The sequence below is a fragment of the Cryobacterium aureum genome, from assembly GCF_002954245.1.
Lineage (GTDB): Bacteria > Actinomycetota > Actinomycetes > Actinomycetales > Microbacteriaceae > Cryobacterium > Cryobacterium aureum.
In genome coordinates this window covers 114947-345632 of the sequence record NZ_PPTG01000048.1, presented here as the reverse complement: position 1 = coordinate 345632, position 230686 = coordinate 114947, and the positions used below count along the sequence as shown (strand labels likewise).

The following is a 230686-nucleotide window of genomic DNA, read 5'->3' as shown; positions in this document are numbered from 1 at the left end:
GCGGCGGCCAGCAGGGTGTCGTCGATGCTCACCAGTGCTGCAGGGTATAACGGCCACGGCTCATGATGGTTGCGCAGGTGCACGGTGCGACCACGGATGCTCGTGAACAACGCCCAGCGCGCGGTCAGAAAGTCTGCCAGCGAATCATCCACTACCGCGACCGAATCCGGCCTGGCCACGACCTCGGTGTGCGCGCTGCAGTCACCGTGGCGCGTCGAGGTGTACCGATATTCGCCGGAAGCGACCGAGAGGTGCGTGCGCGACCAGATGTAGGGCAGCGAGAACAGCGCGCGGGCGGCGAGCACGGCCGCCAGACGACTGGCCTCCAGTGACACGAACACCACACCGCGACGCCCACGGGCATCAATGGCATAGAGGCGCACGTTCACCTCGACGAAGGTGCCGAAGTACGGGATCGGCGGGCTTCCGAGAATCGTCGCGCGATCGAGCACGAACGGGATCAGGCCCACCCAGCTCGATCCGTCATGCTCGTCGGGAACCAGACCGCTCGGCAGGAACGGCGCGACCAGCGCTGCATCCACTCGCCAATGCAGGAAGACCAGGTGCGACCAGCGTTGGCTCGCCACGGCCCGACCGGCCAGGGGCGGCGCGATCGCTGAGATGGGAAAGGACTCTGGCTGAGTCATCGCTCTCCTTTCGACGCGGCGAGGATCATCGCTTCACGATACGTCAGTTCTGCGTCGGTGCGCGCCTGAAAATCGGCCGGGAGTGCAGGCGGGTTGGGGCCTGCGCTCAGCAATCGCGGAGGCGGCCTGTGTAAGCATGAAACAGACGCAATCGTCGCCAAACACGTGAATCACACAATCAAGGGAGACGGATGCCGGGCTCGACGGTTCTCGACCTCTTTCTGATTCTGGTCTTGTTTGTTGCCCTCGTTAACGGCTACCGGAGCGGACTGCTGCAGAGCCTCACCGGAATCGTCGGAGCGGTGCTCGGTGGGATTGCCGCTTTCTTCGTGGTTCCGCTCGTCGGCGGTTGGATTCCCGCCCCGGAATGGCGAACCCCTGGCACCATAGCGGTGGCCGTTCTGCTCGTGCTCATCGGCCACTCTCTCGGCGCGTCGGCCGGAGGCATGGTCGGACGCCGAAAAAAGCGTTCGCCCCTCGGCACGATCAATCGGGTGCTGGGTGCTGCCTTCGCTGCCGTCGCCTCAGCCCTGGTCGCGTCGATGGTGGCGTTCAGCATCGGCGCCCTCGGCATTCCCTTCCTCTCCCCCGCCATCTCCTCTTCAACGGTCGTCTCCGGGATTGACTCGCTCACCCCCGACCCAGTCAAGGCACTCATGGCCGAGCTGCGCTCGGTAGCCGTGCAGCAGGGGCTGCCGCGCATCGTCGACGCGTTCACCGGCCCGACACCGGATGCCGCCGAGGCCGATACCAGCAGCCCGGCGCTGGCCGTGGCCGCGCAGTCGGTCGTGCGCATCACCGGAACGGCCTATGCCTGCGGGCAAAGCCAGTCCGGCAGCGGCTTCGTGGTCGCTGATGGCCGCGTCATCACCAACGCGCACGTGGTCGCCGGAGTGGGCCAGCCCGTCGTGGAAACCCCAGCGGGCGAATCGATGGCCGGGGAGATCGTCTATTTCGACCCGGTCGACGACCTCGCCGTGATTTCGGTGCCTGGGCTCGGCGCTGCACCGCTCACCGTCGGCACCAATCTCGCTGCCGGCAACGGCGCCGTCGCCGACGGGTATCCCTTCGGCGGACCGTATGTCTCCGACCCGGCGCAGGTCATCTCGATCGGCACCATCAGTGTCGCTGACATTTATGGCCAGGATCCGACGCCCCGCCAGGTGTACACCGTGGCCTCAGACGTGCAGCAGGGTGAATCGGGCGGACCGCTGCTCAGCGAATCCGGTCAGGTCGTTGGCGCTATTTTTGCCAAGGCATCCAACACCGAGAATGTCGGCTATGCCCTCGCGCTCGAAGAGGTTCAGCCGGTCATTAGCCAGGCGCCCAGCCTGAGCGCCCCGGTGTCCTCCGGAACCTGCGTTCGCGGCTGAGCCGCGACATCCGCTCACCGGCAGAGCGGCAGCAGCAGCCTGCACAGAAAAGGGGCGGTACAGAGCGGGATTTCACCCGTACTCTGTACCGCCCCGGTGCCCGAGAGTCGGGGAAGTCAGACGCTAGACACGCTCGAGGGCGTAGCCCTCTTCGCCGTGCACGCTGGTGTCGATTCCGGCCAGTTCGTCTTCGTTCTTGATGCGGAAGCCGATGGTCTTCTCGATGGCGAATCCGAGGAGGTAGGCCACGACGAACGAATAGACGAAAACGGAGAAGGCCGCGATGGCCTGGACGGTGAGCTGGCCGAGGTCTCCGCCTCCGGTGAAGAGGCCGGTGCCGATGGCGAAGAAGCCTAGGTACAGGGTTCCGATGACGCCACCGACGAGGTGGATTCCGACGACGTCAAGCGAGTCGTCGAAGCCGAGCTTGAACTTGAGCTCAACGGCGAGGGCACAGACGGCGCCGGCAACGGCACCGAGCAACAGCGCCCAGCCGGGCTCGAGGTTGGCGCAGGCCGGCGTGATGGCAACGAGGCCGGCGACCGCGCCGGATGCGGCGCCGACCGAGGTGGCCTTGCCGTCCTTGAACTTCTCGACCAGCATCCAGCCGAGGATGGCCGCTGCCGTGGCACCGAGGGTGTTGACGACGATGATGCCGACATTGGCGAGGCCGTTCAGCCATTCGGCCCCGGCATTGAAGCCGAACCAGCCGAACCAGAGAATTGAAGCACCGATGAGCACGAGCGGCACATTGTGCGGCTTGGTGATGCCCTTCTGGAAGCCGACGCGCTTGCCGAGCACCAGGGCCAGGGCCAGGGCTGCGGCGCCAGCGTTGATGTGCACCGCTGTGCCTCCGGCGTAGTCGATGACACCCGGGAGGCCCAGCGTTTCGCCGAGGTTCATGATCCAGCCACCGCCCCAGACCCAGGCCGCAACAGGGAAGTAGACGAGGGTTGCCCAGATGCCCGCGAAGATCATCCACGAGCCGAACTTAGCCCTATCTGCAACGGCGCCGCTGATGAGGGCGACGGTGATGATGGCAAAGGTAGCGCCGTAGGTTGCGCCGAGAAGATCGGTGCTGCCGGTCTCCCCCATTGCCATTGCGCCCAGACCGAAGTCAGAGAACGGATTTCCGGAGAACGCAGTCACGCTGCCGGCCACGCTCATGTTGTAGCCGTACAGAATCCAGAGGACGCTGATGAGGCCCAGTGCACCAAAGCTCATCATCATCATGCTGATGACGCTTTTGGCCTTGACCAGTCCGCCATAGAAGAAGGCGACGCCTGGTGTCATGAACAACACGAGTGCGGTGGCGGTCAGCCCCCATGCAATGCTTCCGGTTTCCATAGAATTGTCCTCACGCGTCTCAAATGTGCAGGGCGTAGCGCGAGGCGAGCCACCTCGGATACGAGTCAAGTATCTGAGGTGACTGTTACAACAAACCTTCCGACGTGTTTCGTGCCGGTTACGAGCCTTGACGAATTGTTAACGCCAGATTTCGTGGTCAGTCGGTGTGCGGCGGCAGCTCCCCCGTCGTGAGGGCGACCATGCGCGACTGGGAGCGCTGGTATTTCTTGCGGTACCCTCCGGCCATCATCTCGTCGTCGAATACCTCGTTGAGTGGGCGCCCACTGGCGACGATGGGAATTTCAGCGTCGTAGACCCGGTCGATGAACGCCACCAGCCGCAGGGCGTCCGACTGGTCGGTCAACAGAAAAACGCCGCGCAGGGCGATCACCTCAACGTCGCGAATGACCTTGACGTACTTCGACGGATGCACGGTGCCGAGGTGCCGAATCAGGGATCCGAAGTCGTCTTCGGTGACCTTGGAACCGCGCCCGAGCAGCGTGTTGACCAGGTGTTCACGTGCCTCGGGCTCCACCGCCACTGCCTGACCGGTGACATTGCGGCGACGATAGTCGAGGCCGTCAATGCGCAGGGTCTCGAAGTTGGCACTCATGGCCGAGATCTCGCGCAGAAAGTCCTGGGCCGCGAATCGGCCCTCGCCGAGCGAGTTGGGTGGGGTGTTCGACGTGGCGGCGACGCGTGTGCCAGTGGCAACGAGTTCGCCGAGCAACCGGGTCATCACCATGGTGTCGCCCGGATCGTCGAGCTCGAACTCGTCGATGCAGATCAGCTTCGCGCTGCGCAGCTCTTTGATGGTCTCCTGGTAGCCGAGCGCTCCGACCAGGGCGGTGTATTCGATGAAGGTGCCGAAATACTTGGGGCCGGTCGCCGCATGCCACAGCGCGGCCAGCAGGTGGGTCTTGCCGACGCCGAACCCGCCGTCGAGGTAGATGCCGGGCAGATCATCCTTGGCCTGGCGGCGGCGCGAGAAGAACCCAGCCGGCCGGGGGTTGACGAATTCCTGCAGCTTTTCAACGGCCGCGACCTGCGACGGGTAATCATGATCGGGCCGGTAGTTCTCGAACGAGGCGTGTTCAAACTGGGCAGGCGGCACCAGTTCGGCCACAATTTCCCGGCCCGTGATGCTGGGAGTGCGTTCGGCCAGTTGCGGAACCGTGTGGTGTGCCTTCTGGTGGGCCTCTGGTGCCATGAAAAACGCCCGTTCTCGATCTGCTGCTGCGAATGCGCTGGATGCCGGCACCGCGTAAGTTTAAGTGGTGGGCCAGACAAGCCTAATCCGCGGTCAACCCGAATCCGTATGCACCCGGTCCACCTGGAGGTTTTATGTCTGCCCCGTTCGACCCGACCGAGAAGTTTGCCGACTACGCCCACCCCTCCAAACTGGTTTCGACCGAATGGCTGGCCGAACACGGCAGTGACGCCGGACTGGTCGTCGTGGAGTCCGACGAAGACGTTTTGCTCTACGAAGTGGGGCATATCCCTGGCGCGGTGAAGATCGACTGGCACACCGACCTGAACGACAAGGTCAACCGCGACTACATCGAGGGTGCTGCGTTCGCCGCGCTCATGACCAGCAAGGGCATCGCCCGCGACAGCACGGTCGTCATCTACGGCGACAAGAGCAACTGGTGGGCGGCGTATGCCCTCTGGGTGTTCACCCTGTTCGGCCACGACGATGTTCGCCTGCTCGACGGCGGACGCACCAAATGGCTTGCCGAGGGCCGCGAGATCACAACGACGGCCTCCCCCGTCACCCCCACGGATTACCCCGTCATCGCGCGTAATGACGCCCCGATTCGTGCTTTCCAAGCGGATGTTCTCGCTCACTTTGGCCACCCGCTCATCGACGTGCGCTCCGACGAGGAGTACAGCGGCGCCCGCACGACGATGCCCGCTTATCCCGAGGAGGGTGCGCTGCGTGGCGGCCACATTCCCTCAGCCGCCTCGGTACCATGGGCCCGCGCCGCGGACACCGACTCAACCTTTCGCACTCGCACTGAACTCGACACCATCTACCGGGGCGAAGCCGGCCTGGCCGACGGCGACGACGTGATCGCCTATTGCCGCATCGGTGAGCGCTCGAGCCACACCTGGTTCGTGCTGACCCATTTGCTCGGCTTTGACAACGTGCGCAACTACGACGGATCCTGGACCGAGTGGGGCAACGCCGTGGCCGTGCCGATCGCCGTCGGCAGCGCGCCAGGAACCGCACCGGCGCCGCGTCGATGAGCACGGACCTGCTGAATGAGATTCGCGAAGACTTTCTCGCGCTCGAGCAGAAGGATCGATTGCTCCTGTTGCTGGAGTTCGCCAACGAGCTGCCGGAGCTTCCGCAGAAATTTCAGGACCACCCCGACCTGCTGGAGCGCGTCGTTGAATGCCAGTCGCCGGTATTCATCTTCGTCGAAGTGGATGCTGACGGCGCGTTTCACCTGCACGCGAGCGCTCCACGTGAGTCTCCGACCACTCGCGGGTTCGCGTCCATCCTGGCCCAGGGCCTGGACGGCCTGAGCGCCGAGCAGGTGCTGGCGGTTCCCGACGATTACCCCCAGTCGATCGGTCTGACCGAGGCCGTGTCGCCGCTGCGCCTGCGCGGCATGAGCGCCATGCTCGGCCGGGCCAAACGCCAGCTGAGGGAACGCCTCGCCGCCTAGTTGTCGGCTACTTGGGGTTTGGCAGGGTGGCCAGCCAGGCCGCGATCTCGGCGTTCCACCGATCGGGATCGTAGTTCCACAGTTTGGTGTGCCGGGCTTCGCTGAATGCCACGAAGGTCACCGTGTCCGGTCGGAGCTTAGCCAGCCGCCGCGACCCGGTGACCGGCACGAAGCCGTCGTCGTCACTGTGCAGCAGCAGAATGGGCCGGTGCAGGTCGCATGCCCTGGCCACGAAGTCGAGCCGCTTGAAATCGATCGGCTCGGCCTGACCGGTGAGCCACCTGGCCCAGTGTGCACCCATGGCTGCGACAGCGCCTCGCGCAATCAGCGTCGGCAACCGGCGGTCAATCGCCTGGGCTCTGACGACGTCGGCCCAGTCGATCACGGGAGATTCCAACACCACCCCGGTGATCAGGTGCGGGTGCGCACTGCGGGTCAGGGTCTGCAGCACCACGGCGCCGCCCATCGACCAGCCCATCAGCACGATGCTGGTCGCCCCCTGTGCGGCGGCGAAGTCGACTGCAGCATCCACGTCAGGCCATTCGGTGTCGCCGAGGCCGTAGCGTCCGTCGGCGCTGGCCGGGGCGTCGCCATCGTTCCGATAGGAGACGAGTAACGACGTGTAGCCGGCCGCACGAAACACCGGCACCGCCCGCAGGGCCTCCTCGCGACGCACCGCCCGGCCGTGCACCTGGATCACCCACCGCTTCGCCGGACCAGCGGATGCTGCGCTTTCAGCTGGTGCACCGGCATCCGCCGGAATGAGCCAGGCGGGGGCCGGTCCGACCGGAGTGGGCACGGTGACCTCGGTCCAGTCGAATCCCAGATCGGCGGGGCTCTGATAGAGCCAGCCGCTGAACCGGCCCCGGCGGGTGGCCTTGAGGTCGCCGTAGTCGACAGCGAGGATGCGCCTTGTGACCGTGGTGGCCGTGCGCGCGATGATCTCGCCGACCCGAGCATGGCCGGTGCCGCCGCTGAAGAAGAAGCTGTAGTCGCCCGGCAGCACAGAATCGCGGTGGCGTTGCAGCGTGATCGTTGCGCTCGGCAGGTCGACCGCAACGACCCTGGTGTCGTCGCCGCGCGCTAGGGGCGGGGTGACGATGGTCTTCGCCATGACGGCAGAGAGCACAGCGGCGGCGCTCACGACAGCCACCGCGGAACCAGCGACGACGACGCCGGTGACGCCGAGAATCGCTGACAGAACATGGCTGTGACGCCCGTTTGGCGGCTGTAGGTCTTGCATGCGCACCTCCGACTGGTCGGCGTGCCTCACGGACAACACCCAGAAAAAACTCTAGTCTGCAGACGTGCCCGAAACAGATCAATCGCTCCCCGCGGAGTTTGCCGCGGCGTTGACCGCGATTCGTCGCGCCACGAGCCGGGCCGAATTAGTCGTCACCGAAATTGCAGCGCCCGCCCAGCTCGCCCCGTATTCGATCGCACTGGCTGCCAATATCCAGCCGGTGCGGCACGGCAGCGACTCCGACCTCGGAACCGGCCGGTTCATCCTGCTTTACGACCCGGAGGAACCCGAAGGCTGGAACGGAGCCTTCCGCGTGGTCTGTTTCGCGCAGGCGCCGCTTGAAGTTGAGATCGGCCTCGACCCGTTTTTGGCCGAGGTCACCTGGGCCTGGCTCGTCGACGCCCTGGACTCCCGCAAGGCCAAGTACACCGCGGCCTCCGGAACGGCGACTAAAATAATCTCGTCAGGCTTTGGCGAACTCGCCAAACAAGGGGATGGCGCGCAGATTGAGCTGCGCGCGTCGTGGACACCCCTGGATCACAATCTCACCGCCCACGTCGAGGGCTGGGGCGAGCTGCTCTGCATGCTCGCCGGCCTCCCTCCCGCTGGGGAAGGAGTCAGCATGTTGTCAGCACGCCGAGCAGCCCGTGGCTGAATCGCAATCCAAGCAGAGCACCGTCCAACACCAGGTCGTTGACACCCGCGAGGCCTACCTCGCTGCCACCGCTGCCTTGGCCGCCGGTAACGGGCCGGTCGGGGTCGACGCTGAGCGGGCATCCGGTTTCACTTACTCGCAGCGCGCGTACCTGATTCAGATTTATCGCCGCGGCGCCGGCACGTTTCTGTTCGACCCGCCGCCGATCGGCGATTTCAGCGAACTGAACGAGGCGCTGGCCGACGAGGAGTGGATTCTGCACGCCGCGAGTCAGGACCTCGCCTGCCTGCGCGAGGTCGGACTCGACCCGGCCCACATCTTCGACACTGAGCTCGCCGCGCGGCTGCTCGGCATTCCGCGGGTCGGCCTGGGCACCGTGGTGGAAGAGCTGCTCGGCATCCACCTCGCCAAGGAACATTCAGCCGCGAACTGGTCCACCCGGCCCCTGCCCGAATCCTGGCTGGTCTACGCCGCCCTCGACGTTGAGCTGCTGCCCGACCTGCGCGACCGCATGGTGGAGCTGCTGATCGAATCCGACAAGACCGACATCGCCGACCAGGAATTCGCAGCAACCCTGGCCAAGGAAGCCAAGGCCGCCCGCGTGGACCCGTGGCGGCGACTGTCCGGACTGCATTCCCTGCGCAGCCAGCGCAACCTCGCCGTCGCCCGGGAACTCTGGTTGGCCCGCGACGAATTCGCACGCGACGTGGACGTGTCCCCCGGTCGCCTCGTGCCCGACGCCTCACTACTCGCGGCTGCCCGGGTACTCCCGGCGACGAGGCAAGCGCTCTTTGACCTTCGCGAGTTCAACGGACGGGCGAGCCGCAATGAGCTCGACCGTTGGTGGGCTGCCATTCAGCGCGGCCGCGCCACGGCCGACCTGCCCGCGCTCAAGGCGAGCAACGACACCCTGCCGCCCCCTCGGGCGTGGGCCGACCGCAATCCCGACGCCGACGTGCGCTACAAAGCGGCACGCGCTGCACTGCAGACCGTCTCCGACGACGTCGACATTCCGCTTGAGAATCTGCTCACGCCCGACTTCCTGCGTCGAGTGGCGTGGTCGCCGCCTGAGCCGGTGGATGCGGCATCCGTTGGGCAAGCGTTGACCAATCTGGGAGCACGACGCTGGCAAGTTGACGTGACTGCACAATTAATAGCGGATGCTTTTGTAGAAGTTCCACAAACGGCCGACCCGGCCTCGGATCTGGAGTCGTAGAAACCGGCAAACGATTCGGGCGGCTATTTTTGCCACCCTAGGATCGGACCAGACCTTAAAGATGCGATGAGCACCAAGCGGATCTGTGTGAATCACCTACGGGAGGCATTGTGGCCGAGAGAGCAGAAGTCGTTTTTGTGGACGGAGTTCGAACCCCGTTCGGACGCGCCGGCGAAAAGGGCATGTATTGGAACACCCGAGCCGACGACCTCGTGGTCAAGGCGATTATCGGGCTGATGGAACGTAATCCCGGCGTCCCGCCGGAACGGATCGACGATGTCGCGATCGCGGCCACGACCCAGACCGGCGACCAGGGTCTGACCCTGGGGCGCACGGCCGCCCTGCTGGCCGGCCTGCCGAAATCGGTTCCTGGTTTTGCCATTGACCGCATGTGCGCCGGGGCGATGACCGCCGTCACCATGATGGGATCGTCAATCGGTTTCGGTGCCTACGACCTCGCCATCGCCGGTGGCGTCGAGCATATGGGCCGCCACCCGATGGGGTTCGGGGCCGACCCGAACCCCCGGTTCCTCTCCGAGCGGCTGGTCAGCGAAGACGCCCTCAACATGGGCGCGACCGCCGAGCGCATTCACGACCGGTTCCCCTCATATACCAAGGAACGCTCCGACCGGTTTGCGCTGCGCAGCCAGCAGAAGGTCGCCGCAGCCTACGAAGCCGGAAACATTCAGCCCGACCTGATTCCCGTTGCCACGCGCAGCGAATCCGGCTGGGGCCTTGCGACCCGGGACGAGGCACCGCGCCCTGAGACCACCCTCGAGGGCCTCGCTGGCCTGCGCACGCCGTTCCGCTCGCATGGCCGCGTCACGGCCGGCAACGCGTCCGGCCTGAACGACGGCGCATCCGCTTGCCTGCTGGCGAGCGGCGCCACCGCTAAGGAACTCGGTCTCGGCGTGAAGATGACCATGACGAGCTTCGCCTTTGCCGGCGTTGAACCGGAGGTCATGGGCCTTGGCCCGGTGCCCTCCACCGAGAAGGCGCTGCGAAAGGCGGGGCTGTCGATCACCGACATCGGCCTGTTCGAGCTCAACGAAGCCTTCGCCGTGCAGGTCATCTCCTTTCTCGACCACTTCGGCATCGACGATGAAGACCCCCGCGTGAACGAGTACGGCGGCGCGATCGCGCTGGGGCATCCGCTCGCCTCCTCCGGCGTTCGCTTGATGAACCAGCTCGCGCACCAGTTCGAGTCGCACCCGGAGGTGCGCTATGGCCTCACTGCCATGTGCATCGGGCTCGGCCAGGGCGGCTCCGTGATTTGGGAAAACCCGCACTTCAACAAGAAGGCAGCCAAGCGATGACCAACTACGATTCCCTCGATTTCTCCTCGCTCGTCGCGATCTCGGCCGACGAGGTGGTTACGCATTCCTTTGTGCGCGATGTGCCGCTCTCGGCCGACCGCACCCTGGCCCTGCTCACCCTGGACAATGGGCGCGACCACACTCGGCCGAACACGCTCGGCCCGGTCACCCTGCTCGAATTCGCCGCGACGATGGATGAGCTAAAAGCTCGCGCCGGGCGCGGCGAGATTCACGGCGTGGCCGTCACCGGCAAGCCGTTCATTCTGGCTGCCGGCGCCGACCTCAGCAAGGTCGCCGACATTCCTTCGCTTGAGGCCGGCCAGCTTCTCAGCCAGCTCGGCCACCACGCCCTCGGCAAGCTCGACACGCTCGGCGTGCCCTCGTTCGTGTTCATCAACGGGCTCGCGCTCGGTGGCGGCCTCGAAATCGGCCTGAACGCGAGCTACCGCACCGTCGATGCCGCCGTGCCCGCGATCGCGCTACCCGAAGTATTTCTCGGCCTGATTCCGGGGTGGGGCGGCTCCTACCTGCTGCCCAACCTGATCGGCATCGAGAACGCCCTCAAGGTCATCATCGAGAACCCGCTCAAGAACAACCGCACCCTCACCGGAGCGGATGCACTCTCCCTCGGAATCGCGGATGTCATGTTCACGTCGGCGCGGTTCCTCGAAGATTCCATCAAGTGGGCCGACGGTGTCATCGCTGGCACGACGAAGGTGTCCCGCCCGAATGTGCCTGGCAAAATCGAGCGCCTCGTCAAGTGGGACGTCGCCGTCGGCATCGCTCGCAAGATGCTCGTGAACCGCATCGGCGAGGTCGCAAAGTCGCCGTACGTGGCGCTCGACCTGCTGCAGGCGGCCAAGAGCGGCACTCGCGCCGAGGGCTTCGAGCGTGAAGACGTCGCCCTCGCCGGCCTCATCGCCGGCGACCAGTTGCAGGCGAGCATCTACGCCTTCAACCTCGTGCAGAAGCGCGCCAAGCGCCCTGCCGGAGCACCGGACAAGAAACTGGCCCGGCCCATAACCAAGGTCGGCGTGATCGGTGCCGGCCTCATGGCCAGCCAGTTCGCCCTGCTCTTCGTTCGTCGGCTCAGGGTTCCAGTGGTCATCACCGACCTCGACCAGGCCCGCGTCGATAAGGGCGTGGCGTACATCCACGGCGAGATCGCGACCCTCGAGACCAGGGGCCGCATTTCAGCGGATGAAGCCAACCGGCTTCGCGCGCTGGTTACCGGCACCACCGACAAGTCGCTGTTCTCCGATGCCGACTGGGTGATCGAGGCCGTCTTCGAGGAACTCGGCGTGAAGCAGTCGGTGTTCGCTGAAATCGAGAAGTTCATCTCGCCCGAGGCCATTCTGGCCACGAACACTTCGTCGCTCTCGGTCGAACAGATCGGATCGAAGCTGGCGCACCCGGAGCGCCTGGTCGGATTCCACTTTTTCAACCCGGTGGCGGTCATGCCGCTGATCGAGGTGGTCAACACCCCGCAAACCAATGAGGTCACTCTCGCGACCGCGATGGTCATCGCCGGCAAGCTGCGGAAGTACGCGGTGATCACCAGGGACACCCCCGGCTTCGTCGTCAACCGGGTGCTGGCCAAGCTGCTCGGTGAAGCGATGCACGCCGTCGACACCGGAACCCCGTTCGAGGTCGTGGAGGCCGCTGTGGCGCCGTTCGGGCTCCCGATGACCCCGTTCGAGCTGCTCGAGCTCGTCGGTCTCACCGTGGGCGCTCACGTGCTCGACACACACCATGCCGCGTTCCCCGACCGGTTCTTCGAGAGCGACAACCTGCACAAGCTCGCCGAACACGGCAAGATCCTCGAGCGCGACGGCAAGGGCCGCCGCACCGGTTTCGACAAGGGCGCGCTGAAGATCGTCGCCGGCGGCACTACACCGATGACGGCCGAGCAGATTCTGCAGCGGGTCGAAGACGGTCTGGTCGATGAGATCAAGCGGATGCTCGACGACGACGTAGTACACGCGGCCGAGGACATCGACCTGTGCATGATCCTCGGCGCCGGCTGGCCATTCCAGATGGGCGGGATCACCCCGTATCTCGACCGGGTCGGCGCGAGCGAGCGCGTGTTCGGCGGCACGTTCCACACCCCGCCGATCCGCGGAATCGGTGCTACGGTCGGGGCGGCATCCGCTCACAGTTAGTGAGAACCGGGGCCGGTCATCGACTGGGCCCACCTTGCGTCCGCGGGCCCAGTTTATAAGCTGGGCCCGCGTTCGGGGCCCGGGCCCCGACCGTATTCGGGACGGGACTGGGCGGTCCGCATTCGGGAGGGTGGGGGCTAGTCGCGGCGGGTTACCCGGATGGCACCGGTATCGGTATGGCCTTCCGGCAGCGGCCGGGCATTCGGAATCTTGCTGCCGAGTACCATAGCTACGACGTCGCGGGCGATCGCCTGCGGGGTCAGCCCCACCCGGTCGAGAATCTGGGCTCGGGTGCCGTGGTCGAGGAACTGATCGGGTAGGCCCAGTTCGGTCACCGCCGTGTCGACGCCGGCCTCCCGCAGATCCTGACGGATTCGGGTGCCGATCCCGCCGACGCGAATGCCATCTTCGATCGTGACGACGATGCGGTGCGCTGCGGCGAGGGTGATGATGCTCCGCGGCACCGGAACGACCCAGCGCGGGTCGACGACCGTTGCGCCGATGCCCTGCGCTGCCAGCCGATCCGCAACATCCATCCCCATCTCGGCCATCGGACCGACCGTCACGATGAGAACGTCCTGCTGGGTGGCTTCCTGCAGCACGTCCACACCGTCGTCGAGGCGCCGGACGGCATCGAATTCGCGCCCCACCGTGCCCTTCGGGTTGCGCACCACAGTTGGTCCGTCGTCAACCGCGACAGCCTCAGTGAGTTCTTCACGCAGGCGAGCGGAATCGCGCGGCGCTGCCAGCCGGATATTGGGAACGACCTGGAGAATGGCGAGGTCCCACATGCCATGGTGGCTGGGACCGTCCGGTCCGGTGACCCCGGAGCGATCCAGCACGAAGGTGACGCCGGCTTTGTGCAGGGCCACATCCATCAGCACCTGGTCGAAAGCCCGATTGATGAACGTCGCGTACAGTGCAACGACCGGATGCAGTCCGCCGAAGGCTAGTCCGGCAGCACTGGTGACAGCGTGTTGTTCCGCGATTCCCACGTCGTGCACGCGGGACGGAAACCGCTCGGCCATCTTGTGCAGCCCGGTGGGCCGCAGCATGGCAGCGGTGATCGCGACGATTCGATCGTTCTCAATGGCCAAGCGCAGCAACTCATCAGCAAAGACCGAGGTATACGACTGTGCGCCGGGTTCTTCGACCGATTCCCCGGTCTCAGGGTCGATCTGTCCAACAGCGTGGAACTGGTCGGCCACGTCCTGCACGGCCGGGTCGTAGCCCTTGCCCTTTTGGGTGATGGCGTGCACAATAACCGGCGCACCGTAGCCCTTGGCCTGGGCCAGGGCCTCCTCCATCGCGTGCACGTCGTGGCCATCGATGGGCCCGATGTATTTGATGTCGAGGTTGGAATACAGAGCCTCGTTGTTGGTCACGCGGGCGAGGAACCCGTGCATGCCGCCGCGGACGCCGCGCCAAACAGCCCGTCCGGGCGCACCGAGGCGATCGAACACGTCCTTGCTGGTGAGGTAGGCATCCCGGTAGCTGGCGCGCGTGCGGATTGTGTTGAGAAAACGGGCCATGCCGCCGATGGTCGGTGCGTAGGAGCGCCCGTTGTCGTTGACCACGATGATGAGCTTGCGCGTGTTGTCGTCGCTGATGTTATTGAGCGCTTCCCAGGTCATTCCCCCGGTTAATGCTCCGTCGCCGACCACGGCCACAACGTGACGGTCGCTCTGACCGGTGATCTCAAACGCCCGGGAGATGCCGTCAGCCCAGGACAGCGAGCTGGAGGCGTGTGAACTCTCGACGATGTCGTGCTCGGACTCGGAGCGCTGCGGGTAGCCGGCCAGTCCGCCGAGCTGCCGGAGCTTGCTGAAGTCCTGCCGCCCGGTGAGCAGCTTGTGCACGTAGGACTGGTGCCCCGTGTCGAAGACGATCGCGTCGGTCGGCGACTGAAAGACCCGATGAATGGCGATGGTCAGTTCGACCACGCCAAGGTTTGGCCCGAGGTGCCCACCGGTTTTGGAGATCTCCCGCACCAGAAAAGCGCGAATCTCAGCGGCCAGCTGCGGCAATTGCTCTTTCGGGAGACCATCGAGGTCCCGGGGACCGTGGATCGTCTCCAGAAGGGTCATCCGTCTTCCTTTCACGTCGCGTGCTCACGACTGCTCATCAAAACCAAACCGGCGCGTAGACCCGAATGAATCGAGTCTACGCGCCGGTCTCGCACTGGCAGAGCGCCCGCCAGCAGCGCGCTGATGTGATTAGACGAGCGAGCGCAGCACGTACTGCAGGATGCCGCCGTTGCGGTAGTACTCGGCTTCGCCCGGGGTGTCGATGCGCACGATGGCGTCGAATTCGACCGGTGCCTTGCCGGCAGCCGAGAATTCACTCGGGGCGCAGGTCACGTGCACGGTCTTCGGGGTCGTGCCGTTGTTCAGCTCGGTGATGCCCGAGACCGAGACGATCTCGGTACCGTCGAGGCCGAGCGAGTCGGCGGTCTGGCCCACCGGGAACTGCAGGGGTATAACGCCCATGCCGATGAGGTTTGAACGGTGGATGCGCTCGAAGCTCTCCACGATGACGGCCTTGACGCCGAGAAGGCTCGTGCCCTTGGCTGCCCAGTCGCGGCTGGAACCCGAACCGTACTCCTTGCCACCGAAGATGACGAGAGGGGTTTTGGCAGCCTGGTAGTTCTGGCTGGCATCGTAGATGTCGGCCTTCGGCCCTCCGGCAACGCTGAAGTCGCGGGTGAAACCACCCTCGACGTTGTCGAGGAGCTGGTTACGCAGGCGGATGTTCGCGAACGTTCCGCGAATCATGACCTCGTGGTTGCCACGGCGCGAGCCGTAGGAGTTGTAGTCGCCACGGGCGATGCCGTGGTCGGCCAGGTACCGTCCAGCGGGGCCATCCGCCTTGATCGAACCGGCGGGGCTGATGTGGTCGGTGGTGACGGAGTCGCCGAGCTTGGCGAGCACGCGAGCACCGGAGATGTCGACAACCGGGCTGGTTTCCAGGGTCATGCCGTCGAAGTACGGGGGCTTCCGCACGTAGGTGGACTCGGCGTCCCAGGCGAAGATATCGCCGACGGGAGTTTCGAGCGACTGCCAGCGCTCGTCGCCGTCGAAGACGCCGGCGTACTGGGTCTCGAACATGTTCGAGTCGATGGACTCGTCGATGGTCTTCTGCACCTCGTCGGCGTCGGGCCAGATGTCCTTGAGGAACACGTTGTTGCCCTCGTGGTCTGTACCGAGCGAGTCGGTGTCGAAGTTGAAGTTCATCGTGCCTGCGAGGGCGTAGGCGATGACGAGCGGCGGGCTGGCCAGGTAGTTCATCTTCACGTCGGGGTTGATGCGTCCCTCGAAGTTGCGGTTACCGGAGAGCACGGCGGTGACGGCCAGGTCATTCTCCTGCACGGCAGAAGAGATTTCATCTTCGAGCGGGCCCGAGTTGCCGATGCAGGTGGTGCAGCCGTAGCCGACGAGGTAAAAACCGAGGTCTTCGAGGTAGCCGTTGAGGCCGGCCTTCGCATAGTACTCGGTGACGACCTTGGAGCCGGGAGCGAGCGTGGTCTTGACCCACGGCTTGCTCTTGAGACCCTTGAGGCTCGCGTTGCGGGCCAGCAGGCCGGCCGCGAGCATAACGCTCGGGTTCGACGTGTTGGTGCAGGAGGTGATGGCCGCGATCGCAACGGAACCGTTGTCGATCGTGAACTCACGGCCGTCGGCGAGGGTGACATCGGTCGGCTGCGGGTGGGATACCGTCGGGTGGCTGGCCTGACGGGTCAGGCCGCTCTCGAACGCGTGGTTGTGCGCGGTCTCTTCGTCCTGCGGGGTGAGGCCGATCGGGTCGGACGCCGGGAAAGTACCCTCTATTGCCGCATCCACCAGGGAGACGGGTGCGTTGGCGTAGTTGTCCAGGTCGCGTTCGAACTGGGTCTTGGCCTCGGAGAGGATGATGCGGTCCTGCGGGCGCTTCGGTCCGGCGATCGAGGGGACGACCGTGGAGAGGTCGAGCTCGAGGTACTCGCTGAAGATCGGCTCCTGGTCCGGATTGTGCCAGAGGCCCTGCAACTTGGAGTAGGCCTCGACCAGCGCGACCTGTTCCTCACTACGGCCGGTGAGGCGCAGATAGCCGAGGGTGACGTCGTCGATGGGGAACATGGCGGCCGTCGAGCCGAACTCGGGGCTCATGTTGCCGATGGTGGCGCGGTTGGCGAGCGGCACGGATGCAACGCCCGATCCGTAAAATTCGACGAACTTGCCGACGACGCCGTGCTTACGAAGCATCTGAGTGATGGTGAGCACGACATCCGTTGCGGTGACGCCGGCCGGGATGATGCCGGAGAGCTTGAAGCCGACAACCTTGGGGATGAGCATGGAAACCGACTGGCCAAGCATGGCTGCTTCGGCTTCGATTCCGCCGACGCCCCAGCCGAGCACGCCGAGGCCATTGACCATGGTGGTGTGCGAGTCGGTACCGACGCAGGTGTCTGGATAGGCCTGCAGTACGCCGCCCACCTCGCGGGTCATCGTGACGCGTGCCAGGTATTCGATGTTGACCTGGTGCACGATGCCGGTTCCCGGGGGAACGACCTTGAAGTCGTCGAACGCGGTCTGGCCCCAGCGGAGGAACTGGTAACGCTCACCGTTGCGCTCGTATTCGATCTCGACATTGCGCTCGAACGAGTCGGTCGTTCCGAACAGGTCAGCGACGACGGAGTGGTCAATGACCATTTCGGTCGGCGCGAGCGGGTTGATCTTCTTGGCGTCGCCGCCGAGCTCGACGAGGGCTTCGCGCATGGTGGCGAGGTCGACGATGCAGGGAACACCGGTGAAGTCCTGCATGACGACGCGAGCTGGCGTGTACTGGATCTCGGTGTCGGGTTCCGCGGTGGGTACCCACGCGCCGAGGGCACGAATGTGCTCGGCGGTGATGTTGGCGCCGTCTTCGGTGCGGAGGAGGTTCTCCAGCAACACCTTCAGGCTGTATGGCAGCTTTTCGTAGCCGTCGACCGCGTCCAGACGAAAGACTTCATAGTCCGTCGAACCGACGCGCAGGGTGTCTTTGGCTCCGAAGCTATTAACCGCGGTTTTTGTTGATTCCGACACAATGCCCTCTCCGTTGTGGGAGCCGACGGGATACCGGCGGCAATCCTCAATTCTTGTGGCAGGCACAGCCTCGTGCCAGCAAGGCAAGCCTAACCAGCGGATGCCAGGGGCTGCCTTTTTCCATCGAGTTGCGCTGGTGAATTCTCACCGCACAACTATCTTGACGTCAAGATAACTCTAGCAGGGCGTCGGGGGCTCCCCCGTCGTCATTCAGACCGCGTCAGCGGCATCCGCTTTGCGATAAACCGAACGCACCATGAGCCAGGAGACCACGAGCAGCGGCGCGTACAGCGGAATGCCCATGAGGAGCTTCATTGAGGCGAGCAGTTCGACGTTGTCGGCCAGGTAGAGCGGCAGCTGCACGGCGAGGCGTCCGAGAAAGAGGCCGGTCCAGCACAGAGTCAGAATGGTCAGGACGCGACGTTTGCTCGCGTCGAGGCGCCAGGCGACGCCGTCGCCCATGAGAAACCCGACGGCCACGCCGATGAGGGGCCAGCGCACGAGCACAGAGATCAGCAGGGCGGCGCCGTAACCGGCGTTGGTCCATAGGCCGACCAGGAAGAAGTCGGACGGCTTGCCGGAGAACAGGGCGAGCGCGACGCTGATGGCGGTTCCGACCAGACCACCGAGGGCCGGCGTCGTGGTCTGTTTGGTGATGGCGCGAAGCGCCACGAAGATCACACCGATCACGAGCGGGGCGATGAGCGACGGCAGCAGGGTACCGATCGGGTCGCTCGTCACATCGGTCGATGGATCGATGGTGAGCGAGTAGGTGATCAGAAAGACCAGGCCGGGCAGTACAGCTTCGACCAGGCCGCGGATGCCGCCCATCGCCGTGAGCAGGGCCTGGCCGCTGATCGGTTCGCCCTCGGTCGCCGCTCCGAACCCGGCTCGGCGGGCCGCGCCGGCCATGGACTCGGCAAACAGCGCAGAGGTCGACGGCGTCCCGGAAGCCTCCGGCACCGCGGCCGCATCGCCCGGTTGATCGGGCTGATCGGGCTGATCTCTGGAGGTGTCGCTCATGGCTTGGCAACCCGCCCGGTTAGACTGCGGCGGTTTCGGTCGTGCCACCGGGGGTGGCCGGCATGCGCAGCGGAATCAGGTCGCGCGGCGGCATCGGGGTGGAGCCGCGCACAACGACGATGCTGCGGAACAGGTCTTCGATCTGCAGCGCAGCATCGGGATCGATGGCGCCCTCGCCGGCGATCACGCCGCGCAGGAACCAGCGTGGGCCGTCGACACCGATGAAGCGGGCGAGGCGGGTAACGCCGCCGGCTTCCTGGCCGGCCGCGACCGGGATTTCGGCGACGAGTTCGGGGCCGAACGGGCCTTCGCGCGGAGTCGTGGTACCGCCCTGCTTGCCAATCTGGTCGGCGATCTGGTCGCGGATCTCGTGCCACAGGCCACTCGAGCGCGGCGCTGCGAACGGCTGCACCTGCAAGGTCGAACCGGCGAAGTCGAGACCGATGGCCACGACCCTCTTGCTGCCCTCTTCGATCTCGAGGCGCAGGTGCAGTCCTTCGCGCGGCAGAATCTTGATGCCGCCGAGGTCAACGTACGGACGCACCGGGTTGGCCTCTGACTCGTCGAGCGGACCCTCGGTCTCGCGGTCTTCGGGTGCCGATTTCGGCATGGATTCGGGGATCTCCCCCGCGTTAGTGAGGTCAGTCACCGAATATCTCCTGTCTGCGGGGCGGCTCGGCCCGGCATTGGTGCAGTGTCTTGAGTGCGAGGCAGAACGCCGGTCGAGCCGAAACCATTCTCGCCACGCTGGCTGCCAGGCAGCTTGCCCACGGCGATGAAGGTGGCGCGGGCGACCGGCATCACGATCAGTTGGGCGATGCGATCGCCCACCGCGATGGTGAACGATTCGTTCAGGTCGGTGTTCAGCAGGGCCACCTTGATTTCGCCGCGGTAGCCGGCATCCACTGTTCCGGGAGCGTTCACGATGGTGATGCCGTGCTTGATTGCCAGACCGCTGCGGGGGACGACAAACGCCGCAAAACCATCGGGAAGCGCGATCGACACGCCGGTAGCGACAAGTGCACGGGTTCCCGGGCCGAGCACGAGAGCCTCGGCCGCGTGCAGGTCTGCCCCGGCATCACCGGGGTGTGCGTAGTTCGGGAGGATGGATGCCTGGATCAGGACTTCGACGCTTTCTGCCACGTGTCGAGGGTAGTGCAGTTATCTGATCGAATAGAGCCATGCCTGATTACCGTGAAAAACTGTGGCCCAACGCCTGGGCCTTCATCGTCACCGCTCTGGTGATACCAGCGAGCATTCTCGTGCTCGTGCCGATCTCTCTGTTCGCCGGCATTGTCACGGCCGCCGTTCTGTACGGCGGCTGCGTGCTGCTGCTCGTGCTAGCCTCACCGGTCGTTCGCGTGCAGAACGGCGAGTTGATCGCCGGCCCCGCCACGATTTCGACCACGTTGCTCGGCGAAGCGAGCGCGTTCGAGGCGAAAGAAGCCACCCAGGAGCGTGGTCCCCGGCTGGATGCCCGTGCCTGGCTGCTCATTCGCGGCTGGATCGACCCCGTCGTGCGCGTGCCCATCGTGGATGCGAAAGATCCGGCGCCGTACTGGGTCATCTCCAGCCGTCACCCACGAGAGTTGGCCGCCGCGATCAATGAATCGCGAACGGCCAACGTGAGGTGAAAGCTGAGCCTTAGGAGTCGCACTCCAGGCAGACGGTGCCGAGCTTGGTCTCGTGTCCCATCTGCGAACGGTGCTTCACGAGGAAGCAATTCACGCAGGTGAACTCGTCGGCCTGCGCGGGCAGAACGACGACATCGAGGTCCAGGTCGGACAGGTCGGCGCCCGGAAGGTCGAACCCACCGGGGTTGTCGGAGTCGTCGACATCAACGCTGCCGGACATCTTGTCTGGCACACGTTCCTTGAGGGCCTCGATCGACTCGGAGTCGTCTTCAGTCTTTCGGGGTGCGTCGTAATCGGTTGCCATGCCCATCCATTTCAGTTACGCCGATAAAACGAAATCGGCGGGCACAGTTTCCAACAATCCAGACGGAATAGCAAACCGCCCGACAATCTTTTTATTCGGACACGAAGAAACAACTTGCGGCACGCCCGGCGTATTCCCGCGAAATGGCATCAACCCGTGGCAGTCTTGCAGCCAACGGTAATCGCGAGAGGGCTTGTCTTCATGCAGGAATTGAAGGTTATTGGGGTTGAGAACGGTGCGCTGCTCGCAGCGTCCGAAGATGGCGACCGGTATCGCATCGCCATCGACGAGGTTCTCCAGTCCCGGCTTCGCCAAACCCAGACGGAACGCACGAACGCGCCGAAGCTGTCTCCTCGGGAAGTTCAGGCGCACATCCGCTCCGGCATGTCCGCCGAAGACGTCGCCGCGGTCACCGGCGCATCGCTCGAGTACGTGCGCCGTTTTGAGGGCCCGGTCGTGGCCGAACGGGAATACATCGTCTCTTCGGCGCTGAGCGTTCCGGTGCACACCGCCATCGACCCAGACCCGATCGACGAGAACGTCAACTTCGGCAGCGTAATTCGCGAACGCCTCGCCTCTCTCGGTGCCACCGGTGAGCGCTGGGCGAGCTGGAAAGAACCTGGCGGCGGGTGGATCGTCAAGTTGTCGTTCACGGCCGACGAGATCGACCACGATGCTCGCTGGGGTTTCGAACCGAAGAAGAACTCTCTGTCACCGGTCGGCAGCGAGGCCGTCGCACTATCGCAGCAGGGCGAGCTCAAGGGCTCACTGATTCCGCGCCTACGCGCCGTCGGCTCCGAGACCAGCGCCGCTGACGTGTCCCGGTTCGACAGCAACGCCTTCAACTTCAAGGAATCCCTCGCCGACGAGATTCTGAACGACACCAGCCCCAACCTCGAGGCTGTGCCCTACTCCCGCACACTGAGCCGGGACGATGCAGTGTCGAAAGCTGCCATCAAGCGTGCTGCAGAGCCGGCCTCGAACATGAGCGAAACGGCCGACCTGCTGGAGTCCCTGCGGCGCCGTCGCGGCGAACGCGAGGCAGCGTCGAACGGGAGCACTCCCGGTGGGACGGCGACGGGCCAGCCCACGGCATCCGCTTCGGCACCGGCACAGCCGTTGCGGCCGCGCCGGGCGAGCGATGCCACGGAGGCGGTCACCGATGAGTCCAGCGCCGCGCCGGCCACCACACCGGAGCCGACCGGCAACGCCTGGGCCAACCAGGCCGCTAGGGCTCAGGAACGCACCAACCACGGTCGCACCACGCCCAAGCGCGGCCGGGCTTCGATGCCGAGCTGGGACGAGATCGTGTTCGGCGCCCGCACCGACGACGACCTCGGCTAGATCTACACCGGCTAGATCAACACCGGCTAGATCAATACCGGCTAGGCGGCCAGCCAGGCGTAGCGACGCTGAGGCCGGCCGGTCTGGCCGTAACGAAGGCTCACCGCCGCCTGCCCGGTGGCCACGAAATACTCCAGGTATTTGCGAGCCACCACCCGCGACAGGCCGAGCAGTTCGGCGCACTCCGACGCGGCCAGGTCGGGGTCGCTGGCCGCCAGCGCGGCCGCGGTCAGCGCTGCGGTCTCCTTGCTCAGGCCTTTCGGCAGGGTGGCGACCACGTGGTCGATCGACAGAACGGATGCCCGCCCCAGCGCCTGGTCGAGATCGCTTTGGCTGAGGTCGCCGGTGCCACCGAGTAGTCGACGCCGCTCCGCGTACCCGGCCAGGCGCGCTTGCAGCTCGGTGATCTTGAATGGTTTGAGCAGGTAGCTCACGATACCGCCCTGCAGCGCCGCGGTGACCATTTCGGCCTCTCGGGCGGCGCTGAGCACGAGAAAGTCCACGTCGCGCCCGGCTTCGCGTGCCCGGCGGATCACATCGAGCCCGGTCATATCGGGCAGGTACATGTCGAGGAGTACGAGGTGGGGTGCTTTCTCGGCAATCTGAGCCAGCGCGTCTGACCCGGTCGCGGCGACGCCGACCACGGTGAAACCCCTCTGCTGGGCCACAATGCGTTCATGGGCACGCGCCACCATGAAATCGTCGTCGACGACGAGCACGTCACACACGGGTCTGTTCCTCGGTCCCGACCAACTCGGCCGCATCGATCGAAAGCACTGCCTCGAACACTGCGCCGTTCTCGGCCCGGTATCCCACCGTGCCCCCGCGACGCGTCGCCACGAGGCGTACAATCGCGAGTCCGTAACCGTGGGCGTCTCCGCCGGCGAGGGCGGTCACGCTCGTCGTTTTGGTGCTGACCCCCACCTCGAACACCCGGTCGATGAGGGCGGCGTCGATCCCGGGCCCGGAGTCACTCACCGTCACCCGCACGGCGCGCGCGCCCTGGTCGGTCTGCACATCGAGCCGGACTCCGCGTTCGGGGGCTCCGGTGACGGCATCGAGGGCGTTGTCGACGAGGTTGCCGATCACGGTGACGAGGTCAGTGGAGAGATCGGTGTCGACCCGGCCCAGATTCGATTCGGGCGAAAGGACGAGCGTCGCACCGCGTTCGCGGGCCAGGGACGTCTTGGCGATCACGAGCGCGGCTACTGCGGGCTCCTCGAGCCGGGACAAGACCGAGTTGTCGAGCTCGGTGCGATCACGGGTGACGGCGTCGACGTATTCCACCGCAGCCTCGGTGTCGCCGAGCTGCAGGAGCATCGAAATGGTGTGCAGCCGGTTGGCGAACTCGTGGGTCTGGGCGCGCAGGGTGTCGGTCGCCTGACGACTGCTGCCCAGGTCGTGCTGCAGCGTGACCAGTTCGGTGCGGTCGCGCAGGGTCGTCACAACCTCTGGCCGCGACCGGGGCGGGTGAATGAGCGTCTGGTTGAGCACGAGCAGCACGCCGCGGTTCACGAACACCGTGTCGATCTCGCCGACCTCCTGCGGGCGCAGCGCCCGCACCGCCTCGTCGTCGAGGCCCACAGTGTCGACCGCCCGGCCTTCTGCATCAGGCGGCAGACCGAGCAGGGTGCGGGCGCTGTCATTGGCGAGTGTGATGAGCCCGTTGGTGTCGACGGCGATCATCCCCTCCCGGATGCCGTGGATCATGGCCTCCCGGTGCTCGACCAGCCGGCCGATCTGCTCCGGCTCGAGGCCAAGAGTCTGCCGTTTTACCCGCGCCGCCAGCACCAGCGACCCGGTAACGCCGAGTACCCCGGCCACCCCGACATAGGTGAGCAGGTTCGGCGCTGCGCTCGCGAGTAGTTCGGCCACGTCCGGAAACTCGTGGGCGGCGACGACCGTGCCGACGACCACCCCGGCGTTGGACAGCACCGGCACCCGCGCAACCACATGATCCCTGGTACCGATCGGTGCCACCCCTGCCCAGGCGGCATCGGACTCGTCGGGGGTCGAATCGATGGCGAGAACGGCCCCGAGCAGCCGCGGGTCGGCCGGCGATGCGATGATGCGGCCGCCGGCATCCGTCACGATGAGCTGGTCAACCCCCGTGGTTGTGCGCAGCGACTCGACCGGGATGGAGAACTGCTGGGGCACGGCCGCACTGTCGAGGAGGCTGCGCACGAGCGGGTTGGCCGCGGTGTATTCGGCGACCGTCAGCATGCGTCGCTGCGCCCCGCTTTCGAAGCTGCTGCGGGTTTGCTCGACCGAGATCGCGGTCACCGCGACGAGGACGAGAGCGATCAGGCTCAATTGAAACAGCAGCAGTTGGCGAGTGAGACTCAGCCGGCTCGAGCGGATGCCGTACCGGCGACGGCGCTCGGCTCGCCGGCCGCCGGTCGGTAGCGCGCCCATCGACACCGCGCCTATCGACACCGCGCCTATCGGCATCGTTGGTTCCCTCGGTCGTCCTTGGCCATACAAGATAATCCCTCATTGGTCGGCAAAACCGCAATTCTTGCCCAACGCGCCAACAACCGCAAGCTACACAACGTTCACTAACGCCACAAGTTGTGCCGGCACCAGTTCACCACCCACCATGAACTCGGCCAGCAAAGAGGCTCGCCAGAAATCGAAGAGGATTTAACCATGCCAATCACAGCAGGCACCATGCGCTCACGTCGGACGGCCGGCACCGTTGTTCTCGCCGGGGTCGTCGCACTCGCCCTCAGCGCCTGCGGAGTCACGAGCGCGAAGACCACCGAGGCCGCCGACAGCGGCCCGATTGAAAACCTGCAGGTCATGATCCCCAACGCTCCGGGCAGCGGCTATGACGTCACCGGCCGCGCCGCAGTCAAGGTGATGGACGACCTGGGTCTGGCCTCCGGCACCGAGGTCACCAACCTCGCCGGTGCCGGCGGAACCGTGGGCCTGGCCCGTACCCTGACCGAAACCGGAAACGCCAACTTTCTACTCATGATGGGGCTCGGCGTTGTCGGTGCCGCGTACACCAATGAGGGTGATGCCAAGGTCGCCGACGCGACCCCGATCGCCGGACTCATCGAAGAAGCCGGCGCCATTTTCGTCGCCGCCGACTCCCCATACCAGACCATCGACGACCTCATCACCGCGTGGAAGGCCGACCCGGCCAACTTCCCCGTCGGCGGCGGCTCCTCCCCGGGCGGCCCTGACCACCTGCTGCCGATGCAGCTCGCCGATGCCGTCGGCATCGACCCGACCGCGGTCAACTACGTCGCCTACGACGGCGGCGGCGAACTGCTGCCGGCCATTCTCGGCGGCAAGCTGGCGTTCGGAGCCTCCGGCTACGGTGAATTCCTCGAACAGGTGAAGTCGGGCGACCTGCGGGTGCTCGCTGTCACAAGCGAGGAACGCGTTCCGGTCATCGAGGCCCCCACCCTGACCGAAGAGGGCATCGACCTGGTCTTCACCAACTGGCGCGGACTTTTGGCCGCACCCGGTCTGACCGATGCCGAAATCGCCCGCCTCGTGGACGCCGTCACCGCAATGCACGACAGCGCCGAGTGGAAGCAGGTCCTTGAGGACAACAGCTGGACCGACGCCTTCATCACCGGCGACGACTTCAGTACCTTCCTCACCGAGCAGGACACCCGCGTCGCCGACGTGCTGAAGACCCTGGGCCTGGTCTAAGCATGACCGCCCCCAGCACCGTTCCAGCTTCCGGGCTGCGCGGTCGCCTCCAGGGTCGCTCCGAGCTGGGCGTTGCCGCCCTGCTCGCGGTGATCGCGATCGTGATCGCGGTCGATACCGCGAACATCCGTCACACCGCCATCAACGTTGGCGTGATGGGACCGCGGGTCGTTCCCACGATCATCGCGATCGGCCTGGGCCTGTGTGCGATCGCCCTGACGATCTCTGTGCTGCGGGGCGGCCACGCCGAGGCCGAAGACGGTGAGGACATCGACCTCACGCAAAAGGCCCACTGGCCGACCGTCTTCGGCCTCGGCGGCCTGATTCTCGTCTTCGCCCTCACGATGGACTTTCTCGGATTCGTGATTGGCAGTGCGCTGCTGTTCTACGGCTCCGCACTACTGCTCGGCTCGAGGCGCTTTGTCTGGGCGCTTCTGATCGGCATTCTTCTCGCCGTCGGCACGTTCTACGGCTTCGTACTGGGCCTCGGTATCAACCTGCCGGCCGGCCTGTTGACGGGAATTCTCTGATGGAAAACCTCACCCTGCTCATGGCGGGGTTCAGCAACGCGCTGACCCTGCAAAACCTGCTGTTCGCGCTTATCGGCGTGCTGCTCGGCACCGCCGTCGGCGTGCTGCCGGGTATCGGCCCGGCCATGACCGTGGCCCTGCTGCTACCACTCACCTACGCTCTCGACGTGACGGGGTCCCTCATCATGTTCGCCGGCATCTACTACGGCGGCATGTACGGCGGGTCGACGACCTCGATTCTGCTCAATACACCAGGCGAGTCCTCGTCGGTCGTGACAGCGCTCGAGGGCAACAAGATGGCCAAGGCCGGACGCGGCGCCCAGGCGCTCGCGACCGCCGCGATCGGCTCGTTCGTGGCCGGCACCCTGGCTACCGGAGCTCTTGTCTTCGTCGCCCCCTTCATCGTGTCCATTGCGATCGGGCTCGGGGCTCCCTCATACTTCGCGATGATGGTCTTTGCTTTCGTCGCCGTGAGCGCAGTGCTTGGCTCGAGCCGTATTCGCGGTCTCGCCTCGCTGTTCATCGGGCTGACCATCGGGCTCGTGGGGCTCGACGGCACGACCGGGCAGGCACGGCTGACCTTCGGACAACCGCTTCTTTCCGGTGGCATCGATGTCGTCGTCATCGCCGTGGCCCTGTTCGCGGTCGGTGAAGCCCTGTGGATCGCCGCCCACCTGCGTCACGGAACACCACCGACGATTCCGGTCGGGGTGCCGTGGATGGGCAAGGACGACTGGAAGCGCTCGTGGAAGCCGTGGCTGCGTGGCACGGTCATCGGTTTCCCGTTCGGGGCCATCCCGGCCGGCGGCGCCGAGATTCCCACCTTTCTGTCGTACGTGACAGAAAAGAAGCTATCGAAGCATCCGGAACAGTTCGGCCACGGCGCCATTGAGGGCGTCGCCGGCCCGGAAGCGGCCAACAACGCTTCAGCGGCCGGAACGCTGGTGCCGCTACTGACCCTCGGACTACCGACCACGGCGACCGCCGCCGTGATGATCGCCGCGTTCAACCAGTTCGGCATCCCCCCGGGACCGATGTTGTTCCAAAACGAGCCGGTACTGGTCTGGACGCTGATCGCGAGCCTGTTCATCGGCAACACGATGTTGCTCGCGCTCAACCTGCCGCTCGCACCGCTCTGGGCGAAGCTGCTGCGCATCCCCCGCCCGTACCTCTATGCGGGAATCCTGTTTTTCGCCACGCTCGGGGCCTACGCGGCCGGCCTGCAGGCGTTCAATATCGGGATCCTGCTGCTTCTGGGCGCCCTCGGTTATATGGCCAGACGCTTCGGGTTTCCGGTGCTGCCGATCATCGTCGGCGCCATCCTGGGCCCGGAGATGGAACGCCAGCTGCGCCGCGCCCTGCAGATCAGCGCCGGCGACCCCGCTGCGCTGCTGAGCGAACCACTCGCCGTCGTCGTTTACACCGTGATCGTCTTGTTCCTGGCCGGCCCGCCCATCGTCAAGGCGCTGCTGCGTCGATTCGGACGTGGCGGACCTACCGATGGCCCACGGGCAGGCGGCGGCACAGACGACACCGACGGCTACCGCGCCGATGAGTCGACCGTGGAGTTCGATGCCTTCGGAACCCAGACTTCGGACGGAAGCGCCCGCGTGATTCGCGTGGTGCGTCCCACGCAAGGGCGGCGCGGAAAATAGCAAATCGGTTGTGTTAGCGACGCTCGGCGCGGGAGTCGGCATACTGGTGTCCTGCCAGCTGCCGCCTCCCGCGCCGACGTCGTTCGCTTGCGCTCCAGGCGCAGGGGGCTGGCCGGGGTTCCCCTTCCCGGTGCGGTTGCCGTCGGCAGACCGTGAAACCGGCGGAGCCGGCATCCGTCTGACCAGGCCCGCGCGGGTTACCCTTGACCAGTGAAACTAACCTCGGCTCTGCGCATCTCCAAACGACTCCCGATGCTGCAGGTCGTCAAGATGGCCGTGGCCGTGGCTCTGGCCTGGGCCGCCTCCCAACTGCTGCTGCCGAGCGACCTGCCGATCTTTGCCGCGATCGCTGCCCTGCTCGTCGTGCAGCCGAGCGTCAACCAGACCCTCGGGCGCGCGATCGAACGCACCGCCGGGGTCATCGGCGGAGTCATCATCGCCTCGTCGATCGGTTTCTTTCTCGGCGAGTCCAGCTGGGTCGTGCTCGGCACGATCGTGGTGAGCATCCTCATAGCGTGGGTGCTGCGTCTGTCTCCGTCCTCGGCGAGTCAAATTCCCATCAGCGCCATGCTCGTACTCGCCCTCGGCGCCACGACTCCGGGTTACGCCCTCGATCGCATCTTCGAGACGTTCATCGGGGCGGGAATCGCCCTCGTTATCAACGCCCTCATCGTTCCCCCGGTGCTGATTGCGCCCGCTCGCGACGCCGTCGGCCTGCTGGCTCGTGAGCTGGCCGACACCTTCGACCGCATTGCGCAGGCGCTCCGTACCCCACAGAGTCCGATTGACCTGATGGAATTGATGATCAAGGCCCGGCTGCTGCGCCCCATGCTCGTGTCGGCCGAAAAGGCCATCGCGCAGGCTGAAGAAAGCCTCATGCTCAATCCTCGCAAAGCCAAGCTGCGAGTGGCCCTCGACGCCGACCACGACATGATCGAGCGACTGCCGACTCTCGTGACCCGCGCAATCGGCATGACTCGTGCACTGCACGACCACTACGACCCATCCCTGCAGTTCGAGCCGACCGTTCAGGCCTTCTCCCGGGAACTGGCCCGGGCTGCGCACGACCTGGGCCTGCTCGCCCGCGCCGACAGTGACCAGACGTCTCTACCGGAGCCGGCCGCGCCCGACGTGCTCGCATTGACTGCGCCGCTACGGATCGTGACGCCGCACCCGGACCACTGGATTCTGATCGGATCCCTCATGGAAGACCTGCGCCGGGTGCGCGAGGAGATCGTCGGCGACCGCGCCTGACGTTACCCGGACGCCGGTCGCGACCGCGCCCCATTTCGGCACGCGCTAAGCCGATTACCGTAGCGGCCACCGAACTCGGGCGCGGTCACGCCGCTCGGACACCTCGAGCGCCCGCGTAGGTCGCGGTTTAGAGCACCTTGGACAGGAAGTCCTGGGTGCGTTCCTGCTGCGGGTTGCCGAACAGCTGCGCCGGAGTCCCCTCTTCGACGATAACGCCGTCGGCCATGAAGATGACCCGGTCTGCAACCTCGCGGGCGAATCCCATCTCGTGCGTGACGACGACCATGGTCATGCCCTCGGCGGCGAGGTCCCGAATAACCTGCAGCACTTCGCCGACCATCTCGGGGTCGAGGGCGCTCGTGGCCTCGTCGAAGAGCATGATGTCGGGGTTGACCGCCAGCGACCGGGCGATCGCGACACGCTGCTTCTGGCCGCCGGAGAGCTGCGCGGGGCGGGCCGTCGCTTTGTCGGCGAGGCCTACCCGGTCGAGCAGTTTCAGGGCGGTGGCACGGGCATCCGCTTTCGATTCCCTCTTCAACTCGGTTGGAGCGAGCATGATGTTCTGCAGCACCGTCATGTGTGGAAACAGGTTGAAGTGCTGGAACACCATGCCGATGTGCTGGCGCACCTCGTTGAGGTCGACCGTCTTGTCGCTGAGGTTGAATCCGTCGACGATGACCGTGCCGGCGGAAAGCTCATCGAGCTTGTTCAGGCAGCGCAGAAAGGTGGACTTGCCCGAACCCGATGGACCAATGACACAAACGACCTCCCCCTCGGTGATCTCGACGTCGAGGCCCTTGAGCACCTCGTTGGATCCGAAGGACTTGCGGAGGCCCTTGACACTGATCTTGCTCATTTGTTGAACCTCTTGTCGAGCTTGTTGGAGAGCATGGTGAGCAGGTTGATGACGATGAAGTACAGCGCGGCGACGATCAACAGGGTCTCACCGGTGCGAAAGTTGGCCGCGTAGATTTGCTGGCCCTGATAGGTGAGCTCGGCGAATCCGATCACGGCCAGCAGCGAGGTGTCTTTCAGGGTCATCACGAACTGATTAATGAACGAGGGCGTCATGATCTTCACCGCCTGCGGCAGCACGACGCGGCGCATGGTCGTGACGTAGCCGAGGCCAAGGCTGCGGCCGGCTTCGGTCTGGCCCGGATCGACCGACTGGATGCCGCCGCGCACGATCTCGGTCATGTAAGCACCGGCGTTGAGGCTCAGGGTGAGCACACCGGCCGTCAGCACGTCGATCGACTGCCCGGTGAGCTGTGGCAGTCCGAAGTAGAAGAAGAACGCCTGCACGAGCAGCGGCGTCCCGCGAAAAATGCTGACGTAGACGCTGGCTATGCCGCGCAGCACGCGGCTTTCGGAGACCGTGAAGAACCCGAACAGTACACCGAGCACGAGGGCGATCAGAATCGACAGGCCGGTCGCCAGCAGGGTCAGTCCGAGACCCTTCATCAGCGCCGGCATGCTGTCGCTGAGCAGACCGAAGAAACCGGATGCCGCGGCGGGCGCCGGTTGTTCCAGGTAGGTATCAAGGATGGCCTGGTACTCACCGTTGTCTTTCAGGTCGGCCAGGCCGGTGTTGAAGGCGGCGAGCAGTTCCGGGTTCTGACCTTTGTTGACCGCGAAACCGTAGGAGCTGCCCTGTTCCTTCTCGGTGACCGACTTGAGCCCGTTGTTCTGGTTGATGCCGTAGGCAAGCACGGGATAGTCGTCGAAGACCGCGACGGAGTTGCCTGCCTTGACGTCGTCATACATCGTGGCCGAGTCGGCGAGGGCCTTGACGGTGAAGTCATACTCGTCCTTGATCGAGTTGGCGAAGGTCTCGCCCTCGCTGCCGCGCTTGGCGACGACGGTTTCGCCGGCGAGGTCGGAGTATCCGGTGATCTCGGTGTTGTCCTCGGCGACGGCCATCTGCACGCCGGAGTCGAAGTACGGGTCGGAGAAGTCGAAGATGAGCTCGCGCTCGTCGGTGATCGACATGCCGGCGATGACGCCGTCGACCTGGTTGGACTGCAACGCCTGCAGGGCGGCATCGAAGCCGAGCGACTTGATCTCCACCGTAAAGCCCTGGCTTTTCGCAATGCCTCGAATGAGGTCCATGTCGATGCCGGTGAGTTCACCGTCCTTGCGGTACTCGAACGGTGCAAAGGTGGTGTCGGTGCCGATGACGTAGGTTTCGCCGGTGACCGCAGCCTGCGGTTGGGCGAGTGGCTGGCTTGCGGCCGCGGCGCTGACGCCGAGGAATCCGCCGCCGAGAGCCAGCAGCGCCATGACGGCGACCGAGAGCTTGCCCGCCCGGAACATAGTTTTTTTACGCAAAGGATAACCATTTCTTGTCGTGCGATCTGATTGGCCTAGCGGCCAGAGAGTTGTTTCGCGCCGATCGACGCTGATCTACCAGAGGGCGGTGGCTACACACCCTGTCGAATGAGCCTACCTTGGGGTGCACGCCGCAATGATTATCACAATGGAAGGAGAGCCCGTGCGTTTTCGCCAGCTCGAATATTTTGTCGCTGTCGCCCGGGAACGGCATTTCGCTCGTGCGGCCGCTGCGTGCCACGTTTCCCAGCCAGCACTCTCCGCGGCAATCAGCAGATTGGAACACGAGCTCAATGTCTCTCTGATCAATCGTGATCACGCCTTTGAGGGGCTGACGCCGGAGGGCGAACGCTTGGTGATCTGGGCCAAACGCATTCTGGCGGAGCAGGACGCTTTCAAGGCGGAGGTTCAAGCCGTCCAGTCCGGGGTCACCGGCGTGTTGCGCCTGGGCGTTGTGCCGAGTGCCTCGACAACGGTCGCACTGGCGGTGGCTGCGTTCTGTGCTGCGCATCCGTTAGCCAGGGTGCAAATCACGTCGGGTCTCTCTGCGGTCGAAATCGCGCGGCGACTGCGCAGTTTTGAATTGGATGCCGGCGTCACCTATCTCGATGACGGTGACGACCCACGACTATTTTTCGTGCCCCTGTACGAAGAACGCTACGTTCTCATCGCCTCCGCCGAACTCATCCCAGACATTCCAGCGACGATGACCTGGCTCGAGGCGTCCCAGCTCCCTCTCGCTGTCCTGACGACGGAAATGCGCAGCAGACAGGTGATCGACGATGCCTTCAGTCGAAACCAGATTCAACTGGTGCCACAGGTCGAGACGGATTCGATCGCGTCCCTCCACGCGCACATGAAGACGGGCCGATGGGCCAGCATCGTGCCGCATTCGTGGGTACAAACTATTACGCCGTCATCGCGGACCCGCATCGTGCCGCTCGTCGACCCCGTCGCGACCGCGCGCGTCGCTGCGGCAATCAGCGCGGCGTCGCCTGGTTCGGTTACCGCACGGGCATTCGCCGCCGTCGCGGCACGACTTTCTCTGGGGGAGCTGTTCGATCGGGGCCTTCCGCCGGTCGCGCCCGAAGCTCCTGCGACACCGATGACTGATTGATAATGTGCGGTTATCGGCTGGTCAACTTCGAGTCTTGGACAGGCCGGTCATAGGGGTACAGACTGGTACGACCGCAGCAGTCGAGCGCGGAACCAGCCAACCGATGGCACCGAGAGCGCCCGTTGGCCCCAGCTAAGTGATGGACCCGATGATAACCAGGTAACCGGGTTCCGTTTTCGACGCTGCGCCGCCATTGTTCTGATCGAAAGGCCGTGACACCCCGTGCGTCCGACGCTGTCGTATATTCGCGCGCTCATCAGTGTCGGACCCGCGCTCAATGATCACTGGCCAGCCCTTCGCGTGGGCCTCGGGGTCACCGTCCCGGTTCTGGTCCTGTTGATCTCCGGCCATCCGGAGTTGAGCATCTATGCCGTCTTTGGTGCTTTCACGGGCATGTACGGCCGTGGTGAAACCCATCAGCTGCGGCTGGTGCATCAGGCCCAGGCTGCGGCAGTACTGCTGACCGGGGTGACCATCGGGGTGGCGCTGTCCATCACCCACATCGAAGTCTGGGCCCTGGTCGCCATCGAGGCCTCCCTGGCCGGGCTGGGTTCACTCGTGGCCGACAAAATACAGCTCAGACCAGCCGGGCCATTCTTCGGTATTTTCGCGCTCGGAGCCTGCGCGTCGATCCCCACAGTAATTCCGCTTTGGACTGCCGCGCTGATCTGCGCCGCATCCGCAGTCTTTTCCCTGCTCGTCGGGTTTGCTGGCTGGTTTCGAAGCCGCGCTTGGGATTCAACGGCGAGACGCACTCGCGAACCCCTCTCCCGGCCATGGCTTTCGAAGGCGGGCGTGCACGCCACCCGTTATGTCGTCGCTGTCGCAGCCGCCGGCGTTCTCGGCCTCGTATTCGGGATCGGCCACGCCTATTGGGCTATGGCCGCTGCGGCTGTTCCCCTCGCCGGTGCCGATCTTCCAAGCCGAGTGCAGCGTGGCGTCCATCGAATATTCGGCACTTTTGCCGGTCTGGGACTCACGGCGGGTATTCTGCTCCTTCATCCGAGTACTACCGTGCTGGTCATCCTCGTCATGGGCTTGCAGTTTCCGACTGAACTATTCATGGCGCGCCACTACGGTCTCGCCCTCACTTTTTTCACGCCCGTCATACTGCTCATGACCCAACTCGCCAGCCCGATCGACCCGATATCCCTGCTCACTGACCGCGGATGGGAAACCCTTCTCGGTGCCGTGGTCGGAATCGTCGTCGTACTGCTCATCCGCGATCGTCGCCACGAGTCAGTGCGCGGGCCTGGCTAACGGTCAACGATCGAGGCCGTTACTCCGGCCCAGAGGGACTCGAGAACGTGCTGGGCCGGGCCGGTGCGCGCCTCGCGAAAGCCGGTGCCGGCCCAGAGAGCCAGGCCGTCAGGGTCGCCACGGCGGGCGGCATCCGCTCGCACGGTCTTGGTGAGGTGATGCACCTGCGGATATTCGTGGGGCGCGATCGCATCGTGGGCGGTAATGAAGGCGTTGCGCAAGGCCCGCGCCGGGCGGCCGGAGAAGGCTCGGGTGATGACGGTCTCGCTGAACCGCGGGTCGACGAGGGCGTCCTGGTGGGCCGGATTCGCGCCTGACTCCTCGGTGCGCAGAAGGGCAGTGCCGAGCTGTACAGCCTCGGCGCCGTTGGCGAGCAACGAGGCGATCTGCCCGCCAGAGTGGATGCCGCCCGCCGCGATCAGCGGCAGCGTCACCACCTCGCGAATCGCGATCAACAACTCCCCCAGAGCCAGCGTGCCCGCTTCGCCCTGCGTGGTGAAGGTCCCCCGGTGTCCGCCGGCTTCCGGCCCCTGCACGCAGAGCGCGTCGACGCCACGGTCGAACGCCTGGAGGGCTTCGGGCACCGAGGTGACCGTGGCGATCAGGAACGAGCCGGCCGCGTGCATCCGCTCGACGACGTCTGCCGACGGCAGGCCGAAGGTGAAGGACACCACGGGGACGCGATGCTCGATGACCAGGGCCACCTTTTCTGCGAACCAGTCGTCGTCCTCTTCGGCAATCTCGCCGAACGTAGCTGCCGGGTACTCGCGGGCCAACGCGTCGCGGTAGGTGTCTACGGCAAACCGGTCGGTGAGGGGCGGCTGCGGGACGAACAGGTTGACGCCGAAGGCGTGCTCGGTGCGTTTCTGCACGTCGACGATCTGTTCGGCCAGGGCCTGCGGCGTCTTGTAGCCGCCCGCCAAAAAGCCCAGCCCGCCCGCGTCACTGACGGCGACGGCGAGGTCCGGAGTCGAGGCTCCCCCGGCCATCGGGGCCGCGACGATCGGAATTTCAATTGCTGTCAGGGTAAACACTGGTCTCCTCCATCAATTAGAGCGCCGTTCCATCAAATGGAGCAACGATCCATACTCTGCCGACGGGGCCTGAAGCGGAAGCGCCCCTCTTGCACCTTGGCACAGTTCGACGTAACGCCACGACAGGCAGCCGCATCGGCTCTAAGAAGTGGCCTCCCGGGCCACCGCCTCCAGCCGGTCCCGATAGGTCTGCCACCAGGCCGCGTCACTGGGCGGCAAGTTGCTATTACCTGAGCGCATGCCAACGGAACCGTCGATCAGTTCACGGACGATGTCGGCGTGCCCAGCGTGCCGGCTCGTCTCCGCGATGATGTGCACGAGAATCTGATGCAGCGTCACGTTGCTGCGCTCGGGCGACCACCAGGGAATGTGACCAGCAGCGTTCAGGGGCAGCGCCTCGACGGTCGCGACCGAGTGCTCGCCGACCCGCCGGTACAGATCCAGAACCCAGTCCCGGGACTGCTCCGGCGTTGCCCACATGTCGGCGTTGGCCTCGGCTGCTTCGTCGAGCCAGGGCAGCGCCTCGCCGAACGGTCGGCCAAACGTCTCGCCCAGATAGCCGGCCTCAACGCTGGCCACGTGCTTGATCAGGCCCAGCAGGTTGGTACCGGTCGGCACGAGCGGGCGCCGCACGTCGTAGTCGCTCAGCCCGTCGAGCTTCCAGATGAGCGCCTCCCGGCCGGTGCCCAGGTAGCGCAGCAGGGTCTCCTTCTCTGCGGAATCATCCATGCCTTCAGCATTGCAGCCTGTCGCCGTCTGGCCTAGGCCTCAAACGGATGCCGGCCCTCGCGAAGCCTGCGTACTATCTGTACAAACACACACACTCACTCTGGAGATCTCATGTCCTTTCAGGCCTACCTCACCGCCATCGAAGCCAAGACCGGCCTGACGCCCCGCGTGCTGGTCGCGCTGGCACACGAGCGGGGATTCGACGACCCGGAGACGAAGGCTGGCAGCATCGTCGACTGGCTGAAGTCGGACTACGGCCTGGGCCGCGGCCACGCAATGGCTCTCGTCTATGTGATCAAGAACGGCACGACGATCAACGAGAAGCACGTCGGAACCGACGGCGTGCACCGCGATGAGTCCGTCGAGCTGTGGCTCGACGGCGAGGACACCCGCCCGGTCTGAGACTGGTCGCCGCGCTGGTCTCGGTAGGGTGGGATGACCAAGGGGTGAGTGATCGTGGTCGATGCCAGCGCGTAGCTTTGAAGTATGACTTCCGTCCCTGTCTCCCCCGTCGTACTGGAGTGGGCTGCCCGAGAACTCGCCGTCAGCGAGCTGCACGAGGTGCGCACGCTGCCTGGCGGCACGCACGCCGCAACGACCGTCGTCGGCGCGCCTGACGGTGCCGAGTTCGTGCTGCGCCAGTTTCCGCCCGGCGACGACGCCGTGCACCGCGAGATTCGGGTGCTCGACGGGCTCGGCGGGCTCGGCGAGCTGGCCCCGCGACTGCTGGCCGCTGACCCAGACGGCACAGCGAACGGATGCCCGCTCATTGTCACGACGCTGCTGCCTGGTCGGGCCTCGATCACCCCCGAGGACCCGCAGGACTTCGCGCGGCAACTCGGGCAGGCGCTCGCGCGCATCCACTCTCTGGCCGTTGATGGTCAGCTCCCCGAGCTATTCACCGAGCCAGCGGCCACATCACCGATGCATTCGGTCTGGACACAGCTCAGGGACGAACCCCGAGTACTCACGCACAACGACTTCTGGTCGGGCAATACTGTCTGGCATCTGGGCCGCCTCACCGGGATCGTGGACTGGTCGGGAGCCGGCCTCGCGCCGCGCGGCTACGACCTGGCCTGGTGCCGGCAAGATCTCGTGTTTCTCTACGACGTGAGCGTGGCCGAGGAGCTCACCCGAGCCTACGATAAGGCATTCGGCTCCCCCATTCGTGACGTGCATCTCTGGGACCGCTTCGCCGCCCTGAAGGCCTACCCCCGGGTGGAAACCTGGGCGCCCAACTATCAGGATCTCGGCCGGACCGACCTCGATGGCGCCGCGCTGCGCCTACGCCTGACCGAATGGATGCTCGTCATTCCCGATTAAGCGACTCAGGGCCCCACCGAAGTGGAGCCCTGAGTCGAACAAACTACGAGTTACGCGTTGAGCGCGGCCTGCAGTTCGAGAGTGATGGTGACCTTGTCGCCGAGCAGCATGCCGCCGGTTTCGAGAGCAGCGTTGTAGGTGAGGCCGAAGTCTTCGCGGTTGACCTCGGTCTTGGCCGTGGCACCGAACTTGTAGTTGCCGTAGGGGTCTCCTCCGAAGCCACCGAACTCGAGCTCGAAGGTGGCCGGCTTGGTGATGCCCTTGATGGTGATGTTGCCGTCGACGAGGTAGTCGCCCTTGACTTCACGCACACCGGTCGACGCGAAGTCGATGGTCGGGTAGGTCTCGGCGTCGAAGAAGTCTCCGGTACGCAGGTGACCGTCGCGGCCCGGCTCGTTGGTGTTGATCGAAACAACCTTGGCCGAGGCGGTGACGGTCGTCTCGAGGGGGTTCTCGCCGGTCACGAAGGTGGCGTCGAAGTCATCGAAGGTGCCCTTGACCTTGCTGATGACGATGTGGCGAATGCTGAAGCTGACAGAACTGTGGGTCTTGTCGATGGTCCAGGTTCCGGCCTTGTATCCCGGGATGCTCAGTACGTTCGTGTCGCTCATAGAAGTTCTCCTCAAGTGTGTGGGCCCAGAGTTGTCGCCCTCGGATACATGCAAGCGCATAGAAGGATGACATATTCCCGAGAAGACAAAAATTCATCTCCCCCTATTCGGGCGTGCAGACCGGCCTAGACTCAGGCCGACCGAATAGGCTCACCCTGTCACGGGGTTCTGCGTGCTTATTGGGAGGTAACTGTGAGTGCATCCACTTCGCTGACACGCATGCATGGGGTCGCGGGTGAGGGCATCCTGATCGCCGCCGGTGGCGGGGCGATCCTGCTGCAGCTGGCGAATCCGGCCATCGGACACGGCGTCGCCGACCACAGTCATTTCGCGACTCGACCGCTCGACCGGCTCAACGGCACGCTGAGCTACGTCTACGCCACCGTGTTCGGCGATGCCGACCAGGCCGCCACTATGGCCGCGCGGGTCAACCACGCGCATGGTCCGGTGCACTCCGCCGGCACGTCGCCCGAGTACAACGCGTTCACCCCCGAACTGCAGCTCTGGGTAGCCGCAACGCTGTACGAATCGGCGACCCACCTGCACGGACTGATCTACGGCCCGCCGGGCAACGATACGGCCGACGCCGTCTACCGCGAGTACTCCCGGCTCGGAACCTCGCTGCAGGTGCCGCCGGAGCTCTGGCCGAAGGACCGCACCGCCTTTGGCCAGTATTGGAACGAGCAACTGCTACTGCTGAGAACGGATGCCGCTACCCGCGCCGTCGCGCACGAGCTGTTGCACTCGCGCACGGGTCCGTTCTGGTACCGAGCCGCCCTGCCGCTGGCCCGTCTCTTGACGGCCGGGCTGCTGCCGCCGCGCGTTCGCGAGCTCTTCGACCTCCCCTGGTCAGAACGGCACCAGCACTGCTTCGACCGGGTGCTGCACGGCATCCGTCTCATCTATCCTCGCCTGCCGCTCGTGCTGCGGCACTGGCCCAAGAACCACTACCTGCGCGTGCTGCGCAAATCCGCCCTGCGCCAATCCCCGGCGTCCGCGCCTGCACCGGTACGGTGAGAGTTCAATGACGCAGCCGCAGACCCCCCATCCCGGACTCGACAGCACTGATCGCCAGATCATCGCTGAACTCAGCAGGGACGCCAGACTCTCCATGCGCCAGCTCGCCCTGCAGGTGCATATCTCCCGCACCGCCGCCCACACCCGGGTGCAGAAACTGATCAGTCACGGCGTGATCACCGGCTTCGGCGCCCAGACCGACCGGAAGGCGCTCGGCCTCAACGTGTCGGCGCTGGTAATCGTGAAGATCGGTGATGTGGCCTGGGGCGAGATCGCCGCGCAGCTGGCCGAACTGCCCTTCGTCGAGAAGGCCCAGGCTGTCAGCGGCGACATCGACATTATTCTCACCGTGAGTGCGCCCGACCACGACCAGCTCAGCCAGGCCATTCTGCGCGATATCCACACCATGCCGGGGGTAATCTCGACCCGGTCGCACCTGATTCTGGACGAGATCACCGGGCACGCGCCCGGTGCCGCCCCGGACGCCTGGCGCTGATTCGGATTGCAGAAATGCCGTTTGGCTCCGGTCTGGCAGCTGGTCGGCCAATCGTTCACAACTGCGAAAAAGCGCAGCCGGGTCCGCAAAAAGGGCGCACCATTACCTCATGAGCCTCAACGTCGAGAACCCGAGCCTGACCGCCGTTTTGGCACCCCCACCCCTGCGTCTGATCGACGATCAGGGCCGCGCGGTGCCGCAGGACGAGAGTGGCGGATTCGCCCTGCCTGCCGTGGAGACCCTGCTCGGCCTGTACCGGCAGATGGTCGTTGCCCGCCGGTTCGACGTGCAGGTGACAGCCCTCACCCGACAGGGCCGCCTCGCCACCTACCCCTCGGCGCTCGGCCAGGAGGCCTGCGAGATCGCCGCCGTCGCCTCGCTCGTCCCGCAGGACTGGCTGTTCCCCACCTACCGGGACAGCATCGCGCTGCTCACCCGCGGCGTCGAGCCGAAAGATATTCTCGCCTCGTTCCGCGGCGACTGGCACAGCGGTTACGACTACCAGCAGCACCGCATCGCACCGCAGGCCACGCCGCTGGCAACCCAGGCGCTGCACGCCGTCGGTCTCGCCACCGCCGCGAAGCTTAAGCGCGACGATACCGTGGCCCTCACCCTCCTCGGTGACGGTGCCACGAGCGAGGGCGACGCCCACGAGGCATTCAACTTCGCCGCCGTCTGGCAGGCTCCCGTCGTGTTCGTCGTGCAGAACAACCAGTTCGCCATCAGCGTTCCGCTCGACAAGCAGATGGCCTGCCGCACCATCGCCGACAAAGCGATCGGCTACGGCATGCCCGGATACTACGTGGACGGCAACGATGTCGCGGCCATGTACGCCGTCATCTCGGCGGCCATAAACCTCGCCCGCAACGGCGGAGGCCCCACGCTGATTGAAGGCCTCACCTACCGCATCGAAGCCCACACCAATTCGGATGACCCCACCCGCTACCGCAAGGCCGCCGACGTCGACCTGTGGCGCAGCCGCGACCCGATCGAACGCCTCGAGAAGTACCTCGTCGCCCAGGGCGCCCTCACCGACGAAGTGCGGGCTTCGATTCTGGCCGCCGCCGAAGAACTCGCGACCACCACCCGCGAGTGCATGACCGAGCAGGCTGTGATCGATCCGCTCGAACTGTTCGAACACGTCTATTCCACCCCACGAGCAGCCCTGGCCGAGCAGCGTGCCTTTCTGGCGGCCGAACTCGACGGCGACGCCGCGGCATCCGCTATTGCTAACGAAGAGAGCGCCCGATGAGCCCGCAGCAGACCCTGGAGACCGGACGCCCCGTGCGCGCGCCCGAAAGCCTCACCATGGCCGCAGCGCTGAATGCGGCCATTCGCGACGCGATGGTCGATGACCCGACGGTCGTATTGTTCGGCGAAGACGTCGGACCGCTCGGCGGCGTGTTTCGGGTCACCGACGGGCTCTACGCTGAATTCGGCGAGACCCGGGTGAGCGACTCCCCGCTGGCCGAAGCCGGAATCGTGGGCACCGCGATCGGCATGGCCATGTACGGCCTGCGCCCGGTGGTGGAAATGCAGTTCGATGCGTTCAGCTACCCGGCGTTCCAGCAGATCGTGTCGCACGTGGCGAAGATGCGCAACCGCACGCGCGGCAAAATCCCGCTCCCAATCGTCATCCGCATCCCGTATGCCGGCGACATCGGCGGGGTGGAACACCACTCCGACTCCTCCGAGGCCTACTGGACGGCGACCCCAGGCCTCACCGTGGTGAGCCCCTCGAACCCGGCCGACGCCTATTCCATGCTGCGGGAGGCGATTGCCAGCGACGACCCGGTCATTTTCATGGAGCCGAAGAGTCGCTACTGGAGCAAGGCGTCCCTCGCGTTGCCCGTGCAGACCGAGCCGCTCAACCGCGCCGTCGTGCTGCGGGAGGGCACCGACGTCACGCTCATCGCCTACGGCCCGACCGTGAAAACAGCGCTCGCCACCGCCGAGCAGGCTGTCGCCGAAGGGCTCTCGATCGAGGTCATCGACCTGCGCTCGCTGTCGCCGTTCGATGACGAGACGGTGGGAGCATCGGTTCGAAAAACCGGTCGCGCCGCCATCGTGCACGAGGCCGCCCAATTCGGCGGCTACGGCGCCGAGGTCGCCGCCCGCCTGACTGAACGTAACTTCTTCTACCTGGCAGCGCCCATTCTGCGCATCACCGGCTTCGACATTCCGTACCCGTCGCCCAAGCTCGAGGAGTACTTCTTGCCCACCCCCGACCGCATTCTGGCCGCACTCTCCACCTGGGAGTGGTCCTGATGAGCCGCGAGTTTCTGCTGCCCGACCTCGGCGAGGGCCTCACCGAAGCCGAGATCGTGGCCTGGCTGGTCGCCCCCGGCGACACCATCGTCATCGACCAGGCCGTGGTCGAGGTCGAATCGGCCAAGTCCATCGTGGAGCTGCCATCGCCCTACGGCGGCGTCGTGGCGAGCCTGTTCGGGGAGCCCGGACAGGTCATCCACGCGGGGCAGGTGCTGCTAACGGTTGTCGATGCTGCCACCGATGTGTCCGCCGCCACTCTGGGAGTTCCCGTCGCCGCGGCGACCGCCAGCCCCCCGTCCGAAGGCTCCGGCGCGGTTCTCGTGGGCTACGGCACCACCGAGAGTACCCGCCCGCCGCGCATGGTCGCCGCCGGTCGGTTCGGCACCCCGCGGGCAGCGGATGCCCCGGCACCGCCCGCACCGCCGCCGGTCGCTCCTGCGCGCGCCGAGCGCCCCGCCGAGGCGGCGGCATCCGTTTCTACGACCGACGATTCGTCCGGCACGGTCAACCCGGCTCGCCGCTCCCCCGTCGTCTCGCCGATCGTGCGCCGACTGGCGCGCGAGAACGGGTTCGACGCGAGCCTGCTGGCCGGCAGCGGCAGGGAAGGACTCGTCGTGCGCAGCGACGTCGAGGATCACATTCGCGACTTCAGGGCACCGGCAGCGGCTGCGGTGCCGCTGCCGCTGCCGGCCCAGCCGACGACGACGACGACCGCAGCGGGCGCGCGGAGCACCGTCGACGTGAGTGCGGACATCCGCATTCCCATCACCGGGCTGCGTAAGGTCGTCTCCCAGCGGTTGACGACGTCGCGGCGGGAGATTCCCGAGGCGACCATCTGGCTGGACGTCGACGCGACCGCGCTGTTCGCGGCCCGAGACCAGCTGCTCAAGGCAACCGGCGAACGGTTCAGCGTGACGGCGCTCATCGCGCGTTTCGTGGTCGCCGGGTTGAGAGAGTTTCCGGTACTCAATTCCTCGGTCGACACCGCAAGTCAGGAAATTTTGCAGCACGGTGCCGTGAATCTCGGCATCGCGGCGCAGACCTCGCGTGGGCTGATGGTCCCCGTGATCCACGGCGCCCACACGATGAGTACGCGGCAGTTGCGCGACTCCCTCGCCACTCTCGTGGCACAATCGCCAGACGGCACATTCTCGCCGAGCGCGCTCACCGGTGGAACGTTCACGCTCAACAACTTCGGGTCGCTCGGCGTTGACGGATCGGCGGCGATCATCAATCACCCGGAGGCGGCGATTCTCGGTATCGGCCGCATGATCGAACGGCCCTGGGTGGTTGACCACGAACTCGCGGTGCGCACCGTTGTTGAACTCTCGATGGTGTTCGACCACCGGGTCTGCGACGGCGGAATCGCGGCCGGGTTCCTCACCTATGTGGCCCGCTGCATCGAAAACCCGGTGAGCCTGCTCGCCGACCTGTAGGAGCAGGCCGGACGCAAGAAAGACACCGTCGCAGGGAGGCGAAGGTGTTTTCTGTGTCGCTCAACGGCGCACGGCACGCTGGTGGTGCTTCGCTGCCGGTTAGGCGCGGACTGAGACAGTATCCGACGTGTGCACGCCGCGAACGGGAGATACGCGCACGCTGGTGTGCTCGCATCCGGAACATTTAAGTAGGTAAACCGGGAGCGAATTACCTTCGGCGTGGGCCGGATTCAGGCTGAGCCGGGCTTCTGACCCGCAGAACGGGCAAGTCAATGTCATGCGATCTCCAGAGGTAGCGTCAGCTGCTGCACCCTCTTAGTGTGCGCCGCGGCGCGTCCCCCAAACAGGGCCAAAGGTCCCGCGCTGCCACAGAATCTTGGCCAGGTCCTGCTGGGGCGGGGCTCGCGACGGGTACGTTAGCGTGGTTGGATGAGTGGATTTCGCGCCGAACTGGTTCGGTCAGGCGCGCTGCGGCCGTTCCTGCTGCCGGTCGGTGTCGGGATCGTGACGACCGTGCTGTACACCGTGTTCTCGGCGCTGCAGTGGCGAAGCTTCGCCGCTCCGTCCTGGGACCTCGGAATCTTCACCCAGCTGGCCCGGCAGTACGCGGCGCTCGAGGCGCCCATCGTGACGATCAAGGGCGACGGTTTCAACCTGCTCGGTGACCACTTTCATCCGCTTCTGGTGGTGCTCGCACCCGTTTTCGCGATCTTTCCGCACGCTTTCACCCTGCTGGTGGTGCAGAATGCGATGTTTGGGATCGCCGCCGCAGCCCTGGCTTACGCCGCCATTCGGCTGCTCGGCCGACTCACCGGCACGTTGTTCGGGTTGGCATTCGCGTTCAGCTGGGGGCTGCAGGGCGCGGTCGAGGCGCAGTTCCACGAGATTGCCTTCGCCGTTTTGCTGCTGGCGCTGTCGCTGACCGCTTTTCTGGGGCGCAAGTGGATGGCCTGCCTGCTCTGGGCGATGCCGCTCGTGTTCGTGAAGGAAGACCTCGGACTCACCGTGGCCGCACTGGGCATCGTGCTGGCCGTGCGCAGCCGGCATCCGCTCGGCGTTTGGCTGGCTGTCTGGGGCGTGGGCTGGTTCGCCCTGGCCAGTCTGGTTATTCTGCCGCTGCTCAACCCGAACGGAGCCTGGGCCTATTCGAGCAGCATCGACCTGCTCGGTATTCTGCAGGACCCGGCCGCACTAGTTCAGCCGCAGAAGGGCGTGACCCTGCTTCTGCTCATTGTGGCGGGCGGACTCATCGTGGTGCGGTCGCCGCTGGCACTCGTGCTGCTGCCCACTCTGGGTTGGCGGTTCCTGTCGGAGAATGCGGGTTATTGGGGCCCGACCTGGCAGTACAGCGCCGTACTGATGCCCATTCTGTTCGCCGCCGCGCTCGACGGCATCGTGCTCGCTCGCGGTAGCGTGCGGCGCTGGTTGCGCGGATACGCGCGGCGGGCGGCATCCGTTTCGATTGTGGCTGGTCTGGTTCTGTCCACGACGCTGCCGCTGTTCAAACTGACGGACGTCCCGGCCCATTTTTCGACCCATCGCGCCGCCGCTGCAACCGCCGCCCTGCGGGTTGTGCCCGACGGCGCGCTGGTCGAATCAGACATTGGGCTGATGAACTATCTCGTGGAACGAGCGGATGTCTACTGGCTCGGCAACAAAAATCCGCTGCCGGACTATCTCGTGATCGACCTTGCGGCCGGAGGTCTGCCCACCGAGTGGACGTCGGCGCAGCTGGTGGGTGAGGCGCTGCACCCCGACGCCAGGTTCACGACCATCTATTCCGCCGGCGGCTACGAGGTGGCCCGCCTGACCTCCGCGACCCCCGGCATTGTGGACGGGGCCCGGGCCCCGTCCACAGGCCCAGGTTAGAAACTGGGCCCCGGGCCAGAAGGTGGGCCCGGGCGCTAGTGCGCCATCGGGTTCGCTGCACTCAGTGCGTTCAACAGGGCTGCCGCCGCCTGCGGGTGATCCACGGTCACGGCAAACTGGTTGCCGCGCCGCAGATTCACCACGAGGGCCGGCCCATTACGCATGACCACGGCCGAGCGTCCGCCGGTCAGTCGGTATCCCCAGCCGCCGGAGTGCAGCGGGCTCACGGTGTCGGCGAACGCCGACTCCACCTGGTCGAGCGGCACCTGCTTCAAGCGGATGCCCAGCAACCGGGACACGACGCGCAGCCCGCGTTGGTCCACGCTCACCCGCACCTGCACGAAGAGCAGCGTGACCAGGAGGATGAGAACGACGATCGCGGCCGCCATGACGCTGGCCGCAGCCGCGGACGCCAGCTCGTCATCGCGCAGCTGAGCCACGATTCCGATGGCCCCACCCAGCACAATGAGGCCGCCGATCGCAGCCATGACCGGGCTCGTCACGACCGCGGTCCAGGTGGCAGCGGGATCGGCGGTCGTTGTCTCGGCGGTCGTCTCCGGGAGTTCCGGTACGGTCGCCGGGGCCACCCACTTCTGGGCGATCAGAAACGGCAGCAGACCATACCCGCAGGCGGCGAAGGTCAGCAGTATCCACGCGCCCATTTTCGGTTCCGCGGCGCCGGCGGCAACGGTGATGCCGGCCGTCGTCAGCCACAGGCACGACGACAGCCCCGCGGCGAGACCGAGCCCGAGATAGACCTGGCGGCGATTAGGCGCACCCCGCTCGCGGAGCCAGTAGGTGGCCAGAATGGCAGCTCCCAGGCTCACTACGACGGCAACCACGGCCATTCCCCAGGTGGGCATCGTCGAGCTCACCGCGCCGTCGCGCCCCCACTGCCGTGGCAGTGCGCCCGGCAGGCGATTGATCCACAGCAGCCAGGTGACGACGACCGCCACGAAAGGCAGCCACAGAGTCAGCGCTGCAGCGATATCCCGCGTGCGGGTTGGCGCCGAACTGTTCACCATCGTCATGAGATCCCCCCGATCGAGTGCGGGCAGACCAGTCCGCTTTCGCACTCCTTCCATCCAAGCACAGGCTTTCCCCGTGACGAATTCAGGAATATGATTCGGCGCAGCCAAGAATCACCCTGACCAGCGCCGCGCCCCGCATCGGCGGCACCTCCCACGGCCCTCGCCCGGGATCTGATGGCGTTCAAAACAATTTTTTTGGGTTTTCTTTACCGGATTCGGTCGATTTAGGGCATTTATGCGTGATTTTTCCTCGGGAATGTCGGTGGTCGGGTGTTGAGTTGAATCATGAATAACCTAGCGATGGAGCTCACCCGGGCGGCGGCGGCCGTCGCCGCGCTCGGTGGTTCCAGCGCTCAGTTCAGCACCCTGACCGATGCCCAGGTGCTCGCGGCTCGCGGCCCGATCGCCGACCTGCTGCGACTGACCAACACGGCGGCGGCCTTCCTGGCCGGCACGATCGCGCACCGGTCCCGGCCCGAGCTGGGTCAGTCCGGCCTGGCCGCGCGGCACGGGTTTGGCAACCCGACACTGATGGTGCAAGACGCCACCGGACTCAGCCGCATGGAGGCCGGCCGACTGCTGGCCGTCGGCGTCCTCATGAACGAAACCGAAACCGCGAAACGACGGGCCGTCGAAGCCGCTCGGGAGGCTGAGCGGCTCGCGCAGGCGACCGCCGACGCCCTCGCGGAAGCCGAACGCGCCGCCAAGCTGGACGCCGTTCGCCAGGCGGAGCGCGCCGCGGCGTGGGCGGCGCTGCACCCCGATCTGCCGCCACTGCCCGTGGCCGCGCCCCGCCCGGTACTGCCCGTGGTGACCGTGGAATCGGTGGTGGTGCCATGGCAGGCACCAATCCTCCACGCTGTCACCGCCGGCACATTCTCACCGGGCGTCGGGGACGCCCTGCTACGGGGCCTGGGCACACTGGATCAGGCCATCACCGCCGAGAAACTCGCCGCCGCTCTGCGAGTGTTGCTGGTGGAGGTGCCGGGCCTGAATACCGAGCAGGCGTATAAGCGGGCTCGGCGGTTGCGCGACGACCTCGACACGGCGGGCATCCAGGCCAGAGAGAAGCAGGCCCGCGATGACACGACCTGGTCGCTCTGGCGGCGGGCCGACGGCATGGTCACCCTGCACGCCCTGATGGCACCCGAGCAGAGCGAAACGTGGATGGCAACCTACGACGCCCTGACCAGCCCGCGGCGCGCCGGCGTGCGGTTCGTCGACCCGACACGCGCCGCCTGGGCGCAACACGTCAAAGACGACCCGCGCACCCTCGACCAAATCGCCGCTGACTCCTTCACCCAACTGCTCAAGCTCGGCGCCGACGCCGACCCGAACACCATGTTCGGCGGACACCGCCCAGTCGTGCAAATCATCATCACCGAACACGACCGCCCCACCACCATCCCCGACCCAACACCAGTACCAACAGCCAGCCCCACCCCCGAGACTGGCCCGGCACCTGCGGCTGGCCCGGCACCCCACACTGGCCCCACGGAGAGCGTCACGACGAAGAGCGTCACTTCGGGGACCCGAAGCACCACCTCAACGTTCGGCTACCTCGAGGGCAACCCCGCTCCGATATCGACAGAAACAATCGACCGGCACCTCTGCGACACCGAATACCTCGGAATCCTGTTCAGTCAGTCCGGGCAACCCCTCAACGTCGGACGAGCCGAACGACTCTTCAACCGTCAGCAACGCCGAGCACTCGCCGCGCGCGACGGCGGATGCCGCTGGCCCAGCTGCAACCAACCACCATCCTGGACAGAAGCACACCACATCAAAAATTGGGCTGATCTGGGGCTTTCCAACATCGACTTCGCCATATCACTCTGTGCACACCATCACCTGCTGCTACACAACCGACACTGGACGATCCACCTGTGCGACGGCCAGTATTGGCTGCAACCCCCGATCGAAATCAACCCCGAACAAACAATGATCGCCCTACCCAGCAAGAACCCGCTCATGACTGAACACCTCCGGCTCGACGAGCTTCTACCGACGACCCCCAGACCCGGCACCGCAGACAGCCACCCGCCACGGGATGGCGGTCTCCACCAGCTCGACCAACGAGACGGGAACGACCCGACACCGGGTCACCCGCACGACGACTACCTCCCCATGGCGCTGACACCACGTCGTGAATACAGATCCGCCGAAGAACGGCGAAACTGAAGCGCTAGCGCTTGCGACGGGCGAGGAAGGCATCCATTCGGGTGAATTTGGCCTCCGACTCGAACAGTATGGACTGGGCCGTGTTATCGACGAGCGGATGTGCCGCGCGGGGAGCGTGGAACACTTCCTTGGCCAGACGGGTCGCGAGCGGGTCCTGCGCCGCAATCCGGTCGGCCAGCGCGTGCGCGGCTGCCAGCAGGTCGTCGGGGTCGTGCACCTCGGTGACCAGGTGCACGGCGAGGCACTCCGCTGCGCCGAGGATGCGCCCGGCCAGGATGATTTCCTTGGCCACCGGCTCCCCAACCAGCTCGGCCAAGCGCCAGAGCGCGCCGGCGGCCGGCAGGATGCCAAGCGCCGTCTCGGGGTTGCCGAGCCTGGCGCTCGTCGACGCGATCCGAAAGTCGGCCGCGTAGGCGAGTTCGGCACCGCCGCCGAGCGCCCAGCCGTCGATTGCGGCGATCACCGGCATCGGAAGCTTCGCGATGCGGGAGAACAGCCCGGAGTTGATGCCGAGGAGTGCGTCGTCGCGGCGGCGCTCCCGCAGCTGGGCGATGTCGGCGCCCGAGGCGAAGACACCATTCGCGCCACTCAGTATCAGGATGCGCGGTTGCTGCTCGAGTTCGGCGCAGACCGCGTGCAGCTCGTCGATCATGGTCTGGTCGATGGCGTTGCGCACGCCGGGGCGGTTGAGCTCGACGTGCACCCGGTCGGCGCGGCGTTCAATAGTGAGGGTGGTGGGGGTGGTCATTGTGGGACGTCTCCGTTGAGGTCAGGGGTTGGATCGGGGCTGGAATCGGGGTCGGACGTGCCGGCGGGAAAAACTCGCTTGTAGCTGCGGCCGTCGGGCAGGGTCACCGTGCGGCTGACCAGGGTGCCGCGATGCACCTGCAGGTAGATGGCCTGGGCACTGACCCCGCGTTCGGCCGCCGCCTCGGCGACCGATAGACCGGGGAGGTCGGTCGGTACGCTGCTCGGCCGCACCGATCGTTTGCGGCCAGCTTCAAGCCGCTCGCGAATTTCTCCGTCGGTTCCGCCCCAGCGCCATTTGGCCGCCGCAGGCTTCAGCCCGGTCGCGTCGGCGATCTGTTCCCAGGAGGAGTCGGCGGCGAGGGCCCCGCGAACCGCGGTCAGGGCGGCCGGGTCGTGATCGAGAGCGGCCTGCAGAGAGCGGATGGCGCGCAGCCGGTCCAGCGGCGAGCCGACGGCATCCGTGTGGAGCGTCAGCAGCCGCTCGAGAGCCGCTGCCGTCGTCGGTGCCAAAAACGATCCCATGCGTGGTCCTCATCAAGTCTGCTGTAACGAAGTCAGCAGCCCCATCTTGCCAGACCCGCTCCGTCGTCGGTGCCGCTCAGGCCAGCACGACGACGGAGTGCGGGGCCAATTGCAGGGCGTTCGGCAGGCGGCCCTGCACGGCATCGGGACCAGTAGCGAAGGACAGCACGACCTCGCCCCCGCCAGCCGGTACGCGCACCGGCCCTTCACCGAGGTTGATCAAAATCTTGCTGCTACCGCGGTGCAGGCGCAACCAGCTCTCGGCAGCGTCGAACGACACGGCAACCTGGTCGAACCGAGGATCCGTGAAGTCGGGGTGCGAACGGCGAAGCGCCGCCAGGTCACGATAAAAAGCGAGCAGTCTCGCATGCTTGGCCTCGCCCGATTCGTGCCAATTAAGTTTGGAACGCTCGAACGTGGCCGGGTCCTGCGGGTCGGGAACGATCGCCGGATCCCAGCCCATCCGGGCGAACTCGCTGATACGTCCGGTGGCCGTGGCGGTGCCGAGCTCTGGTTCCGGGTGCGACGTGAAGAACTGCCAGGGCGTCGTCGCGCCCCACTCCTCCCCCATGAACAGCATCGGCGTGTACGGGCCGAGCAGGGTCAGCGCCGCGGCAATGGCCAGCTGGCCCACATCCAATTGGGCGCTGAGTCGGTCGCCGACCGCCCGGTTGCCGATCTGGTCGTGGTTCTGGGAGGCGACGACCAGCCGCCAGGTGGGCATCCGTTCCCGGTCGATGCGGCGGCCGTGGGTGCGCTCCCGAAAGCTCGAGTAGGTACCGTCGTGGAAAAACCCGTGGGTGAGCACCTTGGCGAGAGCGTTGAGGGGTTCGAAATCGGCGTAGTAGCCGGTGATTTCTCCGGTCAGGGCAACGTGCACGGCGTGGTGAAAGTCGTCGCTCCACTGGGCGTCGAGGCCGTAGCCGTTGGCCTCGCGCGGCGTCACGAGGCGGGGGTCGTTGAGATCGGATTCGGCGATCAGCGTGCGCGGCCGGCCGGTTTCGGCGCTGAGCGCTGCGACCTCACCGGCGAGCTGCTCGAGCAGGTGGGTTGCGCTGCTGTCGCGCAGGGCATGCACCGCATCGAGGCGTAATCCGTCGACATGGTAGTCGCCGAGCCACATCAAAGCGTTGTCAAGAATATAGCGACGCACCGGGTCGGAGTGCGGCCCGTCGAGGTTGAGGGAGGAGCCCCAGGTGTTGCCGGCCGCCTCGCTCAGATACGGCCCGAACTGGGGCAGGTAGTTGCCGCTCGGCCCGAGGTGGTTGTAGACGACATCCTGAATGACCCCGATCCCGCGCTGGTGGCAGGCATCGACAAAGTTCTGGTACGCGGCCGGACCGCCATAGCCCTCGTGTACGGCGTACCAGAGCACACCGTCATAGCCCCAGTTGTGGGTGCCGTTGAACGCGTTCACCGGCAACAGCTCGATAAAGTCGACGCCGATCGATTGCAGGTGATCGAGCCGACCGGCGGCTGCTTCGAGGGTGCCCTCTGGAGTGAACGTTCCGAGGTGCAGCTCGTAGATGATGGCACCGGCAAGCTGCCGCCCCGTCCAGGCGGCGTCCTGCCAGACGTGGGCCGCGGCGTCGAAACTGCGCGACAGCCCGTGTACACCGGTGGGCTGACGACGTGACCTCGGGTCGGCAAACGGCCCGCTCCCGTCGACGACGAACCCGTAGTCGACCTCGCCGGGCACGACTGATAAAGCGGATGCCGGAAGTTCCCACCAGCCGTCATCCCGCGCCGCCATCTCCAGCCGTCGCGGGCCCAACATCAACTGCACTGTCTGCGCGTCAGGTGCCCAGACCTCATATCTCTGCTCATTCATGCGTGTCGTCCGATGCGAGTGGAAGGGCGGTCTCGGTCGTCGGCGACCACCAGGAGTGCCACCGGATAGCGGGCCACCACGTCGGCAACGCGCAAGCTGGGGCCGTCGAATCGCTCAAGCGTGAGCACATTGACGTAGGTACGGCCGGCTACAGCCACTGTCGTGTCTTCCCAGCCGCCGGTCGCCTGCAGCCCGATCGGCAATCGGGTGGCCAGGGTGATCGCTCCCCCGCGATCAAACGCCACGAGGTGGCTCGCCCCCGCCCCGAAGGCCGGAACCGGGGCGTAGCGGCTGAAGAGGTCTGGCCGGTCGCGGCGCAACCGCAGGGCGCGCGCGGTGACCAGCAGCTTGGCGGCTCCCGTCTCATCGATCGGGGGGAGCCATCCGTTGTCGATCCGGGTCAGCAGCTCGCTGCGGCGGGAATAGTCCACCGGTCGACGATTATCGGGGTCGACGAGCGAGGTCTCCCACAGTTCACTGCCCTGGTACACGTCGGGAACGCCCGGCATGGTCAGCTGCAGCACTTTGAGCGCGAGCGAGTTGCTCCAGCCGGGCCGCTGTAGCCGTTCGACCACGCCGGCAATCAGATCGTGGGTCGGCCCCGGGCTGGTGGCGGCGGCGACGAGGTCGCCCAGTTTTGCTTCGAATTCGGTGTTCGGCTCTGTCCACGTGGTGGAGGTTCCGGCCTCACGCGCCGCCTTGAGCGCATAGGCGGTGAGCCGCTCTCGGCTGGCCGGCCAGGCACCAACGATCGCCTGCCAGACCAGGTTCTCAAACGGTGCATCCCCGAGCGGATGCGCCTGGCGCAGTTGTTCCAGCGTGTGCTCCCACTCGGCGGGAATCTCGGCGAGCACCGAAATGCGGGCGCGCACGTCTTCGGCGCGTTTGGTGTCGTGGGTTGACAGGGTCGTCATCGAGTGCGGAAACCCGGCCTGGCGCGTACGCTGCCGGTCGTGGAACTCGGCCACGGTCACGGCAAACTCGTCGGGGTCGGCGCCCACCTCGTTGAGCGAGGTCAGCCGACCAAACCGGTAGTAGGCCCGATCTTCGACGCCTTTGGCCATCACCATGCCCGAGGTCTGTTGAAAACGCACAGCAGCCGGATGCCCGGGGTCGCCGAGCAGCGGCAACAATCGGTCGATCTCCGCCCCAAGTTCCGGGCGATGCACGGTCGCACGCTCGGCCGCGGCCTGCAGGTGCTCGGAACCGAGGGGCAGATACGAGCGGTAGACCGGAAACCAGGCCAGCAGTTCGGCGACGGCGTCGGCGGTGGTGTCGGTGTCCTCGTCGCTCGGCACCAGACGGGCGATGCGCAGCACTTCCGAGCGCAGGATGCCGTCGGCCACCGCACGTTTGTTGCGATAGACCAGGTCGTGCCAGGCAACGGTGTCGCCCTGCAGCCGTGATTCCAGGGCGTCGAGGGCAGGCTGTCCGGCCGGATCGACCAGCACGCGGTCAACGTCGGCGAGGGCGTCGTACCCGGTGGTCCCCGCGGTCGCCCAACTCGAGGGCAATTGTTCCGGCCCTTCGAGAATCTTCTCGACCAGCACGTACGCCCCGTCGGTGGCGCGGCGCAGGGTCTGGAGGTAGCCGGCCGGGTCGGCCAGGCCGTCGGGGTGGTCGACCCGCAGGCCCTGCACCAGGCCGTCCTGCACCCAGCGCGCGATCTCGCGGTGCGACTCTTCGAACACCCACGGCACCTCGACCCGAATGCCAGCCAAACTGTTCACGGCGAAGAAGCGCCGATAGTTCAGCTCCGCGTCGGCGCGACGCCAGTTCACCAATTCGTAGTGTTGGCGGTCGTGCACCTCGGCCGGGCTGGCACCGTCGTCGGCGGTGCCAGCAGCCAGCGGATAGCGATTGTCGAAGTAGGCCAACTCGCCGTCGACCAACTCGAGTCGGTCGAGCTCGCCGCGGCCCACACCGGGCGCGTCATCGCCCAGCACGGGAATTCGAATCTTGCCGTGGCCGAATTCCCAGTCCACGTCGAAGGCCTCGGCGTACCGTGATTGTTCGCCGTTCTGCAGCAGGTCCCACCACCAGGAATTCTGCCGTGGCGTCGCCACGCCCACATGATTGGGCACGATATCCACCAGCACGCCCTGTCCCGCCCGATGCGCCGCAGCGGCCAGGCGACCCAGGGCATCCGCCCCGCCGCGTGCGGGATCGACGAGCGAGTGGTCGACGACGTCGTAGCCGTGATCCGATCCGTCCTCCGCCTTCAACAGCGGCGACAGGTAGAGCCAGTCGGCGCCGAGATCGCGAAGGTAATCGACGATCTGTGCGGCCGCGTCAAGGTCGAAATCCGCCGTGATCTGCAGGCGGTAGGTCGACAAGGGCACGGCAACGGGCTCCGTCAAGGAAAGATCTGCGTTGAAAGTCACCGACTCGGCCCTCAGCTCGAGCCTGGCAGCGTGATCAGGCCGGTGGCACCGGCCAGTGACGCCGCGACGGAGTGATCCGGTGCAACTTCGGGTTCGTGATAGGCCCGCAACACTACGAGGGAACGACCAGCCACGGTCTGGATGGCTCCGGCCGGACGGGCGATGGAATCGGCACCCTCACCGGCGGTGTCGACCACAATTTCCCAGGCCGGGGCATATTCGTCGGGCGGCAGCCTGAATTCCACGTCCTCGGCGTCGGCGTTGAACAACAGCAGAAAGTTGTCGTCGGTGACGTCCTGACCGCGCACGTCTCGCTCGCGGATTCCATTGCCGTTGAGAAATTTAGCCACCGTGCGAGCGAGGCTTTCGTCCCAGTCTTCCGACGCCATCGGTTCGCCATCGGTGCCCAGCCACACGATATCGGGCAGCGATTCGCCCGCGACGCGATTGCCGGGGCGACCGTCGAAGAAGCGACTGCGCCGAAACGTCGGGTGCTCGCGGCGGAGGCGCGAGACGGCCGCGGTGAATTCAATCAGTGGCACATCGGCTTCGTCCCAGTGCACCCAGGTCAGCTCGTTGTCCTGCGCATAGGTGTTGTTGTTGCCGAGCTGGGTTCGGCCCAGCTCATCGCCGTGCAGCAGCATCGGTACCCCCTGCGACAGCAGTAGGGTCGCGATGAAGTTGCGCGCCTGGCGGGCGCGTAACCCGCGAATCTCGGGGTCATCTGTGGGTCCTTCGACGCCGGAGTTCCACGACCGGTTGTGCGACTCACCGTCGTTGTTGTCTTCGCCGTTGGCATCATTGTGTTTCTCGTTGTACGAGACCAGGTCGGCGATGGTGAAACCATCGTGCGCGGTGACGAAGTTGATCGACGCCATCGGGCGGCGACCGGAATGCTCGTACAGGTCGGCCGAGCCGGCCACTCGGGAGGCGAACTCGCCGAGCGTCGATGGCTCACCGCGCCAAAAATCACGCACAGTGTCGCGGTACTTGCCGTTCCATTCCGACCACTGGGAGGGAAAGTTGCCCACCTGGTAGCCGCCGGGACCGACGTCCCACGGCTCGGCAATGAGCTTGACCTGGGACACGATCGGGTCCTGCTGCACGAGTTCGAAAAAAGTAGAGAGCTTGTCCACCTCATACAGGTCACGGGCCAGCGCGGAGGCCAGGTCGAACCGAAAGCCGTCAACGTGCATCTCGAGCACCCAGTAACGCAGCGAGTCCATGATGAGCTGCAGCACGTGCGGGTGCCGAACATTGAGGGTGTTGCCGGTGCCGGTGTAGTCCATGTAGTACCGTTTGTCGTCGTCCATCAGACGGTAGTAGGCCTCATTGTCGATGCCCTTGAATGACAGGGTCGGCCCCAGGTGATTGCCCTCAGCGGTGTGGTTGTAAACCACGTCGAGAATGACCTCGATACCGGCGGCGTGCAGGCTGCGCACCATGCCCTTGAACTCCTGCACTTGCTGGCCGAGATCACCGGTGGAGGAATAGGCATTGTGCGGCGCGAAAAAGCCGATCGTGTTGTAGCCCCAATAGTTATTCAGGCCCTGCTCCACGAGAGTGCCGTCGTTGACGAACTGGTGCACCGGCATCAACTCGATGGCGGTCACGCCGAGCTTTTGCAGGTGGTCGATCACCGACGGATGCGCCAGGCCAGCGTAGGTGCCCCGTTGGGTTTCGGGCACGGACTCCTGCAGCTTGGTGAGGCCCTTCACGTGCGCCTCGTAGATAAAAGACTCGCTGTAGGGCGTACGGAGGGATCGGTCACCGGTCCAGTCGAAGAACGGGTTCACGACAACGCCAAGCATCATGTGCGAAGCCGAGTCCTCATTGTTCGGGGAGTCCGGGTCGTCGAAATCGTAGGAGAACAGCGACGGGTCCCAGTCGATGGACCCGGTGGTGGCCTTGGCGTATGGGTCGAGCAGCAGCTTATTCGGGTTGGCCCGGTTACCGGCCGCCGGATTGTAGTCGCCGTACACCCGATACCCATAGCGCTGCCCGGGCTGCACGAGCGGCAAGTAGCAGTGCCAGATGAAAGCGGATGACTCCCGCACGTCGACCCGCGTTTCACCGCCGTCTTCGTCGAGGAGACACAGCTCGACGCGTTGGGCGGCTTCGCTGAACAGGGCGAAGTTGGTACCGCTCCCATCGAACGTTGCGCCGAGCGGGTAGGCGGTTCCGGGCCAGGTTTCCATGAGACTCCTCGGGATGAAGATGGGACACGGTCAGGTGCGACAGAGGCGACGAGACAGCGCCGACGGATGACCGAATCGCGCTTGGAGAATACGCTACAGGCATCCGCCGACATATCCGTTCACCCGGCCAGAGCGGGAGCCGGCTGGCATCGGAAAGAGAGTTCCCTTGGTCGGGAGAAGGTCAACGGCCAACCAGCACTGTCTTTCCTCCGCGCCTGGGCGTTGAATGGTGGCATGGCATCCTCAGTCGCAGACCAGCTCATCGGCCAACTTCAACAGGCGGGAGTCCGCCGCATTTACGGGATCGTCGGTGACAGCCTGAATCCTCTCGTGGATGCGGTGCGCCGAACCAATGGTTCGGCCAAGGGCGGCATCGACTGGGTGCACGTGCGCAACGAGGAGGCAGCCGCATTCGCTGCCGGAGCGGATGCCCAGCTCACCGGTGAGATCGCCGTCTGCGCCGGAAGTTGCGGGCCTGGCAACCTGCACTTGATCAACGGCCTGTACGACGCTCATCGAAGCGGCGCCCCGGTACTCGCAATCGCCAGTCACATCCCCAGTTCCCAGATCGGCAGCGAGTACTTCCAGGAGACCCACCCTGACCGCCTCTTCGTTGGCTGCTCCAATTATCGGGAGCTGATCTCCTCCCCAGCCCAGGCTCCGCGAGTGGTTAATTGCGCTTTGCGTCACGCGATCAGCCTCGGTGGTGTGGCTGTGATCAGTCTCCCGGGGGATATCGCCGAACTCGATGCGGTCGGAGAGGCGCCCGAGTTGGTCCGGCCGGGAACCCCGGCGCTGGTTCCGGCCGACGCCGACGTGAAGGCCCTGGCCGATGCCATCAACGAGGCCAGGAGCGTGGCCATATTCGCCGGTGCCGGCGTGGCTGGCACCCACGACGCGGTCATTGCGTTCGCCGATCTGCTCGCGGCCCCGGTCGGGCACACCCTCCGTGGCAAGGAGTGGATCCAGTACGACAACCCGTTCGACGTGGGCATGACCGGCATGCTCGGCTACGGCGCCGCACACGAGGGTATCCACGACGCCGACCTGCTGATTCTCCTCGGCACCGATTTTCCGTACGACCAGTTCCTGCCCAACGGCGAATCCGAGCGGATCGCCCAGATTGATGCCAAGGCCGAACATCTTGGTCGTCGCGCCAACGTGCACATCCCGGTCCATGGAGACGTGGCATCCACGATCGCCGCGGTGACACCACTGATCGTGCCGCGCAGCGACCGACGGTTCCTCGAGAAGACCCTCAAGCGCCACGACCGACTGCTGAACAGCGTGGTCGGTGCTTACGCGAAGAACGTCGACAAGAAGGTGCCAATCCACCCGGAGTTCGCGGCGTCCCTGCTCGATGACCTCGCAGCAGACGACGCCATTTTCACCGCCGACACCGGCATGTGCAACGTGTGGCAGGCTCGCTACATCAACCCGAACGGCCGCCGCCGCATCATCGGATCCTTCCTGCACGGGTCCATGGCTAACGCCCTTCCCCAGGCCGTCGGCGCCCAGCTCAGCCATCCGGGGCGCCAGGTCATCTCCATGTCCGGCGATGGAGGACTGGCCATGCTGATGGGCGAACTGGTCACGGTTGCCGCATACAAACTGCCGGTCAAGATCATCGTGTTCAACAATTCGACCCTCGGCATGGTCAAGGTCGAGATGCTCGTCGACGGCTTCCCCGACTTCGGCGTCGATGTTCCCCCGGTCGACTACGCTGCGGTGGCCAACGCTCTCGGGATCTTCGGCCAACGGGTCGAGAAGCCCACCGATATTCGGGGAGCCCTCGAAGCCGCGCTCGCGTACGACGGACCGGCGCTCGTCGACCTGATCACCGACCCGTTGGCGCTCTCGCTTCCTCCGACCATCACCGGCGACATGGTGCGCGGGTTTGCCCTGGCGGTGTCGAAGGTCGTGATGAACGGGGGCGCCGGAGAGGCCGTCAAGCTAGCCAAGAGCAACGTGAGGTTGATTCCGGGGCACCGTTAGCTAATCAGGTGCACCTCAACCGAGCTGTTCGCGCACGAGCGGTGCCACCTGCGTGCCGTAGTGGGGCCACACTTCAACGTGAGCCTCAGGCGGAACGCGACACCCGGTGCTCGCGGCGCGCACGCCACCAGGCCCACACCCGCGTCATAAGGCGCTTCAGGAACGCGCCGACCCGGCGGGCCGAGGCGAACTCCGTTCCGAGAACGGCGAGGCCCAGAAAGACGATGAGCCAGCCCGGCCCCGGCAAAGGAATGAGAACGGCACCGACCACAATGATGATGGTGCCGAGCAGACCGATACCAAGGCGATAGGTCAACAGTAGGTAGGGATGCCCGTCGACCCAGGAACGAGCACCCCGAAGAAGACGACGCACCGGATGCCGCGGATCGCTTCCGCTGGCCATATCGCGGGACAGGTGCAGCGGCATATCACCCAACCTAAGCCCACATTCTGGGAGGTCGCCTGCGCAAATTACGTCGCCCTATCCGCCTATCAAACTATCCGGCGCGGCATCGAGGTAATACCACTGGTGGTCGGTTTTGAGAAAGCGGCTGACTTCACGCTGCTGTGCCGCGATACCGTTTTCACGATAATGCGCGATGAATTCCACAACGCCTTCCTTATCGAGTAGACCGCCGCGTTCGGTGCGAACGATATCGAGTCGACGCCACGATATCTCCGCATTTAATTCGACTCGCTCCGGCCTGGTGACCGGATGCCACGAATTCAGCAGATAGCGTTCGTCGCCGCGTGCAAAGGCGCTATACCGCGACCGCATAAGCCACTCGGCCGTTGGCGGTCGGGCTGCTCCGCTATGAAAACGTGCACAGCATGCTGAATACGTGTCCCCGCTCAGGCAGGGACACCGTTGGTCCAGGCTGTTCATGGCCGGTGGCGCTGTGCTCGAAAGCGCTGGCGCGGCGGGGATCTACTTGGCCTGAGCGTTCGCGTACGCTTCGCGCACGGTGCCGGCAATGCGCCCACGGTCGGATACCTGAACTCCGTTCGCGGCGGCCCAGGCGCGAATGGCCTGGAGCTCGGCGCGGTCTGAACCGGCCGAACTGGCGCCGCGTGGTTTGGCGGGCACATAGCCGACCCGTCGGGAAACATTTGTGTAGGGCTTGATCGCGACGCGAAATTCAGCGAGATTCTCGGTGGACAGATCGATCTCGTACGATTCACCCTCGAAGGCATAGGACACGGTTGCTCCGGAGCCATTTTCAATAACGGTGCCGTCAAGGTCGTCCAGCAGCTGAACCGTGGTCTTCTTCATTTTGAGATTCTCCAATGGGGTGTCGAATACATTCGGGATGGATACATTCGCGTGTGGCGATAACCACTAACGAATTATGGCTGCCCAAATCTTTTTCCGATACCCGCCACGCGGTATTTCTTTTGCATTCACAACTTGTGCACCACGGATCACAAAAAAAATAGCCCCGACAATGTCGGGGCTATTTCATATTTGGTGGATCCGAGGGGATTCGAACCCCTGACCCCCTGCATGCCATGCAGGTGCGCTACCAGCTGCGCCACGGACCCAGATTGTCGTTTCGAATTGCTCCGAAACAACTTTGTTAGCTTACAACACAGATTGGGATCTGCGAAACCGAAGCTACTCCGCGACCTCGTCGGTAGCCTCTTCGGCCGTCACTTTGGCGGGAATCCCGGTCGGAATCACCGGGCAATCCTTCCACAGGCGCTCCAGGGAGTAGTACTGGCGCTCTTCCTCGTGGAAGACGTGTACAACCAGGTCACCGAAGTCAACGAGCACCCAGCGGCCGGCGGCACGTCCCTCACGACGCAGCGGCTTGTGGCCGGCCTCGATCAGCTTGTCTTCAATCTCGCCCGCAATGGCTACAACGTTTCGCTCCGAGCGCCCCGTGACGATGAAGAAGATATCGGCCAGGGGAAGCGGGTTGGAGACGTCGAGGGCAACGAGGTCTTCGCCTCCCTTGGAGTCGGCGGCGGCGACGGCGATGGCGAGCAGCTCGAGGGCGTGGGCTGAGGTGGTCATGAATGAATCCTTGAGATTGTGCCGCGAGGCGTGAATGCAGATGCGGCGATGATAGGGGGAACGAGCGAGCCGGAGAGGCCCGGGACGGAGGAGGGAAACGGATGCATGGCGCTGGGCACTAGAAAATACCCAGCAGGTAGGTCACGAACAGCGCCAGAACGCTCACGGCCAATGCGGCCGTCGTGATGACCAGAACAGTGGGAAGCGAGGCACGCTGTTTCTTGGGTGGGGTCAACATGCCACGGGTAGACGCGTGCGTGCTCACAGCGCGACTCGCACTGACTGGGGCCGAGTCGCCGCCGAGCTGATCGGCGTCGAGCTGGTCCATCATGTGGTCCATCTCCGACGAATCGAACAGATTCGGGTGGGCGCCGGTCGAGCCAAGGCTGCGCGGCAGGTCGAATGACCCGGTGATCATGATCTCGCCCGTATTGGAGATGGGACTCGAACTGCTCGGCTGGTGGGGAATCGACGGCAGGATGAGCGCGTTCGTGGTGGTGGGAATGCCACCAGCCCCGATACCGCGGTTGATCAGTTCGTCGAGGGATTGGTCTGGCTGCGATACTTCGACGCGCGAAGTATCCTCGTCGACCGACCAGTGTCCGATCGGCGGTATCCAACCGGTCTTGTCGCTGATGGTCTGGTCGGGCGCCTCGATCGGCGCCGTAACGGCCGGCTCTGCCACACTCGGCTCTGCGACGATCGGTTCAGCCGCGAGTGGTTCGGCGTACATCTGCTCCGGTTCGACCGGGTCAACTTCAACCGGCGTGGTCGGCTCGGGCTCGATCAGCTCGGCCTCAACCAGCTCAGCATCTACCGGTACAGCGCCAGCAGGAACAGCCTCGACGGGCTGACCGGCGAGGTTCGCGAGGCCTTCGGTCGTGAGGCCTTGTTCCTCGTCTTCACGCGCGTGCAGGGCGCGCAATTCCCGGCGACTCAGGGTGTGCGGTGCCGAAACCGGAGCCGACGGGGTGGGCTCGGCTGCAGCCGGGGCCGGCGCTGGGACGGCGATGTCTTGCGGCTCTTCCGGTTCGGGAGCCGTGTGGTGCCGGCTCGTTCGCCGTGATGAAGACGAGTATGCTGATGCGGCGAAGGAGGCCGGGCGCAGCGCAGCCGGGGCCAGCACCGGAACGTCGAGGGTCGGGATTGAGTCATAGTCCGCGGCGGCTTCGTCGCCCTGTTCGCGGGCACGTTCGCGCGCCTGACGTCGGCTGAGCGGCTGAGGGTCTCCCGACGTCATGCCACGCTCCGATACAGATGATGCTTTGAGATGTACTGGACGACCCCGTCGGGGACCAGATACCAGACCGGGAATCCCCGATTGACCCGTGCCCGGCAGTCAGTGGACGAAATAGCCAGTGCCGGAACTTCCAATAAGCTTACGTCTTGGTTCGGCAATCCCGAAACGCTCAGCTCATGGCCCGGTCGACTCACAGCCACGAAATGTGCCAGCTGCCACAGTTCGCGCACGTCTTTCCAACCGAGAATTTGGGTAATCGCATCCGCTCCGGTAATGAAGAACAATTCGGCATCCGGGCGTTCTTCATGCAGATCACGCAGGGTGTCAATGGTGTAAGTCGGGCCGACCCGGTCGATATCCACCCGACTCACCGTGAACCGCGGATTAGACGCGGTCGCAATCACGGTCATCAGGTAGCGATGTTCGCCACGGGTGACGCCGCTTTTTTGCCACGGCTGCCCGGTCGGCACGAAGATCACCTCATCGAGGTCGAAACTCTGTGCCACCTCACTCGCAGCGACGAGGTGCCCATGGTGAATGGGGTCGAACGTTCCGCCCATCACGCCGATGCGCGGGCGACGAACTGTCACGAGAGAATCAGGCTTCTAGTGGCCACCGGTGCTGGTGGTACCACCGTGTCCGCCGTGCGCGGCAGCGTAGGCGTCGGCCTTGCCACTGTGGCGGTTGGATACATCACGAAAGCTCCACAGCACGACGCCCAGAGCCAGGAACAACACGGCGGCCACCATCGGGTAGACGATGAGCGGCAACGGCAGGGCGATGTGCTCGACCTCGGTCAGCACGGCACTCACAAAAGACATCGGTTCTCCATTCACGCGCCGCGCAGTCGAGCGCGGCCCCAGTCGGCCGCGACGAGTCGCGCGCCTGACGACTCACGCCGTCGCCTCATTCTAGCTTGACCGGCGCGCTTGACCGGCACCCTGGTGCGAAGCTACGCGCGTACCTGGCCGGTGCCGCGCACGATCCATTTGGTGCTGGTCAGCTCGGGCAAACCCATCGGCCCACGGGCGTGCAGCTTCTGGGTGGAGATGCCCACCTCGGCGCCGAAGCCGAATTCACCGCCGTCGGTGAACCGAGTGGACGTGTTGACCATGACCGAGGCCGAATCGACCTCGTTCAAAAAGCGTTCAGCGTTCTGCAGGTCGTTGGTGATGATCGACTCGGTGTGCCCGGTGGAATAACGGCGAATGTGGGCCAAGGCCTCGTCGAGGGAGTCGACAATCGCCACCGAGATGTCGAGGCTCATGTATTCGGTGCCCCAGTCGTCATCGGTCGCCGGGACAGCGGCCGGATAGAGCGCGCGGGTGCGAGCATCCGCGTGAATGGTGACACCGGATGCGACGAGCTTGTCCAGCACCTCCGGGAGCAGCCGTTCAGCGGCACTACGGTGCACGAGCAGGGTTTCCAGGGCATTGCAGACGCTCGGACGGTGCGTCTTGGAGTTGTGCACGATATCGATCGCCCACTGCTTCGTGGCCGTCTCATCGAGGAAGACGTGCACGACGCCGTCACCGGTCTCGATGACCGGCACCTGGGACTCTCTGACCACGGTCTGAATGAGGTTGGCGCTGCCGCGGGGAATGAGCACGTCGACGTAGCCGCGAGCTTTCATGAGCTCGGTAGCGCCGGCCCGGCCGAAGGGATCGATGGTTTGCACCGAATCGGGGTTGAGTCCGGCGTCGGTGATGGCCGACTGCACCAGGTCAATGAGTACCCGGTTGCTGTTCTCGGCCGCTGAGCCGCCGCGGAGAACGACGGCGTTTCCGCTCTTCAGGGCGAGGGCCGCCAGATCGACGGTGACGTTGGGGCGAGCTTCGTAGATGACGCCGATGACGCCGAACGGAACGCGCACCTGGCTGATTTTGATGCCGTTGGGCAGGCTGCTGCCGCGCACGACCTGGCCGACCGGGTCGGTGAGCAGCGCGATCTGGTCGACCGAGTCGGCGAGGGCTGCGATGCGGGGTGCGTCGAGCTTCAAGCGGTCGAGCAGGCCAGTGCTGAGTCCGTTGGTGGTGCCGGTCGCGAGGTCGACCTGGTTGGCCGTGACGATCTGCGCTACGTGGTCGCGCAACGACTGGGCAATGCGTTTGAGGGCTTGATTCTTTATCTCCGTCGGCGCTGAAGCGAGCAACAGGGAGGCGGTGCGAGCGGCCTCGAGCGTGGGCGTGAGCTGGGCTACATCGTTCAGAGACTGCAACATGCCCCCAGTTTACGCAAGGCGCGCCCGGGAGACTATTCTCGACTCTCAGGAAATGCGCAGTGCTGACGGTGCCGGGGACGGTTCGAACCAGGTTCCCACCGGTTCTCCGCGCAGTGCCTCGGCCACCAGCCCGGTCGCAGTGACCAGCACGGCGGTTCCGGCCTGGGCGGCAATGCGCGCCGCCGTCACCTTCGTGCTCGCTCCCCCGGTGCCGACCCCGTTGACGGCCGTTGCACCGAATTCCATCCCGAGCAACGGGTCACCAGATGCCACGTGGCTGATGCGCTCCGCCCCCGGCAGGTCGGGTGGGCAGGTGTAGAGGGCATCCACGTCGCTGAGGAGCACGAGCAGGTCGGCACCGATCAGGGTGGCCACGAGGGCGGCCAGTCGATCGTTGTCACCGAATCGAATCTCGTGGGTGGCGACGGTGTCATTTTCGTTGACGATCGGAAGAATGCGCAGTGCCATCAGGCGTTCCATGGCCCGCTGCGCGTTGCCGCGGTGGGTGGCGTTGTCGAGGTCACTCGCCGTCAGCAACACCTGACCGGCCACAATGTCGTAGCGGTCGAGGCTGTCCTGGTACCGAAAGATCAACAGATTCTGACCAACGGATGCCGCCGCCTGCTGGGTGGCCAGGTCTGTCGGCCGCTCCTGCAGTTGGAGGTACGGCATGCCGATGGCAATGGCACCGGACGACACCAGGACCACCTCCGTGCCCCGGGCGTGGGCTTCGGCCAGGGCATCGACGAGGGGCGCGATCTGCCCGGAGTTTTCGCCACTGATCGACGAAGAACCCACCTTGACGACGATGCGAGCGGCGGATCGAACGACGCCCTGCGAGTGCGCCCTCATCGACTCGGGTGCCCCACAATGTCAACACTCACGACGTGCAACCCCACAGACAACTGAACCTCCGGCGAGAATAAGGGCCACGCCGTGCGTGGCTTTGGCAGTTTATCGAATGCAGCGAAAGCTTTTCACCGCCACGAGCCAGGTGGTGACGCCCGAAGAGTACTTCAGTGCGCATTCCCAATCTTCACTAGAGCAGCGCGCGACGCTTTTCGCTGGCCATCGGCTCGAACCAGGTACCCACGTGCTCGCCGCGCAGGGCTGCAGCGGCTAGTTCGGTCGAGGTGACCAAAACGGCGGTGCCGGCCTTGGTGGCGAGGCGGGCGGCGACGACCTTGGTGCTCGCTCCCCCCGTGCCCACTCCGGTTGCTCCGCTCGAACTGAACTCGAATCCGTCGAGCGGGTCGTCGGCGGCGATGAAGTCGAGCTTCTCGGCGCCCGGCAGGTGCGGCGGCTTGGTGTACAGCGCGTCGACGTCGCTGAGCATGATCAGCAGGTCGGCGTGGATGAGGGTTGCCACGAGCGCTGCGAGTCGGTCGTTGCTGCCGAACCGCAGGCCGTAGACGGCCACGGTGTCGTTCTCATTGACGACCGGCAGAATACGCAGGTCGAGCAGTCGTTCGAGTGCGCGCCGGGTGTTGCTGCGGTGCGGCTCCTTCAGGGCGTCGCCCTCGGTCAGCAGCACGGTGCCGGCCGCGAGGCCGTAGCGGTCGAGGCTTTCCTGGTAACGAAAGATGAGCACGTTCTGCCCGACGGCGGCCGCCGCCTGCTGGGTCGCGACATCGCTGGGTCGTTCGTCGAGGTTGAGGAACGGCATCCCGGTGGCGACGGCACCCGAAGAGATCAGCACGACCTCGGTGCCGCGACCGTAGGCTTCGGCGAGGGCGTCAACGAGTGGGGTGATCTGGTCGGAGTTCTCGCCGCTGATCGACGAGGACCCGACTTTCACTACGACGCGTTTCGCGCCCGCTACGTTGTCTCTGGCTAAGCCACTCACTTCTGTACTTCTTCCGTTGGGTCTGACTCAGTGTCGTCAGCGTCGGCATCCGTTTCGATGCCCGTTTCGGGCTCAGTTTCAGGCTCGGCGAAGCCGACCGGCGTGGCAAAGTTCAATTCCACGTCGGCGAGGCGCACGTCCTCGTTGTGTTCCTCCTCGCCGGTCTGCCACATACCGGCTTCGCGCTCACGAATGAGTTCGGCACGGGCGGAGGACTTGGCGTCCATCCGGCCGAAGTACTCTTCGCGGCGTTCGTTGCTGGTGCGGCGTTTCGGCTCGTCCAGGCGGGCGTCGGTTCCGCGGGGAGCGGTGATGAGTTCGGCGGTGGAGGTGAGCGTGGGCTCCCAGTCGAAGACGACACCGTGGCCGGGGCCGATGATGACGGTCGAGCCGGCAATGGCCCCCGACTTGTACAGTTCGTTCTCGATGCCGAGCTTGGCGAGTCGGTCGGCGAGGAAGCCGACGGCCTCATCATTGGTGAAGTCGGTCTGCTGAATCCAGCGTTCCGGCTTGGTGCCGAGGATGCGGTAGATGTTACCGAAGGTGCCACCCTCAACCTTGATGACGAAGCCACCCTCGTCGACGGCCTTGGGACGGATGATGATGCGCGGCTTCTTCGCTTCGGCAGCGGCAGCCTCGGCGCGGCCCTGTTCCACGACTTCAGCGAGGGCGTAGTTGAGCTGCTTGAGGCCCTCGTGGGTGACGCTGGAGATCTCGAACACGCGGTAGCCGCGGGCTTCGAGGTCGGCCTTGACGAAGGCGGCCAGTTCGCGGCCTTCCGGCACGTCGATCTTGTTCAGGGCGATGAGCTGGGAGCGCTGCAACAGCGGCTTCTGACCCTCAGGCACCGGGTAGGCGTCGAGTTCACCGAGAATGACGTCGAGGTCGCTGATCGGGTCGCGGCCGGGCTCGAGGGTGGCACAGTCCAGCACGTGCAGCAGGGCGGTGCAGCGCTCAACGTGACGCAAGAATTCGAGGCCAAGCCCCTTACCCTCGCTTGCGCCCTCGATCAGGCCGGGCACGTCAGCAATGGTGTAGCGCGACTCGCCCGACTCGACGACGCCGAGGTTAGGGTGCAGCGTGGTGAAGGGGTAGTCGGCGATCTTGGGCCGAGCGGCGCTCATGGCGGCGATCAAGCTGGACTTGCCGGCGGAGGGATACCCGACGAGCGCGACATCCGCTACGGTCTTGAGCTCGAGGTATACGTCGCCTTCCCAGCCGAGCGTGCCAAGCAGGGCAAAGCCCGGGGCCTTGCGCTTGGTCGAAGCAAGGGCGGCGTTGCCGAGCCCGCCCTGGCCACCGGGCGCCACGATGAGGCGCAGGCCGGGTTCATTCATGTCGAGGAGCTGGTTGCCCTCAATGTCCTTGACCACGGTGCCGATGGGAACCATGAGCTCGCGCATCTCGCCATTGTGTCCGTTGCGGTGGTCGCCCATGCCTGGACCGCCGTTGTCGGAGCTGCGGTGCGGCGAACGGTGGAAGCCGAGCAGGGTGGTCGTGCTGGGATCGGCCACGAGCACGAGGTCTCCGCCGCCACCGCCGTTACCACCGTCGGGACCGGCGAGGGGTTTGAACTTCTCGCGCTTGACCGAAACGCATCCGTTTCCTCCGTTGCCCGCTCGTAAATGCAGCGTCACGTGGTCAACGAATGTGGCCATGGAGTGCCCCTTTCAGGTGGCGCAAGAAATGCTTCAAAACGAAAGTGCTATGAAACCTGTGCGTGGAACGATGTGCTATAGAAAGTGCTGAACAAACACGTCAGGGCGGACCGAAGCCCGCCCTGACGTTGTGTACGAAAAATGCTGTGCTTTGGAAACCTACTCGGCTGCAACCACGATGTTGATGACCTTGCGGCCACCCTTGGCGCCGAACTGCACGGAGCCGGCTTCGAGGGCGAAGAGCGTGTCGTCGCCGCCACGGCCGACGTTGACGCCGGGGTGGAAGTGCGTGCCGCGCTGACGAACGATGATCTCGCCCGCTCCGACAACCTGACCACCGAAGCGCTTTACGCCGAGGCGCTGGGCATTCGAGTCACGACCGTTGCGAGTGGAACTCGCACCTTTTTTGTGTGCCATCTGTCTATCTCCTCAGGCCTAGGCGATGCCGGTAATCTGAACGCGAGTGAGCTCCTGACGGTGCCCCTGACGCTTCTTGTACCCGGTCTTGTTCTTGAACTTCTGGATGACGATCTTCGGACCGCGAAGGTTGTTCAAAACCTCGGCGGTGACCTTGATCTTGGCCAGCGACGTAGAGTCAGAGGTGATCTTGTCGCCGTCGACGAGAAGCACGGCGGCCAGCTCGACGTTGCCGTCCTTGTCAGCCTTGATTCGGTCCATCGTCACGATGGTACCGACCTCTACCTTCTCCTGCCGCCCTCCGGCGCGCACAACTGCGTAAACCACTTTACGTACCAATCTCTGGGGAGCCTGAGGCTCCGATTTGCGGAATCTCACTGCTCTAACTTGACTGCTGTATTCACTGCAGTACACGAACCGGCTGGCCCAGCGCACTCAGAAAACCTTGGTATTGGCGTTTAGTTATCTAACGCACACCAAGGGTTGACTTTACCTGATCCGCTACCCGTGGTCAAACCAACGGCACGGCGTGTCTCAACCACGTCTGAAACACGGGGCGGCTCGTAGACTTCGATCATGGCAATACTTATCGACCAGCCTAGCTGGCCTGCGCACGGAACGGTGTGGGCACACCTCGTTAGCGACTCGAATCTCGAGGAATTGCACGCTTTCGCCGCTCGGACCGATGTTCCGCGGCGCGGTTTCGATCTGGATCACTACGACGTGCCCGAAGCCCGCTACGCGGATCTGGTGGCCTCGGGGGCCGTGCCGGTGAGCTTTCGGGAGATGATCGTGCGGCTCCGCTCCAGCGGGCTGCGCGTGACCGCCCGACAGCGGCGCGGGCTGTAGCCCTCGGCTACTGCCAGGTGGCGTCGAAGCCGAGCACGCTACGGCGCACGTCGCCGGTGGCCACGTTCACGAACAGGGTCGTCGCCTCCGTCGCTTGAGCATTGACCGGGTATCCGTCAAAGAGCTCGGTGTCACGGTTCGGCACGATCTGCACCGCCAGGAACTGGTCGTTCGGCGAGAGCTCGAAACCAACGATGGTTTCGTCAGCGGATACCGGTGCATAGACGGTGCGCGCCTCACCGCCCTGCACCAGCGAGAGATACTGCCTGACCGAACCGGTGGCGGCGTTGAACTCGGCGACGCGCTGCACGTAACCGTCTCCCCCCGCGAGAAAGCGCAGTTCCGCCGTGTACTGGGTGGTGCCGGCCACGCTTTGCGGCACGATGGGCGACTCTGTGCCCTGGGACAGGTCGAGCACGTACTGGCCGTCGCGGTCCGAGACGGCGATGCGCACCCCGTCGGGGGCGAACGCGGTGAGGTTCGCGAATTGCCCGAGCGGAACCGGTGGGTCAAACTCTGGTTCGTTTTCGAGCGGGTTGCCGCCGGACTGGTCCAGCGGATTGATCAGCAGCAGGGTCGAGTCGTATTGCCGCGCGACGATGTCGGCGCGGCCCGCCATGAAACCCCAGATCGTGACACTCAGGGGGTTCCCTGCAAGGTCTTGGACAGCCGTGGCGGCGTTGGTGCGCAGGTCGAGCACGAACAGCACGTTCTCATAGTGGGGGCCGGCGGCATCCGCTGCGCTGGTGAAACGAAAGCCGAGCAGGGACTGGCCGGGTGCTGCCTGCAGGTCATGCACGAGGCCGACGCCGGGCAGGTTGAGGGCTTCGGCTGTACCGTCGGCGTCGACGCGATAGAGCGCGTTGGTGAGCTCGGAGCTGCCCTGGACGGACGTGACGGTGGCCACCGCGAGTTCGCTGCCGATCGGAACGAACTGCTGGATGTTCGGGGTTGTAAAGGCCACGGCGGTGTCGGCTGAGCCGGTCGTGGTGCGCAGGATGCGGTCGGCGGCCCGGGCACCGGCATCCGTGGACGGTGCCGCGCGGCTGAGGTAGTACAGCGAGGGCTCGCTCGTGCTGAATTCTGCGGTGATGATCGAGTTTCGATCGACGGCCGTACCGGTGACGCCGCGCACGGAAACCGAATAGTCGGTGTTGTAGGCGAGCGGTTGGGGAAAGGAGATGACGAAAGAGTTTGCGCTCGTCGTCACCTGGAATGTCGCGGCCGGCTCGATGCTGATCTGCTCGGGGGTGACCTCCACGAGTTGTCGGTTCGTCGCGAGCACCAGGCGTGCGTTGGCAGCGGAAACCACTGCGGTCGTGTCGACGTCGACGGCGGTGAGGCGGGGGCCGCTCAGCAGGTTGACGGCGACGAGCGCGGCGCAGGAGGCGACGAGGCCACCGACCAGTATCCAGAGGGAGCGGCGGAACGGGCGCATCGATCGTGGCGGGCGAGGTTGCCCGGTCAGCAGATCGACCCCGAGGTTAGTAGACATAGGGATCATTCGGCTGGTCAACGACAAGGATTTCGACCGGGGTGATCGCGAGCGGGTCGCTCGCCGCGGCGCTCACGCTCTGGTCGAACCGGCCGGTGACCTGCACCCAGTCGTCGACCTCGTACTCGGCCTGCCAGTTTGGCAGGTAGACCGGAACGCCAATCGGCTGGGCGTCGACGGCGCAGCAGGTCACGACGAACCGGGCGACGTAGAACACGTTCTCGGGGTCCTTCGCGTCCGGCGTCACGAATCCGATCACCTGCGCGGTCTTGTCGGCGTAGAAGGCAGGATCGGACGACTGCGCGAGCAGTGACACCCACTCCCGCACACTGAGCTGTTCGAAGTCGCCGGTGCCGATGAGCGCAGCGGCCTGCTCGGCGTCATTTTCGGTGCCCAGCCCGCCGGAGTTCACCTCGCGCTGGGTCGCGGTCGCGCTGCTCAGCGTGGTCGGCGGAACAACAACCATGGCGACCCCCATGACCAGGAGCAGCACGACTCCCACCCCGGTCAGGGTCGTTTCGAACCGCCCCGTGTGCTCGACCTCGAAGGTGCGTCGCCGGGCGAACCCAGCAGCCACAAGCACGAGCCCGATCACGGCCATGGCGATCGTGAAGACGAAGTAGCGGGGGTGAATGTAGAGGCCGAGCTGGCCGCTCAGACCCAGCCAGAGGGTCGCCACGACGACCACGAGACTGAGCACGACGCCCTGCCAGCGCTCTGCCCAGTAGCGCAGGGCTGCGGCGGGCGGCATCCGTTGGTCAGGCAACATAGTTCACCAGCAATCCGAGCGCCGCACTCATCAGGCCCACCACGACGGTGATCTGCAGGAGGGTGCGGCTGGTAAAGGTCGTGCGCATGAGGGCGAGCATTTTGACGTCGATCAGGGCGCCAAACACCAGGAATGCCACGATTCCACCGGGCAGAAAGGTACTGCCGAACGACAGCACGAAGAAGGCGTCGACGTTGGAGCAAACCGCCACGATGAAGGCCAGGGCCATCATGGCGAGCACCGACCAGACCGGGTTGCTGCCGAGGGCGAGCAGCACCGACCGCGGCACGAACACCTGGGTGAGCGCGGCTACGGCGGAACCGATGAACAGGGCCGGCATGATGACCGACGTTTCGCGTATGAAAATCTCGGTGGTCTGGCTGAACCGGCTCTCGCGAGCGTGCGCATGATCGTGCCCGCTCGTGGAGCCGACGGCGCAGGCCGCCGCGAACCTGGTCGTCAGCAGGCTTTGCGGGTCGGGGTGCTTGCTGAACAGCCAGCCCACCACGTTGGCGATGAGGAATCCGCCGACCAACCGCGCCACCAGAATGTGGCCGTCCCAGCCGAAGGCTTGGTGCGTGGTGATGATGGTGATCGGATTTAAAATAGGGGCGGCGAGCAGAAACGTGATCGATTCGGAGACGGTGAACCCGCCCACCATGAATCCGCGCGCGAGCGGCACGTTGCCGCACTCGCAGACCGGAAAGAACATGCCGAGCAGCGAAATCGACGCACGCCGCAGGATCGGGTTGCGCGGCAGGTGTCGAGCCAGCACGCCGTGCGGCAGCCAGACCTGCACGACCGCTGAGAGCAGAATGCCCAGAAGAACGAACGGCACCGACTCGATGATGACGCTGATCGCCAGGGTCAGGGTATCTTGCACCCGGTCGGGCAGTTGGAAATCGCTCAGCTGCTCGTCGACGAAGGCGGGCGAGAGTGCCCGCACGACGAAAACGGCGAGCACCACCAACACCCCCGCGGTGAGGCCGAGTGGCCATCGCCGCAGGAGAGGGAGCTGCCCGCCGATTGCGTTACCGTCTGACTTCTACCCGGGGCCTAGTCGCCGTGTGGCGGCTGGCTGGGTGCCGATGCGGAGGTGGCCGTGCCGGTCGCGGTCAAAATGGCCTGGCCGGTGGAACCGCCTGCGGTCGTGACGCGGCGGCTGCGCGCGCGTCCCTGGCCGGGCAGTTTCGGTTCCGGCAGCGAGTCGAGCACGGAATCCAGCAGCTGGTCGGTGACCTGCTTGCTGGGGCGCCGAGCGGTACGCGTGGACTTCTTCACCGGAATGTCCAGGATATCGACGGACTCCGACGTGTCGTTCGCGGGCGCCTGCACGGCCGGTGCTCCGGCCGCGAGGGTACTGCGGCCACCGCGGGTGCGTGGTGCGGCGTCCGTTGCTGCCGGGGTGAGGACCTGCTCAACAACCGGGGTAGCGGATGCCGCCGGCTCGGCCGTCGGCGTGTCGGTCGGCTGCGCGTTGGCCTGCTCCGCGTTGGCCTGCTCCGTGCCGGCCTGCTCCGTGCCGGCCTGCTCCGTGCCGGCCTGTTCCGTGCCGGCCTGTTCCGTGCCGGCCTGACGGGCGCGGGCCTGCTCGGACCGCGACTTCTGCGGGCGACCATTCTGGCCACGAGACCGCGATTGGCGGCCTCGTGAACGCTCGGCGGTCGCCGGTTCGGCCTGATCGGTGCCTGCCGGTTCGGTCGTGGCTTGCTCGGTCGTGGACTGCTCGGTCGTGGACTGCTCGGTCGTGGACTGCTCGGTGCTGGTGTGTTCAGTGCCGGCCTGCTGGGCGCTGTTCTGCTCAGCGCTGTTCTGCTCAGCGCTGGCCGACTCGGTGTTGGCCTGCGCGCTGGTGGCCTGCGCCCTGTTTGCCGGGTCGGAGGCGACCCGCGCGGCCGTCGCTGCGTCAGCATCCGCTGCCCGACCTTCGGCCGGAATGATCGCAATCGAGCCGGTGCGGGTGATGGTGCGGGCGGCGATCAGCGCGAGGGCCTGCTTGGCGTCCTCGGTGATGCCGTGAGTACCCTGGCCGCTCTTGGGCGCTTCGGATCCCCCGTCACGTTGACCGGAGTTGTGGGCGTTCTCCCGGTTACTGCCGGAGCCGCCATTGTTGGAGGCGTTACTTCCGCCACCGTTGCTGGTGACAGTGGCGCCCTTGGCACGCGGGCGGCGTTCCTGCGGCGGCTGCGCGGTCTGACGGTGCTTGATGACCGGGTCGTGGTGCACGATGATGCCGCGGCCGGCGCAGGCCTCACAGTTTTCGCTGAACGATTCCAGCAGGCCGAGGCCTAGCTTCTTGCGGGTCATCTGCACCAGTCCGAGCGAGGTGACCTCGGCCACCTGGTGCTTGGTGCGGTCGCGGCTCAGGCACTCGATCAGGCGACGCGACACGAGGTCGCGGTTGGTCTCGAGCACCATGTCGATGAAGTCGACCACGATGATGCCGCCGATGTCGCGCAGGCGCAGCTGGCGCACAATTTCTTCGGCCGCTTCGAGGTTGTTCTTGGTGACGGTCTCTTCGAGGTTGCCGCCGCTGCCGACGAACTTGCCGGTGTTGACGTCGACGACGGTCATGGCCTCTGTACGGTCGATCACGAGGGATCCACCGGACGGCAGCCAAACCTTACGGTCGAGGGCCTTCTCGATCTGCTCCGAGATGCGGAACTCGTCAAACGCGTCGACCTCGCCCTCGTAGGTTTCCACGCGCTCGAGCAGGTCGGGAGCGACCTGGCTGAGATAGGTCTCGATCGTGGCGCGCACGTCGGGGCCAGCCACGACCATCCGCTGGAAATCTTCGTTGAAGACGTCGCGCACGATTTTGACCAGCAGGTCGGGCTCGCTGTGCAGCTCGGCGGGCGCTTGAGCCGATTCGACCTGCTCAGTGATGTGTGCCCACTGCTCACGCAGTCGGTTGACGTCGACGGTGAGCTGCTCGTCGGTGGCACCCTCGGCGGCGGTGCGCACGATGACGCCCACGTTGTCGGGCAGAACCTCCTTGAGGATCTTCTTCAGACGGGCACGCTCGGTGTCCGGCAGCTTGCGGCTGATGCCGTTCATCGAACCGTTCGGCACGTAGACCAGGTAGCGGCCGGGCAGGGACACTTGACTGGTGAGGCGGGCTCCCTTGTGCCCGATCGGGTCCTTGGTCACCTGCACGAGCACCTTGTCGCCGGGCTTGAGCGCGAGCTCGATACGGCGAGCCTGGTTGCTGCTGCCGGAGTTCTCGGCGGCGGCGTCCCAGTCGACCTCACCGGAGTAGAGCACGGCGTTGCGGCCTCGTCCGATGTCGACGAAGGCGGCTTCCATGCTCGGGAGCACGTTCTGCACCCGGCCGAGGTAGACGTTGCCGATAAGCGAGGCGTCCTGGTTCTTGGCCACATAGTGCTCGACCAGCACGCCGTCTTCGAGCACGCCGATCTGAATCTTGTTGTGCTTGGCCCGCACGACCATGAGACGGTCGACGGACTCGCGGCGGGCGAGAAACTCAGCCTCCGTGATGACCGGGCGACGGCGCCCGGCATCGCGGCCGTCGCGGCGGCGCTGCTTCTTTGCTTCGAGCCTTGTGGACCCCTTGATGCGCTGGGGTTCGGTGATGAGTTCGGGTTCGCGCGGGGCGCGTACCTTGACGACCGTGTTGGCGGGGTCATCGGTGCCTGAGCGGTTCTCGTCGCCGGTGCGACGACGGGCACGACGACGAACCGTCGTGGTCTCTTCTTCGTCGTCGTCATCGTCCTGCTGCGACGAGCGGATGCCGGTGCGAACCGGCATCGGCAGGATCTCCGGCGCCTGGAACAGCAGGGAGAAGGACGGGCGCACGGGAGCTGCAACATTGTCGTCGGCGGCGAGATCGGGCGTGACGTCGGTCATCTGCTGCGCTCCGGTGACGTTGTTGTACTCCGCGATGGTGATCTTGGCGGGCTCAGGCTCAGCGGCAACCGGCACTGTGGGTGCCTCGGCCGCTGGGGCGGCGGTCGACCGGGTGACCGGCGCCTTCCGGGTTGATTTGCGAGTGCCGAACAGGCTCTTGCGTTTCTTGTTTTCGTTGTCTTCCACCATCACTGGTGCGCTCCTTGACCGCTGTGGATGACCGCGCCACCCACCGGTTACTCTCTCGTGCGAGGTTGTCACCTTCGTGAAAACCCCGCGAATTTTTTACTGCGGCAACCGGCTTTGCCCCGCGTTGGTGCTCGGGGACTGTGCTCTGGCTGCAAATACTTCGGGTCGTGGGACCCTAATTCTGGGCGACTGTTGCCCAGGCAAGCTCTGTACTCGTTAAGCACTGTACTCATTAAGCTCTGTGCTCATTAAGCTCTGTGGCGTCTGCTTGAGCGCGGCTCAACGACTACCACTGATTATCGCATGTAATCGGACAAAGCCACGCCGCACGAGTGGCATAATCACAAGAGTGCCAACGACAGAGCGTTCTCAGCGTCCAACCGGCCTGGCTATTTTCCTGATCATCGCCGGGGTCATCGCGTTTGCAGCGGCATTCGCCCTCACGCTCGACAAGCTCCACCTGCTGGAAGACGAGAACGCTCAACTGAGCTGCAGCTTCAGCGTTCTCATCGGCTGCGCGACCAATCTCGCCTCCCCGCAGGGCGCCATCTTCGGCTTTCCGAACCCGCTGATCGGACTCGCCGCCTGGAGTGTGGTCATCACGATTGGCATGGCCATTCTGGCCGGGGCCCGATTCGCGCGCTGGTTCTGGGTGGGACTCAACATCGGCATGCTCGGCGCGATCACATTCGTGATCTGGCTGATTGGCCAGAGCATTTTCGTGCTCGACGTGCTGTGCCCGTGGTGCATGGTGACCTGGGCGGTGACCATTCCGGCATTTCTGGCCGTGACCCTCTACAACTTCACGGTGGGCAACCTGCCGGGCGGGGCATCCGTTCGCCGGTTCGCGCGAGCCGCCTATTCCTGGGTCTTCGTCATCACGATCGTCTGCTACATCGTGTTCTTCATCGTGGCGCAGGTCAACATGGACGTGCTGAACCGCCTCTAGCCGCAAACCAGAAAGGCCCCGCCTCGACAACGAGACGGGGCCATTAAGCAGCGCTGGCTAGTCGAACCAGAGGGCGAGCTCGCGCGCGGCGGATTCGGGCGAATCGGAGCCGTGCACGAGGTTCTGCTGAACCTTGGAACCCCAGTCACGACCGAGGTCTCCGCGGATGGTGCCGGGAGCCGCAGTGGTGGGGTCGGTGGTGCCGGCCAGAGCTCGGAAACCCTCGATGACGCGATTGCCGGCGACGCGGAAGGCGACGATGGGGCCGCTTTCCATGAATTCGACGAGGGGTTCGTAGAAGGGCTTGCCCTCGTGCTCAGCGTAGTGAGCGGCGAGGAGCGTGCGGTCGGGTTCGACGAGCTTCAGGTCGACCAGGGAGTAGCCCTTGGCCTCGATGCGGCGCAAAATCTCACCGGTCAGGTTACGGGCAACGCCGTCGGGCTTGACCAGGACGAGGGTCTCTTCGATCGGGGTGTTCATTCAAATCTCCTTGGGTTGATCGGTATGCGTGTTGTCTATTCGGGAGCCGGTGATCATGCAGTAGGTCCACATGGCGGCAAACAGGGCGCCGACGAAGAACATGGCCGGGGTGACGAACCCGGTGGCGATAATGATCGCCTGCAGCGCCCAGCCGACCGGGTAGGACCAGCGAAAGCGCAGCAGTCCGATCAGGCCGACCATGGCCAGGACGAGCAGCACGCCGCCGATGATGACGGCAAGCGGCGAGACCGGGCCGGGCCGGGTCGCGACCGACACGAGGCCGAGGGTCACGACGGCGCCCAGGAACACGACGATCGTCTCGAAGCCGAGCAAAATGGTGGCGAGCGACCGTTTCACCGAGCGCGGACCCGACGCCCGGCGAAACCGGCCTGTGCCAGACGTGCCGGCGCCAGGGGTGTCAGTGCCGGAGTTGCCTGCGCCGGAGTCGTCAGCGCCGGAGTTGCCTGCGCCTGAGCTGTCAGCGCCGGACTCGTCGGCGGCATCGGCGGCGAGGCTCACTTTTCCATCCACTCACCGGCGGCGGCGAGGGTGATCGCTTCGCCGACGAGCACGATCGAGCCGGTGACCAGTACGGCCCGCTTCGGGGCCTCGGCGGCCCACTCGCGGGCGCTGTCAAGCGCTGCCGCCAGATCGTCGAACCGGAAGGCGACCTCGTCGCTGGTCCACTCGGCGATGTTGTCGGCGAGGTCGTCCATGCGAACGGCACGCTCCGAGTGCGGTTCGGTGACATAGAAACGATCGACCTGCGGCGCCAAGGCGGCGATGATGCCTTTGGCGTCCTTGTCGGCGAGAATTCCGACGACCACCGCGATCTCGTCGAAGTCGAAGTATGCCTCGAGCGCAGCGGCGAGGGCCGTAGCTCCGTGCGGGTTGTGCGCGGCGTCCACGAGCACCGTCGGTTCGATGCCGACGAGCTGCAGGCGGCCAGGCGAGGTCGCCGTGGCGAGGCCCTCGGCGAGCAGGTCACCGACCAGGGCTTGGCTGCCAGCGCCCAGGAACGATTCAACGGCGGCAATGGCCACCGCAGCGTTTTGCGCCTGGTGGGTGCCGTAGAGCGGCAGGAACAGGTCAGTGTAGGTACCGGCCAGTCCGCGCACCGAGATGACCTGGCCGCCGACGGCGACGGTGCTCGAGAGCAGTTCGAAACCCTCGTTCTCGTGAACCAGCGTCGATTCGCTCAGTTCTGCCGCGCGATCCAGCTCGGCCCGCACGTCGGCGCTTTGCGCCGCGGAGACAACGGATGCCGCCGGCTTGATGATGCCGCTCTTGGTGCGGGCGATCTCGGCGACGGTGTTGCCGAGGCGCAGGGTGTGATCGAGCGCGATCGGGGTGAACACGGCGACCTGGCCGTCGGCGACGTTGGTGGAATCCCATTCGCCGCCCATACCGACCTCGATCACGGCCACGTCCACCGGCGCGTCAGCGAAGCAGGCGAAGGCGAGAACGGTGAGGGCTTCGAAGAAGGTCAGCGGCACCTCGCCGGCGGCTTCGAGCTCCTGGTCGACGAGCTGCAGATATGGCTTGATGTCGGCCCAGTTGGCGGCCAGAATCTGGTCGCTGATCGGTTCGCCGTCGATAACAATGCGCTCGTTGAGTCGTACCAGGTGCGGACTGGTCAGCAGGCCGGTGCGCAGGCCGTAGGCGCGCACAATGCTCTCGACCAGACGGCTCGTGCTGGTCTTGCCGTTGGTTCCGGCCACGTGGATGATCGGGTACGAACTCTGCGGATCGCCGAGAAAGTCCAGGGCGCGACGGGTGGGCGCGAGACGCGGCTGCGGCTGGGCCTCCCCCACCCGCTGCAGTAACTCGGCGAAGACGGCGTCCCCCGCTTCACGGAAGGCGTCAAGGGGTGCCGGCTGGTTCATCGGCTCGTCGTCGTCGCCGCGACCGGTGATGTTCTTCCAGTCAGTGCTGTCGTCGGCGGGTGTGCCGTCGGTGGGGTTATCGGGCTCAGACAAGGATTGCTCCGTTCACGCGTGCGACGGCCACGATGACGGCGCCCAGATTGACATAGTGGTCGGCTTCAAAACGTACATAGTGTTCGACCGGCGCGCCGACCCGAGCTTCCAGCCACTCCGACGGCAACTCGGCAGAGAATTCACCGGTTGACGGACGGTGGGTGGTGAAACTCGTGGCGAGGGTTTCTGCAGCGACATCGACGCCCGGGGCGAGGTCGAGGGAGTCGGCATCCGCTTCGCTCTGAAACACCAGATCGAGACGGATGCGGTCGCTCACCTGAAAACCGGCCGACTTGCGGGTGTCCTGCACGGCCCGAATCAGGTCGCGGGCGAACCCCTCGGCCTCGAGTTCGCGCGTTGTGCTCGTGGCGAGCAGCGTAAATCCGCCGCCGGGCAGCAGCGCCAGGGCAGCTCCGCCGTCCTCGGCGTTGTTGTTGGCCTCGAGGGTCAACTCGTATTCGCTCGGCTCGAGGGCGATGCCGCCGGCCGTGACAACGCCGTCGGTCTCGCTCCAGTCGCCGGCGCGGGCGGCCTTGATGACCTGCTGCACCTGCTTGCCGAGGCGGGGCCCAGCAGCCCGGGCGTTCACGACGAGCTTGCTCGTGACACCGTAGGCGGCGGCGCTGTCATCTTCGAGCTCGATCAGAGTGACCGTTTTCACGTTGAGTTCGTCGCGGAGGATGCCGACGAACTCCGCGAGGCCCGCGGTATTGCCGGTGACGACGGTGAGGTTGGTCAGCGGCAGGCGCACCCGCAGGCCGGCCTGCTTGCGCAGTGACAAAACGGTGCTGCTGATCAGACGCACCTGGTCCATCGCCGTGACGAGTTCGTCGTCGGCGGGGAACAGGGCGGCGTCCGGCCAGTCTTCGAGGTGCACGCTGCGGCCGCCGGTGAGTCCCTGCCAGACGCGCTCTGTAACGAGCGGCAGCAGCGGAGCGGTCACCCGACAGACGGTTTCGAGCACGGTGTACAGGGTGTCGAAGGCTTCGTGGGCGGTGGCCCCCGCGGCGGCTCCGCCCCAGAATCGGTCGCGCGACCGGCGCACGTACCAGTTGGTGAGCAGATCGGCGAAGTCCCGGAGGCGCGCTGCGGCGACCGTGCTGTCGAGTGCATCGAGGTCGCTCGTGACGCCGACGATCAGGTCGCGGGTCTTGGCCAGCAGGTAGCGATCGAGCACGTCGGTCGAGTCGGTGCGCCAGGTGGCCTCATAACCCTGGGCACCGTCAGCACCCGAGGCGTTCGCATACAACGTGAAGAAGTAGTACGTGCTCCACAGCGGCAGCATGACCTGGCGGGAGCCCTCGCGAATGCCCTCCTCCGTGACGACGAGGTTGCCGCCGCGCAGCACCGGCGAGCTCATCAGGAACCAGCGCATGGCGTCGGCGCCGTCACGGTCGAAGACCTCGTTGACGTCGGGGTAATTGCGCAGCGACTTCGACATCTTCTGGCCGTCGTTGCCGAGCACGATGCCGTGGCTGACCACGTTCTTGAAGGCCGGCCGATCGAACAGGGCGGTGGAGAGCACGTGCAGCAGGTAGAACCAGCCGCGGGTCTGCCCGATGTACTCCACGATGAAGTCAGCCGGGTTGTGCGCTTCGAACCATTCCCGGTTCTCGAACGGGTAGTGCACCTGCGCGAACGGCATCGAGCCGGAGTCGAACCAGACGTCGAGCACGTCGGTGATGCGGCGCATGGTGGACTGACCGGTGGGGTCGTCCGGGTTCGGGCGGGTCAGTTCGTCGATGTACGGGCGGTGCAGGTCGGTCGGGCGCACCCCGAAATCGGCCGCCAACTCGTCGAGCGAGCCGTAGACATCCGTTCGGGGGTAATCGGGATTGTCGCTCTTCCAGACCGGGATCGGCGACCCCCAGTAGCGGTTGCGGCTGATCGACCAGTCGCGGGCGTTGCCGATCCACTTGCCGAACTGGCCGTCCTTGACGTTCTCCGGAACCCAGTTCACCTCTTGGTTGAGCTCGACCATGCGCGGGCGAAAGTCGGTGACGCGCACGAACCAGCTCGAGACGGCCTTGTAGATGAGCGGGTTACGGCAGCGCCAGCAGTGCGGGTAGGAGTGCTCGTAGCTGGCCTGGCGGATGAGCCGACCGTTGGCCTTGAGCAGCGCGGTGAGCGGCTTGTTGGCGTCGCTCCAGAGCTGGCCGGCCACTTCGGGAATGTCGCTGAGAAACTTTCCACCATCGTCGAGCGAGAGAATAACCGGGATACCAGCGGCCTCACAGACCTTCTGGTCCTCCTCGCCGTAGGCGGGAGCCTGGTGCACGATGCCGGTTCCGTCGATCGTGGTGACGTAGTCGGCTACGACAATGCGCCAGGCGTTCTGGGTGCCCCAGACCGACTCATCGGCGTAGTAGTCGAACAGGCGGTCGTAGCTGACGCCCTCGAGGTCGCGTCCCAGCACCGTGCGCGATACGGCAGCGGATGCCTCGGCAGCGCTCTCATAGCCCAGGTCCTTGGCATAGTTGCCGACCAGGTCGGTGGCGATCAGGTATTCGGCGCCAAGCACCGTTGCAGTGGAGTCGGCACCTTCGCGCAGCACCTCGGCGTCCGGCGTGCCGTTCGGGCCGGCCGGCACGACGGCGTAGACGATGTCTGGGCCCACGGCCAGCGCCATGTTGCTCGGCAGGGTCCACGGGGTGGTGGTCCAGGCCAGGGCGCGCACGGCGGTGAGGCCGAGCGTCTCGGCCCTGGTGCCGATCAGCGGAAAGGTAACCGTGACGGTCTGGTCCTGGCGCATCTTGTAGACGTCGTCGTCCATGCGCAGTTCGTGGTTAGACAGCGGGGTCTGGTCGCGCCAGCAGTACGGCAGCACCCGGTAGCCCTCGTAGGCGAGGCCCTTGGTGTGCAGCTGCTTGAAGGCCCAGATCACCGATTCCATGAATGTGATATCGAGGGTCTTGTAATCGTTCTCGAAATCCACCCAGCGGGCCTGGCGTGTAACGTACTCTTCCCAGTCCTTGGTGTACTCGAGCACCGACTCCCGGGCGACGGCGTTGAACGCGGCGAGGCCCATCTCTTCGATCTGGCTCTTGTCGGTGATGCCGAGCTTGCGCTCAGCCTCCAGCTCGGCCGGCAGACCGTGGGTGTCCCAACCGAACCGACGGTGCACCTGCTTGCCGCGCATGGTCTGAAACCGGGGGAACAGGTCTTTGGCGTACCCGGTGAGCAGGTGACCGTAGTGCGGCAGTCCGTTGGCGAACGGCGGGCCGTCGTAGAAGGTCCACTCTTCGGCGCCGGCGCGTGCGTCGATCGACGCCTGGAAGGTGTCGTCGTTCTTCCAGAATTCCAGCACCTCGGATTCGAGGGCTGGGAAGTTGGGCGACGGAACGATGGCTGCGCCGGGCGCGTGCTCGCCACTGTCGTTCTGGGCGTTGCGACTCTTGGGGTACAAAATGCTTCTCCTACCGGGACGGGTCACTGGGGCCCTGTTCCACGAGGACGAACGATCCTGAAGAGATCGCCGCGGTACCACCTCGCTTGCCACCCGCAACTGCCGGATGACCGCTTGTTCACAGGCTGTAACGGGCCCGACGCGTTCGGTTCTACTGAGATGCCTGCCCGGGGACTGACCTCTGTTCTTCCGAAGACTTCCCGGTGATGGCCGGGTCACTGTCATTCGTATTAATCGTACCGGATGAATGGTCACGCCTGATATGTCGGCATAAAACGGATGCGCGTAATAGTTGTCCCCCGTTAGCCCGAGGTAGCCTAACGTTGAAGGGTGCCCGCAAGGCATACCTGTGAACGCAAACTCGGCGCGCACCCGCCGGGAAAAGAGATTCTTCATGCCCCTTCGGCACCCCTCCCGCACCCGTCGTCTGCTCGCCGCCACCACCGGGATCGTAGCCCTGGGCCTGCTCGTGGCCGGCTGCACCCCAGCCACGTCAAACAAACCGGTCGGGGAACCCAAGACCGGCGGCACGCTCACCTATGCGTCGGGCGACGCCGAACCGACCTGCCTCGACCCGCACGTCGGCGGCAACTTTCCCCAGGCGCTGGTCAGCGCCCAATACCTGGAATCGCTCGTCTCCCGCGACAGCGCCGGCCAGATCATCCCCTGGCTGGCCGAGTCTTGGACGCCAAGCGACGACGGCCTGACCTGGGATTTCACCCTGCGCTCTGACGTGACCTTCACCGACGGCACCGTGTTCGACGCGAGCGCCGTGCAGGCCAACATCGCCCACCTTCAAGACCCGACGACGTTGTCGTCGACCGGGTATCTCGCGCTCGGTAAGGTCACCGGCACCGAGGCGGTCTCCCCAACCGTTGTGCGCTTCACCTTGAGTGAACCGGACAGCGCCCTGCTGGAGTCGCTCTCGCAGACCTGGCTCGCCATGGAATCGCCGACCGCGCTCAAGCGCAGCCAGGACGAGAACTGCGCCGCGCCGGTGGGAACCGGCCCGTTCCTCGTGGAGAGCTGGGTGAAGCAGAACGCGATCACGCTCGTGCGCAATGACGACTACGTCTCCCCGCCAGCGGATGCCGACCACGCCGGCCCCGCCTACCTCGACGAGGTCATCTGGCGGTTCATCCCCGACTCGGCCTCCCGCTATGCCGCCCTGCAGTCCGGCGAGGTCGACGTGATCGACAACGCCCAGCCCGACACCATTGTGCAGGCCGAGCAGAGCGATTCGATCGAGCATCTCGACTCTCCGCGCCCCGGCTCATCCAACCGTATCGAACTGAACTCGGGTCAGGCCCCCTTCGACGATGTGCGTGTTCGTGAGGCGTTCATCCACTCGGCCAACGTCGACGACGCCGTGTCGAGCCTGTTCCAGGGCACCGCCACTCGGTCGTATTCGGCCCTGTCGAGTGTAGAGAGCACCGCCGTCTCAAACCCCGCCTTGTTCGACTACGACCCAACCGCCGCCGCCACGCTGCTCGACGCGGCCGGTTGGAGCGAAACGGATGCCGACGGCTACCGCGTCAAAGACGGCGTGCGCCTCTCGGTGGAATTCCCGGTGAGCACCAACCAGTCCATCCCAGCCGAGCAGAGCGTGTTCGAACAGATTCAAGCCACTGCGAAGGAGACCGGTTTTGAGGTGAAGCTGGCCCCGATGGATCTCTCCAGTTGGTACGCCGCCCTCGCCAGCAACGACTACAACGCGGTGAGCGCGCCGTACACCAAGGTCGGCCCCGATGTGCTGCGCATTCTGTACCACTCCGACAGCATTGTGCCGGCGCCGAGCGGGTACTTCGCCAACCTTGCCCAAGTGAACGACCCCGCCATCGATGAGCTGCTGACGACGGCCGCACGCACCGCGGATGCCGCCGAGCGCGCCAGCCTATACGCCGACGCCCAGAACCGCATTCTGGAGGGGTTCTACATTTTGCCGCTCTACGACCAGCAGAACCACTTCCTGCTGCGCAGCGACGTGGTGGGACTGCGCACCCTGCCGACAGTGGCCGTGCCCACGCTTTACGACGCGTGGCTGAACCGCTAGCGCCGCAGGCGGAGCCGGTTCGTCCGGCCCCTGGCAGCGCCCCCGGTCGACGCCGGGCCGTGTTTCGGGTGCCCGTGCTGCAACTGCTCCGGCGCGTGCTCACCCGCCTGGCCGGAGCGGTCTTTGTGCTGTGGATGGTGGCATCCGTCACCTTCTTTGCGGTGCGCCTCATTCCGGGCGACCCGGCCCAGGCCGTGCTCGGCGGCCCCGGATCGCAGGCCTCCCCCGAAGCCCTCGCCGCGGTCAACGCCCAGTACGGCTTCGACCAGCCCGTAATCAGGCAGTATTTCTCGCAACTCGGCCGCCTCGCAACCGGCGACCTGGGCCGGTCGTACGCCCTTAACCTGGACGTCGGACCGCTCCTACTAAGCCAACTCGGCGGCACATTATTGCTCGCCGTAGTCGCCCTGGCCCTGGCCTGGCTGCTCGCCCTTGCCCTGGCCACCTGGTCCACCCGAAGCGGCAGGATCGCCTCCCGGGTGGGGTCGGCCCTGGAAATCGTCGCGGCAGCGCTGCCGCATTTCTGGCTGGCAACCTCGCTCATCGTCGTGTTCAGCATCTGGCTCGGCGTCCTGCCGCCGATCAGCACCGGCGGCACCCTCGGCCTGGTGCTGCCGGTGCTTACCCTGGCCATCCCCCTCGCCGGGTTTCTCGGCCAGATCATGCGCGAATCACTGCTCCGCGCCCTGGAGAGCCCGTTCGTGCTCTCGGCCCGCGCCCGCGGTGAGAACGAGCGAGGCGTGCGCTGGATCCACGCGCTGCGCCATGCGTCGTTGCCAGCGATCAGCCTCTCCGGCTGGGCCTTCGGCTCGTTGATCAGCGGCGCGGTCGTGGTCGAGACCATCTTCGCTCGCCCCGGCCTCGGCCGCACCCTGCTGAACGCGGTCACACTGCGTGACGTTCCGGTGGTGATCGGCGTGGTGATGATCGTCGCGGTCGCCTACATTCTCATGACGCTGCTGACGGACGCCGTCAGTCGCCTGGTCGATCCCCGATTGCGCCTCTCGTGAGCGACCTGGAGGTACAGGCTGAACTCGCCGCGCAGGCCGGCCAGCCCGACCGGTCGGGAATTTCTGGCCGCCCACGACGCTTCGGCGTCGCGGAGACGGCAGCCGGCGTGCTCGCGCTGTTCCTGCTGACATCCGCCGTGATGCCGCAGCTTCTCGCCCCCGGCGACCCGCTCGCAATCGACCCACTCTCGGCCTTTGCGCCCCCCTCCGGCGCGCACGGCTTCGGCACCGACGAGTCAGGCCGAGACATCTACACCCGGGTCGTGCACGGCACCCAGTACTCCCTCGTGATCGGCGCCGCCGCCACCGCGATCGGATTGGGGCTCGGCATCGTGCTCGGCACCCTGGCCGGAATGCTCGGACGCGTCGTCGACTTCACCGTGAACCGGTTTCTCGAGGTACTGTTCGCCTTTCCCGGACTGCTCCTGGCCCTGCTGTTCATCCTGATCTTCGGCCCCGGCGTGGCGACCGCCACGATCGCCGTCGGGCTCTCGACCGCGCCCGGGTATGCCCGCATCATTCGGGCCCAGCTCATCTCGGTGCGCTCTGCGGCCTTCGTCGAGGCCGCGACCGTGCTCGGCCGCACCCGCTGGCAGATTTTGCTGCGCCACATTCTGCCGAACACCCTCGCTCCCCTGTTCGTGCTCGCGACCCTCGGCATTGGCCAGGCCATTGTCTGGGCTGCAACGCTCAGCTACCTCGGCCTCGGCGCCGAACCGCCGACCGCTGAATGGGGCGCCATGCTCTCGGCCGGGCGCACCTACATCACATCGGCCTGGTGGATGAGCTTCTTTCCCGGCCTGTTCATCGTGCTCACCGCAGTGACCGCCACTGTTCTCGGCCGCAGCATCGACCGCCGGCTGCGACACGTATCAGTGCCTGGGCACGCATGAACGAGCCCGCTGCGGCGTTGTCTGTACGCAATCTCCTGGTCGGATTCGGCGCCGCCGCGCCGGTTGTTCGCGGCGTATCCTTCGATATCGTTCCGGGCGAATGCCTCGCCATCGTCGGCGAATCCGGCTCGGGTAAGAGCGTGACCGCTCGCAGCCTGCTGGGTCTGGCCGGAGCAAACGCTCGGGTCAGCGCCGACTGGCTCGACCTCGGCGGCCACAGCGTGCTCGGCCTGACCGAGCACGCCTGGCAGGCCCGTCGCGGCCGCGACGTGGGACTGGTGTTGCAGGACGCCCTGGTCTCGCTTGATCCGCTGCGACCGATCGGCCGGGAAATCGCCGACTCCCTGCGCCTGCACACCAGTCTCGGAGCCGCCGCTCGGGCACGGCGGGTGCTCGAACTGCTCGACGCCGTCGGGTTGCCGCACCCCGAGTTGCAGGTACAGAAGCTCTCCGGGCAGCTCTCCGGCGGCGAACGACAACGCGCCCTGATCGCTGCGGCGATCGCTCTGAATCCGCCGCTGCTCATCGCCGACGAGCCGACGACGGCCCTCGACGTGACCGTGCAGGCCCAGATTCTGGCGCTGCTCGAGCAGATCACCGGTGGCGGCACCGCCGTTCTGCTGATTAGTCACGACCTTGCGGTGGTCAGCCGCATCGCGCACCGAGTGGCCGTCATGCATGACGGTGAGCTCGTGGAGACCGGCCGCACGACGCAGGTATTGGGGTCGCCCGAGCAGGAGCAGACCCGGCGCATGGTTGCGGCAATCCCGGCAGACAAACCTCGCGGCACCCGGCTGAGCGAGGCCGACACGCCCAACACGCCGAGCCTTCCCAGCACAAGGATTGACTCCAGCACTGAGAAAACCCCCGACGGCACCATCGTGCTCGAAGCCATCGGCCTGTCCAAGAGTTTTCGACGCCCCGACGGTACCCGGCAGCTCGCGGTCGATGACGTCTCCTTCGCTCTACGCCGCGGCAGCACCCTCGGAATCGTGGGCGAATCCGGCTCGGGCAAGACCACAACGGCGCGACTTCTGCTCGCGCTCATGGCGCCGGATCGCGGCGAGGTTCGGGTGTTCGGCCAGCCGTGGACGACGGCCACCGAGAAGACGCGGCGCGGGCTGCGCGCCGGCGTTGGGGCGATCTACCAGGATGCCCTCGGCTCGTTCGATCCGCGCTGGAGCGTCGCCGAGATCCTCAGTGATGCCCTGGGCCTTGGCCGACAGCGCCGCGCGCCGCAGACGACGGCGCGACTGACCAGCCTGCTCGACGAGGTCGGCCTCGCCGCCACGGTGCTGCCCCGACGCCCGCTCGAGCTCTCCGGCGGGCAGCGGCAGCGGGTCGGCATCGCCCGCGCCCTGGCCGGGAAGCCCCAACTTCTGATCTGCGACGAACCCGTCTCCTCGCTCGACGTGACCGTGCAGGCTCAGGTGCTCGATCTGCTCGACGACGTGCAGCGGGAGCGCGGGCTCAGCCTCATCTTCATCTCGCACGACCTCGGTGTCGTGGCGCACGTCAGCGATCAGATCGCGGTCATGCGTGCGGGACGCATCGTGGAGCTCGGCCCGGCGGCGCGCGTGTTTGCCGAGCCGCAGCATCCGTATTCGGTGGAGCTGCTCGCCGCCGTGCCCCGCCTATCGGTCTGACCCTACGCCGACAAGCCGCACCGGAAGCCCCCGTTCGGGGAAAAAGAACCGATCAGGTAGATTAGATGGGCAGACGAGGCACCTCACCATCGACACGGTGCCGAATACCGAACCGGAGAAGTATGCCCCACGCCGATCGCGCCCCAATCAGTGATGATTTAACAACTAACATTCCCGACAAGCCCGCCCTCGAAGGGCTCGAAGCCAAATGGGAATCCCGCTGGGAAACCGACGGAACGTACCGGTTCGCCCGGGAGAACGCCACCCGCGAAACGATCTACTCGATCGACACTCCCCCGCCGACCGCCTCCGGTTCGCTGCACATTGGGCATGTGTTCTCGTACACCCACACCGACGTCGTCGCCCGTTTTCAGCGGATGCGCGGCAAGAACGTGTTCTACCCGATGGGCTGGGACGACAACGGCCTGCCCACCGAGAGGCGCGTGCAGAACTACTACGGCGTGCGCTGCGACCCCTCTCTCGGCTACACGGAAAACTTTGTTCCACCCTTCGAAGGCGGCGACGGCAAGAGTTCGAAAGCTGCCGACCAGCAGCCGATCAGCCGCCGCAACTTCATCGAACTGTGCGAAACCCTCACCAAAGAAGATGAGAAACAGTTCGAAGCCCTCTGGCGCACCCTCGGCCTCTCCGTCGACTGGACCCAGACCTACCGAACCATCGGCCCGGAGGCCCTGTTCACCTCCCAGCTCGCCTTTCTCGGCAACGTCGAACGCGGTGAGGCCTACCAGGCCATGGCGCCCACCCTGTGGGACGTCACATTTCGTACCGCTGTGGCTCAGGCTGAACTCGAAGACAAGGACATGCCGGCCGCGTACCACCGGGTGTCATTCTTGAAGCCAGACGGAACGACCATTGAGATTGAGACGACCCGCCCGGAGCTGATGCCCGCCTGCGTGGCCCTGGTCGCGCATCCGGATGACGAACGGTACAAGCACCTCTTCGGCACCACGGTGACGACCCCCGTGTTCGGTGTTGAGGTTCCGGTACTCGCCCACCACCTCGCCCAGAAGGACAAGGGCTCAGGAATCGCCATGATCTGCACCTTCGGCGATGTGACCGACGTGGTCTGGTGGCGCGAACTCGATCTGCCCAACCGAGCCATCATGGGCTTCGACGGCCGCATCATTGCCGAGGTCCCCGAAGCGATCACCTCCGAATCCGGCCGGGCAGCGTACGCGCAGCTCGCCGGCAAGACCGTGTTCGGCGCGAAGGCCGCCGTGGTCGAGCTGCTCAAAGCCAGCGGCGATTTGATCGGCGAGCCAAAACCGATCGTGCACGCGGTGAAGTTCTTCGAAAAGGGCGATAAGCCGCTCGAGATCGTCTCCACCCGGCAGTGGTATATCCGCAACGGCGCTCGTGACGAGAAGCTGCGCGCCCGCCTGCTCGAGCACGGCACCGAGCTGGCCTGGCACCCCGAATTCATGAAGGTGCGCTACGAGAACTGGGTCAACGGTCTCACCGGCGACTGGCTCGTCTCCCGCCAGCGGTTCTTCGGCGTGCCGCTGCCGGTCTGGTACCCGCTCGATGAGGGCGCCAACCCCGTCTTCGACCAGCCGATCGTCGCTACCCGCGACCTGCTCCCGGTCGACCCCTCATCGGATGCTGCCCCCGGCTACACCGAAAGCCAGCGCGGCCAGGCCCGCGGCTTCGTCGGTGAGGTCGACGTCATGGACACCTGGGCAACCTCCTCGCTCACCCCGCAGCTGGCCGGCGGCTGGGAACGCGACCCCGAGCTGTTCAAGCTGGTCTTCCCGTACTCGCTGCGCCCGCAGGGGCAGGACATCATTCGCACCTGGTTGTTCTCCACGCTGCTGCGCGCCGAACAGCAGCACGGCACGTCGCCGTGGCAGCACGCCGCGCTCAGTGGCTTCATCGTGGACCCCGACCGCAAGAAGATGTCGAAGTCGAAGGGCAACGTGGTCACCCCGGCCGATATGCTCGAAAAGCACGGCTCCGACGCGGTGCGCTACTGGGCCGCATCCTCTCGCCTCGGCACCGACGCGGCCTTCGACCCGACGAATCCGACGCAGATCAAGATCGGCCGACGCCTCGCCATCAAGATTCTCAACGCGAGCAAATTCGTCTCCATGTCGCAGGGCAGCATTGACGCCCCGGTCACCGAGCCGGTCGACCAGAGCATGCTGGCCGGTCTCACCGCGGTCGTCGCCCAGGCCACGACCGCGTTCGAGAACTACGACCACGCGCGCGCCCTGGAGACCACGGAAAGCTTCTTCTGGACGTTCTGCGACGACTACCTCGAACTGGTGAAGGAGCGCGCTTACGGCGAGCCCGGCCCGGCACAGGCGTCCGCCGTCGCCGCGCTGCGCACCGCGCTGGCCACCCTGCTGCGCCTGTTCGCACCGTTCGTTCCGTTCGCGACCGAAGAGGCCTGGTCCTGGTCGAATGAGGATTCGGTGCACACATCGACGTGGCCGGTCGCGGCCGACCTGCTCGGCAGCGACGAGGTCGCCACGGGCAACATCGCCTTGCTCGACTTGGCCAGCCGAGCGCTGACCGGCATCCGCCGTGCCAAAACGGATGCGAAAGCGTCGCAGAAGTCCGAGGTGGATTCCGCAGTAATATGCGGTGCACCCGCCGAGATCGCACTGCTCACCCTGGCCGCCGCTGATCTCAAAGCGGTCGGTCGGATTCAAGAACTGACCTTTGTCGACGGCAGCGAACTCGCTGTGACCGACATCGTGTTCGCCACCGTGTTGGAAAGCTAGGAGACCAGATGTCCGTAACCGTGCGCCCGCTGGGCGATAAAGACTTTTTCGCCTGGCTGGGCCTGTTCGAGGGCTACAGCGCTTTCTACGAGAGCGAACTGACCGATCAAAAGGCCCTGCAGGTCTGGAGCTGGATCATCGACGCGAACAACGCCCTCGACGGCGCGGTCGCGGTCAACGACGACGGTGACTTCGTGGGCTTCGCGCACTACCGCAGCGTGCCGCGCACTCTCAGCGGCGACCTCGCCCTATTCCTCGACGACCTCTACGTCGCCGAGGACGCTCGCGGCAAGGGCGTCGGCACCCAGTTGATGGAATTCACCAAGGCCTACGCCCGCCAGCACAAACTTGCCCAGGTTCAGCTGCTGACCGCGGCCGACAACGCGACCGCGCAGGTGCTCTACGACCAGGTCGGCACGCGCACCGACTGGGTCACCTACGAGATCGACGTATAGACCGTGCAACTGGGTACCCGGTGGACCCTCGGCCACACCCTGCCGACGGGTCTTCCGCACGTCGTCGAAATCGCCGTGGGGGCCGTTGAGGAGGACCTGACGGCCCTCGCCGTCGACACCAGCACCTGGCGCTGGACGCTGACCTGGCTGGAGTCCAAGCCGGTGATCGAGCTCGACGATGGCACCATCATCCGCTACAACCCGGTGGACGACAGCGCCACCATCACACAGCCGTCGACCACCGTCGATGATGACGACGAGGAATGGATTTAGCCCCTTCCGTGTAGCGCCTGAATGATACACGTGCTACCGTCGTGTGTATTATCTCAGTGATACACGAAAGGTGGCCAGCGTGCTCTTTCTCATTTACTTCGTACTCGTCTTCATCGTTGTCGGGATTGTTCGGGTGGGCAGCCGCAAGCGGCTGGCGGGCCTGGTCGTGACGGTTCCGGAGATTGGCGCGGTCACCGCGCGCCGGTTCGCCCGGTCGATCATGCTGCGCAACATCGCTGCCCTCGCGGCTGGCGGCGTGGTGCTCTGGGCGCTCGACCTGGTCAACCAGGCGCAGCCCGGCTGGTACGGCCTGCCACTGATGCTGGCACCCGGCCTCGCTGCGACACTCGGACTACTGGTCTTCGCGCTCTGCCCCACTCGGATCGTGACCGACCGCTCCAGCCGCCGCTCGGCCGATCTGGTGCCGCGGCGAGTGTGGAGTTACGGCCCGGCCTGGGGCTTTCTGCTGCCGCTCAGTGCTGCGGTCGCCGTTGTTGTCTTCGCGATCATCGCCGGCCTGGCTTCGAGCGCGCAGCTGGACGGCGCTTTTCGTTCGATCACGATTGGATCCAGCACCTCTGGCCCGTATCCGGGCTGGTACTACGGACTTCCCCTGATCGGGCTGACCGTGCTGCTCGCCGCGGCGACGTTGTTCGCGCTCGGTGGCATCGCCTCGGCCGCGCGCTCAGAACGATTCGCCGAGCTCGACCGTGCCGTGCGCATTCTGGCCACGCGCGTCGTCATGCAGCTCAGCTCCGGAGCGCTGTTTTTGTACTTCGGGGGTGTGCTGCTGTTCGCCGGCTGGGCCACCCGGAACGCCGCGACCGTCTTCGCCCCTGGCGGTGTTGCCCTCTCCTCTGCGCAGCCGGCGGCCGCCATCGGGCTCACCGAGGTCATCGTCGGGCTCGTGGCCGCTCTGCTCGGCGGCGTTCTGGTCATCCTGTCGATCCTGGATGCGACCAGGCAGCCACTCGGCCGCGTTGCGCCGGCCGGCGCCCCGACAGCGGATGCGGCATCCGCTCAGCAATCCTGATTGGCCGCCCATGATCACCATCGACGACGAACACCCCACGCCGCCGTTCGAACAGATTCGCACCCAGCTGGCGGATCAGATCCGGGCCGGAGCGCTTGAAGCCGACCAGCGCCTGCCCTCGGTGCGCCAACTCGCTGCCGATCTGCAGGTGGCGACGGGCACCATCGCCCGCGCGTACGCAGCCTTGGAAGCGGCCGGGCTCATCTCAACCAGCCGTGGCAGCGGCACCCGGGTGCGCGCCGATCAGGGTCTCGACGACGAATCCCGGGCCAGCGCGCGACGCTTCGTGCAGGCCCTGCAGCGGCGGGGCGTCAGTCTCGACGACGCGCTCAGTGTGGTCCGCGCCGAGTGGCCACGCCTCCCCTGATTCGCTGCCGAGCGTCAGGCTCGGGCGAGAATTTCGCCGTGCGGCATACCGAACCAGCCGTTCGGGTCACGCACCCACTCGCGCCAGGCCACGGCCATCCGTTTGAGATCGGCCAGGTCGGCCACCCCGGATTCGATGGCGTGCGCCGCGAAGCTGGATTCGGTCACCCGCACCGCCCACGACTCGCCCCACCACTCGCGTTCCGCATCGGATGCAAAACACCAGACGGATGCGCTGCTGGTCACGTCGGTAAACCCGGCGCGTCGGGCCCACGCCTTGAGCGATCGTCCGGCATCGGGGTCTCCGCCGTTCCAGTAGTGCACCTCGCGGTAGACCCGCATCCAGTCGGCCAGGCCATCGATGCGCGGCGCGATCATGACTCCCCCGTAGTCAACGTCACGGGCGGCAAACACGCCACCGGGCCGCAGCACCCGACGAATTTCGGCCATCGCCGCGATCGGATTGGCCAGATGCTGCAATACCTGGTGCGCGTGCACGATATCGAAAGTCGCGTCGGCAAAGTCGAGCGCGTAGACGTCACCGACCTGAAAACTCGCGTTGTGCACCCCCTCGTCGGCGGCCAGGCCGGCCGCACGCTCGACGATGTCGCTCGCCGCGTCGATGCCGACGACCCGGGCCGGAGCGAGCCGGCGGGCCAGGTCGACGGTGATCGTGCCGGGACCGCAGCCGACATCGAGCAACATCCGACCGGCGCGCAGCTCCGGAATCAGGTAGGCGGCTGAGTTGGCGACCGTGCGCCAGGTGTGCGAGCGCAAGACGCTTTCGTGGTGGCCGTGAATATATTCTTCGCGTGGAGCGGACTCTGAGCTTTCGTCCAGGTGTGTCATGGTGAAATCCTACGCGCAGCCAGCCGGGCCAGCTGTGCCGGCGGCTGTGGCTAGTGTGGATGCATGGCTTCTACCGCGAACAATCCCTTTTTCGCCCGCAGCACGCTGCCCTACCAGTTGCCGCCCTTCGCCGAGATAACCGACGAGCACTATCGGCCGGCCTTCGTGCGGGGCATGGCCGAACAGGTCACCGAGGTCGGCGTCATCACCGGCACCGCGGATGCGCCCACGGTCGAGAACACGCTCGTCGCCCTCGAGCGGAGCGGGCAAACGCTCGCGCGGGTCGCCGAGGTCTTCTTCAACAAGAGCTCGTCCGACTCGAGCGAGTTCACCACCGGCCTTGAAGAAGAACTCGCGCCGCTGCTGGCCGCCCACGCCGACGCGATCCGGCTCGATCCTGCTCTGTACGCACGCATCGCCGCCTTGCACGCCCAGCGCACGAGCCTCGGTCTTGACGCGGAGTCGCTCTACCTGATCGACCGGTATTTCACCGAATTCACCCTGGCCGGGGCCGGCCTGAGCGACGACGAAAAGCACGCGCTGCGTGTTTTCAACTCGCGCCTGTCGACCCTCACCACACGTTTCGAGAAGAACTTGCTGGCCGACACCAATGAGCTCGCGCTCGTCATCGACGACGTGTCCGAGCTCGACGGACTCACCGACGGCGAGATCTCGGCGGCGTCCGAGGCGGCCAGGGAACGCCAGCTCGACGGTAAATACCTGATCAGCCTCGTGCTCCCCACCTCGCACCCGTACCTCGCGAGCCTCACCAACCGGGCGGTGCGGGAACGATTGCTCTCGGCGAGCCGGGCCCGCGGCATCCGCTCTGATGCGCTCGGGGCTGGCAACGATAATCGCCCCCTCGTGATCGAGATCACCCACCTGCGTGCCCAGCGAGCCCGGTTGCTCGGGTTCGATAGCCATGCCGCCTACGTGACGGCCGACGAAACCGCGAAGACTCCCGGAGCCGTCTGGGATCTGCTCGGCCGCCTCGCGCCGGCCGCGGCCCGCAATGCGCGGGCGGAGCAGGCCGACCTGCAGGCAGTGATCGACACCGAGGGCGGCGGATTCGAGCTGGCCGCCTGGGACTGGGCGTTCTACACCGAGAAGGTGCGCCGGGCCAAGTATGACGTCGACACCGCCGCCATGCGCCCGTACTTTGAGCTCGAAAACGTGCTCTCCAATGGTGTCTTTTACGCGGCCAACCGGCTGTACGGCCTCACCTTCACTGCCCGGCCCGACCTGGTCGGCTGGCACCCCGAATCGAGGGTCTTTGAGGTCACGACCGAAGACGGCTCCGCGATCGGGCTCTACATCGTTGATGTCTACACCCGGGATTCCAAACGCGGCGGGGCCTGGATGAACGCCCTGGTCTCGCAGTCCACCCTGCTCGGCACCGAGACGACCGTGGTTTGCAACAACCTCAACGTGTCCAGACCTGCTGCAGGGCAGCCGACCCTGCTCAGCTACGACCAGGTCACCACCCTGTTCCACGAGTTCGGACACGCGTTGCACGGACTGCTCGCCCGCGCGACGTACCCGAAGTTCTCCGGCACCAATGTCTACCGCGACTTCGTCGAGTTCCCCAGCCAGGTCAACGAAATGTGGATGCTCTGGCCCGAGGTCCTGGCGAACTACGCTCGGCACTACGAGACCGGCGAGGCTATGCCGCAGCAGCTCGTCGACCGCATCCAGGCGTCTTCGGCCTTCAATGAGGGCTTCCTGACCAGTGAGTACCTGGCCGCAGCGCTCATCGACCAGGCCTGGCACCGCATCGATGCCGACACGATGGTCACCGACGTGGCCAAGTTCGAAGCGGATGCCCTCGCTTCCGTCGGCCTCGACAACACGTCCGTCCCCACCCGCTACGCCAGCACCTATTTCGCCCACACGTTCTCGGGCGGGTACGACGCGGGGTACTACTCCTACATTTGGAGCGAGGTGCTCGACGCCGACACCGTCGAATGGTTCAAGGAGAACGGCGGCCTCACGCGCGCCAACGGCGATCGCTTTCGCGACCGTCTGCTCGGAGTCGGCGGCACCAAGGACCCGCTCGAGGCCTACCGGCACTGGCGCGGCCGCGATGCCGAACTTCAGCCGTTGCTTGATCGCCGCGGCCTCAGCTAGGTCGCGGCATCCGTCCACTGGACAACTTCGGTGGGTGCGCTGCCGACGACACCCACCGAAGTTGTCGACTGAGCCATCCCCTCAGTATTGAGGATGCGCGGCGCGATCGGTCGCCCTAGGCTGCTTGGCCATGGACATCCAGACACTTGCAGTTCAGGGCACGGCTCGGCGACGGTTTCTGTGGATCGTCGCCCTCGTTTTCGCCGTCATGCTGCTGACCGGGCTCGTCTCCCACTACCTGCGCGCGAACCTCGACAGCGCCACTTTGGGCTGGCCCGCACTCAGCTCGGCGGCGAGCCTGCTCTACGCCGACGGTGAAGCGAACCTGTGGGCGTGGGCATCCGGACTGCTCCTGGCCGGCATCGGGCTGGCCCTGGCCGCAGTCGGATTCACCGCTCGAAGTGAGGGGGCTATCGGTGCGCCGTACTTCGTGCTCGCTGCCGTCGCGGTCGAACTGTCGGCCGACGAAATCGCCCAGCTGCACGAGAAACTCGCGAGGTTTGATCTGAGCAGCCGCTTCACCTTCGCCTGGCTCACCGTTGGTGTTCCGTTGGCCATCGTGTTCGGCCTGATCATTCTCTGGATTGCCCGAAGAATCGACCGACAACTTCGACGCCGCCTCATCGTGGCCGGCATCATCTACCTGCTCGGCGCCGTCGGTTTCGAGACCATCGGCGGCATCGTCGTCGGCGGGCACCTCGACGATCTCTCGCGAGCGAGTTTGACCTACCATCTGCTGGTTGGTGTCGAAGAAGGGCTCGAAGTCACCGGCGCCCTGCTCGCTCTCGCCGCCGCACTGTTCGCCCTGAGCATTGAAGGCACCACGGCTGGCCTCGTGCTGCGAACCAGGTTCGCCCGTGCCAGCCAGGTACTCGTCCACCCCGAGGACACCGACTGAGACTGCCCTGACCCGCCCCTCATGCACCCGGTCCAGACCTGACAACGACCTCAGCTACATTCGGGGCCGATGCCAGCCCAGCCACAGCATGAAAATTCCGCCCACCACGAGGCCCCAAAAGGCCGACCCGATCCCCACAATGCTGATGCCGGAGGCCGTCACCAGAAACGTCGCAATGGCACTGATGCGATGCTCCGGTTCCGTCAGCGCACCGGTGACACTCGCGACCAGGGCACCGAGCAACGCGAGGCCGGCCACAGCAATGATCAATATCGGCGGTGACGCCGCCACGAGCGCCGCCGCCAGCCCGGCACCGAGCCCGAGCACGAGATAGCCGACGCCCGACGCGACCGTCGCGATCCAGCGCCTGGACGGGTCCCGGTGGGCATCCGGGCTGGCCATCAGGGCCGCCGTAATCGCCGCCAGGTTGATATTATGCGCACCGAACACGGAACCGACCATGGTGCCGACACCCGACCAGACCAGCACCGAACGCGGCGGCGGTCGATAGCCGAAGGTGGACAGCACCGCGAAGCCGGGCACGTTCTGGCCCGCCATCGTCACGACGAACAGGGGCAACCCGAGGCTCACGATGACCAGGGGGTCGAAAACGGGAGCAACAAAAGTCAGGGCGGGAGCGGATGTCGGCGCGCTCAGCCAGTTAGTTCCGGCTGTCAGACCGATGCCGATCGCCGCCACGACCATCGCCGCCGGCACTGCCCAGCGCTGCGCCAGTCGATAGAGCACCAGCCACACCAGCACAACGGGCAGCGCCAGAAACGGTTGCTCAATGGCGGCCTGAATGGGAGCCAGACAGATGGGAAAGAGGATGCCGGCCAGCATGGCCCCGGCCAGCGGCTTAAGGATGCTCGTGATGGCCCGACCGAGCGGTGCCCACAGCCCGCAGAGCACGATCAGCCCGCCACACACCAGAAAAGCACCGACGGCCGCCCCGAAGTCGTCGGTCGTGGCACCGGCCGCAACGAGGAGCGCGGCACCCGGAGTCGACCAAGCGAAAGAAATAGGCATACGAAAATACCAGGGCAATGTGATGCAGACGATGCCCACGAGAAGGCACAAAGCCAGCAAACCCGAAGACGCTTGGGCTTCCGTCGCACCGACGGCGCGCAGCCCGGCGATGACGAGCACAAACGCGCTCGCGAAGCCGGTGATGGCCGCCACGATGCCGGTCGAGATCGGCTGTACCAGTTCGCGAGCACCGGCCGAAGCGCTCTCGCTCCGCGGATCTTGCCTCATTGACGTCACTCCCCCGAAACCGTTGCCCGAACTGTTCCGCAACCCCGTCAGCGCAGGCACCATAGTGGCGGGGCTCGCCACCGTGGACCCCGAGGCCGTGGGCCCGGCGATTTCAGCCGTTTAGGGTCGCCAACCACCCGACCACCGTTGGCCAGCCCTTCTGCTTAGGCGGACTTCACCTGGCGGGTTTTGTGCAGCACCATCTCGGCGGGAGCGTTGTTTAGCACGGTGTCCCGGGTGATGATGACACGCTCCACATCGGTGCTGGACGGCACCTCGAACATGACCGGGCCGAGCACCTCTTCGAGGATGGCACGCAAGCCGCGCGCGCCAGTCTTGCGCAGCACGGCGAGGTCGGCAATGGCCTCGAGCGCCGGCTGCTCGAACTCGAGCTCGACGCCGTCGAGTTCGAACATGCGCTGATACTGCCGCACCAAGGCATTCTTCGGCACGGTCAGAATCTGCATGAGGGCCACCTGGTCGAGCTGGGTGACCGTCGTGACCACGGGAAGCCGGCCGATAAACTCGGGAATCAACCCAAATTTGTGCAGGTCTTCGGGCAGAACTTCGCTGAACAAATTGATGTCGTCGCCCTTGATGTGGAGCGGCGCACCAAAACCGATGCCCTTCTTGCCGGCACGGGACGAAATGATGTCTTCGAGCCCGGCAAAGGCGCCGGCCACGATGAACAGCACGTTCGTGGTGTCGATCTGAATAAATTCCTGGTGCGGATGCTTGCGCCCACCCTGCGGGGGAACCGACGCGATCGTGCCCTCGAGAATCTTCAACAGCGCCTGCTGCACGCCCTCGCCCGACACATCGCGCGTGATCGACGGGTTCTCGGCTTTGCGAGCGATCTTGTCGATCTCGTCGATATAAATAATGCCGGTCTCAGCACGCTTGACGTCATAGTCGGCGGCCTGGATGAGCTTCAGCAGAATGTTCTCAACGTCTTCACCGACGTAGCCGGCCTCGGTGAGGGCCGTCGCATCCGCTACGGCGAAGGGGACGTTGAGGCGCTTGGCCAAAGTTTGGGCCAGATACGTTTTGCCGCAGCCGGTGGGGCCGATCAGCAGAATGTTGGACTTGGCAATCTCGACGTCGTCGTGAATGGCCTCAGCGGCGGTGAGGGTAGCCCGTGACCGCACGCGCTTGTAGTGGTTGTACACGGCAACGGCGAGGGCCCGCTTGGCGGGTTCCTGCCCGATAACGTATTCCTCGAGAAAACCGAAGATTTCCTTGGGCTTGGGGAGGTCGAACTCACCGACGGTGGCTTCAGAACCGGCTTCAGCCAGGCGCTCTTCGATGATTTCATTGCACAGCTCGACGCATTCGTCACAGATGTACACGCCGGGGCCGGCGATGAGCTGTTGTACCTGCTTCTGGCTCTTTCCGCAGAAGGAACACTTGAGCAGGTCGGCACTTTCGCCGATTCGGGCCATGTCAGCCTCCTCCATTGGTCTCGCTGCAATTGAGCCTAGCCTGTGCGTACGACACTTGCGTGCAGCACGCCGGAAACGCAAAACGGCGCGCCGCCCGATGGCGACGCGCCGGTTCTACCGTTTCAGGCCACAGACTATTTGACGAGCATTGGAAGGTTCTTGCGGCTGGTCAGAACCTGATCGATGAGACCGTACTCGAGGGCCTCAGCCGCGCTCATGATCTTGTCGCGGTCGATGTCCTTGTTGACCTGCTCCACGCTCCGGTTGGAGTGGTGAGCGAGGGTCTCTTCGAGCCAGACGCGCATGCGCAGAATCTCGGCCGCCTGGATCTCGATGTCCGAGGCCTGGCCGCCACCCTGGCCGCCAACCGAAGGCTGGTGAATGAGGATGCGCGCGTTCGGCAGCGCGAGACGCTTGCCAGCGGTACCACCGGCCAGCAACACGGCCGCAGCGGATGCCGCCTGGCCGAGGCACACGGTCATCACGTGCGGGCGAATGTATTGCATGGTGTCGTAGATCGCCGTCATGGCGGTGAACGATCCACCGGGCGAGTTGATGTACATCGTGATGTCGCGGTCGGGGTCCTGGCTCTCGAGCACGAGAAGCTGGGCCATGACGTCGTCGGCCGAGGCGTCGTCAACCTGCACACCGAGAAAGATGATGCGGTCTTCGAACAGCTTGGCGTAGGGGTCCTGGCGCTTGTACCCGTAGGCGGTGCGCTCTTCAAAGGTGGGGAGGATGTAGCGGGAGTCAGGCATGTTCGTGGTCGAGCCACCCATCGAGCTGTAGGCCGTTCCACCGAATGTGGGGATAGTCATGATTTCTTCCTGTTTGCGTTTCGGTGGACTACTTGGTGACTGCCGCGTCGGGGTCGGTGCCGCCGCCGCCGATGACATCCGAAGCGGATGCGCGGAGGTGGTCGACGAACCCGTACTCGAGGGCTTCCTGAGCACTGAACCAGTTGTCGCGGTCACCGTCGGCGTTGATCTGCTCTGGCGTCTTGCCGGTCTGCGCGGCCGTGATCTCCGACAGGCGCTGCTTCATGTCCAGGATGAGGCGCGCCTGGGTCTGGATGTCGGCGGCCGTGCCACCGAACCCGCCCGACGGCTGGTGCAGGAGCACGCGAGCGTTCGGGGTGATGTACCGCTTGCCCTTGGTGCCAGAGGTGAGCAGGAACTGGCCCATCGAGGCCGCCATTCCGATACCGACCGTGACAATGTCATTGGGCACGAACTGCATCGTGTCGTAGATCGCCATTCCTGCGGTGATCGAACCACCGGGAGAGTTGATGTAGAGGTAGATGTCGCGTTTGGAATCTTCCGCTGCCAGCAACAGGATCTTCGCGCAGATCTCGTTGGCGTTTTCGTCACGGACCTCTGAGCCGAGCCAGATGATGCGGTCCTTCAGCAGTCGGTCAAATACACCGTTGGTGGGTGTCGGGTCGGCCATGTCGTGCTCCGTTTCAGTTGTCGCTTCTCAATGAATCTATCGGAGCGCGCGAGTCAAAACGGCTCTGTTCGCCCTCGGCAGATTACCGAGCCCCGCACAGCGCACCCGCAGCATGCAAAAGGCCGACTGGAAAGAATCCAGCCGGCCCGTTCACACAAACAGTTGCTACTTCTTAGCAGCAGCCTTCTTCTTCTTCTTGGGCTTCTCTTCAACCTCGGCGTCGGGTTCGGCGACCGGAGCGTCGTCGGCGTCGCTGGTGGCGGCATCCGCTTCGACGGCGGTGTCGTCCTCAACCGGGCCGGTGAACTCGCTCAGGTCAACGGGCTTGCCGTTCGAATCAACGACCTCGGCCTTTCCCAGGGCAATGGCGAGAGCCTTGTTGCGGGCTACCTCGGCCACCATCGACGGAATCTGACCATTGGTGTTGAGCGTCTGCACGAACTCACTCGGGTCCATGCCGTACTGGCTGGCGCCCTGAATGAGGTACTGGGTGAGCTCGTCCTGGCTGACCTTGACCTGCTCGGCTTCGGCGATCGTGTCGAGCAGAATCTGCTGACGGAACGTCTTCTCGCTGGCCTCGGTAACCTCGGCGCGGTGGGTGTCGTCCTCGAGACGGCTTTCGCCCTCGAGGTGACGGTTCACCTCGTCGAGGATGATCGCGGCGGGGATCGGAACCTCGACCGAGCCGAGGAGCGTCTCGATGAGACGCTCACGGGCCTGGCTGCCCTGGCCGAACGCCTTGGACTTCTCGACCTGAACCTTGAGGCTCTCGGTCAGTTCGACGATGGTGTCGAACTCGCTGGAGATCTGAGCGAAGTCGTCGTCGGCGGCGGGAAGCTCGCGCTCCTTGACGGCGATGACCGTGATCGTGATCTCGGCCGTCTCACCCTCGTGGTCTCCGCCCATGAGGTCGGAGTTGAAAGTGGTGGTCTCGCCGGCGCTGAGCGAATCGAGCGCCTCGTCGATGCCCTCGATGAGGTCGCCGGAGCCGACCTCATAGGAGATGCCGCTGGCGGTGTCGACCTCTTCGCCGTCGATCGCGGCGTTCAGGTCGATCTGGGCGAAGTCGCCGGTCTTGGCGGGGCGGTCAACGGTAATGAGTGTGCCGAAACGGCTGCGCAGCTTGTCGAGTTCTTCGGCGACTTCTTCGTCGGAGACCGAGACAGCGTCAACGGTGAGCTTGAGGCCGGCGTAGTCGGGCAGGTCGATCTCGGGGCGCACGTCAACCTCGATGGAAAGAAGCAGGTCACCGGAGTAGTCGGTGTTGCTCGGCCATTCGACGATGTCGGCCTCTGGACGACCCAGCGGGCGCAGTTTGTTCTCTTCGACGGCGGCGCGGTAGAAACCGTCGAGGCCCTCGTTGACGGCGTGTTCCAGAACGGCAGCCTTGCCGACGCGCTGGTCGATGATGGCCGGCGGGATTTTCCCCTTACGAAAACCGGGGATGTTGATGTCTTCGGCAATGTGGCCGTAGGCGTGGGTGATGGCTGGCTTCAGCTCGTCGGGGCTCACCGTGATGGTGAGCTTGGCGCGCGTGGGGCTCAGTTTTTCGACCGTGGACTTCACTCGAGACTCTCCTGTGTTTTGAAACGGTGTGCTGCGGGTAATGTCGGGGCGACAGGAATTGAACCTGCGACTTCTCGCCCCCAAAACGAGCGCTCTACCAAGCTGAGCTACGCCCCGGATCCTTCGATCCGTTGGTACTACTTTGTTGGGGAATCAATCTGTTGGCGCAGGCGTTAGCTCGCGACAGGCGGATTGACCTCCGCCAGTCTAATGCACGCCTTTCGAGCGGATGCGCCCGCACTGGCAAACGCCCCCCGGTTTCTTGTACTACGCTGTTCCAGTGCCCGAGTGTTGGGCGTGGGGTCGTAGCTCAATGGTAGAGCCTGAGTTTTCCAAACTTATGACGCGGGTTCGATTCCCGTCGACCCCTCTATATTTTTCATTGGCGGATTCCGCAGTGCTGGTCGCGTCGAGACCCCCGACTGGGTCGGGACTGTTCGCTTCGCTCGCGCTCGACTAGCGCAGCTAGTGACCGTGGGCCGGTGAGAGCACGCGCGGCCCGCTGCCGAGCGCCAGGTTAGGTTCCGGCACGAACGCGTCGTGCGCGGTCGGTGGCGTTCCGGCCTGCTCCCCGGGCTCGACCACCACGAACTGGCCCATCATTCCGGCGTCTTCGTGCGCCAGCATGTGGCAGTGGAACATGTAAGGAAAGTCGGGATCGCTATATTGGGCGAACTCCATAATGAGTTCGTAGCGCACCCCGGGCTCGAGATAAATCGTGTCCTTCCAGCCAGAGAGTTCGGCTGGCGGCTGTTCGGTGCCCACCCGCAGCACCTGAAACTGCACGCCGTGTACGTGAAAGTTGTGCGGCAACGGCATCGCATTGTCGACGGTCCACACCTCCGTCGCGCCAGCCTCGATGGTCTCATCGATGCGGGTCATGTCCATCAGCCGATTGTTGATCGTGTAACCGTTCAGAGTGAACGAACGTTCGGCTGTGGCATCCGCTTGGTCGAGCGGTTCGATGCTCGCGAAGGTGCTTGAGGTCTCCCCGATGCTGCTGAGCGTGTCGGCAGCGCGCAGTTCCATGACGTCGAGCGTGTCGTCACCGGCGTTGCGCGTCGCGGCGCTGGCGGACGTTCCGAGGTCGGGCGGGGTGGACTGCAGTTTCACGGTCTCGCCCGGGGTCACCTTCACGAGAATCTCGGCGCGTTCCCCCGGCGACAAGCGGATGCCGTCCATCGGTGCCGCCTCGCCGAGCAGTCCGCCGTCGGTTGCGATCAGGTCGAACGAGCGCTCGTCGCTGAACCCGAAGTCGTACAGGCGTGAGGTGGAGCCGTTGACCAGGCGCAGGCGTACGACGTCGCTGGTCACGTCGAGGTACGGCGCGAGGGTGCCGTTGACCAGCAGCTGGTCACCGATCGGCCCGATGTAGCCGCGCACGTCCGTGACGAACTGACCGTTGTCGTCGAAGCGGCGGTCCTGCACCACCACGGGAATGTCATCGACGCCGTAGTTGCGCGGCAGGTTGAGCGCGGCTTCTTCGTCGTCCTGCAGCAGGAACAAACCGGCCAGCCCCATTTCAACCTGGTGCTCGGTCTTACCGTCGGGGTGCGGGTGGTACCACAGGGTCGCTGCTGGCTGGTCGATCGTAAAATTCGGGCTCCAGCTGGCGCCGGGTTCGACCATCTGGTGCGGGCCGCCATCCATTTCGGCGGGCAGGCTCATACCGTGCCAGTGCACGGTCGTGGCTTCATCGAGGTCGTTGCCGACGTTGATGCGCACGTCGTCGCCGCGCTGTGCGACGAGGGTCGGGCCGAGGTAGCCACCGTTGTAGCCCCAGGTGTCGGTGGCGACGCCGGGAGTGAATTCGGTCGAGCCCTTCTGCGCCGTGAGGTCGAAGACTCGCTCCCCGTCGGTATTCACGGTCGATTCGGCCAACGGCGGGATGGCGAGCGGGTTCACGAAATCGATGGTCCCGACGGTATCGATCACGCCGGCGCCGGTGTCGTTGGTGCAGGCGGTCAGGCCGACGGCGAGTGTCACGGCGACGACGACGGTGCCGCTGATGATGGTGGCCACTCGACGGCGCGGCCGGGCCAGTCGACTGTGGATCATGACCCTATTTTCGCACCCTGCCGGGCGCCGTCACACCACACAGGACCAGTCAGGCCTGGCAGCGCGGGCACCAGTACAGTTTGCGTGCCGCCATCTCTTCGAGCACGATGTGGGTGCCGCAGATCCGGCAGGGCAGGCCTTCGCGCTTGTAGACCCAGTGCCGGTCTGCGCGATTCTTCATGGCCAGCCGATACTCGTCGCCCTCGAGCTTGTCCATGGTCATCATCTGGCCGGTGGCGACACCGATGTGCAGCAGGTGCGCCCAGTCCTGCCAGAGCGCACGCACGGTTTCGTCGCTCAGGGCCTTGCCTGGGGTGTGTGGGTTGAGGCCGGCACGAAAGAGCATCTCGGCGCGGTAGACGTTGCCGATGCCGCTGACCACGCTCTGGTCCATCAAAAGCCGACCGATCGGTGTGGGTTTCTTGCGCACGACACTCACAAAGCGTTCCTCGGCCTCCGGAGTGTTGTCCAGTTCCGGGTCGGGGCCGAGCTTACCGATCACGGCGTCGACCTGGGCTGGGTCGAGTACCTCACACGCGGTGGGACCGCGCAGGTCGGCGCACACCGTGTCGCTCAAGAGGCGCACCCGCACCTGCCCGACCGGTTCGGGCGGAAATACGTCGGCCAGCTCGATCTCCTTTTCCTGCTCCGACATACGCACCCGGGTGCGGCGGGGCGCTCCGATGCTGAAGATCGAGTTCTCGCCACTGCTATCGAAGGTCGGCGCGTCGAACGGAGGTGCCCCGGCCGCGAGGTCGGTGCCGTGCTGGTTGGTCTGGCCCGTCCGCCCGTTGGCCGAGGCCATCGTGGCATCCATCAGGATCTCGCCGCTGAAGTCCCAGGCGCCGTAGAGCCCCAAGTGGATGCGCAACCACAATCCGTGGTCGAACTCGAGAAACATCTGCTTACCGACGGCGCGGGCATCCGTTATGGCGTGGCCACTGAGCTGGGCGGCACCGGCCACAAAACGGCCCTGCGGCGACGAGACGGTGACGCGGTGCCCGACGAAGTTGCGCTGGAATTGTCGGGTGATGCGGTGAACGGAATGACCTTCGGGCACCTCAGCTCACTTGCCGTCGACGTTCTTGCCTGCGATGATCCCCGTGGCTTCATATTCACCAAGCTGGCGGATGCGACGCACGTGGCGCTCCTCGTCGCTGAAAGGCTCCGCGATAAACGCGTCGATGAAGCCGGTGGCCTCCGCGATGGTGTGCTCGCGGGCACCGATCGAGATGACATTTGCGTCGTTGTGTTCGCGGGCGAGCCTGGCCGTGGAGAGGTTCCAAACCAGGGCGGCGCGGGCTCCGGTCACCTTGTTGGCGGCCATCTGCTCGCCGTTGCCGGAACCCCCGAACACGACGCCGAGCGCTTCAATGCCTCCCTCGAGGTCGTCAACGGTGGCCTGCGCTGCATTGATGCAGAACGCGGGGTAATCGTCGAGGGCGTCGTAGGCCTGGGGCCCGTGGTCGATGACCTCGTGGCCGGCCGCACGTAGGTGCGTGATCAGGTGGTGGCTGAGGTCGAGACCGGCATGGTCCGTGGCGATGTGGATGCGCATGTGAGCAGTCTATTTAGTGATGACCGATGTGCTGACCTGCGGCTGCACGAATATCGGCTCGCGGGTGCGGCTGCGCTTGAGCTCAAAGAATCCGTCGTAGCTCGCGAGCGCCACGACGCCGTCCCAGAGTTTGAGAGCGTCGTCCCCCATGGGCGCCGGGGAAATGACCGGGCCGAAGAAGGCAACGCCGTTGACCGCGATCACCGGGGTGCCGACATCCTGGCCGACCCGGTTGATGCCGTCGAAGTGGCTGGCGCGCATCTCGGCGTCGTACTCTTCGCTGTCCGCGTAGGCGGCGAAGTTCGCCGGCAGGCCCACCTCGGCGAGCGCGGCCGGAATGACCTCGTCGGGATTGCGGTTGCCGCCCGGGTGAATCTGGGTGCCGAGCGCGTCGTAGAGTGCCTTAACCATGGGCTGGCCGTGCAGTTCGTTGGCCGCGGTCACGAGGCGGGTGTACTTGAGCGCCCGCGGGAAGAAGGCTGCGTATTCCTCGCTGACGTCTTGGTCTTCGTTCAGAACGGCGAGGCTCATCACGTGCCAGGTCACGTCGAATTCACGCAGGCGGGCAACCTCATCGACCCAGCGGGAGGTCATCCAAGCCCACGGGCACGAGGGGTCAAACCAGAAATCTACAGAATCAGTCATTCCATCAGCCTAGGCGGGACTTCCTGCATCCTTCCCGAAATTAAACCTTGGCATTTAGGTGTCATCCCCCATTGGGGGGTATTCTTGATAAATTGTAAAAAACATCTGTAAGACGCAGGACAGCTCTGTCACCGCAGCACAATATCTCCACGGGAGAAATTCTTATGCCCACTGATCGAAGCACGTCCAAGCCGCATCTCGGCGCCACGAGCGCCTCGGTCGCCCTGGCCAAGCCCGTGAAGGCTCTTCGCCGCCGCCGCATCGCCGTGTCCGACGTCAACGTCGTCGATAAACCCATCATGAAGCGCGCCCTCGGCGGCACCATCGTGGGAAACACCATGGAGTGGTACGACGTAGGGATCTTCGGGTACCTCATCACGACGATGGGTCCGGTCTTTCTGCCGGAGGCGGATGCATCCGTTCAAACCCTGTTTCTGCTCGGCACGTTTGCCGCCACCTTTTTCGCCCGCCCACTGGGCGGCGTGTTCTTCGGCTGGCTCGGTGACCGAATCGGGCGCCAGAAGGTGCTCGCGACCACGCTGATTCTGATGGCCGCCTCAACGTTCGCCGTCGGAGTATTGCCCGGGTATGCGCAGGTCGGTGTCTGGGCGGCGGTGCTGCTGGTGTTCGTCAAGCTGGTGCAGGGTTTCTCCACCGGTGGCGAGTACGCCGGGGCGACGACCTTCGTGAGCGAGCACGCGCCCGACAAACAGCGCGGCTACTTCGCGAGCTTTCTCGACATGGGCAGCTACCTCGGTTTCGCTATCGGTGCCTCACTCGTGTCGGTGCTGCAGCTCATGCTCGGTCAGGAGGTGATGGAGGACTGGGGCTGGCGCCTTCCATTCCTCATCGCCGGGCCGCTCGGCCTGATCGCCATCTACTTCCGTATGAAGATCGACGAGTCCCCCGCTTTCCAGGCCACGCTCGACGCGCAGGAGGAAGCTCAGAAGAACCCCCTCGGTGCCACGGCCGACACGCCCAAGGGCCCGATCGCTATCTTCAAGGCGTACTGGCGCAACATCATCATCGCGATGATTCTGGTCGCCGCGGCGAACACCGTCGGCTACGCGCTGACCTCCTATATGCCCACCTATCTCACCGAGAACAAGGGCTATGACGAGCTGCACGGTACGGCGCTGACCATTCCCATTCTCGTGGCGATGGCGCTGTGCATCCCGCTGGCCGGCCGACTCTCCGACCGCATCGGACGTCGCCCGGTGCTCTGGATCGGAGCCGTCAGCACGGTCGTGCTGTCGTACCCGGCCTTCCTGCTTATCGGTATCGGTGATATCTGGTCGACCCTGCTGGGCCTGGCGCTCATCGCGTTCCCGGTCACGTTCTACGTCTCCAACCTCGCTTCAGCGCTGCCGGCGATGTTCCCGACGGCCAGCCGTTATGGCGCCATGGGCATTTCGTACAATTTCGCGGTGGCCATCTTCGGCGGCACCACGCCGTTCATCATCGCGGCACTCATCGTTGGCACCGGCAACGACCTGATGCCGGCGTTCTACCTCATGGGTACCTCGTTCATCGGCGCGATCGCGATCTTTTTCCTGCGCGAATCGGCCAACCGCCCACTGCCCGGCTCCATGCCGAGCGTGAACACCGACAAGGAAGCGCACGAACTGGTCAAGACGCAGGATGACAACCCTCTGCTCGACACCGACGAGATGCCGTTCGACCACACCTTCGAGCCGCCGACCAACGCCATCCCCATTCACGAACCGGCGAAGCTCTAGCGCGCCGGCGTAGCCGCCTTCGGTCACGAACGCGTAGACGGATGCTCACAGTCACCCCGCGTAGAATCCTCGAATGACCACCGCGCCCTCCACCACTGCGCCCACCGGCAGAGCACGAGCCGAGTCGGACGTGCCGGCCGCTGACCAGGAATCATCCGGCCCGGAATTCCTCGCCATCGACCCGCACGACCTCTCCGTGACCCTGCGGGTGCTGGCCTCCCTCAGCGACGTCGACCCGGACAGCGCCGACTTCGTCACCGTGCGCCAGGCCACCGCCAAGATGTTCAAGTCGGTCAAGATGTCGCGCCGCCTCGAGAAACGCGCGGTCATCGCCGACGCTGATCGCAGCGTCATCGCCGCCACCGCCACCGGCGCGCCCACCCGCATCGACGACGAGACCCGCGGCGCCCAACTCTCACTCGGCACCAGCGCGGCCACCGCCGGCGAACTGCTCGTTCCGCGCGCCTGTTATATCTGCAAGCAGAAGTACACCGTGGTCGACGCCTTCTACCACCAGCTCTGTCCGAGCTGCGCGCTGTCGAGCCACGCCAAGCGTGACGCTCGCACCGACCTCACCGGCAAGCGCGCACTGCTCACCGGCGGCCGCGCCAAGATCGGCATGTATATCGCCCTGCGCCTGCTGCGCGACGGCGCCCACACCACCGTCACCACCCGCTTTCCGCGCGACGCGGTGCGACGGTTCACAGCCATGCCCGACTCCAAGGATTGGCTACACCGACTGCGCATCGTCGGCATCGACCTGCGCGACCCGGCGCAGGTGATCGCCCTGGCCGATTCGGTCGCCGCCCAGGGCCCGCTCGACATTCTCATCAACAACGCCGCGCAGACCGTGCGGCGCTCGCGCGGCTCCTACTCCCCCCTGGTCGAAGCCGAGGATTCTCCGCTTCCCGACGGCCCGCTACCGGAGATCGTGTCGTTCGGGCACACCAACGATGCGCATCCGCTCGCCTTGGCGGCGTCGGTGTCAGGGCATCCGCTGCTCGCGGCCGCCTCCGGTGCCGGTGCACTCACTGCGGATGACCTCACCCGCCTCGCCCTCGCGAGCGGGTCCTCGTCACTGGAGCGTCTCGCTGCCGGCACCGCGATCGATGCCGGCGGGCTTGTGCCCGACCTGCACGAGGTCAACAGCTGGACCGCGAACGTCGAAGACGTCGATCCGCTCGAGATGCTCGAAGTGCAGCTGTGCAATACGACAGCACCATTCTTGTTGGTGAGCCGACTGCGGGCGTCGCTCACGGCATCCGCTGCCCGGCGCACCTACATCGTGAACGTGTCCGCAATGGAGGGTGTGTTCGGTCGGGGCTACAAGGGGCCTGGCCATCCGCACACCAACATGGCCAAGGCAGCGCTCAACATGCTCACCCGCACGAGCGCGAAAGAGATGCTCTCCGATCGCATTCTCATGACGAGCGTCGATACCGGCTGGATCACCGACGAACGCCCACACCCCACCAAGGTGCGGCTCGCCGAGGAGGGCTTTCACGCCCCGCTCGACCTGGTCGACGGCGCCGCCCGGGTTTACGACCCGATCGTGCGCGGCGAGGCCGGCGAGGACCTCTACGGGGTCTTCCTCAAGGACTACCAGCCCGGCGCCTGGTAGTCGGGCGGGGGCCTTGGTGCAGGGTGATGTCGAGGAAAGCACAGGTCACGGGCCAAAAATCGCCCCTGTTAGGCTGACTGGATGCTGCGCCGCACCCTGATCCTGCCGACTGTTTTTCTCGCCTTCGTCGCCCTCAGCGGGTGCGCGGCCGAACCGGTGCCGGAACCGGCGGCCACTTCAACGACTACGCCAACCGCAACGCCCGCCGCAGCCACCAGCCCGCTCAGCTGCGACGATATCGCGGCCCCGGGCGACATTGCCAACGTCTTTGTGGATCCCGCCGGCACCGTGCCGACCCCGGTTGCCGCGACGCAGCCATCGACATTCCTGGTCGAGTACGCCGTCCCAGCCCTCGGCGGGCTGTCCTGCTCCTGGCGAGTCGGCATGGCGGCGGGCAATCCGATGGATCACCGAGCCGACTCCGACTGGGCCTACCTGAGCGTCAAGGTACTGCCCGACGCGGCCGACTCTTGGGCGCCGAACGATGCCGGCAACGGTCCGGCCGACCCGCTTACCAGCATCGACGGCATCGAAGCGGCCACCGGATGCGGCGACGCCGGGTGTTTCATCTCGGCTCCGGTCGGTGACGCCTGGGTCGAAATCACGATGAGCACGAACTCATTCGGCACCCTCGATGAGCGCTTTGTCGGCATGACAAGCGACGCGATCGTAGCGCAGATGCAGCCGCTCGCGGCATCCGTTTATTCCACTCTGACGGATGCCGAACCCAGCCAGTTAGCCTGGCCGGCGGTCGCCCTGACCCCGCGTGAACCGGCCTGCACCGGCGCGCTCAAGCCGCAGGGCATCGCCATGGCCCTCGACGTCGACTCGCTCGAGTACGAAATCTTCGACTCGTCAAACATGAATCCGGTCTACTTCGACGGCTTCGTGTCAGAGGCCGCAGGGTTGTTTCGGTGCGACGTGCGCGCCGACGGCGTTTTGGGCACTTCGATCCACGTCGGCTATGGTCTCGCCTCGATCGTCGACACGATGATCACGGAGCCGGACAGTCAGGCCGCATTGCCGCCGATCGTGCTCGAGGGGGCCGTCGAAGGTGAGCACGCCGTCCAGGTCTGCGCCGACCCCTCCGGTTACTGCACCGTGATTTTTTCGCTCGGCGAGTCGGCCTACTCGGTCGAATCTGTCTCCCAGGCGGTGGCCGTGGCCGAGGCGATCATTGCCCAGGCCCGCTAGGTTCGAGAAGGCCGCACCAGAACAGGAGAATGACATGACCGAGGACTCTTTCGATCGCGACGTCGTGCGCTCGTTCAAAAAGTTCATGGAACGCGTCGTGGCAACAGCGGATGCCCAGAACCCGTCGGGTCTGTCGCCGCTCGGCGACGTGATGACAGAGTTTCTCGGCGCGAACGCGTCGACCCTGCCGGTCGTGTCCGAAACGCTGGCCGATCATCGCCTGGTCGACGCGGACATCGCCCTAACCGCGTTGGCCGGCTCCGATCCGGCCGCGCTTCTCGGCGTCTCCGGCGGGCAGCAGCGCTTCCACTCGACCCTGTCCGAGCTCGTGGCCAGCCCGTTCCAGGGTTTCGCCCCCGGTCCGGTGGACTTCTCGGCCCGGGCGACCGGACCGACGTCTACCCGTCAGGTGGTCTCCTTCGGCCTGCGGCTCATCCGCTTTGAGGGTGAGCCAATCGCGGTGCTGCAACGCGCCGCAAACCCTCAATACGGGCGCAACACGGCCGAACTCGAGATCATGGCCACATCACCGCAGGCGGTCACCGGCTTTCTTGATCACCTGCGCGCACTCATGATCGAGCACAGCGTGCTGCGCGGGCAGGTGCTCTCGTTCGTGCACACCGAATACGGGGCCGGGGCCGGAATCACCTTTCTGGAACGACCCATCGTGCCCGCCTCGGCCATCGTGCTGCCGGAGGGCATTCTCGGCACCATCACCGACCACGTCATCGGAATCGGCGAGCAGCGCCAGGCGCTGCTCGCCGCCGGGCAACACCTGAAGCGCGGCGTGTTGCTCTACGGTCCTCCCGGCACCGGCAAAACCCTCACCGTGCGTCACCTGCTGAGCGCTACCCCGGGCATCACCGCCGTGCTGCTCACCGGCTCCAGCATCGTGCACATTGCTGCAGCCGCCGAAATCGCGCGCACCTTTGCACCGTCCATCGTCGTGCTCGAGGACATCGACCTGGTCGCGATGCAACGCAACGCGACTCCCCAGCCCCTTCTGTTCGAGGTGCTCGACGCCCTCGACGGGCTCGACGGCGACGCCGATGTCGCCTTCGTCATGACCACCAACCGGGTCGAGGTACTCGAGCGTGCCCTCGCCGAACGGCCCGGCCGGGTCGATCTCGCCGTGGAAGTACCGCTGCCCGCGCTGGCTGAACGAGAGCGGCTGTTCCGGCGTTATGCGGGCGGGCTGCCGTTCAGTCCGGCCACCCTCGATGCCGCAGCCCGCCGCGCGGAGAGCGTGACCGGGTCCTTCGCGAAGGAACTCATTCGCCGGGCGGTGCTCCGCGCTGCCCTCCGCGCCGACACCGTCGACGACGACGATCTGCAGGTGTCCCTCGACGATCTGTTGTCGGCGGGCGAATCCCTCACCCGGCGGCTCCTGGGCACCCGCAGCGGCGACACCCCGCGCTGGCAGCCAGATGAGGAGCCGGGCGATGGGCCGAACGACGGTAGCTATGTTCCGATGCACGGTGCAGCGGCCGTGATGACGCGCGGGGCCGCCTCCTTTGGGTGGACAGCCGGTAGCGCGGCGCCGTTGTCAGCAGAGCCGTCGGCTGAGCCACCCGCCGACGTTCCGGGTGACGATCCGGGCAAGGCTGACGCCGGTGACGAAGACCGATAACCGGCGCCTATCTGTTCAGGCCATAGCCGTAGCGGGCGTTCAGACCACAGATAACGCCCGCGCGATGGGCCGAACGAGATCGCCTGATTACTTTGTAGCAGGGCAATGCCGCTAATCTGACTGCGGTAGAGGAACTCCTGCCCGCCGACTGCATTGGCGGGAACTGTGTGCAGTCCGAACCAAGTATCAGGGGGCAATTCAATGGCAAACTACGGCCGAGATATCAGGAATTCTGTTCACAACATTGAACAGCACAGTCGAAGCGCTAGGACAACGGTGTTTCGTACCCGTCACAAGAATTCGAGGAGAATCGGTCTCGCCATGCTCGGGGCTGTTTCAGCAATGGCTCTTTCGGGCTGCAGTACGGCACCAGGCAGTGTGTATGACTTCACCCAGATCAACGGAATGGAACCCGCGCAGCAAATCACCGTCCAGATCCCGCAAGCTCTCAAGGACGCTGCTGGAGCGGACGCCGAAAACCTGCTCGTCACCTCGGTAGTGGTGAAAAGCCTTGACCTTGATAGCTCCAAATACTGCGCCATCAGCATTGAGATAACCTACCCCGATGGCGCTGCCGACAAGCTCACCACACCGACCCTCACCAAAGCACAAGCGGACGCGGCGGCGGAAGATGACGTTCAGACGTTTCTGGACCAATATGAGGCCACATCCCCGGCTGATCTCGAGCAAAAACTTACTCGACAAGTACAGCTGGATACAGAAGCCTCCTTGAAATCAATGAACAGCGATATGACCGTTGAAGAATATTTAGCGTCGTATGACGATTTCGATTCCGTTCAGGAAGCCGCCCTGGAGAGATGGATACGGGACGATACCGCGGGGTATCTGGGTTACTTGGACGAGCTGCCTAGTTCAATCGAGGAGGGAGCTGAAAAGGTTATCTCCGGCATGGAGCAAAGCTACGGCGCCGAGGCAGAGGAGGCGGCAAAAGTATCAAACGTGGAGCGCGTCGCTTCCCGACTACATCTCTCCTCCGCCCGTGCGGCAGCTGCTCTCAACGTGTCCGCCCCCGAGCAGGGGGCGTATCTCTCCGTCGACTTTCAGTCCGCGACGCGCGTCCAGGACTGCGCCAAGTCGCCGACAGACCCAGACGCGACATCCTCGTTCGATTTTCCTATTCAAAGCGAGAGGGGCATTGACACATTCGCAACGGTTGGTCTCACTGTAATGAAGAACGGCGAGATTTCTATCTTCAGTGGCGAGGTGAACGGTTATATGGTCGACACGAACCGCGACTGGATTGTGGAAAAGTGACTGGCTTGGATATTGCACCGCCAGCGAAATCCCCAGAGCCGTTTAGCTACACTCTCGCGGACCTCGCCGATCCGGGTGTCGAACCGGCGACGCTGGGGCACATCGCCACTGCGCGCCCCGACCTGTGGTCAGTGATCCTCACCCACCCGAACTGCTACCCGGAGCTTGCCGATTGGCTCCGCCAGCGCATGCCCCGCGCCGACGAGCAAACGCCTGCGCGCGGGTGGGTTGAACCGTCGGCGCAACGAACAGCTCGCCGCGCCCCTCGGCGTGAACCATTCGCAAAGCATCACCCGTGGGTCCTGTTCATCGTGCCCGTCGCGGCCATCATTGCAATCCTCAGTCTGTTCCTGCCGATCGGAACAGTCTCCGGATTCGGCGACTCCATTACCTACAACTATTTCTCGGAGGAAGCGAAAGAATTTGAGGGAGAAGGCGAGGGGATCCTGACATTCATGCTTGTGGCCATCGCGCTCGCTGTCGTCTCGATCCTGACGCGTAAGAAGTGGGCGCGCATCACGGCAGCCATCGTCGGGATTCTCGTGGCCCCGTTCGGCATAGGAGATGGCTTCGGCACGACAGGCCTCCTTCTTAACACAACCGGCGCTTCCGTGGGTGCGGGCTCGGTCCTGCTTGGTAGTGCGTCGACTCTGCTCTTGGCCGCAGCAATTCTCACACTCCTGCCGCAGCGGAGATCGCGGGCGCAGCAAACGACAGACCACTCCGCTCCCCTCGAGGCCGAGTGACGAGGACACTCTCGTGGAGAACACCAGCACCATCGCTACGTTATGCGCCAACAGCCCGACCTCGCGCGTCAAGCTCATCGCCATCCTCGCTGCCGGCGCGCTCGTGATCGGCGGTGGCATCACGGCTACGGCCATTGGCGTGACCAGCTACAAGGCTGAGACCACGAGTCTCTGCACTGCTGCGGTTACGGCCGGCACCCGCGCTGCCACCAGTATGAAGACTGCTCTAGCAGCCTCTGACGCGGCGGTGCTCGCTGTCGCCGTGCTCGAGCTGCCGGTTGTCGCTGAGGGTGTCGCGCCCGCAATCAGCACCGACTACGCAGCGCGCGTCGCTGTAGAAGCAGTGCCTGCGGTCGACGAGGTGCTCGCAATAGAAGCTACTGCAGCCAGCGAAGGCGTTGAAGCGGTTGACGCTATAGCCGGTATCACCGCCGTCGAGGCTTTCCCTGCACGTGCCAGCGGCACTGAACTCATCAGCGACGTCAGCGCTGCCAGTACTGTACTCGCAAACATCACGATTGCTGCTGTGCCTCCCTGCGCAACGCGCGACCAGGTCGCAAGCATCACGGCTACGAACAGCACAGCGGCAACTGCTACTACTGCGCTCACCGCGAGCGTCGCTGTACTGACGAGTGACTTTGCTGTCTTCCAGACCGAAGAAGCCGCGCGTATCGCAGCTGAGATTGAGGCTGCACGTGTCGCGGCCGAGGCAGAAGCTGCACGTGTTGCTGCTGCAGCTGCACAAGAGGCTGCACGGGTCGCTGCCAACCAGGCCACTGCGAAGAAGTCTGCGAGCTCTGGTTCGTCCGGTGGTGGAAGCATTTCTGGCGGTTCTGGCAGTAAAAACGGCGACTGCTGTGCCGGTGCCTTTGGTCCCGACAAATCAGACGGAACCGGTTGTCGAATTGACAACGGCGTAGGCGGCTTCTACAGCTGCTAACGAAGGCAAAGTCACCTCACCTACCAAAGCCGCACTCGGTTCCAACGCTGCCCTCGAGCGAGCAATGGGTCGCCCGACTCTGTCCGGCCGCGCCGGGACAGGCAGATCGCCCGTGCCGCAGGTGCGTCTCCCCCAAGATCTCGACGCACTTCTCATCGAGCGTGCCGAGGCGGAGCATCGCCGGCCGAGCGAAATCGTTCGCGAGGCCTTGGCTGCGTACTTATCTGCGTAGCGCTCCGGGCCAGCGCTCACAACTACCCCGTCGACGCGTCCGGAGGCTCTTTTGAATTGTCGCCTGGCCTGGACATGACTTCGACTCGTAACCCGAGCCAGTGCAGTGACCGGTCGTGGGGCTGGCCCGGGCGATCGGCTCGCCGTCCAGCGCCATAATTAAGCGGATGCACCGGTGCCGGTTACGGCAGCACCTCGAAGATACCGCGGGCTCCCTTCTCGGCATCCGACATGATGTGGCTGACGAAGGGGTAGTGGCCCGGCTGGGTGAAGCTGACCTCGACGAACCCGCCCTGGGCCACGGCGAGGTCGAGCACCTGGGAGCCACCGGTACCGGTGCTGCCGCCGTCCTTCAACAGGTAGTCGCCCTCCTTGTACACGGTGGAGAATTGACCACCCACCACATGGAAGGCACTGCCCACGTTGGGCCCGGCGGCCAGCACCCAGACCCGCACGGTCTCTCCCGCCTTCGCCAGCAACGGCCGGGCGGCGTATTGGTTCGCATAGCCGTTGAAGAGCACGACGTCGGGGACCTGCGTCGCCACCTTCGCGGCATCCACCTCCCGTCCCTGAGCGCCGAGGTAGAGCTCGGACTGCACGAGGAGATACTCACGGTCCACCGCGGCCAGGCCCGGCGGGTCGATGATGACGGCGCCGAACATGCCGTTGGCGATGTGCACGGACATGGGCATGGTGGAGCAGTGATAGAGCCAGATGCCCGACCGGGTGGCGGTGAAGGTGTAGACCAGGCTCTCGCCGGGTTGGATGGTGCGCATCACGGCGTCGGGGGCGACGTCGCCGGCGTGGAAGTCGATGGAGTGCCCGACCGTGCCCTCGTTCACCAGGGTGATCTCGAACACGTCGCCAACGGTGCCGCGCAGGGTGGGGCCCGGCGCGGTGCCGTTGAACGTCCAGAGCGTCTGGGTGACGCCGGGGGCTACCTCGGTCTCCACGTTCTGCACGGTCAGGGTCTGCCGGTGCACCGTGGCGGATGGGGCGGGCGGCAGCACGGCGTCCCTCGCCTCAAAACCGGCGTCGGGTTCAGCCATCGGGTCGAGGTCCTCGGCTGCCGAGGTTACCGTCGCGGCCGAGTCGTGGCCGACGTGGCCCGAGCCGTTCGCGGTCATGTCGTCCCCGGCGCTATCGCCAGCGCCCACGGCGACGATGCTGATCTCCATGCCGAGCAACCGATGACCGGCGATCGAGCACCAGCCGTTCACGCTCGCGCCGATCACGCCAACGGCCACGGATTCGGTGGCGCCCGGCTCGAGCGACCCCGACACCACCCCGGATTCCAGCACCAGGTTGTGCACCATGTCGTCACTGTTGGTCAGGGTGATCACCAGTTCGTCGCCGACCGGCACCTCGATGCGGTCGGGCACAAACCGGGTGTCCACCATATCGACCGCCACCGTGGTGGTGTGTCCGGTCGCGGCGAGGGCCCCGGCAGCGGAGGAGCCGGCGCCCTGGGTCGATACCGTCGACAGGCCCACCGCGGCCGGGTCGACCACGATGCCGACGGTCACCGTGAGCAGCAGTACGCTCGCCGCCGCGAGCATTCGACCGGTACTGCGCGGTCGCGGGGCCGCAGGCCGTTGGTTTGGTGCCACGCGCGCGAGCGGCAGGGCACGCACTCTCCGGTTGACCCGCAGGGCACGGGTGAACAGCACCAGAAAACTGGCCAGGGTGGCCAAGATCAGCATTGACAGCGCCACCGTCAGTGTGCTGGAGACGGGCAGCAACGACAGGGTGAGGGCGCCGTTGACCACCACGACCCGGAAGAGGCCGCCACGGTCGAGCTCGGCCGCGGTTGCCTTAACGGCGGCCGGACCTCCACCGAGCACGACGGGTACCAGATAGCTGAGGGCACCGAGCAGAATCTGGGCGGCAAAGCCGATCGCGAAGTAGGGCACGACGGTTTCGACGCCGGCGGCTGCGGCCGTCCAGCTGGGGGCGAGAGCCACCAGCAACCCGAAACCGGCGGTACAGAGGGCAAACCAGATCTGGGCGGCACCGAGGCTCCAGGCGGCGAAGGTCACGGCGGGCGCCCGGCGGAGGTGCCCGATGCCCTCCCAGAGCACTCGACCCAGGGCAACGAGGTAGATCAGAACGCCGAGCGCCACGAGCAGCCGCTGGTCAGCCAGGCAGCCGATCAGGAGCAGCCCGAGGCCGCCCACCAATACCGGGAGGGTGCTTCCGGCCGCCACTGTGGCACCCTCGACGCGGGTATGCAGCACCGTGGGCCAGAGCAACGCAACGGTACCGATCACGGCGAGGCCGACCCACCCGAGCAGGTTGAGACCGAGGTGACCGATGAATAGACGTTCGTAGGTCTCACCTCCGCCGTCGAGCCGGGCCATCACGATGCCGAGGATCACGCCACCGGAGAGCATCACTGCGCTGACAATGTAGTAGCGCACCAGCGGGGCGAACCGACCCGGCATCGCCCCGCGGGTCTGGCCCACGATCACCGCAGCGTGGACCAGCGCGTTCAGTCCAACCAGGCTGCCTCCGACCAGAACGAGCGGGTACCACTCGGCGACCATGCCCGTCATCACCGCTATCGCGCCCACGGTGTGCACGCTCAGGCGCCAGCTCAGCGAGCGGCGGTCCCCGAGCGCTTTGTGGCGAAGCAGGGTGTCGGCGAAGTGCTGACTCCAGATCAGAATTGCCGTGCTCACCGCCCCGAGCAGCAGCAGGTGCACGAGCAGCCAACCCGACGACGGCACTTGGCGGTGCAGCAGAGTGAGGATCACCGCGGCGGCGAGCCAGGCGGGCACCAGGCTGCCGGAGATGATGTGCCAGAGTTTGTCTTTCAAAGCAGCGATCCCCGCAGGGGCAGGGCCGGCGGCACAGCGGTGCCGCTCGGTGCTGCGCGCTTGGGCCGTACGGTGGTTCCGCGCAATACCGAGACCACTGCAATCAGCACGAACGCCAGCACCGCGACGATGTTGAACACGCCGCCCCACTGCACCAGCACCGGCCAGCCGTAGGCGTCGCCGAGCAGTACCCGGACCAGCAGCGACACGTGCAGCAGTGCCGCCGGCAGGTACATAACCGGACGGTACGGCAGCGGTCGGCGCAGCACGGCGGGCAGGATGGTGGGCGCGTGCGCCATGATCATCGACATCACGAAGCCCAGGAAAACGGCATGCATCACGGCGTCGTACGCAGGACCGGAATAGACCGGGCCTTGCAGCAGCCAGATGCCGCCCACGATAAGCACCCAGCCATATCCGGCCAGCAGGCAGCAGGCCATATAGCGGGGCAGCCCGGTGGACCGCACCATGCGGGTGGCGATGTCATGCCGGAACAGCCATGCCACCAGGGCCAGCGTCGCGGCACCGAGAAGAGGGTAGCCCGCGACCGGCCACACCAGGGCCACCACCGAACCGAAGCTGAGGGCCAGGCTGATGCCGACCATCCACGCCTCGGCCCGGCGGTTGACGGTGGGAGAGATACGGGACAGCTCGAGGCGCTCGCCGGCAATCGTGAGTACTAGGTAGAGGATGAGCAGCGGCGCGATCTGCGGGATGCCGATGCCGCGCAGCCAGAAGATGGTGGCCATCAGGCCCGCCAGTGCGCCGAGGACCTGCACCGCGGTGGACACCGACCCTTGCCGGCGCCAGATCTCGGCGTAGATGGCCAGCAGCAGGACGCTGCCGGCGACCAGGGCGGTCTGGCCCACGACCAGTGGCAGTGGGGAGATCAATGCGACGCCGCCCGCGCCGAGCAGGCCGGGGGCGAGGTAGGCCCAGCCGCGGCGCACCGCCACGGCCCGTTCGAGCACCACAACGGTGCCGACGAAACCGAACACCATCAGCGGGCCGTGCACCGCGCTGAGACGCACGGCGTCGATGGGCGCCGCAAGGCCGAGCAACAGCAGTGCACCGTCGAGACCGGCGAGCAGGGCGATGCCGCCGAGGACAAGAAAGACCAGCCGGCCGGTGACATTGGGCCGCACCACCGAACCGGTACCGCGCGAGGCGCTACCGGTTCGGCGAAGAGGACTAGGTGCGGTCAACGGCGTCGTGGTCATCGGCGGTGTGGATCAGGTCAGACTGGCGTTGGGTTAGTTGGCGCGGGTGAGTCGCACGGTCCAGGTTTCGGGTCCGCTTTCGAGATAGGAAACGGCGAAGTCGCCGGGGCGGGCGGCTTCGAGCTGTCCGAGCAGCGGCAACGGGTTGTGCGAGGCCACCAGGTCGAGGGCGAAGCCGGGCTGGATAACGCCGAGGGCGCCGAAGATCGTGGCGTGGCGAATGGCGTGCGGAATAGGGCGAGTGTCGAGAACGATGGTCTCGGTGTCCTCGTGACCGCAGGCGCACGCGTGCGCGGCGGGAGCGTCGACGGGCACGGCACCGGGCCGGTTGACAGACAGGTTGATCGTTTCGGCAGTCATAGAATTTCTCCTTCGCCGGGTCGAGTGACCCTGGAGCTAGTTTAGAGGATTTTATTCCTTTCAATCCACTTCGGAGTGCTTCAGCAGGTGAACGAGGCAAAGCGTCGGCCGCACGAAGGGCTCCAAGGCGATGCCCTCGGCGTCGTGTCCAAGGGAGCGCGCGAGGCCCTTCATCAGGCCCAGGTGCACCGAGCAGACCACATCGGGATTCATTCGGGCCTCGGCCCGGAACGGGCAGGCCGTCAGCGCGATCACAGCCTCATCGGCTCGAAGTTCGGGCTCGAAACCGATCTCGGTGAGCACACTCAACAGCGGAGGCACTAGGTCTGCAGCGGGACCGTCGGCGGCGGGACCGTCGGTCGACACCGCATCAGCCGCAGCCGCGTACTGCGCCGACCAGCGCTCGCCGGCGCGTACCGCACGGGCGCGGCCGCCGTCGTCATCCTCGCCGATGACCGCGGCGAGAGCCTCGGTCAGCTGCTGCTGGGCGTTCTCGGCTGCACGCGGTGCCGCGACCGCGCTGAACAACACGTGTGGGCGTCCGCGCTGCCCGGCCCGGGCGACGTGGCGCTCGATGAGCCCGGCCGCCTCGAGGTGCTCAAGGTGAAACCGGGCCGTCGTGATGTGGAGTCCGAGGGCGACGGCCATGGCGGTCGCGCCCAGCGGCACGGCGGATTCGGTGAGCAGCGCCAGGGCATGGCGGCGCGGCTCACTGGCCAGAGCAGCGTGTCTGGCTTCATTCTGCGTGGTCGGAACCATGATTTTAGAGTAGCAGCGTGCGGTTAAACCTGCGGTTGTGGCATCAGTCCGCCGGCGCGAGCCAGTGCAGACTGCGGTCGTGCGGCTGCGTCAGCGCGATCGGCTCGCCGTCCAGCGCGCCGGGGGCGGTGCTTGCTCTCATGCCCACATCGTAATCATGGTTAGGCTTGCGGGGTGCGATGGCGCCACGAGTGCCAAAGCTCCACAATCGTGAATCGAACTGGAGAACTAAGTTGCCTGGAGAAAATCTCACCCGCATTGAAGCGACCGAGCGCGCCGCGCTGGTCACCGTCGCGAGCTACAACGTTGTGCTCGATCTCACCAGCGGTCCCACCACGTTCGGCAGCACAACCACGGTGCACTTTAGCGCCACCCCCGGAGCCTCGACCTTCATCGACGCCATCACGGCGCGGGTATACTCGGTGACCCTCAACGGTGCCCTGCTCGACCCGGCCGTGAGCGACGGCATCCGTATCGCGCTGGACGGCCTGCAGGCCGAGAACGAGCTCGTCGTCGTCGCCGACGCGCTGTACACCAACACCGGTGAGGGCCTGCACCGTTTCGTCGACCCGGTCGACAACGAGGTCTACCTGTACAGCCAGTTCGAGGTGCCCGACTCCCGCCGCGTGTTCGCAGTGTTCGAGCAGCCCGACCTGAAGGCCAAATTCTCCTTCACCGTCACTGCGCCGAGCGAGTGGCAGGTCGTTTCCAACTCCACCACGCCAACACCGATCGATGCTGGCAACGGGGCCAGCACCTGGGCGTTCGAGCCGACCCACACCATCTCGAGCTACATCACGGCGCTCATCGCCGGCCCGTACGCGGTCATACGCAGTGAGCTCACGTCGAGCGACGGTCGCACCATTCCGTTGGGGGTCTTCAGCCGCAAGAGCCTGAGTGAGTACCTCGACGCCGACTACATTTTAGAGAAAACCCGGCAGGGCTTCGCCTACTACGAGGAGAAGTTCGGCTACGCCTACCCCTTCGACAAGTACGACCAGCTGTTCGTGCCGGAGTTCAACGCCGGCGCCATGGAGAACGCCGGCGCCGTCACTTTCACCGAAACGTACATCTTTCGCTCCAAGGTGACCGACGCCATCAAGGAACGCCGCGTCGTGACCATTCTGCACGAGCTGGCCCACATGTGGTTCGGCGACCTCGTCACCATGACCTGGTGGAACGATCTCTGGCTCAACGAGAGCTTCGCCGAGTGGGCGTCGACCATCGCCACCGCCGAGGCCACCGAGTGGCACGAAGCCTGGACTACCTTCGCCGTCATGGAAAAGAGTTGGGCCTACAAGCAAGACCAGCTGCCGTCAACCCACCCCGTGGTCGCCACCATCCGCGACCTCGACGACGTGCTCGTGAACTTTGACGGCATCACCTACGCCAAGGGTGGCTCAGTACTCAAGCAGCTCGCCGCCTGGGTCGGCATCGACGCCTTCTTCACCGGCGTCGGCTCCTACTTTCAGAAGCACCAGTGGGGCAACACCGAGCTGCGCGACCTGCTGGTCGAACTTGAGCTCGCCAGCGGCCGCGACCTCGGCGACTGGGCGGCCCTCTGGCTCGAAACCGCCGGCGTCAACACCCTGCGCCCCGAGATCACCGTCGACGAGGCGGGCGTCATCACCGCCTTCTCTGTATTGCAGACCGCCACAGGCGACTACCCCACGATTCGTCCGCACCGCCTCGCGATCGGTTTCTACACCTTCAACGACTCGCAGAAGCTCGTGCGCACGCATCGGGTCGAGCTCGACGTCGACGGTTCGACAACGGATGTTCCCGCTCTCGTCGGCCGCGAACGCGCCGACCTGATTCTGCTCAACGACGACGACCTGAGCTACGCCAAGGTGCGGCTCGACCCGGCGTCGCAGGCCGTCTCGCTCGAACACCTCGCCGCGATCGAGAGCCCGCTCGCCCGCGCCCTGGTCTGGGGTTCGGTCTGGGACGCCACCCGCGACGCCGAGACCACGGCACGCGACTTCGTGCGCCTGGTGCTGAACAACGTGGCCACCGAAACCGAGTCGACCACGCTGCGCACCGTACTCGGCCAGGTCGTGCTCACCGCGAACTACTACGTGGCCGAGCCACACCGCGCCGCGGTCACGACCGTGGTCGCCGACACGCTGTGGTCGCTCGCCCAGGGGGCGGCCGCCGGCAGCGACGCCCAGTTCCAGTTCGTGAAGTTCTTCGCCTCCGTCGCGGCCACCGCCGTGCAGCTCGACAATGTGGCCGCCCTTCGCTCGGGCAGCACCGTGCTGGACGGCCTCGAGGTCGACACCGACCTGGCTTGGGAGCTGCTCACCGCCCTTGTGGCCGGTGGCCGCGCCATAGCAGCCGAGATCGACGCGGCGCTCGAAGCCGACAACACGGCAACCGGAGCGCAGTCGGCCGCCCTGGCCAGGGCTGCCCTGCCGACCGCGGAGGGCAAGCTTGCTGCCTGGTCTTCGCTCATCGACGTGGACACGGCAGCGACGACCATTGTGCGCACAACCGCCGCCGGGTTCCTGCGAGTGAACGACTCAGCCTTGCTCGAGCCGTTCGTCTCAACCTATTTCGAGATGCTGCAGTCGGTGTGGGCGGCGCGCAGCTTCTCGATCGGCGAGAAGCTCGTGATCGGCCTCTATCCTGCGCCGCTGAACAACCAGGCCCTCGCCGACGCGACGCAGGCCTGGCTCGACGCCAACCCCGAGCCGGCCGCTCTGCGCCGCCTCGTAGTCGAGAACCTGGCCGGGGTCGAGCGTTCGCTGAAGGTGCAGGCGCGCGACGCAGAGTAGTTAACGATCTCGATAACCGAAAACCCCGCGCCCAGCTCTGGTCGCGGGGTTTTCGCGTGCGGCCCGTTGGTCCGCACGTTCACAGCAAACTCCACGCAAACCGCCGGGATGCCGCTGCCTGCCTGCCTGAGCCCCGGTGAGTCCACCGACAGCCGGGCCGGATTGCGGGCGACCGTGGCCGGTTCCCGGGTGCCGCCGAGGCCCCTCGATAGACTGGGTTCGATATGAATTGGGATACTTTCTGGGCCGACCTCGGCGCCTACTTTGCTGACATTACCTGGACCGTCTACCTCGAGAAGGCCTTTGCCGTCGCGATGATCATTGTTGTCGCTTTCGCCGTGCGCTGGGTGTTGCAATTCGTCATTCGGCGGGTGGTGCAGCAGATCGTCTCGGGCGTCAAGCGAACGCAGAAGGTCGATGACACGCAGGCGCTGAATGTGTCGCCGATGGCGGCTGTTCGCGTCGTGCAGCGCTCCCGCACGCTCGGCGCTGTGCTGGCGAACATCGTGAACGTGTTCATTCTGATCACCGCGCTGCTGCTCATCGTCACGACACTGAATAAGGACATTCTCGGTTCCTTTGCTTTGCTGACCGCCGCGCTCGGTGCCGGTCTCGGTTTCGGCGCGCAGAACATCGTCAAGGACATTCTCAACGGCCTGTTCATGGTGGTCGAAGACCAGATCGGCGTTGGCGACATCGTCGACGTTGGATTCGCATCCGGTGTCGTAGAAACCGTGGGAATTCGCATCACGCAGGTGCGCGATGTCGACGGCACCCTCTGGTTTGTGCGCAACGGCGAGATTCTGCGGGTTGGCAACATGTCACAGGGCTGGGCCCGCGTCATCATCGACCTCGCCATCCCCTACAGCTCCGACGTGGAGGCCGTACAGGACGAGCTGCTGCGCGTGGCCACCGCCCTGGCCTCGAGTCGCAAGTGGCGCGCGTTTATCCTGGAGAAGCCCGAGATCTGGGGCCTTGAGTCGATCACCGCCGAAGCGCTCGTCACCCGTCTCGTCGTCAAGACCCGGGTCTCGGCCAAGTGGGACTTCGCCCGCGATCTGCGCCTGCACATGAAGAAGGCCCTTGACGGCATGGGCGTGCCGCTCACCCCGCTCAACAGCGTGGTGATGACCACCGGCGACGGCACCATTGACGGCTCGGCCATTGAACCAATCGAGGGCGCCCTCGACGCAGCCGAACAGGCCGCTGCGGCCGTACCCGATGTCGTCGCCGGCGTGCGCACCGGCCCGGTCCCGGTTCGGAAGCCCCGCGGGCCACGCAAGGCCAAGCCCAAGGACGTTCCGGCTCCGATGAAGGCGCCAGACCCGGAAGTTCGCGGTGACGGCATTGACTAGCCTGAACTAACCACCAGCCATAAGCACACAGTAGAAAGCCGCACCACGTGACCACTGAACGACACCCCACCGATCAGCCTGCAGCACTCGCCGACGTGTACCTGCGCGAGGGTGAGAACGGTGCTGCCGCGGTACCGACGTTCTTCGACGAGGTCGGCGGAACCCCCTTCTTTGAAAAGCTCGTGCACGACTTCTACGTAGGAGTGGCCACCGACCCGGTGCTGAAGCCCATGTATCCCGAAGAAGATCTAGGCCCGGCCGAACACCGCCTGGTCATGTTCCTCGAGCAGTTCTGGGGCGGTCCGGGTACCTACAGCGAGCAGCGCGGCCACCCCCGCCTGCGGCAGCGGCACATTCCGTTCAAGGTCAATCCGGATGCCCGCGACCGGTGGCTGGGACATATGAAAGTCGCCGTCGACGCGGCTAACCTGCCGCCGTTGCAGCAGGGCATCCTCTGGGATTATCTGGAACGCGCCGCTTTCGCGATGGTGAACAGCTTCGAGGAGTAGCCCGCCTACTGGACGTCATCCCCCGCGGCACGCGTCGAAACCAGCGCTCGATAAGCTCTCGTTACAGACGCACGATGGGACGCCTCTCTCCCCGGACTGCTTATCCCGGGAGCCCGCATGCACGACCGCACCAGAGCACAGGGCAAGAACGACACGACCACCATGGCGTCCTCGGAGACCGACCCCGTCGTAGCCGCCATCGAGGCCGGTGACGCCTACCGGTGCACCGAGCCGGAGGTGCTTGAGCGCTTCGGCGCGCGCCGCAGCGGCCTCACGAGCGTCGAGGTGCCGGGTCACCGGGCTCGCTACGGCGATAACGTGATCGTGCAGGTTCAGCAGGAGTCGATGCCGCTGCGTTACCTGCGCCAGTTCGAGGACTGGATGATCGTGCTGCTGCTCGTCTGCGCGGCGATCACCGGTTACCTCGGTGACACGCTGACCTCGGCCGTGCTCGTGCTGCTGGTGCTGCTGAACACCTCGATCGGCTTCGTGCAGGAATACCGCGCCGGCAAGACAATGGATGCCTTGCAACACCTCGCGCAATCGCTCACCCAGGTACTGCGGGACAACGTGTTCAGCCAGGTGGACTCCGCCGCGCTAGTCGTGGGCGACGTCGTGCGGCTGGAGGAGGGAGCGGCGGTGCCGGCGGACATCCGCTTGATCGAGGCGACCGCGTTCTCGACCAACGAATTCGCCCTCACTGGCGAAAGCGATCCCACGCGCAAGTACACCCACGCCATCATGACCGACGTCGCGGTGGCGGAGCAGCACAACACCGCCCACGCGGGAACGACGGTGGCGACCGGCGAGGCGATCGGCGTCGTCATCGCCACCGGCGCCCGCACCGAGCTCGGGCGCATTGCCCGACTCACCCAGTCGGCGCCGCGCACGGTAAGTCCGCTGCAACGGGAGATGGGCTATCTCGCACGCAACATCACCTACGTTGCGGTGGCCCTCGCCCTCGTGCTGCTCGTTGTTGCGGTGCAGGCGAACCTGCCGTTCCATGAGGCCCTGCTGTTCGCGGTGGGGTTTGCGAGCGCGGTGATTCCGCAGGGATTGCCGGCCGAGGTGAACACGGCACTGGCGCAGGCGGCCGGGGCGCTCGCGCAGCGCCAAGCCCTGGTCAAGCGGCTCAGCGCGGTCGAGACCCTCGGCGCGACGGAGGTGATCTGCACCGACAAGACCGGAACCCTCACCAAGAACGAGATGACGGTGACCGAACTGGTCGTGGCCGGCCGCGACTATGTCGTGCACGGCATCGGCTACGCGCCGGAGGGCAGCATCGAGCCGGTCGAGTTTGCGGGCGGTATTGCGCCGATCCCAACGGATGCTTCGGCATCCGCTGATCGGGCGCGTCTGTTTCTGCGCACCGGATTTCTCGCGAGCAACGCCCGTCTGCTCGCCCCCGACGATAGCCATGCCGGGTGGCATATTCTCGGCGACCCCACCGAGGGCGCTCTCGTCACGGCGGCCGCGAAGTCTGGAATCGACCTCGCTACGACCGAGCGCGAAGTGCGCGAGTTTCCGTTCGACTCCGCTCGCAAACTGATGACCTCCATTCGCGAGAGTCCCGAGGGCACGCTCGTGGCGCACGTGAAGGGCGCGCCAGAGAGCGTCGTGCAATGCTGCACCCATATCGATGACGGCGGCACCGTGCGTGCAATCACCGACGCCGACCGCGAGATTTTTCTCGACCGGCACGCCGAAAAGTCCGATCGCTGCCTGCGCAACCTCGCGTTCGCCACCCGCACAGTCACCCAAGCGGATGCCGACGCCGTCGACCCACAGACCGTCGAGCGAGGTCTCGTGCTGCTCGGTCTGGTGTCGATGGTCGACCCGATTCGGGAGTCAGTGCCCGGCGCCATGCGCACCGCGCTGGACGCGCAAATTCGGGTGAACATCATCACCGGAGACTTCTCGCGCACCGCCGAGGCGATCGCCCGGCAGGCCGGACTCGACAGCACGGACCAGCTGACGGTTGTCACGGCCGACGAACTGCGCTCGATGCCCGACGACCAGGTGCTCGCGCACGCGCTCAAGGGCTACACCGTATTCAGTCGGGTCGACCCCGAAGACAAGACCCGCATCGTCGACCTGGTCAAGAAATCCGGCCACGTCGTCGCGGTCACCGGCGACGGCATCAACGATGCCCCGGCGCTGCGTCACGCCAGCATCGGCGTCGCGATGGGCGCATCGGGCACGGATGTCGCCAAGGAAGCCGCCGAGGTCGTACTGCTCGACGACAGCTTCTCAACCCTGGTCGGGGCCATTGAGAAGGGCCGGGTGATCTACGCGAACATTGCCAAGGGTGTGCTCGCCTGTCTCACGTCGAACACTGCAGAGCTCGTGGTCAACATTGTCAGTCTCCTGCTCGCCACGATCGCGGGAGTGCCCCTCGCCCTCAACGTGCTGCAAATTCTCGCGATCGACCTGCTCGGCGAGTTGTTGCCTATCGCCGCGCTCGGCAAAGACCCCGAGTCTGGCCGCATAATGACACGCGGGCCGCGCGACCCGTCAGCGCACATCGTCAACCGCCGCAGCATCCTGGATGTCGTCTACGCCGGGTCGCTCATCGGCCTGTTGGCGATTGCCAACTACCTGCTGTTTTACGGACGCGCCGGCGTCAACCCGTTCGACGGCCCCGTCGCCCCTGCGATCGTCGCCCAGGCCACGACGATGACCTACGTCACGATTCTGGTCTGCCAGCTCGTCAATATCGTTCAGCGCCGCAGCGAGCTCGGTGCGTTCAGCCGCTACCAGTTCTCGAACCCCACCTTCTGGCTCGCCTGCACCTTCGGCCTCGTCGTGATGCTCGTGATCGTCTACGTGCCGTTCGTCTCCGTGCTGTTTGCAACCGGGCCACTCGGTTTCCTGGACTGGGCCTTCGTGCTGCTCGCCGCACTCATCTACCTCGCGGTGCGTGAGGCCGGCCGGCTGCTCCGCAGCAGGCGTCACCAGCTCGCTTAGCCGTCGAACAGCGAATGCACCGCTACTAATGACATGACGATCCGCGATCTGACCGCGGCCAACATCGACGCGGCGGCTGCTCTTTGTCACCAGGCCGGCCTCACCCGACCGTGGAATTCACCCGAGCTTGACGCTCAGCGCGCCCTCGGCGACGACACCTCCACGGGTCTCGGCGCGTTCGACGACGAGCGGCTTATCGGCACGGTCGTGGTCGGCCACGATGGCCATCGCTGGTGGGTATATTACCGTGCGGTTGCCGAGAGCACACGTGGAACCGGGTTCGGCAAACGGATGATGACTGCCGCAGAAAACTGACTGCGCACGAACGGTGTTGTGACGGTTCAGCTAATGGTGCGTTGGGGCAACGACTCCGTTCTGGGGTTTTACGAGCACCTCGGCTACGAGGACGCCAACGTGCAGGTGCGCTCCAAATGGCTCATCCAGCCAACGTCATAGAAAACGTCGGCTAGTGCACTTCAATGCGAACGGTGTGCCCACTGCTTCGGGCTAATCGGGCGTCGCGGGATAGCAGTGAGCAGCGCAGCGCTTCGGCCAACGCAACGTAGGCAGCGTCGTAGGCCGAAACGTTGTCGCGTAGTTGGAACGCCCGCCGGCGCAGCGGGTCAGCCGAGGCCCACCGTCGAATCGGTAAGTCATCGAAGTCAGCTAGCAAGTCTTGCGCCCGGGCCGCGCTCAGGTGCCCGGCCAGCGTGAGGCCGCGTAGGGGGGACGATGTCGTAGTCGAGCAGGCTCGGTGCGTGCAGTTCTTCAGCCGCCAGGCGGGCGCGTAGCCCATCGGTACCAGCGACGGCGGTCCACGCATCAATCACCGCGGCAGCATCGACAACGATCACGCGCCAGACGGATGCAGCGCTTCGCCGGCGCGATCAGCTCGTGCGGTCGCGAGCACCTCGAGCGCAGACGCCTGCGCGTGTTGCGTTCGACGGGCCGCGCGATCGAGGACCTCACTGACAGTCGGTCGAGCGACCTCGCGGGAGACGAGGTCGAGAAGATAGCTGTTGAGGGACTCATCTTGAGCTGCGGCTCTGGCCTTCAGCGCTCGCCGCGCTTGATCGGGCACGCTCCGAATTTGTAAAAGTGAACTCATGGCAGCATGACATCACTGTTTCAATACACTTTGCATTCATGCACTCTGCTCGAGGAAACTGCGAGGCACAACGGTCACGCCGACCCCAGCGGCGAGCACGGTCTTTCTGTCGCCTCGTATGCTTGGCTCGTGGGAAACACTCGAGGACGCGCGGTAATAGCAGGGGCAGCCGGATTTATTGGACAGCGACTCGTCCGCTGAAAAGCCGCTGGGTGACTCCGGAACGCCTGCTGCAGGCGGGATACACCTTCACCTGGACCGATCTCGGCCCGGCAATCACTGATGTCGTGAAGCGATAACGTCAGCGCGCCCGAGCGACTCGACGGCCTCGCACGGACTGGCCGTTGGATCGGCGCGATGCACGCTTGTGGCCAGCCTGCCGAGGAGCGCGGCGAGCCGGCCGCCATCATCCGCTGGTATTCCCGAGAGGATGCCTGCTTCCACGGCGGCGACGCGGGCCTCGTAGCGGGTGAGAACGCTGGCCCCTTCGGCGGTGGCGCGAATCTTTCGGGCCCGTCGATCGGTGGGGTCGGGAATGCGTTCCACCAGCCCGGCGTCGACCATGCCATCGAGCAGGTAGGTCAGCACGGTGCGGTCGATGGCCAGATGCGCGCCGATCGCCTGTTGGGACGGCGGGTCGCGGTGAATGACGGTTGACAGCACCTGATAGCAGCGCACTCCCCCGGGCAATCCGTCGACGGCTGTCTCCAACTGTCGCTGATAACCGCGGAGGACCATCGCCAGGTTCCAGCCCAGATCTCCCGGCACGGTGGCCGGCAGAATCGATTCGGAAGTCATGCCAGCCATCCTATCCCAAACCATGCGGTTGCATAGATATTCTTTGCGACATATGATCTGTAAAGCAGCACATTTCGACGGGAGCAGCGCATGAGCAATCACCACGACACCAGCATCGGCATTCTGGGCGCCGGGCGGGTGGGTACAGCGCTGGCCCGGCAGGCGCTCAAAGCCGGGTATCGGGTGCGCATCGCGACCAGCCAACCCGCGGCCGACAACGCCCTGCTGGTCGATATTGTGACCCCGGGAGCGGTGGCGGTGGAATCCAGCGTGGCCGCAGCATCCGATCTGGTGGTGCTGGCCATTCCCCTGCACAAGTACCGCACGCTCAACACGCACGCGCTGGCCGGCCGCATCGTCATCGATGCGATGAACTACTGGGCACCGGTCGACGGGGTGTTCGATGATTTCGAGAGCGATCCGCGCACCACGAGCGAGGTCGTCGAAGATTTTCTGCCGGGAGCCCGGGTCGTGAAATCGCTCAATCACATCGGGTATCACGAACTCGAAGAAGACGATAAAGCTGCCGGCATGCCGACTCGTCGTGCCCTCGCCCTCGCCGGTGATGACGCCGCCGCGAAGGCGTTCGTAACGAACTTCATCGACCGCCTCGGTTACGACGCCGTCGATGCCGGACCGCTCGCCGCCGGCCGCGCTTTTCAGCCGGCCACCGAGATTTTCACCGGAAGCCACACCGCGAACCAGCTTCGCGCCCTGATCGAGAAGGCCCGCCCACTCGCGGACGCCGCCTAACCCCCCAGATGGAGAACACCTTGCAAATCGGCGCCTACAGCTTCGGCGACACTCAGCTGGGCCCAGACGACAGCCCGCGCTCCACCGCGGAGGCGATCAAGAACCTGTTCGACGCCATCGTGCACGCCGACCGGGTGGGTCTCGACTATTTCGGCGTCGGGGAACACCACACCGTGTCGATGCCGGCGTCCTCGCCCGGCGCCTTGATCGCGGCCGCCGCAGCCGCGACGACGCAGATCACACTCGGCAGCGCGGCCAGCATCATCTCAACGGATGACCCGGTGCGGGTGTTCCAGCAGTTCGCCACCGCGGACGCCATCTCCGGCGGCGGTCGCATCGAGATCACCGCCGGCCGCGGCTCCTCGGTCGAGACCTTTCCGCTGTTTGGGCACGACCTGAACGACTACGACGAGCTGTACGCGCAGAAGCTCGACCTGCTGCTGACGCTGAACAACAGCTCGACCGAGCACGTGACCTGGTCGGGCCGCACGCGTTCGCCGATCGGCGACCTGGCCGTGGTGCCACGTCCGGTAACCGGGTCGCTCCCCATCTGGATCGCCACCGGCGGCAGTGCACCGTCGTCGGCTCGCGCCGGGCGCCTGGGCCTTCCCCTCTCCTACGGCATCATCGGCGGGCAGCCGCACCGGTTCGCACCGCTCGCAAACCTGTACCGGCAGTCGGCGGCGCAGGCCGGGCACACGGGCGAGAACATCAAGGTGTCGGTGGCTACCCTGGGGCTGGTCGCGCCCACGAAGCAGGAAGCGATCGACCGAATGTACCCGGGGTGGGTCAGGCTCAATGTGGAGATGGGCCGGCTGCGCGGCTGGCCCGCGCCAGAGCGACGCGATTTTCTCGCGCAGGTCGACGCGCCGAGCGCCTATTTCGTCGGCGATCCCGACGAGGTCGCCCAGCGAATCGTTGACCTGCACGGGCACCTGGGCCACATGCGCCATTTTCTGCAGGGCGACTTCGGCGGGCTCCCCCAAGAACACCTGCTCGAGTCTCTCAGCCTGCTGGCCACCGAGGTCAAGCCGCGCGTCGAGCGTCTGCTCGCCGCCAAGTAGCCCCTGCCGCTAGTGCCGCTCGTACAGGGCGATGACGGAGCGATTCGTGGCGTGCGAGCTGACCTCAGCAAATCCGGCGGGCTGCAGTACCGCCTCAGCGTTAGAAACGGATGCTCCCCCCAGCACGACCCAGATTCGATCGACATCCGCCAGCTCCGGCTGAATCCGGTCGAAGGCCGTGGTTTGGTCGGAAAAGGTGCCGGTCGCGGTGAATGGAGCTTCGAACGCAACGTCGACGACGTGACGGAAGGCATCCGGGTAGGCGTAGAGCGCCTGACGAGGGCGAAGGGTCACGCTTCCCGTGTCTTGCAGGTAGATGGCATCGCCGCGCGCGGCCTCGGCACGAATGTAGTCGGCAATCTGCGCGAGGTCGCTGCCGCCGTTCTTGGCGATCGGTGTGCGTTGGCCCAGATAGGTCGGCAGGCCAGCCAGAACGAGTGCGCCGATCAGTGCCAACATCACGATTCTTCGCGGCCAGCGCGTGACGGCCACCGCCAACAGGATGGCCACACCGGGCACGGTAAATGAGAGGTAACGGGCAGCGTAGAGCGGGCCGATCGCGGCATCCGCTGCCAGCAGCAGGATCGGCGGCACGACAGCCCAGGCCGCGCCGAGGCTAACCAGGTCGGTGCGAGGCCGATGTCGCACGATCAGCACAATAATGGCGACCCACGCCATCGCCGCCACCAGCCACGAACTGTCAAAGACAGGCTCGACCAGAATGGTCCAGGCGTTAACGACCGGCTGGTCGGCCAGCCAGGCAATCTGCTCCTTCTGCTGCACGCTGATGACGATCACGGGAATGCACGCCACCACGGCGCCGCCGGCCGCGATCAGCCAGGCGACCCACAGCATCCGCAGTCGAGGGCGCAGCAGCAAAAAGAGGCCGTGCGCAGCGAGCAGCAGCACAGAATCGAGGAACACGTAAGTTGCCACTGCGCTGGCGGCGGCGTAGGCCGTCCACCAGGGCCAGGTTCTTCGCCGGGCCGCGATCAGCAGGATGACCGTGGCCCAGACCGCGACCGCGGCGCTCAACGCGAATGACCGCGACTCGATGCCCAGGTACGTCGTGCGCGGCAGTACTGAAAAAATGATGCCGGCCACGACGCCCGTGCGGAGCACGTCTCGAGATGCGACCAGAACCACCAATCCGGCCGCAGCAACGCCGACGGCCAGTGCGGAGAGCGACCTGGTCGCCAGCTCTGACTCCCCGAATACGCCTATCCACAGCTTCATGACCGAGTAGTAGGTCGTGTGCACGGCATCCTTATGCTGGAGGAAGGCGAACAGGTCGCCCCAGCTCAGTCGGGCTGCACGCAGCGTCGCGACCTCGTCGCTCCAGTACGACGGGATCCACGACCCGGCCAGCGAGATGATTACCGCGGCGAGGCCGACTCCGGTCGCCCAGGGCCACGGTCGTCTGGGGGCACGAAGGCCAGGCACAGTGAGGACCGACAGCACCCTGCCCGGCAGTACACGCATGCTCGCCCCGTTCGACCCTTGATCTTATTGCCCCGATGCCAGGCTCATGGCCCGTCCGTACCTGCCGAACGTTCATCGCGGGGCCGCGTGCGGTTTACTGGGGTGATGACCAAAACGGATGCCGTCACGCGCGCCAGAGGTACCGGCGCGCGCCGCTTACCACGCCTCGAAAGTCGGCTCCGATGAGCACGGTCGAAGTCGCCCTGACTATCGCGGCAGCAGTAGGGGCAGGCCTGACGGGAGGCGTCTACCTCGCCTTCTCCTTCTTGGTCCTGCCCGCCTTTCGCACGCTTCCCGCTGCGGCCGCAGTGTCCGCAATGCAACGCATCAATGTGAGCGCGGTTCGGGTGCCGTTCATGACAGTCTTTTTTGGCGGCGCCGCGGCATCCGTTGCGGTGATCGTGCTGCAACTCGTTTCGGAAACGCCGAACGGAACGACGCGCATCGTTGGAGCGGTGCTCGCCCTGGCCGCCGTCGTAATCACCGTGGTACGCAATGTTCCATTGAACAACGCCCTCGTGCGGGTCGACCCCGCATCGACGGATGCGTCGGCCGCCTGGCAGGCCTTCGACCGGAGCTGGTCCCCGGCGAACTCCGCGCGTGCCGCGGTGTCCGTCGCTGCCACGGTCGTCCTGATGTTTTCGCTCACCTGACGGCCAGGTCAGATTACGGGCGGCCCGGTTTGTAGGCCGAAACCGACGCTTCATCCTCTAGCCAGAATCGCCAAGGGAAGTTCGTCGCACTGCCGCCGGGCCCGCTGACGCCCACGCGTGGTCCGGTCAGATGCGGCACGACCACCCCGTCATCGGGGACGAAAAAGGACCACTGTCCGCCGAAAAGATCATCACCATCGTTAGCCAGGGTTGCCCCAAGACTTTGGGCAAGGCAACCGGGACCTCGCGCCAAACTCCGATCGAGAAGGGGAAGCTTTCGTGGCTTGCTTTCTCGACGACTGCGGGCGATCTCGGCTCCGTGCAGCACGTCTCCTGCTCTGATGAGACAACCGTAGGGCTGGCCTGGTTGCCCGGCGACGAGGTTCAGCGCGTGGTGCATTCCGTACGTGAAGTAGCAGTAGAGATGCCCGGCGGGGCCGAACATGGTCTTATTCCGATTCGTCATACCCCGATAGGAGTGTGCGCCGGGGTCACGTTCACCCGCATAGGCCTCGACCTCGGTTAGTCGAATGGCCACAGTGCCAGCGTCATCCGTGCGTTGCAGGATGCAACCGAGAACTTCGGGTGCGAGTTCGAGCACCTCACGGGCAAAAAATGCCCGGTCCGCACGGTGAAATCCATTCAGCACGTTCACTCCAACAGTGTACGCGGGTCACAAGCACGATAGGGTGGCGCGTGGGTGAAGCGGAGTTGTTCACCTCGTCTGTTCTGGGGGCTCTTATCCGTAAATCGTCTGCTGTCATCGCCATGCTTGCTCTGGCCTGGACTTTGTCGGCCTGCTCCGCCGCATCACCCCAAGCACCACCGACCGCCGAACCGGCAGCGTCCAAAACAGCGGCCGCGGCAGCAGAGCCCTCCCGCATCCTCATCGGAGCTGAGACCACCGACGTCGTGGATGACGGCGGAAACGTGCTGCTCTCACTCCGATATTTGGAGAACGGTGACGAAGCCGTCGCGGCCGCCATCGACCTTCTCGGTGAGCCAGAAGCCACTCATCATCAGGATGGCTCGAATCACTACCCCGAGATGGATGGGACGTCGTGGGGCGGGTTCGACATCGTGGTGAACCGTTACCAAAGCGAGCGACCGTCCACCGATGAAGCCAACCAATACCTGCCCGCATTCAGTGTTCAAGCCACGGCGGCCTCAACAGCCGGTGGCCTCGCCATCGCCTCGGTTGACGGCACAAGCGTCGGAGACGCATTTGACGTTGCCGCTGAAGGCCAGGATTCGAACCGCGTGCACGTCGACGATGCGTTCGGCGTGCGCTCGGTGGCGCTCGACCTACCCACGTCATTCCCCGGCATCGTCGTCGATCCCGGGCTCGAAATGGCCTACGGCGTCATTGGCCAATCCGATCAGGGATCAAGCAGTATCACCAAAATCGTCGCGCCGAGTTTTCTGTTCTCGCAGGCCTAGCTCCTTCACTGGGGGTCGTCAGGATCACCAGCTGCTGCGCGGCCCGGGTCATCGCGACGTAGCGGTCGAGGGCCGCCTGGCCGGTGCCGCCGTCGTCCAATCGTGGGATTCACCGGGTGAGGTCTTTCGGTGGATGGACGTGCGCCACCTGAACGCCTGCAATGTCTCATGCTGTTCTATTCCGTGGGTTCGAGATCGACCGGTCTAGGGTGCGCAGATCAACTCCTAGGCGTTTCAAACGGATGCCTGAGCGTCGCCGTGCCGTGGCATGCTTGACTCTCGTGCAGGTACCTGCCTGCGGCACGAAGGAGTGCACCATGGACATGCGACTTGAACTGGTTCCGCTGCCCTCGACGGACGTCGACCGCAGCAAGGCCTTTTACGTCGATCGTTTGGGCTTTCGCCTGGATCACGACGTGGAACCGGGCAATGGCATGCGGGTCGTGCAACTAACGCCGCCGGGATCGGCCTGCTCCATCGCCATCGGAGTGGGATTCAGCGACCCCCACGCCGCACCGGTACAGAACCTTCATTTGGTCGTCGACGATGTCGAGGCTGCCCGTGCAACCCTCATCGAAAACGGAGTTGCCGTGACCGACGTCAGCGACATGGGTGGCGGCGTGCGGTATGCCTTCTTCAGCGACCCCGACGGAAACTCCTGGGCCCTGCAGCAAATCTCCCGTTAGGCGATGTGTACCGCGTCGGCACGGTCATCGACCTGCACGCTTCTGTGCGCGTATCTCCGTCAGCAATGAGGGCAATGCGTTGGACCCGCAGTGCCCGGCACACGTCCTGTAGGAGCAAGTAGCTAGCCCCACCTTTGCCCTCACCGCCGAGTCAAACACGGCTAAGCAGAGAATAGGCTCAGCTATTATTGACGATTTTTGGAGCCGTCTGATAAACAAAACTGACTCCACTTATTTGGCCCAGTGAATTGAATCCAAGTTTATAGGTGACATCTACGGCGAGAACGTTTTCAATACCATCATTGAGACTTGGATTTTGCGCGAGGACTGACTCCCTGGTGGCCGTAGCATCATCGAACAGGGAGAACTCTATCGCCATCTCATCAGACATCCGAAACTTTGCAATACTATTCGTCTGAACGACAACAACTCCTGCCCCCGGTCTAGTTGTGTGTTCTACCGCATAAACCTTCTCCACGGCAGTCGTCGTCTCGGCTGCTCGAGGGCTGCCATCACGAATGAGAACGGGAAGAGTGCCTGTGTAGACAATTCCGGTAGTCGCGGCCACGTCCCAATCACCAGAAAATAGACTTTCGTTCGTCTGTGCCCACGTGCTCACCGCCTCGGGATCTTTGCTATCCAACATAGGTGAGTCGAGAGCCTCTTCAACAACAAATCTCACCGCGTTCTGCTGGGCCATCTCAGCCTGTTTTTCTGTGAAGCCGAATTCAGCCAGTGATTCCAGATCGACCTTGGACGCATCGTAGACAAGAGCGTCCGAGTCGGGGTCAATGGTGACGTGACAGTACGTGCCGTATTCGTCGATCACGTCCTCAAGGGGTATCACGTCGCCATAATCACCCGGGCTCGCCATCGAGCAGCCGATTTCTACCTCGGTTTCGCTGGACGAAATCACCGTTGGTTCCGCTGCCGAATCGCCGACCGGCGCGGCCGCGCAGCCTGCAAGCCCAAGAGTGAATAGGCCAGCGAGGCTGAGGCCAATGAACGTGTTTGTTGGATTCTTGAGAATGATTTTCTGCCCCATTAGATAACTTCGATATTCGTCTACCTCGTAGTCTTCCCTATCTCGCGCCGTCGGAGATTCAGTCATCACCGCACGGCGTCGGCGCAAAGATCCGAGCTCGGCGAGCTCAAGGGCGACTACCTCTCACGCACGTTTCGATTACGGTCGGTGGCAACTGCGACCGGGCGCGTTGTGTGCGGCCTAGTCTTTCGACATGTCCACAACGTCGCGCACGACCGAACCGAAGTTTCGATGGGTGGTCGCAGGCCTGCTGATCATTGCCGTCAATGTCGTGCTTCTGGGCACTCGCTCGGGCGAGTGCACGGACTACACCGCCGAGTCGGGGGCGGTCAGCACCTGAAGCAGCGGACCACTCCTGGGAGTCCCCGGGGCGTGGGCAATCGGGATCGTCAGTCTCGCCGCTCTGGCCTACCTCGTCTATCGACTGGTGCGGCGCCCAGTTTCCAGTTGACCGCGTGACGGCTGATCACCAGCGCAGCCCGAGACACTCGCTAGCTGCCCGGCAATTTTATCCAGAAGAAAGTTCTCTTCGTCTCGAGTGAGGCCTGATCTGCGCGCCCGGTTGAGTCCGCGTCTTCGTTCGTCAGCAAGAACGTCCTCAAGGATCTCGTGCAGGTTTCGCTCGGTTCCTCCAGCGGCAACGAATCGGTCTCGGCTGCGTTGCGCAAATGCGGAGTCACTTCGGGGAAGCCACAACGGCAGCGAACGACGTCCGGACCAATAGTTGACGTTGTGTTCGATCAGCCATTCATCATCGACCGAGATGAGATTGCCTGTATGGCCGGCCACTTGGGCGGCCGCCAGCAGAACGCTGGAGAGATCGCGTTGGCTGCCAACGGCGTTGTAAATTCCGGTGAGGCCTCGATGTCCGGCACCGATTAGCCACGCGGCCAGGTCACGAACATCGATGATTTGCACAGAACGATCTCGAACCTCCGGCAGGAGTACAGCTTCGTGCGACGCCAGGGCCAGTCGCGAGACCCAGTAGCTGAACCGGTCGCTCGTGTCGCCCGGCCCAACGATAAGTCCCGGTCTGGCGATGAGTAGGCGGTCGCCGACTGCTTCAGTGGTGACGCGCTCAGCGGCGACCTTGGCCTGCGCGTAGTCATCAAAGTCGACTGCCTCGACGACAACGGCTTCTTCATCAGCTCCCGGTTCAGCGTTGCTGGCGTACACGGAGACGGAGGAGACCAGTGTCCAGTGCTGCGCGCTATCGGCCAGAGCCTCGAGCGCCCCGGTGACTAGGTCAGCCTCGTAGGCGAGCTCGATAATTTCGTCCCAGGCGATGCCTGCGACCAGGACATAAGCATCGGGTGTTCGTCGGTCGGATCGAATAAACGTCACGCCACTGGGAATAGCTCCTGACTCGCCTCGAGCCAGGCACGTTACGTCGTCGCCGTTCGCCACCAACTGTTCGGCGATCTCGCGACCGAGCTAGCCCGTGCCGCCAAGAATCAGTGTGCGAGTCATGGCACTCAGTCAAGCGCAACTGCCACTCAAAAAATGTTGGTTTCGCCCTGAGCGCAGAGAGTATCCGCGACTGCCCGGGCCCCTGATGACAAATTAATCTGTCCGCGCCTGCCTGGCTCGGATCGCGACGGAGGCGCTACTTTTGCCAGTTGGGCTTCTCGGCGGGACTGGCCGCGCGGTTTTGGCCGCCGGGCCGCCACGTTTGCGTGGGGTCAAGGATGAGTGGGCCGCGGACCCAGGGGCGTCCGTCTCTCATATCGATATCCCAGCCGGATGTGTCGATGCTCGCATGCCCGGCATTGCAGATCAACACGGCGTTTTCGATGTCGGTGAGGCCGCCGGCACGCCAGGGAACGACGTGGTGAACCTGCGTAAATTGCGGGGGCACGGTACAGCCGGGGATCACGCAGCCACCGTCACGGGCGGTCAACGCTCGGCGCTGCTGGGCGTTGAAGAATCGATTGCTCTTGCCGAGGTGCAGAATTTTGCCGTTGTGTCCGAACAGTATGGGTTGGTAGCCGCCGGCACAGATCAGCTCATCGACTTGTTTGACGGTGAGGGGACCATCGACACCGTCGATCCAGCCCGCACCGCGCCCGGCGAGAAGGTCGTTTATGTGGATGTGCACGAGCACCGTCGGTGCCGCGCCGCCCATCGTCGGGGTGCCCGGCTGCCGCGCGGCCGCTTCGAATACGGCGCGGAGGATTCCGGCTTGCTTCTCACCGATCGACCGCGTGTCGCCCGGTTCCTGCGGGCACGGTCCCAGCGCGGAGAGCCGGTCGGCCTCAAGCCCCTCATCAGCCTCAAGGTCGGGCTCAACTTCGGCGCCAGATTCGGTGCTGTCGCTCGTGCGGCTGTCAGCCGAGTTGCCGTCGGAGGTTGTGTCCTCGGCCTCGTCGGCGGAGGGTTCGGCTTCGTCGGCGCAGGGCTCGGACGGGCGGAACGCGACCTCGGCGCGCGGGGCAGCCCCGGGAACCGGGTTCACCGCAGCCGATGAGAGGTACGCGTCGAACACGTTGCCTATGATGGCGCGGTCGAGGGTGGTCAGCCAGCCGTTCAGGCTGTAGCCGCCGTTCGCCAGCCCACCAAAGGCGAACCAGCTGCGCCGTTCGGCGGTGGCCTCGCCGGGGGCTGGCCCGTCGGGCGCGAGGCGCGCCTGCCACGCGAGGCCCTGCTGCCGCAACAACTCCGGCGCGAAGGCTATTCCGACGCCCGGCAGGCCCTCGGTTTCCGGGGTGATGGCGCCGGACCCGCTCGCTACCAGGGAGCGCTCCACCCGATCCAGGTCACCGACCAGCACCGAGGAACGCAGCCCATCGAGCACGGACACAATTACGCGGGCCTGCTCCACACCCAGCTCGCCACCCTGCAACGCCTCCCCCACGACGGGATAGGTCGGGGCGAGGGGCCGGCCCAGCAGCATCCGCTCACCCGCATTCTTGCCGAGCGACGCGCGCTGCCGCACTTCGTTTCGTGACAGGCGGGCCAGCGTGGAGACCAGCACAACACCGCTGCGACAGCCCAGTCTGCGGGCGAGGGATACCGCGCCTTCGGCTGCCAGCCCGCGCTGATCGGCGGTCATTGCCTCGGCAGCCGTGCCGACGGACGCATCCAGGTATTCGGAACGACGCAGCACATCCGTCGTCGAGAGCACCCGGGCACCATCAACAACCCGGCCGATACTCTCCAGAGCGAGCAACATACTCAGCGATTCTTCATCACCCAGCGCCCCGAACGATATCCCACGCAACGCCGCCAATAACGCGTCCCGCGCCTGCTCCACCGCCACAATGACGGGGTTCGAACTGGCCTCGCTGGGGTTTTCCATGAACATGGGCGCCATTGCCTCCTTCACACCAATTCTACCCCGAATCGAACACAAAAGCGAGATATGTTCAGGTATATTTTCGAGAACAAACTCGACTGACTGGTCTAAATTCGTCGACGGCACTGTCGCTTCCACGAGACTTTACTTAGGTAATCACTCGCGACTCAACGCCGCACCGTTTTGGTGTGACATGTGAACTATCGAAGAAACAAGCGATTCTTTGTCACGAATGCGTCCGAGCCAGTCAGTGAAAAGCGGATCCCGCCGCTCTCCTATTCAGAGTCCGACGCGATCATCCCACTCAAGCGGCGTGGTCGACCCAGATTCCCAATCGCGACGCAAAATCGCATACGCGACGGAGGTCATCGGGGCGCCGCCGGGGACGGGCCATCCGTCTCGGTAGCAGGCCTCTTGAATGAACCCGGCACGACGGAACGATTTCCGCATCGCGATGTTGTCCGCTCGAGTGTTGCCTTCGAACCGGTTTGCCTCGGGAATGTTCGTGAACACATACTTCGTCAACGCCCTCAGGATCGGGGCACCAAACCCTTGCCCCCGATGCTGTGACGCCAGGCGCAAATCAAAAAGTAGGGCGTTGTCGGCCAGATCGTCCAGCACCGTGTAGCCGATGCGTCCGAGCGCACCGACATCAATCCAGAAGCCCGCATGATCTGGACCATCAAATCGCCCGCTGTCGATCCGCTCCTCTGCGTCCCGTACCGTCAGCCGATTACCCACATGAAACGGAAACTCGTTCTCCGTGAGAAAGCGAACCAGCGCATCCCGGTCGCGCGGAGAACTGAGCGGTACCAGAGTGATTTCCATTGCGCGCGTCAGCCGAGGCGACGGGCGGCTCTGGCTGCGGTTTCGTGCGCCGCAGCCAACTCCGCGTGTTGCTTCGCGATCTCGTCGGCGGGGGCACTGAACCGATCCTTGAGCGTGCGGGTCGCCACTATGGTTTCGACGGTCATCCCCAGGGCGTTCGCCAGTATGAGGGTCAGCGCGGGAAGCGCGTGGTCGTCGAACTCCGTAGGGGTTCCCGCGTCGTAGACGCCACCGCGGGTCGACACGAGCACGGCCGGGCGACCGGCCAGCGGCTGCTGACTGGCGGGATCGTCAAACGGGGTAGTCACCGCCGGCACGTGGATGTAATCGATCCACGCTTTCAACGTCGACGGCATCGAGTAGTTGTACAGCGGAACGCCGATCAGCAGCACATCGGCCGCGACGAGTTCCGCAATGAGCAGCTGCTGCAGCGCTTCCTGCTCCGCGCTGGGGTTCGCGCCCTCCGGGCGGAGGTGGGGCGGAAAGTGCAGCGCGGCATCCGTCAGGTGGGGCAACGGCTCGCGGTGCAGATCGCGGTGAACGACGGTATGGTCGCTGCCGAGACTGCGCCAGGTGTCGGCGAAGGTTGCGGTAATCGCGCGCGATCGCGAGGTCATGAGGTCTGCAGACGAGTCAAGGTGCAACAGTGTTGGCATTACCGAAGCCTAACCGCAGACAGAGCACCGCTCGATGCTGAGCGGCACACACGTGACGGCTGCGGCATCCGCTTTCACAAAGCGGATGCCGCAACTCACCTACTCCTCGTGCTCGCCGAACCGCGGTGCAGCCAGAGTGAGCGTCTCGCCGCGGAAGAAGGCCGGACGCACCTTGGACTGCACCAGCATGATGACCACGCCGATCAGCAGAATCGCCATGCCGAGCACGAACACCAGACCCAACCCAAAGATCTCGGAGCCGCTGCCATAGTTCGGGTCCATGCTGTCGATCAGGGTCGTGCAGAACAGCACCGTCAGAATAATGCCGCCAATCAGGGGAAACACGAGGGTGAAGAAGGCGTTCCGCACGGTGGCGAACCATTGGCGGCGAAAATACCAGACGCAGGCGAACGCGGTCAATCCGTAGTAGAAGCAGATCATCATGCCGAGGGTGGTGATGGTGTCCCAGAGCACGTCTTCGCTGACGAAACGCATGATTGTGTAGAAACCGGCAGCGACGACCGCCGAGGCGATGGTGGCATACCCGGGGGTAAAGAATCGCGGGCTCACCTTGGCGTAGGCCGGCGGCAGGGCGCCGTAGTGCCCCATTGCGAGCAGGGTGCGGGCCGGTGAGACGAACGTGGACTGCAGCGAGGCAGCCGAGCTGGAGAGCACAGCGATCGACATGAGAATCGCGAACGGGCCGAGCGCTGGGCCGGCCAGGGCGAAGAACACGTTGCCCTGAATCTCCGGGTTGCCGAGACCAACACCCACGCCGCCCACGCCGGCGAAGGAGACGGCCGCTATGGCGACGAACAGGTAGAGCACCATGACGATGATGACGGTGAGGGTCGCAGCCCGGCCGGGAGTCGAGCGGGAGCCCTTGGTCTCCTCCGACATGGTCAGCGTCACGTCCCAGCCCCAGAAGATGAAGATGGACAGGCTGAGTCCGGCCGCGAAAGCGGAGAACGAGGTGACCGCGAAGGGGTTGAACCAGGACAGCGAGACCGGTGTCGGGTCGAAGGCTGTTCCGCTGGCAATGTGCACGAAGGCCATAATGCCGAAGCCCACCAGCACGATCAGCTGAAACCCGACCAGCCAGTACTGCACTTTCTGGGTAGTCTGCATGTCGCGGTAGCTGATCCAGGTGGCGGCGAAGATGAAGACCAGACAGGTGCCGACGTTGATCCACGGATTGCCGGCGAGGCCTGCAATCTCGGCGCTGTTGCCGAAGATCTGCGAGAGCATCAGGTAGAAGAAGTCGACCGCGATGCCGGCGAGGTTGCTCAGCACGACGACGGTGGCGGCGATGAGCCCCCAGCCGGACATCCAGCCGATCCACGGGCCGAATGCCCTGGTCGCCCAGGTGAAGCTCGTGCCGCTGTCTGGCATGGCCTTGTTCAGTTCTCGGTAGCCGAGGGCCACCAGCAGCATGGGAATGAATCCGGCCACGAAGATCGCTGGCAGTTGTAAACCGACCTCGGCAACCGTTGGGCCGAGGGCTCCGGTGAGCGTGTAGGCCGGGGCAATGCAGGAGATCCCGATGACGACGGCCCCGACCAGACCGACGGAGCCGGCGCTCAGGCCTTTCTTGGAGATTCCCCCCGTCGGCGTCTCAACGGCTTCGCTGACGTTGATTTCTAGTGTCATGTTTTTTTACTTCCCCACCGTCACGGTGTAGTCAGGCAACGCAGTGAAATCTCGCGGCACCACGATGAGCGGTACCGGCAGTTCACGCAGCATTTTGGCCGCGATCGAACCCAAAAAGAGGCGATGAGGTTGCGCCAGCCGGCTGGAACCGACGATGCAGACCTCGGCCGGGTCCCAGTGCAGGCCGCGCACGGCATGCTCGATGCTGCCGCCGGAGGCGACGCTCGCGGTGACCTCGAGCCCGTCCATCAGGTGTTCGGTGGCGTAGTCGAGCACAGCCTGGGCATGGTCGGCGGCCAGCTCGATGGTCTGGGCGTCGGCGCCGGGGCGGTCGATCGCGACGAGGGAGACCAGCCGTAGCGGGGCATCCACTGTGCGCGCCAAGCGGATGCCGGCCGTCAGCAGCCCGTCAGCTCCCGGCTTGGTACCCACCGCGCAGGTGACGCGGCCAATCGGTTCGTCGGTGCCCATCACGCGGCTGCCTTCCGGAGCCAACGCGACGGGAACGTGGGAGGAATGCAGCAGACCGCCAGCGACACTGCCGATCGCGAAGCGCCCGAGCAGTCCATGGGTGGCAGCACCGACCACGATCAGGTTCGCCTGCAGCCGTTCGGCCGACTTGAGCGGTCCCTGGGTGAAGGAGTCGGCGTGTTCGAGGTGGGTGTGCACGTAAATACCGGCGGGCACCAGAGCCAGCGCTTCGGCCAGCCAACCCTCGGCGGTTTCGAGCAGCAGTCGGTCGTAGCCGGGGTCCGTGGGGGTGAGCGTCGCGCGCTCCCCCGCGTTGAGCACGAGCACGATGTCGAGTTCGGCGCCGGGCGCGCGGGCGAGGCGCACACCGAGGGCGAGGGCATCCGCGCCCGCCGGGGTGGCGGTATAACCGACCAGAAACCTCACGCGATGGCCCGGACGCGCAAAGCGATGATCGCCGCAGCGGACTCTTGACCGACCCGAATGGCACCGTCAACGTGCTGGTAGCCCTTGCCGGCCATGTCGCTGCACGAGAACGAGATCGGACCAACGGGGCTGCGCAATTCGGCGCCGTACCGGGCCAGTCCGCCCATGTCGAAGCTTGCGGCGTAGGCGCCACGGGTCCATTCCTCGGAACCCCAGTCGCTCTCGTAGTACACGACTGGGTGCAGGGCCTGCTCACCGTAGTAGTGCGACAGGGATTCCAGGATGCGCTTCTTGCGCTCGTCTGCGGTCAGCGCGAAAACGGCATCCGCTTCTTCATCGGAGACGAAACCCACCAGGGTGCCGCGCGGGTCCTCGAAGTTGGTGTTGTCGTAGGCCTCGTGCACGAGCTCATACGGGCTGAACGCGGTGCCCGAGAGGTCGTCGGCACGCCAGAACGGGGTCTCGTAGACGGCGTGCACCTTGATCACGAAGCCCATGGAGAGGTGCTGGTGCAACTGTTGCTGGCGTCGCGGCAAAGGCGGCTCGAAGCTGATGCGGCTGATCAGGGGCGGCGGAACGGCCACGATGGCGTGGCGGGCGGTCACCGTCATGCCGTCGGCGACGACGGTGACAGCACTGTCGTTCCAGGCCAGGCTGCGCACCGGTGAATCAAGAAAAACGTCAGCGCCGAGCTTCTCGGCCAGCAACAGCGGCACCTGCTGAAGCCCGCCGACCACACGCTCGTCGAGAATGAAGTCAGCGTCGACGAGGTTACTAAATGACCCGGCACTGGCCGCCATGAGCAGTGCCTGCAATGCCGAGAAGGCGTGCGCCGGCTTGGTGAGCATGGCCCCGGCAATGAACATGCCGATGTTGTCGCGGGCTTCCTGGTCGTCAGTCTGCGTCTCCAGCCAGCGGCTGAACGATACCTCGTCGAGTTCCTTGGCGAGCGGATGCTCCCACGGGCTATCCGGGTTGATCTCGGCCACGAGGGCATCGAGTTTCTCGATCAAGCCGACGATCTGGGCTTCGGTGCCGGCCGGCACCGGGAAGATGTCACCGTCGAACCGGCTAACCACGCCGGCAGCATTGATGTAAATATTGCGCCCGGACCGATAGCGCGGATACGTCGCGAGGCCCAGCTCGGCCAGCGTGTCCTTGAGGGCAAGCTGGTCGGGCGAGACCCACTGGCCGCCGATCTCGAGCATGGCGCCCTCGATCTGGTCGGTCCACAGGCGCCCGCCAACGCGGTCGCGGGCTTCCAGCACGGCCACACTGAGGCCGGCTTTCTGCAGGGCGGTGGCGGCGGTGAGACCGGATGCCCCGGCGCCGATAATAACGACGTCACGATCAATCGTGGTCATGGTTGCTCCTGTGTTGGGTGGGATCAAGAAGAGGGAATGAGGGTGTACTTGGTCGAGAGGTATTCGTTGATGCCTTCCAGGCCACCCTCACGGCCGAGACCGGACTGTTTGACTCCGCCGAACGGTGCCGCGGCGTTGGAGACCAGGCCGGTGTTCAGGCCCATCATTCCGGTGTCGATACTGTCGATCATACGGTGTGAACGTTCGATATCAGTGGTAAAAACGTAGGTGATCAGACCATATTCGGTGTCATTTGCCATTTCAATGGCCTCTTCGTCTGTTTCGAAAGTCGTGATGCCGACGACCGGGCCGAAGATCTCTTCCCGCACCATGCGACTGTCGGCGCTCACGCCGGTCAACACGGTCGGTGCGTAGAACGAGCCGGGCCCGTCGGGGCGGGTGCCTCCGGTGAGCAACGTGGCGCCGCGCGCGAGGGCATCCTGCACGAGGGCGTCAATGTTATCGACGGCTGTCTCGGTTACGAGGGGTCCAAAGTTCACGGCGGGGTCGATGCCTGGGCCCTGAACGAGAGCGTTCACCCGCTCGGTCAGTCGGCGGCCGAATTCCTCGGCGACCGACGCGTGCACGATGAACCGGTTGGCCGCCGTGCAGGCCTGGCCGGTGTTGCGGAACTTCGCGAGCATGGCGCCGTTGACGGCCTTCTCGAGGTCGGCGTCGGCGAACACGACGAAGGGGGCGTTGCCGCCGAGTTCCATCGAGGTGCGCAGTACGTTCTGGGCCGCCTGAGCGATCAAGGCCCGACCGACGACGGTCGACCCGGTGAAGCTGAGCTTGCGCAGCCGCGGGTCGGCGATGATCGGGGCCGACACCTCCTGCGACCGGGTGGTCGTAATGACATTGACGACACCGGCCGGCACGCCGGCATCCGCAAGCAGCTGCACGAACAGCAGGGTGGTCAGCGGTGTCAGTTCGGCGGGCTTCACCACAACCGTGCAGCCCGCGGCGAGCGCCGGGGCAATCTTGCGGGTGGCCATGGCCAGCGGAAAGTTCCACGGCGTGATCAGGTAGCACGGGCCAACCGGTCGGTGGGTGACGACCATGGTGCCGGTGCCCTCTGGGTTGGCACCATACCGGCCGTTGATGCGCACGGCCTCTTCGCTGAACCAGCGCAGAAACTCGCCGCCGTAGGTCACTTCACCGTTGGCTTCGGCGATGGGTTTGCCCATTTCGAGCGTCATGAGCGTGGCAAAGTCGTCGCGACGCTCCTGCAGCAGGTCGAAGGCCCGGCGCAGAATCTCGGCGCGTACCCGGGCCGGGGTTGCTGCCCAGGAGTCCGCGGCAGCGACGGCCGCATCGAGCGCGCGGGCGCCGTCAGCGACGGATGCGTTCTGGATGGTTTTCAGCACCAGGCCGGTCGCCGGGTCGGTCACCACGATTGACTCCCCGGTGCCGTTCACCCACTGACCGTCGATGTAGAGCTGGGCGGGTACTCGCGCCAGGAGTGCTGCCTCGGCGGCACGGCGCACGGCGCCCTCGATGACGGCGCTCATGCTGCGGCCGATTCGGCAGCCAGGGCTTCGGCCAGAACCTGCAGGCCCTCAAGCAGCAGGGCGTCGGGAATGCTGAGCGGCGGCAGAAAGCGGATGACGTTGCCGTACGTTCCGCAGCCGAGCAGGATGACGCCCTGCGCGTGGGAGGCGGCGATGACGCGGCCGGTCAGGGCGGCATCCGGTTCCCCGGTGGCGGGATCGACGAGTTCGATGGCCATCATGGCGCCGCGACCGCGGACCTCGCCGATGCGCGGGTCGGCCGCGGCGAGCGCGCGGAGGCGCTCGCCCATGATCGTGCCGATGTCGGCGGCCCGCTCAACCAAGTGCTCGGCCTCATAGGTGTCGATGGTGGCGAGCGCTGCAGCACAGGCGAGCGGGTTGCCGCCGTAGGTGCCGCCGAGGCCGCCGGCCTGCGGGGAGTCCATGATGTCGGCGCGGCCGGTGACGGCCGACAGCGGCAGGCCGCCGGCAATGCCCTTGGCCGTGCAGATCAGGTCGGGCACGATGCCCTCGTACTCACAGGCGAACATGTGTCCGGTGCGGGCGAAACCCGTCTGGATCTCGTCGGCGATGAAGACGACCTCGTTGGCGCGGCACCAGGCCAGCAGGGTGGCCAGAAAGCCCGGTGCTGGAACGATGAAGCCGCCCTCGCCCTGGATGGGTTCGATGATGATCGCGGCGAGGTTGCTCGCGCCGATCTGCTTCTCGATCTGCGAGATGGCCCGGGTGGCCGCCGTCACGCCATCGAGACCGCCGTCACGCAGTGGGTATGACATTGGTGCCCGATAGACCTCGGGCGCGAAGGGGCCGAAGCCGTTCTTGTACGGCTGGTTCTTGGCGGTCAGGCCCATGGTCAGGTTGGTGCGGCCGTGATAGGCGTGGTCGAAGGCCACGATGGCCTGCTTGCCGGTGAAGTGGCGGGCGATCTTGACGGCGTTCTCCACCGCTTCGGCGCCAGAGTTAAACAGCACGCTGCGCTTGGCGTGATTACCCGGGGTGAGACGGTTCAGCGCTTCAGCCACCTCGATGTAGGAGTCGTAGGGTGCCACGGTGAAGCAGGTGTGGGTGAACTGGGCCAGCTGGGCGGCGACGGCCTCGACCACGCGCGGCGCGCTGTTGCCGACACCGGTGACGGCGATGCCCGACCCGAGGTCGATGAGTGAATTGCCGTCGACGTCGACGAGAACGCCTCCACCGGCCGCCACCACGTAGACGGGCAGTGAGATGCCAACTCCGGCAGACACCGCCTGGGCCTTGCGTTCGCTCAAGAGTCGCGACTTCGGCCCGGGGATGCTCGTGACCAGCCTGCGTTCCTGGGCCAGCGTGGGGCCACCGAGCGGTGTGCTGGTGGGGCGAGGAGTGTCTACGAGTGTCATGAGAATTTCCGATCGATGCGACGGGCGGTACCGCGACCACGGTGCCAATCCGGCAATGCTAGGCACAACCGAGCGCCAGCACTATCTCCTAGCTGTATAGTTGCGCCGCAATTCCTCGCCGAACTGTATAGTCGCCTCATGCTCCCCACCCTGCACCTGCTCCTTGCTGATCCGAACCTGGGGCTCACCCTCCTCGATGACACTGACGAGACCGCGCCCGACCCGGCTACGTCCAGCCCGGCAGCTGCCGCCCCGATCGCGCGCGCGGCACGGCTCGACCGCACGGTCGAATGGGTGCACAGCTCCGACCTGATCGATCCGACACCGTTTCTCTCCGCCAACCAGGTACTACTGACGACCGGCACCCAGTTCGGCAGCTACCCGGCGGCGGATGCCGACTACCGCCCCTACGTACAGCGCCTGCGAGACCTGGGCATCACGGCGCTCGGCTTCGGCACCGAAGTCGTTCAATACGGCACGCCGGACGGGCTGATCGCTGCCTGCCGCGCGCTCGGGCTGCCGTTATTCGAGGTGCCCTATCGCACCCCGTTCATCGCCGTGGCCCGGGCGGCCGGCGACCTCGTGGCCGAGGATCGATATGCACGCGCCACCTGGGCGCTCAAGGCCCAGCGCGCCATTGCGCTCGCCGCGCTGCGTCCAGACGGCTTGAGTGCCACGCTCGCCGAGCTGTCCGCCCAGCTCGGCCACTGGGTTGCTCTGTTCGACGCGAGCGGAACCCTCGATCGGGTGTTTCCCCGCTCCACGTTCGCCACAGCCCCCGAGGCGCTCGCCACCGTGCAGCAGGAAGCTCGGCGCCTGCTTGCCCACGGCCAGCGTTCCAGCAGCACCGTTGACGCCGGCGGCGAGACCCTCACCCTGCAGACACTCGGCGGTCACGACCACCTGCGCGGTGTGCTTGCCCTGGGCGGCGCGCTCGCCCTCGACCAGGCCAGCACCGAGGTCGTGACGAGCGTGATTGCCTTGGCCGGCCTGGCCCTCGAGCAGAACAACGCTCTCGATCGTGCCCAGGGCCTGCTGCGCTCCGGACTGCTGAACACCCTGCTCGCTGGTGACCACTCCCTGGTCAACCAGATCTCCAAACAGATGTGGGGCGCACTCCCGGAGCCACCGGTGCTGGTCGCCGTCGTCGATGTGCCGGCCGTGCGCCGGGATGCGATCACCGAGTACCTGGAACTGCGCGTCGACGATTCCCCCGGGCAGCTGTTCTTCGCCCGGCAGAACGACACCGTGGTGCTGTGTCTCGACCGCGCGGCCCACGGCATCCTCGCACAGCTGTGCGCGCTGTTCGAGCTGCACGCCGGTCTCTCGGAGCCGACCGCCTACCGCCAACTACCCCGTGCCCTCGATCAGGCCCAGCAGGCCCTCGCGAGGGCTCGGGAGAGCGCACCGGGCGTTACCGATTTCAGTCTTATCGCCCGGCAGGGTGTGTTGGCGCTGCTGGCCAGAACGGATGCCCGCGAGGTCGGCCTGGCCACCCTCGCGCCGGTGATGGCGCACGATCAGGCACACAGCGCCGAGTTGCTGGCTACCCTGCGGGCGTGGCTACTGTGCAACGGACACTTCGGTGAGGCCGCCGCGCAGCTCGGGGTGCACCGCCACACGGTGCGCACCCGCATTCAGCAGGCTGAGCAATTGCTCGCCCGCGACCTGGGGTCGTTTCCGGCTCGCGCGGATGTCTGGGCGGCCTTGCTCGCCACCGACGCTGCCGTTGTGGAACCGGTCAGGCCTTGAGCGTCCACGGCTTGCGCCGCACCAGAACGTGGCCGCGACTCGTGCTGAGGCGGGTCCACAGCCCAGACTCGAACAGTTGCACCGGCTCGTCATCGGCGAGAAAGCCCAGGCTGAACGCCGCGAAACCGGCTCCGGTCGGTACGAATTCGAGTCCGTCCACCTGACGGCCCCAGACTTCGGAGCGCACGCGTTCCACGATCAATTCTCCGGTGCCCTCCGGCACTGCAGTGGCAACCTCGTCGATGCCTTCGCGTGCGGCCGCTTCCAGGTGCGAAGCCGGAGTCTGGCCGTGTGGTTCCCAGCCGCCCTTTGGCGGGGAGATACCGGCCCAGGTTACGGTGTTCACCTCGAGCGGAACGGTCACGATGACCGGCAGGCTCAGGTCGCGCGGCGTGGATTCCAGGCGCTTGAGGCGTTCCAGCAGCGACCGCACCGGTACAACCTTGTCGAGGTCGACCGGCTCGGTCAGGGCGAAGGTGCGCAGGCCGAGCACGGTCGGGCTCGCGTCGAGCAGACCGCGCGGATAGAAGATGGCGGTGTACACCGCGAGAACGCCTTCGGACGCCATGAGGCGCACGGAACCGTCGAGAACGCGGCCGGATCGTGAGAGAAACACGATCAGATCGCTGAGGGACTGGGAATCGGTAAGAGTGAATGACTGGCTCATCATCTTCTAAACTACCAAGATGCGCCACGACCGCATGCCGCGAACGCGAATTTGCCCGAGGAGACAGCATGCACAAGCCCACGGAGAGCCTTTTGGCCGTCCTCGATCTGACCGACACCGGTGCCCGGACCAACGAGGATATTTTCACTGGTCCGTCGCAGTGGATGCCGCTCGGCCGCGTGTTCGGCGGTCAGGTGCTGGCCCAGTCCCTCGTCGCTGCGATGCGCACAGTGCCCGACGAACGCCACGTGCACTCCATGCACGGCTATTTTCTGCGCCCCGGCGATGTCAACCAACCGATCACCTTTTCGGTGGAACGCATTCACGACGGCCGCTCATTCTCCACCCGCCGCACCCAGTGCTATCAGGATGGCGTGCCGATCCTGTCGATGATCGCCTCCTTCCAGGACGCCGACGAGGGTTTGGAGCATCACCTGGAGATGCCCACAGATATCCCCGATCCGGAAAGCCTCCCAACGGCATCCGCTTCGCTTGCGCACATCGACCACTCGGTAGCGCGCTACTGGGCGAGCGAGCGGCCCTTCGACATGCGGCATGTTCCCTCGCCGATCTTTCTCAAGGTCAACGGTGAACACACCTCGCGTCAGGCCGTGTGGATGAAGACGTTCCTGCCGTTGCCGGACGACCCCGATCTGCACCGCGCGGCCCTGGCCTACGCGAGCGACTATTCGATCATGGAACCGATCCTGCGCCGGCACGGAGTGGCCTGGGCGACGCCCGGTCTCAAGGTGGCGAGCCTGGATCACGCCATGTGGTGGCACCGGTTCGGTCGGGTCGACGAATGGCTGCTCTACGTGCAGGATTCACCCAGCGCGCAGGGCGGTCGCGGCCTGGCCACGGGCAGCATCTTCAACCGCGACGGCGTGCTCCTGGCCACCGTGGCGCAGGAGGGCATGCTGCGCGTGCCCATCGTTCTCGAGTAGTTCGAGTAGTAGCGCTACCAGCTGGGTTTGGATTCGAGCAGCACCTTCTCGTCGGGCATCCACCGAATATCCACGCTTGCGATGTCGTTCTCGGACACGCTCGTCGTGGCGGCCGCGCTGATGGTGTCGCCGGGTCCGGAGATCCAGCTGGCCACGAGGGTCTCCTGGCCGTCCCGGTCGGTCACGAACAGGGCGTACGGCTGCGCGCCGAAGTCATCGCCGCCACGGGCATAACTGCAACTCGCGTCGATGCGCGTGCCCCAGTCCTCGCCGGTCAGGCGAAACGAGGCGGTAAGCGGGCTGGGTACCACGGCGGCCATGGCCACCGCCGGTTCGGAGATGCTCTGACTGGGCTGATCGAGCCAGCCCGGCACGACGAGGGCAGCGGATGCCGCGACCGCGGCGGCCGCCACCAACGCCCCGGCGGCGAGCAGACGGGCCCGCCGAGTGCGGGCCCTGGCCGCCTGCACCAGGCGGGGCAACAGGGTGGCGGAAGGTGCGGCATCCGCTGGGGAATCAGCGGGCTGGCCGAGTTGCAGGGCCTGATCGAGCGGCACCTGCGCGAGCAACCCCGGAAGTCCTACGAGATGAGCGACCGCCTGGCTGCAGGCGACACAATCGTTGAGGTGACGCTCGTAATCCCTGCGGTCGGCCGGTGACAGCGCGCCGAGCACGTAGGCACCGTCCCAATCGGTGTACAGATCTGCTGGAGTGTTCATCGTTCCGTCACTCCTCGCTCTTGCAGTGCAAGCCGCAGGGCTCGCAGGCCGTAGTGCAGCCTGGACTTCACCGTGCCTTCGGGAATGGCCAAGTCCCGAGCGGTCTCGGCCACGGATTGGCCTCGGTAGTAAGCACACACAATGACCGCCCGGTGGTCGGGTGAGAGGTCGTGCAGGGCATCGGCAACCAGCCAGGCATCGAGCAGGGCGTCGGTCTGGTCGTCGGTGGGCACCTCGGGCAGCTGATCGGTGGGGATCTCATGTCGCGCCCTGGCCGAACGGCGGTCGTCGATCACCAAGTTGCGAGCCACCGTGAACAGCCAGGCCCGAGCCGACACCTCGGTCTGGTCGAGCAGGCGGGGGCGTCGCCAGGCGCGCAGTAACGTCTCCTGCACGACGTCGTCGGCGAGGGCCGGGTCGTGCGTCAACCGCACGACATAGCGCCACAAAAGCGGCCCGTGTTCGTCGTGCAGGACCTGCAAGAGTTCGGCGCGTTCATCAGCCATGTCTACCTCCCCTGCTTAACACGCGGCGGACGCGTGTTGGGTTCAGTAATACCCGCATTCCGCGGCAACGCGAGCCGCCGGCTGGGGAATTGTCAGCGTCGGGCGAACTCGATCGGCGCGTCGAGGTACGGAGTCCACGCGGCGCGTTCGGTGTCGTTGATGCGGCGGGGGCGTTCGCTTTCCGCATCAACGAGCACAATCGTGGTGTTCGCCCGAGCATAGAGCACCTCGGGGGTGGCACCTTCCGGGCTGCACACCTCGTAGCAGACATCGAGGCTGGCACCGCCGAGTTTACCCAGCCAGAGGCGCACGTCCAGCGGCTGGCGCAGGTACGGCACCGGCGCCAGATATTCGATCTCCTGCCTGGCGATCAAGGTGAGCGTGGCCGCACCGGGGCGGCCGTCGAGCACGGCCGTGCTCGCGCCGATCGCCGCGTCGTCTTCGGTCACCCAGAAGGCCAGGATGCGCGCCTCTTCCAGCAGGCGCAGCATCTCGGAATTGTTGACGTGACCGTAGGCGTCGAGGTCGGACCAACGCAGACGAATCGGTACGTGCAGCTTCACACGGTCTCCCTCTTTTGTCTTAGTCGCGGGTGAGCTTGCGGTAGGCGGAGCGATGCGGCTTGGCCGCATCCGGCCCGAGCCGCTCGATCTTGTTCTGTTCGTACGACTCGAAGTTGCCCTCGAACCAGTACCAGTTGGCCGGGTTATCGTCGGTGCCCTCGTAGGAGAGGATGTGCGTGGCCACCCGGTCGAGGAACCACCGGTCGTGAGTGATCACCACGGCGCAACCGGGAAATTCGAGCAGCGCGTTTTCGAGCGAACCGAGGGTTTCGACGTCGAGGTCGTTAGTGGGCTCGTCGAGGAGGAGCAGGTTACCGCCCTGCTTGAGAGTGAGGGCCAGGTTCAGGCGGTTGCGCTCACCACCGGAGAGCACACCGGCCTTCTTCTGCTGGTCTGGTCCTTTGAAACCGAAGGTCGACACATAAGCGCGCGACGGGATCTCGGTCTTGCCGACCTGAATGTAGTCCTGGCCGTCGGAGACGACCTCCCACAGGGTTTTGTTCGGGTCGATGCCGCCGCGGTCCTGGTCGACGTAGGAGATGTCGACCGTTTCACCGATCTTAAGCTCTCCGCCGTCGAGGGGTTCCTTGCCGACGATGGTCTTGAACAGGGTGGTCTTTCCCACACCGTTCGGGCCGATGATACCGACGATGCCGTTGCGCGGCAGGGTGAAGCTGAGGTTCTCGATGAGCAGGCGCCCGTCGAAACCCTTCTCGAGCTTGGTGGCGTCGATGACCTGGGCACCGAGCCGCGGGCCGACCGGAATCACAATTTCTTCGAAATCGAGCTTGCGGGTGCTTTCGGCGGCGGTGACCATCTCTTCGTAGCGGGCCAGGCGAGCCTTCGACTTCACCTGGCGGCCCTTGGCATTGGAACGCACCCATTCGAGCTCGTCGGCGAGACGACGGGACAGCTTCGCGTCTTTCTTGCCCTGCACGAGCAAACGTTCCTGCTTCTTCTCGAGGTAGGTCGAGTAGTTACCCTCGTAGGGGTAGAGGTGTCCGCGGTCGATCTCGGCGATCCACTCGGCGACGTGGTCGAGGAAGTACCGGTCGTGAGTAACGGCAAGCACGGCGCCGGGGTACTTGGCGAGGTGCTGCTCGAGCCAGAGCACGCTCTCGGCGTCGAGGTGGTTAGTGGGCTCGTCAAGGAGGAGCAGGTCAGGCTTCTGCAGCAGCAGCTTGGTCAGCGCCACTCGGCGCTTCTCGCCACCGGAGAGGTTGGAGACCTCCGAGTCGCCCGGCGGGGTGCGCAGGGCGTCCATAGCCTGTTCGAGCTGGGAGTCGAGATCCCAGGCATCCGCTGCGTCGATGGCTTCCTGCAGCACGCCCATCTCGGCAAGCAGGGTGTCGAAGTCGGCGTCGGGTTCGCCGAGAGCGAGGCTGATTTCATTGAAGCGGTCGACCTTGGCCTTGATCGGCCCAACGCCCTCCTGCACGTTCTCCAGCACGGTCTTGCTCTCGTCGAGCTGCGGCTCCTGCATGAGGATGCCGACGGTGTAACCCGGGGAGAGTCTCGCCTCGCCGTTGCTGGGGGTGTCCAGGCCAGCCATGATCTTGAGGATCGTGGACTTTCCGGCACCGTTGGGGCCGACCACACCGATCTTGGCACCGGGAAAAAAGGACATGGTGACGTCGTCAAGAATCAGCTTTTCGCCGATCGCCTTGCGAGCGCGGACCATTGAGTAAATAAATTCGGCCATAGTGTTTACCAGTCTATTTGCCGGGTGGACCCGACGAGACACAAACCGGTGGACAGAATCGGCGCGACCACGCTGTGGAAGCCGTCACTGGCCGGCCCGATCTGGCCGATCAGGCATTCACCATTGAACCGCACCGAGAACTGGATCGAGTCGGCGGCCAGGTCGGCCTGGGTTCGATCGAAGGACACTTCCATCGCCGTTCGGTCGAACCCGCCGGCTACGAGCGCGTCGATGTAGGCGCGCCCGTCAGCAGTGGGATTGGCCTTGGTCACGGCGGCCGCGAGATAGTTGAAGTAGACCAGGTTCTCGGAAGCGGTACCCTCGGGCAACAGTGCCGGGTCGGGCGCCGGAGTTGCCGAGGGCTGTGGCGCTGCGGAGCTGGTTGGCACCGTGCCGCTGGTCGCGGGTTCGGCCGGGGCACCGGTGCACGCGGTCAGGCTGACTCCGAGCAGCAGCACGGCCCCGACCACCGCCAGGGTGTACCGCGGGCGGACTGCGCGCCGCCTCGCTGTTCTCGCCTTGATGTCCTGCCGTGTTGATTGCGCCACGCTCACGAACTGCCTCCCCCGGTCCACGCGCGTGGACGATGCTACGAGTCTAAACGGGCATACGCGTCCTCATCGGCATCGGTGTCGACGGGGACAAAACCGTCTCCGGACCGGTCGATCTCCCCCGGGTCAGCCACGTAGGCGGCGGCGGCTTCAGCGGATTCGAAGGGTTCAACCGGATCCGGCTCGGTCGGCGTGGCCTCGGCTCGCGTTGGCGCCCCGCTGCGCACCGGCGTCGTGGTGTACCAGGCGAGGTCGTGGCCGACAGAATCAGCAATGATCTCAACGGACGTCCCGGATTTTTCGGCGTTGTTCCATCGGCGGATGACCAGCCGTCCGGTGACGACAACGTGCTCGCCCTTGCTGAGCGATTTGCCCGCATTCGCGGCCAGCTGCCGAAAGGTCGTGACGGAATACCAGCAGCTCTCGTCGACGATCCATTCGTCTTTGGCCTTGTCACGGTGGCTCTGGCGGGAGGCCAGCCGAAAGGAAGTGATCGGGGTCCCGTTCTTGCCGAAGGTCAGGTGCGGGACGGTGCCAATAACGCCGGATATGGTGATGCTGTCGCTCATGATTTCTCCCGGCACTGTGATCGCGTGAACACGCAAGCTCGCCGCGCCGAGCAAGCCGCCGGCGCACACGACCCGGGAACAACAACTCGTGCCAGTCTTCGTCGAACCCGGGTCGCACACTGTGAGTGTGCCGCCCGGAACAACGACCCGATTAAAACCGCGCGAATCCGTGGAGAATTCAGCGTTCGCCCGATTGGGGAGGAGACGCTAGCTGATCAGGTATTCGGAGTACGACTTGCGGATCTTGTTGACCTTCGGCACGGCGACGGCCATGCAGTAGCCCTGCCCGGGGTTCTTGTTGAAGAAGTCCTGGTGGTAGTCCTCGGCCTCGTGGTAGTCGCCGAGCGGTTCGATCGTGGTCGTGATGCCGGAGCCCCACCATTCGGCGGCCCGGTCGCGAGCGGTTTCAAACAGTTGCTTTTGCTCGTCATCGGTGTAGAACATCGCTGACCGGTACTGGGTCCCGACGTCGTTTCCTTGCCGGTTCAGCTGGGTCGGGTCGTGCAGCGTGAAGAACACGTCCAGAATGACGCTCGCCGGAATAACGTCGGGGTCGAAGGTCACCGCGACGGCTTCGGCGTGCCCAGTGCGCCCGGTGCAGACCGCTTCATAGCTCGGACTGGCGGTCGTACCGCCGGTATACCCCGACACCACATCGCTCACGCCGCGTAAGACCCGATAAACAGCATCGAGACACCAGAAACATCCACCTGCGACCACAAAAGTTTGCACCCCTCCACCCTAACTCGTCACCCGCCGCAGCCACAGGTTCAGCCGGCACTCGGGCCGTCTGTTCGCCGAAAGCGGATGTCGGGGGTCACCCATACAGTAAAAGAAACACCCGCGGCCGGTCGGGATACCGCAGAACCAGTAGGCAAGGAGCACTCATGACCACTCTCATCGCACCGATTCCTCACACAGCATTTCCAGCAGTGCGTGGCCGCCGGTTCATCCTCGTGCGGGACGGGCTGTGGCGCATCGTCGACCCGGTCGGCGCTGTCGTCGGCTATATCGAACGCCAGACCGGTGTTGATATGGGCGGTGCTGATACAGGCGGTCTAGACGGTGACCGGTTCAGCGCCAGGCGCGTCGTTTTCGCAACGCGCACCCGCGAACTTGGCGTGTTCTGTCGCATCTCCGACGCCGTCGACTGTTTCCGGTGACGCGGGTGCGTATTCCACAGAGGCGGGTTGGGGGCACGCCGCGTCTGATCCCCGATAACCGGGGTCGGCGCGGATAAAATCCAGCACATGGAATGGTGGAATAACTTCGTAGCCTGGTTTACCGACGTGAGCACCCAACCGATGGTCTTTACCGCGGTCGTGTTCATCGGCGCGATCGTCATTGCCAGCGTGCTGGCCGCGTTGATCTCGCGCGGGGCCGTCAAACGGCTCATCACCCAGCGAGATCGCGAGATCAAAGTGGCCGCGATCGCGACCCTCGTTGATGCCGCGACCGAGGCATCCGTTTGGAATTCGCTGACACCGCAGGAGCAGGTCATGAGCGACCGGGCGGTCGGCCAGGCCGACATTCAGGTGCGGTTGTTGCCGATCCGCGGATCGGGAATTGCCGCGAACTGGGCTGCCCACGAGCTGTACGAGCTCAAGCGTACCTCAGCCACCTTCGGCTACCAGCTGGAACCGGCCTTGGTGGAGTTTCGTGACCGCCTGGTCGAGTGGCAGAACAAGCCGGCTCGCGCCCGCAAGATCTTCCAGGGTGATCTTGATCGCTGGAAGTCGCAGAACTCCTCCACCGAGAAGAGTCTGCTCGCCGAGCAGGAGGCGTGGGTGGCGCAGCAGCACCACGACCAATACAACGCCGCCGATTCGGCGCCGGCACCGGTGCGGGTCGCACCGCTCACCCCGGCAGCCGTCAATCGCACGCCGGCATCAGCGTCGGACGCCGGGGCGGAGACCCAGCGCCTGCTCGACGACGTGAACAAGCTCGAGGTGCGCGGCACCGACCCACTCACGCGTTCCTCGGCGGCCCCGACCCTGTAGTCGCGACGCAAGAAACGAGCCGGTCGGCGCTTCTCAGCGCTGACCGGCTCGTTTTCGTATCACAGGCGTTTGGGGCTACTGCCACCACTCGTCAAAAAGTGAGGCCGGCACCCGACGCTTGTGCTCTGTGCTGAGGTAGCGCGCCTCGATGGCCTCGGCCACTTCATCGTCGACCGGCCGGCCTTCGAGGAAATCGTCGATGTGCTCGTACTGCAGACCGAGATTGGCCTCGTCGGTCTGGCCGGGCGTGTGGTCGAGCAGGTCAGCGGTGGGGTCCTTCAGGTAGAGCTGTTCGGGCGCACCCAGCTCCATCAGCAGGGCGCGGCCCTGGCGCTTGGTCAGACCGGTGAGCGGCAGAATGTCGGTTCCACCGTCGCCGTACTTGGTGAAGAACCCGGTGACTGCCTCTGCCGCATGGTCGGTGCCGACCACGAGCAGGCCGAGTTGGCCGGCCACCGCATACTGGGCGATCATGCGCGAGCGGGCCTTGACGTTGCCCTTGGTGAAGTCAGTCATGGCCACGTCGAGGCTCGCCAAAAATTCGCTCTCGAACCCGTCGACGGCGAGTTCAATGTTGAAGGTGGCCTGCGAGGGCGGGCGGATGAATTCCAACGCGAGTTGGGCATCCGCTTCGTCGCGCTGCACCGCGTAGGGCAGGCGCACGGCGACAAAAGTGGCCGGATGCCCCTCCGCGGCGAGTTCGTCGACCGCCAGCGCGCAGAGCCGACCGGCGAGCGTGGAGTCCTGGCCGCCGCTGATGCCGAGCACGAGTCCCTGGGCGCCAGTGTGCTTGAGGTATTCCTTGAGGAATTTCACCCTGCGGCGCACTTCGGCGGCCGGGTCGATGGTGGGTGAGACGTTGAGTTCCGCGATGATTCGCGCCTGTAGTTCTCGCATACTTGAATCTAGCAATCCTCGAGAATGCGCGCTGTGGCCTTCCGCGAGATCGGTACAGGGGTGCCTGCGAACCCTGATGAAATTTTCCCGTACGGTAGGACAAACACCGCTCGGGGGGACGCAACAATGATTGTCAAGAACAGGTACAGCATGCGTGGACAGCTCCGCGCTGTAGGAACCAGCAGAACGGTTCGCCAAATCAGCCGTTCTGCACTGGCAATCGGTGTGGCCGGTGTGCTACTGGCCGGACTCGGCGGGTGCGCCGCCGTGACGAACGACGAAGCGGATGCCCCGACTGCTGAGCAGACCACGGAGCCGACCGCCGCCGCACCCGCAGGCTGCAGTTCCGAACTCGCCGTGGGCTACGGCGACGTGGTCGGCCTCGAGGATGTGACCGACAATTTCGGTACGTACTGCCACACCACGATCAGCCCCACCGCTGAGGCAGCCGTCTACGATTCCACCAAGACCGACTTGACGACCCTGGCCGAATTCGGCTTCACCGAGGACGACGCCGTGGCAGCCCTGCCGGTGGCCTTGCGCATTCTCACCGAAGAGGTTCTGGACAGCAGCCGTCTGGACAACTACAGCGTCGCCCCAGCGGAGTGGTTCGCAGCGAATTCCGACTACCTGACCACCAAGTGGCAACCTGCCTATCAGAAGGCGATCGACGGAAAGGCCGCGACATTAGGCGTGTCGGGGACCTCTGGCATCATCGTCACCGACATTCTGCCGTCGCCACTGGCTCGCGACGGTGGCGCACGCGCGTCGAGCGCCGTCGTGCGCCTTGATCGCATCCACGTGGAAGAGCCCGACGGAGGCGAGCCGAACCTGGTATTCAGCTTCAGCACAACGAGTACGTTTGTTGCGACGGATGCCCAGATCGTCGCGCTGGTTCTCGCCGCCGACCCGAGCCAGATCGAGGATGCTCGGCGAGCGTCCAATCCGGAACTCTTCGACGGGGCCGACAACTCGTGGCTCATCATGACCGGGAAGACCCTTCTCGGTTTCGGTCTGGAAAGCAACGAGCAGATCATCGGCTCGAGTTCGGTGTTCCAGCTCTACACAGACCAGGGCCTCGACGTCATCGCCTAGCCCCTGCGACGCAGAACGCCAAAGCCCCGCCGATGGCGGGGCGGGTATCTGAGCGCCTCGATGGAGGCCATGCGGAGAGCGCGCGGTAGAACGATTTGCACTGTCCGGACTGGGCGTGAAAGCGGGTGAACGGTTGCTTCGGGAGGGTCGAGGTGACCGTTTACCCGTTCTCGTTTATCAGAAGAAACTTCTGAACGTGCGTCTATATATTACTGAGATTCTCTCGCCTTTAGGGGTGTTTTGGGCTATAATTGTGGGTGAAGGAGGCATCGACGCCATGACCCTCACCGCTCCGCCCGCCGCAGCCGGCTCGATGCCGGAACCCGAGGATTCCCGGGTGGCGGTCATTGCTCAGGCCGGTGCATTGTTGGCCTCCGTTGTTGACGGGGTGCGGTTTGGTCACCTCGATGACTCCGAGGCTGTGGCAGTCATGACCGCCCTCGAAGAACTCGGCCGCAAGGTCGATGGTGCCCAGTACCAATTAACCGCGCACGCGCCACCACCGACATCGGTGTGCGCGCCGAAACCGACCTCGGTAACTTGTCGCTGGCCTACCAGAATGGATGCCGCAACCGGGTGGAGTTCATCACTCAGCTGGCCGGCATCTCGGGCCGGGAGGCCAAACGGCGTTTGAAACTTGGCGAGACGGCGGTGGAACGTACCCCGCTCGGCCTGCCCGTCCCGGCGCGATATCCGGTCATCGCCGACGGCCTGACCAGCGGGGAACTCGGGATGGAATCGGCCGAGATCATCGCCAGCACCCTCACCGCCCTGCAGGGAAAGGTCCTACCGGACGACCTCGACCGGGTCGAACGCGCCCTCGTCGCCACCGCCACCGGAGCCATCACCCCGGAAACCGCCGGACTGCCCGGCGCGGGCATCCGCTTCACCCCCGACGCACTGCGCGCCCAAGCCATGGAATGGCAAGCCCGCCTCGACCCCGACGGCACCGCCCCCAACGACGCCATCACCGAGGCAAAGAGCACACTGACCTTCGGGCTACTCCGCAACGGGCTCTACCCGCTGCGGGCCGATGTCACCCCGGAACTGCGCGGCATCATGGACACCCTCTTCGACACCTACCTATCCGCTCGCTCACGCACCCCGATGTTCGTGCCCACCGAATCCCTCGACAGCAGCGCCGACGGCGCAAGCAGTGCCGAGCTGGACGGCCTCGATGGTAGCGACACGGAGACTGAGCGGTTCAGTGCTGACCCCTTCACCGGGGACACCCGGTTTGACGGGGACCGCCGCACCGCGGGCGAGAAACGCGCCGACATCCTCCGCGACGTCTTCCAAGCCACCGCCCGCGACCCCAAAACCCCAACCATGGGCGGCGCCGCCCCCACCATCATGATCCACGTCAACGCCACCGACCTCAACAACGATGGCGGCGTCGGCTGCATCATCCCCGGCTGCAGCATCCCCGCCCGCTAGACCGAAACCCACCACGTGCTGCCCCACCACACGGGCGGACCGACCAACATCGACAACGGGTGTCTCCTCTGCTGGTTCCACCACCACACCATCGACACAAATGGTTGGGATATTCGAATGATTGCAGGCAGACCCCACGTACGCGGGCCCCTGCTCTGGGACCCGACCCAAACCTGGCGCCCCGCCCAAAGCCACCGCGCCAACACCCCCAGCCCCGAACCACCCTGGCGCACCTAGAACCAGCACGCTCTACGGGCTCCCTGCAAAGATGCAATGGCCTCTGACTGTCGCGCAATTAGACGCCGGTCACGTCACCAGAATGACCTCCCCGGCAAAGCTGCGACACCGATATGGTGCCCCCGGTAGGAATCGAACCTACGACAATCGAATTGCGGTGGGCCCTTTCTAGACGAGCGAACCCAGTTGTGAGACTCAGACTGATCTCGATCTGATCAGGAGTTCCCTGTGATATCTATTGCACTTCTATCGCAATACCTCGGCCCAACTCGACTGGTCTCGACGCAATAAACGTTGAATAAACGTGCGCGCAGCAAGTCCCTATGTTTGGTCCCAAGCCCACCCATTCGACATACGATACCGAGCGTGTGCCGAGCTCCTGGTCTCGGGCTGCACACCTGATGTGGTGACCGGCTGTGACTAGCCCCGCGCTTCCGCACAACGGTCGCGACCGCGCTTGACCGATCTGGGCAGGCGACCAGTGAGATCGCAAAATTCGCCCACATCCAGGTGTGGCAAGCCAAAGGCCAGTTACCCGACGGACGGTCGGTGGATCCGTTCGTCTACCGCGTCCGCACGAGCTTGGCAAGACATCGCAACGCGCTGTTTCGCGACGCGGGCAACACTCCGAGCATTATCGATTGTCAGCCTGTTCGTTGGCACGCGCCCAATGACCTCCTGCATCGCAAGCTGCACGACCAGTGACTCGACGGGCACACGAGGCTTTCCCCGATGAGTCCTAGCCTGGTTACCCATCTCCGCGTCGACGCGAAACCGTGAACGATTGCGGTGCGCATGGGTCACGACTGTTCTTATGAGTCGCTCGAACTGCTGCTGCCGCTCGTCGCGCCGGACCATGGCCTTCGTGGCGCGAACGGCCGCTGCGACGTCGCGGCCCGTCAGGAGGTCGACCCGGCGCATCCGCTCTGTGACGAATTCGACCGCTCGGGCGTAGACGATGATTTCCACCGGAATCGGCGGGAGCCCCATGCGTGCTCTAGTTTCCACGTAGGCTTCGGCGAAATCTCGTATGCGAACACCGTTCTTGCGCATGTGCTCCGTCAGCGATTCGGCGAAGACGGTGAACTGCCGCAGATGCTCGGGCCGCATCGGGTCGTTGAAATAGGCGTCGGCTTCGCGCGCGTTGGCCCGGCGCTCAGCCGCAGTCGCAACGTGAATGCGCTTCGGCGGGAGACCCGCCCGACTCAGGCTGCGCTTCAGCCGACGCGCGCCAGCGTTGGCCTCCAGCTCGGACTGGTACATCTCCGCATCGCTGCGCCGATTCCGCTGCAACTCGGCACGGCGCTCCTTGTTACGCTCGACCCACCCCTCAAGCATCGCCTCAAACACCTGCTCGTCCGGGCGCAGCAGCGTAACCCCGTCGACCAGCGCCAGCCGGGCAGAGCCGGACACCACACCCTCGTCACCGGCCACTCCGAACCTCCCGAATCCATCGCATCAGATGCGGTAATACCGCATCCAATGCGATCCGCGCGATAATCACCCGGTCAGCAACCGAAGACGCAAAGCGACCCCAAACCAGGAACCCGACGCACCAAATGACGCGCTTTTCGGAGTCCGTGATTCCGCAGAAAAACGCACAAAGGGAGTCAGCCAACAACAATGACTAGATCGCATCCAACGCGATTCGTCATCTTCCTCCTCGATCTGCGAGAGGTGTGGGACTGGAGATGAGGGATTCGAATGTTCCGCCTCAGCACAGCCGTAGACGAACGGATCCCTGCTCCAGTGGAAGTTTCGGAGCAGGGATTCGTTGCCGGTCGATCAGGCTCTCTAAACGCCGAGGGCCTTAGGATCTAGACCCGAGCGAGCTACCGCCGGCTAGCGGGTAGCGTTCCAGAAGATATCGCCCGTCTGGAAGTCGTACCCGGTGACGTCAGCGCGCACCGCCGTGATCGTCTTCTTATTGCCGTATTTGATGATGGGCAGATAGTCGAAGTACGCCTCCTGCAGGTCAGCTGCTGCTTTTTGAGCCTCGGCCGTGCTCGTCGACGCATTGATCTCGACAAGTGCGGCGCTGATGCCCGCATCGTCGGTCCACCCCGGCCAGGTCGAACTCAGGAAAACGAGGGAGTTGGGCACTGCCACAGGTGAGAAGCCAGTGATGAATATTTCGTAGGCTGCTGGATCCGTGCGATTCTGCAATACGGTGGCCCAATCAACCACGTTCAAGGTTGCGTTTACGCCTAAACCGGTCAGTTGCTCTTGCAAAACGACCGCGCCGTTGTAGTGGTCGTCGTATTCCCGGGACGTGAGAATGCGCACTTCCTCGCCCGCGTAGCCGGCGGCATCCAGCATTTCCTTGGCTGCGTCCTGATCGTTCGGGTTGTATTCATCGATCGACTCGTCCGAGTACCACGGCGTTTGATCCTCGGTCATGAGGGCACCGTTCATGCTGAAGAAGTCTTCGCTCGAGAAGGCGGCCGTCTGGATGTCCACCAGGTTCAGTCCTTCGTAGACGGCATGGCGCATGGCCGGATCAGCGAACAGTCCCTGCTGTTTGTTGAAGATTGCAGCGTTGAAGCCGTTGTCATTGACATAGCTGACTATCGATGGGTCGCTGGCCAGCGCTTCGGCACTGTCAAAGGGAATCGCGTTAGCGCCGTCGTACTCCCCCGTCTGCAAGCCCGCGAGTCTTGTCGATGGATCCGCTACGAAACGAAAGTAGATTTCGCTGATCGGTGCGTTCTTTTCACCGGCAAGCCCGTCAGAGGCGAATCCGACGTTCTCGTAGGCGTCGAATTTCTGAAGATGCACCCACGCATCCGTTTGCCATTTGATGAACTCGTACGGGCCGGTGCCGATGTAGTCTTCAACGCCTGTTGCTGACGCTGCGTCGATAATGGATTTCGGTTGGATGGCCGCGATCTGTGACGTATCCGCGAGCAGATCCAGTCCGGTGAAGAGTGGTGCAGGAGTGGTAATCACGAGTGTGGAATCGTCGGGCGTTGTGAGCACGGCGCCGCCGAAGTACTGCTTTCCGTTGCTGGTCGTAGTCATCCAACGGTTCATCGATGCCAGGACGTCTTCGATGGTCATGCTCGTGCCGTCGTGGAACAGAATTCCATCCCTGATGGTGAAGGTGAATTCTGTAAACGTGTCGTTAGCCGAAAAATCGCTGGCCAACATCGGCTGAATCTCGTTCTTGGAATCGATCGTGATGAGGCCCTCGAACACGTTCCGCATGATGTCGCGTGTCACAACCGAGGTTGTCATCATCGGGTCGAGCGTCGGCGGCTGGGCGTTCCAAGCCAGGTTCAGGGTGTCGTTGTTAGCCTCGGTCGGTGACGCCGCACATCCTGCAGCAGCGACAAGAACTGAGAAGGAGAGAAGGACTACTGAAATTCTACGAAACATGAAGTGGTTCCTTGTCGCTGGGAGTTGAGGGATGCGCTTTGCTTTCTGAGGGCCAGACCTCTATGGATTGGGTGAAGCGATCTAGCGCTTCCTGGTTGATGTCGTATCCAATTCCGGGGGCGGTCGGAACGTTGATCACGCCGCGGTTCATGGTGATTTCAGGACTAACGATGTCCTCGTGCCAGTAGTTTGCCGACGGCGCCGTATCACCGGGCAGCACAAAATTGGGGAGCGTGCTCATGGCGATGTTGTGGGCGCGCCCGATGCCGGTTTCGAGCATGCCGCCGCACCAAACAGGAATGCCATGATCGGCGCACAGATCGTGCAGCTTTTTCGCGGCAGTGAGCCCGCCAACACGCCCGGTCTTGATATTGATGATCTGGCAGGCACCGAGGGCGATGGCCTTTCGTGCGTCAGCGCTGGAGTGAATGCTCTCATCAAGGCAGACCGGCGTTGAAATGGCTTTCTGCAGAACACCGTGATCGATAATGTCGTCGTGCGCGAGGGGCTGCTCGATCATCATCAAATTGAACTCGTCGAATTGTTGCAGGAGCGGAATATCGTCGAGGGTATAGGCGCTATTCGCGTCCACCATGAGTAGGACATCCGGAAATTCGCGACGCACCGCGCGAATCATGTCAACGTCCCGGCCAGGCTTCACTTTCATCTTGATCCGCTTGAACCCCGCATCAACGGCGGCACCGACCTTGTCCAGAAGGGCCGCGTCCGTGGGTTGCAGGCCGATACTGACACCGACCTGCACCTGCGTTTTAGTGCCGCCGAACGCAATGCTCAGTGACTCGCCGCGTTGTTTTGCGTACATATCCCACATTGCTCCCTCGATCGCCGAGATAGCCATGTTGTTGCGGCGGATCGGAGCAAACAGTTGGGACACCTCGTCGGGGTGGTCAATGGTTGTGCCGATCAACATGGGCACGAGCAGTTCATTGAGCATCACGGCGGTCGTCGACACCGTTTCCTCGCTGTAAAAGGGGTCACGCCCCGCTACCGATTCCGAGTAGCCGATCGTGCCATCGGCACCGTGCGCCTCGAGAATAAGGATCTCTCGGTCGACCTGGGTGCTGAAGCTGGTTTGAAACGGATGTTTGAGGTCCATACGAATTCGACGGGCCACTACGTGTGTCAGTTGCACTGTTTCGAGCCTTTCCTAGGAAACCGGTGTTGTAAGAGCTGTGCGACGCTCGCGCGCCAGTCGTGGATGCGACGCCGGGATCGCGTCCAGAAGCTGGCGGGTGTAGGGGTGTTGAGGGTTTGAGAAGATTTCGTCCGTTGGCCCCTGCTCGACAATGCGTCCCTTCTGCATCACTGCGATGCGGTGGGAGATGTGTCGGACGACACTCAGATCGTGCGAGATAAAGAGGTAGGACAAGCCAAGTTCGACTTGCAAATCGTGAAGCATATTGAGGACCTGGGACTGAATGGAAACGTCGAGTGCGGAAACTGGCTCATCGCAGATGATCAGTTGTGGTCCCACGATGAGTGCCCGCGCAACGCCAATGCGCTGCCGTTGACCGCCCGACATCTCGTGCGGAAATCGGTAGTAGTAGTCCTCCGCGAAGCCAACTCGGTCGAGAATTCGGTGGACGCGTTCGGTGCGCTGCTTCCGCGGCAGCCGATATTGAATTTTTAATGCCTCATCGAGGATTACCCCGACTCGCCGGTGTGGGTTGAGCGAAGAATAGGGGTCCTGAAAGACCATCTGGATCTGTCTGCGGGTGGAATGCAATTGCTTTCGCGGCATCTTGAGCAGATCCTGCCCCTGAAAGCTCACGCTGCCTGAGTCGGGCTCGATCAAGCGCAGCAGCGCTCGACCGGTGGTGGATTTTCCGCAACCGGATTCGCCGACCAGTCCAAACGTTTCTCCCGGCAAGATGTCAAAGCTCACGTCGTCGACGGCCTTCATGACTTTGGCGTCGCCGGATCGCCGGCCGTGAAAGCTTTTGGAGAGGTTTCGCACCTCGAGCAGCGGCTGGGGGGTCATCTGATGGCCTTGGCCGTGGTGGCGCTGGTGTTCATCGGGATGTGTCTCCAGTTCCAGCAACGGACTTTGCGGGGAGTCGCGTCTCCGGCAAGCATGTCGACGGTTTCTAAAGTCACGTCCTCTAACGGAGGTGCCGAATCTCGGCATTTGTCCGTGGCGAAGTCGCACCGCTCAGCGAACCTGCATCCCGTGGGCACATCGTGAAGGGTGGGTACGCGTCCGGCGATCACATTCAGGGGTTGGCTGCGATCCCCGTCGATTTCAGGGATTGATGCGAGCAGGCCGCGTGTGTAGGGGTGCTGTGGCGAATCGAATAGTGCGTCGACATCCGCTTCTTCAACAACTTGCCCCAAATACATGACAATGACGCGGTCACACATTTCCGCCACGACACCGAGATCGTGAGTAATGAGGACGCTCGCCATATCTGAAGATGACTGCAGGGCACGGATAAGTGTCAGAATCTGAGCCTGCGTTGTGACGTCTAACGCCGTCGTTGGCTCATCGGCGATAAGCAACTTTGGATTGCCACTGAGGGCCATCGCGATGAGAATGCGTTGGCGCAGTCCCCCGGACAGCTCGTGCGGGTACTGGGTCATTCGGTGCTCAGGCTCAGGAACTCCGGTGCGCTCGAGAAGGGATATCGCAAGGCGATAGGCATCCTTCTGGCTCATCTTTTGGTGCACAGTAATCGCCTCAATCACTTGATTCCCGATTGTGAACACCGGGTTAAGCGAACTCATTGAGTCCTGGGCAATCATGGCAAGTTCACTGCCGCGTGCTCTTCGCATCTCCGTTTCTGGCAAGGACAGCAGGTCCCGACCATTCAATTCGACGGAGCCCGAGTAGGACGCATCCTTCTCATCGAGCAGGCGCATGATCGAGTCGGCGGTAACGCTTTTCCCGCAACCTGATTCGCCGACGATGCCGAGGGTTTCTCCACGTCGAACGGTGAACGGGACACCGTCCACCGCGGTAACAGGTCCACGCTCAGTGAGGAAGGAGGTCTTCAGGTCGGTAACCGTTAGGAGAGCTGGATTCGTCATTTCTTGACCTCTACTTTCGTATGCTCTTGTGCCGTGGGTCGAGCAGGTCGCGTAGACCGTCACCCAGGAAATTAATACCAAGTACAACGAGCATGATTGTGAGTCCCGGGAAGACGGTCATCCACCAGGCGCTGAAGATAAGCGTCTTGCCGTCAAAGAGAATGTTTCCCCAACTCGGTTCGGGCGGCGGAACGCCTGCGCCAAGAAAACTCAAGGCGGCCTCGGTGATGATCGAGTCGGCGAAAATGAAAGTGGCCTGGATGAGCAGGGGTGAGAGCACGTTCGGCGCAATGTTGACCCACAACACGCGGTAGGCACTGGCACCCTGCGCTCGAAGGGACTCTATGTAGGTCTGCTCTTTCACGACGAGGGCCGACGAACGGACCACCCGGGCAACATAAGGGGTGAATACCAGCGACAAGGCAACGATCACGTTCTCGGTCTGCACTCCGAGGGCCGCCATGATTGCGATTGCCAGCAGGATGGCCGGAAACGCCATGAACCCGTCGAGGATGCGCATGAGGATGCGGTCGGCGGTTTTGAAATAAGCGGCGACGAGGCCGATGACCAGTCCTAACCCGGAGGTGATGAGTGCGACCGAAAACCCCACCATGAGCGAAACATGTGATCCACTCACCACTCGGGCGAAGAGGTCGCGACCGAAGTTGTCGGTGCCGAACCAGTTTGTAGTAGAGGGAGGCAGGAGCCGGTTGGGTGTATCCGTTTCATACGGGCCGGACGGAGTCAGTAGCGGCCCAATCAGCGCTATCAGCAGGATGAGAAGCAGGATGCTCCCACCCGTCATTACCTGTGAGTTGTTGCGAATACGCCGCAGCTGGAGGCTTCGCCGGTCCGCAGTCATGCCGGGAAACAATGGGCTGCGCGGAGCAAATGAAGTCATGATCATGCTCCTAACTCACCTGTACGCGGGGATCAAGCAGCCCGTACAAGATGTCGATGATGAGGTTGATCAGCACGTACGCGACGGCGATGAGAAGGACAGCGCCCTGGATGACGACGAGGTCGCGACGATCAACGGAATTGATGATGAGCTGCCCGATCCCGGGAATGTTGAAAACAGTCTCGACCACAGCTGCACCAGCCACTAAGGATCCGAATGTCTGGCCTACTACAGTCAGCACGGGGAGCGACGCATTCTTGAATGCGTGCTTGTAGGTAAGTGCGAAATCGCTCAAGCCCTTCGCCTTTCCGGTCTTCATATAATTCGAACCGAGCACGTCAAGCATGGACGACCGAGTCATCCGTGCGATCAGTGCAGCCTGCATCGAACCCAACGCAAGCGCTGGCAGCAGTAGGTACCTCAGGTGTTCAACCAACCCCGCGCTGAGAGGCTGGTACCCGGCGACCGGCAGCCAGCGAAGTCCAACCGAAAAGCAAAGAATTAGGAACAGCCCGAGCAGAAAGCTCGGCACTGAGATGCCAAGGATCGTGAGCCCCATGAAGCCTTGATCGATGAGCGTTCCGCGACGTCGGGCCGCGATGATTCCAGCCGGCACAGCAACAAGGATGGCAAATAGCTCGGCCAGGATCGCGAGGGACAGTGTCGGCCCGAGATGGGAAAGGAGGGCTGCCGCGACGGATTCGCCAAGGAAGGGCGAGGTGCCGAGGTCGCCGGTGAGTACACCACCCAGCCATCCGAAGAACTGTATGTACAGCGGATCATTGAGGCCGAGTTCCTGACGGAGTGCATCCACGTCGGCGGCGGACGCCTCTGGACCGAGCATGACCGCGGCAGCGTCACCCGGAGTGATGTGCATCAGGAGGAACACGACTACGGCTACGACGGCGAGCACCGGCACGAGCGCGCCAATGCGTTTCAGCACGAAAATCAGCATCATTCAACCTTGTCGTCGCCGCTACCCGTGCGATCAGCAGGCGGCGCCGGTTTGACTGACCAGAGTGTTTCGGGGAGCAGGAGGCCAGCCGCGAGTGCAGCACGTTCCACGAGGCCGGATCGGGTGGCGTACTCGTGCCGGGCGTGAGCGCCGTCTCCGACCGCGCCAAGTCCATCGAGTACCGGGATACCCAGGGCGGCCACGAAATTGGCGTCACTTGCCCCACCCACCGAAACCTCAGCCAGCGGTATACCCATCAGCAGGCCGACTCTTGCCGCCCGATCAAACAAGACCCCGATTTCGGGCGTCCGTTCAAAAGGTGGACGGTTCCAGTCGGTGGTGACCTGAATCACAATTCTGGGATCTGTAATGGTTAGGGAGGCAAAGCAGGAGTCGATCCTGTTCATTTCCTCACGACTGCTGACGCGCACGTCGATTACGACCTGCGCGGCTCCAGCTGAAACGTTGCTGCGAGTACCACCGCTGACCAGGCCCACGTTTACGGTCGTACCTTCGTCGTGGGCCGCAAACTGAACGGACTGGGTAATCACTTCGGCAATAGAGTGCACAGCACTGGCCCCGTCCAGCGGGTTGAGACCAGCATGCGCTTCAATCCCTGTGACGTTCACGGTGAAGAGCCCAACGCCCTTGCGCCCCGTCTTCAACGCGCCTTCAGAACTGGCTTCAAAGACATACACCGCCGGAATCCCCGCGCACCGCGACTCGATCACGCTACGGGACGCGTGGCTGCCTGTCTCCTCGTCGCCGGTGATGATCAGTCGCGTGCTGGGCGTAAAACCGGCAGTCTGTTGCAGAGCGCGAATTGCCCACACAAGCTGAACGAGGCCGGCCTTCATGTCGAAGATTCCAGGACCGCTAAGGATCTCCCCATCGAATTGCATGGGCCAACCGGCGGTTGTGCCCGCAGGCCATACAGTGTCGTAGTGCGCCAGTATTGCTGACTGTGGGCGCGACTGGCCGTAGTCGAGGACAGCGATATTGCCGACATCGAGACTCTCAAATGAATCTTCACGCGTCGGCATGCCGATGCGGGAGTAGATCCAGATAAGGATTTTCTGCAAGCCTGCGTCTAAAAGCGGCTTTTCGTCGCTAGGAGTTTCCCACTTTACGTAGGCCTCGAGATCATCGACCATTTCGTCGCTATGGCTGTTCAGATACGTCAGAATGTCTCGCATCGTTTCGGATGCGAGAACGATTGGGAGGCGTGGAGGCATGTCGGTAGTCTTTGCCCCGGTGTGTTGTTAGCGTGTAATAGTGCCGATTGATTGCACAAATTGGGGTATACGTGCCGGATTCTTACGTTCCAGATGAGTTTGATATTGCAATTGTCGACAGCTTGAGCATTAACCCAAGGGCATCATGGACAGCCGTCAGTGACGCCATTGGAAGTGATGCCAAAACGGTACGACGGCGGTGGGACCGTTTGAATCGTCTCGGGCTCGCATGGACACTCTGCGTGCGAGGGTATCTCGCACTCACCGTTCAAGATCATCTGAACATTCGTTGTCGGCCGGGTTTCGCTGATGAACTGGCGAGGGCACTCTGCGAGCTGCAAGCCTGCCTCACTGTATCTGCCGTTTCGGGCGATGCTGATCTCCGGGTCCTCGTGGACATGCCCGACATCGCGTCTCTCCACGACTTCATGAATCATCAGATCTGGAGACACCCTGGCATTCTGAGCGTTGAACACAACATCGCGACCGAAGTCTTCCACACTGCCCACGGATGGGTTTCTGGATCTCTTTCGTTGATACAACAAACAGCACTGCGACAGACCGTCATCCAGCGGAGGACAACAGTTCCAGGTCTAACAGTCAGGGAAGAACAAATCGCGGTGATCCTGCAGCACGACGCACGCCGCTCCGTAACGGACATCGCCCACGAACTGGGCGTGAGTGAGGCATCCGCCAGTCGAGATGTCAGCAAGCTTCTCAGCTCGGACAAGATTCAGCTCCGGGCCGAATCGGCCCACGCCGTTGTAGGGTGGCCGGTTTCGGTTGGCCTCTTTTGTCAAGTGGACCCGAATTTTCTGCGCGAGGCCGCGGCCGGTGCTGCTCGGTTGACTGGAGCGCGAGGCAGCCACACTGTTGTAAGTCCGAAATGGAACCTGATGACCATCTATTGGCTCCGTGACCTCGCTGAAATCCACCGACTAGAAAGTACGCTCACCAAATCAAATCCGACGCTTACGGTCGTAGGCCGCCAAGTGACGCTGAAGTCGTATAAGAGAATGGGGATGATCTTTGACGACAACGAACGCGCACTTCGTAATGTTCCTGCAGTACTTTAGCGCCGGCATACCGGCCATCAGGTTGGTAATATCGGCAGGAGCCGGGTGGTTCCATTGCCTGTGTGGATACGCAACCTCCTCAGCGCCGACGACGCCGAGGCCGAATGGATCGAACTCAACCGCTGGGTGAACTGGCTGCGGCGCACCTACGGTCTGCCAGCATCCGTCGTGCCGCCGTTCTGGCATCGGCACCCCGAACTCGTCTGAGAGCTCTCCGCGCTGCACCTGCACTGGCTCGGCGCCTACGACCCCGACCAACACGGCTCCGCCCCACTCGGCTGGCACCGTGACTTCGCCGATGCCCGCCAGCGGCTTCGCGACTGGGTCGCGATCTCGGGGACGCGGCTGGAACGCGACCGGCCTACGCGGCAGACTGCTTGGCCAGGTGAATTGCCTGCCGACACGGTGGAAGACGTCGTCATCGGTGATCGTGACGAGGACTTTGTGCAGTTCGTCGACGTCGCCAAGCGGCGCGAGGTCGAGGCAGCATTCTCTGCTCGCGTTGCCCCAGTCTGACGCCACGCGCGGGCAAGCAGCCTCGACCAGCGCGTGCAGAGCCCCCGAGTCGAGTACCTGCCACACCACGATTATCGTGGACCGGGCTCAGCGCAGTCACGGAGCTCCCATACGGTTGTCGAACCACACGCCAGTTCGTTGCGTGACAGTTACATCCCGCTGGGTGGTGTGTTCATCGTCACCGTCCTGAGTGTGACCCCGGTTGGTTACAGTATGGCAATTCGCCCATACGACAGGCGTTTGAATTCGAGCCATCTATTCCGGATGCGATCAAGGCAACACCGAGCTGCTACCTGCGACAGCTTGACCGCCGCCTTCACCTCGTTCACTTTTGATCTCGCTCGCGAAACGTTCACCGGCGGCGCGCAACGCAACAACACCGGTACCGGTGGCAGCAACGCGGTCAGCACGCGCTTCGGCGGCGGCTCCAAGTATTACTGCATCCTCGACGTCCTCGGCTCGACGATCGGCCTGTTCGACAAGAACGGTGCCTTCGATGGCGGCCACTCCTCCTGCAGCCCCTACTGCTAACAGCGCTCTTCCGTGGCGGCCGGTTCAATAATGAACAGCAACCCGCTTTCGGCATTGTGGAAGGTACTGAGCATCGAAGTCCCGATAACGGGCTCCATGCTTTCACCTTTCGCATTTTTGGATGGATTACTGTCCGAAATATCCGCATCAGCTCACTCGGACTAGGTTGAGAACACATCGATCTAAAAAGGCTATGAGGCCCAGGAGTGGTGAGAGGGAGGCGCGTGTCCACCTACATCAGCATTGCCGTCCTTCTCGCAGTCGCGCTGCTGACAGTGGGCGGCCTCTACCTGGTGGCGCGGTACACCGCGGTGGCCCCCGACCCACTTGAGCGGTTGCCGTTCCTTTCCGGCTGGGAGCCGGAGGAACATGCGCTGTCCAGGTACCACGCTAGGTGGTACCCGTTGACCCTGCTTTTTCTGGCCTTTGACGTGGAAATGCTCTTCATGTACCCATGGGCACTGGTCGTGGCGAAAGACGGCATCGGCGCCGTCGTGGAGATGTTTGTCTTTCTCGGTGTGCTCATGGTCGGTGTCGTCTGGGCCTGGCGAGAGGGTGCGCTGCGGTGGATCTAAGAAGCAGTATGGCGGGACACGCCACCCGCAGAGTGCACGTGCTGGTGCTGGAAGTTCCCGGCTGGGGTGAGACCCGAATGCGCGTTGAGGCGGAACTAGCCCGTCGGGGTTGGGCGCCGGCGATATCCCCGGCGGATGCCGACGTTCTGCTGGTCTGCGGGGAACCGGGACAGGAACTCGAGTCCGTGTGCGCCCGCCTCTGGTCACAGCTTCCCGGTCCACGGGTACGCGCGGCGGTGATCACCGCAAGCGATGTCGCCTCGACTCTAGACCGTGCCGTGGATGAGCTCCTCGATGAGGCGAGTCAACAAAGCGATGCGCGAACCCGCTCGCGCCGGCCGGCAGAACCACGTGACGAGATCGCGCACACCGAGCATGCAGCGCACGGTAGCAGCAGCGAATCGACCGAGCCTGACATGGACATGGACATGGACATGGACATGCCGAAGCCGGGAGGGATTCCTCTGGCGAATGGCGGACCCGATCGCGACGGCCTCGAAATGGATGTGCTTCACGTTCCCCTTGGCCCGGTGCTCCCCCACTGGCCAGCCGGTCTCGTTGTGCGCTGCGTGCTCCAAGGTGATGTGATCGTCAGCGCCAAGGCAGAAATCCTTCCTGCGGCGCAACCGAGTGGTGACGGCCTTGTCCCGGATGATCGTCGCCCGTTGGCGGACGACGAACGACGACGGGCGGTCATCCGTCGTTCTGATGCTGCGGCGTCGGTGCTTGCCCTGGCCGGGTGGTCGTTCGCGGCAGGCCGCGCCCGGAGGATTCGCGACGCCGTGGCGTCGGGCACGGCACTGCTCGACGTGACAGCCGACCTCGACAAGCTTGCGCGGAGCGTCGCCCGCTCCTGGACTCTGCGCTGGACACTGAAAGGCATTACGGTCGGCGAATGTCTCGCCCACGCGGATGACGGGATGGGGCAGAGCGGATCCGAGACGGTGCGAGGCCGCCTCATCGGCTGGCTCGAGGAGGCGCGACGCACTGCCCGAGACGACAAGGCTGAAGGAGCGTACGAGCTGCAGGACCCCCTGGCGTTGCAGCGCAGCCGGCTGGGCGAGATCCCGCGACTGCTCAACGGCACGGATATCGCGACCGCGCGGCTCATCATTGCCGCTCTGGCAATCGAGACGGCCCCCGTCGCTCAGACTCCACAGTCGCGCACATGAGTGACAAAACATGAATGACATCGTCGAGGTAAATCCTGGCTGGGCCCTGCTTGCTCCGGTTGTGCTCGGTCTTCTTGCCCTGGCCGGAGCTGCACTCAATGGGATCCTCGTCGCCCGGGCCGAGGGCAGGTCATTCCGGTCTGGAGCGGTGATCCCGGTGCTTGAGACCGCCCGACTGATGCGACAGAGACGCCGCACGACCGTCGCGGCCGATGTTCTGCTCTGGCGCATCGGCTGCGCCGGCCTCGTGGTGACCGCGGTGCTGAAGACGGCGGTGATCCCGGTGGGTCCGTGGGTCCTGGCCGATATCCCGGTCGGGGTTGTCTGGTTCAACACGATGGACGTGTTCGTGTGGGCACTCGTATGGCTGATTGGCTGGGGTGCGAACAGCGCCCACGCGCTGGTGGGCGGCTACCGATTTCTCGCTCAGGCCGTCTCTTATGAGTTGCCGCTGATGTTCGCGCTGGTGACCCCGGCCGTCGCAGCACACAGTCTGCGGGTGAGCGATGTGGTTGCCGCGCAACAGGAGCTGTGGTTCATCGTCTGGATGCCGATCGCCTTCGTCGTCTTCTGCCTGAGCGTCGTCGCCTTTTCCAACTGGGGGCCGTTTGCGACGTCCGCGAGCGCAGACATCGCGGGCGGGATCCTGACTGAGGTATCCGGCGTGGACCGGCTGCTGATTCTCGCCGGACGCTACGCTCTGCTCACGACGGGCGCGGCTTTCGCCGTTGCCCTCTTTTTCGGCGGTGGGGCCGGACCGCTGTTGCCGGGCTGGCTGTGGACGCTGGTGAAAACCCTGCTGTTGCTTGCGGCGTTCGTCACCCTGCGGCATCGTCTGCCGGCCGTGCGTCCCGAGCGCCTCGCTGAAGTTGCCTGGATAATCGTGCTGCCGGCCGTTCTGCTGCAGACGCTCGTTGTCTCGATCGTTGTCGCGGTGAGGGGCTGAGCATGCTGTCGGTCATTGTTTTCTCCGCGCTGGCGGTCATCGCGCTCGCCTCGGGAATCGCCGTCTTCCGCGTCGATTCGATGGCGCGGGCAACCTACGCCCTGGCTGTGTCGTTCGTCGCCGTCGGAGTGATGTTGCTGATGTTCGATCTCGACTACATCGGCGTCATTACGATTCTCATGATGGTGATGGAGATGGCCATCATGGCGATCTACATGATCATGTTCATGGGGATGAACCCTGCCCTCATGCCAATGAGCATGGTGCATAACAAACGGTGGTCGGCGATCCTAGCTGTTGGAACCTTCCTCTTGCTGGCCGGTGGCGCACTGCTCATTCCTTGGGCTGCCCGCACCGGTTCGCCGGCCGCCGACCTGACCGCGTCCCTCGGCGAGGCAATCATGGGATCCAAGATGCTCGTGATGCTCACCGTGAGTCCGATTCTGTTCGCCACGATCGTCGCTGCCCTCGTGCTCGCGAACCCCAGGGGCCGCTACGACCGGTGGGGCGACGAGCTGAATCGGCCAACGCCCGATGACCCGCAGCAGGGAGGGTTGGGGCGATGACCCTGCAGCTCGTGCTGATCGCCGCCGCCGCACTGTTCTGCGTCGGGCTCTACGGCGCGCTCTCCCAGCAAGTCGTCGTCATGGTGATGATGGGGCTGGAACTCATGCTCAACGGCGTCATCCTCGCTGTCGCCGCATTCTGGTGGTTCCTGACTCCGGTCCCGGACGGACAGGTTCTCCTGCTCGTGGTGATCACGGCGATGACCGTGGAAATGGCGATGGGGTTCGCCGTTGCCACCCTCCTGCATCGTTCCCGGGGATCAGACATGACCGACTCGGCAACGGACCTCGCCGGATGAGCGCCGCAGCAGTGAGCGCATGGGGCGTGACGGCACTATGGCTTCTGATCGGTCTGCCCGCTCTTGCGGGAATCGCACTCTGCGTCACGGGACGACGTGCGAACGCGGCCGCCGTTCCGGTGTCGATTGGCACCGCTGGTCTCACCGTGGCATCGGCGTTCGTCGTAGCCTCCGTCCGCCCGTCCATCGAAGTCCCATTCGTGGCCGGAGCCACGTTCGGACTCGCCGTCGACGGACTCTCGGCCCTGATCGTGCCGACGGTCGCGGTTATCACGCTCATAATTCTGGCCTTTGCAGCCGCTGAGGGAACGGAATCGCCGGCGCGCTTCCATGGGCTGATGCTCATCTTTGCGGCGGCCGTTGCGGTGACGGCGACCGCCACCACGATTCCCGCTCTGCTGTTCGCTTGGGAGATCATGGGCGCCATGTCCTACGCGCTGATTGGCTTCCGCTGGCGGGAGGACAATCGAGTCTCCGCCGGGCTGACCGCGTTCATCACGACACGGCTGGGCGACCTCGGCCTCTACCTTGCGGCCGGGGCAGCCTTGGCGGGCGGTGCCGGGATGGGGCTCGCTGACCTGGCTGCGGCTCCGTCCCCGTGGCGTCACCTCATCGCCGCGGGAATTTTGATGGCCGCATTCGGCAAGGCAGCCCAACTGCCCTTCAGCTTCTGGCTCTCCCGGGCGATGGAAGGCCCAAGCCCGGTCAGCGCCCTCCTACATTCGGCGGCGATGGTGGCGATGGGTGGCTACCTCCTGCTGCGACTCGCTCCGCTGCTGGAGGTCACCGGTTGGGCTGCGACGACCACAGCGTGGGTGGGGGCCCTGACCGCTCTGCTGCTGGGCGCGGTCGCCGTCGCCCAGCACGACCTCAAACAGCTCCTAGCGGCATCCACTGCAGCGCAGCTCGGTTTCGTGGTGCTGGCTGCCGGCGTCGGTTCGGTGGCGGGCGGGACGACCCACCTCATCGCCCACGCTTCAACGAAAGCGCTCCTGTTCCTCGCGGCAGGCGCCTGGCTCGCGGCGCTCGGTACCAAGCAACTGCCAGCGCTCCGGGGCGCCGCCCGCCGCTGGCCGCTGGTCGGGGTGACGTTCGCCGTCGGCGCCCTGTCCCTAGCCGGAATAGCGCCCCTGGCTCTGTGGGCAACGAAGGATCAGCTGCTGGCCGGCGCCCTGGAAACCAGCCCGGCCCTGTATCTCGTTGGCTTGGCCGCCGCCGCACTCGCCGCGGCATATGCGGGCAAGGCTCTCATCATCGTCTGGAGCCACCCGCTAGCGAATGCCCGCGACGAGTACGACACCGAGCAGCGCGGCACGCGGCACATCGGCCCCTGGGAACGGGTACCACTTATCGTCCTGGCGGCGGGCGCGGCGCTCCTGGGGGTGCTCACCCTGCCGCCGGTCGGCGACTTGGTACGGGGTGTGCTTGGAGCAGAATCAGATCCGCGGCCCGGCCCGCTCGAGCTAGTCGGCTCGGCCATTCTGGCACTCCTCGTGCTCGGTTTGGTGGCCTGGAAGCGGACGCCTCAGCCTTCCTGGGCGACGAACTGGTTGGGGCTCGAGCGGATGACCCGGGTCGTGATAGTTGTCCCGGTGCTTCTTGTGAGCCAACGGCTCGCCCGTTTCGATGACGCAGTCCTTGATCGCGGAATCCACACTGCGGCGCGTGCAGCGGTGCGCGGGGCCGGTCGACTCAGCTGGTTCGATGACCACGGGCTCGATGCGGGAGCGACTGCGGCGGCGCGCGGCAGTATCGTCACCGGTTCCGCAGCTGCCCGGGCAGACACCGACGGTGTGGATGCGGCAGTCGAGGCTATCGCCGACACCGCGCGCCGGTTCGGCGTGATCGCCCGGCGTCCCCAAACGGGCCAACTGCATCAGTACTACGCGCAAATCACCGTCGTTCTCGCTGTCGCCGTCATCCTTCTTCTCGTTCTCCTGCTTCCCGTTGTGAGGTAATCCATGCTCAGTCTTGTCGTCTTCCTGCCGGTACTGACCGCCGTGATCCTCGTTGTCGTGCCCCGGGTTTCCGACCGGGCCGCCCGGTGGGCCTGGCTGGGAATCGCTCTTATCGATCTGGCGCTGCTGGTGGGAATGTGGATCGGCTTTGACAGCCCAAAACCGGGTGCACTCGCGTACGAGGAGCGGCTGCAGTGGATGCCGAGTGTTGGCAGTAGTTACCACCTCGGAGTGGACGGTCTGTCCCTGCCGTTGCTCACTCTCACCGCCGTGATCTTCGCCGCCTGCGCGGTCTATGCCCTCAGGGAGAACGACCGACCCAGGCCGCAGGCCGCTCTCTTCCTGTTTCTCCAGTCGGCCTGCCTCGGCGTGTTCGCCGCGCAGGACCTGATCTTGTTCTTCGTCTTCTTTGACCTGTCACTGGTCGGCATGTACTTCGTCATCGCCGGCTGGGGCCATGGCAACGCCGCGCGCTCGGCCCTAAAGTTCTTCCTGTACACGTTCCTCGGGTCCCTGGCCCTGCTGCTCGGTTTCATCGGCTTGTATCTTGGCGCCGACCCGCACACCTTCGATATGGTCGAGCTCGCCCGGTCTGCTCCCTTCCAGGACAACCCCGTTGCGGGGGGCTTCGTGCTCGCCGCCATCCTCATCGGCCTCGCGATCAAGACACCCACGTTTCCGTTCCACACCTGGCTACCGCCGGCTCACACCGATGCCCCCGCCATCGGCTCGGCTGTGCTGGCCGGCGTGCTCCTGAAAATGGGCACCTACGGTTTCGTGCGCATCGCTATGCCTCTACTTCCCGACGCCTGGCGATCCTGGGCCTGGATCATCGTCGTCGTCGGCATCGTGTCAGTGCTCTATGGCGCACTTGTTGCCCTGGCCCAGACCGACGTTAAACGGATGATTGCTTACACCTCGGTCAACCACATGGGCTACATCGTTCTGGCCGTCGGCGCCGCTGGCGTCGTCAGCAACACCTCCGCCCAGGCGCAACAGCTCGCCGTCACCGGTGCTGTCGTGCAGATGGTCAGCCACGGCCTGATCACCAGCGCACTTTTCCTCCTCGCTGGCGTGCTCTACGAACGACGGCAAAGCTACGATCTCAACGCTTTCGGCGGGCTCGCGGCACCGGCACCCCGGTACGCGGCATTCTTCGCCACCGCCGCATTCGCGTCCCTCGGACTGCCCGGCTTCAGCGGGTTCATCGCCGAATTCCAGATTTTCGCCGGCAGCATTGGAACCGTACCGCTGAGCCTGCTCGCACTCCCTGGCATCCTGATAACCGCGGCGCTGTTTCTCCTCGCGTCGCAGCGCCTGCTCACGGGCAAAACGCGTGGGTTATCCACCGGGTTTAGCGACCTGAACACAACCGAGACACTCTCCATCGGCTCGCTGTTGGTTCTCTCGGTGGTCATCGGGGTGTTCCCCCGGTTTCTCCTCGATGTCATCGAGCCCGCGGCATCCGTCGTCGTCAACCTGGTCGGCCGGTAGCTGCCCGTGAACGTAGCGGTGGACACGCTCACCCTTCTGCCGGAAGTCTGCGTTCTCGGCGGGGCGATCGTCGCGCTCCTCGCCGGGTCATTCCTCCCTCGGAAGCATCAGTTAGCGACTCGGTGGATCGCCATTCTGGCGCTGATGGCGAGTGCCATCGCCGCCGCGGTCGGGATGGCGCAGCCGTCGACGACGATTTTCGAGGCGAGCTTCGCCGTGGACGTCGGGGCCAGTTTCGGTCGAATCATCATTGCCCTGGCAACAATCTTCGTCATCGTGCTCGGAATCGAGGAGCTCAGCGGTACGCGGCGGGAAAGCGAAACGTACGCCCTGCTACTGCTCGCCGCCCTCGGCGCCATGCTCCTCTCCGGCGCGAGCGACCTCCTCATCCTCATAACCGGGTACCTGCTCACCTCGATCCCGTTATATGCTCTGATCGGAATGAGTCGTTCCCCTGGTGCCGCCGAGGCGGCTATGAAAACGTATCTGCTCGGCGCGCTGCTCGGAATCATGATGATGCTGGGCGTCACCGTGCTCTTCGGAGTCGGCGGAGGCACCTCGTACCGTCAGCTGGGCCCCGCTCTGGTCGATGCTCCGGCTGCCGCCGTGGCCGTGGGGGTCGTCGCAGTGCTCGGAGGCCTGATGTTCAAGGCTGGCGGCGTACCGGGACACTTCTGGATTCCGGACGCGACACAGGCAGCCGGAACGGCTGTCGCAGCCTTCCTCACCACCGTTCCGAAGGTCGGCGCTCTCATTGCGGCCTACCGGCTGCTCGACATCATCCCGGCAAGCATCGACTGGCCACTGTTGGTCGGGCTTCTCGCCGCTGCCAGCATGACGCTCGGAAACCTGGCCGCATTCTGGCAAGACGACGTTCGCCGGCTGCTCGGCTGGTCGACCGTGAGCCAGGTCGGCTACCTCATGCTGCCGGTCGCGGTCGCCGGGCGCAGTGACCTCGCCCTGCCATCGCTGCTCCTCTATCTCGCAGGTTACGCCGCCACCAACCTCACCGCCTTCGCCGTGGTAGCGGCACTGCCCTCTCGCCGCACCATCACCGACTATCGCGGGGCGGCCAGGACACACCCCTGGCTTGCCGGCGCCCTCATCGTGAGCCTGCTCGGCCTCGTCGGAACACCCCCGACCATCGTCTTCATCGGCAAACTCACCACGCTTGCCGCCGCCTGGGACGGCAGCCTCGTCTGGCTCGTGATCATCGCCGTGATCAATAGCGTGGCGAGCCTGTTTTACTACCTGCGCTGGCTGGCACCAACGTTTTCCCGCGCTGTCGCACTTCCGGTTTCCCCGTCGACTTCGTCACCTGCCGCTGCCGCAGCACCTGTGCGACGCCGCTGGGCAGCTGGCTCCGCCGTCACGGGAGCAGCATCCGTACTTGTTCTCGGCATCGTCGCCGGCGGCATCCTCTCAATTGCCGGCTCTCCCCTTGCCCACTGAATGCGCCGACTTCTGCGGGTGACGCGAAATCCAGGCCCCATGCAAGCCTTATCGCCGCCCACCTGCGTCGTTCAATCTGGTTTCAGAAGCTGTCCCGCCACGTAGTAGTTTCAAAAAGTCAAGAAACTTGTCTGCTATTATTTGCGTATGGATGCAGATAAGCGGATATGTGGTCGTCTTCCCGAGAGTGACTTCGTTGAACTGGCCGTAGAGATCTTCTCTATGCTGGCGGATGCCACCCGGGTACGTCTGATTGTCGCGCTTCGAAACGCGGGAGAGCTGTCGGTGAATCATCTGGCCGACATCGTCGACAAGACTCCCGCGTCGGTGTCGCAGCACCTGGCGAAAATGCGCCTGGCCCGCATCGTCTCTACGCGTCAAGAGGGCACGCGCATCTTTTATCGCCTCGAAAACGAGCATGCCGCGCAGCTGGTCCGCGACGCGATCTTCCAAGCCGAGCACAGCCTCGGAGGCACGCCTCGCCACCACCACGCCGACCTTGCATCGACAGGCGCAGAGGCTACCAGCGCATGACGAACACCCTCTTGCACGCGCCAATCCGAACGGGCGGCCGCGTCCTCGCGAAGCCACCATCGATCTTCCGCACGGGCAGCCGCCTACCCGAGGTGCGCTGGGCCGGCCTCGCGCTGCTGCTGTTTCTTATCGCCTGGCCCCTGCAACTCGCCGGCGCACCCGCGCCCGTTTGGTGGGCGATCTATCTCGCGTGCTACCTCGCTGGTGGCTGGGAGCCAGCGTGGGCCGGGATCTCAGCCCTGCGCGCCAGGGTACTCGACGTGGATCTGCTGATGATCGTCGCCGCGATCGCCGCAGCATCCATCGGGCAAGTCTTTGACGGCGCTCTTCTCATCGTCATCTTCGCCACGAGCGGAGCGATCGAAGCCCTCGTCACCCAGAGGACGGCCGACTCAGTCAGCAGCCTGCTCTCCCTGGCGCCCGAACAAGCCAGCCGCCTCACCCGATCGGCGACCGGCGACGACCTCGTCATCGTCGACACGGCAGAGCTCCGTATCGGGGACCTCATCCTCGTCCGTCCCGGCGAGCGGATCGGAGGCGACGGCATCGTCGTCGAGGGCATCAGCGAGGTGGACCAGGCCGCCATGACCGGAGAGTCAGTTCCCGTGCGCCGCGAGCCCGGTCACAAGGTGCTCTCTGGCACTGTCAACGGGACGGGCGCCCTGACCGTGCAGATCACGAGTCCGGCAAGCGAATCGGTCATTGCCCGGATGGTCTCTTTGGTTGCCGAAGCATCCGAGACGAAGTCGATCCGTGCGCTTTTCGTAGAGAAGGTCGAGCAGCGTTACTCGCTTGGCGTGGTCCTCGCAACCCTGTTCGTTTTCGCCATACCGTTGCTATTCGGCGAGGACTTTCGCGACGCACTCCTGCGCGCGATTACGTTCATGATCGTTGCCTCACCGTGCGCGGTCGTCCTGTCAACGATGCCTCCGCTGCTGGCTGCGATCGCCAACGCCGCTCGCCACGGCATCCTCGTCAAGTCCGCCACCGTGATGGAGGCGATGGGGCGCACTCAGCTGGTGGCCTTCGACAAGACCGGCACCCTCACCGAAGGTGCTCCTGTCCTCGTCGAGGTCACCCCCGCCACTGGGCGCAGCGCACAGGCGGTCTTAAATCTCGCCGCTGCGGTCGAGCACCACAGCGAGCACCCCCTAGGTCGCGCCGTCGTGCGCGCTGCCGAAACAACGGTGACCCCGGCGCGTGATTTTCGGGCCATTCCCGGCCAGGGCGTCCAAGGCATTGTCGACGGACAAGTCGTGCGTGTCGTTCAAGCGCGTGACGAGCGCGCCGACACGATCGGAACGGTCGTCGAAGTACGAGTCGACGGCCAACTCACGGGGACCCTGACCTTGCAGGACGCGCTCCGCCCGGACGCCGCAATAGCGGTCGCTCGCACTGCGGCCATCACCCAATACCCAGTCCACCTACTCACCGGCGATAACCAGCGCACCGCGGCCGATATCGCGGCCCACACTGGTATTACCGACGTGCACTCCCGCCTGCTCCCCGAAGACAAAGCGGCCATCGTCCGGAGGCTCGAGGGCGACGGTATCCCGGTGCTGATCGTCGGTGACGGCGTCAACGACGCCCCCGCCCTCGCGTCGGCCAGCGTCGGCATCGCGATGGGACGCCACGGCTCTGACCTCGCGCTCGAGACCGCCGACGCCGTCATCATTCGTGACGAACTCGCTGCGATCCCAAGCGTCATCGAACTCTCGCGGACGGCGCACCAGTTTGTCGTGGCCAACCTCGTCATCGCGGGGACGTTCATAGCCGTACTCGTCACTTGGGACCTCATCTCGACGCTGCCCCTCCCCCTCGCCGTGGCCGGCCACGAAGGTTCCACCGTGATCGTCGCCCTCAACGGTCTGCGACTACTGCGCACAAAGGCCTGGGGTCAGGCCCGAACTCCGAACCGCGCGCTAGAACAGGTGGCGACTGCCCCGGACGAGATCCGACATGCTTGAGGTCCTGCGCAACCGAACCTATCGCCAACTGTTCAGCGCGCAGATCGTGGCACTCATAGGTACCGGAATGCTCACCGTGGCCCTGGGCCTGCTCGCGTTCGATTTGGCCGGCGGCGACGCCGGCATCGTGCTCGGCATCGCACTGACCATCAAGATGCTCGCCTACGTCGGTATCGCCCCGGTGATCTCCGCACTCACCGCCCACGTGCCGCGAAAGACCCTGCTCGTTTCAGCGGACGTGCTCCGGGCGATCGTCGCACTTTCGCTACCATTCGTCACCGAGGCCTGGCAGATTTATGTACTCATCTTCGTGCTGCAAGCTGCCTCGGCAACCTTCACCCCGGCATTTCAAGCTCTGATTCCGGAGGTTCTGCCGGAGGAAAGTGAGTACACCCGGGCCTTGTCGCTTTCCCGACTGGCGTATGACCTTGAATCATTGCTGAGCCCGATTCTGGCGGCCGCACTGTTGACCGTGATCAGCTACCATTCCCTGTTCGTGGGAACCGTGGTCGGATTCGTCGGCTCCGCCCTGCTCGTGCTCTCGGCAACATTACCGGCCCACCGAGCATCTGTTCCAGCGCCCTTTTGGGAGCGCCTCACCCGCGGCGCCCGCGTCTTTGGGCGCACACCGGAATTGCGGGCCCTGCTCGCGATGAATATGGTCGTCGCCGCCTCGACCGGCATGGTCATCGTGAACACCGTCGTGCTCGTGCAGAGCCACTTTGGTCGCGCCCAGTCCGACTTTGCGATCGCCCTCGCGTGTTACGGATTCGGGTCGATGCTGGTCGCACTGGCGTTACCACGGGTGCTCGACCGCTTCGCCGACCGGCGCGTCATGCTGCTCGGCTGCGCCGTTCTACCTATCGGGCTCGTCGCCCTGGCCCTCGTTGTCCTCGCTCCGGCGACAGCCGTGACTTGGTCTGGTCTGCTCGTGATCTGGTTCGTTCTTGGCGCCGCCACCGCGCTGATCCTTACCCCATCGGCCCGCTTGCTGCGCCGTTCCTCCGACGAGACCACTCGGCCCGCGGTCTTTGCCGCGCAGTTCTCGCTATCCCACGCCTGCTTCATTGTGACCTATCCCCTGGCCGGAGTACTCGGCGCCCTGCTCGGCCTCGCCCCGACAGCCATCGTGCTGGCCGTGCTGGGAACGGCAGCAGCGCTTACTGCCGCCCGCGTATGGACGCCGTCAGCACCCATTCGCGACAGCGAATCACCGGCCGTGACAGCCTGACGCGACGGTCGACCAACTGACGATGACGGCGAGAATAATGTCGGCGGCGGGAATACCAGGAGAAAATCTATGAGGGTGAATTCAACCTTGCCAGAAGCAGAACAGCTGCTAAACCTTCAGAAGTTCCGGGCCAGTGGCGTCGAACGGCATCGCTGCCTGCTCGCCGAGTGGCGAATCGGAAAGCTAACGCAACAACGATGGCATCGTCTGCGAAGCCGCGGACCGGAATAAAGTCCGGAATCAAGTCAATCGGTGATATCAGATAGACCAAGAGGACAGCGATCCAGATTCGGACACCAACCGATACGGTCTTATCCAAACTGAGGCCTTTCAGTAACCAAGCGACGTCAGGAACAAGACGAACGAGGTCACGGAATGAAGCGCCAGTCGGATATCGACGTTGTTGGTTCCAGAGCACGACAACGAGGACCAGCCAGAACGCCAACAGCCGACACCTCACGATCAGCATCCGTGGGCTCCTCAGAATGGGGCTCGTCACTGACGACCGATCGAGGGAGCACAGCCGTGTAACCCGTCGCCTCGATTGTCGCAATCGCATCCGCGACACTCGTCCCCAACGGCACGAACACACTCGCCTTCTCGGTCGAATAGTTCACCGAAGCCTCCACACCGGGCACTCGATTGAGCTTCTTCTCAATCCGCGCCGCGCACGACGCACAGGTCATACCACCAACGTCGAGAACAACCTGCTCACCGCTCACCGCTACTTCTCCACTCATTTCGACACCGCCTTTCTGGGTACAGACATCAACGCGTAGCCTGCCTCATCGATCGCTGCAGCTACTGCCTCGTGATCAAGCGCATCGGTACTCGAAACGGTAACCCGTGATGCTCCACCCACGATGAGCTGAACATCAACGTTTTTGACTCCATCAACACGGCTGACCTCTTCGGTCACGCTAAACACGCAGTGACCGCAGGTCATCCCTGAAACCTCGTACGTGTGCGACATAAGTCCGACGTCGGTAACAGCCGCACCCACAGACTCGTGTGCGTGGCTACCACAAGAGCAGGATGCGTCGATCAGGCCGAGGTCGTTTGTGTTCGTGTTGCACATATTCGAATACCCCTTTCGCTCCGCCGCGGTCGTTGCGTACCGCGGCGATATCTTTTACCCCCTGGGGCCGGCACGATCCAGACGCTCGACGAACGACGGGACCTCGATCTTCGCGTCGGCGTATCGACCCGTCACGTCACACTGGTAGGACCACAAAACCATCGACTGACCGTTCTCCAGCGTTCCTTCGTCTCGATGGACGACGCACATCTGGCGGTCTTGGAGACCACACTCGTTCCGCTCGGGTGGAGCGGACCGATCACCCTCCGAACCGGCATCGATGCGGGCGTGCGCAATACCAACGTCGCGGCCTCCGGCGGGGCGGACACCACCCATCTGGCTCCGCCGAAGTTTACCGCCTCGGGCGACATCACTCTGTGTGAGGTCCAGACCGGGAACAGCGAGGTACGGATCGCGACGGCCGTCCACCTTCACCTTGCTGGTGCGGTTGGCACTTGGGACAACACGGGTGCCAGAATCGGACGCCGGTACCGCAACGAGATCGAATTGTCTTTGGTGGACGGAAAACGAGCAACTCTGACCAAGACCGCTGCAACGTATACGTCCCGCGATCCCGCAATCGCCTCGCCCGGTGTTGCCGCCGTGGGGCGACTTCGCGACCACGCGGCAGACACCGCGGGCGCGCGCCAACGCGATGAGGCGGCCTGGCAGCGACTCTGGCAGCGGTTTGGGACGACCCTTGAAGCTGACCCGCGCAGCCAACTTGTCTTAAACCTTCATATCTTTCATCTGCTGCAGACCCTGTCCCCGCACACGGCTGACCTGGATGCCGGTGTACCTGCCAGGGGTCTCCACGGCGAGGGATACCGAGGCCATGTCTTCTGGGACGAACTATTCGTGCTGCCCGTGCTCGACCTGAGGCTACCGAACGTGGCGCGCGCCCTCCTGGACTACCGGTGGCATCGACTGGACGCGGCCCGCACGGCGGCGCACGCGATAGGCCGGCCAGGAGCATTATTTCCCTTGCAGAGCGGTAGCGATGGTCAGGAGGAGACACCGACCCAGCTGTACAACCATCAGTCGTCGCGGTGGATGCCCGACAACTCACGCCGTCAGTGGCATGTGGGGCTGGCAGTCGCTTTCAACGCCTGGCAGCACTTTCAAGTCACCGCCGACTATGACTGGCTCGCCGACCGAGGTGCCGAGCTCATCATCGAAGTAACACGCTTCTTCGCTGCGTCCGCCGTACATGATCCGGCGGACGATCGTTTCCACATTTCCGGCGTCATGGGACCCGATGAATACTACGACGGCTACCCCGATTCCCCGGGCAAAGGACTACGTGACAACACGTACACGAACGTCATGGTCGCCTGGATATGCGATCGGGCCGGAGAGATATTGAACAGGTTGACCGGGCACGCCCGCGCGGATGTCGTCGACCGTCTGCGTATAGACGACACGGAACTCGCTCTCTGGTCACGGCTCGGACGGAGCTTGGCGGTTTCGATCCACGCCGACGGGATCCTGAGCCAGTTCGACGGATACGAGACTCTGCTCGAATTCGACTGGACCAGTTACCGAGATCGGTGCGGAAACATCGGCCGGCTCGACCTCATTCTCGAGGCCGAGAACGACAGCACCAACCGGTACAAACTGGCAAAACAACCCGACGTCATGATGCTCGTCTACCTACTTGGCGAGGAAGGCCTGAGGCAGCAGCTCGCCCGACTCGGCTACCCATTGTCCCAAGTAGACCTCGCTCGCACTGTCACCTACTACCTTGAGCGCACGTCGAACGGCTCCACCCTCAGTCGAGTGGTGAGCGCCTCCGTCTTGGCCCAACTTGACGAATCCCGGTCGTGGTCGCTATTTCGTGAAGCACTCATCGCCGATTTGGACGACACTCAGGGAGGAACCACCCGTGAAGGTATCCATCTTGGAGCAATGGCGGGCACCGTGGACCTTGTCGCACGGTCCTTCGCCGGCCTGCAATTCGATTCGAAGCGGATCAGCTTCGCGCCACGACTTCCGGCACGGCTTGCAAGCGTGTCCTTTCAGTTCGCCTACCGCGGGCACCGCATCGACGTTGATCTCAACCGTGAAGCCCTGCACCTTCATCTACTTCCCAGCACAGCCCCGCCCATCCGGTTCGAATCGGGACCTACTCATGTGTCCTTAGCCGGAGGTGAAGTTCATGATTTTCCTGTGATCCGTCATCTCTCGGCAGTATGAAAAAGTCACATCCGCTAGCAAAATCACGTGGCGTTCGATGACGATGTCCTTTTACGTACTCGTCTGCACAATGTGCCGCGTCTTCTCGGGGCCCCTACCTTGCCGCTCGACGCGCGAAAATTAGTCTGTAAAACCACGATCCGAGACACCAATGGGTGGTGGTGAGGATTATTCCTCCGAGAACGACCATTCCTCCCAGCACAAAGCCCAGAGCTGACAATCCGTAGTAGAAGGACAAGGCCGAACCCGCAATTAGCACGGTGGACAGCAAGTAGGAAAACCGTCGTGGACTCGGCGTCGGGGGGAGCGCCGGAGCATCAAACAAATGGCGGATGCCCAAGTTATAAACCAGATCAAGAATCATGCCGCGGGGGAACAGAGCCCCGGTGAGAGGAACGATTGCTCCCACTCCAAGAAAAATAGGCGACTGCAAAACCAATCCGACAACGATTAAGACGGTGCCCACTGCCGGTGTAAATCGCAGGGGCCATGCGTAACAGGATTTGGCGTCATCATCGAGACCTCCAAATCCTTGCTTGTCCAGGTTGGTCTTTGTGACGCCTCTCAGTGCCGCCATTTTCAATTCCTTCATGCTGGCGATAGACAACGACGGTTTCAAATAGTGGAAGCAACACGGCCTATTTCTTACTTGAGGTTAGCTCGGGAGCGAACTGGTGGAAACCTAATTCTCAGAAATAGTTTCGAGCATAAAATTCTTGCATCACTGCTCGCCACGACTTCCAAGGATTGGCCCTGACCCGGCCTCTGCCAATCTCACTTCACCCGCACGGATGCCGCGCCGCCGCTCCGATCACCAAATCGGCCTTCAGGAATCGCCGCTGTCTGTGCGGTATCCTGCGAAAGATGACATTGGCAGTCCTTTCTTGGGCTGTAGACAGAGCAGAAGGTGACATGACCGTGGATCGCGCCGCACGGCGGGTAGTTGCATCCGTCTCGCTGTCGCCTTTCGTCTCGCTGCTTGCTCTGGCCGCACTGCTTCTTGCAGTTTTCGCTTTCCATTCCGAGGCCAGCGGGCATACCATGTACACACCGGCTCCCGCTGCGTCAGCAGTAGCCGGTCAAGAGGTAGCCGTCATGGGCATGGCGGCTGTCGTGGCCGCACCCGTTGTCGCTTCGATCTTCTCTAGCAGCCTCGATGGAATGCTCGATTGCGCGCTGCTCATGATGACGTGCGTGCTGCTGCTCACCCTTGTCGCCCTGATCTTCCTGACTCGGCTTCCGGACGTATATCGACGACTACTCGATGCCAGATTCGTCATTCTGGGGGCATGGCGAAGCATTGCCTTACCGATTCACCGTCCCAGCCTTACCCTTCTTTCCATCAGTCGCGTTTAGATCCTGATGCGGTTCCGCGCCAGTACGTGGCAGCGGAACTTTGCCACGCCCTGGCCTACGGCTGAAATCGCCGTTTTTCCCTGGCTCCTCGCTCCGTTTTAGAGCGGCACAGTGGAACCCCTTTAGAATCCGGCTGCGCGCGCACCCGATCTGGTCCCATGCGACGACGGCCTCGAGCATCGAGGTAAGCAACGATGCAGGCCGAGCGTTGCTCCACTGGCTAGCTGACCCGCGCAACTCCGAACGACACCGGCCATCGGGCCGACGTCCGACTCATAGATTAAAGGAAACTTAATGAATTCGCCTCTTACGCGTCGCACATTCCTCGGCGCCTCCCTGGCCACCGCAGCCACAGCAGCACTGGCATCCTGCGCCCCGTCGACATCCCCCGCAGCAGGGAGGGTTGATCGCATCTTGCCAACTGATCCACTGGTTTCACAATATGAAGACGCTCGCCCCTCGAACGGGACGACGGTCACGCAGAAGCTTAGCGCCGGGGTGTTTGACACGTCCGTCGCCGGTATTGCGCTGAGTACCTGGGGATACAACGGCGCACTTAACGGTCCCGTCATCCGCGCGAAGACCGGGGACACGCTCAAGGTCCCGGTCACCAATACGCTCACCGAATCGACAAGTGTGCACTGGCACGGCCTGGCCCTGCACAATGACGCCGACGGCGTACCTGTTGTGACCCAACCCGCGATCAAACCGGGTGCGAACTTTGACTATCAATTTCGGCTCAACCAGCCCGGCACCTATTGGTATCACTCACACGTCGACATGCAACGCGAACGCGGCCTCTCCGGCGCGCTCATCATTGAGGACCCCCGCGAGCCCTTGCTGTACGACCAAGAATGGGTCATCGTGCTCGACGACTGGCTCGACGGCATCACCGGCACACCCGAGGACGTTCTGGCCGAACTATCCATGGGTATGGACATGTCCGGAATGGATATGTCCGGAATGGATATGCCAATGACGCACATGCTGATGGGCGCCACCAGCTCCTACCTCGGCGGAGACGCCGGGGACGTAAGAATACCCGCCCATCTGTTCAATGGTCGTGCCGCGCAGGATGCTGAAGTATTCCAGAGCCGGCCGGGCAACCGTATCCGTTTGCGCATTATCAATGCGGCCGGAGACACCGCCTACCGGGTCGGTGTGCCGGGGCAGAAGATAACCCTGACGCACACGGACGGGTTCCCAGTGCACCACGAGGATGTCGACGCGGTTGTCCTCGGTATGGGCGAACGCATCGATGCCATCCTCACCGTTCAAGACGGATACACTCCACTTTTGGCCATCCCCGAGGGGAAGGATGGCCGCGCTTACGGCCTCATTAGCACTGGCAGCGGCACCGCCCCCGCCGCTGCCGTGCTTCCGTCGACCTTGAACGGCATAGTCACGGACGGAGGCCGTCTTACCGCAGATGATTCCGTGCTGCTCACCTCCAAAAAGCCCGATCGCATCCACACGATGCGTCTAACGGGCAGCATGGGAAAGTACGACTGGAGCATCAATGGACGCCGCTTCGACATGAAGAAGCCGTTTGCGGGCGCCTTTGATATCACTCTGGATGAACGCGTCCAGGTCAAGATGGTGAACGACACCACCATGTGGCATCCCATGCACCTGCACGGACACAGCTTCCAACTGAGCAACAACGGCGCACGCAAAGACACTGTAATTGTTCGCCCGAAAGAAACGGTCACCTTCGAATTCGACGCCGACAACCCCGGACAGTGGATTGCCCACTGCCACAACGCCTACCACGCTGAACGCGGCATGATCGGACTGTTCTCCTACGTGCGTTAGCCTGGCGACCCCATCACAGATCGTCAAGTCAATCTGAATGTGTGCGGCTGACATCCAGCCAGATTATATACCCCTAGAGGTATAGTGAGCTGTTTACGAATCACGGAAGGAATCGCATCATGATGTGGGACAACGGAATTATGGGGTGGTCCTGGGGCTTCGGACTACTGGCTATGGCCGGCATCGCAATTCTTGTGTACGTCATCATCCGCCTATCTACCAAGAATGGGGAGCGTGGCCTCTCGTCACCATCCTCCTCAGCGCCGTCTGATCTCAGCAGCGGGCGGAAGATCCTCGACGAGCGATTTGCTCGCGGGGAACTCACGACAGAGCAGTACCGCGAACAGATACAGGTGCTCGGCGAAGGACGATGATGGTTGATATCAGCCGCCGAAACGCTCTCATTCTTGGCGGCGTCGGAATTGGCGGGGTGGCCATCGGCGGGACCGGCTTCGTCGTGAATCAAGAATCACGGAGACACGCAGCGTTGGAAGCTGCGCCTGGTGTCGCCCTCGTTCAGCCCGATGAGCTTCGCAGCTCCGCCGGAATCCTGACCGTGTCCCTGGAGTCGTCGCCTCAGCAGGTCAGCATCGCTGGCCGTGATGTGCGTGCGCTCAGTTACAACGGTGGCGTGCCCGGCCCCACACTGCGCGTTAGAGCGGGAGATACCCTCAGCGTGAGCCTTCGCAATGGGCTGGCAGACCCGAGCAACCTGCATGTGCACGGACTCCACGTCTCGCCCGAGAACAATAGCGACAACATGTTCGTCACCGTCGCAGCCGGCGACTCTTTCGATTACCAGTACGAATTGCCCGCCAATCACCCGCCGGGCGTGTACTGGTATCACCCGCACCACCACGGTTTCGTGGCCGATCAAGTATTCGGTGGGCTCTACGGCGCCATTATCGTAGAAGACCCCGACCCTATTCCGGCCAGCCGGGAACGCGTGCTCGTCATTTCCGACATCACTCTCGATTCCGCGGGAACAATTCCAGCGGCCACAGCGATGGAGAAAATGTCCGGACGCGAGGGAGACTTCGTCCTAGTCAATGGGCAAGTCACCCCCAGGATGAATGCCCGCCCGGGCGAACGGGAACGATGGCGCATCGTCAATGCCTGCGTGTCCCGTTACCTGCGGCTGCGCCTCGACGGGCAGCAGATGTCCCTTCTCGGAATCGACTCCGGACGTTTCGAAGCCGCGCACGAAGTCTCCGAGGTCGTGTTGGCCCCCGGGAACCGGGCCGACCTTCTCGTCACGGCCACAGCCGGCACCTCCGTACTGCGTGCCCACACCTACGACCGAGGTAGTTCCGGCGGAATGATGATGGGAGGCGGAACCTCAGCCTCAGCCGACGACGTCGCGCTTGCCACATTTATCGTGACCGGTGACGACGTCGCCCCAGTCGCCGCCACACCCGTCCAGCCCGTTCCACGTGACCTACGCACGGCTACCGTAACCGCCCGACGCGAGCTCATTTTCGCGATGGGAATGGGCGGGAATATGGGCGGAGGAATGGCCGGGAACACAAGCAACGACATGGGCGGCGGCATGATGTCAGCCACGATCAACGGCCAGGTGTTCGACGCCACCCGGATCGACACGACCGCGCAATTCGGCAGCGTGGAGGAATGGTTGCTAACAAATACCAGCCCGCTTGATCACCCCATGCACCTGCACGTGTGGCCGATGCAGATCGTTGAACAGTCAGGCCGGCGGGTCGACACCATAATGTGGCAGGACGTCGTGAACATTCCGGCACGCAGCACCGTGCGCGTGCGTATCGCGTTTGACGACTTCAGCGGACGCACCGTGTACCACTGCCACATCCTCGACCACGAAGACAGCGGAATGATGGGAATCATCACCGCAAACTAACACCAACCGCAACCATCAATTCACGAAAATTGACCGAGGGATACCAATGAACTACGCACACACCATCACCGTCTCGCTGCCCTACGAAGAAGCTGTCGCCAGAGTGCGGGAAGAACTCGCCAACCAGGGATTCGGCGTTCTGACCGAAATCGACGTCCACGCGACCTTCGAAACGAAACTCGGCGTGGAAAGCGCACAGTCACTCGGCGATTACCTGATCTTGGGCGCGTGCAACCCGGCCCTCGCCGAACAAGCACTCACCGCGGAGCCCGACATGGGATTACTGCTTCCGTGTAACGTCGTTATCCGACGCAGCCCATCAGCGAATACCACCACGGTGCAAGCTATCAACCCACAAACCATGGTCCAGCTCAGCAATTCCCCGGGGATACAGAACGTTGCTGATCAAGCCGATGAACGTCTTCTCGCCGCGCTAGCCGCTCTACAAGGAGAAGAAAGCAGCAGGTAGTACACGCTCTAGCCCGCTGAAGCACGTTGTGGACGTCGTCGCCCAGACGGCAAGATCGCGGCACAGGCCTAGGACCTGCGGCCGCTCACGAATGCCGAGAAAGGTGCGCCGGCTTTTCGTCTTGTGCAGCCGACGTCGGCAAATCCGAGCCCCGGGAAACTCCTGGTGCGGCCGCTCTCCGGGAGTTTATGAGGAGCGGGGCGTGACGGTCGCGAAGGAAGACCTCGACCTGCTCGGCAGCTGGAGTGCCGCCGCAGCAAACGAGCTGGACACGATCGTCGACGCGACCGTCTATCGCAGCGATGGCGTCATAGCGCCGGTAGCGCCGGTAGCGCCGGTGGAAATTGTTGAGCTGCGATGGGTAGATCCCAACGCCACGACCGAACTGGACTGGACATTCCACTCGCGCCGCTGCTCCTTGAATTCGTGTTTCCCGACCTGACCGCCTAATGCAGGTCGCACTCCCGAAATAGTGGTAACCACAGAGCTGAAAGAAGCCATCGTAACTATTGCTGCCGCTATCGATCCGGCCGCACTGTCGCTGCCACCGCCCTACACCCTCCGCTTTGAACTCAAGCAAGCGCAACCGACTCATACGGCTCAGCTAACCTCCACCGCCGATGTTGCTTTCATCGTCAGCTGACGCCCGTGACCGGACGTCAAGCGCCACAGATCGGGGGCCACTCGACCCGACCACCGGCGGAGCTGACGACGCGTCACAGGGGAACCCTCAACGGGACGGTCCGGGTCTGATTCTTGAGAAGGATTCGTGCCAGGACCGTCGAGTGGCCAGCCGGGCGGTCAGAAAGAGCGCAACGCCTAGGGCTGCGAGGATCGCGTGCACGTGATTCCCCTGTTCCACACGCTGATTTGGGTATGTTTAATAAGGACTTCATGCCCGCTCGTGATAGGGGGAGCATTGGACCCCAACGGGGAAGAGCGAAAATGCGCCGTCCGCGGTCCAGCCCGCTGAGGGCAGAGCCAGACTGCCTAGTCTTTCATCGCCACCGTGCACGTGGGCTACCTTCCGGCGGCAGCATGTCCTTCATTGTCCGCGTTTCTACTCGAATCAAGAATCGCGCTTTTGCGCCTTCCCCAGCGAATGAATAACGCCAGAACCACGACTATCGCGACAAGGACGAGAACCTGAACGACCACCCAAAAGTTCCACCAAAACAGAGAACCAAACTCCATATCAATCACTCCTCGATTCACGGATAAGCGGCTGTCTTACCGCGAGCATACGACACGGTGCTTGCTTCGGGCACTTGCGAGTCGCTTATGCGGCCGCGAGGGAGGGCAACAAGCAGCCCGTGAGGCGAACCCCCTACTGGACGGCATACTGGCGCCGACTCACGGAAAAACGCACATCTTCAGATTAACGACGCTTCGCGTCAAAATCTTGTCCGCGATTTTTTGCTTGCAGACTGGGCGGCAGGATCAGCCGCCAGTATCGGACGAGGAATCGGCGGGCGAAGAAGAGCAGCGAAAGTAACCCGACAACGATAGGGATGGCAATCGGCCAAGCGGTGGTGAAACCGAGAATCGGCGCGAGGGCTTCAAACCCGATGAGAGAGGCTGCCCCGCCATACATGGCGGCGGCGAGGTCATTGAGCATCCACCAGACACCTGTCAAAAATTTCAGATGGGAACGATCAACGGGAGAGATCTCGGGCGGACTACTTGAACTGCCGAGCTCGCTGATTTTGTGCCAAACGGGAAAGATGACCTGTCACCGATTCCTTCTCTCAACAAGTAGACGAGGCTGCCGCATCCCGACGACTGCGACAGCTTCGCGGATCACTGGCATTGCACGGCGGTTTGACCGGGTAGAGCCTGATTCTGTCGTGAAGGGGGGAGGCCGTCAGATGAGAATGTCGACGTACAGTTCGTGCGGTTGTTGAACACCGTCGGACGTGTATCCAACATCGAGTTTGCGGTTCCCGAGAGTTAATCCCTGCTCTGCAGCCCAGTCATAAATGGTCTGGAAACCGCCTGCGATGGTTGCCTCCGAACCGTCATGCCGGTGGTGGACGAATCTTCCACCGGGAAGGAGAGCTACCGCCATACCATCAGGCACTGGAACTTCGGCGACGACAGCTACTGCTCCAATAGTTTCGCGGTAACGGCCGTCGCCTAAATGGTTGCTGGCCTCGACGAAGACGCCTGTGCCTGAGGCGGGCAGCTCGTCTTGACGGAAAAACAGCTCGCGCCAGGCCGCAGGCATCTCGGAGCGTAGCTGGCCGAAGTCAGCGACAACTTCGATTCCGATGACGGCAGTCTCACCAAGTTCAACAATCTCCATTGGTGCTCCCTGGCTTGGCCCCGAACGATTTACTCGTGTATCCGAAAATGATACGGCCTCCCCACTCTAGTCAGAGGGACTCTTGTCGGTTTGATGGCCTGAAGGGTCGGATCCAAATCCGTAGGCAGCTGGTCATAAGTCAGGAAGTTCACTTCGGCAGGTGCACACAACTCTGCCAACACACACGACTGATCCCACAGGAGAAAAACCTGAAATACAAGCAAATCTCTTCGACACCCCCGCATCCGGTTCGGGAGGCTTCCGGACTAAAATTCGAAAAGAGGTTCGCGTTCGTGGACACGTATAAAAAGTTTGCCTTGGCATCGCGGATATTGATGATGTCGCGCTGGCAATGGGCGTCGCAGGGTCCGCAATGACATCGACCTCGAAAAGGTGATTGCCGCTACGAGCGCCGTCTCCGTTACCTCGTAGTACCAAAGGCCCTCTAACTAACAAGATTCGTCCGATTTCCGCAACGAATTCTTCGAACCGAGATACCAACTCGGCGGGCACTCAGCTGGGCGCGACAGCCGCCACATCATAAACTTCCTCATCTGCACCCAAATCGCAACCGTCATCGACGGCGACAATCGAAACGCAGGCACAGGGTGCGGTGGTGTCGGACTCGCATACCTCCAGGCAGAACAGGGACAACTCTCGTTTCACCGCTGGAACGGGCGTCAACGTTGGAGTCGGGCTCGAACTACAAAGCGAATCGAACCGTGACGACAGGCGCTCCTTTACTGGCGACCTGAGCCTCCGGCTTGGAATCGGTGCGTTGCTCGGACGCTAACCATATGCAGTGAGCGGGGAAGTTTTGCCCCCTAAAGGTGTGGACCATCGTAATGATGAGGCAGACTGCAGCGCAGGCGATGTTTGATCCGCGTCGTTGTATCCTTCACCGCTGACGGCTAAAGCTCCGCGTCAGTAAGGAACGTTGTGCGGGCGTCCAAATGAATGGATCGACCATCGGCGCGATGACCGTCCGAATGCATCGAACCACCAGAGGGACCCCCGAAGTCTCTGAAAAATGGATCGCACTACGCGACACACTGCTGTTGCTGTGGAGGAACCCCCTACGAGACGATTGCGTGTGCGTCCTCTTGGGCGCGAAACAACAGCACCCCAAAAAGCAGGAAGACGGCGGCGCCCAGCCATCCGCTTATACCTCCAAGTTCTGGTGCCACGAATAACGCGCTCACTCCCAGCAAAATCAGGACCCCGGCCAGAACCGCGAATATGCGCATTCCGTAGAGCGAGATGAAGACGAGATAGTGCGCTCCAACGATGATGAGCGCTGAGGGGAAGAAGAAAACGGGCTCGTACATGCCGAGAGCGATTGCAATCAGCATGCCGAGGGGCACTGTGAACGCGCACTGCATAGCCAATGCCGCTGATGGATGCCCCTTCGGTAACGCGATTGGGCCGCCCAGCATCTTCATGAGGAGAGTGCCCAGTGGGAAGATCAGCATGCCGCCGAAGAAGAGCGCAGCCATGCCAGCAGTGACGGAGCCCCAGGTGAAGACCGCGCTGGCGACCGCCCAGATGACCGCGGACACCAAAGGTCCGAGGAATCCAGCACGATAGATGCGACGCACATCGGCCTCGGCTTGTGAAACTTCCATGTCATCCCCAATGATCGAGCGTTTTAGCGAACCGCAAATACAGATAGGGCAGGACGACGCCCCAAGCCGATCATGGCGTACGGGCCGCTACAGCAACCAATCAAACGCCCGTAGACGAACCTCTTACGGCTAAGAATTCTGCGGGTCTGCCTTCGGACGCCGACTTTGGTACCCCCGTCGGCGGTGTTCAGCAAACTCGTCCTCGTCGCCGACGAGGGGACTCCCAATAGCGAAGTTTTGATGCGAAAAAAATCACAGGGCCCTTGCAAGCGGTCGGCGCGTCTGGTCCTCCCCCGCCTTCGAGAGTCCATATGTTGAGCGTATTGCGAAATACGCCCGCTGTGCCCTGAACAGGCAGCAGCTCTTTTCGACGATGGACCGTTTCGCGCGCACTCTGTTGACCGTTTCCGTGAGGAGGATAGAGTCCTTGTGTGGCTGGACTACAAATACGGGACGTTTTGTTCGGTTTGATCGTGCACGTGGCTCGCTTTGCTGTCATCTTGTTCGGACTGTGGTTGGCGCCGCTTGTGGGCGTCACCGGCTGGTACTTGGGCCTCTTCGTCAATGTGATGTGTGCCGTCTACGCCGTTGCGCTCGTCACGTATCTGAAACTGTGGAAAAGTGTCGGGTTCCTGACGCTCTGGCGTGGGCGTTCTTCGCTGCTTCTCCTCGTAGTCCCGTTTGGCGAGGCGGTGTTCCGGGTAGTGCCGAACGGTCTCACGGATCAGCCACCAGGTTTCGGGCTCTGGACTCTCACGCTCCTCTTGGTCGGATTCAATGAGGAACTCATTAGCCGGGGAGTCGTGCTTGGCCGGTTGAGCCGAAGCTTCACCGCCATTCCTGCCGTCGCGGTAACAGCAGCGCTATTCGGGTTGCAACACCTGTCCGCCTTCGCTACCACGGACAGGGGAACGTACGACGTCCTGACGAACGTGCTCGCGTCAGCGACCTACGGCTTCGCTCTCGCCGCGTTTCAATACCGCTTCTCGTGGATCTGGCCGCTGATAGTCATTCACGGACTCGCTGATTTCACGTCGATCCTCGCGCGCACTTCTTACGGCGATCTCGTCGTGGCCGTCACGTGTGTGATATTCGTGATCTACGGGCTTGTCGTACTGCGGCCCCTCGCCCGGCGCGCAGCACACGCCCGGTTCAGGTGGCCCCCCAAAACCGGGCAGACACCACCTGCGGTGGCGCCGTATTCACGCCCTGCGACAGCGGTCAGGGACTCCGAGACCAGACTGACTCCTACCCCGCCATCTAACTGACACCAGCCGGATCACCGGCGCCGTATTCCGTGTGGACGGCGGCATCTCCCGACCGTCTAGCAAGCGCCCGTAGGCCGGACGACCAACGGGCGCGTTGAAGCGTGATTCCGCTCAAGTCGATTCGCTGAGCAAGTCGCCCGCAACGGGAACCCCCTACGGGACTGATTCACGCTATCGCGAAGAATCAAGCGCGGCAGCCGTCGCGCCGCAGTAGTGCTTGATCGATAGTCTGGATCTATGCCCATCCAGACCGTCGGCGCTACGCGCTCCCCCGCCGTCGCAGTGGGGACCGTCCTCCTGGGATTACTCATACTCTGGATGGCGCAGCCGGTCCTTCCCAGTTGGGCTTGCGCGGCCAGTCTTCCGGCGGTGTGCCCGCCACAGTTGTTGCCCGTCCGTGCGTCGCTGATCAGCGCAGGAATCCTGTTCGCGCTGCTGGCGACCGTATTCGTTGGGCTGCTGCTCCGACCCAGATCAAACCGGTGTCTGGGCGGACAGTCGCGACGGACAGTGTTTGCCGTTCCGATCATCCTGGTCTTGACCGTCGTTGCGCACTTCGTGATACCGCAGTCCTGATTCCAGCCTGCTCGGCCAGACCGCAACACCTCGCGCCCGCAAACCGAACCCTCTACGGGACGCCGAGTCTTCTAGCAATGTTGAGCCGCCGCACCACGATTGCTCCGCTCGTGGCGCTGGAGGTCCCCGAGCTTGGCGATCGTCCGCCTTGTTTAGAAACGCCCTTGGACCCTTCGATTTGGCGGCCCGGCCTGAGCGGTAACGAGTTGTCATCATACGCCTTTGCAGTGCTTCATTCTGCGCGCCGAAATGCCACACTCGTTTCATGGCTTCCCATATTCGGTTGAAAAGTCGCCTCGGATTAGTGCTTCCCGCGGTGGCCATTGTGGTCGTTACTTGGCTCGTATTCTGGATGGCGCAAGGATTCCCCACGGCGTGTAACCTCATGGGTCCCTGCTCTGGCCGCGATGTGCGGGTGGCGCCGGCTCTGCTTTTCGGCGGGATGATGTTTGCACCGTTGGCGGCGATGATTCTCATGTCCGTCGTTCGCTTACCGGCGGGTTGGCTCGTCCGAGTGTCCTATGTCGCCCTCGTGCTGCTATCGGTTGTCGGGTACGTCGTTATCAGCTTCAGCGGAGGGTTCAGCGTTGATGCGGCATTCCTCGCTGGTCTCCTCGGAACGTTCGGGACGGCACTGCTCGCCTATGTGGGAATCATTGTCCTTCGACGCGAGACTTGAGCGGCTACGCTTCCAAGCCGGGACCCGGCTGGTAAGCCCTTTATATGCAACGGCATCGTGCAGGTGCCCTGCCGATTCCCGGCGCCACGCGGCGCGCCATCCGTGATGGCGATTGGTGCCGAACTCCGACGTCGAACAGCTCGGACCATGCTTCGCCGAATGGCTTGCAGCCCAAACGAAGCGAGATTCGAAGACCGCCCGTAGAGAAACGCTAAACGACGCCGAGTATGTCTAGCAGCTGCGGCTTGGTCCCCTCGGTACAGGCCGGCGACGGCCGCTGCTGTTAGACAGGGCATATGAAAATTGATCCTGCGACAGTGGTGAATATCGAGCGAGAGAGACTTCGCGCGCTCGTCGAACGCGACATGGTCGTTGCGGAGCGCCTCCATGCACCCGATTACCAACTTGTGACGCCCAACGGGTCCACACGGACAAAATCGTCCTATCTCAGCGACGTGGAATCGAAGCGACTCGAGTACCTCGTATTCGAGCCCGAAACAGAAATCTCCGTCAGATCGTCAGGAAACCTGACGATTCTGAAGTACATCGCACGAATAGTTCTTAGCGTCGGCACCGCCGATGAGCTTGAAATCTGCGCTTGGCACACGGATGTTTACGAGTATCAGGATCGCCATTGGATGGTCGTCTGGTCGCAGGCCACCAGGATAGCTCCATACTGTTCGGTAGAGGCTCGGTAGGCTCAGAAAGCCGATGGGACGATCGAGACCGTCGAGAGTGAATCGGAGCTAACAATTGGTAGTCATCGCGCACTTGTCGGACCCGCACCTCGATGGAAGCCCCGAGGCCCTCAGCCGATTAACCCAGGTTACCGATCATCTGAGAGGGCTCGCTGTTCGGCCCGACGTTGTCATCGTGAGCGGCGACCTGACTCAGAGCGCGGGCAGCCTTCCTGCGGCCGATCAGACGGTGTTGGCCGCTCAACACCTCGAGTCCCTGCTGGCTGCGCTGTCAATGAACGTTCCGGTGTTTTGCTGCCCGGGGAACACGGACGACCGTGTCGCGTTTGCGTCCCGTTTTGGACTTTCTCCGTCGATTCCGGGGCCGGTACACCAACTCCATCGGCTTGGACAGCTCGTCATTATCCTGCTGGATGTCACCGTACCCGGCCACGGCCATGGCCAGGTCACGGATTCGATCCTTGCGTGGTTGGCGCACCAACTCGAAGCCTTAATTGGAGACAAGCGTGCCGTGCTCGTCATGCATCAACCACCCACGCCGCTCTATCACGCGGCCGTCGATGGCCTGTTCCTGCGCAATAGCGAGGCGCTCGAGGCCATCATCACCCGGCATGAGCAAATCGTTGCCGTCTTATCCGTCCATTCGCCCGAGCGGCTACTCGAAGTCGCTACCGAACTCAACAATCGACCCCGCAAAACACTCGGCGGCAGCACACCCGCTCAAGCCATGCAACGACTACTGTCAGAGCCAGAAAAGCCCATCGTTGCGACGACCAGTTGAATCCGCCGTTCCCGATCCGGGACATACCTCCGGAACAGACGCCGTCTGTCACCCAGCATGCCGATAGTTGGGATCGTGACTATTCACGCTTGAAACCGCGCCCGGTCCGGTGAGTAGTCCGTTCTTCGAGCCTTCCAAGGGAAGAAATGCTGAATCGAGCCTGCCCGTGTACTCCGTTTCAGTCGATCGGCGAGACACGAATGAGGTTGCCATCCGGGTCGGCGACCACGAATGTGCGCCCGAAGACGTCTTCGTGCGGCTCTTCGATAACAATGGCCCCCTTGGCCGTCCACGCCGCGAAGCAGTCATCGACTCCGGATGCTGACCCGGGCAGCATGAGTCCCAACTCGCTGGTTCGCGGCGTCGCCGTCGTGACGGTATCGCCGCGGCCAGACCATAGAGCGAAGAGCACGCCCGGGGCCACCTCGAACGGGACATAACGAGGGGTAACGGTGACAGGTTCCATCTCGAAGAGATCGCTGTAGAAGCGGGTGGACCGCTCAACATCGGTGACATAGATGAGGAACAGGTTTGGTGTTGCCATGGGGATCTCCTTAGTTGACGTTCTCGGCTACGCCAAGCCTTTCATCAATACATGACAGCTTTTGTCTGGTATCCGTCGATACTGGTGAGATCTACGACCAGGTGGAGTCCGTGCGTCAGCTGTCGCAATTCGGTGACCACCTCCGTGTCACGAGTCCGCCGGAGGCGCGGGCTGTTTTGCGGGACGTTGCCACTGCCATGGCGGCCCTGTACCGAGGCTGACCTGGCAGCAGAGTCCACAACTCCGCTCCTCTCCAGCATCAATTCTGGGTTTGCGCCAAAAGTGAGTCCGAAACGTAGAGTCGTACGCGTCCCACAAAGGGTTCCCCATACGGTGATGGGGAAACTGAGCGAATTTTTTTCGAGGGACCACTTGGATTGCCCGGTCGATTTCAGCTTCAATGACTGCCCTAGGATCGGGGAATGATGCCAGCCGACAACGCCACACGTCGTGCGCGTCTGCGGACGAGGGCGGGGTCTCCTGCCTTGAAGTTCGTGCGGGACCTCGTCGTCATCGTGATCATCGCGGTCCTGATCTCAGCCCTTCTCAAAACGTTTGTCGTTCGTTCGTTCTACATCCCCTCTTCTTCGATGGAGAACACGCTCCTGATCAATGATCGAATTATCGTGAACGAACTCGTTCCTAACCTGATACCGATTGAACACGGCGACGTCGTCGTCTTCACTGACCCGGGAAACTGGCTACCACCGCAGCAACCCGTGCCGCTGAATCTTCTGAGTGCAATAGACGCCGCGCTCACTGCTGTGGGGCTGAGCACCGGCGACAACAATGACCACCTCATCAAAAGAGTTATCGGCCTTCCCGGGGAAACCGTGGTCTGTTGCACATCGACCGGACATCTCACCATCAACGATGTCCCCATCGACGAGCCGTACATCCAGGTTCCTGACGGCCAATCCCAGGCGACCAAGAGTCCATTTACGGTCACCGTGCCCGATGGAAAACTTTGGGTAATGGGCGACAACAGATATAACTCAGCCGACTCGGCTTTCCACTATCTCAACGGCTCGCCGGGAGGCGGCTTCGTCCCCATCAGTAGCGTCGTCGGCCGCGCAGTCGTAGTGAGCTGGCCCAATAAACATTGGGGATGGCTCGGCAACTATCCAGAAACGTTCACTCCTACAGGCCGCTGATTTACGCGATGCCTCAAAATGCGAGGGTAATTCTTGAGCTCAACTGATCCCGTACGGGGTTCCTCTGTGGTTAGGGGGTGAAGGGTCTGCCGGATCCGATCCGGAATACGCCAATCACTGTGGTGCCGTCCGATGCGTATGCCAAAATGTCGACGTATGTTCCTTCGTGCGCATTCGTCCACTCGATCGCTTCCTCGGGTGACTTCACGTTCGAGCCTTCAGCGGCTTCAAGGTCCTTGGAATACACGTAGCCCGACTGCATATCGAGGGTTTGGACGAGGATGAGGTCGGGTGCGATCGCGCTGCTTCCTTGGACACCGAACGTTTGACCGTTTGCGTTGACAGGCCAATCCGGAACCGGCCCGAGTGTGGCCTTTTCGCCAGGAGTGGCCGAGGGCGTGTAGAACAGGGTCCCGTAGTTCAGTGCCGTCGCCGTTCCGCCTGTTCCGATGGCCGCGATCAGGAGGATCAGCGCAGTCCAGCGGCTTGCGCGCCCTCTTCGAGTCACGGGATGTTTCTTCTGACGGAGCGAACCTTGCGCTTCAGCGACAAGGAAGTTCCTCATTTGGGTTTTGCGTTCCGAGAGAAAGTTGTCGTCGTTCATGATCAGGCAGTCCCTTCTGGCTGCACGCGCGGAGTCGGTGCTGCACCACTAACCCCGAGGGCAAGACGGCCTTTGGCTCGGGCGAGTCGGGATTTCACCGTTCCGACCGGGATCCCCAAGGCCGATGCCGCCTGGGCCATCGACATGTCCTCAAGGACGCACAAGGCCAGGACGTCCTGGTCCCGCGCGCTCAACCGGGAGAATGCCTTCCGCACGCCAGTTCGGGGCGATTGAGCGTCGAGACGTTGGCCGGTAGCTTCCGCGAAATCGTCGGCGTCGCGAGGTGCAGGGAGTCTGGCGAGGACCAAGTGTTGGCGCCGCCGGGAACGGGCCAGATTGCGGGCCGTGTGGGTGGCCGTTACGAGGAGCCAGCCGATGATCGATGTGTCCACTACGCGAACGGACCGGCGGCGTTTCCAGGCTGTGAGAAAGGCAATGGCAGTCACATCATCGGCGTCGGCGCGTGACCCTGTCAGTCGAAGGCTGTGGCCGAAGACGCGATCCGCGTGAAGTTCAAAGACTCGCCCGAACGCTTCAGGATCGTCGGCGACCGCGCGCAACCACAGTGCGCTCTCGCTCACGTCATCCGAGTGGTCCATACCTAATAATGTCCACTCGGCTCATTCGAGTTCCCTTTCTCTGACACGAGTGTCAAACGTCGTCGCGGAAAGAAGGCACTCCACGCGGCACTCGCGAGGAACCAAGTCGAAACGTCGCAATGGGGGTTCGGCTTGCGGGACTGGAGCGAGAGTCGTTGATCGCCTGCGCGGCCTTCCTACTCGCCGTCCCTCTAACGGGTTTTGTGCTGCTTCGCTGGCTGCGCGGAGGTCGCGAGGGACCGGATGTAGGCGGCGTTGCCGCGGATGGATGGTTTATACCGTTGAATATCTGGCGACTCGACACCCTCAGCAACGACGTCGAGCAACGCAGCGACGGCCTCATCGAAGCGGCTGGAAGCGTGAAGGGAGATCGCGTGGAACACCGCCAGTGATGGCGAGTCCGGGAAGTCCTGTCGGGCACGCTCGAAGACTTCCACCGAACGAGCGAACTCGCCCAGATTCCGCAGCGTGGATCCGTACTGGACGTAGCATCGGCGCAGCAGGTCACCTGAGAGGCCAGCCTGGAAGGCTTGCTCGTAGAACGATCGGGCGGTCTGCTCCTTACCGGCAGTGTCGTAAGCGCCGCCCACTTCGTAAAGCACGCGAGCGTCAGCCGGGTGTTCCGCCAAAATTGGTAGCAGCGCATCGATTGTGGGCTGCATGTCATTCCGATCGCGAACAGTGAAGATCCAGTCGAGCTCCTCATCAAGTGTCATCCATCCATTGTGCCCTCACCGCGATTGTCCTCTGAAGGGTCCTCTCGCGAAACCGCCTCTGCGGTGCGGAAGAATCTGTGACCAACCTTCCTAGGCTCAACGTCTCAGTGGTGGGGTGTCCTCGCCGACACGCTGAATGCCGTGTCGAACGCCGGGGTGCGGTTGAAATACGCGGGCCCGGCTCCCCCTTGACTACCGACGACGTTCCGCCTGGCTGTGCGATGCACGTCCTACAGGAAAATCGCTTCTCGAGCCAGTTCCGGACCCTCGCACAGCGCTCGCGATAAGTACGTCCCGCAAGACGTTGGCGGACGGGACTTCGTGACGGGTCGCACCCGGACAATCGATCCTGCACGCAATCCCCTCCCTCCGAGAGCGGAGGGCGTGCTTCTCGACTCGTGAAGTGATCGTGATCGTGATCGTATCGCTGGTACGAGCGTCGACGAAGCAACCGGACGTGACACGTTGCGGCGTCGGGCACAAATCGCGAGTCCTGGCAGGATCATTGCTTTGCCCGTGGCGTGGGGAGGGGGTCGGAATACTGCGCATGGATGTCGCCATCGACCAGACGCCAGTGGAGGTCGTTCATTGCGGCCGCCGCGGGGGCGTGTCTGGCGAGGATCGCAGCCACCGCGTGCGGTATGTCCTGCGGGATGTCACCGGTCGCGCAGCGACGCACGTAGGCGTTGCGTTCGGCGGGGCCCCCGCTGACCGGCATGGGCACCGAGCACACCGTGGTGACCAGCCAGTTCACAAGGCGCATTGACGCGTAGTCGGCATCGTGGTTGACGTGGCGGGCGACGAAGTCACGCTCGGCGTCGGACAGGTCGAACCGAGACGATGTAGCCAGGCCGAAATCGACGAGATAGAGCCTATCGACGTCGGCCCGCATATTGGCGAAGTGTCCGTCCATGTGGAGCAGCTCGCGGCTCCGCAGGAATGCGACGGCTTCGAAGAGCTGCCGCTCGAACCTCTCGGCACTACCCAATGGATCGTTCAGCGTGTCTATGAGAGGGGCGGGGAAATACTCGAGAAAGAGCACGAGGCTGGAGCGTGCCCCGGCCAATGCCTCCAGGCGGGTCCGCACCGCCGTGTCTCCCTCAAACTGTGCGACGACCGCCTCGATATCCTCGTGCTCGGAGGCGACGGGTGGTCGGCCCGGCAGCACCCGCCAGTGGTGCAGCAGCGCGAAGGTCTCGGACTCACCAGCGAGCACGCCCTCGGTGACGGTGATGCTCGCGGCCAGCTCACGCCACGCGCCGAATCCGGGGCCGGCGAGGCGGTGCATGCCGTACTGGCAGAGGAGTGGCACGTCGAACAAGTTCGCGGTGCTGAGCGGATGCGCCAGCTCCCGGTCGGTGATCGGGATCCGCTTGGCGAACACCGGGATGCCGTCGACCTCGAGCACCGACGAACCGCCGCCGACAGCGCCCGCAGGTGCAGAGCGGAGAGACGCCGACAACTCATCGTCGGCGCGGGCGGCGAGCGAGGCTGACACAACATCGTGACGGGCACGTCGGGTGGCGAGCATCACTTCATTATGCCGCCAACGAAGGTGCAGCGTCATCAGCATACGCGGCGGTGAGATTGCTGCACCAAGCGCAACGTCACGACGCCCACCGCTCGGGTGAACCATGCTACCGAACGGCAGTCCTCACAGGTGCCCGCAGTTATCGTCGTCGAAACGCGAGCGAACGCTGGCGACCGTGACCGGCAGGGGTTCGGCTTGCGGGCTTGCAATTCTCCTGCCAACCGTAAGACGAAATAGCGATCAATTGCGGCGTGCCCGTCGGCTCGGTGGGCGTTCTCGTCGGGGAGCTTCACGCGCGCGCTCGCATCTGTCCCGTTCGCTCCTGCAGACTTCGAACAAGTGACTCGAAAATTGGGTAAGCGGACGATGCCCGAGTGAGGTTTGGCTGACGCCGAAGCCGGATTTGCTACGTACGTGGGATTCGCACCCGCGGGTAATCCGTTCCGAGGACGAGGCGTGAAACGACATGTGAAACTATGGCCGCGGCGAACAAAAGCGCACCGCCACGTACGGTGTCTGACGGCAGCAGGAGCGGCGAGCCACCTCGACGGAGTTGAGCCCGGGCTACTCGCGCGCCAGGCAACATCACCAAGGGTGCCGTTATGAGTCCAGCGGTGTAGCTCTTGAAGGAAATCGAAGTCGCGATGTGCGTGACCACATGAGCTTCCAAACCCGCTAACACCGCCCGGTAAAGACGTGACTTTCCTTGGGTGCGTGCGCCGCGAACGCAGGCCGCGCCAACAAGCACTCCCATGAGCGCGATGGCGAGTACAGATTGCGCCGGAGAAACTACCACGCGGCCGGTGCCCAAACGTGCGGCGAGCAGCCTGGACGTGGCCGGGAAAGTGAACGCCTCTTCTAGGTCGTGTACAAGCCAAGCGGCGAAGAGTGCCACCGCAGCGATTCGGGTTCCAGTTGGCTCGCTCGACACAACGAAATCATATCGGGCCCCGCAGCCCAAGCTCTTCAAGGGCACCGCGCAAATTTCGTGACATGTTCGGAGCCCCGTAGGGGGTTCCGCTTACGGGAACAATGCCAAGTTCGCAGTGGCCTGAACTCGAACTGTGCAGACTCGTATGACAATGACATCGGCATCGCCGCCAGGGGCCGCCTCAGAACGGTCGTTTTCGACGCCGGACTCGTCGGCGCGATCATCTCCTCAGCGCGTCTGGGTGGCCTGGATTACGGCCGTCTCATTCGGTGTCGTCCCCGGCTCCTGACATGGCTCCGAGGCACAGATAGAGTGGAATCACACTCGCCCTAGTCGTCAGAAAATCCCCGTGAAATCAACGATCTCACGGTGGTGAACTCGTCCAATGGATGGTGTGGGACCTCGGACTCCGTCGTTGTGGCGGCTCGCCTCGTTTGAGTCTGACCCTATCTGGTGTTTGATACCGATTGAATCGAGGGATGAATGAGCACGCTGCCACAAATCTTGGACAGGCACGTCTCGCGCGGCACGGCCCCGGGCATCGTCGGTGTGACCGGCAATCCAGATGGGCACGTCGAGATCATCAGCGCGGGCGACATGCCACGCGACGCCATCGTGCGCATCCAGTCGATGACCAAGCCGGTGCTTGCAGTCGCCACTCTGCGCCTCGTCCAGACCGGTCGTCTGAGTCTGGACGACCCCGCAGAGACGTGGCTACCGGAACTGGCCGATCGCCACGTACTGAGAACGCCAGGATCGCCCCTGAGCAACACTGAGTCGGCGACCACGCCGATAACGGTGTGGCATCTGCTTACCAACACCTCCGGATACGGCGTGATGACCACCCCCTGTCCGCTACGGGAAGCGATGGTCACAAATCGCACCGCAGCCGGGCAGGAGCCGGTCGAGCTGGGTGCGCAGGCCTGGCTGAACGCGCTCTCCGAGTTGCCGCTGGCCTTCCAGCCGGGCACCGGGTGGCGCTACCACCATTCGTTCGGGATCCTTGGGATTCTCCTCTCCCGTCTGGTCGGCGGGTCCCTCGAGGAGCACCTGGCTCAGGATCTGTTCGAAACGCTCGGAATGGTCGATACGGCATACACAGTCCCACCAGAACAGGCGCACCGCCTGTCGGCCGTATACCGTCACGACGAGACGGACGGACTGGTGCAGACGGAACCGGCTGCGGACGGCTTCTACCTCGCACCAGCGCCATTCGACCTCAGCCATGCTGAGCTGGTATCCACAGCTGGCGACTACGCGGCCTTCGCGATGATGCTGGCCGCCGGAGGACGGCACCAGGGGCGGCTCATCCTCGAGCCGGACCTGCTGGAACAACTGCGCACCGATCAAGTCCCTGCCGCAGCCAAAACGCCCGACAGTTTCTACCCCGGCTTCTGGGATGGCACGGGATGGGGGTTCGGAGTGGCGGTCCAGACCGAGGGGAAGCACGCCGGACGATACGGCTGGTCCGGCGGGCTGGGCACAGACATGTTCATCGACCCCGACGGGTCGTTCCAGATCGTGTTGACGCAGGTGGAGATGGGTCCGACGATCATGGAATTGTTCAGCGACACGCAGTGACTGCGGCGCCGCGCCCGACCTTCACGCCTGAGCTCAGCTGATCGCGACGGCGATCCCGGTCGCGGAGCCCCTAACCGGACGCCTCCGATGTCCCACAGGGGGTTCGGCTTACGGGGCCGCGTGGCTGGACTTTTTTGTGACGGTGAGCGCACGCTTCAGCAAGACTGCGGTCAGTAGGATTTATCCATGCAGCTGGGTGTGGGCACGCGAGCGTCTGTGACGTTGGAGCCTGTTCGATATTAGTTCGCGACCACTGCCGGCGATGGGTGGGATGACAATTGGCTGGTCATCAGCGGGGACGTATCGGCGCCTGACGCGGCGTGGCAGTTTGCCGTTCCGTGTTTGACGGCTTCAGATCTTGACTCGTCGGCCGATGAGTGGGACAAGGCGCTGTCAGCCTTTCCGGACCGCTAAGCGTTGCCCACCGGAACGGGCTGAAAGCCGTCGATCGCTTGCTCAGGCGTCCTGGTTACCGTCCGGATTTACAGGCGGTGTGTGGATAACAATTCTAAGGTAGATAGTCGGCCGGTGGTGATCGCTCGTTTGCCCGGCATTGGAGCGCCCGGGTAGCCGAGGGATATGGCGTGGTGTGGGCGCCATCCGCTTTCCACTCGGAGCAATGTTGCTGCCTTCGTCACGTTGGCCTCCGGGTAGATCGTTGCCAGGCAGCTCCCGAGCCCCAAAGCGGTCGCGGCGAGAGTGACCGTTTGGCTGACCTTGCCGAGATCGAACTCCGTGTCCTGAAAACCGTTGTCGGCCGAGAGGAGAATGAGGGCGCACGGTGCGGCCGCGATGTGCTGCGCGTATGCCCCCAATGCGCCGAGTTTTTCGAGGAGTTCCTTGTCAGAGACTCCGATAAAGCGCCACGGCTGCCGATTTCTGGCTGAGCCAGTCCACCGGGCAACCTCAATAATTTGCCTGAGCACTTCCAACGGCACCGAGCGATCGTTGAATGAACGCACAGCCGGACGTGCGTTGAGTGTTCGAATCAAATCCAAGGCTTCCATTGCATCAGCCTTCCATGCCCAGTGATGACGAGTTCTTGCTGGCGACGGTCCGCCTGGCTGTACGAGGACTACCGCGCCCTCAGGGAAGTCCATCGCTGCCGATAGTGTCTGGAACGTCTGGGCCCTAGTGGCCAGACCGAGGGCCTCAACCGTTCACCTAAGACATCATGGTCTCAGCCATCGACATAGCCTACGAGGCCGAGAGCCGAGAGCCGAGACAGTGATTCAACGGTTGCAACGCGTTGTGGGTCAGACTGTGGCACGTGAATGAAGAGCCGCTGCTGCGACGAGCCTCCTCCGCGTGGTCGAGCGGACGTCGACCCGACACATTGCGCATGTTGAAGGACGCCGTCCGTCTTGACCCATCCCTTGATTCTGTTCGCCGGGTGCTCGCGGAACGGTACAGAGAGATGGGCAATCCGGACCAAGCCGGCCGATGGAGCATATCTCTCGATGGATGGACCACGAACCTCGAGCGCGACCGCCTCGCACCGCTCTTAGCGGCGTCGGGGATCGACGAACCTCAGGTTGTCCGTTTTCTCGCGCTACCCGACGGCCGCGTGCCTGATCCCGTGACGGAACTGTTGCAGGGACCGACGGCGGTCTATCGGGACCGCTTTCTGGCGCGGTTCGGCGGAGAAATTGAGGAAACGGATCGTTCTCCTTTTTTCATCCCGACGACTGTCCTCTGGGCGCTCTACCTGATCACGAGTGTCGGCGGCGCCAGGTCCAGACTTCGAAGAATTCCTCCAAGGTTCCGGTCCCGCCCGGAAGAGCGATGAAGGCATCGGACAACTCAGCCATCCGCGCTTTGCGCTCGTGCATGGTCTCAACGATTTCCAGCCGGGTGAGGCCCGGATGGGCTAATTCTCGGTCGACGAGAGATCCCGGCATGACGCCAATGACGGAACCACCGTGACTGAGTGCCTCGGTGGCGATGACGCCCATCAAGCCAACATTGCCGCCGCCATAAACGATCCCGATTCCGGCTCAGCCAACGTGCGAGCGAGCAGGGCTGCACCTTCAGCGAAAACTGGGCGGTGACCGAATGCGGATCCGGTGAAGATAGCGACCTGCATCAGGCGGCCAGGGCGGGAAACACGAATTCAAGGAGCAGCGGCGCGAGTGGAACGTCCTGTTCGGTCGTGGCGGTGGGATCTACCCATCGCAGCTCAACAATTTCCGCCGACGCTACCGGCGCTAGGACGACATCGCTGCAATAGACGGTCGCGTCGACGATCGTGTCCAGCTCGTTTGCTGCGGCGGCAGTCCAGCTGCCCAGCAGGGCGAGATCTTCCTCCGCGACCGTCACGCCCAGCTCCTCATAAACTTCCCGGAGAGCGGCCGCACCAGGAGTTTCCCCGGGCTCGGATTTTCCGCCGGGCAGCATGAAAAAGCTTGTACCGCGCTTACGGACGGTGAGTATCCTGCCGGCGTCGTCGCGAAAACACACCGCAGCGACAACGAGCGTTTGAGTAATCATCCCGTCACGCTATCAAGCCTGCGCCTTCAAGACGCGTCCCACAGTAGGTTCCCCTATAGGACACTGCGCGCCCCGACCCCCGGCTCTGCATGTTGTCCCCAACCGGCGACGCGGAACACCGGCTATCGGCGCCTCTTCGCCCGGGCGCCAAATTCGTCAAGGACCCGAACGACATCTTTGGCGAGCCAGATCCGATTTCGCCGTCCGTCGGTAATTTGAGTCAGAATGCCAGCGTCAACGAGTCGGTCGATAGCGACCTGAGCGTTGACGGTCGAGACGTCAAGCTCAGCCGCGGCTGCGGCCGATCCGATCACGGGTTGACGAAGCAGAACGCCTACTAGTCGATGGGCCGCCGAGTCTCGTCTTGCGTTGATGCGCCCGCGCCAGTCGACCTGCACAGTTTCGAGATCCACTACGAGGATGCGTCCGTTGTGCACCGCGGCGAACGATGCCTCCGCGATGGAGCGGATTATCGGGGCAATATCCCCGGACCGGTATGCGCTAAGGGACTCGAAATATCGACTGGTGTCGTGGAGGAGCCCCGCGGACACCGGAACGGCCACATTGTGAGTGAGCTTCCCACCGCGCAGCATCGCCTGAATAAGCGCGCGACCCACCCTTCCGTTGCCGTCAGGGAACGGGTGGATTGTTTCGAATTGAGCGTGAGCGATTGCGGTCTGAGCGAGCAAAGGAAGGTCGTCGCGGCTGGCGAAGGCGACGAGATCGTCCATGAGCTCGAGGACTCGATCGTGATGCGGCGGCACAAACTGTGCGGTGTGCGGCCCTAGGTTCCCGCCTCCGATCCAGACCTGTTGGTCACGCCAGTGACCGACGATGTCCGGATTGCTGTGCTCGAGGAGTGCACGATGCATTTCCAGGATGGCGCGTCCATCGATGGACTCGGACAGTGCCAGGGCCGCTTGCATCGCTCGGACGTTGCCGACGATAAGCTGTGCGTTCTTCGAGGAATGCTCACCGATCTCCGCCAGCGCGATCTGGCGTGCTCCGCTCGTGAGATTCTCAATCTCTGAGCTGGAGGCGCTCTCCGTGCGCAGGAGAATGGATGCGAATGGTGCCGCGATCTGTCCCACTTCGGCATCGAAGCGGGCAAGCTCACTGGCGGCCTCTTCGGTCAGCGCGTGGAGTTCGCTGCTCAGCGGGATATCGAGATCGGCAATGAATGCGGGCACCGACGCCAAGTACGGCCCGGATGACAGACGCTTCTGCGTTCGTGAGCCATAGTCGTCTAGGACGCTGCGCCAGGGCCGTTCCTCGTAACCGATCGGCGCCCAGGGTAACTTTTCGTCAAACGTGGCCATGGAATGACTATACCAATGCTTAGCGGTAGATCCATAGTTACGTGTGCGTCCTATTCTGACTTATCCCGCACGCCAGATCTAAAGACTGAAACGCAATTGTTCCTCCCCCTGCGGGTTCCTTGTGACCGCCCAAGAATTCACGCCGATTTCGTGTGAACGCAGCCGGGCTCCCACCACAGGAGAGTCGCTTCGATCTCCCGGAGGACAAAACGTTCGACGTTGGCGTTTAGAGGATCAAGGGATTCTTTACGAAGGCGGAGCCAGCCGCTGCAGCACCGTCGCCGGCTCGGATTTTACGGCGCGGTCAGGCTCCGCGTAGTGTGCCTTTGTCGTCGACGTCGACGTGTGTCCGAGTACATCGGCCGCAGCCTGCAATCCCAGTTCGTTGGCGAGCAGCGTCGCCCCCGTTCGGCGGAAAGAGTGGGGGTGATACCCATGCCTTCGAGGCCAGCGTTCCGGAGAATCTCGCGGAATGTGCGCCGGACGTTGTGCGGCCCGAGTGGCTTGCCGTTCCGCGTGAAGAACAGCAGATGTTCCCCGTCCTCCGCCTCGCCGCGTTGCGACTCGAGCCGGTCGCGGTGACTTGCCTCGACTGACCGTCCCAGTCGCGGAAACGAGCCGTCGCCCGGAAACGCCCTGCACCGACCTCGGTCGTCTTTATCGCGCCGAACGTACCGATCGGCAGTCGTGGTCGGCCGGCCATCAGCGCTCGCCCCCGCGGCCGCCCATGGAAGGTACGGGCTCGTGAAGACTGTCCAGCCACCGAAGAACATCGGAGACGCGGTAGCGGATCTCCCGTCCGACTCGAATGCCAGATGGGCCGCGGCCATCGGTACGCAGGTCGTAGATCGCCTGCACGTGCACGCCGAGATACTTGGCGAGCTCGCTCGTCGTGAGTACGGGCTCCAAACCGAGCCCCGAGAGACTTGTAGCATCCATAACCCGTAGGTGCCCAAGGTCACACCAGGGGAATCGAACTGGGTCGCGTACCTTCTCTCCGAGCGCCCACAAGGGGCGGGCGCCGCGGAATAAACGTTGAATAAACGTTGAGTGAATCAAGTCTTGCCCCTTCGGTGAGGACAAGAAACCCTGGTCAGACGACTTTTTCGGTGCCCCCGGTAGGAATCGAACCTACGACAATCGGATTAGAAGGCCGGTGCTCTATCCACTGAGCTACGGGGGCGGGACTGGTCAAGGTTACCAACCCCTAGGCTGAACTCACACCAGCCTTCCCATCCGCTCTAGGAGCACCATGACCAATCACGCACGTCGAGATTCCATTGACGGTCAGCCGACGGAGAATCCGTCGGGGCCATCGAGCACACTCGGGTCGATTCTCGCCACCAGCGCACTCCTGCTGCTCAGTATCGCACTCGCGTGGGTGCTCGGCATCATTGGAATCTTTCTCGCCGTGACAAACTGCTCAGCCGCCGACTGTACCGGGCTGACAATCGGCGCGGGCATCGCCACGTTCGGTCCGGCGTCAGTTGTTCTCATCAGCATCGTGATCTCGATCGTTCGGCTGGTTCAGCGGCGCCGTGCGTTCTGGGTTCCGATCATCGGCATGGTCCTGGCTGTGCTCATGACGGTTCTCGGTGGCACGGTCGCATTCATGACCATAGGCTGACGGACCGCTCAACCACTCGGCGTTCCCCCCGTCAGCGCAGGGCGGCCAGGTCGTCCATCACGGAATAGCCGGGCACAATCGGTACCGGCGCGCCGCTGTGCACGAGCGACGCGATCTCCCGGCCCAGCTCGGCGGTCGAGAAACCCATACCCGGGCCGGCGGTCGCCGGTAACTGGGCCAGAACGTGCACGGCGGCCGCCTCGACGGCCCGTGCAGCGTCGCCTTCGCCGAGGTGGGCCAGGCACATCGCGGTCGAAAGTATCGCCCCGATCGGGTTCGCCCAGCCCTGGCCGGCAATGTCGGGTGCGGAGCCGTGAATGGCTTCGAACATGCTTGGTCCGGAGCCATCGAGGTTCAGGTTCGCGCTCGCGGCGACGCCCAGGCCTCCCTGGATGGCCGCGCCGAGGTCGGTGATGATGTCGCCGAACAGATTGTCGGTCACGACCACGTTGAAGCGTTCCGGGGTCGTCGGCAGGTAGAAGCAGAAGGCATCGACGTGCACGTAGTCCACGGGAACTGTGGGAAAGCGCGCGCTCAGCTCGTCGACCGTCGACTGCCACAGGGTGCCGGCCTCGACCAGGATGTTCTTCTTGTGGCACAGGGTCAGCGTGCCACCCCGCCGTTCGGCCAGGCGAAACGCGAACTCGACCACACGTTCAACACCCATTCGGGTATTGACGGATTCCTGCACGGCGACGGCGTGCGGCGTGCCGGCGTGCACCGTCGATCCCCGCCCGACATAGGATCCCTCGGTGTTCTCTCGCACGATCACGAGGTCGCAGCGTTCCGGACTGAGGCCAGCGATCGGCGTGGCCACACCCGGATAGAGCTTGACCGGGCGCAGGTTCACTGCCTGTTGAAAGCTGCGTCGCATCTCGAGAATGAACCCGCGTTCCAGAATTCCGGGCGCGACGGCGGGGTCGCCCATGGCACCGAACAAAATGGCGTCGTGGTCACGAAGCTGTGCCTGAAGGGCGGGCGTCCAGAGTTCGCCGGTGGCCAGGTAGTGCCGAGCTCCGGCCGAAATCTGGGTGAGTTCGGCCCGAAAACCGAACGCCGATTGCGCTGCGCCGAGCACCTCGAGTGCGGCATCGATGACTTCGGGCCCGATACCGTCACCGCGAATCACGGCCAGCCGGTGGACTCTCGCTGTGCTGGTCATCGGTTCTCCCTCATTGATGGATGCGTGCCGAGGCAGGTTATTGACCTGATCATCGGCGCTCGATACTCTAGTTAGGTTACTGGTCAGACCAGTAGAAAGACCAGCACCTCTCCCCTGAATGACAGAAAGCGGTCCCGTGACTTTGTTCTCGATTCCTTACCCGGCCGGGCTCCCCATCGGCGAGCGCTGGGTGGACTGCCCCGAGCAGGCGGAAATCGTGTTCCCATTCGACGGCTCCCCCATCGCGCTGTCGCCGGTTGGGACTGTGGCACACGCGTCGCTCGCAGTGGATGCTGCCGCCTCGGTACGTGGGGAACTGGCCGGGCTGAGCACGGGCATCCGTCGTGCCCTGCTCGTCGGCATTCATGATGCCCTCGCCGAGCGCACGGCAGAATTCGAGCAGCTGCTCGTGCTCGAGACCGGCAAACCGCTCGTGGACTGCCGCACCGAGGTGGCCCGCGCCCTCACCACCTGGTCGGCGAGCGCCGAAGAAGTCGCGCACCAGCACGGCGAGACCGTGCCCCTCGACCTGCAGCCGAGCGGTGTGGGCATGATCGGCTACTGGACGCGGCGGCCGGCCGGAATCGTCGTGGGCATCACCGGCTTCAACTACCCGCTGCTGCTGGCCAGCCACAAGCTCGCCCCCGCGATCGCGGCTGGGTGCCCGATCATCATCAAGCCGGCACCAAACACGCCGCTGTCGACGCTGTGGGCGGTCGACCTGATTCGCGGCGTGCTGCGCGAACACGGAGTGTCGCCCGCTGCCATTCAGCTCGTCACCGGGGGCATCGATGTCGGCGAGGCGCTCGTGCGCGATCCGCGTGTGGCCGTGGTCTCCTTCACGGGGTCGGCCGCCGTCGGGCACCAGATCGCGCGCGCGGCGGCACCGCGCAAGGTCGTGCTGGAGCTCGGCGCCAACACCGCCCTGATCGTGGCGAGCGACGCCGACGTCGAGAAGGCCGTCGACGCGGTGATTCGCGGTGGTTTTTACGCCAACGGCCAGGCCTGCATTTCGGTGCAACGCATTCTGGTGCACGATGCGATCGCCGACGAATTCGAGCGGATGCTGCTGGCCCGCCTCCCCGAGGTGCTGGTCGGTGACCCGCGCGAGAACAGCACGCGGGTGGCGCCGGTCATCAACGAGGCCGCCACCGAGCGCATTCTGGCCTGGATCGATGCCGCCCGGGCCGGCGGGGGCCGAGTGCTGGCCGGCGGCCACCTGGTCGAGCGCAGCATTGCGCCGACCGTGCTGGCTGACGTTTCTCCGGAGGCCCAGGCCTGGTGCGAAGAAATCTTTGGACCGGTCGTCATTCTGCAGCGCGTCTCCGACCTCGGGTCGGCGATCGAGCTGGTCAACCGCTCACGCTACGGCCTGCAGGCCGCGATCTACACGAGTTCACTGCAACGAGCGTTTCGCGCCATCAACGAGCTCGATGTCGGCGGCGTCGTGGTCAACGAGATCCCCGGCTTTCGCTCCGACATCATGCCCTATGGCGGCGTGAAGGACTCCGGCACGGGCCGGGAAGGGCCACGGTTCGCCATCGAGGAATTCACCGTTAGCCGCATGGCCATGATCCGCCCGTAACCCATTCAGAAGGAATTACCGTGGACTACACCCAACTGTTCCAGTTTTCCGGTCGCCGCGTTCTCGTGATCGGGGCTGGCAGCGGCATCGGCCGCGAGAGCGCCCTCGCCCTGCACGCCCACGGAGCCAGGGTCATCTGCGCAGACCGCGATGCGGCGAGCGCGGCGGCCACCGCGGCCAGCCTTGGCAACAGGGCAAGCTCGCTGCAACTCGACGTGCTCGAGCAGGCGTCCGTACAGGCCGTAGCTCGCGACCTGCCCGATCTGGCCGCCCTCGTCTTCACCGCCGCGACCAACGTGCGCAAACGCATCGCGGACTACACCCTCGACGAATTCGACCGCGTGGTGAACCTCAACCTGCGAGCCGCCTTCGTGCTCATCCAGGCCTTTGCGCCGGCCATGGCCGCCCAGGGCGGCGGCAGCATCATTGGCTTCGCCTCGATTCGGGCGGTCACGGTTGAGCCGGGCCAGGGCGTCTACGCCGCGACCAAGGCCGGGCTGGTGCAGTTGCTGCGCACGGCCGCGGCCGAATACGGTCCGGCCGGAGTACGGGTGAACGCGATCTCCCCCGGCGTCGTGGAAACCCCGCTGACGGCCCAGATCAAGAACAATCCCGACTGGTATAACGCCTACGCCGCCAAGAGCGCGCTCGGCCGCTGGTCGACCCCGAGCGAGCTGGCCGGTGCCGTGGTCTACCTCGCCTCGGACGCGTCACGGTTCGTCACCGGGTCGGTACTCACCGTCGACGGCGGCTGGACCGCGGTCGACGGCCGTTTCGACCCGCCGAACGGCTAGCCGCGCCGACTGGTCAGCGCGCCAGCTGGCCCACCGTGTGAAACGGCCAAACCGGCTCGGACGACGCCGGCCGCGCCTGCTCGTACCAGTGGGTGGCCCGCAGCACGGCGAGATCCTCGAAGCGGCGCCCGGCAATGTGCAGCCCGATCGGGCGACCGTCGGCCGCAAACCCGCAGTTCACCGAACTGGCCGGCTGCTCCGAGAAGTTGTACGGCGCGGTGAACGCGATGTGATCCAGTGACGTCGCCGCGTCGTTGGTCGGCATCGGCCACTCGGCCGGAAATGCGGCGACCGGTGACACCGGAGACAGCACGACGTCGTAGGCCGCGGTAGCCGCGACGGTCGCCGCGCGCAGGTCCTGGATGCTCTGATAACACCGCACCACCTCGGTGCCCGACACCCCGGCGCCCCCCAGCACCCAGTCCCGAATGAAGTCCAGCACCATCGCCTGGCGGGCCGGTTCGAGCACCTCATAGTCGGCGAGGGAACGCACCCGCAGAAACAGATCGAGATCGGCGAGGTACTCCTCGGTCATCGGCGGGGCGATCTCCTCTACGATCGCGCCGGCTGCGGCGAACAGTTCCACCGCCCGCAAAACGGATGCCGCCACCTCCGGGTCGGTCGCCATACCGGCCCCGCCGGCCAGGTGGTAGCCGACCCGCAGTCCGGCCACTCCCGCATCGCCGTAGTGCACGTCGGTCCAGTCCAGATTCTGCTCGCCGAGACTGGTGTAGTCGCGCGGGTCTGGCTGCGTGAGCACTCCCATGAGCAGGGCGGCGTCATCCACTGTTCTGGTGAGCGGGCCGGCCACCCGGCCCATATAGGGCGGATCGACGGCGATGCGGCCGAAACTCGGTTTCAGGGTGACAAGTCCGAGCCAGGTGGCCGGCAGCCGGAGGGAACCGCCGATGTCGGAGCCGGTGTGCAGCGGGCCGATTCCGGCGGCGGCGGCAGCTCCCGCACCGGCGCTCGATCCGCCGACCGTCCAGGCCGGGTTCCACGGGCTGCGAGTGATTCCGTGCAGGCTCGACACACCGGAGGAGAGCATGCCGTAGTCGGGCATGACCGTGACGCCGAAGATCACCCCGCCGGCCTCGCGGATGCGCGCGGCGCTCGGCCCGTCTTCGCTCGCGACGGCGGCGTCGAACTTGGCGGCGGTACCGGACGGCTGGCTGAAGCCGCGCACGGCCACGTTCTCCTTAATACTGGTGGGCACGCCGTCGATGGTACCGAGCGGATGCCCAGTGGCCCAGCGCCGTTCGCTGGCCGCGGCCGCTTCGAGCGCTCCGGCCCGGTCCAGGCCCCAGAAGCAGTTCAACTCGGGCTGCAGCCGCTCAGCCTTGTCGAGTACCGCGAGCGTCACCTCCACCGGGGAGAGATCGCCGCTGCGGTAGAGCGCGACGAGCTCGGTCGCCGGCAGGCATTCGATGGGCGCGGTCTTGGTCATGGTGGCAACTCCAATGGTTCAGGTGCGGGTTCAGGGGGCGACGCGGCGGGCCAGCTCCTGCATGGATGGCGTGGCGCTGACCAGCTGCCTCGTATACGGGTGCAGCGGGGTGTCGTAGACGTCGGCGGTGGGTCCGCATTCGACGATGCGTCCGTCGGAGATGACGGCCACGGTGTCGCAGAGGTGACGGATGACGCCGAGGTCGTGGGAGACGAACACGAGGGTGAGCTGATATTCGTCGACCAGATCGGCCAGCAGGTTCAACACCTGGGCTCGCACCGACACGTCGAGGGCGCTGACCGCCTCGTCGGCCACCAGAACCCGGGGCCTCGTGATGAGCGCCCGGGCAATGGAGATGCGTTGCCGTTGGCCGCCGGAGAACTGGTGCGGGTGCCGGTGCATCACGTCGGCATCGAGCCCGACCGCGGCCAGCTGAGCTTCGACCCGGGCGAGGGCCTCGGCCCGATTGACGTTGCGCAGGGGTTCGGCGACGATGTCGCGCACCTTCATGCGCGGATCGAGGGAGCCCATCGGGTCCTGGAACACGATCTGCACCTGGCTGCGAAACTCCCGCAATTGCCGTTCGGAGGCTCCCGCGATGGGTTGCCCGAGCACGTCGACCGTGCCCGCGGAAGGCTGGTCGAGGGCGCAGAGGATGCGCATGAGGGTGGATTTGCCCGAACCTGACTCCCCCACGATGCCGAACCGTTGTCCCTCGGCCACGTCGAAGGAGACGTCGCGCAGGCCGTGCACTATCGGTGCCGGCGAGAACAGTCCGCCGCCGCGTCGTCGGTACTGCCGGCTGAGGTCGCGCACCGAAATGGCGGGCGCTCCGGTCGCCTCGTTGAAGATCATCGGCGGGCCGCCCGGCTCGAGTCGCTGGTGGGCGGCGCGGTGCGGCGGCAGGATCAACGCGGTGGTGGCATCCGCTTGAATCTGGCGGGGCGAGGATTTTGTCACCAGCGGCCTGCCGACGACCGGCATCGACATGGTATGCAGCCGGCCCCGGTCATCGACCGAGGAGAGGTCGGAGGCCGCGATCAATTTCTGCGTGTACGGATGCTGCGGCGCGGTCAACACGCGCCCCACCGGGCCGTCTTCGACGATCTCGCCCTGGTACATCACGAACACCCGCTGGCACACCTCGGCAACCACGGCAATGTCGTGGGTGATCAGCAGCAGCGCGGTGCCCCGGTCGGTGACGAGGTTTCCGATCAGCTTCAGCACCTCGGCCTGCACTGTGACGTCGAGGGCCGTGGTCGGTTCGTCGCAGAGCAGCAGCTGCGGATCATTAGCCATGGCCATCGCGAGCATCACGCGCTGGCGTTGTCCGCCGGAGAGTTGGTGCGGAAATGCGAGGGCCGCCTCGGCCGGGTTCGGCAGTTTGACCAGGGCCAGAAGCTCCACCGCGCGTTCCCTGGCCTGGCGCCGCCCGTTCTCGGTGTGGTGCACGGTCATGATCTCGGCCACCTGTGCCCCGACCCGCATGAGTGGGTTCAGGGCGGTCATCGGCTCCTGAAACACCATGGCCATGGTGTTGCCGCGCAATTGGTTCAGGCGGCGTTCGGGAGCGGTGAGCAGGTCGGTGTCGACCCCGTTCAGCCGGATCGTGCCGGTGGCGGTAAGGGTTTCGGGAAGCAGCCCCATAACGGAGGTCGCGGTGAGCGACTTTCCCGACCCGGACTCTCCGATCAGTCCCACGCGTTCGCCGGCGGCGATGTCGAAGCTGATGCCGTGCAGCAGGTCAGCGAAGGGCGAGGCAACGCGCAAGTCTTGCACACTGAGGGTTGGTGTTGGTGTACGCATGGTCATCGTTTCACCTGCATTCTGGGGTCGAAGCGATCGCGGAGGCCGTCTCCGAGCAGGTTGAAGCCGAGCACCGCAATGGCGATGGCGATTCCCGGCCAGACGATGAGCAGCGGTTCGACGAAGAGGTAGCCCTGGGCGTCCTGCAACATGCGCCCCCACGACGGGGTGGGTGGCGGAGTGCCGAGCCCCAGGTAGGAGAGGGCCGCTTCGGCGAGAACGGCAATGCCGAAGGAGACCGACGCCTGCACTATCAGCATGCCGCTGATGTTGGGCAGAATGTGCCTGACGCCGATGAAGAGGCCGCTTTTGCCCGAGGCGCGGGCCGCCTGCACGTATTCGCGGCTCATGATCTGCATGGTGCCGCTGCGGGCGATGAGGGCGAATGCGGGTGCCGTGCCGATGCCGAGGGCCACCATGGCCGTGACGGTACCGGCGCCGAAGATGGCGCCGAAGATGATTGCGAGCAGCAGGGCTGGGAAGGCAAGGGAGATGTCGTTGCCGCGCATCATGAACTGGTCGAGTCGGCCCGGATTCATGCCGGCCACGATGCCGAACGGTACGCCGAGCACGGCCGCGATCCCGACCGCGACGGTGCCGACGAGCAGCGAGATCTGCGCGCCGCGCAGGATGGAGCTGAAGACGTCCCGCCCGAAACTGTCCGTGCCGAGCAGATGTTCGGCGCCGGGCGGGCGCAGGATGGAATCCGAGAAGACCCCTTCGGGGTCGAACGGTGTCCAGAACGCTGAGACGATGGCCGCCAGCACGACGAGGCCGATGAGCACGAGTCCGGCCCAGAGGGTGGCGCCGCCGCTGTGACCGGCAACACTGCGCGTCGGCGTCCCTGGCTTGATGACGGTCATCTGGCGCTCCGCAGTCGGGGGTCGATCACGGTGAACGCGAGGTCGACCAGAAAGTTCAGTGCCAGCACGAACACGACCAGCACGAGCACGATGCCCTGCACGGCGGGCAGGTCGCGCAGGGCGACCTTATCGAGCAGCAGGCTGCCGAGGCCGGGAATGCTGAACACCCGCTCGATCACGACGGCGCCGACCAGGAGGGTGGCGATCTGCAGACCGAGCACGGTCATCACCGGTACAGCAGCGTTTCGAAGGCCGTGCCAAAACAGTGCCCGCCCCGCGCCGAGGCCTTTGGCCCTGGCGGTGCGAATGAAGTCCTCGCGCATCACTTCCAAGACCGAGGAGCGCACGTACCGGCTGAGCACGGCGCCCTGCACGCTGCCGAGGGCGATCGCGGGGAGAATCAGGTGTTCGAGGAATCCGCCGAAGTCCTCGCCGGGGTCGACCCAGCCGCCAGCCGGCAGCCAGCGGAGCGTCACGGCGAAGACGGTGACGAGCAGCATTCCGGCCAGAAATCCGGGCACGGCAACGCCGATCTGGCTGATACCCGACAGAATCGCTCCGTCGGGCTTTCGCTGCCGCACCGCGGTCAGGATTCCAAACGGAATTGCGAAAAGCAGGGCGAGCACGACGCTGGTCAGCACGAGGGTCACGGTGATTCCGAGGGCATCCGTTATTTCGGGGCCGATCGGCTGGCGCGATACCGTGGAGGTACCGAAGTCACCGATGAGCACGTGGCCGAACCAGTCCACGTAACGCACGATCCCGGGGCGGTCGAGACCCATCCGTGTGGCTTGCGCGGCGACATCCGCTTCACTCGCCTGCACGCCCAGGGCGATGCGTGCGGCGTTGCCGGGCAGAATCGACAGCATCAGGAACGTCACGATTGAGGCCACGACCACCGTGGTGGCGAACACACCGATGCGGCGCAGAACCACAAGAACCATAACTTTCCTCTGACTGTTTCACGGTTGGCACTACCTAAGAAGCGTCGCGCCAACCGTTAGGACATCAACCGTGCGCGTTCCGGTGACCTCGACCTATCGTGCGATGGTCGACAGGTCCAGTGCGAGGCTCGGCGTGTTCTTGGGAACCCCGAGTAGGTCGGCGTCGGCGAGGGAGATGGCCGGCTGCAGGTAGAGCCAATCAGCGGCGGCTTCCTCGGCCATGGTGGTCGTGGCCTCCTTCATCAGTTCGATGTAGCTGGCCGGGTCGGCGGCATCCGCTTCGGCGAATTTGGACATCACCTCGGGCGAGTTGTAGCCCGCGTAGTAGGTGGGGGCGGCGAAGACGCTCACGTCGCGCGGTTCGCTGTGCATAATGAGAGACATGTCGTAGTCGTGGCCCGAGAAGACGTCATCGAGCCACACGGCGGGAAATTCGAGGGCCGTCACGTTGGCGGTGATGCCCACCTTGGCGAGCTGGTCCTTGACCACCTGGGCGCCGGCCACGGCGTAGGGAAGGTTGGGAATCTTGAAGGCCACACTCAGGTCGCTGACTCCGGCTTCGTCGAGCAGTTCGGTGGCTTTCTCGGGGTCGTAGGGGTAGAGATCGGCCAGGTCCTTGTCGTACCAAGGGTCAGTCGGCGGCACCATGGAACCGATCAGCAGGCCGTAACCGCTGTTCGCCGTGTCCATGACGGCTTGACGGTCGATGGCGTACATGACCGCCTGGCGTACTCGAACGTCACTGAATGCGTCGCTCGCGTTGTTCATCGACAGGGTGACCTCGCCAGTGCTGGCACCTTCGAGCACCTGGAAGTCGGCGTTGGATTTGAACTGGTCGACGAGCTGGAATTGCGAGATGCCCGAGATGAAGTTGATGTCGCCGCTGAGCAAGGCGTTGGTCTGCGCGGTCGCGTCGGTGAAGTAGCGCAGGGTGACGTCGGTCATATAGGGGGCCTCACCCCAGTAGTCGGTATTGGCGGCGAGCACGAGGCTGTCGCCGGTTTTGAAGGAGCTGACCGTGTACGGGCCGGTACCCACCGGGGCGGTGGCCAGGTCCTTGAGGCCGGATTCGGTGAACATCGTGCCGACCGGACCACTCATGTTGAAAAGCCAGCTGTTGCTCGGCTTCGATAGTGTGATGCGCGCCTCGGTGTCGCTCACGGCCTCGATGCTGGCGATCGGGTCGAGGTAGGCCGGCCCGTTGGCGGTCCAGTTGTCCTTGACCCGCTCGAGGCTGAATTTCACGCTCTCGGCGGTGAAGGGTGAGCCGTCGGAGAAGGTCACGCCGTCGTGCAGCAGAAAGTCGTAGACCAGTCCGTCGTCGCTGACGGTCCACGACTCGGCGAGAAGGGGAATGATCGTGCCGTCGTTGTCGAGTTTCACCAGCCCCTCGTAAACGTTATAGAGGAGCGCCTGCGGAATGGCGGCCCCGGCCGTCGTGGTGTAGTCGAGGTTGCCGGGCGTGGCCAACAGGCCAACGATCAATGACGTGTCCGGCTCCCCCTCGGCGGTCGTCGACCCGGCGGAACAACCGACCAAGGCCATCGACGCAACCATGACCGTGGCAATGCTGGCGAACAGGCTTCGCCGGGTGTGTGCCCTCATTCGAACGTGCCCCTCTGGATCGGCTGGCCCGACAACGAGCGGCCAGAAAATACTGCTGGAATAACCGTGAGAAATACTGCGGAAATGTGCTGTCCATACCGGTGAAATACATGGTCAGACCAGTACACTCTGTACCAAAGTCAGCTTTACATGTAGATCTCAGATCGTCAAGATCGACCCCGAAATTGGCACTGGGTCGCAACCTCGAGGAAGTGCAGATGACCCACAAAGCCGCATTTACCGCCGTCAAAACCGTCAAGGCCTATGAGCGCGTCGTCGAACAGATTGAGACCGCCATCAGCAAACGAGATCTCCGCCCCGGCGATCGCCTACCGAGCGAGCGTGAGTTGATGCTCACCTTTGAAGTGAGCCGGTCGACCATACGGGAGGCACTGCGCGTACTCGAGAGCACCGGGCTGGTTCGCTCGCGACCCGGCGACCCGCGCGGACCCGAGGTTCTGCAAGCGTCGCCGGCCATCCTCACCAAAACCGTGAACCGTTTGGTGCGACTGGAAACCATCGCGCTGTCGGAGCTCGTGGAGTTTCGCATCATGCTGGAGGGCGCCGCCTGCACCTTGGCCGCCCAGCACCGCACCGAGGAGCAACTGGAAGCGATGCGCGCCGCCGTGGATGCGATGCAGGCAGAGATCGCGCACGGTCCGGTCGCCTTCAGCCGAGCGGATGTCGCGTTCCACTCAAGCGTGTGGGCGGCCAGCCACAACCAGCTCATGCAGATCTGCGGAGAGGCAACTCGCGGAGCGCTCATCGATATGGTCACCGACGGGCTCGATCGTGCACCCGACTCCGCGGCGAGGATGGAGCTGTCTTTGGCCCACGACGGGGAAATTCTAGCTGCGATCTCCGCGGGCGACGGGCCAACGGCCGGGCGGCTGGCACGGTCATTCCTGATCGAGTATTACGGCGACGTGATCTCGCCGTAAGAGCCGGGCAACGCAGGGCGGCATGGCGGGCGTAACCTCAGAGCGCCTTGGCGGCTGCGACGAGAACCTGCGCAAGGGTGGGAACACCGGCCGCCCGAAAAACCTCGGCACCGGCACCGTTCGTGATGATAACCGTGGGCGTGTTGCGAATGAGTAGCGCCTCAGCCTGCTCGGGTTCACCGGCCACATCGATTTCGCGCACCGTTGCCCCCGGTACCAATCGTTTCGCCTCGGCCAGAACCGCTCGCGTCTGCATGCACGGTTCGCAAAATGACGACGAATACAGTGTGAATTCCATCAGGGCCTCGCAAGTCGTGCGTTGAACATCGGTAGCCCTCAAGTTTACAGGCCCTGTCGCAGGCCACCGGTAGACTCGACGCATGACGAACAGCACGACTGGTACAGCACCGACATCATCCCCCGCTACCTCCCCGACGTCGAAAAGCCGCGACCGCCTGGTCTGGATCGACTGCGAAATGACCGGGCTCGACCTGGACCGCGACGAACTCGTCGAGATCGCCGTCGTCATCACCGACTACGACCTCAATGTGCTCGATCCCGGCCTGGACATCATCATCAAGCCCAACGACTCCGCCCTCGAAAACATGGGCGACTTTGTGCGCAACATGCACACCTCCTCTGGCCTCATCACAGAGATCCCCAACGGCGTCAGTGCCGCCGAGGCCGAGTTCGAGGTTCTCGAATACGTGTTGAAGTTCATCCCGGCCGAGCAGAAGGCCCCGCTGGCCGGCAACTCCATCGGCACCGACCGGGCTTTCCTCACCCGCTACATGCCGCGCCTCGACAACCAGCTGCACTATCGCAACGTCGACGTGTCGTCGATCAAAGAGCTCGCCCGACGCTGGTACCCGCGGGTGTATTTCAATGCGCCCGCGAAAGACGGCGGCCACCGCGCCCTCGCCGACATCCTCGAATCGATTCGCGAGCTTGCGTACTACCGCCAGACGGTGTTTGTGGCCGACCCGGGCCCGACCAGCGACGAGGCCAAGTCACACGCAGCCGAAGTTGTGCACTTATTCGCCTCCGAGGTGTAATAGGATTGCTGAGTTGCCCCGAGTGAAAACGCGGGAACACATGGTGGGTATAGCTCAGTTGGCAGAGCGCCTGGTTGTGGTCCAGGAGGTCGCGGGTTCAATCCCCGTTACTCACCCCAATGAAACACCGCCCGACGGCCATCGGGTCGGCGGGTCGCTCAAGGCAGCCGTCGATGTTAGATCTTGACGCGTCCGAATTCGAACGACTCGTCGTCGATGAGCTCGATCTGCTGCCCGACGACATGGTCGACGGACTCGACAACGTGATCTTCGTGGTCGAAGACCGCCCCGAGGACGGCACCCTCGACACCCTGGGTCTGTATGACGGGGTCGCCCTCACCGAGCGCGGCCAATACGGTTTTGGCGAGATGCCCGATCGTATTGTGCTGTTCCGCGAGCCGCTGCTGGCGATCTGCGAAACCCTTGATGACCTGCACGACGAAATTCACATCACCCTGGTTCATGAAATCGCCCATTTCTATGGCATTGATGACGACAGGCTGCACGAACTCGGCTGGGGCTGACTCCCGGCGGTCTAGCCTTGGAGAATGAGCTCCTTCCGTCCCGGCCGTCTCGTTGGCATTCTGGTCGGAACCGTGGTGATCCTCGGTTTCGGCGTTTACGGCCCCGCGACGCTGCTGGGGCCACTTCCGTCCGTCACCGCTACCAAGGTCACTCCAGCCGCCACGGCCACGGCGCCCACTCCCCCGGCGCTCTCCACCAATGGCGCCAGCGCCATCGCGGTACTCTCTGCCACGACCGCCGACGCGTCCGGCACTACGTCAACCGGCGCGGAGGGTTCGCGACCTTCGGCCCCGATCGCGGTCGCGGGCACGACCGCAGCGCTTCCGATGGCATCCGTTGCCAAAGTGGTCACCGCCCTCGTCGTTCTTGACGCGAAACCGATTGTGGCGGGCGAGACCGGACCGGTTGTGACGCTCACCGCCGCCGACTTTCAGAGCTACCTCGACTACGACAAGGCAGGCGCCCGATCGGTCGCTGTCTTCGCCGACGAGCAGTGGACCGAACTCGAGCTGCTGCAGGCGCTGCTGCTCGGATCGAGCAACAACCACGCTGATACCGTGGCTCGCTGGGCGTTTGGTTCGGTCGATTCTTACGTTGTGGCTGCCAATGCCTGGCTGGCGGACAACGGGCTGACCGGCACCATTGTCGTCGACGCCACCGGCCTTCACGATGCGAGCGCCGGAACAGCGACCGACCTGGCGCACCTCGCCGGCCTGGCCGCGACCGACCCGATTGTGTCTCAAATGCTGGCCAGTCCCGCATCCGCTCTGGCGAACCGGCGTGGTGTTGAGAACACGACGTCGTATTTGCCGGAGGAGGGCATCACGGGCATTTCGCGCAGTTACACGGATGCTGCCGGCGTCTGCTTTCTGTTCACGGCCGAGGTCAGTGACGGCGCCTCGAGCTTCACGTTTTCTGGTGCATTCATCGGTGAACCGACCTATGATGCGCTCACAGCCGACCTGACCGCCCTCATGATTAGCGCGCGCGCAGGCGTGGGGCCGCTGCCGGTTCTGGCCGCCAACGATGCCTACGCCACGTTCAAATCCGCGTGGGGCGACACGGCCTCGGCCGTGGTCGGGGTGTCGCGCACTCGCTACGCCTGGCAGGCCGCGACTCCGGAAGCCGCAACGGTCGAGCTCAAGGACTTCGCCACGGCCCGCACCGGCGCGAACGTGGGCCAGGTGAGGCTCACCGTCGCCGGAGAGAAACTCTCGGCGGCCCTGAAACTCGACGACGGTATCGCTGACCCGGGACCGGGCTGGCGACTGCTGCATCCGATCGTGATGATCACGGCCCTGCTTGACCAATAACGTAGTTTTAGAGCGGCTCAACCTCGGTATCGATGGGGTCGCTCTCACCCTGGTCGAAGGCGTACCGCACCCGACGTTGCCCGTTCAGGTCGCGTTCATCGACCTCGTCGTACCAGAACACCGACTCGAGGCCGCCGACGGCGGCGACCATGCTGATGCGGGGTGCGTGTTTCCCCAGCACGAGCGCCCGGGAATCGATCTGGCCCTCGAGCGGGCCGTCGATGAACTCGGCGATGTAAATGGTCGGGGTGTCACTGTCTGGGCTGCTCATAGCAGCCAATCTAGTCCCGTCTGGCCTGCAGGCGAACGGTGGCCCGACTTTCGGGTGCCTCCTGCTCGAGATAGGCCGCCCATTCCTGCTGCCACTGGTCCCAATGGCTCCGAAACGCGTCGCCGTCGCGGTCCAGCGCACGCCGTTTGCGCAGCGCATCGTCGGCCGCCAACCAGACGCGCACGTCACTGAGCGGCTCGTGCGCGGCGGCAAGGGTTCCGCAACCCTCCACGATCAACGGTCGAGCTGCGTCAAGCGGATGCCACTCCGCCGACTCGTTCACGGCCCAGTCGTAGCGCTGCCAGGCCGCGGAGCGTCCACTGTGTCGGGGTTGGAGAATGTGTCGGTGCAGATGGGCGATGGCTGCATCCAAGCCGTCCCAGCCTGGATAGATGTCGTCCATCCGCACGAGCTGCGGTTTGATCGTACCCGGCCAGTGGGCCACGAGGGCATCGGCGAGGGTGCTCTTGCCGGCGCCGCTCGGCCCGTCGATGAGCACGACCGGGTTCGGACCGGCCGTGGCCAGTGCCCGCAGCAGCGGTACCAACAAGGAGGTGGCGCTGGCGTCAGGCAAGAATGAAACTCCACGTCTCTGCCCACACCGCGACGCCGATGGCCACGCCGGCGATGGCGAAACCAATGGCGACGAGAACGGCATCCGCTACTCGAACCCGCGAGGGTCGGGCCCAGGTGCGGGGTTCGTCGCTGCCGAACCCACGGGCTTCCATGGCCGTGGCGAGCTTGCTTCCCCGACGCACAGAGATGACGAGCAGGGAGAACGCCGGGCCGAAGAACCGGCGGGCCGCGCCGCGCAGGCCGCCGCCATCGCCGACCCCGCGGGCGCGGCGAGCGAGCCCGAGCGAATGCCAGTCGTCGATAAACATGCCCACGAGCCGCAGCCCGGCCAGTCCGCCGAGCACGAACCGGGCCGGAAGGCGCAGCACCTGGGCGAGACCGTCGGCGAGGTCGGTCGGATCGGTCGTGGCGAGCAACACGATGCCCGGCAGGCCGATCGCGAGCACTCTCAGCCCGATGGCCAGACCCAACTGGGCTGAGCCCTCGGTCACCGAAATGAAGCCGAACTGCCAGAGCATCGCTCCGGAGTCTTCCCCGTAAAGAATTGTCGTGATCGACGC

Annotated in this window: 218 protein-coding genes, 5 tRNA genes and 4 pseudogenes (2 of these 227 cut by a window edge); 106 read left to right on the top strand and 121 right to left on the bottom strand. The window is 64.3% G+C overall.

Going from position 1 to position 230686, the window contains the following annotated elements; genetic code table 11:
- Positions 1-647, bottom strand: the 5' portion of a protein-coding gene (locus CJ028_RS18465) for a YqjF family protein (RefSeq protein ID WP_105036651.1). 85 nt of this gene lie to the left of the window's left edge; the window shows 647 of its 732 coding nt (coding positions 1-647); it begins with the start codon at positions 645-647; the stop codon falls past the left edge of the window.
- A gap of 191 nt (positions 648-838) precedes the next feature.
- Here CJ028_RS18465 and CJ028_RS18460 point away from each other — a divergent pair, with 191 nt between their 5' ends.
- Positions 839-2020 carry a MarP family serine protease gene (locus tag CJ028_RS18460; protein ID WP_105036650.1) on the top strand — a complete coding sequence of 394 codons (1182 nt, stop codon included), beginning with the start codon at positions 839-841 and terminating at the stop codon, positions 2018-2020.
- 123 nt (positions 2021-2143) lie between these two features.
- On the opposite strand, the gene CJ028_RS18455 is transcribed toward CJ028_RS18460, so the two are convergent.
- Both CJ028_RS18455 and zapE read right to left on the bottom strand, forming a co-directional pair.
- Positions 2144-3367 carry an ammonium transporter gene (locus tag CJ028_RS18455; protein WP_105036649.1) on the bottom strand — a complete coding sequence of 408 codons (1224 nt, stop codon included), beginning with the start codon at positions 3365-3367 and terminating at the stop codon, positions 2144-2146.
- A gap of 157 nt (positions 3368-3524) precedes the next feature.
- Positions 3525-4577, bottom strand: a complete 1053-nt coding sequence (zapE, locus tag CJ028_RS18450; protein WP_105036648.1) for a cell division protein ZapE — start codon at positions 4575-4577, stop codon at positions 3525-3527.
- Between the two features lie 134 nt (positions 4578-4711).
- Between zapE and CJ028_RS18445 the strand changes: the two genes are divergently transcribed.
- On the top strand, positions 4712-5617 hold the full coding sequence (locus CJ028_RS18445; RefSeq protein WP_105036647.1) for a sulfurtransferase: 906 nt from the start codon (positions 4712-4714) through the stop codon (positions 5615-5617).
- Entirely contained in the window at positions 5614-6042 is a 429-nt protein-coding gene (locus tag CJ028_RS18440; RefSeq protein ID WP_105036646.1) for a SufE family protein, read from the top strand. Before CJ028_RS18445 ends, CJ028_RS18440 begins: the two co-directional genes overlap by 4 nt.
- 7 nt (positions 6043-6049) lie before the next feature.
- Here CJ028_RS18440 and CJ028_RS18435 read toward each other — a convergent pair whose 3' ends face one another.
- On the bottom strand, positions 6050-7285 hold the full coding sequence (locus CJ028_RS18435) for an alpha/beta hydrolase family protein (protein WP_105036645.1): 1236 nt from the start codon (positions 7283-7285) through the stop codon (positions 6050-6052).
- A gap of 64 nt (positions 7286-7349) precedes the next feature.
- Between CJ028_RS18435 and CJ028_RS18430 the strand changes: the two genes are divergently transcribed.
- The 4 genes from CJ028_RS18430 (at position 7350) to CJ028_RS18415 (ending at position 12634) form a co-directional block, all read left to right on the top strand.
- Positions 7350-7940, top strand: coding sequence for a DUF3000 domain-containing protein (locus CJ028_RS18430; RefSeq protein WP_105036644.1), 591 nt, complete (start codon positions 7350-7352; stop codon positions 7938-7940).
- Positions 7933-9156, top strand: coding sequence for an HRDC domain-containing protein (locus CJ028_RS18425; RefSeq protein ID WP_105036643.1), 1224 nt, complete (start codon positions 7933-7935; stop codon positions 9154-9156). Before CJ028_RS18430 ends, CJ028_RS18425 begins: the two co-directional genes overlap by 8 nt.
- Before the next feature lie 110 nt (positions 9157-9266).
- Positions 9267-10472 (top strand): thiolase family protein, encoded by a 1206-nt coding sequence (locus tag CJ028_RS18420; RefSeq protein WP_105036642.1) that lies wholly within the window; start codon positions 9267-9269, stop codon positions 10470-10472.
- Positions 10469-12634, top strand: coding sequence for a 3-hydroxyacyl-CoA dehydrogenase NAD-binding domain-containing protein (locus CJ028_RS18415; protein ID WP_105036641.1), 2166 nt, complete (start codon positions 10469-10471; stop codon positions 12632-12634). Before CJ028_RS18420 ends, CJ028_RS18415 begins: the two co-directional genes overlap by 4 nt.
- 137 nt (positions 12635-12771) lie before the next feature.
- Here the strand turns inward: CJ028_RS18415 and dxs are convergent, their stop codons facing one another.
- The 5 genes from dxs to dut all read right to left on the bottom strand — a co-directional run bounded on the left by dxs (position 12772) and on the right by dut (position 19863).
- The gene (gene dxs, locus CJ028_RS18410) at positions 12772-14721 is read right to left on the bottom strand and encodes a 1-deoxy-D-xylulose-5-phosphate synthase (RefSeq protein WP_105036640.1); all 1950 of its coding nucleotides are present in this window, start codon (positions 14719-14721) and stop codon (positions 12772-12774) included.
- Positions 14722-14850: 129 nt separating this feature from the next.
- Positions 14851-17697, bottom strand: a complete 2847-nt coding sequence (locus tag CJ028_RS18405; RefSeq protein ID WP_105036639.1) for an aconitate hydratase — start codon at positions 17695-17697, stop codon at positions 14851-14853.
- Between the two features lie 210 nt (positions 17698-17907).
- On the bottom strand, positions 17908-18720 hold the full coding sequence (locus tag CJ028_RS18400; RefSeq protein WP_105036638.1) for a DUF3159 domain-containing protein: 813 nt from the start codon (positions 18718-18720) through the stop codon (positions 17908-17910).
- Positions 18721-18739: 19 nt separating this feature from the next.
- Complete coding sequence (locus tag CJ028_RS18395; RefSeq protein WP_105036941.1) at positions 18740-19330, bottom strand: DUF3710 domain-containing protein; 591 nt, start codon at positions 19328-19330, stop codon at positions 18740-18742.
- Between the two features lie 35 nt (positions 19331-19365).
- Positions 19366-19863 carry a dUTP diphosphatase gene (gene dut, locus CJ028_RS18390; protein WP_105036637.1) on the bottom strand — a complete coding sequence of 166 codons (498 nt, stop codon included), beginning with the start codon at positions 19861-19863 and terminating at the stop codon, positions 19366-19368.
- A gap of 38 nt (positions 19864-19901) precedes the next feature.
- Here dut and CJ028_RS18385 point away from each other — a divergent pair, with 38 nt between their 5' ends.
- Positions 19902-20354: a DUF3093 domain-containing protein gene (locus CJ028_RS18385; protein WP_105036636.1), complete on the top strand. Its 453-nt coding sequence runs from the start codon at positions 19902-19904 to the stop codon at positions 20352-20354.
- Between the two features lie 10 nt (positions 20355-20364).
- Here CJ028_RS18385 and CJ028_RS18380 read toward each other — a convergent pair whose 3' ends face one another.
- On the bottom strand, positions 20365-20658 hold the full coding sequence (locus CJ028_RS18380) for a DUF4193 domain-containing protein (RefSeq protein ID WP_092112645.1): 294 nt from the start codon (positions 20656-20658) through the stop codon (positions 20365-20367).
- A 201-nt stretch (positions 20659-20859) separates the two neighbouring features.
- Here CJ028_RS18380 and sepH point away from each other — a divergent pair, with 201 nt between their 5' ends.
- Complete coding sequence (gene sepH, locus CJ028_RS18375; protein ID WP_105036635.1) at positions 20860-22002, top strand: septation protein SepH; 1143 nt, start codon at positions 20860-20862, stop codon at positions 22000-22002.
- Positions 22003-22043: 41 nt separating this feature from the next.
- On the opposite strand, the gene CJ028_RS18370 is transcribed toward sepH, so the two are convergent.
- Positions 22044-22730, bottom strand: a complete 687-nt coding sequence (locus CJ028_RS18370) for a response regulator (RefSeq protein WP_205684093.1) — start codon at positions 22728-22730, stop codon at positions 22044-22046.
- Positions 22723-24453, bottom strand: coding sequence for a sensor histidine kinase (locus CJ028_RS18365; RefSeq protein ID WP_240607416.1), 1731 nt, complete (start codon positions 24451-24453; stop codon positions 22723-22725). Before CJ028_RS18365 ends, CJ028_RS18370 begins: the two co-directional genes overlap by 8 nt.
- Positions 24454-24672: 219 nt before the next feature.
- Between CJ028_RS18365 and CJ028_RS18360 the strand changes: the two genes are divergently transcribed.
- The 4 genes from CJ028_RS18360 (at position 24673) to CJ028_RS18345 (ending at position 29110) form a co-directional block, all read left to right on the top strand.
- On the top strand, positions 24673-25671 hold the full coding sequence (locus CJ028_RS18360) for a Bug family tripartite tricarboxylate transporter substrate binding protein (protein ID WP_105036939.1): 999 nt from the start codon (positions 24673-24675) through the stop codon (positions 25669-25671).
- 2 nt (positions 25672-25673) lie between these two features.
- Positions 25674-26201, top strand: coding sequence for a tripartite tricarboxylate transporter TctB family protein (locus CJ028_RS18355; RefSeq protein ID WP_105036633.1), 528 nt, complete (start codon positions 25674-25676; stop codon positions 26199-26201).
- Entirely contained in the window at positions 26201-27856 is a 1656-nt protein-coding gene (locus CJ028_RS18350) for a tripartite tricarboxylate transporter permease (protein ID WP_105036632.1), read from the top strand. The genes CJ028_RS18355 and CJ028_RS18350 overlap by 1 nt, the downstream gene beginning before the upstream one ends.
- 210 nt (positions 27857-28066) lie before the next feature.
- Entirely contained in the window at positions 28067-29110 is a 1044-nt protein-coding gene (locus CJ028_RS18345) for an FUSC family protein (RefSeq protein WP_105036631.1), read from the top strand.
- Positions 29111-29237: 127 nt separating this feature from the next.
- On the opposite strand, the gene CJ028_RS18340 is transcribed toward CJ028_RS18345, so the two are convergent.
- Both CJ028_RS18340 and CJ028_RS18335 read right to left on the bottom strand, forming a co-directional pair.
- Positions 29238-29966 (bottom strand): amino acid ABC transporter ATP-binding protein, encoded by a 729-nt coding sequence (locus tag CJ028_RS18340; RefSeq protein WP_105036630.1) that lies wholly within the window; start codon positions 29964-29966, stop codon positions 29238-29240.
- Complete coding sequence (locus CJ028_RS18335) at positions 29963-31438, bottom strand: amino acid ABC transporter substrate-binding protein/permease (protein WP_439099060.1); 1476 nt, start codon at positions 31436-31438, stop codon at positions 29963-29965. Before CJ028_RS18335 ends, CJ028_RS18340 begins: the two co-directional genes overlap by 4 nt.
- 163 nt (positions 31439-31601) lie before the next feature.
- On the opposite strand from CJ028_RS18335, the gene CJ028_RS18330 reads away from it, so the two are divergent.
- Together CJ028_RS18330 and CJ028_RS18325 are read left to right on the top strand one after the other, a co-directional pair.
- Entirely contained in the window at positions 31602-32555 is a 954-nt protein-coding gene (locus CJ028_RS18330; RefSeq protein ID WP_105036628.1) for a LysR family transcriptional regulator, read from the top strand.
- Positions 32556-32777: 222 nt separating this feature from the next.
- Positions 32778-33815 carry an FUSC family protein gene (locus CJ028_RS18325; protein WP_105036627.1) on the top strand — a complete coding sequence of 346 codons (1038 nt, stop codon included), beginning with the start codon at positions 32778-32780 and terminating at the stop codon, positions 33813-33815.
- Here the strand turns inward: CJ028_RS18325 and CJ028_RS18320 are convergent.
- Both CJ028_RS18320 and CJ028_RS18315 read right to left on the bottom strand, forming a co-directional pair.
- The gene (locus CJ028_RS18320; RefSeq protein WP_240607414.1) at positions 33812-34849 is read right to left on the bottom strand and encodes an NAD(P)H-dependent flavin oxidoreductase; all 1038 of its coding nucleotides are present in this window, start codon (positions 34847-34849) and stop codon (positions 33812-33814) included. The two genes, CJ028_RS18325 and CJ028_RS18320, sit on opposite strands and share 4 nt — an antisense overlap.
- 141 nt (positions 34850-34990) lie before the next feature.
- Positions 34991-35578, bottom strand: a complete 588-nt coding sequence (locus CJ028_RS18315) for a DinB family protein (protein WP_105036626.1) — start codon at positions 35576-35578, stop codon at positions 34991-34993.
- A 111-nt stretch (positions 35579-35689) separates the two neighbouring features.
- On the opposite strand from CJ028_RS18315, the gene CJ028_RS18310 reads away from it, so the two are divergent.
- Positions 35690-35980, top strand: a complete 291-nt coding sequence (locus CJ028_RS18310) for a DUF4287 domain-containing protein (protein ID WP_105036625.1) — start codon at positions 35690-35692, stop codon at positions 35978-35980.
- A gap of 84 nt (positions 35981-36064) precedes the next feature.
- The gene (locus CJ028_RS18305) at positions 36065-36901 is read left to right on the top strand and encodes a phosphotransferase family protein (RefSeq protein ID WP_105036624.1); all 837 of its coding nucleotides are present in this window, start codon (positions 36065-36067) and stop codon (positions 36899-36901) included.
- A gap of 50 nt (positions 36902-36951) precedes the next feature.
- Here CJ028_RS18305 and CJ028_RS18300 read toward each other — a convergent pair whose 3' ends face one another.
- The gene (locus tag CJ028_RS18300; protein WP_105036623.1) at positions 36952-37512 is read right to left on the bottom strand and encodes a YceI family protein; all 561 of its coding nucleotides are present in this window, start codon (positions 37510-37512) and stop codon (positions 36952-36954) included.
- 192 nt (positions 37513-37704) lie between these two features.
- Here CJ028_RS18300 and CJ028_RS18295 point away from each other — a divergent pair, with 192 nt between their 5' ends.
- The 6 genes from CJ028_RS18295 to CJ028_RS18270 all read left to right on the top strand — a co-directional run bounded on the left by CJ028_RS18295 (position 37705) and on the right by CJ028_RS18270 (position 44601).
- The gene (locus CJ028_RS18295; RefSeq protein ID WP_240607412.1) at positions 37705-38529 is read left to right on the top strand and encodes an oxygenase MpaB family protein; all 825 of its coding nucleotides are present in this window, start codon (positions 37705-37707) and stop codon (positions 38527-38529) included.
- A 7-nt stretch (positions 38530-38536) separates the two neighbouring features.
- The gene (locus CJ028_RS18290; RefSeq protein WP_105036621.1) at positions 38537-39025 is read left to right on the top strand and encodes an Lrp/AsnC family transcriptional regulator; all 489 of its coding nucleotides are present in this window, start codon (positions 38537-38539) and stop codon (positions 39023-39025) included.
- Between the two features lie 109 nt (positions 39026-39134).
- A complete protein-coding gene (gene pdhA / locus CJ028_RS18285; RefSeq protein ID WP_105036620.1) occupies positions 39135-40277 on the top strand; it encodes a pyruvate dehydrogenase (acetyl-transferring) E1 component subunit alpha in 1143 nt (380 codons plus the stop codon).
- Positions 40274-41293, top strand: coding sequence for an alpha-ketoacid dehydrogenase subunit beta (locus CJ028_RS18280; protein ID WP_105036619.1), 1020 nt, complete (start codon positions 40274-40276; stop codon positions 41291-41293). Before pdhA ends, CJ028_RS18280 begins: the two co-directional genes overlap by 4 nt.
- Positions 41293-42732 (top strand): dihydrolipoamide acetyltransferase family protein, encoded by a 1440-nt coding sequence (locus tag CJ028_RS18275; protein ID WP_105036618.1) that lies wholly within the window; start codon positions 41293-41295, stop codon positions 42730-42732. The genes CJ028_RS18280 and CJ028_RS18275 overlap by 1 nt, the downstream gene beginning before the upstream one ends.
- A 429-nt stretch (positions 42733-43161) precedes the next feature.
- On the top strand, positions 43162-44601 hold the full coding sequence (locus CJ028_RS18270; RefSeq protein ID WP_105036617.1) for a DUF2079 domain-containing protein: 1440 nt from the start codon (positions 43162-43164) through the stop codon (positions 44599-44601).
- A gap of 35 nt (positions 44602-44636) precedes the next feature.
- On the opposite strand, the gene CJ028_RS18265 is transcribed toward CJ028_RS18270, so the two are convergent.
- Positions 44637-45632 carry a hypothetical protein gene (locus CJ028_RS18265; protein ID WP_105036616.1) on the bottom strand — a complete coding sequence of 332 codons (996 nt, stop codon included), beginning with the start codon at positions 45630-45632 and terminating at the stop codon, positions 44637-44639.
- A gap of 285 nt (positions 45633-45917) precedes the next feature.
- Here CJ028_RS18265 and CJ028_RS18260 point away from each other — a divergent pair, with 285 nt between their 5' ends.
- The gene (locus CJ028_RS18260) at positions 45918-47813 is read left to right on the top strand and encodes an HNH endonuclease signature motif containing protein (protein WP_129590540.1); all 1896 of its coding nucleotides are present in this window, start codon (positions 45918-45920) and stop codon (positions 47811-47813) included.
- 4 nt (positions 47814-47817) lie between these two features.
- Here CJ028_RS18260 and CJ028_RS18255 read toward each other — a convergent pair whose 3' ends face one another.
- From CJ028_RS18255 to glgX, 5 genes are all read right to left on the bottom strand, one after another.
- Complete coding sequence (locus CJ028_RS18255) at positions 47818-48561, bottom strand: enoyl-CoA hydratase/isomerase family protein (RefSeq protein ID WP_105036614.1); 744 nt, start codon at positions 48559-48561, stop codon at positions 47818-47820.
- A complete protein-coding gene (locus CJ028_RS18250; protein ID WP_105036613.1) occupies positions 48558-49085 on the bottom strand; it encodes a hypothetical protein in 528 nt (175 codons plus the stop codon). Before CJ028_RS18250 ends, CJ028_RS18255 begins: the two co-directional genes overlap by 4 nt.
- A 76-nt stretch (positions 49086-49161) precedes the next feature.
- The gene (gene treZ, locus CJ028_RS18245; RefSeq protein ID WP_105036612.1) at positions 49162-50916 is read right to left on the bottom strand and encodes a malto-oligosyltrehalose trehalohydrolase; all 1755 of its coding nucleotides are present in this window, start codon (positions 50914-50916) and stop codon (positions 49162-49164) included.
- Complete coding sequence (gene treY, locus CJ028_RS18240) at positions 50913-53276, bottom strand: malto-oligosyltrehalose synthase (RefSeq protein WP_105036937.1); 2364 nt, start codon at positions 53274-53276, stop codon at positions 50913-50915. The genes treZ and treY overlap by 4 nt, the downstream gene beginning before the upstream one ends.
- Before the next feature lie 35 nt (positions 53277-53311).
- Positions 53312-55498, bottom strand: coding sequence for a glycogen debranching protein GlgX (glgX, locus tag CJ028_RS18235; protein WP_105036611.1), 2187 nt, complete (start codon positions 55496-55498; stop codon positions 53312-53314).
- A 234-nt stretch (positions 55499-55732) separates the two neighbouring features.
- On the opposite strand from glgX, the gene CJ028_RS18230 reads away from it, so the two are divergent.
- Positions 55733-57493 carry a pyruvate dehydrogenase gene (locus CJ028_RS18230; RefSeq protein WP_105036610.1) on the top strand — a complete coding sequence of 587 codons (1761 nt, stop codon included), beginning with the start codon at positions 55733-55735 and terminating at the stop codon, positions 57491-57493.
- An 85-nt stretch (positions 57494-57578) separates the two neighbouring features.
- Here the strand turns inward: CJ028_RS18230 and CJ028_RS18225 are convergent, their stop codons facing one another.
- From CJ028_RS18225 to rplU, 14 genes are all read right to left on the bottom strand, one after another.
- On the bottom strand, positions 57579-57920 hold the full coding sequence (locus tag CJ028_RS18225) for a TIGR02611 family protein (RefSeq protein WP_105036609.1): 342 nt from the start codon (positions 57918-57920) through the stop codon (positions 57579-57581).
- Between the two features lie 54 nt (positions 57921-57974).
- Positions 57975-58379, bottom strand: a complete 405-nt coding sequence (locus CJ028_RS18220) for a YchJ family protein (protein WP_105036608.1) — start codon at positions 58377-58379, stop codon at positions 57975-57977.
- Positions 58380-58421: 42 nt separating this feature from the next.
- Positions 58422-58766, bottom strand: a complete 345-nt coding sequence (locus CJ028_RS18215; protein ID WP_105036607.1) for a histone-like nucleoid-structuring protein Lsr2 — start codon at positions 58764-58766, stop codon at positions 58422-58424.
- Between the two features lie 193 nt (positions 58767-58959).
- Positions 58960-59035 (bottom strand) — tRNA-Ala (locus CJ028_RS18210).
- 73 nt (positions 59036-59108) lie between these two features.
- Complete coding sequence (gene rsfS, locus CJ028_RS18205; RefSeq protein WP_105036606.1) at positions 59109-59510, bottom strand: ribosome silencing factor; 402 nt, start codon at positions 59508-59510, stop codon at positions 59109-59111.
- 118 nt (positions 59511-59628) lie between these two features.
- Positions 59629-60750 carry a hypothetical protein gene (locus CJ028_RS18200; RefSeq protein ID WP_105036605.1) on the bottom strand — a complete coding sequence of 374 codons (1122 nt, stop codon included), beginning with the start codon at positions 60748-60750 and terminating at the stop codon, positions 59629-59631.
- Positions 60747-61340 (bottom strand): nicotinate-nucleotide adenylyltransferase, encoded by a 594-nt coding sequence (nadD, locus tag CJ028_RS18195; protein WP_105036604.1) that lies wholly within the window; start codon positions 61338-61340, stop codon positions 60747-60749. Before nadD ends, CJ028_RS18200 begins: the two co-directional genes overlap by 4 nt.
- 15 nt (positions 61341-61355) lie before the next feature.
- Positions 61356-61571, bottom strand: a complete 216-nt coding sequence (locus CJ028_RS18190) for a hypothetical protein (RefSeq protein ID WP_105036603.1) — start codon at positions 61569-61571, stop codon at positions 61356-61358.
- A 131-nt stretch (positions 61572-61702) separates the two neighbouring features.
- Positions 61703-62971: a glutamate-5-semialdehyde dehydrogenase gene (locus tag CJ028_RS18185; RefSeq protein ID WP_105036602.1), complete on the bottom strand. Its 1269-nt coding sequence runs from the start codon at positions 62969-62971 to the stop codon at positions 61703-61705.
- A 45-nt stretch (positions 62972-63016) separates the two neighbouring features.
- Positions 63017-63823, bottom strand: a complete 807-nt coding sequence (proB, locus tag CJ028_RS18180; protein WP_105036601.1) for a glutamate 5-kinase — start codon at positions 63821-63823, stop codon at positions 63017-63019.
- Between the two features lie 187 nt (positions 63824-64010).
- Positions 64011-64817, bottom strand: a complete 807-nt coding sequence (gene proB, locus CJ028_RS18175) for a glutamate 5-kinase (protein ID WP_105036600.1) — start codon at positions 64815-64817, stop codon at positions 64011-64013.
- On the bottom strand, positions 64814-66475 hold the full coding sequence (obgE, locus tag CJ028_RS18170) for a GTPase ObgE (RefSeq protein ID WP_105036599.1): 1662 nt from the start codon (positions 66473-66475) through the stop codon (positions 64814-64816). The genes proB (CJ028_RS18175) and obgE overlap by 4 nt, the downstream gene beginning before the upstream one ends.
- Before the next feature lie 159 nt (positions 66476-66634).
- Complete coding sequence (gene rpmA, locus CJ028_RS18165) at positions 66635-66892, bottom strand: 50S ribosomal protein L27 (RefSeq protein ID WP_035836705.1); 258 nt, start codon at positions 66890-66892, stop codon at positions 66635-66637.
- Between the two features lie 18 nt (positions 66893-66910).
- The gene (gene rplU, locus CJ028_RS18160; protein ID WP_105036598.1) at positions 66911-67219 is read right to left on the bottom strand and encodes a 50S ribosomal protein L21; all 309 of its coding nucleotides are present in this window, start codon (positions 67217-67219) and stop codon (positions 66911-66913) included.
- A gap of 249 nt (positions 67220-67468) precedes the next feature.
- Here rplU and CJ028_RS18155 point away from each other — a divergent pair, with 249 nt between their 5' ends.
- Entirely contained in the window at positions 67469-67741 is a 273-nt protein-coding gene (locus tag CJ028_RS18155) for a DUF4031 domain-containing protein (protein ID WP_105036597.1), read from the top strand.
- 7 nt (positions 67742-67748) lie between these two features.
- Here CJ028_RS18155 and CJ028_RS18150 read toward each other — a convergent pair whose 3' ends face one another.
- The 4 genes from CJ028_RS18150 to CJ028_RS18135 all read right to left on the bottom strand — a co-directional run bounded on the left by CJ028_RS18150 (position 67749) and on the right by CJ028_RS18135 (position 74061).
- Complete coding sequence (locus tag CJ028_RS18150; protein ID WP_105036596.1) at positions 67749-69236, bottom strand: hypothetical protein; 1488 nt, start codon at positions 69234-69236, stop codon at positions 67749-67751.
- Positions 69226-70005 (bottom strand): TIGR03943 family putative permease subunit, encoded by a 780-nt coding sequence (locus CJ028_RS18145; RefSeq protein ID WP_240607411.1) that lies wholly within the window; start codon positions 70003-70005, stop codon positions 69226-69228. Before CJ028_RS18145 ends, CJ028_RS18150 begins: the two co-directional genes overlap by 11 nt.
- Entirely contained in the window at positions 69995-70969 is a 975-nt protein-coding gene (locus CJ028_RS18140) for a permease (protein ID WP_240607409.1), read from the bottom strand. The genes CJ028_RS18145 and CJ028_RS18140 overlap by 11 nt, the downstream gene beginning before the upstream one ends.
- Positions 70970-71061: 92 nt before the next feature.
- Positions 71062-74061: an Rne/Rng family ribonuclease gene (locus tag CJ028_RS18135; RefSeq protein ID WP_240607462.1), complete on the bottom strand. Its 3000-nt coding sequence runs from the start codon at positions 74059-74061 to the stop codon at positions 71062-71064.
- 349 nt (positions 74062-74410) lie between these two features.
- Between CJ028_RS18135 and CJ028_RS18130 the strand changes: the two genes are divergently transcribed.
- Positions 74411-75010: a vitamin K epoxide reductase family protein gene (locus CJ028_RS18130; RefSeq protein WP_105036593.1), complete on the top strand. Its 600-nt coding sequence runs from the start codon at positions 74411-74413 to the stop codon at positions 75008-75010.
- Between the two features lie 57 nt (positions 75011-75067).
- On the opposite strand, the gene ndk is transcribed toward CJ028_RS18130, so the two are convergent.
- From ndk to ileS, 4 genes are all read right to left on the bottom strand, one after another.
- On the bottom strand, positions 75068-75490 hold the full coding sequence (gene ndk, locus CJ028_RS18125; RefSeq protein WP_105036592.1) for a nucleoside-diphosphate kinase: 423 nt from the start codon (positions 75488-75490) through the stop codon (positions 75068-75070).
- Positions 75491-76009, bottom strand: a complete 519-nt coding sequence (locus CJ028_RS18120; protein ID WP_105036591.1) for a DUF4233 domain-containing protein — start codon at positions 76007-76009, stop codon at positions 75491-75493. It lies immediately after the preceding gene.
- Positions 76006-77376 (bottom strand): bifunctional folylpolyglutamate synthase/dihydrofolate synthase, encoded by a 1371-nt coding sequence (locus CJ028_RS18115; protein ID WP_105036935.1) that lies wholly within the window; start codon positions 77374-77376, stop codon positions 76006-76008. The genes CJ028_RS18120 and CJ028_RS18115 overlap by 4 nt, the downstream gene beginning before the upstream one ends.
- A gap of 85 nt (positions 77377-77461) precedes the next feature.
- Positions 77462-80878 (bottom strand): isoleucine--tRNA ligase, encoded by a 3417-nt coding sequence (gene ileS, locus CJ028_RS18110; protein ID WP_439099063.1) that lies wholly within the window; start codon positions 80876-80878, stop codon positions 77462-77464.
- Positions 80879-81269: 391 nt separating this feature from the next.
- On the opposite strand from ileS, the gene CJ028_RS18105 reads away from it, so the two are divergent.
- From CJ028_RS18105 to CJ028_RS18065, 9 genes are all read left to right on the top strand, one after another.
- A complete protein-coding gene (locus CJ028_RS18105; protein WP_105036933.1) occupies positions 81270-82928 on the top strand; it encodes an ABC transporter substrate-binding protein in 1659 nt (552 codons plus the stop codon).
- Complete coding sequence (locus tag CJ028_RS18100) at positions 82913-83938, top strand: ABC transporter permease (protein WP_439099059.1); 1026 nt, start codon at positions 82913-82915, stop codon at positions 83936-83938. The genes CJ028_RS18105 and CJ028_RS18100 overlap by 16 nt, the downstream gene beginning before the upstream one ends.
- Positions 83935-84831 (top strand): ABC transporter permease, encoded by an 897-nt coding sequence (locus CJ028_RS18095; RefSeq protein ID WP_439099058.1) that lies wholly within the window; start codon positions 83935-83937, stop codon positions 84829-84831. The genes CJ028_RS18100 and CJ028_RS18095 overlap by 4 nt, the downstream gene beginning before the upstream one ends.
- On the top strand, positions 84828-86477 hold the full coding sequence (locus CJ028_RS18090; RefSeq protein ID WP_105036589.1) for a dipeptide ABC transporter ATP-binding protein: 1650 nt from the start codon (positions 84828-84830) through the stop codon (positions 86475-86477). The genes CJ028_RS18095 and CJ028_RS18090 overlap by 4 nt, the downstream gene beginning before the upstream one ends.
- A gap of 122 nt (positions 86478-86599) precedes the next feature.
- The gene (valS, locus tag CJ028_RS18085) at positions 86600-89224 is read left to right on the top strand and encodes a valine--tRNA ligase (protein WP_105036588.1); all 2625 of its coding nucleotides are present in this window, start codon (positions 86600-86602) and stop codon (positions 89222-89224) included.
- Between the two features lie 8 nt (positions 89225-89232).
- A complete protein-coding gene (locus tag CJ028_RS18080) occupies positions 89233-89679 on the top strand; it encodes a GNAT family N-acetyltransferase (protein WP_105036587.1) in 447 nt (148 codons plus the stop codon).
- Positions 89680-89682: 3 nt separating this feature from the next.
- The gene (locus tag CJ028_RS18075) at positions 89683-89952 is read left to right on the top strand and encodes a hypothetical protein (RefSeq protein WP_105036586.1); all 270 of its coding nucleotides are present in this window, start codon (positions 89683-89685) and stop codon (positions 89950-89952) included.
- Between the two features lie 79 nt (positions 89953-90031).
- Positions 90032-90985, top strand: a complete 954-nt coding sequence (locus CJ028_RS18070) for a hypothetical protein (protein WP_129590539.1) — start codon at positions 90032-90034, stop codon at positions 90983-90985.
- A gap of 10 nt (positions 90986-90995) precedes the next feature.
- On the top strand, positions 90996-91352 hold the full coding sequence (locus CJ028_RS18065) for a GntR family transcriptional regulator (RefSeq protein ID WP_105036584.1): 357 nt from the start codon (positions 90996-90998) through the stop codon (positions 91350-91352).
- 14 nt (positions 91353-91366) lie between these two features.
- Here the strand turns inward: CJ028_RS18065 and CJ028_RS18060 are convergent, their stop codons facing one another.
- A complete protein-coding gene (locus tag CJ028_RS18060) occupies positions 91367-92200 on the bottom strand; it encodes a methyltransferase domain-containing protein (RefSeq protein ID WP_105036583.1) in 834 nt (277 codons plus the stop codon).
- A 63-nt stretch (positions 92201-92263) separates the two neighbouring features.
- Between CJ028_RS18060 and CJ028_RS18055 the strand changes: the two genes are divergently transcribed.
- Together CJ028_RS18055 and CJ028_RS18050 are read left to right on the top strand one after the other, a co-directional pair.
- Positions 92264-94327 (top strand): M3 family metallopeptidase, encoded by a 2064-nt coding sequence (locus tag CJ028_RS18055; RefSeq protein WP_105036582.1) that lies wholly within the window; start codon positions 92264-92266, stop codon positions 94325-94327.
- Between the two features lie 130 nt (positions 94328-94457).
- The gene (locus CJ028_RS18050; RefSeq protein WP_105036581.1) at positions 94458-95225 is read left to right on the top strand and encodes a DUF8692 domain-containing protein; all 768 of its coding nucleotides are present in this window, start codon (positions 94458-94460) and stop codon (positions 95223-95225) included.
- A 54-nt stretch (positions 95226-95279) separates the two neighbouring features.
- Here the strand turns inward: CJ028_RS18050 and CJ028_RS18045 are convergent, their stop codons facing one another.
- From CJ028_RS18045 to CJ028_RS18020, 6 genes are all read right to left on the bottom strand, one after another.
- Entirely contained in the window at positions 95280-96482 is a 1203-nt protein-coding gene (locus tag CJ028_RS18045) for a benzoate/H(+) symporter BenE family transporter (RefSeq protein WP_105036580.1), read from the bottom strand.
- Between the two features lie 164 nt (positions 96483-96646).
- Positions 96647-97924, bottom strand: a complete 1278-nt coding sequence (clpX, locus tag CJ028_RS18040) for an ATP-dependent Clp protease ATP-binding subunit ClpX (RefSeq protein WP_105036579.1) — start codon at positions 97922-97924, stop codon at positions 96647-96649.
- Positions 97925-98058: 134 nt separating this feature from the next.
- Complete coding sequence (locus tag CJ028_RS18035) at positions 98059-98742, bottom strand: ATP-dependent Clp protease proteolytic subunit (RefSeq protein WP_105036578.1); 684 nt, start codon at positions 98740-98742, stop codon at positions 98059-98061.
- 28 nt (positions 98743-98770) lie between these two features.
- Entirely contained in the window at positions 98771-99373 is a 603-nt protein-coding gene (locus tag CJ028_RS18030) for an ATP-dependent Clp protease proteolytic subunit (RefSeq protein ID WP_092339946.1), read from the bottom strand.
- A gap of 165 nt (positions 99374-99538) precedes the next feature.
- Positions 99539-100939 carry a trigger factor gene (gene tig, locus CJ028_RS18025; RefSeq protein ID WP_161499025.1) on the bottom strand — a complete coding sequence of 467 codons (1401 nt, stop codon included), beginning with the start codon at positions 100937-100939 and terminating at the stop codon, positions 99539-99541.
- 43 nt (positions 100940-100982) lie between these two features.
- A tRNA-Pro gene (locus CJ028_RS18020) sits at positions 100983-101056 on the bottom strand.
- A gap of 182 nt (positions 101057-101238) precedes the next feature.
- Between CJ028_RS18020 and CJ028_RS18015 the strand changes: the two genes are divergently transcribed.
- Positions 101239-101309, top strand: a tRNA-Gly gene (locus CJ028_RS18015).
- Positions 101310-101404: 95 nt separating this feature from the next.
- Here CJ028_RS18015 and CJ028_RS18010 read toward each other — a convergent pair.
- From CJ028_RS18010 to CJ028_RS17995, 4 genes are read right to left on the bottom strand one after another with little or no spacing between them, the layout of a single operon-like run.
- On the bottom strand, positions 101405-102997 hold the full coding sequence (locus CJ028_RS18010) for a multicopper oxidase family protein (protein ID WP_105036576.1): 1593 nt from the start codon (positions 102995-102997) through the stop codon (positions 101405-101407).
- A 49-nt stretch (positions 102998-103046) separates the two neighbouring features.
- Positions 103047-104057: an Fpg/Nei family DNA glycosylase gene (locus CJ028_RS18005; protein ID WP_105036575.1), complete on the bottom strand. Its 1011-nt coding sequence runs from the start codon at positions 104055-104057 to the stop codon at positions 103047-103049.
- Between the two features lie 6 nt (positions 104058-104063).
- Positions 104064-104555 carry a ribose-5-phosphate isomerase gene (locus tag CJ028_RS18000; protein ID WP_105036574.1) on the bottom strand — a complete coding sequence of 164 codons (492 nt, stop codon included), beginning with the start codon at positions 104553-104555 and terminating at the stop codon, positions 104064-104066.
- Between the two features lie 9 nt (positions 104556-104564).
- Positions 104565-105200 (bottom strand): mycothiol-dependent nitroreductase Rv2466c family protein, encoded by a 636-nt coding sequence (locus tag CJ028_RS17995; RefSeq protein WP_105036573.1) that lies wholly within the window; start codon positions 105198-105200, stop codon positions 104565-104567.
- Between the two features lie 164 nt (positions 105201-105364).
- Here CJ028_RS17995 and CJ028_RS17990 point away from each other — a divergent pair, with 164 nt between their 5' ends.
- The 8 genes from CJ028_RS17990 to CJ028_RS22005 all read left to right on the top strand — a co-directional run bounded on the left by CJ028_RS17990 (position 105365) and on the right by CJ028_RS22005 (position 114577).
- On the top strand, positions 105365-106939 hold the full coding sequence (locus CJ028_RS17990; protein ID WP_105036572.1) for an MFS transporter: 1575 nt from the start codon (positions 105365-105367) through the stop codon (positions 106937-106939).
- Positions 106940-107012: 73 nt separating this feature from the next.
- A complete protein-coding gene (locus CJ028_RS17985; RefSeq protein ID WP_105036571.1) occupies positions 107013-108560 on the top strand; it encodes an SDR family NAD(P)-dependent oxidoreductase in 1548 nt (515 codons plus the stop codon).
- A gap of 81 nt (positions 108561-108641) precedes the next feature.
- Entirely contained in the window at positions 108642-109754 is a 1113-nt protein-coding gene (locus tag CJ028_RS17980; protein WP_105036570.1) for a hypothetical protein, read from the top strand.
- 34 nt (positions 109755-109788) lie between these two features.
- Entirely contained in the window at positions 109789-111384 is a 1596-nt protein-coding gene (locus CJ028_RS17975; RefSeq protein WP_105036569.1) for an AAA family ATPase, read from the top strand.
- A 201-nt stretch (positions 111385-111585) separates the two neighbouring features.
- A complete protein-coding gene (locus CJ028_RS17970; RefSeq protein WP_129590538.1) occupies positions 111586-112659 on the top strand; it encodes a hypothetical protein in 1074 nt (357 codons plus the stop codon).
- Complete coding sequence (locus CJ028_RS17965; protein WP_105036567.1) at positions 112656-113405, top strand: variant leucine-rich repeat-containing protein; 750 nt, start codon at positions 112656-112658, stop codon at positions 113403-113405. Before CJ028_RS17970 ends, CJ028_RS17965 begins: the two co-directional genes overlap by 4 nt.
- Positions 113406-113418: 13 nt before the next feature.
- Positions 113419-114345, top strand: coding sequence for a hypothetical protein (locus CJ028_RS21235; RefSeq protein WP_205684091.1), 927 nt, complete (start codon positions 113419-113421; stop codon positions 114343-114345).
- 64 nt (positions 114346-114409) lie between these two features.
- A complete protein-coding gene (locus tag CJ028_RS22005; RefSeq protein WP_105036566.1) occupies positions 114410-114577 on the top strand; it encodes a ribbon-helix-helix protein, CopG family in 168 nt (55 codons plus the stop codon).
- Between the two features lie 181 nt (positions 114578-114758).
- On the opposite strand, the gene CJ028_RS17950 is transcribed toward CJ028_RS22005, so the two are convergent.
- From CJ028_RS17950 to CJ028_RS17935, 4 genes are all read right to left on the bottom strand, one after another.
- A complete protein-coding gene (locus tag CJ028_RS17950; protein WP_105036565.1) occupies positions 114759-117395 on the bottom strand; it encodes a multicopper oxidase domain-containing protein in 2637 nt (878 codons plus the stop codon).
- Positions 117392-118543: a DUF8744 domain-containing protein gene (locus CJ028_RS17945; RefSeq protein ID WP_105036564.1), complete on the bottom strand. Its 1152-nt coding sequence runs from the start codon at positions 118541-118543 to the stop codon at positions 117392-117394. Before CJ028_RS17945 ends, CJ028_RS17950 begins: the two co-directional genes overlap by 4 nt.
- A gap of 105 nt (positions 118544-118648) precedes the next feature.
- Positions 118649-118975: a DUF2249 domain-containing protein gene (locus CJ028_RS17940; RefSeq protein ID WP_105036563.1), complete on the bottom strand. Its 327-nt coding sequence runs from the start codon at positions 118973-118975 to the stop codon at positions 118649-118651.
- Positions 118976-119035: 60 nt separating this feature from the next.
- The gene (locus CJ028_RS17935; RefSeq protein ID WP_105036562.1) at positions 119036-119734 is read right to left on the bottom strand and encodes a helix-turn-helix transcriptional regulator; all 699 of its coding nucleotides are present in this window, start codon (positions 119732-119734) and stop codon (positions 119036-119038) included.
- Positions 119735-119967: 233 nt separating this feature from the next.
- On the opposite strand from CJ028_RS17935, the gene pepN reads away from it, so the two are divergent.
- The 6 genes from pepN to CJ028_RS21780 all read left to right on the top strand — a co-directional run bounded on the left by pepN (position 119968) and on the right by CJ028_RS21780 (position 127798).
- A complete protein-coding gene (gene pepN, locus CJ028_RS17930) occupies positions 119968-122511 on the top strand; it encodes an aminopeptidase N (RefSeq protein ID WP_105036561.1) in 2544 nt (847 codons plus the stop codon).
- 224 nt (positions 122512-122735) lie between these two features.
- The gene (locus tag CJ028_RS17925) at positions 122736-123866 is read left to right on the top strand and encodes a mechanosensitive ion channel family protein (RefSeq protein WP_105036560.1); all 1131 of its coding nucleotides are present in this window, start codon (positions 122736-122738) and stop codon (positions 123864-123866) included.
- 101 nt (positions 123867-123967) lie between these two features.
- On the top strand, positions 123968-124375 hold the full coding sequence (locus tag CJ028_RS17920; protein WP_105036931.1) for a globin: 408 nt from the start codon (positions 123968-123970) through the stop codon (positions 124373-124375).
- Positions 124376-124492: 117 nt separating this feature from the next.
- Positions 124493-127342, top strand: a complete 2850-nt coding sequence (locus CJ028_RS17915; RefSeq protein ID WP_105036559.1) for a cation-translocating P-type ATPase — start codon at positions 124493-124495, stop codon at positions 127340-127342.
- Between the two features lie 33 nt (positions 127343-127375).
- Positions 127376-127657 (top strand): GNAT family N-acetyltransferase, encoded by a 282-nt coding sequence (locus CJ028_RS17910; protein ID WP_205684089.1) that lies wholly within the window; start codon positions 127376-127378, stop codon positions 127655-127657.
- Positions 127658-127675: 18 nt separating this feature from the next.
- Positions 127676-127798, top strand: coding sequence for a GNAT family N-acetyltransferase (locus CJ028_RS21780; protein ID WP_276309403.1), 123 nt, complete (start codon positions 127676-127678; stop codon positions 127796-127798).
- A 10-nt stretch (positions 127799-127808) separates the two neighbouring features.
- Here CJ028_RS21780 and CJ028_RS17905 read toward each other — a convergent pair whose 3' ends face one another.
- Positions 127809-128165, bottom strand: a complete 357-nt coding sequence (locus CJ028_RS17905; RefSeq protein WP_205684088.1) for a type II toxin-antitoxin system VapC family toxin — start codon at positions 128163-128165, stop codon at positions 127809-127811.
- A 27-nt stretch (positions 128166-128192) separates the two neighbouring features.
- Positions 128193-128423, bottom strand: a complete 231-nt coding sequence (locus CJ028_RS17900) for a hypothetical protein (protein WP_205684087.1) — start codon at positions 128421-128423, stop codon at positions 128193-128195.
- Between the two features lie 65 nt (positions 128424-128488).
- Here CJ028_RS17900 and CJ028_RS21840 point away from each other — a divergent pair, with 65 nt between their 5' ends.
- Positions 128489-128749, top strand: coding sequence for a DUF1731 domain-containing protein (locus CJ028_RS21840; protein WP_105036557.1), 261 nt, complete (start codon positions 128489-128491; stop codon positions 128747-128749).
- On the opposite strand, the gene CJ028_RS17890 is transcribed toward CJ028_RS21840, so the two are convergent.
- On the bottom strand, positions 128727-129248 hold the full coding sequence (locus CJ028_RS17890) for a MarR family winged helix-turn-helix transcriptional regulator (RefSeq protein WP_161499024.1): 522 nt from the start codon (positions 129246-129248) through the stop codon (positions 128727-128729). The two genes, CJ028_RS21840 and CJ028_RS17890, sit on opposite strands and share 23 nt — an antisense overlap.
- 90 nt (positions 129249-129338) lie before the next feature.
- Between CJ028_RS17890 and CJ028_RS17885 the strand changes: the two genes are divergently transcribed.
- The gene (locus CJ028_RS17885) at positions 129339-130001 is read left to right on the top strand and encodes an NADPH-dependent F420 reductase (protein WP_105036555.1); all 663 of its coding nucleotides are present in this window, start codon (positions 129339-129341) and stop codon (positions 129999-130001) included.
- An 8-nt stretch (positions 130002-130009) separates the two neighbouring features.
- On the top strand, positions 130010-131065 hold the full coding sequence (locus CJ028_RS17880) for an LLM class flavin-dependent oxidoreductase (protein ID WP_240607405.1): 1056 nt from the start codon (positions 130010-130012) through the stop codon (positions 131063-131065).
- A gap of 9 nt (positions 131066-131074) precedes the next feature.
- On the opposite strand, the gene CJ028_RS17875 is transcribed toward CJ028_RS17880, so the two are convergent.
- Positions 131075-132547, bottom strand: a complete 1473-nt coding sequence (locus CJ028_RS17875) for a glycosyltransferase family 39 protein (RefSeq protein ID WP_105036554.1) — start codon at positions 132545-132547, stop codon at positions 131075-131077.
- A 182-nt stretch (positions 132548-132729) separates the two neighbouring features.
- Between CJ028_RS17875 and CJ028_RS17870 the strand changes: the two genes are divergently transcribed.
- Complete coding sequence (locus tag CJ028_RS17870) at positions 132730-133200, top strand: anthrone oxygenase family protein (protein ID WP_240607404.1); 471 nt, start codon at positions 132730-132732, stop codon at positions 133198-133200.
- 13 nt (positions 133201-133213) lie between these two features.
- Here CJ028_RS17870 and CJ028_RS17865 read toward each other — a convergent pair whose 3' ends face one another.
- Entirely contained in the window at positions 133214-133855 is a 642-nt protein-coding gene (locus CJ028_RS17865; protein ID WP_240607402.1) for a DNA-3-methyladenine glycosylase, read from the bottom strand.
- Positions 133856-133896: 41 nt separating this feature from the next.
- Here CJ028_RS17865 and CJ028_RS17860 point away from each other — a divergent pair, with 41 nt between their 5' ends.
- Complete coding sequence (locus tag CJ028_RS17860; RefSeq protein WP_105036553.1) at positions 133897-134640, top strand: hypothetical protein; 744 nt, start codon at positions 133897-133899, stop codon at positions 134638-134640.
- 317 nt (positions 134641-134957) lie between these two features.
- On the top strand, positions 134958-135326 hold the full coding sequence (locus tag CJ028_RS17855) for a VOC family protein (protein ID WP_105036552.1): 369 nt from the start codon (positions 134958-134960) through the stop codon (positions 135324-135326).
- Positions 135327-135504: 178 nt separating this feature from the next.
- On the opposite strand, the gene CJ028_RS17850 is transcribed toward CJ028_RS17855, so the two are convergent.
- Positions 135505-136437, bottom strand: a complete 933-nt coding sequence (locus tag CJ028_RS17850; RefSeq protein WP_129590537.1) for a hypothetical protein — start codon at positions 136435-136437, stop codon at positions 135505-135507.
- Between the two features lie 127 nt (positions 136438-136564).
- Between CJ028_RS17850 and CJ028_RS21035 the strand changes: the two genes are divergently transcribed.
- Entirely contained in the window at positions 136565-136711 is a 147-nt protein-coding gene (locus CJ028_RS21035) for a hypothetical protein (RefSeq protein ID WP_161499023.1), read from the top strand.
- 77 nt (positions 136712-136788) lie between these two features.
- On the opposite strand, the gene CJ028_RS17845 is transcribed toward CJ028_RS21035, so the two are convergent.
- The 9 genes from CJ028_RS17845 to gabT all read right to left on the bottom strand — a co-directional run bounded on the left by CJ028_RS17845 (position 136789) and on the right by gabT (position 147948).
- Positions 136789-137793 carry an NAD-dependent epimerase/dehydratase family protein gene (locus tag CJ028_RS17845; RefSeq protein ID WP_338064153.1) on the bottom strand — a complete coding sequence of 335 codons (1005 nt, stop codon included), beginning with the start codon at positions 137791-137793 and terminating at the stop codon, positions 136789-136791.
- A 184-nt stretch (positions 137794-137977) separates the two neighbouring features.
- Complete coding sequence (locus tag CJ028_RS17840) at positions 137978-139684, bottom strand: HNH endonuclease signature motif containing protein (protein ID WP_105036550.1); 1707 nt, start codon at positions 139682-139684, stop codon at positions 137978-137980.
- A gap of 261 nt (positions 139685-139945) precedes the next feature.
- Complete coding sequence (locus CJ028_RS17835) at positions 139946-140494, bottom strand: GNAT family N-acetyltransferase (protein ID WP_105036549.1); 549 nt, start codon at positions 140492-140494, stop codon at positions 139946-139948.
- 8 nt (positions 140495-140502) lie between these two features.
- Positions 140503-141150 carry an FMN-dependent NADH-azoreductase gene (locus tag CJ028_RS17830; protein WP_105036548.1) on the bottom strand — a complete coding sequence of 216 codons (648 nt, stop codon included), beginning with the start codon at positions 141148-141150 and terminating at the stop codon, positions 140503-140505.
- A gap of 99 nt (positions 141151-141249) precedes the next feature.
- Positions 141250-142800 (bottom strand): APC family permease, encoded by a 1551-nt coding sequence (locus CJ028_RS17825; RefSeq protein ID WP_105036547.1) that lies wholly within the window; start codon positions 142798-142800, stop codon positions 141250-141252.
- 6 nt (positions 142801-142806) lie between these two features.
- Positions 142807-143697 carry a universal stress protein gene (locus CJ028_RS17820; RefSeq protein WP_105036546.1) on the bottom strand — a complete coding sequence of 297 codons (891 nt, stop codon included), beginning with the start codon at positions 143695-143697 and terminating at the stop codon, positions 142807-142809.
- Positions 143694-145061: a flavin monoamine oxidase family protein gene (locus tag CJ028_RS17815; protein ID WP_105036545.1), complete on the bottom strand. Its 1368-nt coding sequence runs from the start codon at positions 145059-145061 to the stop codon at positions 143694-143696. The genes CJ028_RS17820 and CJ028_RS17815 overlap by 4 nt, the downstream gene beginning before the upstream one ends.
- A 23-nt stretch (positions 145062-145084) precedes the next feature.
- Positions 145085-146572, bottom strand: a complete 1488-nt coding sequence (locus CJ028_RS17810) for an NAD-dependent succinate-semialdehyde dehydrogenase (RefSeq protein ID WP_105036544.1) — start codon at positions 146570-146572, stop codon at positions 145085-145087.
- Entirely contained in the window at positions 146569-147948 is a 1380-nt protein-coding gene (gene gabT, locus CJ028_RS17805; RefSeq protein WP_105036543.1) for a 4-aminobutyrate--2-oxoglutarate transaminase, read from the bottom strand. The genes CJ028_RS17810 and gabT overlap by 4 nt, the downstream gene beginning before the upstream one ends.
- Before the next feature lie 138 nt (positions 147949-148086).
- Between gabT and CJ028_RS17800 the strand changes: the two genes are divergently transcribed.
- Positions 148087-149700, top strand: coding sequence for a PucR family transcriptional regulator (locus CJ028_RS17800; protein WP_161499022.1), 1614 nt, complete (start codon positions 148087-148089; stop codon positions 149698-149700).
- Here the strand turns inward: CJ028_RS17800 and CJ028_RS17795 are convergent.
- Positions 149690-150367: a DUF8185 domain-containing protein gene (locus tag CJ028_RS17795; RefSeq protein WP_105036541.1), complete on the bottom strand. Its 678-nt coding sequence runs from the start codon at positions 150365-150367 to the stop codon at positions 149690-149692. The genes CJ028_RS17800 and CJ028_RS17795 overlap by 11 nt on opposite strands.
- A gap of 68 nt (positions 150368-150435) precedes the next feature.
- On the opposite strand from CJ028_RS17795, the gene CJ028_RS17790 reads away from it, so the two are divergent.
- A complete protein-coding gene (locus tag CJ028_RS17790) occupies positions 150436-151311 on the top strand; it encodes an acyl-CoA thioesterase (RefSeq protein ID WP_105036540.1) in 876 nt (291 codons plus the stop codon).
- A 14-nt stretch (positions 151312-151325) separates the two neighbouring features.
- Here the strand turns inward: CJ028_RS17790 and CJ028_RS17785 are convergent, their stop codons facing one another.
- From CJ028_RS17785 to msrA, 7 genes are all read right to left on the bottom strand, one after another.
- On the bottom strand, positions 151326-152030 hold the full coding sequence (locus CJ028_RS17785; protein WP_105036539.1) for a zf-HC2 domain-containing protein: 705 nt from the start codon (positions 152028-152030) through the stop codon (positions 151326-151328).
- On the bottom strand, positions 152027-152536 hold the full coding sequence (locus CJ028_RS17780; protein ID WP_105036538.1) for a sigma-70 family RNA polymerase sigma factor: 510 nt from the start codon (positions 152534-152536) through the stop codon (positions 152027-152029). Before CJ028_RS17780 ends, CJ028_RS17785 begins: the two co-directional genes overlap by 4 nt.
- 92 nt (positions 152537-152628) lie before the next feature.
- Positions 152629-153099 (bottom strand): acyl-CoA thioesterase, encoded by a 471-nt coding sequence (locus CJ028_RS17775; RefSeq protein WP_105036537.1) that lies wholly within the window; start codon positions 153097-153099, stop codon positions 152629-152631.
- A 19-nt stretch (positions 153100-153118) separates the two neighbouring features.
- Entirely contained in the window at positions 153119-154801 is a 1683-nt protein-coding gene (gene ettA, locus CJ028_RS17770; RefSeq protein ID WP_105036536.1) for an energy-dependent translational throttle protein EttA, read from the bottom strand.
- A 5-nt stretch (positions 154802-154806) separates the two neighbouring features.
- Positions 154807-155355 (bottom strand): DUF6993 domain-containing protein, encoded by a 549-nt coding sequence (locus CJ028_RS17765; RefSeq protein ID WP_240607398.1) that lies wholly within the window; start codon positions 155353-155355, stop codon positions 154807-154809.
- A 35-nt stretch (positions 155356-155390) separates the two neighbouring features.
- On the bottom strand, positions 155391-155921 hold the full coding sequence (locus CJ028_RS17760) for a single-stranded DNA-binding protein (RefSeq protein ID WP_129590536.1): 531 nt from the start codon (positions 155919-155921) through the stop codon (positions 155391-155393).
- A 207-nt stretch (positions 155922-156128) separates the two neighbouring features.
- The gene (gene msrA / locus CJ028_RS17755; protein ID WP_105036534.1) at positions 156129-156653 is read right to left on the bottom strand and encodes a peptide-methionine (S)-S-oxide reductase MsrA; all 525 of its coding nucleotides are present in this window, start codon (positions 156651-156653) and stop codon (positions 156129-156131) included.
- Between the two features lie 155 nt (positions 156654-156808).
- On the opposite strand from msrA, the gene CJ028_RS17750 reads away from it, so the two are divergent.
- Positions 156809-157084 (top strand): hypothetical protein, encoded by a 276-nt coding sequence (locus CJ028_RS17750; protein ID WP_105036533.1) that lies wholly within the window; start codon positions 156809-156811, stop codon positions 157082-157084.
- 87 nt (positions 157085-157171) lie between these two features.
- Complete coding sequence (locus CJ028_RS17745; RefSeq protein WP_105036532.1) at positions 157172-157921, top strand: hypothetical protein; 750 nt, start codon at positions 157172-157174, stop codon at positions 157919-157921.
- 75 nt (positions 157922-157996) lie between these two features.
- Here the strand turns inward: CJ028_RS17745 and nadE are convergent, their stop codons facing one another.
- A complete protein-coding gene (gene nadE, locus CJ028_RS17740; RefSeq protein ID WP_105036531.1) occupies positions 157997-158818 on the bottom strand; it encodes an NAD(+) synthase in 822 nt (273 codons plus the stop codon).
- Positions 158819-158968: 150 nt separating this feature from the next.
- On the opposite strand from nadE, the gene CJ028_RS17735 reads away from it, so the two are divergent.
- The 3 genes from CJ028_RS17735 (at position 158969) to CJ028_RS17730 (ending at position 161350) form a co-directional block, all read left to right on the top strand.
- Positions 158969-159913, top strand: a complete 945-nt coding sequence (locus tag CJ028_RS17735) for a hypothetical protein (RefSeq protein ID WP_129590535.1) — start codon at positions 158969-158971, stop codon at positions 159911-159913.
- A gap of 277 nt (positions 159914-160190) precedes the next feature.
- Complete coding sequence (locus CJ028_RS21030) at positions 160191-160547, top strand: hypothetical protein (protein ID WP_161499020.1); 357 nt, start codon at positions 160191-160193, stop codon at positions 160545-160547.
- Positions 160490-161350 (top strand): DUF222 domain-containing protein, encoded by an 861-nt coding sequence (locus CJ028_RS17730; protein WP_161499019.1) that lies wholly within the window; start codon positions 160490-160492, stop codon positions 161348-161350. Before CJ028_RS21030 ends, CJ028_RS17730 begins: the two co-directional genes overlap by 58 nt.
- Positions 161351-162118: 768 nt before the next feature.
- Here CJ028_RS17730 and CJ028_RS17725 read toward each other — a convergent pair.
- From CJ028_RS17725 to CJ028_RS17690, 8 genes are all read right to left on the bottom strand, one after another.
- The gene (locus CJ028_RS17725; protein WP_105036528.1) at positions 162119-163021 is read right to left on the bottom strand and encodes a hypothetical protein; all 903 of its coding nucleotides are present in this window, start codon (positions 163019-163021) and stop codon (positions 162119-162121) included.
- A 408-nt stretch (positions 163022-163429) separates the two neighbouring features.
- Positions 163430-164737: an ABC transporter substrate-binding protein gene (locus tag CJ028_RS17720; RefSeq protein WP_161499018.1), complete on the bottom strand. Its 1308-nt coding sequence runs from the start codon at positions 164735-164737 to the stop codon at positions 163430-163432.
- Between the two features lie 217 nt (positions 164738-164954).
- Complete coding sequence (menC, locus tag CJ028_RS17715; RefSeq protein WP_205684086.1) at positions 164955-166100, bottom strand: o-succinylbenzoate synthase; 1146 nt, start codon at positions 166098-166100, stop codon at positions 164955-164957.
- 33 nt (positions 166101-166133) lie between these two features.
- Positions 166134-166967 (bottom strand): ABC transporter ATP-binding protein, encoded by an 834-nt coding sequence (locus CJ028_RS17710; protein WP_105036525.1) that lies wholly within the window; start codon positions 166965-166967, stop codon positions 166134-166136.
- A complete protein-coding gene (locus CJ028_RS17705) occupies positions 166964-168013 on the bottom strand; it encodes an ABC transporter ATP-binding protein (RefSeq protein ID WP_105036524.1) in 1050 nt (349 codons plus the stop codon). Before CJ028_RS17705 ends, CJ028_RS17710 begins: the two co-directional genes overlap by 4 nt.
- 10 nt (positions 168014-168023) lie before the next feature.
- A complete protein-coding gene (locus CJ028_RS17700) occupies positions 168024-168914 on the bottom strand; it encodes an ABC transporter permease (protein ID WP_105036926.1) in 891 nt (296 codons plus the stop codon).
- 10 nt (positions 168915-168924) lie between these two features.
- Positions 168925-169872: an ABC transporter permease gene (locus CJ028_RS17695; protein ID WP_205684085.1), complete on the bottom strand. Its 948-nt coding sequence runs from the start codon at positions 169870-169872 to the stop codon at positions 168925-168927.
- Entirely contained in the window at positions 169869-171104 is a 1236-nt protein-coding gene (locus CJ028_RS17690) for a M20/M25/M40 family metallo-hydrolase (RefSeq protein WP_205684084.1), read from the bottom strand. Before CJ028_RS17690 ends, CJ028_RS17695 begins: the two co-directional genes overlap by 4 nt.
- Positions 171105-171151: 47 nt before the next feature.
- Here CJ028_RS17690 and CJ028_RS17685 point away from each other — a divergent pair, with 47 nt between their 5' ends.
- From CJ028_RS17685 to CJ028_RS17620, 14 genes and pseudogenes are all read left to right on the top strand, one after another.
- The gene (locus CJ028_RS17685; RefSeq protein WP_105036521.1) at positions 171152-172180 is read left to right on the top strand and encodes an Lrp/AsnC family transcriptional regulator; all 1029 of its coding nucleotides are present in this window, start codon (positions 171152-171154) and stop codon (positions 172178-172180) included.
- Between the two features lie 30 nt (positions 172181-172210).
- Positions 172211-172696, top strand: a pseudogene (locus CJ028_RS17680) (hypothetical protein).
- A 303-nt stretch (positions 172697-172999) separates the two neighbouring features.
- Complete coding sequence (locus CJ028_RS17675) at positions 173000-173227, top strand: hypothetical protein (protein WP_105036520.1); 228 nt, start codon at positions 173000-173002, stop codon at positions 173225-173227.
- 224 nt (positions 173228-173451) lie between these two features.
- Complete coding sequence (locus CJ028_RS17670) at positions 173452-173802, top strand: NADH-quinone oxidoreductase subunit A (protein WP_105036519.1); 351 nt, start codon at positions 173452-173454, stop codon at positions 173800-173802.
- An 8-nt stretch (positions 173803-173810) separates the two neighbouring features.
- Positions 173811-174974 (top strand): hypothetical protein, encoded by a 1164-nt coding sequence (locus CJ028_RS17665; protein WP_105036518.1) that lies wholly within the window; start codon positions 173811-173813, stop codon positions 174972-174974.
- A gap of 10 nt (positions 174975-174984) precedes the next feature.
- Positions 174985-175920, top strand: a complete 936-nt coding sequence (locus CJ028_RS17660; protein ID WP_105036517.1) for a complex I subunit 1 family protein — start codon at positions 174985-174987, stop codon at positions 175918-175920.
- 2 nt (positions 175921-175922) lie between these two features.
- Positions 175923-176486: an NADH-quinone oxidoreductase subunit J gene (locus tag CJ028_RS17655; protein WP_105036516.1), complete on the top strand. Its 564-nt coding sequence runs from the start codon at positions 175923-175925 to the stop codon at positions 176484-176486.
- Complete coding sequence (gene nuoK, locus CJ028_RS17650; RefSeq protein WP_105036515.1) at positions 176483-176785, top strand: NADH-quinone oxidoreductase subunit NuoK; 303 nt, start codon at positions 176483-176485, stop codon at positions 176783-176785. The genes CJ028_RS17655 and nuoK overlap by 4 nt, the downstream gene beginning before the upstream one ends.
- Positions 176782-178743: a proton-conducting transporter transmembrane domain-containing protein gene (locus CJ028_RS17645; protein ID WP_105036514.1), complete on the top strand. Its 1962-nt coding sequence runs from the start codon at positions 176782-176784 to the stop codon at positions 178741-178743. The genes nuoK and CJ028_RS17645 overlap by 4 nt, the downstream gene beginning before the upstream one ends.
- A gap of 3 nt (positions 178744-178746) precedes the next feature.
- Positions 178747-180237: a complex I subunit 4 family protein gene (locus CJ028_RS17640; RefSeq protein WP_105036513.1), complete on the top strand. Its 1491-nt coding sequence runs from the start codon at positions 178747-178749 to the stop codon at positions 180235-180237.
- A gap of 18 nt (positions 180238-180255) precedes the next feature.
- A complete protein-coding gene (locus tag CJ028_RS17635) occupies positions 180256-181689 on the top strand; it encodes an NADH-quinone oxidoreductase subunit N (RefSeq protein WP_105036512.1) in 1434 nt (477 codons plus the stop codon).
- Between the two features lie 147 nt (positions 181690-181836).
- Positions 181837-182223, top strand: coding sequence for an ArsR/SmtB family transcription factor (locus CJ028_RS17630; protein WP_105036511.1), 387 nt, complete (start codon positions 181837-181839; stop codon positions 182221-182223).
- Positions 182220-184190, top strand: coding sequence for a heavy metal translocating P-type ATPase (locus tag CJ028_RS17625; RefSeq protein ID WP_105036510.1), 1971 nt, complete (start codon positions 182220-182222; stop codon positions 184188-184190). Before CJ028_RS17630 ends, CJ028_RS17625 begins: the two co-directional genes overlap by 4 nt.
- Positions 184183-185421, top strand: coding sequence for an MFS transporter (locus CJ028_RS17620; RefSeq protein WP_105036509.1), 1239 nt, complete (start codon positions 184183-184185; stop codon positions 185419-185421). Before CJ028_RS17625 ends, CJ028_RS17620 begins: the two co-directional genes overlap by 8 nt.
- A gap of 67 nt (positions 185422-185488) precedes the next feature.
- Here the strand turns inward: CJ028_RS17620 and CJ028_RS17615 are convergent, their stop codons facing one another.
- From CJ028_RS17615 to CJ028_RS21555, 3 genes are read right to left on the bottom strand one after another with little or no spacing between them, the layout of a single operon-like run.
- Entirely contained in the window at positions 185489-185890 is a 402-nt protein-coding gene (locus CJ028_RS17615) for a YkvA family protein (protein WP_105036508.1), read from the bottom strand.
- Entirely contained in the window at positions 185790-186161 is a 372-nt protein-coding gene (locus CJ028_RS22110) for a cation transporter (RefSeq protein WP_105036507.1), read from the bottom strand. The genes CJ028_RS17615 and CJ028_RS22110 overlap by 101 nt, the downstream gene beginning before the upstream one ends.
- Entirely contained in the window at positions 186158-186394 is a 237-nt protein-coding gene (locus CJ028_RS21555) for a heavy-metal-associated domain-containing protein (RefSeq protein WP_276309402.1), read from the bottom strand. The genes CJ028_RS22110 and CJ028_RS21555 overlap by 4 nt, the downstream gene beginning before the upstream one ends.
- On the opposite strand from CJ028_RS21555, the gene CJ028_RS17600 reads away from it, so the two are divergent.
- Positions 186386-188695: a glycosyl hydrolase family 65 domain-containing protein gene (locus CJ028_RS17600; protein ID WP_105036506.1), complete on the top strand. Its 2310-nt coding sequence runs from the start codon at positions 186386-186388 to the stop codon at positions 188693-188695. The genes CJ028_RS21555 and CJ028_RS17600 overlap by 9 nt on opposite strands.
- Before the next feature lie 94 nt (positions 188696-188789).
- Here the strand turns inward: CJ028_RS17600 and CJ028_RS17595 are convergent, their stop codons facing one another.
- Positions 188790-189287 carry a DUF4395 family protein gene (locus tag CJ028_RS17595; protein ID WP_105036505.1) on the bottom strand — a complete coding sequence of 166 codons (498 nt, stop codon included), beginning with the start codon at positions 189285-189287 and terminating at the stop codon, positions 188790-188792.
- A 320-nt stretch (positions 189288-189607) separates the two neighbouring features.
- On the opposite strand from CJ028_RS17595, the gene CJ028_RS17590 reads away from it, so the two are divergent.
- The 7 genes from CJ028_RS17590 to CJ028_RS21025 all read left to right on the top strand — a co-directional run bounded on the left by CJ028_RS17590 (position 189608) and on the right by CJ028_RS21025 (position 194854).
- Positions 189608-190051, top strand: a complete 444-nt coding sequence (locus CJ028_RS17590) for a hypothetical protein (protein WP_105036504.1) — start codon at positions 189608-189610, stop codon at positions 190049-190051.
- A gap of 498 nt (positions 190052-190549) precedes the next feature.
- Positions 190550-191866, top strand: coding sequence for a multicopper oxidase family protein (locus CJ028_RS17585; RefSeq protein ID WP_338064150.1), 1317 nt, complete (start codon positions 190550-190552; stop codon positions 191864-191866).
- 119 nt (positions 191867-191985) lie between these two features.
- Entirely contained in the window at positions 191986-192240 is a 255-nt protein-coding gene (locus CJ028_RS17580) for an SHOCT domain-containing protein (RefSeq protein WP_105036502.1), read from the top strand.
- Positions 192240-193742, top strand: coding sequence for a multicopper oxidase family protein (locus CJ028_RS17575; protein WP_105036501.1), 1503 nt, complete (start codon positions 192240-192242; stop codon positions 193740-193742). Before CJ028_RS17580 ends, CJ028_RS17575 begins: the two co-directional genes overlap by 1 nt.
- 46 nt (positions 193743-193788) lie before the next feature.
- The gene (locus CJ028_RS17570; RefSeq protein WP_105036500.1) at positions 193789-194211 is read left to right on the top strand and encodes a DUF302 domain-containing protein; all 423 of its coding nucleotides are present in this window, start codon (positions 193789-193791) and stop codon (positions 194209-194211) included.
- Between the two features lie 202 nt (positions 194212-194413).
- Positions 194414-194653: an NUDIX hydrolase gene (locus tag CJ028_RS17565; protein WP_105036499.1), complete on the top strand. Its 240-nt coding sequence runs from the start codon at positions 194414-194416 to the stop codon at positions 194651-194653.
- 30 nt (positions 194654-194683) lie between these two features.
- Entirely contained in the window at positions 194684-194854 is a 171-nt protein-coding gene (locus CJ028_RS21025; protein ID WP_161499016.1) for a hypothetical protein, read from the top strand.
- Between the two features lie 735 nt (positions 194855-195589).
- Here CJ028_RS21025 and CJ028_RS17560 read toward each other — a convergent pair.
- The 3 genes from CJ028_RS17560 to CJ028_RS17550 form a co-directional block, all read right to left on the bottom strand.
- A complete protein-coding gene (locus CJ028_RS17560) occupies positions 195590-195829 on the bottom strand; it encodes a hypothetical protein (protein ID WP_105036498.1) in 240 nt (79 codons plus the stop codon).
- 246 nt (positions 195830-196075) lie between these two features.
- On the bottom strand, positions 196076-196516 hold the full coding sequence (locus CJ028_RS17555) for a GyrI-like domain-containing protein (RefSeq protein ID WP_105036497.1): 441 nt from the start codon (positions 196514-196516) through the stop codon (positions 196076-196078).
- 1076 nt (positions 196517-197592) lie between these two features.
- The gene (locus CJ028_RS17550; protein WP_105036496.1) at positions 197593-198141 is read right to left on the bottom strand and encodes a DUF7010 family protein; all 549 of its coding nucleotides are present in this window, start codon (positions 198139-198141) and stop codon (positions 197593-197595) included.
- 431 nt (positions 198142-198572) lie between these two features.
- On the opposite strand from CJ028_RS17550, the gene CJ028_RS17545 reads away from it, so the two are divergent.
- From CJ028_RS17545 to CJ028_RS21545, 5 genes and pseudogenes are all read left to right on the top strand, one after another.
- Positions 198573-199409, top strand: coding sequence for a CPBP family intramembrane glutamic endopeptidase (locus CJ028_RS17545; protein ID WP_105036495.1), 837 nt, complete (start codon positions 198573-198575; stop codon positions 199407-199409).
- 841 nt (positions 199410-200250) lie between these two features.
- On the top strand, positions 200251-200664 hold the full coding sequence (locus CJ028_RS17535) for a hypothetical protein (protein ID WP_129590534.1): 414 nt from the start codon (positions 200251-200253) through the stop codon (positions 200662-200664).
- A 296-nt stretch (positions 200665-200960) separates the two neighbouring features.
- Positions 200961-201362 (top strand): nuclear transport factor 2 family protein, encoded by a 402-nt coding sequence (locus tag CJ028_RS17530; RefSeq protein WP_105036492.1) that lies wholly within the window; start codon positions 200961-200963, stop codon positions 201360-201362.
- Between the two features lie 55 nt (positions 201363-201417).
- Positions 201418-201951: pseudogene (locus CJ028_RS21550) on the top strand (metallophosphoesterase); the annotation flags it as partial.
- 39 nt (positions 201952-201990) lie between these two features.
- Positions 201991-202143 (top strand): annotated as a pseudogene (locus tag CJ028_RS21545) (IS30 family transposase); the annotation flags it as partial.
- 178 nt (positions 202144-202321) lie between these two features.
- On the opposite strand, the gene CJ028_RS17520 reads toward CJ028_RS21545, so the two are convergent.
- Positions 202322-202687, bottom strand: coding sequence for a VOC family protein (locus CJ028_RS17520; RefSeq protein ID WP_105036490.1), 366 nt, complete (start codon positions 202685-202687; stop codon positions 202322-202324).
- Between the two features lie 425 nt (positions 202688-203112).
- Here CJ028_RS17520 and lepB point away from each other — a divergent pair, with 425 nt between their 5' ends.
- Positions 203113-203841, top strand: coding sequence for a signal peptidase I (lepB, locus tag CJ028_RS17510; protein WP_205684108.1), 729 nt, complete (start codon positions 203113-203115; stop codon positions 203839-203841).
- Between the two features lie 70 nt (positions 203842-203911).
- On the opposite strand, the gene CJ028_RS17505 is transcribed toward lepB, so the two are convergent.
- The 5 genes from CJ028_RS17505 to CJ028_RS22000 form a co-directional block, all read right to left on the bottom strand.
- Positions 203912-204445 carry a hypothetical protein gene (locus CJ028_RS17505; protein WP_105036487.1) on the bottom strand — a complete coding sequence of 178 codons (534 nt, stop codon included), beginning with the start codon at positions 204443-204445 and terminating at the stop codon, positions 203912-203914.
- Between the two features lie 2 nt (positions 204446-204447).
- On the bottom strand, positions 204448-205044 hold the full coding sequence (locus tag CJ028_RS17500) for an RNA polymerase sigma factor (RefSeq protein ID WP_105036486.1): 597 nt from the start codon (positions 205042-205044) through the stop codon (positions 204448-204450).
- 191 nt (positions 205045-205235) lie between these two features.
- Positions 205236-205760 carry a tetratricopeptide repeat protein gene (locus CJ028_RS17495; protein ID WP_105036485.1) on the bottom strand — a complete coding sequence of 175 codons (525 nt, stop codon included), beginning with the start codon at positions 205758-205760 and terminating at the stop codon, positions 205236-205238.
- A 502-nt stretch (positions 205761-206262) separates the two neighbouring features.
- A complete protein-coding gene (locus CJ028_RS17490) occupies positions 206263-207291 on the bottom strand; it encodes a protein kinase family protein (RefSeq protein ID WP_167395150.1) in 1029 nt (342 codons plus the stop codon).
- A gap of 406 nt (positions 207292-207697) precedes the next feature.
- Positions 207698-208186, bottom strand: coding sequence for an HXXEE domain-containing protein (locus CJ028_RS22000; RefSeq protein WP_161499015.1), 489 nt, complete (start codon positions 208184-208186; stop codon positions 207698-207700).
- Between the two features lie 519 nt (positions 208187-208705).
- On the opposite strand from CJ028_RS22000, the gene CJ028_RS17480 reads away from it, so the two are divergent.
- On the top strand, positions 208706-209803 hold the full coding sequence (locus tag CJ028_RS17480) for a serine hydrolase domain-containing protein (RefSeq protein ID WP_105036483.1): 1098 nt from the start codon (positions 208706-208708) through the stop codon (positions 209801-209803).
- A 270-nt stretch (positions 209804-210073) separates the two neighbouring features.
- Positions 210074-210217 (top strand): annotated as a pseudogene (locus CJ028_RS22105) (WapI family immunity protein); the annotation flags it as partial.
- A 68-nt stretch (positions 210218-210285) separates the two neighbouring features.
- On the opposite strand, the gene CJ028_RS17475 reads toward CJ028_RS22105, so the two are convergent.
- Positions 210286-210810: a nitroreductase family protein gene (locus CJ028_RS17475; protein WP_161499014.1), complete on the bottom strand. Its 525-nt coding sequence runs from the start codon at positions 210808-210810 to the stop codon at positions 210286-210288.
- A gap of 335 nt (positions 210811-211145) precedes the next feature.
- On the opposite strand from CJ028_RS17475, the gene CJ028_RS21110 reads away from it, so the two are divergent.
- Entirely contained in the window at positions 211146-211592 is a 447-nt protein-coding gene (locus CJ028_RS21110) for a hypothetical protein (protein WP_167395148.1), read from the top strand.
- Here CJ028_RS21110 and CJ028_RS21540 read toward each other — a convergent pair.
- The 5 genes from CJ028_RS21540 to CJ028_RS17445 form a co-directional block, all read right to left on the bottom strand.
- Positions 211516-211758 carry an LOG family protein gene (locus CJ028_RS21540; protein WP_240607396.1) on the bottom strand — a complete coding sequence of 81 codons (243 nt, stop codon included), beginning with the start codon at positions 211756-211758 and terminating at the stop codon, positions 211516-211518. The genes CJ028_RS21110 and CJ028_RS21540 overlap by 77 nt on opposite strands.
- Before the next feature lie 130 nt (positions 211759-211888).
- Positions 211889-212293 carry an NUDIX domain-containing protein gene (locus CJ028_RS17465; protein ID WP_105036481.1) on the bottom strand — a complete coding sequence of 135 codons (405 nt, stop codon included), beginning with the start codon at positions 212291-212293 and terminating at the stop codon, positions 211889-211891.
- Between the two features lie 122 nt (positions 212294-212415).
- The gene (locus tag CJ028_RS17460; protein WP_105036480.1) at positions 212416-213612 is read right to left on the bottom strand and encodes a Fic family protein; all 1197 of its coding nucleotides are present in this window, start codon (positions 213610-213612) and stop codon (positions 212416-212418) included.
- A gap of 702 nt (positions 213613-214314) precedes the next feature.
- Positions 214315-214551 carry a helix-turn-helix domain-containing protein gene (locus CJ028_RS17450; protein ID WP_105036478.1) on the bottom strand — a complete coding sequence of 79 codons (237 nt, stop codon included), beginning with the start codon at positions 214549-214551 and terminating at the stop codon, positions 214315-214317.
- A gap of 171 nt (positions 214552-214722) precedes the next feature.
- Positions 214723-214795, bottom strand: a tRNA-Arg gene (locus CJ028_RS17445).
- Between the two features lie 69 nt (positions 214796-214864).
- Between CJ028_RS17445 and CJ028_RS17440 the strand changes: the two genes are divergently transcribed.
- A complete protein-coding gene (locus CJ028_RS17440; RefSeq protein ID WP_105036477.1) occupies positions 214865-215239 on the top strand; it encodes a hypothetical protein in 375 nt (124 codons plus the stop codon).
- Between the two features lie 31 nt (positions 215240-215270).
- On the opposite strand, the gene CJ028_RS17435 is transcribed toward CJ028_RS17440, so the two are convergent.
- Positions 215271-216401 (bottom strand): 3-isopropylmalate dehydrogenase, encoded by a 1131-nt coding sequence (locus CJ028_RS17435; protein WP_105036476.1) that lies wholly within the window; start codon positions 216399-216401, stop codon positions 215271-215273.
- Positions 216402-216537: 136 nt separating this feature from the next.
- Between CJ028_RS17435 and CJ028_RS17430 the strand changes: the two genes are divergently transcribed.
- Both CJ028_RS17430 and CJ028_RS17425 read left to right on the top strand, forming a co-directional pair.
- Positions 216538-217986 (top strand): aldehyde dehydrogenase family protein, encoded by a 1449-nt coding sequence (locus tag CJ028_RS17430; RefSeq protein WP_240607395.1) that lies wholly within the window; start codon positions 216538-216540, stop codon positions 217984-217986.
- 20 nt (positions 217987-218006) lie between these two features.
- Positions 218007-218780, top strand: a complete 774-nt coding sequence (locus CJ028_RS17425) for an SDR family NAD(P)-dependent oxidoreductase (protein WP_105036475.1) — start codon at positions 218007-218009, stop codon at positions 218778-218780.
- 13 nt (positions 218781-218793) lie between these two features.
- Here the strand turns inward: CJ028_RS17425 and CJ028_RS17420 are convergent, their stop codons facing one another.
- From CJ028_RS17420 to CJ028_RS17400, 5 genes are all read right to left on the bottom strand, one after another.
- Positions 218794-220227 (bottom strand): amidase, encoded by a 1434-nt coding sequence (locus CJ028_RS17420; protein WP_105036474.1) that lies wholly within the window; start codon positions 220225-220227, stop codon positions 218794-218796.
- A gap of 30 nt (positions 220228-220257) precedes the next feature.
- Positions 220258-222039, bottom strand: coding sequence for a dipeptide ABC transporter ATP-binding protein (locus CJ028_RS17415; protein WP_240607394.1), 1782 nt, complete (start codon positions 222037-222039; stop codon positions 220258-220260).
- Positions 222036-222896: an ABC transporter permease gene (locus CJ028_RS17410; RefSeq protein WP_105036473.1), complete on the bottom strand. Its 861-nt coding sequence runs from the start codon at positions 222894-222896 to the stop codon at positions 222036-222038. Before CJ028_RS17410 ends, CJ028_RS17415 begins: the two co-directional genes overlap by 4 nt.
- The gene (locus CJ028_RS17405; RefSeq protein WP_105036472.1) at positions 222893-223840 is read right to left on the bottom strand and encodes an ABC transporter permease; all 948 of its coding nucleotides are present in this window, start codon (positions 223838-223840) and stop codon (positions 222893-222895) included. Before CJ028_RS17405 ends, CJ028_RS17410 begins: the two co-directional genes overlap by 4 nt.
- A 93-nt stretch (positions 223841-223933) precedes the next feature.
- Entirely contained in the window at positions 223934-225445 is a 1512-nt protein-coding gene (locus CJ028_RS17400; RefSeq protein WP_105036471.1) for an ABC transporter substrate-binding protein, read from the bottom strand.
- A 218-nt stretch (positions 225446-225663) separates the two neighbouring features.
- Between CJ028_RS17400 and CJ028_RS17395 the strand changes: the two genes are divergently transcribed.
- Positions 225664-226386, top strand: coding sequence for a FadR/GntR family transcriptional regulator (locus CJ028_RS17395; RefSeq protein WP_105036470.1), 723 nt, complete (start codon positions 225664-225666; stop codon positions 226384-226386).
- 37 nt (positions 226387-226423) lie between these two features.
- Here the strand turns inward: CJ028_RS17395 and CJ028_RS17390 are convergent, their stop codons facing one another.
- Positions 226424-226642 carry a thioredoxin gene (locus tag CJ028_RS17390; RefSeq protein ID WP_240607393.1) on the bottom strand — a complete coding sequence of 73 codons (219 nt, stop codon included), beginning with the start codon at positions 226640-226642 and terminating at the stop codon, positions 226424-226426.
- A gap of 124 nt (positions 226643-226766) precedes the next feature.
- Between CJ028_RS17390 and orn the strand changes: the two genes are divergently transcribed.
- The 4 genes from orn (at position 226767) to CJ028_RS17370 (ending at position 229279) form a co-directional block, all read left to right on the top strand.
- Positions 226767-227441, top strand: coding sequence for an oligoribonuclease (orn, locus tag CJ028_RS17385; RefSeq protein WP_105036468.1), 675 nt, complete (start codon positions 226767-226769; stop codon positions 227439-227441).
- A gap of 43 nt (positions 227442-227484) precedes the next feature.
- A tRNA-His gene (locus CJ028_RS17380) sits at positions 227485-227560 on the top strand.
- A gap of 54 nt (positions 227561-227614) precedes the next feature.
- Positions 227615-227965 carry a metallopeptidase family protein gene (locus tag CJ028_RS17375; RefSeq protein ID WP_105036467.1) on the top strand — a complete coding sequence of 117 codons (351 nt, stop codon included), beginning with the start codon at positions 227615-227617 and terminating at the stop codon, positions 227963-227965.
- A 24-nt stretch (positions 227966-227989) separates the two neighbouring features.
- Positions 227990-229279, top strand: a complete 1290-nt coding sequence (locus tag CJ028_RS17370; RefSeq protein WP_105036466.1) for a D-alanyl-D-alanine carboxypeptidase family protein — start codon at positions 227990-227992, stop codon at positions 229277-229279.
- 7 nt (positions 229280-229286) lie between these two features.
- On the opposite strand, the gene CJ028_RS17365 is transcribed toward CJ028_RS17370, so the two are convergent.
- The 3 genes in view from CJ028_RS17365 to CJ028_RS17355 are tightly spaced (at most 10 nt apart) and all read right to left on the bottom strand, a layout consistent with a single transcriptional unit that may run on beyond the window.
- Positions 229287-229550, bottom strand: a complete 264-nt coding sequence (locus tag CJ028_RS17365; protein ID WP_105036465.1) for a hypothetical protein — start codon at positions 229548-229550, stop codon at positions 229287-229289.
- A gap of 10 nt (positions 229551-229560) precedes the next feature.
- Positions 229561-230124: an AAA family ATPase gene (locus CJ028_RS17360; RefSeq protein ID WP_240607392.1), complete on the bottom strand. Its 564-nt coding sequence runs from the start codon at positions 230122-230124 to the stop codon at positions 229561-229563.
- A protein-coding gene (locus tag CJ028_RS17355; protein ID WP_205684107.1) for a CbiQ family ECF transporter T component crosses the window boundary here: on the bottom strand, positions 230117-230686 show its 3' portion. 216 nt of this gene lie beyond the right edge of the window; only the last 570 of its 786 coding nucleotides appear in the window; the start codon falls outside the window, past its right edge; its stop codon occupies positions 230117-230119. The genes CJ028_RS17360 and CJ028_RS17355 overlap by 8 nt, the downstream gene beginning before the upstream one ends.

Coding starts and splice junctions, on each gene's coding strand:
- CJ028_RS17710 (WP_105036525.1), bottom strand. CDS start 166,967: ATGACCCCCCAGCCGCTGCTCGAGGTGCGAAACCTCTCCAAAAGCTTT.
- CJ028_RS18215 (WP_105036607.1), bottom strand. CDS start 58,766: ATGAAGAAGACCACGGTTCAGCTGCTGGACGACCTTGACGGCACCGTT.
- obgE (WP_105036599.1), bottom strand. CDS start 66,475: ATGGCCACATTCGTTGACCACGTGACGCTGCATTTACGAGCGGGCAAC.
- CJ028_RS18305 (WP_105036624.1), top strand. CDS start 36,065: ATGACTTCCGTCCCTGTCTCCCCCGTCGTACTGGAGTGGGCTGCCCGA.
- CJ028_RS17595 (WP_105036505.1), bottom strand. CDS start 189,287: ATGAAGGAATTGAAAATGGCGGCACTGAGAGGCGTCACAAAGACCAAC.
- CJ028_RS18400 (WP_105036638.1), bottom strand. CDS start 18,720: ATGAGCGACACCTCCAGAGATCAGCCCGATCAGCCCGATCAACCGGGC.
- CJ028_RS18455 (WP_105036649.1), bottom strand. CDS start 3,367: ATGGAAACCGGAAGCATTGCATGGGGGCTGACCGCCACCGCACTCGTG.
- rpmA (WP_035836705.1), bottom strand. CDS start 66,892: ATGGCACACAAAAAAGGTGCGAGTTCCACTCGCAACGGTCGTGACTCG.
- CJ028_RS17555 (WP_105036497.1), bottom strand. CDS start 196,516: ATGGAGATTGTTGAACTTGGTGAGACTGCCGTCATCGGAATCGAAGTT.
- CJ028_RS18445 (WP_105036647.1), top strand. CDS start 4,712: ATGTCTGCCCCGTTCGACCCGACCGAGAAGTTTGCCGACTACGCCCAC.
- CJ028_RS17530 (WP_105036492.1), top strand. CDS start 200,961: ATGAAAATTGATCCTGCGACAGTGGTGAATATCGAGCGAGAGAGACTT.
- CJ028_RS17475 (WP_161499014.1), bottom strand. CDS start 210,810: ATGGAAGCCTTGGATTTGATTCGAACACTCAACGCACGTCCGGCTGTG.
- pdhA (WP_105036620.1), top strand. CDS start 39,135: ATGAGCCTCAACGTCGAGAACCCGAGCCTGACCGCCGTTTTGGCACCC.
- CJ028_RS17840 (WP_105036550.1), bottom strand. CDS start 139,684: ATGGCGCCCATGTTCATGGAAAACCCCAGCGAGGCCAGTTCGAACCCC.
- CJ028_RS17580 (WP_105036502.1), top strand. CDS start 191,986: ATGATGTGGGACAACGGAATTATGGGGTGGTCCTGGGGCTTCGGACTA.
- CJ028_RS18155 (WP_105036597.1), top strand. CDS start 67,469: ATGGCAATACTTATCGACCAGCCTAGCTGGCCTGCGCACGGAACGGTG.
- CJ028_RS18280 (WP_105036619.1), top strand. CDS start 40,274: ATGAGCCCGCAGCAGACCCTGGAGACCGGACGCCCCGTGCGCGCGCCC.
- CJ028_RS17855 (WP_105036552.1), top strand. CDS start 134,958: ATGGACATGCGACTTGAACTGGTTCCGCTGCCCTCGACGGACGTCGAC.
- CJ028_RS18275 (WP_105036618.1), top strand. CDS start 41,293: ATGAGCCGCGAGTTTCTGCTGCCCGACCTCGGCGAGGGCCTCACCGAA.
- CJ028_RS18415 (WP_105036641.1), top strand. CDS start 10,469: ATGACCAACTACGATTCCCTCGATTTCTCCTCGCTCGTCGCGATCTCG.
- CJ028_RS17490 (WP_167395150.1), bottom strand. CDS start 207,291: ATGCTCGCCACCCGACGTGCCCGTCACGATGTTGTGTCAGCCTCGCTC.
- ndk (WP_105036592.1), bottom strand. CDS start 75,490: ATGAACACCCCGATCGAAGAGACCCTCGTCCTGGTCAAGCCCGACGGC.
- CJ028_RS17620 (WP_105036509.1), top strand. CDS start 184,183: ATGCTTGAGGTCCTGCGCAACCGAACCTATCGCCAACTGTTCAGCGCG.
- CJ028_RS17570 (WP_105036500.1), top strand. CDS start 193,789: ATGAACTACGCACACACCATCACCGTCTCGCTGCCCTACGAAGAAGCT.
- CJ028_RS17790 (WP_105036540.1), top strand. CDS start 150,436: ATGCACAAGCCCACGGAGAGCCTTTTGGCCGTCCTCGATCTGACCGAC.
- CJ028_RS17870 (WP_240607404.1), top strand. CDS start 132,730: ATGAGCACGGTCGAAGTCGCCCTGACTATCGCGGCAGCAGTAGGGGCA.
- CJ028_RS17500 (WP_105036486.1), bottom strand. CDS start 205,044: ATGGACCACTCGGATGACGTGAGCGAGAGCGCACTGTGGTTGCGCGCG.
- CJ028_RS17560 (WP_105036498.1), bottom strand. CDS start 195,829: ATGCTCAATGACCTCGCCGCCGCCATGTATGGCGGGGCAGCCTCTCTC.
- CJ028_RS18355 (WP_105036633.1), top strand. CDS start 25,674: ATGACCGCCCCCAGCACCGTTCCAGCTTCCGGGCTGCGCGGTCGCCTC.
- zapE (WP_105036648.1), bottom strand. CDS start 4,577: ATGGCACCAGAGGCCCACCAGAAGGCACACCACACGGTTCCGCAACTG.
- rsfS (WP_105036606.1), bottom strand. CDS start 59,510: ATGACCACCTCAGCCCACGCCCTCGAGCTGCTCGCCATCGCCGTCGCC.
- nuoK (WP_105036515.1), top strand. CDS start 176,483: ATGACCCTGCAGCTCGTGCTGATCGCCGCCGCCGCACTGTTCTGCGTC.
- CJ028_RS21840 (WP_105036557.1), top strand. CDS start 128,489: ATGCACTCTGCTCGAGGAAACTGCGAGGCACAACGGTCACGCCGACCC.
- CJ028_RS17830 (WP_105036548.1), bottom strand. CDS start 141,150: ATGCCAACACTGTTGCACCTTGACTCGTCTGCAGACCTCATGACCTCG.
- clpX (WP_105036579.1), bottom strand. CDS start 97,924: ATGGCCCGAATCGGCGAAAGTGCCGACCTGCTCAAGTGTTCCTTCTGC.
- CJ028_RS17465 (WP_105036481.1), bottom strand. CDS start 212,293: ATGATTACTCAAACGCTCGTTGTCGCTGCGGTGTGTTTTCGCGACGAC.
- CJ028_RS17745 (WP_105036532.1), top strand. CDS start 157,172: ATGGAATGGTGGAATAACTTCGTAGCCTGGTTTACCGACGTGAGCACC.
- CJ028_RS17645 (WP_105036514.1), top strand. CDS start 176,782: ATGAGCGCCGCAGCAGTGAGCGCATGGGGCGTGACGGCACTATGGCTT.
- CJ028_RS17655 (WP_105036516.1), top strand. CDS start 175,923: ATGCTGTCGGTCATTGTTTTCTCCGCGCTGGCGGTCATCGCGCTCGCC.
- CJ028_RS17835 (WP_105036549.1), bottom strand. CDS start 140,494: ATGGAAATCACTCTGGTACCGCTCAGTTCTCCGCGCGACCGGGATGCG.
- lepB (WP_205684108.1), top strand. CDS start 203,113: ATGCCAGCCGACAACGCCACACGTCGTGCGCGTCTGCGGACGAGGGCG.
- CJ028_RS18150 (WP_105036596.1), bottom strand. CDS start 69,236: ATGTCTACTAACCTCGGGGTCGATCTGCTGACCGGGCAACCTCGCCCG.
- CJ028_RS18115 (WP_105036935.1), bottom strand. CDS start 77,376: ATGAACCAGCCGGCACCCCTTGACGCCTTCCGTGAAGCGGGGGACGCC.
- CJ028_RS17760 (WP_129590536.1), bottom strand. CDS start 155,921: ATGAGCGACAGCATCACCATATCCGGCGTTATTGGCACCGTCCCGCAC.
- CJ028_RS18360 (WP_105036939.1), top strand. CDS start 24,673: ATGCGCTCACGTCGGACGGCCGGCACCGTTGTTCTCGCCGGGGTCGTC.
- CJ028_RS18395 (WP_105036941.1), bottom strand. CDS start 19,330: ATGCCGAAATCGGCACCCGAAGACCGCGAGACCGAGGGTCCGCTCGAC.
- CJ028_RS17435 (WP_105036476.1), bottom strand. CDS start 216,401: ATGACCAGCACAGCGAGAGTCCACCGGCTGGCCGTGATTCGCGGTGAC.
- orn (WP_105036468.1), top strand. CDS start 226,767: ATGACGAACAGCACGACTGGTACAGCACCGACATCATCCCCCGCTACC.
- CJ028_RS22110 (WP_105036507.1), bottom strand. CDS start 186,161: ATGAGTGGAGAAGTAGCGGTGAGCGGTGAGCAGGTTGTTCTCGACGTT.
- CJ028_RS18145 (WP_240607411.1), bottom strand. CDS start 70,005: ATGTTGCCTGACCAACGGATGCCGCCCGCCGCAGCCCTGCGCTACTGG.
- CJ028_RS17615 (WP_105036508.1), bottom strand. CDS start 185,890: ATGCTGATCGTGAGGTGTCGGCTGTTGGCGTTCTGGCTGGTCCTCGTT.
- CJ028_RS17395 (WP_105036470.1), top strand. CDS start 225,664: ATGACCCACAAAGCCGCATTTACCGCCGTCAAAACCGTCAAGGCCTAT.
- CJ028_RS17535 (WP_129590534.1), top strand. CDS start 200,251: ATGGCTTCCCATATTCGGTTGAAAAGTCGCCTCGGATTAGTGCTTCCC.
- CJ028_RS17660 (WP_105036517.1), top strand. CDS start 174,985: ATGAATGACATCGTCGAGGTAAATCCTGGCTGGGCCCTGCTTGCTCCG.
- CJ028_RS17440 (WP_105036477.1), top strand. CDS start 214,865: ATGACCAATCACGCACGTCGAGATTCCATTGACGGTCAGCCGACGGAG.
- CJ028_RS17810 (WP_105036544.1), bottom strand. CDS start 146,572: ATGAGCGCCGTCATCGAGGGCGCCGTGCGCCGTGCCGCCGAGGCAGCA.
- CJ028_RS17550 (WP_105036496.1), bottom strand. CDS start 198,141: ATGGAAGTTTCACAAGCCGAGGCCGATGTGCGTCGCATCTATCGTGCT.
- CJ028_RS18065 (WP_105036584.1), top strand. CDS start 90,996: ATGATCACCATCGACGACGAACACCCCACGCCGCCGTTCGAACAGATT.
- CJ028_RS17460 (WP_105036480.1), bottom strand. CDS start 213,612: ATGGCCACGTTTGACGAAAAGTTACCCTGGGCGCCGATCGGTTACGAG.
- CJ028_RS17375 (WP_105036467.1), top strand. CDS start 227,615: ATGTTAGATCTTGACGCGTCCGAATTCGAACGACTCGTCGTCGATGAG.
- CJ028_RS17875 (WP_105036554.1), bottom strand. CDS start 132,547: ATGCGTGTACTGCCGGGCAGGGTGCTGTCGGTCCTCACTGTGCCTGGC.
- CJ028_RS17890 (WP_161499024.1), bottom strand. CDS start 129,248: ATGACTTCCGAATCGATTCTGCCGGCCACCGTGCCGGGAGATCTGGGC.
- CJ028_RS17590 (WP_105036504.1), top strand. CDS start 189,608: ATGACCGTGGATCGCGCCGCACGGCGGGTAGTTGCATCCGTCTCGCTG.
- treZ (WP_105036612.1), bottom strand. CDS start 50,916: ATGAATGAGCAGAGATATGAGGTCTGGGCACCTGACGCGCAGACAGTG.
- CJ028_RS18200 (WP_105036605.1), bottom strand. CDS start 60,750: ATGACGTCGGGAGACCCTCAGCCGCTCAGCCGACGTCAGGCGCGCGAA.
- CJ028_RS17720 (WP_161499018.1), bottom strand. CDS start 164,737: ATGTTGGCCAGCGATTTTTCGGCTAACGACACGTTTACAGAATTCACC.
- CJ028_RS18090 (WP_105036589.1), top strand. CDS start 84,828: ATGAACGAGCCCGCTGCGGCGTTGTCTGTACGCAATCTCCTGGTCGGA.
- sepH (WP_105036635.1), top strand. CDS start 20,860: ATGCAGGAATTGAAGGTTATTGGGGTTGAGAACGGTGCGCTGCTCGCA.
- CJ028_RS17985 (WP_105036571.1), top strand. CDS start 107,013: ATGACCACCGCGCCCTCCACCACTGCGCCCACCGGCAGAGCACGAGCC.
- CJ028_RS17915 (WP_105036559.1), top strand. CDS start 124,493: ATGCACGACCGCACCAGAGCACAGGGCAAGAACGACACGACCACCATG.
- CJ028_RS17690 (WP_205684084.1), bottom strand. CDS start 171,104: ATGCCTCCACGCCTCCCAATCGTTCTCGCATCCGAAACGATGCGAGAC.
- CJ028_RS18000 (WP_105036574.1), bottom strand. CDS start 104,555: ATGCGCATCCACATCGCCACGGACCATGCCGGTCTCGACCTCAGCCAC.
- CJ028_RS18225 (WP_105036609.1), bottom strand. CDS start 57,920: ATGCCGCTGCACCTGTCCCGCGATATGGCCAGCGGAAGCGATCCGCGG.
- CJ028_RS18270 (WP_105036617.1), top strand. CDS start 43,162: ATGAGTGGATTTCGCGCCGAACTGGTTCGGTCAGGCGCGCTGCGGCCG.
- CJ028_RS17880 (WP_240607405.1), top strand. CDS start 130,010: ATGGAGAACACCTTGCAAATCGGCGCCTACAGCTTCGGCGACACTCAG.
- CJ028_RS18045 (WP_105036580.1), bottom strand. CDS start 96,482: ATGAGGCAAGATCCGCGGAGCGAGAGCGCTTCGGCCGGTGCTCGCGAA.
- CJ028_RS18255 (WP_105036614.1), bottom strand. CDS start 48,561: ATGACCACCCCCACCACCCTCACTATTGAACGCCGCGCCGACCGGGTG.
- CJ028_RS18265 (WP_105036616.1), bottom strand. CDS start 45,632: ATGACGATGGTGAACAGTTCGGCGCCAACCCGCACGCGGGATATCGCT.
- CJ028_RS17825 (WP_105036547.1), bottom strand. CDS start 142,800: ATGACACTAGAAATCAACGTCAGCGAAGCCGTTGAGACGCCGACGGGG.
- CJ028_RS17420 (WP_105036474.1), bottom strand. CDS start 220,227: ATGACCAAGACCGCGCCCATCGAATGCCTGCCGGCGACCGAGCTCGTC.
- CJ028_RS17735 (WP_129590535.1), top strand. CDS start 158,969: ATGCGTGGACAGCTCCGCGCTGTAGGAACCAGCAGAACGGTTCGCCAA.
- CJ028_RS17995 (WP_105036573.1), bottom strand. CDS start 105,200: ATGACTGATTCTGTAGATTTCTGGTTTGACCCCTCGTGCCCGTGGGCT.
- CJ028_RS18230 (WP_105036610.1), top strand. CDS start 55,733: ATGGCATCCTCAGTCGCAGACCAGCTCATCGGCCAACTTCAACAGGCG.
- CJ028_RS17750 (WP_105036533.1), top strand. CDS start 156,809: ATGACCACTCTCATCGCACCGATTCCTCACACAGCATTTCCAGCAGTG.
- CJ028_RS18250 (WP_105036613.1), bottom strand. CDS start 49,085: ATGGGATCGTTTTTGGCACCGACGACGGCAGCGGCTCTCGAGCGGCTG.
- CJ028_RS18010 (WP_105036576.1), bottom strand. CDS start 102,997: ATGATCCACAGTCGACTGGCCCGGCCGCGCCGTCGAGTGGCCACCATC.
- glgX (WP_105036611.1), bottom strand. CDS start 55,498: ATGGAAACCTGGCCCGGAACCGCCTACCCGCTCGGCGCAACGTTCGAT.
- CJ028_RS17910 (WP_205684089.1), top strand. CDS start 127,376: ATGACGATCCGCGATCTGACCGCGGCCAACATCGACGCGGCGGCTGCT.
- CJ028_RS17370 (WP_105036466.1), top strand. CDS start 227,990: ATGAGCTCCTTCCGTCCCGGCCGTCTCGTTGGCATTCTGGTCGGAACC.
- CJ028_RS17925 (WP_105036560.1), top strand. CDS start 122,736: ATGAATTGGGATACTTTCTGGGCCGACCTCGGCGCCTACTTTGCTGAC.
- CJ028_RS18105 (WP_105036933.1), top strand. CDS start 81,270: ATGCCCCTTCGGCACCCCTCCCGCACCCGTCGTCTGCTCGCCGCCACC.
- CJ028_RS17980 (WP_105036570.1), top strand. CDS start 108,642: ATGCTGCGCCGCACCCTGATCCTGCCGACTGTTTTTCTCGCCTTCGTC.
- CJ028_RS17815 (WP_105036545.1), bottom strand. CDS start 145,061: ATGACCACGATTGATCGTGACGTCGTTATTATCGGCGCCGGGGCATCC.
- nadE (WP_105036531.1), bottom strand. CDS start 158,818: ATGCGAGAACTACAGGCGCGAATCATCGCGGAACTCAACGTCTCACCC.
- CJ028_RS18220 (WP_105036608.1), bottom strand. CDS start 58,379: ATGAACAGCCTGGACCAACGGTGTCCCTGCCTGAGCGGGGACACGTAT.
- CJ028_RS17625 (WP_105036510.1), top strand. CDS start 182,220: ATGACGAACACCCTCTTGCACGCGCCAATCCGAACGGGCGGCCGCGTC.
- CJ028_RS18290 (WP_105036621.1), top strand. CDS start 38,537: ATGACGCAGCCGCAGACCCCCCATCCCGGACTCGACAGCACTGATCGC.
- CJ028_RS17630 (WP_105036511.1), top strand. CDS start 181,837: ATGGATGCAGATAAGCGGATATGTGGTCGTCTTCCCGAGAGTGACTTC.
- CJ028_RS17800 (WP_161499022.1), top strand. CDS start 148,087: ATGCTCCCCACCCTGCACCTGCTCCTTGCTGATCCGAACCTGGGGCTC.
- CJ028_RS18030 (WP_092339946.1), bottom strand. CDS start 99,373: ATGGCCGACCCGACACCCACCAACGGTGTATTTGACCGACTGCTGAAG.
- CJ028_RS17940 (WP_105036563.1), bottom strand. CDS start 118,975: ATGACTGCCGAAACGATCAACCTGTCTGTCAACCGGCCCGGTGCCGTG.
- CJ028_RS18135 (WP_240607462.1), bottom strand. CDS start 74,061: ATGGTGGAAGACAACGAAAACAAGAAACGCAAGAGCCTGTTCGGCACT.
- CJ028_RS17970 (WP_129590538.1), top strand. CDS start 111,586: ATGGCAAACTACGGCCGAGATATCAGGAATTCTGTTCACAACATTGAA.
- CJ028_RS17520 (WP_105036490.1), bottom strand. CDS start 202,687: ATGGCAACACCAAACCTGTTCCTCATCTATGTCACCGATGTTGAGCGG.
- CJ028_RS17365 (WP_105036465.1), bottom strand. CDS start 229,550: ATGAGCAGCCCAGACAGTGACACCCCGACCATTTACATCGCCGAGTTC.
- ettA (WP_105036536.1), bottom strand. CDS start 154,801: ATGGCCGAATTTATTTACTCAATGGTCCGCGCTCGCAAGGCGATCGGC.
- CJ028_RS17575 (WP_105036501.1), top strand. CDS start 192,240: ATGGTTGATATCAGCCGCCGAAACGCTCTCATTCTTGGCGGCGTCGGA.
- CJ028_RS17785 (WP_105036539.1), bottom strand. CDS start 152,030: ATGAACACTCCAGCAGATCTGTACACCGATTGGGACGGTGCCTACGTG.
- CJ028_RS18380 (WP_092112645.1), bottom strand. CDS start 20,658: ATGGCAACCGATTACGACGCACCCCGAAAGACTGAAGACGACTCCGAG.
- CJ028_RS18035 (WP_105036578.1), bottom strand. CDS start 98,742: ATGACTATCCCCACATTCGGTGGAACGGCCTACAGCTCGATGGGTGGC.
- CJ028_RS18055 (WP_105036582.1), top strand. CDS start 92,264: ATGGCTTCTACCGCGAACAATCCCTTTTTCGCCCGCAGCACGCTGCCC.
- CJ028_RS17665 (WP_105036518.1), top strand. CDS start 173,811: ATGGCGGGACACGCCACCCGCAGAGTGCACGTGCTGGTGCTGGAAGTT.
- CJ028_RS17495 (WP_105036485.1), bottom strand. CDS start 205,760: ATGACACTTGATGAGGAGCTCGACTGGATCTTCACTGTTCGCGATCGG.
- CJ028_RS17795 (WP_105036541.1), bottom strand. CDS start 150,367: ATGAGCCAGTCATTCACTCTTACCGATTCCCAGTCCCTCAGCGATCTG.
- CJ028_RS17400 (WP_105036471.1), bottom strand. CDS start 225,445: ATGAGGGCACACACCCGGCGAAGCCTGTTCGCCAGCATTGCCACGGTC.
- CJ028_RS17885 (WP_105036555.1), top strand. CDS start 129,339: ATGAGCAATCACCACGACACCAGCATCGGCATTCTGGGCGCCGGGCGG.
- CJ028_RS21030 (WP_161499020.1), top strand. CDS start 160,191: ATGACCCTCACCGCTCCGCCCGCCGCAGCCGGCTCGATGCCGGAACCC.
- CJ028_RS21110 (WP_167395148.1), top strand. CDS start 211,146: ATGTTGAAGGACGCCGTCCGTCTTGACCCATCCCTTGATTCTGTTCGC.
- gabT (WP_105036543.1), bottom strand. CDS start 147,948: ATGACACTCGTAGACACTCCTCGCCCCACCAGCACACCGCTCGGTGGC.
- CJ028_RS18440 (WP_105036646.1), top strand. CDS start 5,614: ATGAGCACGGACCTGCTGAATGAGATTCGCGAAGACTTTCTCGCGCTC.
- CJ028_RS17640 (WP_105036513.1), top strand. CDS start 178,747: ATGCTCAGTCTTGTCGTCTTCCTGCCGGTACTGACCGCCGTGATCCTC.
- CJ028_RS17390 (WP_240607393.1), bottom strand. CDS start 226,642: ATGCAGACGCGAGCGGTTCTGGCCGAGGCGAAACGATTGGTACCGGGG.
- CJ028_RS18190 (WP_105036603.1), bottom strand. CDS start 61,571: ATGTCTTTTGTGAGTGCCGTGCTGACCGAGGTCGAGCACATCGCCCTG.
- CJ028_RS17405 (WP_105036472.1), bottom strand. CDS start 223,840: ATGGTTCTTGTGGTTCTGCGCCGCATCGGTGTGTTCGCCACCACGGTG.
- CJ028_RS17975 (WP_105036569.1), top strand. CDS start 109,789: ATGACCGAGGACTCTTTCGATCGCGACGTCGTGCGCTCGTTCAAAAAG.
- CJ028_RS18310 (WP_105036625.1), top strand. CDS start 35,690: ATGTCCTTTCAGGCCTACCTCACCGCCATCGAAGCCAAGACCGGCCTG.
- CJ028_RS17410 (WP_105036473.1), bottom strand. CDS start 222,896: ATGACCGTCATCAAGCCAGGGACGCCGACGCGCAGTGTTGCCGGTCAC.
- CJ028_RS18460 (WP_105036650.1), top strand. CDS start 839: ATGCCGGGCTCGACGGTTCTCGACCTCTTTCTGATTCTGGTCTTGTTT.
- CJ028_RS17450 (WP_105036478.1), bottom strand. CDS start 214,551: ATGGATGCTACAAGTCTCTCGGGGCTCGGTTTGGAGCCCGTACTCACG.
- CJ028_RS17700 (WP_105036926.1), bottom strand. CDS start 168,914: ATGACTTCATTTGCTCCGCGCAGCCCATTGTTTCCCGGCATGACTGCG.
- CJ028_RS17695 (WP_205684085.1), bottom strand. CDS start 169,872: ATGATGCTGATTTTCGTGCTGAAACGCATTGGCGCGCTCGTGCCGGTG.
- CJ028_RS18300 (WP_105036623.1), bottom strand. CDS start 37,512: ATGAGCGACACGAACGTACTGAGCATCCCGGGATACAAGGCCGGAACC.
- valS (WP_105036588.1), top strand. CDS start 86,600: ATGCCCCACGCCGATCGCGCCCCAATCAGTGATGATTTAACAACTAAC.
- CJ028_RS21540 (WP_240607396.1), bottom strand. CDS start 211,758: ATGGGCGTCATCGCCACCGAGGCACTCAGTCACGGTGGTTCCGTCATT.
- CJ028_RS17935 (WP_105036562.1), bottom strand. CDS start 119,734: ATGGTTCCGACCACGCAGAATGAAGCCAGACACGCTGCTCTGGCCAGT.
- CJ028_RS17850 (WP_129590537.1), bottom strand. CDS start 136,437: ATGACTGAATCTCCGACGGCGCGAGATAGGGAAGACTACGAGGTAGAC.
- CJ028_RS18350 (WP_105036632.1), top strand. CDS start 26,201: ATGGAAAACCTCACCCTGCTCATGGCGGGGTTCAGCAACGCGCTGACC.
- CJ028_RS18060 (WP_105036583.1), bottom strand. CDS start 92,200: ATGACACACCTGGACGAAAGCTCAGAGTCCGCTCCACGCGAAGAATAT.
- CJ028_RS18385 (WP_105036636.1), top strand. CDS start 19,902: ATGCCTGATTACCGTGAAAAACTGTGGCCCAACGCCTGGGCCTTCATC.
- CJ028_RS18315 (WP_105036626.1), bottom strand. CDS start 35,578: ATGGATGATTCCGCAGAGAAGGAGACCCTGCTGCGCTACCTGGGCACC.
- CJ028_RS21555 (WP_276309402.1), bottom strand. CDS start 186,394: ATGTCGCACACGTACGAGGTTTCAGGGATGACCTGCGGTCACTGCGTG.
- CJ028_RS18050 (WP_105036581.1), top strand. CDS start 94,458: ATGGACATCCAGACACTTGCAGTTCAGGGCACGGCTCGGCGACGGTTT.
- CJ028_RS17780 (WP_105036538.1), bottom strand. CDS start 152,536: ATGGCTGATGAACGCGCCGAACTCTTGCAGGTCCTGCACGACGAACAC.
- CJ028_RS18340 (WP_105036630.1), bottom strand. CDS start 29,966: ATGAGCAAGATCAGTGTCAAGGGCCTCCGCAAGTCCTTCGGATCCAAC.
- CJ028_RS17505 (WP_105036487.1), bottom strand. CDS start 204,445: ATGAACGACGACAACTTTCTCTCGGAACGCAAAACCCAAATGAGGAAC.
- CJ028_RS17990 (WP_105036572.1), top strand. CDS start 105,365: ATGCCCACTGATCGAAGCACGTCCAAGCCGCATCTCGGCGCCACGAGC.
- CJ028_RS17415 (WP_240607394.1), bottom strand. CDS start 222,039: ATGACCATGCGTACACCAACACCAACCCTCAGTGTGCAAGACTTGCGC.
- CJ028_RS18260 (WP_129590540.1), top strand. CDS start 45,918: ATGAATAACCTAGCGATGGAGCTCACCCGGGCGGCGGCGGCCGTCGCC.
- CJ028_RS17905 (WP_205684088.1), bottom strand. CDS start 128,165: ATGCGTGGACCGCCGTCGCTGGTACCGATGGGCTACGCGCCCGCCTGG.
- CJ028_RS22005 (WP_105036566.1), top strand. CDS start 114,410: ATGGGTCGCCCGACTCTGTCCGGCCGCGCCGGGACAGGCAGATCGCCC.
- CJ028_RS17480 (WP_105036483.1), top strand. CDS start 208,706: ATGAGCACGCTGCCACAAATCTTGGACAGGCACGTCTCGCGCGGCACG.
- CJ028_RS17705 (WP_105036524.1), bottom strand. CDS start 168,013: ATGACGAATCCAGCTCTCCTAACGGTTACCGACCTGAAGACCTCCTTC.
- dxs (WP_105036640.1), bottom strand. CDS start 14,721: ATGACCCTTCTGGAGACGATCCACGGTCCCCGGGACCTCGATGGTCTC.
- CJ028_RS18080 (WP_105036587.1), top strand. CDS start 89,233: ATGTCCGTAACCGTGCGCCCGCTGGGCGATAAAGACTTTTTCGCCTGG.
- CJ028_RS21035 (WP_161499023.1), top strand. CDS start 136,565: ATGTCCACAACGTCGCGCACGACCGAACCGAAGTTTCGATGGGTGGTC.
- CJ028_RS18185 (WP_105036602.1), bottom strand. CDS start 62,971: ATGTTGCAGTCTCTGAACGATGTAGCCCAGCTCACGCCCACGCTCGAG.
- CJ028_RS18365 (WP_240607416.1), bottom strand. CDS start 24,453: ATGCCGATAGGCGCGGTGTCGATAGGCGCGGTGTCGATGGGCGCGCTA.
- CJ028_RS18435 (WP_105036645.1), bottom strand. CDS start 7,285: ATGCAAGACCTACAGCCGCCAAACGGGCGTCACAGCCATGTTCTGTCA.
- proB (WP_105036601.1), bottom strand. CDS start 63,823: ATGAGGGCGCACTCGCAGGGCGTCGTTCGATCCGCCGCTCGCATCGTC.